The sequence below is a fragment of the Streptomyces resistomycificus genome, from assembly GCF_001514265.1.
Lineage (GTDB): Bacteria > Actinomycetota > Actinomycetes > Streptomycetales > Streptomycetaceae > Streptomyces > Streptomyces resistomycificus.
In genome coordinates this window covers 1-227,646 of the sequence record NZ_KQ948995.1, presented here as the reverse complement: position 1 = coordinate 227,646, position 227,646 = coordinate 1, and the positions used below count along the sequence as shown (strand labels likewise).

The 227,646-nt window shown below is 71.2% G+C and carries 204 protein-coding genes, 7 tRNA genes, 2 pseudogenes and 1 riboswitch (1 of these 214 only partly in view); of the genes and pseudogenes, 145 read left to right on the top strand and 68 right to left on the bottom strand.

Annotation, left to right across the window (positions count from 1 at the left end; all coding sequences use genetic code 11):
* From AQJ84_RS25555 to AQJ84_RS25545, 3 genes are all read left to right on the top strand, one after another.
* On the top strand, positions 1-820 hold the 3' portion of the coding sequence (locus tag AQJ84_RS25555) for a glycerophosphodiester phosphodiesterase (RefSeq protein WP_053190226.1). It extends 368 nt beyond the left edge of the window; only the last 820 of its 1,188 coding nucleotides appear in the window; its start codon lies beyond the left edge, outside the window; it ends in the stop codon at positions 818-820.
* A 75-nt stretch (positions 821-895) separates the two neighbouring features.
* Positions 896-1,402: an RNA polymerase sigma factor gene (locus AQJ84_RS25550; RefSeq protein ID WP_053190227.1), complete on the top strand. Its 507-nt coding sequence runs from the start codon at positions 896-898 to the stop codon at positions 1,400-1,402.
* Between the two features lie 44 nt (positions 1,403-1,446).
* Complete coding sequence (locus AQJ84_RS25545; protein WP_030038466.1) at positions 1,447-1,944, top strand: GNAT family N-acetyltransferase; 498 nt, start codon at positions 1,447-1,449, stop codon at positions 1,942-1,944.
* 6 nt (positions 1,945-1,950) lie between these two features.
* On the opposite strand, the gene AQJ84_RS25540 is transcribed toward AQJ84_RS25545, so the two are convergent.
* Both AQJ84_RS25540 and AQJ84_RS25535 read right to left on the bottom strand, forming a co-directional pair.
* Positions 1,951-2,382: a hypothetical protein gene (locus AQJ84_RS25540; protein WP_030038467.1), complete on the bottom strand. Its 432-nt coding sequence runs from the start codon at positions 2,380-2,382 to the stop codon at positions 1,951-1,953.
* Positions 2,363-2,722, bottom strand: coding sequence for a hypothetical protein (locus AQJ84_RS25535; RefSeq protein ID WP_030038468.1), 360 nt, complete (start codon positions 2,720-2,722; stop codon positions 2,363-2,365). Before AQJ84_RS25535 ends, AQJ84_RS25540 begins: the two co-directional genes overlap by 20 nt.
* A gap of 69 nt (positions 2,723-2,791) precedes the next feature.
* On the opposite strand from AQJ84_RS25535, the gene AQJ84_RS25530 reads away from it, so the two are divergent.
* The 9 genes from AQJ84_RS25530 to AQJ84_RS25490 all read left to right on the top strand — a co-directional run bounded on the left by AQJ84_RS25530 (position 2,792) and on the right by AQJ84_RS25490 (position 15,803).
* Positions 2,792-3,442, top strand: a complete 651-nt coding sequence (locus tag AQJ84_RS25530; RefSeq protein WP_030038469.1) for an HAD family hydrolase — start codon at positions 2,792-2,794, stop codon at positions 3,440-3,442.
* Positions 3,443-3,758: 316 nt separating this feature from the next.
* Positions 3,759-4,865 carry a methionine ABC transporter ATP-binding protein gene (locus tag AQJ84_RS25525; protein WP_078631610.1) on the top strand — a complete coding sequence of 369 codons (1,107 nt, stop codon included), beginning with the start codon at positions 3,759-3,761 and terminating at the stop codon, positions 4,863-4,865.
* Entirely contained in the window at positions 4,862-5,599 is a 738-nt protein-coding gene (locus tag AQJ84_RS25520) for a methionine ABC transporter permease (protein WP_053190228.1), read from the top strand. The genes AQJ84_RS25525 and AQJ84_RS25520 overlap by 4 nt, the downstream gene beginning before the upstream one ends.
* 78 nt (positions 5,600-5,677) lie before the next feature.
* Positions 5,678-6,502 (top strand): MetQ/NlpA family ABC transporter substrate-binding protein, encoded by an 825-nt coding sequence (locus AQJ84_RS25515; protein ID WP_030038473.1) that lies wholly within the window; start codon positions 5,678-5,680, stop codon positions 6,500-6,502.
* 178 nt (positions 6,503-6,680) lie between these two features.
* A complete protein-coding gene (locus AQJ84_RS25510) occupies positions 6,681-7,319 on the top strand; it encodes a GNAT family N-acetyltransferase (RefSeq protein ID WP_030038474.1) in 639 nt (212 codons plus the stop codon).
* Positions 7,320-7,423: 104 nt separating this feature from the next.
* Positions 7,424-8,641, top strand: a complete 1,218-nt coding sequence (cbiE, locus tag AQJ84_RS25505) for a precorrin-6y C5,15-methyltransferase (decarboxylating) subunit CbiE (protein ID WP_030038475.1) — start codon at positions 7,424-7,426, stop codon at positions 8,639-8,641.
* Between the two features lie 379 nt (positions 8,642-9,020).
* On the top strand, positions 9,021-13,406 hold the full coding sequence (gene cobT, locus AQJ84_RS25500; protein ID WP_059198868.1) for a nicotinate-nucleotide--dimethylbenzimidazole phosphoribosyltransferase: 4,386 nt from the start codon (positions 9,021-9,023) through the stop codon (positions 13,404-13,406).
* Between the two features lie 280 nt (positions 13,407-13,686).
* Positions 13,687-14,919: a uroporphyrinogen-III C-methyltransferase gene (gene cobA / locus AQJ84_RS25495; protein ID WP_053192358.1), complete on the top strand. Its 1,233-nt coding sequence runs from the start codon at positions 13,687-13,689 to the stop codon at positions 14,917-14,919.
* Between the two features lie 65 nt (positions 14,920-14,984).
* Complete coding sequence (locus AQJ84_RS25490; RefSeq protein ID WP_053192360.1) at positions 14,985-15,803, top strand: TrmH family RNA methyltransferase; 819 nt, start codon at positions 14,985-14,987, stop codon at positions 15,801-15,803.
* A gap of 42 nt (positions 15,804-15,845) precedes the next feature.
* On the opposite strand, the gene AQJ84_RS25485 is transcribed toward AQJ84_RS25490, so the two are convergent.
* Positions 15,846-16,202 (bottom strand): hypothetical protein, encoded by a 357-nt coding sequence (locus AQJ84_RS25485; protein WP_157874998.1) that lies wholly within the window; start codon positions 16,200-16,202, stop codon positions 15,846-15,848.
* A 21-nt stretch (positions 16,203-16,223) separates the two neighbouring features.
* Complete coding sequence (locus AQJ84_RS25480; RefSeq protein ID WP_053192364.1) at positions 16,224-17,681, bottom strand: serine/threonine-protein kinase; 1,458 nt, start codon at positions 17,679-17,681, stop codon at positions 16,224-16,226.
* A 196-nt stretch (positions 17,682-17,877) separates the two neighbouring features.
* On the opposite strand from AQJ84_RS25480, the gene AQJ84_RS25475 reads away from it, so the two are divergent.
* From AQJ84_RS25475 to AQJ84_RS25460, 4 genes are all read left to right on the top strand, one after another.
* Positions 17,878-18,153 carry a hypothetical protein gene (locus tag AQJ84_RS25475; RefSeq protein ID WP_030038485.1) on the top strand — a complete coding sequence of 92 codons (276 nt, stop codon included), beginning with the start codon at positions 17,878-17,880 and terminating at the stop codon, positions 18,151-18,153.
* 196 nt (positions 18,154-18,349) lie between these two features.
* Positions 18,350-18,547, top strand: coding sequence for a hypothetical protein (locus tag AQJ84_RS25470; RefSeq protein ID WP_030038486.1), 198 nt, complete (start codon positions 18,350-18,352; stop codon positions 18,545-18,547).
* Positions 18,548-18,794: 247 nt separating this feature from the next.
* Positions 18,795-19,748, top strand: a complete 954-nt coding sequence (locus AQJ84_RS25465; protein ID WP_030038487.1) for a phosphotransferase family protein — start codon at positions 18,795-18,797, stop codon at positions 19,746-19,748.
* 80 nt (positions 19,749-19,828) lie between these two features.
* Positions 19,829-20,137, top strand: coding sequence for a TFIIB-type zinc ribbon-containing protein (locus tag AQJ84_RS25460; RefSeq protein WP_078631612.1), 309 nt, complete (start codon positions 19,829-19,831; stop codon positions 20,135-20,137).
* A 55-nt stretch (positions 20,138-20,192) separates the two neighbouring features.
* On the opposite strand, the gene AQJ84_RS25455 is transcribed toward AQJ84_RS25460, so the two are convergent.
* The 5 genes from AQJ84_RS25455 to AQJ84_RS25435 form a co-directional block, all read right to left on the bottom strand.
* A tRNA-Val gene (locus AQJ84_RS25455) sits at positions 20,193-20,264 on the bottom strand.
* A gap of 53 nt (positions 20,265-20,317) precedes the next feature.
* Positions 20,318-20,389 (bottom strand) — tRNA-Val (locus AQJ84_RS25450).
* Positions 20,390-20,408: 19 nt separating this feature from the next.
* Positions 20,409-20,480, bottom strand: a tRNA-Val gene (locus tag AQJ84_RS25445).
* Between the two features lies 1 nt (position 20,481).
* Positions 20,482-20,555 (bottom strand) — tRNA-Cys (locus AQJ84_RS25440).
* Between the two features lie 36 nt (positions 20,556-20,591).
* Positions 20,592-20,664 (bottom strand) — tRNA-Gly (locus AQJ84_RS25435).
* 179 nt (positions 20,665-20,843) lie between these two features.
* Here AQJ84_RS25435 and AQJ84_RS25430 point away from each other — a divergent pair.
* The 3 genes from AQJ84_RS25430 (at position 20,844) to AQJ84_RS25420 (ending at position 23,673) form a co-directional block, all read left to right on the top strand.
* A complete protein-coding gene (locus AQJ84_RS25430; RefSeq protein ID WP_053192368.1) occupies positions 20,844-21,872 on the top strand; it encodes a chorismate-binding protein in 1,029 nt (342 codons plus the stop codon).
* A 101-nt stretch (positions 21,873-21,973) separates the two neighbouring features.
* Complete coding sequence (locus AQJ84_RS25425; RefSeq protein WP_030038491.1) at positions 21,974-22,795, top strand: aminotransferase class IV; 822 nt, start codon at positions 21,974-21,976, stop codon at positions 22,793-22,795.
* A 53-nt stretch (positions 22,796-22,848) separates the two neighbouring features.
* Positions 22,849-23,673: a GNAT family N-acetyltransferase gene (locus tag AQJ84_RS25420; RefSeq protein ID WP_053192370.1), complete on the top strand. Its 825-nt coding sequence runs from the start codon at positions 22,849-22,851 to the stop codon at positions 23,671-23,673.
* Positions 23,674-23,691: 18 nt separating this feature from the next.
* Here AQJ84_RS25420 and AQJ84_RS25415 read toward each other — a convergent pair whose 3' ends face one another.
* Positions 23,692-24,216, bottom strand: coding sequence for a DsbA family protein (locus AQJ84_RS25415; RefSeq protein WP_030038492.1), 525 nt, complete (start codon positions 24,214-24,216; stop codon positions 23,692-23,694).
* A 207-nt stretch (positions 24,217-24,423) separates the two neighbouring features.
* Here AQJ84_RS25415 and AQJ84_RS25410 point away from each other — a divergent pair, with 207 nt between their 5' ends.
* Complete coding sequence (locus AQJ84_RS25410; protein WP_030038493.1) at positions 24,424-24,873, top strand: hypothetical protein; 450 nt, start codon at positions 24,424-24,426, stop codon at positions 24,871-24,873.
* A 176-nt stretch (positions 24,874-25,049) separates the two neighbouring features.
* Entirely contained in the window at positions 25,050-25,202 is a 153-nt protein-coding gene (locus AQJ84_RS43550; protein WP_164873000.1) for a hypothetical protein, read from the top strand.
* Positions 25,203-25,293: 91 nt separating this feature from the next.
* Here the strand turns inward: AQJ84_RS43550 and AQJ84_RS25405 are convergent, their stop codons facing one another.
* Together AQJ84_RS25405 and AQJ84_RS25400 are read right to left on the bottom strand one after the other, a co-directional pair.
* Complete coding sequence (locus AQJ84_RS25405) at positions 25,294-25,854, bottom strand: CGNR zinc finger domain-containing protein (protein ID WP_030038494.1); 561 nt, start codon at positions 25,852-25,854, stop codon at positions 25,294-25,296.
* Between the two features lie 210 nt (positions 25,855-26,064).
* Complete coding sequence (locus AQJ84_RS25400) at positions 26,065-26,478, bottom strand: SsgA family sporulation/cell division regulator (protein ID WP_004002642.1); 414 nt, start codon at positions 26,476-26,478, stop codon at positions 26,065-26,067.
* Positions 26,479-26,669: 191 nt separating this feature from the next.
* Between AQJ84_RS25400 and AQJ84_RS25395 the strand changes: the two genes are divergently transcribed.
* The 7 genes from AQJ84_RS25395 to AQJ84_RS25365 all read left to right on the top strand — a co-directional run bounded on the left by AQJ84_RS25395 (position 26,670) and on the right by AQJ84_RS25365 (position 34,216).
* On the top strand, positions 26,670-27,122 hold the full coding sequence (locus AQJ84_RS25395; protein ID WP_030038495.1) for a TIGR02611 family protein: 453 nt from the start codon (positions 26,670-26,672) through the stop codon (positions 27,120-27,122).
* A gap of 78 nt (positions 27,123-27,200) precedes the next feature.
* Positions 27,201-27,272: transfer RNA gene (locus AQJ84_RS25390), tRNA-Val, on the top strand.
* A gap of 375 nt (positions 27,273-27,647) precedes the next feature.
* Positions 27,648-28,931 (top strand): extracellular solute-binding protein, encoded by a 1,284-nt coding sequence (locus tag AQJ84_RS25385; protein ID WP_030038496.1) that lies wholly within the window; start codon positions 27,648-27,650, stop codon positions 28,929-28,931.
* A gap of 14 nt (positions 28,932-28,945) precedes the next feature.
* A complete protein-coding gene (locus AQJ84_RS25380) occupies positions 28,946-29,902 on the top strand; it encodes a carbohydrate ABC transporter permease (RefSeq protein ID WP_030038497.1) in 957 nt (318 codons plus the stop codon).
* Entirely contained in the window at positions 29,899-30,774 is an 876-nt protein-coding gene (locus AQJ84_RS25375) for a carbohydrate ABC transporter permease (RefSeq protein ID WP_030038498.1), read from the top strand. The genes AQJ84_RS25380 and AQJ84_RS25375 overlap by 4 nt, the downstream gene beginning before the upstream one ends.
* Before the next feature lie 10 nt (positions 30,775-30,784).
* Entirely contained in the window at positions 30,785-31,384 is a 600-nt protein-coding gene (locus tag AQJ84_RS25370) for a hypothetical protein (RefSeq protein ID WP_053192372.1), read from the top strand.
* Between the two features lie 96 nt (positions 31,385-31,480).
* The gene (locus tag AQJ84_RS25365; RefSeq protein WP_053192374.1) at positions 31,481-34,216 is read left to right on the top strand and encodes an exo-rhamnogalacturonan lyase family protein; all 2,736 of its coding nucleotides are present in this window, start codon (positions 31,481-31,483) and stop codon (positions 34,214-34,216) included.
* Between the two features lie 7 nt (positions 34,217-34,223).
* On the opposite strand, the gene AQJ84_RS25360 is transcribed toward AQJ84_RS25365, so the two are convergent.
* A complete protein-coding gene (locus AQJ84_RS25360) occupies positions 34,224-36,782 on the bottom strand; it encodes an SCO7613 C-terminal domain-containing membrane protein (RefSeq protein WP_079022721.1) in 2,559 nt (852 codons plus the stop codon).
* 102 nt (positions 36,783-36,884) lie between these two features.
* Here AQJ84_RS25360 and AQJ84_RS25355 point away from each other — a divergent pair, with 102 nt between their 5' ends.
* Together AQJ84_RS25355 and AQJ84_RS25350 are read left to right on the top strand one after the other, a co-directional pair.
* Complete coding sequence (locus tag AQJ84_RS25355; RefSeq protein WP_030038503.1) at positions 36,885-37,331, top strand: SRPBCC family protein; 447 nt, start codon at positions 36,885-36,887, stop codon at positions 37,329-37,331.
* Positions 37,332-37,370: 39 nt separating this feature from the next.
* Positions 37,371-37,442 (top strand) — tRNA-Val (locus AQJ84_RS25350).
* Positions 37,443-37,482: 40 nt separating this feature from the next.
* Here the strand turns inward: AQJ84_RS25350 and AQJ84_RS25345 are convergent.
* Positions 37,483-38,208 (bottom strand): 3'-5' exonuclease, encoded by a 726-nt coding sequence (locus AQJ84_RS25345; protein ID WP_030038504.1) that lies wholly within the window; start codon positions 38,206-38,208, stop codon positions 37,483-37,485.
* Positions 38,209-38,400: 192 nt separating this feature from the next.
* On the opposite strand from AQJ84_RS25345, the gene AQJ84_RS25340 reads away from it, so the two are divergent.
* From AQJ84_RS25340 to thrS, 3 genes are all read left to right on the top strand, one after another.
* The gene (locus AQJ84_RS25340) at positions 38,401-38,967 is read left to right on the top strand and encodes a DUF4365 domain-containing protein (RefSeq protein ID WP_030038505.1); all 567 of its coding nucleotides are present in this window, start codon (positions 38,401-38,403) and stop codon (positions 38,965-38,967) included.
* Complete coding sequence (locus tag AQJ84_RS25335) at positions 38,964-40,196, top strand: hypothetical protein (RefSeq protein ID WP_053192378.1); 1,233 nt, start codon at positions 38,964-38,966, stop codon at positions 40,194-40,196. The genes AQJ84_RS25340 and AQJ84_RS25335 overlap by 4 nt, the downstream gene beginning before the upstream one ends.
* A 121-nt stretch (positions 40,197-40,317) precedes the next feature.
* Complete coding sequence (thrS, locus tag AQJ84_RS25330) at positions 40,318-42,294, top strand: threonine--tRNA ligase (protein WP_030038507.1); 1,977 nt, start codon at positions 40,318-40,320, stop codon at positions 42,292-42,294.
* A 30-nt stretch (positions 42,295-42,324) separates the two neighbouring features.
* On the opposite strand, the gene AQJ84_RS25325 is transcribed toward thrS, so the two are convergent.
* Complete coding sequence (locus AQJ84_RS25325; RefSeq protein WP_030038508.1) at positions 42,325-42,981, bottom strand: potassium channel family protein; 657 nt, start codon at positions 42,979-42,981, stop codon at positions 42,325-42,327.
* 67 nt (positions 42,982-43,048) lie between these two features.
* On the opposite strand from AQJ84_RS25325, the gene AQJ84_RS25320 reads away from it, so the two are divergent.
* Positions 43,049-43,606 (top strand): HIT family protein, encoded by a 558-nt coding sequence (locus tag AQJ84_RS25320; RefSeq protein WP_030038509.1) that lies wholly within the window; start codon positions 43,049-43,051, stop codon positions 43,604-43,606.
* A 107-nt stretch (positions 43,607-43,713) separates the two neighbouring features.
* Here the strand turns inward: AQJ84_RS25320 and AQJ84_RS25315 are convergent, their stop codons facing one another.
* Positions 43,714-45,375 (bottom strand): hypothetical protein, encoded by a 1,662-nt coding sequence (locus tag AQJ84_RS25315; RefSeq protein ID WP_030038510.1) that lies wholly within the window; start codon positions 45,373-45,375, stop codon positions 43,714-43,716.
* Positions 45,376-45,652: 277 nt separating this feature from the next.
* Positions 45,653-47,851 (bottom strand): elongation factor G-like protein EF-G2, encoded by a 2,199-nt coding sequence (locus AQJ84_RS25310; protein ID WP_030038511.1) that lies wholly within the window; start codon positions 47,849-47,851, stop codon positions 45,653-45,655.
* A 255-nt stretch (positions 47,852-48,106) separates the two neighbouring features.
* Between AQJ84_RS25310 and pgsA the strand changes: the two genes are divergently transcribed.
* The 15 genes from pgsA (at position 48,107) to AQJ84_RS25235 (ending at position 63,598) form a co-directional block, all read left to right on the top strand.
* Positions 48,107-48,907: a phosphatidylinositol phosphate synthase gene (gene pgsA / locus AQJ84_RS25305; RefSeq protein ID WP_225889146.1), complete on the top strand. Its 801-nt coding sequence runs from the start codon at positions 48,107-48,109 to the stop codon at positions 48,905-48,907.
* The gene (locus AQJ84_RS25300; protein WP_030038513.1) at positions 48,904-49,824 is read left to right on the top strand and encodes a phosphatidylinositol mannoside acyltransferase; all 921 of its coding nucleotides are present in this window, start codon (positions 48,904-48,906) and stop codon (positions 49,822-49,824) included. Before pgsA ends, AQJ84_RS25300 begins: the two co-directional genes overlap by 4 nt.
* Positions 49,821-50,993 carry a glycosyltransferase family 4 protein gene (locus AQJ84_RS25295; protein ID WP_030038514.1) on the top strand — a complete coding sequence of 391 codons (1,173 nt, stop codon included), beginning with the start codon at positions 49,821-49,823 and terminating at the stop codon, positions 50,991-50,993. The genes AQJ84_RS25300 and AQJ84_RS25295 overlap by 4 nt, the downstream gene beginning before the upstream one ends.
* Positions 50,994-51,193: 200 nt before the next feature.
* Positions 51,194-51,736 (top strand): LemA family protein, encoded by a 543-nt coding sequence (locus AQJ84_RS25290; protein ID WP_030038515.1) that lies wholly within the window; start codon positions 51,194-51,196, stop codon positions 51,734-51,736.
* Positions 51,737-51,862: 126 nt separating this feature from the next.
* Positions 51,863-52,774 carry a pyridoxal 5'-phosphate synthase lyase subunit PdxS gene (pdxS, locus tag AQJ84_RS25285; RefSeq protein ID WP_030038516.1) on the top strand — a complete coding sequence of 304 codons (912 nt, stop codon included), beginning with the start codon at positions 51,863-51,865 and terminating at the stop codon, positions 52,772-52,774.
* Positions 52,775-52,780: 6 nt separating this feature from the next.
* Entirely contained in the window at positions 52,781-53,386 is a 606-nt protein-coding gene (pdxT, locus tag AQJ84_RS25280; protein ID WP_030038517.1) for a pyridoxal 5'-phosphate synthase glutaminase subunit PdxT, read from the top strand.
* A gap of 48 nt (positions 53,387-53,434) precedes the next feature.
* Positions 53,435-54,187 carry a YebC/PmpR family DNA-binding transcriptional regulator gene (locus AQJ84_RS25275; RefSeq protein ID WP_030038518.1) on the top strand — a complete coding sequence of 251 codons (753 nt, stop codon included), beginning with the start codon at positions 53,435-53,437 and terminating at the stop codon, positions 54,185-54,187.
* Positions 54,188-54,390: 203 nt separating this feature from the next.
* Positions 54,391-54,921 carry a crossover junction endodeoxyribonuclease RuvC gene (gene ruvC, locus AQJ84_RS25270; RefSeq protein WP_030038519.1) on the top strand — a complete coding sequence of 177 codons (531 nt, stop codon included), beginning with the start codon at positions 54,391-54,393 and terminating at the stop codon, positions 54,919-54,921.
* Positions 54,918-55,523, top strand: a complete 606-nt coding sequence (ruvA, locus tag AQJ84_RS25265) for a Holliday junction branch migration protein RuvA (protein ID WP_053192380.1) — start codon at positions 54,918-54,920, stop codon at positions 55,521-55,523. Before ruvC ends, ruvA begins: the two co-directional genes overlap by 4 nt.
* Before the next feature lie 10 nt (positions 55,524-55,533).
* Entirely contained in the window at positions 55,534-56,604 is a 1,071-nt protein-coding gene (gene ruvB / locus AQJ84_RS25260; protein WP_030038521.1) for a Holliday junction branch migration DNA helicase RuvB, read from the top strand.
* Positions 56,605-56,768: 164 nt separating this feature from the next.
* Positions 56,769-57,278, top strand: a complete 510-nt coding sequence (gene yajC / locus AQJ84_RS25255; RefSeq protein WP_030038522.1) for a preprotein translocase subunit YajC — start codon at positions 56,769-56,771, stop codon at positions 57,276-57,278.
* A 122-nt stretch (positions 57,279-57,400) separates the two neighbouring features.
* A complete protein-coding gene (gene secD, locus AQJ84_RS25250) occupies positions 57,401-59,182 on the top strand; it encodes a protein translocase subunit SecD (RefSeq protein ID WP_030038523.1) in 1,782 nt (593 codons plus the stop codon).
* Position 59,183: 1 nt separating this feature from the next.
* Positions 59,184-60,305, top strand: coding sequence for a protein translocase subunit SecF (gene secF, locus AQJ84_RS25245; protein ID WP_030038524.1), 1,122 nt, complete (start codon positions 59,184-59,186; stop codon positions 60,303-60,305).
* Positions 60,302-60,841, top strand: a complete 540-nt coding sequence (locus AQJ84_RS25240) for an adenine phosphoribosyltransferase (protein WP_030038525.1) — start codon at positions 60,302-60,304, stop codon at positions 60,839-60,841. The genes secF and AQJ84_RS25240 overlap by 4 nt, the downstream gene beginning before the upstream one ends.
* A gap of 222 nt (positions 60,842-61,063) precedes the next feature.
* Positions 61,064-63,598: a RelA/SpoT family protein gene (locus tag AQJ84_RS25235; RefSeq protein WP_030038526.1), complete on the top strand. Its 2,535-nt coding sequence runs from the start codon at positions 61,064-61,066 to the stop codon at positions 63,596-63,598.
* Between the two features lie 79 nt (positions 63,599-63,677).
* Here the strand turns inward: AQJ84_RS25235 and AQJ84_RS25230 are convergent, their stop codons facing one another.
* Positions 63,678-64,907, bottom strand: coding sequence for a DUF349 domain-containing protein (locus AQJ84_RS25230; RefSeq protein ID WP_030038527.1), 1,230 nt, complete (start codon positions 64,905-64,907; stop codon positions 63,678-63,680).
* A gap of 135 nt (positions 64,908-65,042) precedes the next feature.
* The gene (locus tag AQJ84_RS25225; RefSeq protein WP_030038528.1) at positions 65,043-65,861 is read right to left on the bottom strand and encodes a peptidylprolyl isomerase; all 819 of its coding nucleotides are present in this window, start codon (positions 65,859-65,861) and stop codon (positions 65,043-65,045) included.
* Positions 65,862-66,042: 181 nt separating this feature from the next.
* On the opposite strand from AQJ84_RS25225, the gene AQJ84_RS25220 reads away from it, so the two are divergent.
* Positions 66,043-66,756 carry an MBL fold metallo-hydrolase gene (locus AQJ84_RS25220; protein ID WP_053192382.1) on the top strand — a complete coding sequence of 238 codons (714 nt, stop codon included), beginning with the start codon at positions 66,043-66,045 and terminating at the stop codon, positions 66,754-66,756.
* 11 nt (positions 66,757-66,767) lie between these two features.
* Positions 66,768-68,030: a histidine--tRNA ligase gene (gene hisS / locus AQJ84_RS25215; protein ID WP_030038529.1), complete on the top strand. Its 1,263-nt coding sequence runs from the start codon at positions 66,768-66,770 to the stop codon at positions 68,028-68,030.
* 61 nt (positions 68,031-68,091) lie between these two features.
* On the opposite strand, the gene AQJ84_RS25210 is transcribed toward hisS, so the two are convergent.
* Genes AQJ84_RS25210 through AQJ84_RS25195 form a run of 4 tightly spaced genes read right to left on the bottom strand, consistent with a single transcriptional unit; the run spans position 68,092 to position 71,628 of the window.
* Positions 68,092-68,718, bottom strand: a complete 627-nt coding sequence (locus AQJ84_RS25210) for a response regulator (protein WP_030038530.1) — start codon at positions 68,716-68,718, stop codon at positions 68,092-68,094.
* Positions 68,715-69,923, bottom strand: a complete 1,209-nt coding sequence (locus AQJ84_RS25205; RefSeq protein ID WP_037802278.1) for a sensor histidine kinase — start codon at positions 69,921-69,923, stop codon at positions 68,715-68,717. The genes AQJ84_RS25210 and AQJ84_RS25205 overlap by 4 nt, the downstream gene beginning before the upstream one ends.
* Entirely contained in the window at positions 69,920-70,765 is an 846-nt protein-coding gene (locus AQJ84_RS25200; RefSeq protein ID WP_030038532.1) for an ABC transporter permease, read from the bottom strand. The genes AQJ84_RS25205 and AQJ84_RS25200 overlap by 4 nt, the downstream gene beginning before the upstream one ends.
* Positions 70,762-71,628: an ABC transporter ATP-binding protein gene (locus tag AQJ84_RS25195; RefSeq protein WP_030038533.1), complete on the bottom strand. Its 867-nt coding sequence runs from the start codon at positions 71,626-71,628 to the stop codon at positions 70,762-70,764. The genes AQJ84_RS25200 and AQJ84_RS25195 overlap by 4 nt, the downstream gene beginning before the upstream one ends.
* A gap of 145 nt (positions 71,629-71,773) precedes the next feature.
* Between AQJ84_RS25195 and AQJ84_RS25190 the strand changes: the two genes are divergently transcribed.
* The 16 genes from AQJ84_RS25190 (at position 71,774) to nusB (ending at position 88,273) form a co-directional block, all read left to right on the top strand.
* Positions 71,774-72,430: a vitamin K epoxide reductase family protein gene (locus tag AQJ84_RS25190; RefSeq protein WP_030038534.1), complete on the top strand. Its 657-nt coding sequence runs from the start codon at positions 71,774-71,776 to the stop codon at positions 72,428-72,430.
* Positions 72,431-72,498: 68 nt separating this feature from the next.
* The gene (locus tag AQJ84_RS25185) at positions 72,499-73,854 is read left to right on the top strand and encodes a replication-associated recombination protein A (protein ID WP_030038535.1); all 1,356 of its coding nucleotides are present in this window, start codon (positions 72,499-72,501) and stop codon (positions 73,852-73,854) included.
* Positions 73,855-74,157: 303 nt separating this feature from the next.
* Positions 74,158-74,772 (top strand): 30S ribosomal protein S4, encoded by a 615-nt coding sequence (gene rpsD, locus AQJ84_RS25180; RefSeq protein ID WP_030038536.1) that lies wholly within the window; start codon positions 74,158-74,160, stop codon positions 74,770-74,772.
* 437 nt (positions 74,773-75,209) lie between these two features.
* Positions 75,210-75,647, top strand: coding sequence for a DUF948 domain-containing protein (locus tag AQJ84_RS25175; protein WP_030038537.1), 438 nt, complete (start codon positions 75,210-75,212; stop codon positions 75,645-75,647).
* Positions 75,648-75,656: 9 nt separating this feature from the next.
* A complete protein-coding gene (locus tag AQJ84_RS25170; protein WP_030038538.1) occupies positions 75,657-76,013 on the top strand; it encodes a hypothetical protein in 357 nt (118 codons plus the stop codon).
* Positions 76,013-78,685, top strand: coding sequence for an alanine--tRNA ligase (alaS, locus tag AQJ84_RS25165; protein ID WP_053192384.1), 2,673 nt, complete (start codon positions 76,013-76,015; stop codon positions 78,683-78,685). The genes AQJ84_RS25170 and alaS overlap by 1 nt, the downstream gene beginning before the upstream one ends.
* A gap of 35 nt (positions 78,686-78,720) precedes the next feature.
* On the top strand, positions 78,721-79,185 hold the full coding sequence (gene ruvX, locus AQJ84_RS25160) for a Holliday junction resolvase RuvX (protein WP_030038539.1): 465 nt from the start codon (positions 78,721-78,723) through the stop codon (positions 79,183-79,185).
* Positions 79,186-79,307: 122 nt separating this feature from the next.
* On the top strand, positions 79,308-81,092 hold the full coding sequence (mltG, locus tag AQJ84_RS25155) for an endolytic transglycosylase MltG (protein WP_079022719.1): 1,785 nt from the start codon (positions 79,308-79,310) through the stop codon (positions 81,090-81,092).
* Positions 81,073-81,912: a shikimate dehydrogenase gene (locus AQJ84_RS25150; protein WP_030038541.1), complete on the top strand. Its 840-nt coding sequence runs from the start codon at positions 81,073-81,075 to the stop codon at positions 81,910-81,912. The genes mltG and AQJ84_RS25150 overlap by 20 nt, the downstream gene beginning before the upstream one ends.
* A gap of 186 nt (positions 81,913-82,098) precedes the next feature.
* Positions 82,099-83,283, top strand: coding sequence for a chorismate synthase (gene aroC, locus AQJ84_RS25145; RefSeq protein WP_030038542.1), 1,185 nt, complete (start codon positions 82,099-82,101; stop codon positions 83,281-83,283).
* The gene (locus AQJ84_RS25140; RefSeq protein WP_030038543.1) at positions 83,280-83,798 is read left to right on the top strand and encodes a shikimate kinase; all 519 of its coding nucleotides are present in this window, start codon (positions 83,280-83,282) and stop codon (positions 83,796-83,798) included. Before aroC ends, AQJ84_RS25140 begins: the two co-directional genes overlap by 4 nt.
* Positions 83,795-84,886, top strand: a complete 1,092-nt coding sequence (aroB, locus tag AQJ84_RS25135) for a 3-dehydroquinate synthase (protein ID WP_030038544.1) — start codon at positions 83,795-83,797, stop codon at positions 84,884-84,886. Before AQJ84_RS25140 ends, aroB begins: the two co-directional genes overlap by 4 nt.
* 283 nt (positions 84,887-85,169) lie before the next feature.
* Positions 85,170-86,036 carry a Pro-rich N-terminal domain-containing protein gene (locus AQJ84_RS25130; RefSeq protein ID WP_030038545.1) on the top strand — a complete coding sequence of 289 codons (867 nt, stop codon included), beginning with the start codon at positions 85,170-85,172 and terminating at the stop codon, positions 86,034-86,036.
* Positions 86,037-86,115: 79 nt separating this feature from the next.
* Entirely contained in the window at positions 86,116-87,222 is a 1,107-nt protein-coding gene (locus AQJ84_RS25125) for an aminopeptidase P family protein (RefSeq protein WP_030038546.1), read from the top strand.
* Between the two features lie 50 nt (positions 87,223-87,272).
* Complete coding sequence (gene efp / locus AQJ84_RS25120) at positions 87,273-87,839, top strand: elongation factor P (RefSeq protein ID WP_030038547.1); 567 nt, start codon at positions 87,273-87,275, stop codon at positions 87,837-87,839.
* Positions 87,840-87,841: 2 nt separating this feature from the next.
* A complete protein-coding gene (gene nusB / locus AQJ84_RS25115; protein ID WP_030038548.1) occupies positions 87,842-88,273 on the top strand; it encodes a transcription antitermination factor NusB in 432 nt (143 codons plus the stop codon).
* Positions 88,274-88,475: 202 nt separating this feature from the next.
* Here the strand turns inward: nusB and bldD are convergent, their stop codons facing one another.
* Positions 88,476-88,979, bottom strand: coding sequence for a transcriptional regulator BldD (bldD, locus tag AQJ84_RS25110; protein ID WP_030038549.1), 504 nt, complete (start codon positions 88,977-88,979; stop codon positions 88,476-88,478).
* Between the two features lie 254 nt (positions 88,980-89,233).
* Between bldD and pyrR the strand changes: the two genes are divergently transcribed.
* From pyrR to AQJ84_RS25040, 14 genes are all read left to right on the top strand, one after another.
* The gene (gene pyrR, locus AQJ84_RS25105; RefSeq protein ID WP_030038550.1) at positions 89,234-89,806 is read left to right on the top strand and encodes a bifunctional pyr operon transcriptional regulator/uracil phosphoribosyltransferase PyrR; all 573 of its coding nucleotides are present in this window, start codon (positions 89,234-89,236) and stop codon (positions 89,804-89,806) included.
* Between the two features lie 81 nt (positions 89,807-89,887).
* Positions 89,888-90,865, top strand: coding sequence for an aspartate carbamoyltransferase catalytic subunit (locus tag AQJ84_RS25100; RefSeq protein WP_030038551.1), 978 nt, complete (start codon positions 89,888-89,890; stop codon positions 90,863-90,865).
* A 5-nt stretch (positions 90,866-90,870) separates the two neighbouring features.
* Positions 90,871-92,157, top strand: coding sequence for a dihydroorotase (locus tag AQJ84_RS25095; RefSeq protein ID WP_030038552.1), 1,287 nt, complete (start codon positions 90,871-90,873; stop codon positions 92,155-92,157).
* Entirely contained in the window at positions 92,154-92,744 is a 591-nt protein-coding gene (locus AQJ84_RS25090; RefSeq protein ID WP_051869598.1) for a PH-like domain-containing protein, read from the top strand. Before AQJ84_RS25095 ends, AQJ84_RS25090 begins: the two co-directional genes overlap by 4 nt.
* Positions 92,741-93,883 carry a glutamine-hydrolyzing carbamoyl-phosphate synthase small subunit gene (gene carA, locus AQJ84_RS25085; RefSeq protein ID WP_030038554.1) on the top strand — a complete coding sequence of 381 codons (1,143 nt, stop codon included), beginning with the start codon at positions 92,741-92,743 and terminating at the stop codon, positions 93,881-93,883. Before AQJ84_RS25090 ends, carA begins: the two co-directional genes overlap by 4 nt.
* On the top strand, positions 93,876-97,184 hold the full coding sequence (gene carB, locus AQJ84_RS25080) for a carbamoyl-phosphate synthase large subunit (RefSeq protein WP_030038555.1): 3,309 nt from the start codon (positions 93,876-93,878) through the stop codon (positions 97,182-97,184). The genes carA and carB overlap by 8 nt, the downstream gene beginning before the upstream one ends.
* 74 nt (positions 97,185-97,258) lie before the next feature.
* Positions 97,259-98,365 (top strand): quinone-dependent dihydroorotate dehydrogenase, encoded by a 1,107-nt coding sequence (locus tag AQJ84_RS25075; protein WP_053192388.1) that lies wholly within the window; start codon positions 97,259-97,261, stop codon positions 98,363-98,365.
* A complete protein-coding gene (pyrF, locus tag AQJ84_RS25070) occupies positions 98,362-99,201 on the top strand; it encodes an orotidine-5'-phosphate decarboxylase (RefSeq protein ID WP_030038557.1) in 840 nt (279 codons plus the stop codon). The genes AQJ84_RS25075 and pyrF overlap by 4 nt, the downstream gene beginning before the upstream one ends.
* 332 nt (positions 99,202-99,533) lie before the next feature.
* Positions 99,534-99,857, top strand: a complete 324-nt coding sequence (locus tag AQJ84_RS25065; RefSeq protein WP_003977346.1) for an integration host factor — start codon at positions 99,534-99,536, stop codon at positions 99,855-99,857.
* A 74-nt stretch (positions 99,858-99,931) separates the two neighbouring features.
* Entirely contained in the window at positions 99,932-100,489 is a 558-nt protein-coding gene (gene gmk / locus AQJ84_RS25060; RefSeq protein WP_030038558.1) for a guanylate kinase, read from the top strand.
* A 38-nt stretch (positions 100,490-100,527) separates the two neighbouring features.
* The gene (gene rpoZ / locus AQJ84_RS25055; RefSeq protein ID WP_003977348.1) at positions 100,528-100,800 is read left to right on the top strand and encodes a DNA-directed RNA polymerase subunit omega; all 273 of its coding nucleotides are present in this window, start codon (positions 100,528-100,530) and stop codon (positions 100,798-100,800) included.
* A 121-nt stretch (positions 100,801-100,921) separates the two neighbouring features.
* Positions 100,922-102,124, top strand: a complete 1,203-nt coding sequence (gene coaBC / locus AQJ84_RS25050) for a bifunctional phosphopantothenoylcysteine decarboxylase/phosphopantothenate--cysteine ligase CoaBC (protein ID WP_030038559.1) — start codon at positions 100,922-100,924, stop codon at positions 102,122-102,124.
* Between the two features lie 238 nt (positions 102,125-102,362).
* A complete protein-coding gene (gene metK, locus AQJ84_RS25045; protein ID WP_030038560.1) occupies positions 102,363-103,571 on the top strand; it encodes a methionine adenosyltransferase in 1,209 nt (402 codons plus the stop codon).
* Positions 103,572-103,726: 155 nt separating this feature from the next.
* Positions 103,727-105,889: a primosomal protein N' gene (locus AQJ84_RS25040; protein ID WP_053192390.1), complete on the top strand. Its 2,163-nt coding sequence runs from the start codon at positions 103,727-103,729 to the stop codon at positions 105,887-105,889.
* A 146-nt stretch (positions 105,890-106,035) separates the two neighbouring features.
* Here AQJ84_RS25040 and AQJ84_RS25035 read toward each other — a convergent pair whose 3' ends face one another.
* Entirely contained in the window at positions 106,036-106,575 is a 540-nt protein-coding gene (locus tag AQJ84_RS25035; protein WP_030038562.1) for a hypothetical protein, read from the bottom strand.
* Positions 106,576-106,842: 267 nt separating this feature from the next.
* Between AQJ84_RS25035 and fmt the strand changes: the two genes are divergently transcribed.
* Complete coding sequence (gene fmt / locus AQJ84_RS25030; protein ID WP_030038563.1) at positions 106,843-107,775, top strand: methionyl-tRNA formyltransferase; 933 nt, start codon at positions 106,843-106,845, stop codon at positions 107,773-107,775.
* Between the two features lie 62 nt (positions 107,776-107,837).
* Positions 107,838-109,256 carry an RsmB/NOP family class I SAM-dependent RNA methyltransferase gene (locus tag AQJ84_RS25025; RefSeq protein WP_030038564.1) on the top strand — a complete coding sequence of 473 codons (1,419 nt, stop codon included), beginning with the start codon at positions 107,838-107,840 and terminating at the stop codon, positions 109,254-109,256.
* Between the two features lie 16 nt (positions 109,257-109,272).
* Here the strand turns inward: AQJ84_RS25025 and AQJ84_RS25020 are convergent, their stop codons facing one another.
* A complete protein-coding gene (locus AQJ84_RS25020; RefSeq protein WP_030038565.1) occupies positions 109,273-110,451 on the bottom strand; it encodes a class I SAM-dependent methyltransferase in 1,179 nt (392 codons plus the stop codon).
* 188 nt (positions 110,452-110,639) lie between these two features.
* Between AQJ84_RS25020 and AQJ84_RS25015 the strand changes: the two genes are divergently transcribed.
* The 5 genes from AQJ84_RS25015 (at position 110,640) to AQJ84_RS24995 (ending at position 115,957) form a co-directional block, all read left to right on the top strand.
* Positions 110,640-111,791, top strand: a complete 1,152-nt coding sequence (locus AQJ84_RS25015; RefSeq protein ID WP_030038566.1) for a cytochrome P450 family protein — start codon at positions 110,640-110,642, stop codon at positions 111,789-111,791.
* Positions 111,792-111,834: 43 nt separating this feature from the next.
* Positions 111,835-113,088, top strand: a complete 1,254-nt coding sequence (locus tag AQJ84_RS25010) for an activator-dependent family glycosyltransferase (protein WP_053192392.1) — start codon at positions 111,835-111,837, stop codon at positions 113,086-113,088.
* A 154-nt stretch (positions 113,089-113,242) separates the two neighbouring features.
* The gene (locus tag AQJ84_RS25005; RefSeq protein WP_051869600.1) at positions 113,243-113,590 is read left to right on the top strand and encodes a muconolactone Delta-isomerase family protein; all 348 of its coding nucleotides are present in this window, start codon (positions 113,243-113,245) and stop codon (positions 113,588-113,590) included.
* On the top strand, positions 113,580-114,755 hold the full coding sequence (locus AQJ84_RS25000) for a class I SAM-dependent methyltransferase (RefSeq protein ID WP_030038570.1): 1,176 nt from the start codon (positions 113,580-113,582) through the stop codon (positions 114,753-114,755). Before AQJ84_RS25005 ends, AQJ84_RS25000 begins: the two co-directional genes overlap by 11 nt.
* A 14-nt stretch (positions 114,756-114,769) precedes the next feature.
* Complete coding sequence (locus AQJ84_RS24995) at positions 114,770-115,957, top strand: aromatic ring-hydroxylating oxygenase subunit alpha (protein ID WP_198536369.1); 1,188 nt, start codon at positions 114,770-114,772, stop codon at positions 115,955-115,957.
* 70 nt (positions 115,958-116,027) lie between these two features.
* On the opposite strand, the gene AQJ84_RS24990 is transcribed toward AQJ84_RS24995, so the two are convergent.
* The 3 genes from AQJ84_RS24990 to AQJ84_RS24980 form a co-directional block, all read right to left on the bottom strand.
* Positions 116,028-117,620, bottom strand: a complete 1,593-nt coding sequence (locus AQJ84_RS24990) for an FAD-binding oxidoreductase (RefSeq protein WP_225877135.1) — start codon at positions 117,618-117,620, stop codon at positions 116,028-116,030.
* 45 nt (positions 117,621-117,665) lie between these two features.
* Positions 117,666-118,853 (bottom strand): cytochrome P450, encoded by a 1,188-nt coding sequence (locus AQJ84_RS24985; RefSeq protein WP_030038573.1) that lies wholly within the window; start codon positions 118,851-118,853, stop codon positions 117,666-117,668.
* Between the two features lie 122 nt (positions 118,854-118,975).
* Positions 118,976-119,476, bottom strand: coding sequence for a MarR family winged helix-turn-helix transcriptional regulator (locus tag AQJ84_RS24980; protein WP_030038574.1), 501 nt, complete (start codon positions 119,474-119,476; stop codon positions 118,976-118,978).
* A 104-nt stretch (positions 119,477-119,580) separates the two neighbouring features.
* Here AQJ84_RS24980 and AQJ84_RS24975 point away from each other — a divergent pair, with 104 nt between their 5' ends.
* Genes AQJ84_RS24975 through AQJ84_RS24965 form a run of 3 tightly spaced genes read left to right on the top strand, consistent with a single transcriptional unit; the run spans position 119,581 to position 123,471 of the window.
* Positions 119,581-121,062: an MFS transporter gene (locus AQJ84_RS24975; RefSeq protein ID WP_157874999.1), complete on the top strand. Its 1,482-nt coding sequence runs from the start codon at positions 119,581-119,583 to the stop codon at positions 121,060-121,062.
* The gene (locus AQJ84_RS24970) at positions 121,055-122,911 is read left to right on the top strand and encodes a DEAD/DEAH box helicase (RefSeq protein ID WP_030038576.1); all 1,857 of its coding nucleotides are present in this window, start codon (positions 121,055-121,057) and stop codon (positions 122,909-122,911) included. Before AQJ84_RS24975 ends, AQJ84_RS24970 begins: the two co-directional genes overlap by 8 nt.
* The gene (locus AQJ84_RS24965; protein ID WP_030038577.1) at positions 122,911-123,471 is read left to right on the top strand and encodes an SWIM zinc finger family protein; all 561 of its coding nucleotides are present in this window, start codon (positions 122,911-122,913) and stop codon (positions 123,469-123,471) included. The genes AQJ84_RS24970 and AQJ84_RS24965 overlap by 1 nt, the downstream gene beginning before the upstream one ends.
* A 126-nt stretch (positions 123,472-123,597) precedes the next feature.
* Here the strand turns inward: AQJ84_RS24965 and AQJ84_RS24960 are convergent, their stop codons facing one another.
* Both AQJ84_RS24960 and AQJ84_RS24955 read right to left on the bottom strand, forming a co-directional pair.
* Positions 123,598-124,275: a class I SAM-dependent methyltransferase gene (locus tag AQJ84_RS24960; protein ID WP_225877136.1), complete on the bottom strand. Its 678-nt coding sequence runs from the start codon at positions 124,273-124,275 to the stop codon at positions 123,598-123,600.
* Positions 124,268-125,200 (bottom strand): SRPBCC family protein, encoded by a 933-nt coding sequence (locus AQJ84_RS24955; protein ID WP_030038579.1) that lies wholly within the window; start codon positions 125,198-125,200, stop codon positions 124,268-124,270. The genes AQJ84_RS24960 and AQJ84_RS24955 overlap by 8 nt, the downstream gene beginning before the upstream one ends.
* Before the next feature lie 409 nt (positions 125,201-125,609).
* Between AQJ84_RS24955 and AQJ84_RS24950 the strand changes: the two genes are divergently transcribed.
* Positions 125,610-126,200, top strand: a complete 591-nt coding sequence (locus AQJ84_RS24950) for a response regulator transcription factor (RefSeq protein WP_030038580.1) — start codon at positions 125,610-125,612, stop codon at positions 126,198-126,200.
* A gap of 37 nt (positions 126,201-126,237) precedes the next feature.
* On the opposite strand, the gene AQJ84_RS24945 is transcribed toward AQJ84_RS24950, so the two are convergent.
* From AQJ84_RS24945 to AQJ84_RS24935, 3 genes are all read right to left on the bottom strand, one after another.
* Complete coding sequence (locus tag AQJ84_RS24945) at positions 126,238-127,137, bottom strand: AfsR/SARP family transcriptional regulator (RefSeq protein ID WP_063804457.1); 900 nt, start codon at positions 127,135-127,137, stop codon at positions 126,238-126,240.
* A 192-nt stretch (positions 127,138-127,329) separates the two neighbouring features.
* Positions 127,330-127,872 (bottom strand): hypothetical protein, encoded by a 543-nt coding sequence (locus AQJ84_RS24940; protein ID WP_059198867.1) that lies wholly within the window; start codon positions 127,870-127,872, stop codon positions 127,330-127,332.
* Positions 127,873-127,888: 16 nt separating this feature from the next.
* Positions 127,889-128,668 carry a cyclase family protein gene (locus AQJ84_RS24935; RefSeq protein WP_030038584.1) on the bottom strand — a complete coding sequence of 260 codons (780 nt, stop codon included), beginning with the start codon at positions 128,666-128,668 and terminating at the stop codon, positions 127,889-127,891.
* A 181-nt stretch (positions 128,669-128,849) separates the two neighbouring features.
* Between AQJ84_RS24935 and AQJ84_RS24930 the strand changes: the two genes are divergently transcribed.
* The 6 genes from AQJ84_RS24930 to AQJ84_RS24905 all read left to right on the top strand — a co-directional run bounded on the left by AQJ84_RS24930 (position 128,850) and on the right by AQJ84_RS24905 (position 133,344).
* Positions 128,850-129,290, top strand: a complete 441-nt coding sequence (locus tag AQJ84_RS24930) for a nuclear transport factor 2 family protein (protein ID WP_030038585.1) — start codon at positions 128,850-128,852, stop codon at positions 129,288-129,290.
* 41 nt (positions 129,291-129,331) lie between these two features.
* The gene (locus tag AQJ84_RS24925; protein WP_225877137.1) at positions 129,332-130,099 is read left to right on the top strand and encodes an SDR family NAD(P)-dependent oxidoreductase; all 768 of its coding nucleotides are present in this window, start codon (positions 129,332-129,334) and stop codon (positions 130,097-130,099) included.
* A gap of 92 nt (positions 130,100-130,191) precedes the next feature.
* Positions 130,192-130,527, top strand: coding sequence for an antibiotic biosynthesis monooxygenase family protein (locus tag AQJ84_RS24920; protein ID WP_030038587.1), 336 nt, complete (start codon positions 130,192-130,194; stop codon positions 130,525-130,527).
* Between the two features lie 46 nt (positions 130,528-130,573).
* A complete protein-coding gene (locus AQJ84_RS24915) occupies positions 130,574-131,842 on the top strand; it encodes a beta-ketoacyl-[acyl-carrier-protein] synthase family protein (RefSeq protein WP_030038588.1) in 1,269 nt (422 codons plus the stop codon).
* Positions 131,839-133,071: a ketosynthase chain-length factor gene (locus AQJ84_RS24910; protein WP_053192394.1), complete on the top strand. Its 1,233-nt coding sequence runs from the start codon at positions 131,839-131,841 to the stop codon at positions 133,069-133,071. Before AQJ84_RS24915 ends, AQJ84_RS24910 begins: the two co-directional genes overlap by 4 nt.
* 12 nt (positions 133,072-133,083) lie before the next feature.
* A complete protein-coding gene (locus AQJ84_RS24905; RefSeq protein ID WP_030038589.1) occupies positions 133,084-133,344 on the top strand; it encodes an acyl carrier protein in 261 nt (86 codons plus the stop codon).
* 133 nt (positions 133,345-133,477) lie between these two features.
* Here the strand turns inward: AQJ84_RS24905 and AQJ84_RS24900 are convergent, their stop codons facing one another.
* Positions 133,478-135,637 (bottom strand): MMPL family transporter, encoded by a 2,160-nt coding sequence (locus tag AQJ84_RS24900; RefSeq protein WP_053192396.1) that lies wholly within the window; start codon positions 135,635-135,637, stop codon positions 133,478-133,480.
* 191 nt (positions 135,638-135,828) lie between these two features.
* Here AQJ84_RS24900 and rpe point away from each other — a divergent pair, with 191 nt between their 5' ends.
* The 6 genes from rpe to AQJ84_RS24870 all read left to right on the top strand — a co-directional run bounded on the left by rpe (position 135,829) and on the right by AQJ84_RS24870 (position 142,004).
* Positions 135,829-136,515: a ribulose-phosphate 3-epimerase gene (gene rpe / locus AQJ84_RS24895; protein ID WP_053192398.1), complete on the top strand. Its 687-nt coding sequence runs from the start codon at positions 135,829-135,831 to the stop codon at positions 136,513-136,515.
* Positions 136,516-136,628: 113 nt separating this feature from the next.
* On the top strand, positions 136,629-137,639 hold the full coding sequence (locus tag AQJ84_RS24890) for a sugar-binding transcriptional regulator (RefSeq protein WP_030038591.1): 1,011 nt from the start codon (positions 136,629-136,631) through the stop codon (positions 137,637-137,639).
* Between the two features lie 124 nt (positions 137,640-137,763).
* Positions 137,764-138,078: a barstar family protein gene (locus AQJ84_RS24885; protein WP_030038592.1), complete on the top strand. Its 315-nt coding sequence runs from the start codon at positions 137,764-137,766 to the stop codon at positions 138,076-138,078.
* Positions 138,079-138,209: 131 nt separating this feature from the next.
* Entirely contained in the window at positions 138,210-139,652 is a 1,443-nt protein-coding gene (locus AQJ84_RS24880; protein ID WP_030038593.1) for a GuaB1 family IMP dehydrogenase-related protein, read from the top strand.
* Between the two features lie 401 nt (positions 139,653-140,053).
* Positions 140,054-141,541: an amino acid permease gene (locus tag AQJ84_RS24875; RefSeq protein WP_030038594.1), complete on the top strand. Its 1,488-nt coding sequence runs from the start codon at positions 140,054-140,056 to the stop codon at positions 141,539-141,541.
* Positions 141,542-141,551: 10 nt separating this feature from the next.
* A complete protein-coding gene (locus AQJ84_RS24870) occupies positions 141,552-142,004 on the top strand; it encodes an Lrp/AsnC family transcriptional regulator (RefSeq protein ID WP_053192400.1) in 453 nt (150 codons plus the stop codon).
* Between the two features lie 19 nt (positions 142,005-142,023).
* Here AQJ84_RS24870 and AQJ84_RS24865 read toward each other — a convergent pair whose 3' ends face one another.
* Positions 142,024-142,473, bottom strand: a complete 450-nt coding sequence (locus AQJ84_RS24865; protein ID WP_053192402.1) for a hypothetical protein — start codon at positions 142,471-142,473, stop codon at positions 142,024-142,026.
* Between the two features lie 193 nt (positions 142,474-142,666).
* Here AQJ84_RS24865 and AQJ84_RS24860 point away from each other — a divergent pair, with 193 nt between their 5' ends.
* Positions 142,667-143,869 (top strand): MFS transporter, encoded by a 1,203-nt coding sequence (locus AQJ84_RS24860; protein ID WP_030038598.1) that lies wholly within the window; start codon positions 142,667-142,669, stop codon positions 143,867-143,869.
* Here the strand turns inward: AQJ84_RS24860 and AQJ84_RS24855 are convergent.
* On the bottom strand, positions 143,838-144,434 hold the full coding sequence (locus AQJ84_RS24855) for a hypothetical protein (protein ID WP_030038599.1): 597 nt from the start codon (positions 144,432-144,434) through the stop codon (positions 143,838-143,840). The genes AQJ84_RS24860 and AQJ84_RS24855 overlap by 32 nt on opposite strands.
* Before the next feature lie 299 nt (positions 144,435-144,733).
* On the opposite strand from AQJ84_RS24855, the gene AQJ84_RS24850 reads away from it, so the two are divergent.
* Entirely contained in the window at positions 144,734-145,522 is a 789-nt protein-coding gene (locus tag AQJ84_RS24850) for a carbon-nitrogen hydrolase family protein (protein ID WP_030038600.1), read from the top strand.
* Positions 145,523-145,577: 55 nt separating this feature from the next.
* The gene (locus tag AQJ84_RS24845) at positions 145,578-147,275 is read left to right on the top strand and encodes a flavin monoamine oxidase family protein (RefSeq protein ID WP_053192404.1); all 1,698 of its coding nucleotides are present in this window, start codon (positions 145,578-145,580) and stop codon (positions 147,273-147,275) included.
* A 14-nt stretch (positions 147,276-147,289) separates the two neighbouring features.
* Here the strand turns inward: AQJ84_RS24845 and AQJ84_RS24840 are convergent, their stop codons facing one another.
* Positions 147,290-148,000, bottom strand: a complete 711-nt coding sequence (locus tag AQJ84_RS24840) for a DUF5995 family protein (protein ID WP_053192407.1) — start codon at positions 147,998-148,000, stop codon at positions 147,290-147,292.
* 179 nt (positions 148,001-148,179) lie between these two features.
* On the opposite strand from AQJ84_RS24840, the gene AQJ84_RS24835 reads away from it, so the two are divergent.
* Positions 148,180-149,304: a glycoside hydrolase family 6 protein gene (locus AQJ84_RS24835; RefSeq protein WP_053192409.1), complete on the top strand. Its 1,125-nt coding sequence runs from the start codon at positions 148,180-148,182 to the stop codon at positions 149,302-149,304.
* A gap of 89 nt (positions 149,305-149,393) precedes the next feature.
* On the opposite strand, the gene AQJ84_RS24830 is transcribed toward AQJ84_RS24835, so the two are convergent.
* A complete protein-coding gene (locus AQJ84_RS24830) occupies positions 149,394-150,851 on the bottom strand; it encodes a uracil-xanthine permease family protein (protein ID WP_030038608.1) in 1,458 nt (485 codons plus the stop codon).
* A 148-nt stretch (positions 150,852-150,999) separates the two neighbouring features.
* Positions 151,000-152,211, bottom strand: coding sequence for an MFS transporter (locus tag AQJ84_RS24825; RefSeq protein ID WP_030038609.1), 1,212 nt, complete (start codon positions 152,209-152,211; stop codon positions 151,000-151,002).
* A 128-nt stretch (positions 152,212-152,339) separates the two neighbouring features.
* Here AQJ84_RS24825 and AQJ84_RS24820 point away from each other — a divergent pair, with 128 nt between their 5' ends.
* Positions 152,340-153,551, top strand: coding sequence for an ROK family transcriptional regulator (locus AQJ84_RS24820; RefSeq protein WP_053192411.1), 1,212 nt, complete (start codon positions 152,340-152,342; stop codon positions 153,549-153,551).
* 422 nt (positions 153,552-153,973) lie between these two features.
* On the opposite strand, the gene AQJ84_RS24815 is transcribed toward AQJ84_RS24820, so the two are convergent.
* Positions 153,974-154,714, bottom strand: coding sequence for an SDR family oxidoreductase (locus AQJ84_RS24815; RefSeq protein WP_030038611.1), 741 nt, complete (start codon positions 154,712-154,714; stop codon positions 153,974-153,976).
* Between the two features lie 315 nt (positions 154,715-155,029).
* Positions 155,030-155,160, top strand: a riboswitch (FMN riboswitch).
* A gap of 145 nt (positions 155,161-155,305) precedes the next feature.
* Between AQJ84_RS24815 and AQJ84_RS24810 the strand changes: the two genes are divergently transcribed.
* The 9 genes from AQJ84_RS24810 to AQJ84_RS24770 all read left to right on the top strand — a co-directional run bounded on the left by AQJ84_RS24810 (position 155,306) and on the right by AQJ84_RS24770 (position 162,701).
* On the top strand, positions 155,306-155,908 hold the full coding sequence (locus tag AQJ84_RS24810; protein WP_030038612.1) for a riboflavin synthase: 603 nt from the start codon (positions 155,306-155,308) through the stop codon (positions 155,906-155,908).
* A complete protein-coding gene (locus tag AQJ84_RS24805) occupies positions 155,905-156,546 on the top strand; it encodes a nicotinamide mononucleotide transporter family protein (protein WP_053192413.1) in 642 nt (213 codons plus the stop codon). Before AQJ84_RS24810 ends, AQJ84_RS24805 begins: the two co-directional genes overlap by 4 nt.
* A complete protein-coding gene (locus tag AQJ84_RS24800; protein ID WP_225889145.1) occupies positions 156,543-157,916 on the top strand; it encodes a bifunctional 3,4-dihydroxy-2-butanone-4-phosphate synthase/GTP cyclohydrolase II in 1,374 nt (457 codons plus the stop codon). Before AQJ84_RS24805 ends, AQJ84_RS24800 begins: the two co-directional genes overlap by 4 nt.
* Before the next feature lie 21 nt (positions 157,917-157,937).
* Positions 157,938-158,423 (top strand): 6,7-dimethyl-8-ribityllumazine synthase, encoded by a 486-nt coding sequence (gene ribH / locus AQJ84_RS24795; RefSeq protein WP_030038615.1) that lies wholly within the window; start codon positions 157,938-157,940, stop codon positions 158,421-158,423.
* 33 nt (positions 158,424-158,456) lie between these two features.
* Positions 158,457-158,729 (top strand): phosphoribosyl-ATP diphosphatase, encoded by a 273-nt coding sequence (locus AQJ84_RS24790; protein WP_030038616.1) that lies wholly within the window; start codon positions 158,457-158,459, stop codon positions 158,727-158,729.
* Positions 158,730-158,779: 50 nt separating this feature from the next.
* A complete protein-coding gene (gene hisG / locus AQJ84_RS24785; protein WP_030038617.1) occupies positions 158,780-159,628 on the top strand; it encodes an ATP phosphoribosyltransferase in 849 nt (282 codons plus the stop codon).
* A 13-nt stretch (positions 159,629-159,641) separates the two neighbouring features.
* On the top strand, positions 159,642-160,085 hold the full coding sequence (locus AQJ84_RS24780) for a PH domain-containing protein (RefSeq protein ID WP_030038618.1): 444 nt from the start codon (positions 159,642-159,644) through the stop codon (positions 160,083-160,085).
* Between the two features lie 175 nt (positions 160,086-160,260).
* Positions 160,261-161,619, top strand: a complete 1,359-nt coding sequence (locus AQJ84_RS24775) for a hemolysin family protein (RefSeq protein WP_030038619.1) — start codon at positions 160,261-160,263, stop codon at positions 161,617-161,619.
* Positions 161,616-162,701, top strand: a complete 1,086-nt coding sequence (locus AQJ84_RS24770; protein ID WP_030038620.1) for a hemolysin family protein — start codon at positions 161,616-161,618, stop codon at positions 162,699-162,701. Before AQJ84_RS24775 ends, AQJ84_RS24770 begins: the two co-directional genes overlap by 4 nt.
* An 86-nt stretch (positions 162,702-162,787) precedes the next feature.
* Here AQJ84_RS24770 and AQJ84_RS24765 read toward each other — a convergent pair whose 3' ends face one another.
* Together AQJ84_RS24765 and AQJ84_RS24760 are read right to left on the bottom strand one after the other, a co-directional pair.
* Complete coding sequence (locus AQJ84_RS24765) at positions 162,788-164,650, bottom strand: AAA family ATPase (RefSeq protein WP_053192416.1); 1,863 nt, start codon at positions 164,648-164,650, stop codon at positions 162,788-162,790.
* Between the two features lie 436 nt (positions 164,651-165,086).
* Positions 165,087-165,707: a uridine kinase family protein gene (locus AQJ84_RS24760; protein ID WP_063753055.1), complete on the bottom strand. Its 621-nt coding sequence runs from the start codon at positions 165,705-165,707 to the stop codon at positions 165,087-165,089.
* 196 nt (positions 165,708-165,903) lie between these two features.
* On the opposite strand from AQJ84_RS24760, the gene AQJ84_RS24755 reads away from it, so the two are divergent.
* The 3 genes from AQJ84_RS24755 (at position 165,904) to AQJ84_RS24750 (ending at position 168,290) form a co-directional block, all read left to right on the top strand.
* Entirely contained in the window at positions 165,904-167,280 is a 1,377-nt protein-coding gene (locus AQJ84_RS24755; protein ID WP_053192418.1) for a peptidase C39 family protein, read from the top strand.
* Positions 167,281-167,422: 142 nt separating this feature from the next.
* Positions 167,423-167,563 (top strand): SCO1431 family membrane protein, encoded by a 141-nt coding sequence (locus AQJ84_RS42465; protein WP_107082787.1) that lies wholly within the window; start codon positions 167,423-167,425, stop codon positions 167,561-167,563.
* A 64-nt stretch (positions 167,564-167,627) separates the two neighbouring features.
* Positions 167,628-168,290: a TetR/AcrR family transcriptional regulator gene (locus tag AQJ84_RS24750; protein ID WP_030038625.1), complete on the top strand. Its 663-nt coding sequence runs from the start codon at positions 167,628-167,630 to the stop codon at positions 168,288-168,290.
* A 60-nt stretch (positions 168,291-168,350) separates the two neighbouring features.
* Here AQJ84_RS24750 and AQJ84_RS24745 read toward each other — a convergent pair whose 3' ends face one another.
* A complete protein-coding gene (locus AQJ84_RS24745) occupies positions 168,351-169,610 on the bottom strand; it encodes a glycoside hydrolase family 18 protein (protein ID WP_053192419.1) in 1,260 nt (419 codons plus the stop codon).
* 330 nt (positions 169,611-169,940) lie between these two features.
* Between AQJ84_RS24745 and AQJ84_RS24740 the strand changes: the two genes are divergently transcribed.
* The gene (locus AQJ84_RS24740; RefSeq protein ID WP_053192421.1) at positions 169,941-171,113 is read left to right on the top strand and encodes an acyl-CoA dehydrogenase family protein; all 1,173 of its coding nucleotides are present in this window, start codon (positions 169,941-169,943) and stop codon (positions 171,111-171,113) included.
* On the opposite strand, the gene AQJ84_RS45140 is transcribed toward AQJ84_RS24740, so the two are convergent.
* Positions 171,076-171,336, bottom strand: coding sequence for a hypothetical protein (locus AQJ84_RS45140; protein WP_078631621.1), 261 nt, complete (start codon positions 171,334-171,336; stop codon positions 171,076-171,078). The genes AQJ84_RS24740 and AQJ84_RS45140 overlap by 38 nt on opposite strands.
* Positions 171,337-171,520: 184 nt before the next feature.
* Positions 171,521-171,955, bottom strand: a complete 435-nt coding sequence (locus tag AQJ84_RS24735) for a hypothetical protein (RefSeq protein WP_030038629.1) — start codon at positions 171,953-171,955, stop codon at positions 171,521-171,523.
* 267 nt (positions 171,956-172,222) lie between these two features.
* Here AQJ84_RS24735 and AQJ84_RS24730 point away from each other — a divergent pair, with 267 nt between their 5' ends.
* From AQJ84_RS24730 to fxsA, 4 genes are all read left to right on the top strand, one after another.
* The gene (locus AQJ84_RS24730) at positions 172,223-172,663 is read left to right on the top strand and encodes an Lrp/AsnC family transcriptional regulator (protein ID WP_030038630.1); all 441 of its coding nucleotides are present in this window, start codon (positions 172,223-172,225) and stop codon (positions 172,661-172,663) included.
* 47 nt (positions 172,664-172,710) lie between these two features.
* The gene (locus tag AQJ84_RS24725; protein WP_030038631.1) at positions 172,711-174,312 is read left to right on the top strand and encodes an amidohydrolase; all 1,602 of its coding nucleotides are present in this window, start codon (positions 172,711-172,713) and stop codon (positions 174,310-174,312) included.
* Positions 174,313-174,869: 557 nt separating this feature from the next.
* Complete coding sequence (locus tag AQJ84_RS24720) at positions 174,870-175,670, top strand: polyprenol monophosphomannose synthase (protein ID WP_030038632.1); 801 nt, start codon at positions 174,870-174,872, stop codon at positions 175,668-175,670.
* 72 nt (positions 175,671-175,742) lie between these two features.
* Entirely contained in the window at positions 175,743-176,309 is a 567-nt protein-coding gene (gene fxsA / locus AQJ84_RS24715; RefSeq protein WP_053192423.1) for an FxsA family membrane protein, read from the top strand.
* Positions 176,310-176,447: 138 nt separating this feature from the next.
* Here the strand turns inward: fxsA and AQJ84_RS24710 are convergent, their stop codons facing one another.
* The 4 genes from AQJ84_RS24710 to yczE form a co-directional block, all read right to left on the bottom strand.
* Positions 176,448-176,822 (bottom strand): RNA polymerase-binding protein RbpA, encoded by a 375-nt coding sequence (locus AQJ84_RS24710; protein ID WP_003977404.1) that lies wholly within the window; start codon positions 176,820-176,822, stop codon positions 176,448-176,450.
* 268 nt (positions 176,823-177,090) lie between these two features.
* Entirely contained in the window at positions 177,091-178,437 is a 1,347-nt protein-coding gene (locus AQJ84_RS24705; protein WP_053192425.1) for an MFS transporter, read from the bottom strand.
* 54 nt (positions 178,438-178,491) lie between these two features.
* A complete protein-coding gene (locus AQJ84_RS24700; protein ID WP_053192427.1) occupies positions 178,492-179,259 on the bottom strand; it encodes a glycerophosphodiester phosphodiesterase in 768 nt (255 codons plus the stop codon).
* Positions 179,256-179,915: a membrane protein YczE gene (gene yczE / locus AQJ84_RS24695; protein WP_030038634.1), complete on the bottom strand. Its 660-nt coding sequence runs from the start codon at positions 179,913-179,915 to the stop codon at positions 179,256-179,258. Before yczE ends, AQJ84_RS24700 begins: the two co-directional genes overlap by 4 nt.
* 101 nt (positions 179,916-180,016) lie before the next feature.
* On the opposite strand from yczE, the gene AQJ84_RS24690 reads away from it, so the two are divergent.
* On the top strand, positions 180,017-181,516 hold the full coding sequence (locus tag AQJ84_RS24690) for an SCO1417 family MocR-like transcription factor (RefSeq protein WP_030038635.1): 1,500 nt from the start codon (positions 180,017-180,019) through the stop codon (positions 181,514-181,516).
* Between the two features lie 51 nt (positions 181,517-181,567).
* Here the strand turns inward: AQJ84_RS24690 and AQJ84_RS24685 are convergent, their stop codons facing one another.
* Positions 181,568-183,280, bottom strand: coding sequence for a P-loop NTPase family protein (locus AQJ84_RS24685; protein WP_053192429.1), 1,713 nt, complete (start codon positions 183,278-183,280; stop codon positions 181,568-181,570).
* 37 nt (positions 183,281-183,317) lie between these two features.
* Entirely contained in the window at positions 183,318-183,512 is a 195-nt protein-coding gene (locus AQJ84_RS24680; RefSeq protein ID WP_015661880.1) for a hypothetical protein, read from the bottom strand.
* A gap of 262 nt (positions 183,513-183,774) precedes the next feature.
* On the opposite strand from AQJ84_RS24680, the gene AQJ84_RS24675 reads away from it, so the two are divergent.
* The 5 genes from AQJ84_RS24675 to AQJ84_RS24655 all read left to right on the top strand — a co-directional run bounded on the left by AQJ84_RS24675 (position 183,775) and on the right by AQJ84_RS24655 (position 189,268).
* The gene (locus tag AQJ84_RS24675; protein WP_030038636.1) at positions 183,775-184,167 is read left to right on the top strand and encodes an ankyrin repeat domain-containing protein; all 393 of its coding nucleotides are present in this window, start codon (positions 183,775-183,777) and stop codon (positions 184,165-184,167) included.
* Positions 184,168-184,465: 298 nt separating this feature from the next.
* Positions 184,466-185,884: a hypothetical protein gene (locus tag AQJ84_RS24670; RefSeq protein ID WP_053192431.1), complete on the top strand. Its 1,419-nt coding sequence runs from the start codon at positions 184,466-184,468 to the stop codon at positions 185,882-185,884.
* 233 nt (positions 185,885-186,117) lie between these two features.
* Positions 186,118-187,254, top strand: a complete 1,137-nt coding sequence (locus AQJ84_RS24665) for a glycosyltransferase family 4 protein (RefSeq protein WP_053192433.1) — start codon at positions 186,118-186,120, stop codon at positions 187,252-187,254.
* A complete protein-coding gene (locus tag AQJ84_RS24660; protein ID WP_053192434.1) occupies positions 187,251-188,414 on the top strand; it encodes a glycosyltransferase in 1,164 nt (387 codons plus the stop codon). The genes AQJ84_RS24665 and AQJ84_RS24660 overlap by 4 nt, the downstream gene beginning before the upstream one ends.
* A complete protein-coding gene (locus tag AQJ84_RS24655; RefSeq protein WP_030038642.1) occupies positions 188,411-189,268 on the top strand; it encodes an SGNH/GDSL hydrolase family protein in 858 nt (285 codons plus the stop codon). The genes AQJ84_RS24660 and AQJ84_RS24655 overlap by 4 nt, the downstream gene beginning before the upstream one ends.
* A gap of 55 nt (positions 189,269-189,323) precedes the next feature.
* Here the strand turns inward: AQJ84_RS24655 and AQJ84_RS24650 are convergent, their stop codons facing one another.
* From AQJ84_RS24650 to AQJ84_RS24630, 5 genes are read right to left on the bottom strand one after another with little or no spacing between them, the layout of a single operon-like run.
* Positions 189,324-190,193: a 5-oxoprolinase subunit C family protein gene (locus AQJ84_RS24650; protein ID WP_030038643.1), complete on the bottom strand. Its 870-nt coding sequence runs from the start codon at positions 190,191-190,193 to the stop codon at positions 189,324-189,326.
* Positions 190,190-190,825, bottom strand: a complete 636-nt coding sequence (gene pxpB, locus AQJ84_RS24645; RefSeq protein ID WP_030038644.1) for a 5-oxoprolinase subunit PxpB — start codon at positions 190,823-190,825, stop codon at positions 190,190-190,192. Before pxpB ends, AQJ84_RS24650 begins: the two co-directional genes overlap by 4 nt.
* Positions 190,822-191,580 carry a LamB/YcsF family protein gene (locus tag AQJ84_RS24640; RefSeq protein WP_030038645.1) on the bottom strand — a complete coding sequence of 253 codons (759 nt, stop codon included), beginning with the start codon at positions 191,578-191,580 and terminating at the stop codon, positions 190,822-190,824. Before AQJ84_RS24640 ends, pxpB begins: the two co-directional genes overlap by 4 nt.
* Positions 191,581-191,612: 32 nt before the next feature.
* Positions 191,613-192,428, bottom strand: a complete 816-nt coding sequence (locus AQJ84_RS24635) for a putative hydro-lyase (RefSeq protein WP_107082789.1) — start codon at positions 192,426-192,428, stop codon at positions 191,613-191,615.
* Positions 192,429-192,454: 26 nt separating this feature from the next.
* Positions 192,455-193,756 (bottom strand): MFS transporter, encoded by a 1,302-nt coding sequence (locus AQJ84_RS24630; protein ID WP_053192436.1) that lies wholly within the window; start codon positions 193,754-193,756, stop codon positions 192,455-192,457.
* A 174-nt stretch (positions 193,757-193,930) separates the two neighbouring features.
* On the opposite strand from AQJ84_RS24630, the gene AQJ84_RS24625 reads away from it, so the two are divergent.
* The 4 genes from AQJ84_RS24625 to AQJ84_RS24610 all read left to right on the top strand — a co-directional run bounded on the left by AQJ84_RS24625 (position 193,931) and on the right by AQJ84_RS24610 (position 201,896).
* Positions 193,931-194,632: a GntR family transcriptional regulator gene (locus AQJ84_RS24625; RefSeq protein WP_030038649.1), complete on the top strand. Its 702-nt coding sequence runs from the start codon at positions 193,931-193,933 to the stop codon at positions 194,630-194,632.
* Positions 194,633-194,717: 85 nt separating this feature from the next.
* Positions 194,718-196,244, top strand: a complete 1,527-nt coding sequence (locus AQJ84_RS24620; protein WP_030038650.1) for a hypothetical protein — start codon at positions 194,718-194,720, stop codon at positions 196,242-196,244.
* Positions 196,245-196,347: 103 nt separating this feature from the next.
* The gene (locus tag AQJ84_RS24615) at positions 196,348-197,238 is read left to right on the top strand and encodes a hypothetical protein (protein WP_053192438.1); all 891 of its coding nucleotides are present in this window, start codon (positions 196,348-196,350) and stop codon (positions 197,236-197,238) included.
* 35 nt (positions 197,239-197,273) lie between these two features.
* On the top strand, positions 197,274-201,896 hold the full coding sequence (locus AQJ84_RS24610; RefSeq protein WP_053192440.1) for a hypothetical protein: 4,623 nt from the start codon (positions 197,274-197,276) through the stop codon (positions 201,894-201,896).
* Here the strand turns inward: AQJ84_RS24610 and AQJ84_RS44320 are convergent.
* The 3 genes and pseudogenes from AQJ84_RS44320 to AQJ84_RS24600 form a co-directional block, all read right to left on the bottom strand.
* A pseudogene (locus AQJ84_RS44320) lies at positions 201,897-202,069 on the bottom strand (GMC oxidoreductase); the annotation flags it as partial.
* A 2-nt stretch (positions 202,070-202,071) separates the two neighbouring features.
* A pseudogene (locus AQJ84_RS44315) lies at positions 202,072-202,311 on the bottom strand (aldehyde dehydrogenase family protein); the annotation flags it as partial.
* Positions 202,312-202,415: 104 nt separating this feature from the next.
* On the bottom strand, positions 202,416-202,997 hold the full coding sequence (locus AQJ84_RS24600; RefSeq protein ID WP_030038654.1) for a hypothetical protein: 582 nt from the start codon (positions 202,995-202,997) through the stop codon (positions 202,416-202,418).
* Positions 202,998-203,415: 418 nt separating this feature from the next.
* Here AQJ84_RS24600 and AQJ84_RS24595 point away from each other — a divergent pair, with 418 nt between their 5' ends.
* From AQJ84_RS24595 to AQJ84_RS24575, 5 genes are all read left to right on the top strand, one after another.
* Positions 203,416-206,403, top strand: coding sequence for a nitrate- and nitrite sensing domain-containing protein (locus AQJ84_RS24595; protein ID WP_030038655.1), 2,988 nt, complete (start codon positions 203,416-203,418; stop codon positions 206,401-206,403).
* Complete coding sequence (locus tag AQJ84_RS24590) at positions 206,400-206,834, top strand: roadblock/LC7 domain-containing protein (RefSeq protein WP_053192442.1); 435 nt, start codon at positions 206,400-206,402, stop codon at positions 206,832-206,834. Before AQJ84_RS24595 ends, AQJ84_RS24590 begins: the two co-directional genes overlap by 4 nt.
* Before the next feature lie 9 nt (positions 206,835-206,843).
* Positions 206,844-207,239: a DUF742 domain-containing protein gene (locus tag AQJ84_RS24585; RefSeq protein WP_030038657.1), complete on the top strand. Its 396-nt coding sequence runs from the start codon at positions 206,844-206,846 to the stop codon at positions 207,237-207,239.
* 255 nt (positions 207,240-207,494) lie between these two features.
* The gene (locus tag AQJ84_RS24580) at positions 207,495-211,142 is read left to right on the top strand and encodes a hydantoinase B/oxoprolinase family protein (RefSeq protein WP_053192444.1); all 3,648 of its coding nucleotides are present in this window, start codon (positions 207,495-207,497) and stop codon (positions 211,140-211,142) included.
* Complete coding sequence (locus AQJ84_RS24575; protein ID WP_030038659.1) at positions 211,123-211,728, top strand: GTP-binding protein; 606 nt, start codon at positions 211,123-211,125, stop codon at positions 211,726-211,728. The genes AQJ84_RS24580 and AQJ84_RS24575 overlap by 20 nt, the downstream gene beginning before the upstream one ends.
* 72 nt (positions 211,729-211,800) lie before the next feature.
* Here the strand turns inward: AQJ84_RS24575 and glpK are convergent, their stop codons facing one another.
* The 5 genes from glpK to AQJ84_RS24550 all read right to left on the bottom strand — a co-directional run bounded on the left by glpK (position 211,801) and on the right by AQJ84_RS24550 (position 217,862).
* The gene (gene glpK, locus AQJ84_RS24570) at positions 211,801-213,321 is read right to left on the bottom strand and encodes a glycerol kinase GlpK (protein ID WP_030038660.1); all 1,521 of its coding nucleotides are present in this window, start codon (positions 213,319-213,321) and stop codon (positions 211,801-211,803) included.
* 21 nt (positions 213,322-213,342) lie between these two features.
* On the bottom strand, positions 213,343-214,092 hold the full coding sequence (locus AQJ84_RS24565; protein ID WP_030038661.1) for an MIP/aquaporin family protein: 750 nt from the start codon (positions 214,090-214,092) through the stop codon (positions 213,343-213,345).
* Between the two features lie 317 nt (positions 214,093-214,409).
* Positions 214,410-216,035 carry a GGDEF domain-containing protein gene (locus AQJ84_RS24560; protein ID WP_030038662.1) on the bottom strand — a complete coding sequence of 542 codons (1,626 nt, stop codon included), beginning with the start codon at positions 216,033-216,035 and terminating at the stop codon, positions 214,410-214,412.
* Positions 216,036-216,246: 211 nt separating this feature from the next.
* Positions 216,247-217,437, bottom strand: coding sequence for a lipid-transfer protein (locus AQJ84_RS24555; RefSeq protein WP_053192454.1), 1,191 nt, complete (start codon positions 217,435-217,437; stop codon positions 216,247-216,249).
* Positions 217,434-217,862 (bottom strand): Zn-ribbon domain-containing OB-fold protein, encoded by a 429-nt coding sequence (locus AQJ84_RS24550; RefSeq protein ID WP_030038664.1) that lies wholly within the window; start codon positions 217,860-217,862, stop codon positions 217,434-217,436. The genes AQJ84_RS24555 and AQJ84_RS24550 overlap by 4 nt, the downstream gene beginning before the upstream one ends.
* Positions 217,863-218,035: 173 nt before the next feature.
* Between AQJ84_RS24550 and AQJ84_RS24545 the strand changes: the two genes are divergently transcribed.
* Positions 218,036-218,845: a M15 family metallopeptidase gene (locus AQJ84_RS24545; protein ID WP_030038665.1), complete on the top strand. Its 810-nt coding sequence runs from the start codon at positions 218,036-218,038 to the stop codon at positions 218,843-218,845.
* A 68-nt stretch (positions 218,846-218,913) separates the two neighbouring features.
* A complete protein-coding gene (locus AQJ84_RS24540) occupies positions 218,914-219,450 on the top strand; it encodes an NUDIX domain-containing protein (RefSeq protein ID WP_030038666.1) in 537 nt (178 codons plus the stop codon).
* Between the two features lie 2 nt (positions 219,451-219,452).
* Here AQJ84_RS24540 and AQJ84_RS24535 read toward each other — a convergent pair whose 3' ends face one another.
* Positions 219,453-221,819 carry a glycoside hydrolase family 31 protein gene (locus AQJ84_RS24535; protein ID WP_030038667.1) on the bottom strand — a complete coding sequence of 789 codons (2,367 nt, stop codon included), beginning with the start codon at positions 221,817-221,819 and terminating at the stop codon, positions 219,453-219,455.
* Between the two features lie 212 nt (positions 221,820-222,031).
* On the opposite strand from AQJ84_RS24535, the gene AQJ84_RS24530 reads away from it, so the two are divergent.
* Together AQJ84_RS24530 and AQJ84_RS24525 are read left to right on the top strand one after the other, a co-directional pair.
* Positions 222,032-223,999 carry an acetoacetate--CoA ligase gene (locus AQJ84_RS24530; protein WP_053192446.1) on the top strand — a complete coding sequence of 656 codons (1,968 nt, stop codon included), beginning with the start codon at positions 222,032-222,034 and terminating at the stop codon, positions 223,997-223,999.
* A gap of 130 nt (positions 224,000-224,129) precedes the next feature.
* Entirely contained in the window at positions 224,130-225,023 is an 894-nt protein-coding gene (locus AQJ84_RS24525) for a hypothetical protein (RefSeq protein WP_030038669.1), read from the top strand.
* Between the two features lie 70 nt (positions 225,024-225,093).
* Here the strand turns inward: AQJ84_RS24525 and ptsP are convergent, their stop codons facing one another.
* Both ptsP and AQJ84_RS24515 read right to left on the bottom strand, forming a co-directional pair.
* Positions 225,094-226,764, bottom strand: a complete 1,671-nt coding sequence (gene ptsP, locus AQJ84_RS24520) for a phosphoenolpyruvate--protein phosphotransferase (protein ID WP_030038670.1) — start codon at positions 226,762-226,764, stop codon at positions 225,094-225,096.
* A 79-nt stretch (positions 226,765-226,843) separates the two neighbouring features.
* On the bottom strand, positions 226,844-227,293 hold the full coding sequence (locus AQJ84_RS24515) for a PTS sugar transporter subunit IIA (protein ID WP_030038671.1): 450 nt from the start codon (positions 227,291-227,293) through the stop codon (positions 226,844-226,846).
* Between the last annotated feature and the right edge of the window lie 353 nt (positions 227,294-227,646).

Genomic DNA, 227,646 nt, shown 5'->3' with positions numbered 1-227,646 from the left:
CCCCGAGTTCGCCGACCGCCGGACCACCAAGGTCCTCGACGGCGTCTCCACCACCGGCTGGTTCACCGAGGACTTCACCCTCGCCGAGCTCAAGACGCTGCGCGCGATCGAGCGCATCCCCGCCAACCGGCCGCACAACACCCTCTACGACGGCCGCTGGGAGATCCCCACCTTCGAGGAGGTCCTGAGGTGGCAGGACGAGCAGACCCGTCAGCGCGGCCGGCAGGTCTGGATCTACCCGGAGCTCAAGCACCCCACCTACTTCCGCAAGCTGGGCCTGGGCCTGGAGGAGCGGGTGGCGAAGCTGCTGCGCAAGTACGGCAAGGACCGGTGGAAGTCGCCCGTCATCCTGCAGTCGTTCGAGCCGACCAGCATCCAGCGCCTCAACAAGCTGGTCGACAACCCGCTCGTGGTCCTCCTGTCCGGCGCGAGCACCCGCCCCTGGGACTTCGTCGAGACCGGCGACCCGCGCACGGTCGCCGACCTCGTCAAGCCGGCCGGCCTCAGGGAGATCGCCTCCTACGCCCAGGGCATCGGCCCCACCCTGGACCTGGTCATCCCGAAGGACTCCGCGGGCAACCTCACCGCGCCGACCACGCTCGTCGCGGACGCGCACAAGGTGGGCCTGATCCTGCACCCCTACACGATGCGCAACGAGAACCCCTTCCTGCCGCCCGCCTTCCGCAAGGGCACCGACGCGGACGCCTACGGCGACGTCTTCGGCCTCTACGAGACGTACTTCGCCACGGGCATCGACGGCGTCTTCACCGACCAGCCGGACACCGGCCTGCTGGCCCGCGAGGACTTCGTCAACGGCTGAGCCGACGGCACCGGTTGGGGTGAACAGCCGGCCGCCCGGGCAACCCACGACCCGGGCGGCCGCGTCGCCCTGCATATGACGCACGACCTCGTCACCACCCTGCGCCCCCTGCTCACCGCCGAGGCCTTCGCCGAGGCACATGCCACCGGTACCGAACCGGGCGACCTGGAACAGGCGGTCTGGGTCCGCCTCCTGGAGCACCTGGACACCCAGGGCCCGCCGCCCGACCCGCACGGCTGGCTCCGCCGCGCCGTCCGCTCCGAGTCCCGCCGCACCCGCCGTACGACCCGGGTCGAACGGCCGTACGGCATGGAGCCGGCCGACGACGGCGGCCGCACCCCCGAACAGCTCGCCCTCGCCTCGGCCCGCCGCCGCGCCCTCCACGACGCCGTACGCCGGCTGCCCGGCCGCTGCCCCCGGCTGATGGCGGCCCTCCTGTCGCCCAGGGACCTCACCTACCGGGAGATCGCGGGGGAGTTGGGTATCTCACAGGGCAGTCTCGGTCCGGAACGTTCCAGATGCCTGGGATGTCTGCGGCGATTGCTCGCGCCGGAGGTTGCGGCTCACGGAGCACGGGGATAGGAGTGAGGACAACAGGCGATCAGGTGAGCGGGAGGCGTGCGCACATGGGCATGAGCGTGACCATCTCGGCGGCGACCGAGCAGGACGCGGAGCAGATCTTCAGGCTGCAGTACCTGTGCTTCCAGAGTGAGGCGGCGCTGTACGGCAACTACCGCATCGACCCGCTGGTCCAGAGCCTGGACTCGGTCCGGGAGGAGGTCGCCGGGGACTGCGTCTTCGTGGCCCGGCTCGGCGAGGAGGTGGTCGGCTCGGTACGCGGCGCGGTGAGCGAGGACGGTGCCGCCGCCATCGGCAAGCTCTGCGTCCACCCCCGTCTCCAGGGCCACGGGATCGGCGCCCGGCTCCTGCGGGCGGCCGAGTCGGCCCTCGCGGAGGAGCGCGGCGCCAAGAAGTTCCGCCTGCACACGGGCCACCGCAGCGAGGGCAACCTCCGGCTGTACCGCCGGGTGGGATACCAGACGGTGGGCACGTCCGAGGGCGCCGACGGCGTGCCGATGATCGTCCTGGAGAAGCCGGCGGGGGCCTACGTCGCCACCGCCTGAGAGGTTCTAGGCGGTTCGCGCCCTGCGCAGCCAGTAGATGGCCGACAGGGGCAGCAGCACCGGGATGAAGACGTACCCCATGCCGTAGTCCGACCAGACGGTCGCGTCCGGGAACGCCGAGGGGTCCACCAGCGTCCAGGTGCCGACCGTCAGCACGCCCACCAGCTCGGCGGCGCAGCACACCAGCGCCGCCCTGCGGGCCTTCTCGCCTCCGCGCACCAGGGTGTAGGTGATGAAGCCGTAGACGAGACCGGCCAGCGCGGACAGCGTGTACGCGAGCGGCGCCCGGTCGAACTCCGTCGCGATCTGGTAGATCGAGCGCGACACCGCACCGACGACCATCACGCCGTACAGCCACACGAGCAGTGTCCCCGGACCGCTGGTCAGTCGCGTCGGCCTCTCCTGTGTCACGACCACCTCAGCCTCCCCAGATGTCATAGAGCCGCACCTCCAGCACCGCCAGCACCACACCGCCGGCGGCGACCGTCACCGACCCCCACCGCGTCCGCTCGCCCAGGGACATGAACCCGGCCGCGGGGACGCACGCGAACGCGCCCAGCAGATACGCCACGAAGATCGTCGTGCCCTGCTCCGGCTTCTCGCCCCGCGCCAACTGCACGATCCCCACCACCAGCTGGACCAGGGCCAGTACGGACACCACGGCCATGCCGATGAAGTGCCAGTCCTTGGTCGGCTGGTCACGGTACGCGGCCCAGCCGCACCACGCGGCGAGCAGAAGCGCGGCGACGCCGGTCACCAGCGTCAGGACAGCAAGCATGCCGCGACCCTATTACGGGCCAAAAGACCCGATGCCGCCGACCCCGGCCTGCACCGTAGGGTCGAGGGCATGAAGATCCACGCCCAAGCCCTCCTGTTCGACAACGACGGAACCCTCGTCTCCTCCCTCGCCTCGGTGGACCGCTGCTGGACCCGGTGGGCCGTGGAGTACGGGATCACCGCCGAGGAGTTCGCCCGCGTCGAACTGCACGGGCGGCCGGCCGTGGAGATAGCCGCCGACCTGTTGCCGACCGACGTGGTCCCGCAGGCCCTCGCGCGGATCGAGCAGCTGGAGGTGGAGGACGTGCCGAACGACGGCGTCCACCTGCTGCCCGGCACCAAGGGGTTCCTCGACGCACTGCCCGCCGAGCGCTGGGCCGTCGTCACCTCCGCCACCCGCCGCCTCGCCGAGGCCCGCCTCGACGCCGTCGGCATCCTGCCCAAGACCCTGATCGCCGCCGACGACGTCACGCACGGCAAGCCCCACCCCGAGCCCTACCTCCTCGCCGCCCGCGAACTGGGCGTCGACCCGGCCCGCTGTGTCGTCTTCGAGGACGCCCCGGCCGGTCTGCGGGCGGGCCGCGCCGCCGGTATGACCACCGTGGCATTGACCACAACCCACCAGGCCCACGAACTCGAGGCCGACCTGGTGGTGAAGGACCTGTCGGCCTTGTCCGTCCTGGTCACCGACGGGGGAGTGGAGATCTCCGTCCGCGCCTGACCCGCGTCCGCCGCTGTCCGGCATCCGGACAGCGGCACTTTGTCAGGACCGTACGTCTGCTTTACTGATCGCATGACCACGACGAGCAGCCGCACCCTTGCGACCGAGGCGACCATGACGCCCGGTGCTCGTTGTATGTGTCGAATGTGCGCCTTCTAGAGGGCCCCCGCACCACCCCGAGCCTCGCGCCCCGAAGCGAGACGCCGTGGCATGTCCGTACGCCGTGAAGCCCGTACGTGACTGACGCCGCCCCGCGCACATGTTCTCCCCGGTTCCCCACGCCACCGCACGAGAACCGTGCCGCGTTCCCGACCGAATGCACCCGCCAGGGCACACCCACGCCCTGCACTCGACAGTGACGGAAACCCACGTGATCACCACCTCGGGCCTGACGAAAATCTATCGGGCTGACCGCTCCCGCGGCCGCGAGGTCACCGCCCTCGACGGCGTCGATCTCCATGTCCGCGAAGGCGAGGTCTACGGCGTCATCGGCCAGTCCGGCGCCGGCAAGTCCTCACTCATCCGCTGCGTCAACCTCCTGGAGCGCCCCACCGCAGGGACGGTGACCGTCGCCGGGCAGGACCTCACCGCCCTCGCCGGGCGCGGGCCGCGCGCCGGCCGTGAACTCCGCCGGGCGCGCAGCCGCATCGGCATGGTCTTCCAGCACTTCAACCTGCTGTCCACCCGGACCGTGCGGGACAACGTCGAGCTGCCGCTGGAGATCCTCGGCAAGTCGGGCAGGGACCGCTCGCGCAAGGCCCTGGAACTGCTCGACCTGGTGGGACTCGCCGACAAGGCGGGGGCCTACCCGGCCCAGCTCTCCGGCGGTCAGAAGCAGCGTGTCGGCATCGCCCGCGCCCTGGCCGGCGACCCCAAGGTCCTGCTGTCCGACGAGGCCACCAGCGCCCTCGACCCGGAGACCACGCGCTCCATCCTCCAGCTGCTGCGTGACCTGAACCGGCAGCTGGGCCTGACCGTCCTGCTCATCACCCACGAGATGGACGTCGTGAAGTCGATCTGCGACTCGGCCGCCCTCATGGAGAAGGGGCGCCTCGTGGAGTCCGGCACGGTCAGCGAGCTGCTGGCCACTCCGGACTCCAAGCTGGCCGCCGCCCTGTTCCCGGTGGGTGGCGAGGCCTCCGGCAGCGACCGGACCGTCGTCGACGTCACCTTCCAGGGCGAGGCCGCCACCCAGCCGGTCATCTCCCAGCTCTCACGCACCTACAACATCGACATATCGATCCTCGGCGCCGCCATCGACACCGTCGGCGGCCTCCAGGTCGGCCGGATGCGCATCGAACTGCCGGGCCACTACGAGGACAACGTCGTACCGATCGGCTTCCTGCGCGAGCAGGGCCTGCAGATCGACGTGGTCGGCGAACCGGGCCAGGAGCCCGTGCTGGTGAAGGAAGGTGCCAAGTGACCTGGTCGCAGATGCAGCCCCTGCTGGAGCAGGCGTGTTGGGACACCCTCTACATGGTCGGCTGGTCCACGCTGATCGCGGTTGTCGGAGGCCTTCCGCTCGGCATCCTGCTCGTCCTCACCGACCGCGGCGGACTCCTGCAGAACGTGGTCGCCAACAAGGTCATCGGGCAGGTGGTGAACGTCGCCCGCTCGATGCCGTTCATCATCCTGATGGTCGCGCTGATGGGCTTCACCCGCTCGATCACCGGGACGACCATCGGCCGTGAGGCCGCGATCGTGCCGCTCGCGATCGGCGCCATCCCCTTCTTCGCGCGCCTGGTCGAGACGGCCGTCCGCGAGGTGGACGGCGGACTCGTCGAGGCCGTCCAGTCGATGGGCGGCAACACCTGGACGGTCGTACGCAAGGTCCTCGTACCCGAGTCGCTGCCGTCGCTGATCTCCAGCACCACGACCACGGTCGTCGCCCTCATCGGCTACTCCGCGATGGCCGGCACGGTCGGTGCCGGCGGCCTCGGTGACATCGCCATCCGCTACGGCTACCAGCGCTTCGAGACCCAACTGATGTGGATCACCGTGGCGATCCTCGCCGTGGTCATCTCGGTCATCCAGTTCGCCGGCGACTACGCGGCCCGCTCCCTGCACCGGCGCGCCGGGCACTCCGGCCCCGGGCCGAGGCTGCGCCTGCTGAGGGCCAAGGAGCCGGCGACGGCCGAGGTCGGCAAGGTCGCCTGAACACCCCCGCCCACCCCCGCAGATTTCCCCGTCACACCCACCACGGGGTCGCTCCACCCATAAGGAAAGGCACTTTTCGTGCGTAACACCGCCAAGTTCACCACCGCCGCCCTCGCCGCCGGAGCCCTCACCCTCGGGCTCACCGCCTGCGGTTCGGGCGACTCCGCCTCCGACACCAGCGGACCGCTGGTCGTCGCCGCGAGCCCCACCCCGCACGCCGAGATCCTGAACTACGTCAAGGACAACCTGGCCGAGAAGGCGGGCCTCGACCTCGAGGTCAAGGAGTTCCAGGACTACATCGTGCCGAACACGGCGACCGAGGACGGCTCGGTGGACGCCAACTACTTCCAGAACCAGCCCTACCTCGACGACTTCAACAAGAAGCGCGGCACCCACATCGTGCCCGTCGTCACGGTGCACCTGGAGCCGCTCGGCCTCTACTCCCACAAGGTCAAGAGCGCCGACGAGCTGAAGAGCGGTGCGACCGTCGCCCTCCCCAACGACGCGGTCAACGAGGCGCGCGCCCTGAAGCTGCTGGCTGACGACAAGCTCATCACCCTCAAGGACGGCGTCGGCAACGAGGCGACCCCGCAGGACATCGTCGGGAACCCGAAGAAGCTCAAGTTCAAGGAGGTCGAGGCGGCCCAGACCGTGCGCTCCCTCGACGACGTGGACGCCGCCGTCGTCAACGGCAACTACGCCATCTCCGCGGACCTGAAGCCCGCCACGGAGGCCCTCGTCCTGGAGTCCGCGAAGAACAGCCCGTACGGCAACTTCCTCGCCGTCAAGGAGGGCAACGAGGACGACCCGCGCGTGAAGAAGCTCGCCAAGCTCCTCACCTCCGCCGAGGTGAAGAAGTTCATCCAGGACAAGTACGCCGGGTCCGTCATCGCGTCCTTCTGATCGGCCTGCGCGCCGCGACAGCGCCCAACTGCCGCGCTCGGGGCGTATACGGCGTATCGCCACGCACGGGGCTCACTCCATGACACGGAGTGGGCCCCGTCGTGCGACGGGGTGCTTGCATGCTGCATGCTGGGCAGTTCAGCAGGCTGAAGGTTTCCCGACGGTTACGGAGCGGCGCATGACTGGCACCTTCCCCAACATCTCCATCAGCACGGAGCGGTTGGTGCTGCGTCCCCTCGACGAGGACGACGTGCCCGCGCTGGCCGCCATGATGAACGACGAGCAGGTCGCGGCGTGGACCGACGTCCCCCAGCCCTTCACCGAGGACGCGGCCCACACCTGGATCACCGAGCACGCGCCCGCCGAACGCGAGGCCGGCCGCGGCCTCGACCTCGCCGTCACCGAGTTCCTCACCCAGCGCCTGGTCGGCATCGTCCAACTCGGCAAGACGAACTGGCACATCAGGTCCACCGAACTGTCCTACGTCATCGCCCCCTGGGCCCGCGGCGAGGGCTACGCCTCGGAGGCCGCCCTGGCCACCGCCCAGTGGCTCCTGGGCGACCAGAAGCTCGAGCGCATCGAGTTGCGCACGGCGGCCGACAACACCGCCTCCCAGCAGGTCGCCCAGAAGATCGGCTGCATCAGCGAGGGCGTCCTGCGCAACGCCTGCATAGCGCACGTCCGCACCGAGGACGGCACCTGGACCGACGTGCGCACGGACTTCATCGTGTGGAGTCTCCTGCCGGAGGACCTCGACGGCGCGGGCGAGCAGCTGGCCGACTCCGACGGTTTCACGTCGTTCTCGGACTGGAACTGAACGAGGGGGACACGAGACCCGCCCGACTTCACCAGGTACTCTCACCGAGCCCCCTCCGGGCTCCCCCTGACAATCCGCGCACCTCCCCAGGAGACTGAGAGACGATGGCCGACCGGGTCACGGTGATCGGCTGGGACGGCTCGCCGCTGACCGCCGCGGCACGCTCCGCCCTGGGTGCCGCCACGCTGGTGGCCGGTGCCGCCCACCACCTGGCGCTCCCCGAGGTGCCGCCCGGCGCCGAGCGCGTCCGCCTCGGAAGTGTCGCCCTCGCCGCCCGCCGCGTCGCCGGCCACCGCGGCACCGCGGTCGTGCTCGCCGACGGCGACCCCGGCTTCTTCGGAGTCGTACGGACCCTGCGCGCACCGGAGTTCGGCCTGGAGGTGGAGGTCGTCCCCGCCGTCTCCTCCGTCGCCACCGCCTTCGCCCGCGCCGGGATGCCCTGGGACGACGCACAGGTGGTCGTCGCACACCGACGCACCCTGCGCCGTGCGGTGAACGTGTGCCGCGCCCACACCAAGGTCGCCGTCCTCACCTCGCCCGGCGCCGGCCCCGCCGAACTCGGTCTCCTCCTGGAGGGCGTCCACCGCACCTTCGTCATCTGCGAGGAACTGGGCACCGACCGCGAGCAGGTCACGGTCGTCACCTCCGACAAGGCCGCCGACCACATCTGGCGCGACCCGAACGTGGTCATCGTCATCGGCGGAACGGCCGGACCGGGTGGCGCTGGAGACGGCGGCTGGATCGCCGGACGCGACCCGGGCACCGGCCCGCGCGGCTGGGTCCTGCCCGCGAAGGCGTACGGCGGCCGGCTCGGCGAGGGCGAGACCGAAGTGCTGCGCGCGGCCCAACTCGCCCGGCTCGGACCGCGCGTCGGCGACCTCGTCTGGGACATCGGCTGCGGCAGTGGCGCCTTCGCCACCGAGGCGGCACGGGCCGGGGCGGCCGTCATCGCCGTCGACCGGGAACTGGAGGCGTGCGCCCGCACCGAGGCGGCCGCACGCGGCCTCGGGGCGCAGGTGCAGATCGTGCGCGGCGCCGCCCCGCACATCCTGGAGAACCTGCCCGAACCGGACGTCGTCCGCGTCGGCGGTGGGGGAGCGGCCGTGGTCTCGGCCGTGGCCGACCGCCGCCCGCAGCGCATCGTGACGCACGCCGCGACCCGGGACGCGGCCGAACTCGTCGGCCGCGACCTGACCGAGCACGGCTACCAGGTCGAATGCGCCCTCGTTCAGTCCGTCGAACTCGACACCAGGGCCTGGACGGAGACCGAGCGGAGCGTCGCGTTCCTGCTCAGCGGCCTGCTGCCGGACCGCACGGCCTGATTCCTGTTCCGTCCCGGATCGTGTCCCCGTGATCCTGTTGTCGTACTGCGCGCGGTAGGCTGGCCGATCGTTGTACCGCACTCGGACGCCCGGCGCTTCGTAGGCCAATGTCCGGAAAACACGCCCCTTTTGGGGTGGGTGTGGTACTGCGAAAACCGGAGGACGCGCAACGTGGCGCAGTCCACAGCGGGCCGTCGCGGATCAAGCTGTCGCGATGGCGCGACGGCCGCGACAATGCCAGTTAATGGCTTTGTCGTCTTTTGGCGACGGGTCGTTCGTGCCGCTGGGCACGCACGCTCGTTCTTCACTGCGGGGCGGTCGGTGCGCCGTTCCGGGTGAGCCGGCCGTAGGAGCACTAACCGATGGGCGAGGGGTACGCATGACCGACACCGGCCAGGTTCCGGGCGAGGGACTGCCGGAGAACGCAGGCATGGTGGAGCAGCCGGGCGTCTCCGCGCACGGTGCGTACACCTACCTCTCCGAGACCACCGCCGAGGACGAAGACCTGTTGCTGCTGCCGGGCGCCCAGAGCCCCTGGGGCAACGAGGTCGCCCCACCCGCGCCGGAGCCGGTGGTCGAGACGGTCCACGAGCCCGGCCCGCACGAGATGTCCGGCCGCGACAGCGGCTCCGTCGACCTCAACGGCGTCCGCCTCCCCAACCCCGTTCCGGCATCCATGCCGGTCCCGCCCCGCCGCCCGCTGCACCTCGGCCCGCCCATCCCGGACACCTCCGCGAGCCCGGTCCGCTCCCTCGCCGACCGTGGCGCCGTCGGAGCGCCGGCACGTCATGCCGGTCCGCCCACGAGCGGCCCCGAGTACCTCGACGTCCCGCAGCAGCTCCGCGAGATGCCGCCCCAGGGCGCGACGCCCTGGGGTGCCGCCCCCGTCCCGGGCGCGGTCCAGGCACCGGTGCACGCTGGGGTGGCGGCTGCCGAAACGGTTGTTCCGGCGCCGGGCCCCGAGCCCGAGCCGGTGGGCGCGGCCCAGGCCGCGGTGGCCCGCCTCGCGACGGAGGCCGCGACGACCGCGCAGGCCGCGGGCGTTGTGGACGCTCCGCCGGTCGAGGCGACGGTTGCCGAGGCGGAGGCGCTGGGCGACCCGTCGGACGCGGCGGCTGCGGAGGCCCGGAGCGGCGTCGTCCCTCAGCCCGCGGAGGTGCAGAGCGCCGGGATCGAGCAGGTCCCGGACGGCCAGGCCGCCGGTTTCGCACAGATGCCCGACAGCGGCTTCGTACAGCTGCCGGACGCCGGCGAGGGTGTCGGGTTCGCCGAGGCCCCCGGCACTGAGGACGTCGCGGTGGCACCGGTTCCCGACGGCCAGGGTGGCGAGCTCGCCCAGGAACCGTCAGGTCAGGACGCCGGGGGGCACGGAGTACCGGACGCGGAGGTCCAGGAGGGCGAGTACGCCGCTCAGGCTCCGCAGGGCGGCGACGCACCGGCCGGTGAGGCGGTGCCGGGCGGCGACGTTGCGCAGGTTCCCAGAGCGACGCCGGCCCCGGAGGCCGGGCAGGTGCCGGTGACCGTGCCGGCCGCTGGAGAAGAGCACACGCCGGACGCCGTGGTCGAGGCCGCTGCCGCCGTGGACGCCGAGCACGTCGCGGCGGAGGAGGTGCCGGCCGAAGGCGCCGAGCTCGTCGGCGAGGTCACGCCGGAGCAGGGCGCGGACTCGCTCGTCGACCCAGGCCAGCCGGGCGTCGATGCCGCGCAGGTACCCGCGGCCGAAGTCCCCGCGGACACCGAGCCGGCACCGCAGGCCGCTCCTGTCCAGGAAGCCGCCCCTGCCCCCGCCCCCGCCGCGGAGCCGGTACCGATGCCGGAGCACGCGCTCCCTGTCGAGGCGGACCCGGTGGCCGAGACCGACCTGGCGGCCGAGACCGACGTAGCGGCCGAGGCGGACCCGGCGGCGGAGGCGGCACCGGTGGCCGAGGCCCTGCCGGTGGCTGAGCCCGCGACCCCCGAGATCCCGACCGCGCCCGATGCCGTCGACCCCGATGCCGTCGACCCCGATGCCGTCGACCCCGATGCCGTCGACCCCGAGCTCGTCCAGGCGCCGCAGCCCGCTCCCGCGCCGCAGCCCGACCCCGTGCCGGAGGCCACCGCCCCGCAGCCCGCCCCCGCCGAGCCCGCCCCCGACTTCGAAGCGGCCGCCGAACAGCCCGCCGCCGAGCCCGAAACCATCGGAGCCGACACCCTGTCGGCCCCCGCGCCGACCCCCGAAACCGTCGCTCAGGAAGCCGTGCCGCTTCCTGAAGCCCCCGCTCAGCACGCCGTTCAGCCTCCTGCGGCCGACGGCGCCGAGCACCTACAGATCGTCCCCGAAGCCGTCCCCTTCCCGGACGCCGCGCAGGCCCCGCAGCCCGTGGACGTCTCCGCCGGGGCGGCGCCCGTCGAGGAGGCCCCCGTGGCCATGACTCCCGAGCAGTCGCCCCAGCACGGCGAAGCCGACCCGACCGCGCCGGAGCAGTGCCTGCCGCCGCTCGCGGACGCGCAGCCCGGCCAGGACGCGCAGGGCCCCCAGCTCGTCACGGACGCGTCCCTCGCGCAGGAAGGCGTCGCGGACGCAGCCGCCACGCTCATCCCCGCGGACGCCCCGGCCTCGGCCCCGGCCGCCCCCGACGACTCGGCGGACGCGACCGCCCCCCACCCGTCGGGTGCCGAACTGCCCGAGGCGCAGGCCCGGTTCGTGGCCGCCGACGCTCCGGCGGGACCGCTCCCGCAGCCCCACGCCGACCAGCCCCTGGGCCAGTTCGTGCCGGTCGAGGGCTCGGTGCCGACGACTCCGCATCTCGCGCCGGCTCCCGCGCAGGCCTTGACGCTCCCCCCGGAGGCACTGGAGGCCCCGGAGGCGGCCGAACCGGTGGCCGCCGTCCCCACACCCCGCGAGGGCGACCCCGAACTCGTACAGCACGCGGAGGACCTGGACACCAGGGCCGCCGACCAGGAAGACCCGCAGGATCCGCAGAACCCGCAGGACCCGCAGGACCAGGAAGAAATGAGCACGGCGCCCGTGGAAGACGTACGACAGTCCACCGGCCCGGCCGCGCCCGCCTACGACGACGCCGAGCGCGAGGCCGTCCTGAAGGTCATGCGCGAGCGGCGCGACATCCGCAACGGCTTCCGCAGCGACCCGATCCCGCACGAGGTGCTGCTCCGCGTCCTGGAGGCCGCGCACACCGCTCCCTCCGTGGGCCACTCGCAGCCCTGGGACTTCGTCGTCATCCGCTCGGCGGAGACCCGCGGCAGCATGCACGAACTGGCCATGCGCCAGCGGGACGCCTACGCCAAGTCCCTCCCCAAGGGCCGTGCGAAACAGTTCAAGGAACTGAAGATCGAGGCGATCCTCGACACTCCGGTCAACATCGTCGTCACCGCCGACCCCACCCGCGGCGGCCGCCACACGCTCGGTCGGCACACCCAGCCGCAGATGGCCCCGTACTCCGCCGCGCTCGCCGTCGAGAACCTCTGGCTGGCCGCACGTGCCGAAGGCCTCGGCGTCGGCTGGGTCAGCTTCTTCGACGAGCGCGAGATGGTCCGCGCCCTCGGCCTGCCCGAGCACCTCGAGGTCATCGCCTACCTCTGCGTGGGCTACGTCGACGAGTTCCCGGACGAGCCCGAGCTGATGCAGGCCGGCTGGTCCAAGCGCCGCCCGCTGTCGTGGGTCGTCCACGAGGAGACGTACGGCCGTCGCGCACTGCCCGGCGAGGAGCCGCACGACCTGCTCGGCGAGACCGTCGCGCAGATCCGCCCGCTGGACGCCAAGGCGCTCGGCGAGGCCTGGGAGCGGCAGAAGCGCATGACCAAACCGGCCGGCGCGCTCGGCATGCTGGAGATCATCTCCGCCCAGCTGTCCGGCCTGTCCCGCCAGTGCCCGCCCCCCATCCCGGAGCCCGCGGCCGTCGCGATCTTCGCCGGCGACCACGGCGTCCACGCCCAGGGCGTCACCCCGTGGCCCCAGGAGGTGACGGCCCAGATGGTCGCCAACTTCCTCGGCGGCGGCGCGGTCTGCAACGCCTTCGCCGCGCAGGTGGGCGCCGAGGTCTGCGTCGTCGACGTGGGTGTGGCGGCGGACCTGCCCGCGACACCCGGCCTGCTGCCCCGCAAGGTCCGCGCGGGCACCTCCGACATGACCACCGGCTCCGCGATGACCCGCGAGGAGGCCAAGCAGGCCATCGAGGTGGGCATCGAGACCGCCCGTGACCTGGTGGCGGCAGGCAACAAGGCCCTGCTCACCGGCGAGATGGGCATCGCGAACACCACCGCGTCCGCCGCCCTCATCTCCGTCTTCACCGACGCCGACCCCGCCGAGGTCACCGGCCGCGGCACCGGCATCAACGACGAGACCCTCGCCCGCAAGACCGAGGTCGTCCGCCGCGCCCTCGAACTCCACCAGCCGGACCCGGCCGACCCGATCGGGGTGCTCGCCGCGATCGGCGGTTTCGAACACGCCGCCATCGTCGGCCTCCTGCTCGGCGGCGCCTCCCTGCGTACGCCGGTGATCCTGGACGGGGTCAGCGCGGGCGCCGCCGCCCTGGTCGCCCGCGCGATCGCGCCCGAGGTCCTCGCGGCCTGCATCGCCGGCCACCGCAGCGCGGAACCCGGGCATGTGGCCGCCCTCAACAAGCTGGGCCTGCGCCCTCTGGTCGACCTGGACCTCCGCCTGGGCGAGGGCACGGGCGCCCTGCTGGCACTGCCGCTGGTACAGAGCACGGCACGGGCCATGCACGAGGTGGCGACGTTCGACTCCGCCGGGGTGACCGAGAAGTAGACCTGCGGTCACCCGGGACTCCGGTTCCGGGTGGCCCTGCGCTCGGGTGCGGCGGCCGACGACGTCTTGACGGCGCCGCGTCGCACCGTCACCGCACCACCACCGCCCCGCTCAGCCCGCGCCAGGCGTCCCGCTCGGCGGAGCGGGCCGGCACGACCGTGCACGGCCCCGCCCCCCAGGCCACACGCCCAGCCATCGGACACCCGAAGACGCCCCCGCGCCCTCCCCGTAAAATCCGCACGTCAGGGCTACCGCACCGCCGCAACAGGAGCCGCACCTCATGGCCGAACACCCCGCCTACCCCGTAGGCCTCCGCCTCACCGGCCGCCGAGTGGTCGTCCTCGGCGGCGGCCAGGTCGCCCAGCGCCGCCTGCCCGCACTGATCGCGGCGGGCGCGGACATCCACCTCGTGTCCCCCGAGGCGACCCCGTCGGTGGAAGCCATGGCGGACGCGGGCGAGCTCACCTGGCACCGGCGCCCCTACGCCGAGGGCGACCTCGCCGAAGCCTGGTACGCCCTGATCGCGACCAGCGACGCCGAGGCCAACGCCCACGCCTCGGGCGAAGCGGAGCGCCACCGCGTCTGGTGCGTCCGCTCCGACGACGCCGACCAGGCGACGGCATGGACCCCGGCCACCGGCACCAGTGAGGGCGTCACGATCGCCGTCCTCACCTTGAACGCGCGCGGCCGCGACCCCCGCCACACCGCCGCCATCCGCGACGCGGTCGTGGAGGGCCTGCGGGACGGCACCCTCGTCGCCCCCCACCACCGCACCCGCGCCGCCGGTGTCGCCCTCGTCGGCGGCGGCCCCGGCGACCCGGACCTGATCACGGTCCGCGGCCGCCGTCTTCTCGCCGAGGCCGACGTCGTCATCGCCGACCGCCTCGGCCCGCGCGACCTCCTCGCCGAACTCCCCCCGCACGTCGAGGTGATCGACGCGGCGAAGATCCCGTACGGCCGCTTCATGGCCCAGGAGGCCATCAACAACGCCCTGATCGAACACGCCAAGCAGGGCAAGGCCGTCGTACGGCTCAAGGGCGGCGACCCGTACGTCTTCGGCCGCGGCATGGAGGAGCTCCAGGCGCTCGCCGAGGCGGGCATCGCCTGCACGGTCGTCCCGGGCATCTCCAGCTCGATCTCGGTGCCTGGCGCGGCCGGTATCCCGGTCACCCACCGCGGGGTCGCGCACGAGTTCACGGTGGTCAGCGGCCATGTCGCCCCCGACGACGAGCGCTCCCTGGTGGACTGGGCCTCCCTCGCGAAGCTCACCGGCACGCTGGTGATCCTGATGGGCGTCGACAAGATCGGCAGGATCGCCGAGACCCTGGTCGCCCACGGCAAGTCCCCCGACACCCCGGTGGCCCTCGTGCAGGAGGGCACGACGGCCGCGCAGCGCCGGGTCGACGCGACCCTGGCGACGGTCGCCGAGACGGTCCGTACGCGGGAGGTCAAACCCCCGGCGGTCATCGTCATCGGCGAGGTCGTCGACGTCGGCCGGCAGCCCTCTGAGTAACCGCGGGTAACACAACCCGTTCCCAGCCGTTGGCACCGCACCCAGGACAAGGCAGTATCACCTCTGTGGCCGATCTCATCACCGTCGAGGACCCCGACGACCCGCGCCTGCACGACTACACGGGCCTGACCGACGTCGAACTGCGCCGCAAGCGCGAGCCGGCCGAGGGCCTGTTCATCGCCGAGGGAGAGAAGGTCATCCGACGGGCCAAGGACGCCGGGTACGAGATGCGTTCGATGCTGCTGTCCGCCAAGTGGGTCGACGTCATGCGCGACGTCATAGACGAGCTCCCGGCCCCCGTGTACGCGGTCAGCCCCGAGCTAGCCGAGCAGGTCACCGGCTACCACGTGCACCGCGGCGCGCTCGCCTCGATGCAGCGCAAGCCGTTGCCCACGGCGGCCGACCTCCTGCAGACCGCCCGCCGGGTCGTCGTCATGGAGTCGGTCAACGACCACACCAACATCGGCGCGATCTTCCGCTCGGCCGCAGCGCTCGGCATGGACGCGGTCCTGCTCTCCCCGGACTGCGCCGACCCCCTCTACCGCCGCAGCGTGAAGGTCTCCATGGGCGCGGTCTTCTCGGTGCCGTACGCCCGGCTCGACTCCTGGCCCAAGGGCCTGGAGTCGGTGCGCGAGGCGGGCTTCACCCTCCTCGCCCTCACGCCGGACGCCAAGGCCAGGTCCCTCGACGAGGCGGCCCCGCACCGGATGGACCGGGTGGCCCTGATGCTTGGCGCCGAGGGCGACGGCCTGTCCACCCAGGCCCTGGTCGCCGCCGACGAATGGGTCCGCATTCCCATGGCCCACGGCGTCGACTCACTCAACGTGGGAGCGGCGGCCGCGGTCGCGTTCTACGCCGTGGCGACGGGCCGGCCCCAGCTCTAGACGACGGCCGAGCAGCCCGAGGCCACGGGGCGGCGCACCTGGTCAGTCACCGCAGAACGTGATGTGCAGATCCCGCTCCGCCCGGCATCGCAGCCCCCAGGCCAAGAGCCGCTCCATCACGGCACGTTCGGCGCCGCTGAGCCGGGCGGGATCGGCTTCCTGCAACTCCCGCACCATCCGCTCCACCGCCGCTCCGCGCAGGGTGGTGTCGGCGTACGCGTCGAGGCCGGCCAGGCTCGGCACCTGCCGCGGGTCGAGCCGCGCGACCGCTCCCCAGAACTCCTCGTCCTCGTCGTCGACGACGTACGTCTCCAGCACCCCCACCACCGGTCGCGGCCCGGCCGCCCGCCCCGTCCGCGCGGTCGACGCCCCGCGCCGAAGCTGAATGGTGAACCCCACCCCGCCCCCTCCGAGAATGTCCTAGTCGGACGTCGTGAACGTCGACTCGTGCCGCTCCGACATCAGCGGCGCGTCCAACGGCTCATAGCCGGGCTGCCCGCTTCGGAGCGGTTGCTCCTGCTGCTCCTGCTGCTTCCGTACGACGTCCCCCTCGCCGCCGAGTCCGCGCGGGGGCCCCTGACAGCCCTGGGCCGCGGCGATGGCGAGGGCCACCAGCAGCGTGACCACGACGAACACGAACAACCGCTGGCGCAACAGCCGCGGGTTGGCGGGCCGCATCCCCGTGCCCGTGCCCCTGGTCGGCCGTCCCGTACCACTGCGCGGCGCCGGGCGGTTTCCGCCGCCGGAACGGGTCGTGCTCCGTCCGGCCGACGAGGGCCGCGCCCCTCCGGACCGAGACGACGGATTCCCGCCCCGCGAGGCACTGCCACCCCGCGACGGCGCCCCGCCGCGCGCCGGAGCGGAACCACGCGACCCCGTACCACTCCGGGGCGGGGGAGTGCCCTGGCCGCCCGGGCCGCCCTGCTGTCCCTGCCCCTGTCCCTGCGGACGGCGCTGCGGCGCCCGCTCCGGATAACTGTCCGCGAGCCGCCCGGTGGGCCGGTCCGCCTCACCACCGCGCGGCGCGGGCGGCCGTACTTCCGCGTGTCCCTGCGCCTCCCGGGCCGCGATCTCCTTCAGTCGCAGCGACAACTGGAGCGTGCTGGGCCGCTCCTCCGGGTCCTTCGCCAGACAGGCCCGCACCAGCGGAGCCAGAGCGTCCGGTACGCCGTGCAGCTGGGCCTCCTCGTGCACCACGCGGTACAGCATCACCTCGGAACTGCCGTGCCCGAAGGGCGAGTCGCCCATCGACGCGTATGCCAGGGTCGCGCCCAGCGAGAACACGTCCGTGGCGGGCGTGACCGTGGCGCCGCGCACCTGCTCCGGGGCGAGGAAGCCGGGGGAGCCCACGGCGGTGCCGACATGGGTGAGCGTCGAGGCGCCCGTCGCCCAGGCGATGCCGAAGTCGATGATCCGCGGGCCCTTGGGGGAGAGCAGGATGTTGGACGGCTTGAGGTCCCGGTGCACGACGCCGGCCTCGTGCACCGCCACCAGCCCCTCCGACAGGGCGGCCCCGACGGCGGCCACGTCGGCCGCGCCCAGCGGCCCCTCGTCGACGACCTTGTCGTGCAGCGAAGGTCCGGGCACGTACTGGGTGGCGAACCACGGCCGGTCCGCGTCGAGATCGGCTGCGACCAGCCGCGCCGTGCAGCCGCCACGGATCCGCCGCGCCGCCGACACCTCACGCGCGAACCGGGAGCGGAACTCCTGGTCCTCGGCCAGATCGGGCCGGATCACCTTGAGCGCGACCCGCTGCCCCTTGCGGTCGGAGCCTAGATAGACCACGCCCATCCCGCCCGCGCCGAGCCTTCTGTGAAGCTTGAACGAGCCGACGACGCGCGGGTCCTCGCGCCTCAGGCGCATCATCGCCATGTTCATCCCCGCTGCCCGGTCCGTGTGACGAGCCACAGCTTACGTTTCCACGGCCCGCCGCGCGCAGAGGCCGCGCCCTCTCGGCCCGATCGATTGTCAGTGCCGGGTGGGAGAATTGAAGAGTGGTCAGGGAGCTCGCGAACAGGGCGACTTGGGGCGTTCTGTGATCCCAACCACCCGTCGCAGAAGGGGGATTGAACCCGTGAAGGGTGATCGCGTGGAGATAGTCGTGGATGCCGGGGACACGACGCGTACCTATGAGGTGGTGGCGAGCAGGGCGGGCCGCCGGGTGGAGACAGCGGTGCGCCGAGGCGTCGTGGAAGTGAGCGAAGTCACCCGCAACGGATCCGTCGTCCGCACGGCCCGTTTCATGGCGAACCGGGTCCTGGCCCTGGTCGAACAGCCGATCCCGCGAGAGGACAGCTCGGAGAAAGCGGGGCACAGCGGGCGCCCCCTCCGGGAAGACCCCGAGACCTAGGCCCCCGTCTCCACCCACGGGAGTACTCCGCAGGTCACGGCTCATCCTCCGGGAGGCCCGGCAATCGGTACGAGGGCATGACGTGCGCCGACCGCCCAACGCCTAGATTTGAGGTCAAGCGGCGGGTGCAGCACTCGTCCCCCGAGGTCAGACACCCGCCGCTGCAGACGACAACAGAACGGTCAGGAGAGGGACCATGGCCCACACGGCACCGCGGACACCGCTCCGCACCCAGGGGCGCCTCGCGCCCCGTCCCCGCCGCACGGGCCGTCGCCACCCCTTGGTGGCGACGCTCATGGCCCTTCCCCTGGCGGCCCTGCTCCTCCTGGTCTTCGACGGCTGGGAGACAGTGGCCACACAAGCGTCGTCCGTGGGAGTGATGCTGGGGCGCTGAGCGGCGACCCCAGGCCCGGAAGAGCGGTCCGGGCGGGGACATCCACCCATGAAACCCCGTGGGGACGGGGGTGCGGCGGACGGCAAGAAATGCCGGCGCAGCTGGGGAGCTGCGCCGGCATTGCCATGCCCGCACGTACGGAGCCGCCAGCGAGGCCGGCGCCGACGCGGGGTTCGCGGCAACTCAGGTCACCGGGCTGCGTACCCTCACGAACGAACCGCCCGCACGTGCCAGGAGCCGCAGCCCCGTGACCCACCCCCTGCTGTCCCAGCTCAGCACCCGAGTCAAGGCCAAGGCCCACTCGGCAACCTCCGCCTGCCCCTGCGGAGCAACCGGCACGGCGACCGCCACCCTCGCCGACCGCCCCGACGCCACCGTCGTCCGTCACGCCGGCACCGTCGCCAAGGCCCACGCCCCGGACACCACCCACGCCGACCTGACCCCCCGCCTCACCACCGCCTCCCGTCTCCCCGGCATCCTCCTCCCCCCGCTCGCCCCGACCCCGGCCGACCTGCACGGCAGACTCGTCACGTTCTGGCCCTACGGCACCCCCGTGGACCCGGAGAACCCGGACGCGGCCCCCTGGGAGGAGGCGGCGACCCTGCTCGCCCGCCTCCACCGGGCGCCCGCGCCGACCACCCCCCTGCCTCCCATGCGCGGCCCCGTGAAGGCAGCCCTCGCGGTCACCCGCCTCCGCATGACGGCCGCCCACCACCCGGCCACCGGCCCCGTCCTGCGCGCCTGGTCCACCCTCCCCGCCTGGGCCCGCGCCGAGGCCCCGATGCCGGACGCCACCACGCTGTGCCACGGCGACCTCCACCTCGGCCAGCTCGTCCGGCATCCCGCCCCCGACGGCCCGTGGCTGCTCATCGACGTCGACGACCTCGGCGTGGGCGTCCCCGCCTGGGACCTCGCCCGCCCCGCGGCCTGGTTCGCCTGCGGGCTGCTCACACCAGACGAGTGGACCCGTTTCCTGACCGCCTACCGCGCGGCGGGCGGCCCGGCCGTACCCGCTGACGGCGACCCCTGGCCCGCTCTGGACACCCCGGCCCGCGCCCTCACCGTGCAGACGGCCGCGCGGTCGATCGCCAAGGCCGTCGCGGCGGACCGCGCCCTGGACGAGGTGGAGCGGGAAATGGTCGACGCCTGCGAACGAATGGGTTGTGCCCCACCGGAATCGGAGCAAGGTTTCCCCAAGTAGGGTGCAACCGACCGCAGCCGGACAGAGTCTGTCCTGGCGTAACACGAAGCAGGACCTACCGGCGAGGAGTTGAGCCGACCATGCAGTGTCCGAAGTGTCATGCGCCGATGCACACGTACAACCGCAACGGCGTCCAGATCGAGCAGTGCAGCGGCTGTCGCGGCATCTTTCTCGACTACGGCGAGCTGGAAGCGCTGACCCGCCTGGAGTCCCAGTGGGGCGGCGGCCCCGCCGTCCCGCCGCCTCCGGCCGCGCCGCAGTACCCGGCGGCTCCCGGCGCTCACGCGGCCCCGGCCTGGGGCGCCCCGCAGGGCGGCCACTACGGCCACCAGGGCCACCAGGGTCACCACCGCAACAAGGGCTTCGGTCGCATGCTGTTCTCCAGCTGACCGCCGACCGGCAGACGAAGAAGCCCCCGGCCGCAAGGCCGGGGGCTTCGGTGTGTGGACGATACTGGGATTGAACCAGTGACCTCTTCCGTGTCAGGGAAGCGCTCTCCCGCTGAGCTAATCGTCCTCGGGACCACGATCGTTCCTCATCACTCCGAGGAGCGGATCATGGGCACTGCGTGCGCGATACTGGGATTGAACCAGTGACCTCTTCCGTGTCAGGGAAGCGCTCTCCCGCTGAGCTAATCGCGCGGAGGATCCGAAGATCCGGTGGACGATACTGGGATTGAACCAGTGACCTCTTCCGTGTCAGGGAAGCGCTCTCCCGCTGAGCTAATCGTCCTTGGAGGTGGAGACGGGATTTGAACCCGTGTAGACGGCTTTGCAGGCCGTTGCCTCGCCTCTCGGCCACTCCACCAGGAGTGTAGGGGACCGGGAAGACCCCTGTTCCTCGAGCGGACGACGAGGTTCGAACTCGCGACCTCAACCTTGGCAAGGTTGCGCTCTACCAACTGAGCTACGTCCGCCTGTCGTTTCGGTCGGCTCACGCGTCCCGGCGACGTGTTGAACTCTAGCGGATTCCCGTGCCATCACAAAAACGCGTTTGCGCAGCGTGCTGCCCTGCGCCTGCCCACAGACGTGCCCGGGGGTTTCCGGACGGGCACGGCCAGGTCACATGCCCGACACCCGCCCTAGACTCGACTGCGTGCTCGACCTCCCTCCCCTCGCCCGGTTCGGCGACCGCGTCGCCACCGGTCTCCTCGACGTCACCAGCGATCCCGCCGCCCTCGACTCGACCGGTTTCTGGGCCGTCTGCGCGGACTTCGAGGGCCGGGTGACCTGTGCCCGCTTCGGGGACGTACGAGAGGAGCCGGTGCCCGCCCCGGTGCCCGGGAAGTGGCGGGGACCCGCCGCGGGCGACTGGACGTCGTCCCTGGACCGCGCCGCGTACACGGCCGGGGTCCGGCGCATCCGGGAGCACATAGCCGCCGGCGAGGTCTACCAGGCCAACCTCTGCCGGGTGCTGTCCGCGCCCGTCCCGCCGGACGCCGACGTGGACGCCCTGACGGCTCTGCTGGCGCGCGGCAACCCGGCACCGTATGCGGGGACGATTCGGCTGCCGGAGCACGGGGTGGAGATCGCCACCGCCTCGCCCGAGCTGTTCCTGCGGCGGGCGGGCCGGGTCGTCGAGTCGGGTCCGATCAAGGGCACCGGACGCACCGAGGCGGACCTCCTGGACAAGGACTACGCGGAGAACGTGATGATCGTGGACCTCGTCCGCAACGACATCGGGCGGGTCTGCGCCACCGGGAGCGTGACCGTCCCCGACCTGTGCGCGGTGGAGAAGCATCCCGGTCTGGTCCACCTCGTGTCCACCGTCCGCGGCGAGCTGCGCGAGGACGCCGGGTGGCCCGAGCTGCTCGCCGCCGCGTTCCCGCCCGGCTCGGTCACCGGCGCGCCCAAGTCGAGCGCGCTCGGGATCATCGACGCGCTGGAGGCGGGGCCCAGGGGCCCGTACTGCGGCGGCATCGGCTGGGTCGACGCCGACCGGGGCGTCGGTGAGCTCGCCGTCGGCATCCGCACCTTCTGGGTCGAGCGTGCCGAGGGACAGCTGCGCTTCGGTACGGGCGCCGGCATCACCTGGGGGTCGGACCCCGAGGCGGAGTGGCGGGAGACCGAACTGAAGGCGGCCCGGCTGCTCGCGGTAGCGTCGGGAACGTACGAGGTGGCTTGAGGAACCCGACGTGGAGTGCCCAGCCGGGGACGCCCCCGGGCCCCGGCCGACAGGACGAGCCGGACGACGTGTCCAGCGCGATCTCGCGAGGTGGAAGACCAGTGAAGCTATGGCTCGACGGCGGGCTGCAGGACATCGAGTCCGCCCGCGTCTCCGTCTTCGACCACGGGCTGACCGTGGGCGACGGCATCTTCGAGACGGTGAAGGCGGTGGACGGCAGGCCGTTCGCGCTCACCCGGCACCTCGACCGCCTGACCCGCTCGGCGCGTGGCCTCGGCCTGCCCGACCCCGACCTCGACGAGGTGCGTCGCGCCTGCGCCGCCGTCGTCGAGGCCAACCCGATGCCGCTCGGCCGGCTGCGGATCACGTACACCGGCGGCCACGGCCCGCTCGGCTCCGACCGCGGTGAGCACGGCCCGACCCTGGTGGTCGCGCTCGGCGAGTCCGCCCGGCGCCCCGACTCCACGGCTGTGATCACGGTCCCCTGGACCCGCAACGAACGCGGCGCGCTCACCGGCCTCAAGACGACCTCGTACGCCGAGAACGTCGTCGCCCTCGCCCGCGCCCGCGAACAGGGGGCCTCCGAGGCGCTGTTCGGCAACACCGTCGGACAGCTGTGTGAAGGCACCGGGTCGAACGTGTTCGTGGTCGTCGACGGGGAGCTGCACACCCCGCCCCTCGCCTCCGGCTGTCTCGCCGGCATCACCCGCGCCCTGGCCGTCGAGTGGACGGGCGCCAAGGAGACCGACCTGCCGCTGGACGTCCTGGAGCGGGCCGACGAGGTCTTCCTGACCTCCACCCTGCGGGACGTCCAGGCCGTGCACCGCGTCGACGCCCGTGAACTGCCGGGCACGGCCGGGCCGGTGGCCGCCAAGGCCATGCGGATCTTCGAGGAGCGGGCCGGGAACGACCTCGATCCGTAAAGGCTGCGGATATTCGGCTGCCCCGGGGCCCGGGGAGGGGTAGAACACCCCTGATGACCACGACCCTGCGGCCCAGCGAGCCGCTTCAGCGCAACGCCGACGGGACGCGTTCACGCCACTACCAGGTGTGCGTGAACAGCCGTCCCGTGGGCTCGATCCACCTCGGCACGTCGCCCGCCTTCGGCGACTCGGTGGCCCGCGTCCACAACGTGCGCATCGAGGAGCCCGACCGTCGGCGCGGCCGGGGCACGGTGGCCATGCTCGCCGCGGAGGAGGTGGCACGCGGCTGGGGCTGCCGGCAGATCGAGATCGGCATACCCGCGGCAGCCGAGGCGGCGCTCGGGCTCTGCAGGACGCTCGGCTACGTGGTGCGCAACCGCGGCATGGAGAAGCAGCTCGGCGGCACCCCGCCCGGCCTGCCCGCCGGCAGCCGGGCGCGGTCCATGACCGAGGCCGAGTTCGAGGCGTGGCGGGCACACGAGTCCGAGGACTACGCCCGCACCTGGATCGAGCGGGGGGTGCCCGAGGCCGAGGCGTACGCCAAGGCGCGGCGCGACCACGAGACACTCCTGCCGCGGGGCCTCGCCACCGAGAACACGCGCTTCAGCGTCCTCGAACACGAGGGGACGCGCGTGGGCGTCCTGTGGGTCGCCCTGCGCGAGAAGAACGCCTTCGTCTTCGACGTCGAGGTGGACGCCGCCCACCGCGGCCGGGGACACGGCCGAACGCTCATGCTGCTGGCGGAGGCCCAGGCGATCGGTGCCGGCCGGCGGGTCCTCGGCCTCAACGTGTTCGCGGGCAACACCCCGGCCGAACGACTGTATGAGTCACTCGGCTACGAGACCACCCGGTACTCCCTTTACAAGACCCTGCTCTAGGCCCGCCGAGGTCTCGGCTCAGGCGTCCTGCCCGGCCAGCAGCCGGTCCGCGATCGCCTCGACGCGCTCGCGCAGCCCTTCCTGGCTCTTGCCGCCGTCGAGCCGCTCGCCGTCGATGACATAGGTGGGGGTGCCGGTCACGCCGATCGCCTTGCCCTCCGCCTGGTCGGCGTCGACGATCAGGATGTGTCGGCCGTCGATCAGCGCCGTGTCGAACTCCTCGGCGTCCAGACCGAGTTCCCGGGCGACCTCGACCAGGAAGGACTCGCCCCCACGGTCCAGCTCCTCCACCCGGCCCAGGACGGCCTCCACGTACGGCCACCCCTGCCCCTGCTCCATGGCCTCCTCGGCCGCCTGTGCCGCGGCGAAGGCGTGCTTGTGCTTCTCCAGCGGGAAGTGCCGCAGCCGCAGTTCCAGCCGGTCGCCGTAGCGGGCTCGCAGGGCGCGGACGTCGTCCAGGGCGCCACGGCAGTCCGGGCACTGGAGTTCGCACCAGACGTCGAGAACGGGGGCGGCGGACCGCGCGGGGGAGGAGTCGTTCATGCCCTCAGTCTCCCAGCCCCGGCCTGGGCGGCCCAACCGGTGTCCGTCCGCCACCTGCGTCGGTACGACCGCGACCCGGCACCTGCGGAGGACCCGACCCGGAGATGTCCCTGATGTCCTCTCGGAGCATGGCCCGGCGGGGCGCCGGGGTGCAGGATGGAAGGGACGAAGCACCGCCGACCGACGGACCCTGCCCTGGAGGACCGGATGATTGCCGAGACCGTCTGTTCCGCCGTCGCCGCGGCCGGCCTGGGCATCGCGGCGGTCACGGCGTACCGCAAGCGTTTCCTCTCGGCGACCCGCATCGCCGCGTACTCGCTCGTTCCCCTCGGCCTGGTCATGACCGGTGTCGTCGAGTGGCTGGCGGACACCGCCTTCAGCCCGACGGCCTGGGCGGGCTTCGCGGTCCTCGGCGTCTCGTGGCTGCTGTTCGCGAGCACGCGCGCGGTGGAGCGCCGCCGGGGCGGTACCCGCAAGGAACGCAGGGCGGCGGCCAAGGGGGCCGCCCGGCGCGAGGCGGTCGCTCCGGCGGCCTCCGCGCCCTCCCTGGGGCCGGGGTCCCGCCCGGCGTCCAAACCCGCCGCCAAGCCCCGCACGGAGACCGCGGCGGACGACTTCAGCGACATCGAGGCCATCCTCAAGAAGCACGGCATCTGAGACCCGCGGGGCACGGCGTACGACTCCCGCACGCGTGGTGAAACGACACAGCGGGTCCCTGTGCGGCCGGAAGTGATCACGACCCGAACCGGACCTCACGGAATCCGGCGAACTCCCGCTCATCGCGTGCGTGTTGATCGCGTCAGGCGGGCCGGCTGCGCCATCATCGGCCCGAGATGCTGGACACGACACAGAGCGATGCCGCGCCGCCGCAGGACGAGCCGCGCGGATGCCTCTTCGCCCTTTCCCAGCCACCGCTGATGATCTTCCTTGCGGTGATCGGGTGTCTGCTGCTCACGGCTGCGCTGCACGACCTGCTGTTGCTGTGAGCCGTACCCGCGGTCCCCCGGCGCCACCCGCCGGGGACCGCGAGGACACCGGTGTACTGCCGCGGGGCCGTCCGGACCGTCCGCCCGGGTCTCAGCCGGCCGCCTCCTTGCGTCGCGCCCGGTACGCGGCCACGTGGAGCCGGTTGCCGCAGGTGCGGCTGTCGCAGTACCGCCGGGATCGGTTGCGGGAGAGGTCCACGAAGGCCCGACGGCAGTCCGGCGCCTCGCAGCGGCGCAGCCGCTCCTCCTCGCCGGCCACCACGAAGAAGGCCAGCGCCATCCCGCAGTCGGCGGCCAGGTGGTCCGCCACGGAGGCGCCCGGCGCGAAGTAGTGAACGTGCCAGTCGTAACCGTCGTGGTCCGTGAGCCGCGGCGTGGTGCCCGCGGCGGCGACCAGTTCGTTGATCAGTCCGGCGGCGGCACGGGCGTCGGGAGCGGCGAAGATCGCGGCGAACCGGCCGCGGATCTTGCGCACCGCCGAGAGATCGAGCTCCGAGAGGACCCCGACATCGCTGATCTCGTGGTTTCGTACGAAATCGGTGAGGCTCGCGAGATCCGGCAGCGCGTCCTGAGCCGTGTCGTCCTCCGGCGCGGTGTTCACCAGATCCACCACGGTGTCGAGGGCGCACCGGGTGTCGTGGGTGATCAGCACGTTTCGCTCCCTGGCCTGAGGATCGGGCGCACGCCCGCCGATGCTGGCCGATGGTAATGGGTCGCGCGCACCGGGGAGCCGACGGCGGGGCGACGCACACCGGCGCCGCCCCCGAGAGGGGACGGCGCCGCTGCATGCCCTATTCGGTTGTCTGGGCCCGAGCCGTCTCCCCGAGTGGACGGCGCCGGGCGGCTCTGTGCGGCCTCGCCCCTAGCTCTCCGCCAGGATGTGCGAGAGCTCTTGGTCGAGATCGAAGTGCCGGTGTTCCGTGCCGGGAGGCACGGCGGCGTCCGTCCGCTTCAGGAACGACTCCAGGGCCCGCGCCGGGGCCTCGAGCAGGGCCTCGCCCTCCGGGGAGCTCAGGGCGATGCAGACGACGCCCTGACCATGGCTGCGCGACGGCCAGACACGGACGTCGCCGGTGCCGGTGGGCCGGTGGAGGCCCTCCGCGAGAAGGTCGCGGGCGAACACCCACTCGACGGTCTCCTCGGCTCCGGTGTGGAAGGTGGCGTGCACGGCGTAGGGGTCGGCCGTGTCGTACCGCAGGCCTGCGGGGACAGGCAGGGAGGACTCGCTCGACACAACGAGGCGCAGGTGCAGCTCGCAGCTGACCGTGGTGTTCATAAGCGCCAGGGCCTTTCGCTCAGTGTGCGCTCGGGGATTCGCACGTCGGCGAAATCGACATGCCACCTACGGTGCCGTTGTAAACCCCTCTGAGCGTTTTGCGTGCCTTTACGTAACTCTTCCGGCCGAGTGTGCGTTCGCACCGTACGCCCATTTCAGTGACCGGTTTACGTCCGGTAAGGTTTGGCTGTATGAATACGGGGAGTGACGAGCCGGGCGAGGTTGCCGTGGCGGCGGACGAGACGCAGACCGACGGGGCGCAGGGCGAGCAAGGGCTGGGTTCCAGAGCGCCCGAATTCGTCAAGGCGCGCCGCGCGCTGCACCTGAGCTGGCAGGTGGGCATCTTCACGGTCGGCCTCGCGGTCGTGGTGCTCGGCATCATCATGCTTCCCCTGCCCGGTCCGGGCTGGGTCGTGATCTTCGGCGGCATGGCGATCTGGGCCACCGAGTTCGTCTGGGCCCAGCTGGTGCTGCGCTGGACCAAGCGCAAGGTCACCGAGGCGGCAGAGCGTGCCCTCGACCCCAGGGTCCGGCGGCGCAACATCATCCTGATGTCGATCGGCCTGGTGATCGTGGCCGCGATCGTCGGCGTCTACCTGTGGAAGTTCGGCTTCGAGATGCCCTGGAAGATCAAGAACCAGTAAGCCGCGACGGGGGCGCGATGGCCGGTCGGTGCCGGTCACACCCACCCCCTGACATGGGGTAATGTTCTCCCTGCGTCCGGGCGATTAGCTCAGTGGGAGAGCGCTTCGTTCACACCGAAGAGGTCACTGGTTCGAACCCAGTATCGCCCACCCGGATACGGCGGCCCGTCTGCGACAGAGCAGACGGGCCGCCGTCGTGTGTGCGCCCGGCCGCCAGGCAGCCGGCGGCGGCCCCCGGCCCCTTCGACGGCCCCGTGATCCTCCGGCGAGTTTTGGTCGATCAACATCCGCGTGTGGACGGTCGGTTCGCGTTCGGGGCGTCGAACGCACGTGCCTCACCTGCGGTGTTGGCCGTTCTGGCGCCCGTCCTGAGGCTGAGGCGTCGTCAACTCGCCGAGCCGGCCTGTGAGAAATTCCTGTCCGAATCATTGACGCACCACGAGGCCCTCCGTAACTTGTGCCAGCAAGCGCTTACTTGAAACGATTCATGCAGGCGGCAATGACGCTGCGGGGAGGGGCCCGACTGTGGGAACCGGGAATGTTGAGAGGCGTACGGTCCTGAAGGTGGCCGGGGCCTCGGCGGCCGCGCTGGGGCTGGCCGCGACGACGGGCTGTGGCGGCGACAGCGGGTCGGGCGACGGGAACGTGACGCTCCGTTACGCGTGGTGGGGTGGCGAACCGCGCACCATCGCCATCAAGAAGACGATCGCGCTCTTCGAGAAGAAGTACCCGAAGATCAAGATCAAGCCTGAATTCACCGACTACGAGGCGTTCTGGGAGAAGTTCCAGACCCAGGCCTCCGGCGGGAATCCGCCGGACGTTTTCCAGAATGCGGTCGGCTTCCTGCGCAAGTACGACAAGCGCGGTGTTCTCCTGGATCTCAAGACGCAGGCGGACGCGGGGAACCTGAGCCTGGAGAACTTCCGCAACGGCGTCCTGGCGAACGGTCAGGTCGACGGCAAGCAGATCGGCATACCCGTCGGCGCCAACACCATGGCGCTCGTCATCGACCTCAAGGCCTTCAAGAAGGCCGGCGTCGAGGCGAAGTTCGGCTGGACCTGGGACGAGTACTTCGACGCGCTCCAGACGATCCAGGACAAGCTGAAGATCGCCGGTGACACCGGCTACTTCAGCATCATGTACCTCTACGACCTGTACCTGCGCCAGAACGGCAAGGCGTTCTTCACGGACTCCGATCTCGGATTCACCGAGGACGACCTGACGCAGTGGTGGGAGGACGGCTACAAGCGCGTGAAGTCCGGGCTGGTCGCCGACCCGAAGAAGATCGAGCAGGTCAAGCCGAAGTCCGGTCTGTCGGCGGGGCTCGCCGCGTCCGAGTTCACCTGGGACAACTTCTCCATCCGCTACGAGGGCGAGGGCGAGTCGGACTACGGGCTCGCGCCGATCCCGACCACCGACGGCAAGGACACCGGCCAGTACCTCGGTTCGCTGATGCTGAGCGCCTTCTCCGGGACCAAGCACCCCAAGGAAGTCGCCCAGTTCATCAGCTTCATGGTCCATGACCCCGAGGTCGGAGAGATCATGGGCTACGACCGCGGCATCCTCGCCACGACCGAGCAGTACGACGCGTTCAAGCCCACCGACGCCAACAACAAGGGTGTCGCGGCCTACGAGGACGAGGTCGCCAAGGCCGGCGTCCTCGGGAAGATCACCCCGCACCCGTCCGGCACGGATGTCATCGAGGCGGCCTTCCTGCGGATCGGCGGTGAGGTCGCCCAGGGCAAGACCAAGCCGGCCGACGCCGCGAAGGCGTTGTTCAGCGAGGCCAAGGCCGCGTTCGCGGGCTGAGGGGACGTACCACCATGACGCTCGTCAAGGAAGCGCCCGTGCGCCCGGCGCAGAAGCGGTCCGCCGCTCCTGCCGCCGGGCGGCGCGGGCGGCGCCGCGAGAACCTCGCCGGCTATCTCTTCATGTCGCCGTGGATCGCGGGGTTCCTGCTGCTCACGGCGGGGCCGATGATCGCGTCGCTGTACTACGCGTTCACCAGCTACAACCTGTTCACGCCGCCCAAGTGGGTGGGGCTGGACAACTTCACGACGATGTTCCAGGACCCGCGCTGGCAGAAGTCGGTCGAGGTCACGCTGAAGTACGTCGTCGTGGCCACTCCGCTGAAGCTGCTCCTCGCGCTCGGCGTGGCGCTGCTGCTCGCGCAGAAGCGGCGGGGGCAGGCCCTGTACCGGGCCGCTTTCTACATGCCGTCGCTCATCGGCGCCAGTGTCTCTGTCGGCTTCGTGTGGCGGGCCCTGTTCTCCGACGACGCCGTCGTGGACCGTACCCAGAAGATCTTCGGGCTCGACGTCGGCGGCTGGATCGGCAACCCGGACTACGTCCTCTACTCCCTGGTGGCCCTGAGCATCTGGCAGTTCGGCGCGCCGATGGTCATCTTCCTGGCCGGCCTCAAGCAGGTGCCGCAGGAGCTGTACGAGGCCGCCGAGGTGGACGGAGCCGGTCCCCTGCGGAGGTTCTGGAACATCACGCTGCCGATGATCTCCCCGGTGCTGTTCTTCAACGTGCTGCTGGAGTCCATCCACGCGTTCCAGGTGTTCGGCTCCGCGTACGTCGTCTCCGACACCCGGTGCGGGCCCGCCGACGCCACGCTCGTCTACACCTGCTACCTCTACCAGAAGGGCTTCAAGGAGGCCCAGATGGGCTTCGCCTCCGCGATGGCCTGGACGCTGGTGATCGCGGTGGCGCTGGTCACGGCGGTCCTGTTCTGGTCGCAGAAGAAGTGGGTGCACTACGAGGAGGCCGCCAAGTGACCAGTGCCATCAGCCCCGACGTGCGTGCCACGAACGAGCGGCGGCGCGCCGGATCCCTCGCCTGGCACGTGGGCGCGCTCCTCGTGCTCGCGGTCGTCCTCTACCCGGTGATCTGGGTGCTCGGCGCCTCCTTCAAGCCGAGCAAGGACATCATCGCCAGCCTCGACCTGCTGCCCACCAAGCCGGTCTGGGCGAACTTCTCCGGGCTCGCCGACGGCATCTCCGGCATCTCGATCACCAGCTTCTTCACCAACTCGCTGATGTACGCGGGCCTGGCAGTGGCCGGCGTGGTGCTCTCCAGCTCGGTGACGGCGTACGCCTTCGCCAAGATCCGGTTCGCCGGGCGGAACCTGCTGTTCACTCTGATGATCGGCACGCTGCTGCTGCCGTACCACGTGCTGCTCATCCCGCAGTACGTGCTGTTCCGCAACCTCGGCTACATCGACACGCTCGTGCCGCTCGTCGCGGGCAAGTTCCTGGCCACGGAGGCGTTCTACGTCTTCCTGATGGTGCAGTTCATGCGCGGGCTGCCGCGCGAGCTGGACGAGGCCGCCAAGCTCGACGGCTGCGGACACCTGAGGACCTACTGGTCCATCGTGCTGCCGCTGAGCCGCCCCGCCATCATCACCAGCGCCATCTTCACCTTCATCAACGCGTGGAACGACTTCATGGGGCCGTTGATCTACCTCAACACCCCGGAGAAGTACACCGTCTCGCTCGGCCTGATGATGTTCCGCGACCAGGAGGGCATCTCCAACTACGGCAGCATGATCGCGATGTCGCTGGTGGCGCTGGTGCCGGTCATCGCCTTCTTCATGGCCTTCCAGCGCTACCTCATCGACGGTATGGCGACCTCCGGACTGAAGGGCTGAGGCGGTCACCATGGCGCAAGCACGCGTGAAGGCACGCTCCCCGCGCAGGGAGTCCGTGTTCGGCGAGCGCTTCGCGGTCTTCGCCGAGTGTCTGCTCACCGGTGTGTGGATCGCCGTGGCCTGCCTCGGGGTCGTCACCTACCCGGCCGCTTTCGCCGCCGGAGCGCGGCATCTGCGGCGTCGTACGACCCACGAGGCCGGCGGCTGGCGGGAGTTCGTCGCGGACTTCCGGGCGGCCGTGCGCGGCGGGTGGGCCGTCGGGCTCGCCGGGTGGGCGGCGGCCGCCGCCGTCTGGGTGGACGTCCTGGCCGCGCGGGCCGGGATCCCCGGTGGGCCGTTCGTCGGAGCGGTCGGCATCCTCGCGCTGATCGGGCTCGCCGTGGCCCTGCTGCGGGCGGCGGCGGTCTGGACGCCGGGTGTCGCCTGGCGGGCGTTGCTCGCCGACGCCGGGCGGCGGACCGTGTGCGATCCCGCCGGGTCCTTCCTGGTCGTCTGCGGGCTGGCCGTCGTGGCCCTGTCCGCGGGGTTCCTTCCGCCGCTGGCGGTCCCCGTCCTCGGGGCGGTCGCGGCGGCGGCCGTCGCCGTGGAGGAGCGTTACCGGCACCGCTGACGGGCGGCGCCCCCGCACGAGGCCGGCGCCCCGGGTGCCGTGCCTGCCTCTGTCATGCCCCTGGCAATCCTGAGTCCCACACGGAAAGGAAAGGCCATGTCCCCCATTCCCCGCAGGTCCCTTCTCAAGGCGGCCGCGGTCGCCGGAGCCGCCGCGCAGTTCAGCTGGGCACTCGGCGCCAAGGACGCGCAGGCGGCACCGAGAGCCGCCGACGCCGACGCGGATCCGGTGACCCTGGACTGGCTGGAGGACGGCGGCCTGGGCGCCGCCCCCGGCTCCACCCTCGGCGTCCCCTGGCCGAAGGGCGCGTACCAGGAGGACCAGGACTTCGCGGTGACGGACGCGGACGGCAAGGCCGTGCCCGTGCAGTCCTGGCCGATCGCCTACTGGCCGGACGGCTCCCTCAAGTGGACCGCGCACGCCGTGAGCTCGGGCAACGGCAAGCTCACCCTGGCCGCGGGCCAGGCGGCCGCTCCCGAGAAGAAGGTCACCGTCGACAAGAGCGGCGGCACCGTCGACATCTCGACCGGCGTCATCACCGCGAGGATCGGCAAGTCCGGCGCCACGCTGATCAAGTCGGTCAGGCGCGGCTCGACGGAGATCGCCAAGAACGGGCGTCTCGTGCTGATCCGCCAGCCCGAGATCGAGGACGAGGACCAGGGCTCGGTGAAGACCGAGCGCTTCGAGGGCGCCATCTCGAAGGTCACCGTCGAGCAGGAGGGCCCGGTCCGCGCGGTCGTCCGCATCGACGGCAAGCACCGGAAGGGCAGCCGCAGTTGGCTGCCGTTCTCGATCCGGCTCTACTTCTACGCGGGCGCCGACTCCTTCCGCATGGTGCACACCGTCACCTTCGACGGCACGCAGGAGCCGGGCAAGGCGAGCGGTGACTTCATCCGTGGCCTCGGCGTCCGCTTCACCGTGCCGATGCGCGACCACTCCTACGACCGCCACATCCGCATCGGCGGTGACGGCACCGGCCTGCTGCGCGAGGCCGTCAAGGGCATCACCGGACTGCGCCGCGACCCGGGCGCCGCCGTGCAGGCGGCCCAGTACGCCGGCGAGAAGCTCCCCGACCCGGCCACCTGGGACCAGCGGGTCACCACCCGGCTCCAGTACATCCCCGAGTGGGGCGACTACACCCTCTCCCAGCTCTCCGCCGACGGCTTCGGCCTGCGCAAGCGCACCAAGAAGGGCCACGGCTGGATCGGCGCCGGCGGCGGCAAGCGCGCCTCCGGGTTCGGATACGTCGGTGGCGCGAGCGGCGGACTCTCCTTCGGCCTGCGGGACTTCTGGGAGAAGTTCCCCGCCCAGCTCGACATCCGCGACGCCCAGACCGACGAGGCCGAGGTCACCCTCTGGCTCTGGTCGCCCGAGGCGCAGCCCATGGACCTGCGCTTCTACCACGACGGCATGGGCCAGGACACCTTCGCCGAACAGCTCGAGGGCCTCAACATCACCTACGAGGACTACGAGCCCGAGTTCGGCACCCCCTACGGCATCGCCCGCACCTCCGAACTCCTCTTCTGGGCCAACGAGTCCACGCCCAGCGCCGAGAAGCTGGCGGAACAGGTCGAGGCCGTACGGGTGCTGCCGCAGCTGGCCGCCCCGCCCAAGCAGCTCATCAAGGCCGGCGTCTTCGGCCCCGGCCTCTACGCCGAGCCCGACCGGTCCACGCCCGCCAAGGCCAAGATCGAGGACCACCTCGACTTCCTCTTCACCTACTACAAGGACCAGGTGGAGATGCGTCGTTGGTACGGCTTCTGGGACTACGGCGACATCATGCACACGTACGACACGGTCCGGCACCAATGGCGGTACGACGTCGGCGGCTACGCCTGGGACAACTCGGAGCTGTCGCCGGACCTGTGGCTGTGGTTCGCGTACCTCCGCTCCGGCCGCGCGGACATCTTCCGCTTCGCCGAGGCGATGACCCGGCACACCGGTGAGGTCGACGTCTACCACCTGGGCAAGTGGGCCGGCCTCGGCACCCGGCACGGCGTGCAGCACTACGCCGACAGCGCCAAGCAGCAGCGCATCGCGAACACCACGTACCGCCGCTACTACTACTTCCTCACCGCCGACGAGCGGGTCGGCGACCTCATGCACGCCAACGTGGACTCCGACGAGACCTTCCTGGTCCTCGACCCGATCCGCAAGATCCGCACCGAGCCGTACACGCCCGACCGGCACGCCCTGTCGATCGGCTTCGGCACGGACTGGAGCGGCCTGGTGTCGGCCTGGCTGACCGAGTGGGAGCGCAAGGGCCCCAAGTGGGAGAAGGCCAAGGCGCGCGTCCTGTCGACGATGGAGACGATCGCCGCCCAGCCCAACGGGTTCGTGCAGGGCACCGGGCTGTACGACCTGGACACGGGCAGGTTCGCGGTGGCCCCGGCCCCCGTGGTCGGCGTCTCGCACCTCTCCGCCGTGTTCGGCCTCAACGAACTGTGCGCCGAGCTGATCGACCTGGTCGACATGCCGAAGTTCAACGAGGCCTACTTCGACTACTGCCGCTACTTCAACGCCACGAAGGCCGAGCAGGCGGCGCGCTACGGCTCCAACTTCGGCTCGCTGCTGCTGTTCCAGGGCCACTCGCGTCTGGACGCGTACGCCGCCGTGCAGACCGGGGACGAGAAGCTCGCCAAGCGGGCCTGGGAGAAGTTCTACAACTCCGACGGCTACAAGGAGTCGGCCCCGTGGAAGACGGAGAAGCTGAGCGGCCCGGCCACGCTGGTCCCGGGCAGCGAGGCCGCCTGGGTGTCCACGAACGACACCGCGCTGTACGGCCTCGCAGCCATCGAGAACCTGGCGCTGCTGGGCGACAGGATGCCCTAGCCGAGGGCTAGTTCATCCTTCCCAGGACCTCCCGCACCCGTCGGACATCGCGGATCCGCCGCTCGTACGTCGCCCCGAGCGCGAGCAGCAGCAGTCCGGCGAGGGCGGGAGGCACCCAGCGGGGGAGCGCGTCGGTGACCTGGACGAGGTAGGGCGCGAGTTCGTGCAGCGCGACCAGGGCCAGCACCGACCCGCCGAGCAGGAGCGGAGCCTGGAGGTGGTGCCGGGCACCCAGCAGGGTGACCAGCAGCGCGGCCGCGCCCAGCAGCAGGGGGCGCGTCCAGTGCGTGTCGCCCCAGGCCGCGACCAGGCTCGGCAGGAGGGTGGCGGCCAGGCCCGGCCCGTATGCCGTCCAGGAGGACGTCTGCGGGTCGCGGCGCCGGCGCAGGCCGCCGATCAGCAGGGCCGGGACGGTGACCGGGAGCGTGTAGGCCTCGGGGGTCACGACGTCCGAGGCCGCCAGGCGGACCCAGGTGGCCAGGACGAACAGCGCGGCGGCCGCGTAGCCGACGGGGCGGCGGTCCGGACGGATCGCCGTGCCCGCGGCGATCACCGCGCACAGAGCCAGGACCAGGGCCAGCAGGGGCGGATCGGTGGCGGCGAGGCCGGCGGCGAGCAGGCCCGCGGCGGCGCCCGCGACCTCGACAGGCACGGTGGCCGTGGCGCGGCCCAGCCGAGCGGCCCACACCGCCGCGGCCGCGGGGACCGTCAGGACGAGCAGCGCGATGTGTGACGGCTGCCAGTCCAGGGCGGCCCCGGCCGCGCAGGCGAGCGCGGTGGCGTGGGCGAGCGCGGCCGGAGCCGTGGCGGGGGCGAGGCGCGAGCGCCACGAGGCCGCCGCGAACAGCGCGGCCGAGGCGGCCAGTACGGTCAGCGTCGCGGACCGTGAGGCGAGGGAGAGGAAGGCGAGACTGAGCGAGGTGACCAGGGCGAGGACGAGAGCGGTGAGGCCCGGCGGCGGGAGGAGACCGCCGGCGGTCGTCGCCGCGGGGGCCTGAGCGGGTGCGCCCGGCGGGGCGGCCGCGGTGGGGGCTCCCTCCGGCACAATCCGTACCGGCACCGCTTCGAGGGCCAGTGCCGCTGCCGCGAGCGCCGCGACCGTCGTGACCCCGAACGTCACCAGGCCGACCGCGTACGGCAGTTCGAGTACCGCCGGAAGGCTGAGTGCCGTCGCCCAGGCCAGGCCGAGCGCGCCGCACAGCGCGCGAGGGCGCCACTCCCCGGCGCGGACCCCCAGCACGAGCACGGCCGCGACAGCGGCCAGTACGAGGGGGACCGTCCCCGTGTGCGGCGGCCAGGGCGCGTCGAACGTGACCGCCGCGCGGGCGTCCGACGGCGCGCCGGTCCAGGCGCGTTCCACCCAGCCGACCGGTCCCAGCAGTGCCAGACCGGCCACGGGCAGGGCCCACAGCACCGCCAGCGCCTGTACGGTGCCCGAGGCCCACGCGCAGCCGTGCCGCACCGGCTCCGGGAGCCGGACGGCCCGCACCGCCGCCAACAGGGCGATCCCGAAGGCCAGATGGACCGGGACCGTCCATGCCTCAGGCAGTGCGGGGCGTACCGCACCGCCGAACGCGGCGACCGTGAGCAGCCCGGCGGTGACGGCCAGGCCGAGGGCGTCCTTCCTGCCGTGTCCCCGCTCGGCGCCGGGCTCGGGGCTCTCGTCGCGGCCCGCCGGGGCGCCGCCCGCCCCCGCGGCGCTGCGTCCCCCGTACCAGGCCGCGGCCAGCGTGATCGACGCTCCGAGGAGGAGGAGCGCCGCCGCACGGGCGGCGGCGCTCGGGCCGGAGGCCGTCCAGGACAGCCAGCCGGCGGCCAGTACGCCCCAGGCGCCCGTGCCGTACGCGCCGACGGTGGCGGCGACACGGACGGACCCGGCCCTCGCCCGCAGCGCCACGCCCGTGTCGAACCCTGCCGTGACCAGCAGTGCGGCCGTCACCCCGTAGGGCGAGGCGTCGGCGGCCAGCGCCCACAGCAGCAGCGGGAGTTGGGCCGAGGCCAGGGCGGCCGGGAGAGGCAGCCGCAGGCCGCCCGTGACCGGCAGCAGACCGTACGCGGCCCACGCCACCGCGAGCACGGCCGCGGCGACCGCCGCGTACCCCGTGCCGTCCACCCCGGTGAGGGCGACCTCGTGCAGGGCGTACGCGTCGAGCACCGTCAGCGCCAGCCCGAGGCCCGCCACCGACTCGGCCGTCGAACGCAGGCCGCGCTTCAGCAGCGGCACCGGCGCCGCGAGCGCGGCCAGCGTGACCGCGCCCAGCACCGCGGACCGTCCGGCGATGCCCAGATGCCCCCAGCTGACCAGGGTGAACACGATCGCCGCGATGGTGAGCAGGACACCGCCGAGCACAAGCAGCACGTTCTGGACCCGGGGTGCGGGAGCCTCGGACCGGGGCGGCCCGAGGGGCGTGGGCCCGGACGGTGCGAGGGGCGCCGGCCGCGCCGACTGCAGGGCCGCGACCAGCCAGGCGCGGCGCGCCAGCAACTGGGCCCGTCGGGCGTCCAGTTGCCACAGTTCGGCATCGAGGAGCCGCAGTTCCTCTGCCGGGGGCGGAATGTGCGTCATGCCTTGGAGTGTGGGCCGGGTCACGCCGTAGGGCATGAGTGCGGGTACTCAGTACGTACTCATATGCGGCACGAGGGGCCCCCGCCCGGGCAGACTCCTTCCATGGACTGGACCCGCTACCGCTTCCACAGCCGATGGCCGCTGCCCGAGCCGCCCGCCACCGTGTACGCCGCGCTGGAGCAGGCCGAGGACTATCCGCGCTGGTGGCGCCAGGTGCGCGAGGTGGAACGCGTCGACGGCACCAGCGCGGTGATGCGCATCCGCTCCCTGCTGCCGTACGACATGACCTTCACCGCCCGCGAGGTGCGGCGCGACCCGGCGGCCGGGGTCCTGGAGAGCGCGCTGTCCGGGGACATCGACGGCTGGGCGCGCTGGACGGTCACCGCGGACGGCACGGGCAGCCTGGCCCGCTACGAACAGGTGGTCGACGTGCGCAAGCCGCTGCTGAGGCGGTTCGCCGTACCGGGACGGCCGGTGTTCCGCGCCAACCACTGGCTGATGATGCGGGCCGGACGGCGCGGTCTGGCCGGGTACCTGCGAGCGGTTTGAAGGAAGGGCGCTCAGGCCTGTATTGTTCAGTCCGTTCCCGGGCGATTAGCTCAGTGGGAGAGCGCTTCGTTCACACCGAAGAGGTCACTGGTTCGAACCCAGTATCGCCCACCGGGAAAAAGCCGGTCCGCGTCGAGCGGGCCGGCTTTCCTCATGCCGCGGCCGGCAGATCCGGACGCAGCGGCCACGACGTGTCCACCACCTCCTCGGTGCCGCTGCGCGCGAACCACGCCTGCAGGCCCCGGGCCTGCGCCGCGTGCCACACCGCCTGCTGGCTGTGCAGCTCGGCGGGGCTCAGCCGCTCCAGCCGGGCCGCGAACCTGCGCCCCACCGCCCGTACGACATCCAGCGCCGCCAGCGCGTCGGCGCCCGCGTCGTGCGCGCCCTCCAGAGAGACCCCGTAGTGCGCGCACAGGTCCGTGAGGGTGCGGCGGCCCTTGCGATAGCGGTCCAGATGCTTGTCCAGGACCCGCGGGTCGAGCACCAGAAGGGGGGAGGACTCGAACCAGCGCTCCAGCGACGAGGCACGGTGCCGGCGCAACTCCCGGTCCAGCAGCGTCAGATCGAACGGCGCGTTCATCACCACCAGGGGACGGCCCGCCGCGGCCTGCTCGGCCAGCGCCTCGGCTATCTCGTACATCACCGGAGCCGGCCAGCGGCCGTTGCGCTGCAGATGCTCCTCCGTCAGTCCGTGCACCTCCGTCGCCCCGGCGGGCACCGGCACCCCCGGGTTCACCAGCCACCGGGTCACCCGCGGCCGGGTCCCCGGGGCGTCCTGGACGACGACGGCGGCCGACACGATCCGGTCGGTCTGCACGTCCACGCCCGTGGTCTCCGTGTCGAAAGCGGCCAGGGGCCCTTCGTACCAACAAGCCATAGCAACACAACCCCTCGTTCACCCACGGCAGCTGACGCCCCGTCTTCTGCCCCGTTTGGTGATACCCGGGCTGTTTGCGCCGTACGCCGGAAGGACACAACAGGAGTACGGGTCTTTGCAGTTCAGCGACCCGGTGTGGGATTCACCCGGCCCAGGTCTGGGCATATCACTTGGCTTGGAAGGCTGTTCGTCATGGCGATAGCCCAGCCCGAGCGGGGCGGGCTGCTGCCCGAACGCACCAGCCCTCATCGCGGCACACTCGCCACCACCGCCTGCATGGAGACACTGCAGGTCGGCTACCTGCACGCGGTCGCGGCGGCCGCAGGCTGCTCGCTGTCCCAGCCCTTTCCGGACAACGGCATCGACTGGCACGTCAGCCACGGCTCGCCCGGGCACACCGTCGACGACGAGGTGACCATCAAGGTCCAGCTCAAGTGCACGTACCAGATCCCGCCGAACCCTCCCGGCCGCTCCTTCTCCTTCACGCTCGACAACGACCATCTGCGCAAGCTCGCCCGCACCCCGGTCTCGGTGCACAAGATCCTGGTCGTGATGCTCGTGCCACGGTCCCAGGACCAGTGGCTGCGGGCCGGCCACGACCGGCTCGACCTCAGGCACTGCTGCTACTGGGTCAACCTCGCCGGGCACCCCGTCACCGGCCGGAACCGGACGACCGTGCGGATACCGACCTCGCGCATCTTCGACGACCGGGCGCTCTGCGAGATCATGACGCGGGTCGGCACGGGAGGCAGACCATGACGCACCGCCCGCTGGAAGAGCCGCTGCGGCCCGTACGACCGCATCCCGCCGAACCCCTCGGCGCGGCCTGGAACCGTCCCCCCGAGCCCGGCGACGTCGACCCCGCCGTGCTCGGCGCCCTGCTGCGCCGGCACGGCTGGCAGCGGCGCGGGGGAGCGGCCGGACGGTACGGCCGCTGGACCCCGCCCGGTCCGGGCGCCGGTGCGACGAGCCTGCTGGTGCCCGAGAGCCGGGCCTTCCCCGACAGCGAGGACCTGCTCGCCGAGGCGTTGCTCGCCCTCGCCCGCAGCGGGACGCCCTCCGCGCGCGAGGTGCTGGTCTCCCTCGCCGTGCCCAGCGACGAGATCCGCTGGTGGCAGGACGTCCCGACGGGCCCCGCCGAAGTCACCGCCTGGACGGTCGAGGAACAGCTGCGCGCGGCGGCCCGCCAGATGCTGCTCGCCGGAGCGCTCGCCACGCGCGCGCGTGCGGGCTACTACGGCGCCCGCTACCGCCGCACCGCCGCCGCCTCCCTGGCAGACGTCCTCGTGGGCTCCGCGAGCGGCGGTCGCCTCACCGCCTTCGCGCCCGTCGCGACCGCCCGTCCGCTCGCCGTACGCCTGCACCAGGCCCTGTACGCCGCCCGCGAGGCCGTCGACTACCAGCGGGCCACCGGCGGCATGGACGCCTTCGACGGCGCCGTCGAGGCCGGCGTCAGCCGCGAGCTCACGGAGGCACTGATCGCCCTCGTGCGCGGTACGGAGGGCGCGCGTGTCGGCGTGGACTGGGCGCCGGCGGCCGGTGTGCCCGCAGGGTGCGCGGCCCGTGCCGAGGCCGTCGAGTTCTCGCCCGGCGACCTGCCCGTGCTGCGTGAGGCCGGGGCCCGCTATCTGCGTGCGGAACCCTCCGTGCCGGTGCGGATCACGGGCGCGGTGGTCCGGATGCACCGGTCGGGGGCGCGCGGCGAGGGATCGGTACGGCTGCGGGTGATCGCGGGCGCCGAGATCCCGCACCTGCGGCTGACGCTGGACGAGGAGTCGTACCGGATCGCCGGGCACGCGCACCTCGTCGGGCTGCCGGTGCGGGTGCACGGGCGGCTGGAGAGCCGGGGAGGCTTCCGGCGGCTCACGGACGCCTCCGGGGTCGCACCGGTGCAGGTCGACGAGGCCGAGCGGGACCGGCTGATGAAGTCACTGCAGGACAACTCCGAGATCGCGGCCTTCTTCGAGGAGGCCTGCGGAGGGGACTGAGGCGGGCGGAGCGGGGCGGCGGTCATCCGTTTCGCGGTGCGCGGTGCCGGGTCGGTACGATCCTTCTCATGCGCGCGCTCCCGGTATGGCGCCGCACCCCACCTTCAGTCAGGAGAGACCGGTGTCAGACGTCCGTGTGATCATCCATCGCGATTCCGAGCGGGAAGAGCGCGTGGTGACGACGGGCACTACGGCTGCCGAGCTCTTCGCCGGCGAGCGCTCGATCATCGCCGCGCGCGTGAGCGGGGAGCTCAAGGACCTGTCGTACGCGCTCCAGGACGGCGAGTCCGTCGAGGGCGTCGAGATCTCCTCCAAGGACGGCCTCGACATCCTGCGCCACTCCACCGCGCACGTCATGGCGCAGGCCGTGCAGGAGCTCTTCCCCGAGGCCAAGCTGGGCATCGGCCCGCCGGTCAAGGACGGCTTCTACTACGACTTCGACGTCGAGAAGCCGTTCACGCCCGAGGATCTCAAGGCCGTCGAGAAGAAGATGCAGGAGATCCAGAAGCGCGGCCAGCGCTTCGCCCGCCGTGTGGTCACGGACGAGGCCGCCCGCGAGGAACTGGCCGACGAGCCGTACAAGCTGGAGCTGATCGGCCTCAAGGGTTCCGCTTCGAGCGACGACGGCGCGGACGTCGAGGTGGGAGCCGGCGAGCTCACCATCTACGACAACCTCGACGCGAAGACCGGCGACCTGTGCTGGAAGGACCTCTGCCGCGGTCCCCACCTGCCGACGACCCGCAACATCCCGGCGTTCAAGCTGATGCGCAACGCGGCCGCCTACTGGCGCGGCAGCGAGAAGAACCCGATGCTCCAGCGCATCTACGGCACCGCGTGGCCGACCAAGGACGAGCTGAAGGCGCACCTCGACTTCCTCGCCGAGGCCGAGAAGCGCGACCACCGCAAGCTGGGCTCCGAGCTCGACCTGTTCTCGATCCCCGAGCAGATCGGCTCCGGCCTCGCCGTCTTCCACCCCAAGGGCGGCATCATCCGCCGGGTCATGGAGGACTACTCGCGCCGCCGCCACGAGGAGGAGGGCTACGAGTTCGTCTACACCCCGCACGCGACGAAGGGGAAGCTCTTCGAGACCTCGGGCCACCTGGACTGGTACGCCGACGGCATGTACCCGCCCATGCAGCTCGACGAGGGCGTGGACTACTACCTCAAGCCCATGAACTGCCCGATGCACAACCTGATCTTCGACGCGCGCGGCCGCTCGTACCGTGAACTGCCGCTGCGCCTCTTCGAGTTCGGGACCGTGTACCGGTACGAGAAGTCGGGCGTCGTGCACGGCCTGACCCGGGCCCGCGGCTTCACCCAGGACGACGCGCACATCTACTGCACACGTGAGCAGATGTCCGAGGAGCTCGACAAGACGCTCACCTTCGTCCTCGGCCTGCTGCGCGACTACGGACTCACCGACTTCTACCTGGAGCTGTCCACCAAGGACCCGGAGAAGTTCGTCGGCTCCGACGAGGTCTGGGAGGAGGCGACCGAGACGCTGCGCCAGGTGGCCGAGAAGCAGGGGCTCCCGCTCGTGCCCGACCCGGGCGGCGCCGCCTTCTACGGCCCGAAGATCTCCGTCCAGACCAAGGACGCCATCGGCCGCACCTGGCAGATGTCGACCATCCAGCTCGACTTCAACCTGCCGGAGCGCTTCGAGCTCGAGTACACCTCGCCCGACGGCTCCAAGCAGCGCCCGGTCATGATCCACCGCGCGCTGTTCGGCTCCATCGAGCGGTTCTTCGCGGTGCTCCTGGAGCACTACGCGGGCGCCTTCCCGGCCTGGCTGGCCCCGGTCCAGGCGGTCGGCATCCCGATCGGCGACGGCCACGTCGAGTACCTGGAGAAGTTCGCCGCCGCGGCCAAGAAGCAGGGGCTGCGGGTGGAGGTCGACTCCTCCTCGGACCGTATGCAGAAGAAGATCCGCAACGCCCAGAAGCAGAAGGTGCCCTTCATGGTCATCGCGGGCGACGAGGACATGTCGAACGGCTCGGTGTCCTTCCGCTACCGCGACGGCTCGCAGGAGAACGGCATCCCCGTCGACGAGGCCATCGCGAAGATCGTGAAGGTCGTGGAGGAGCGGGCGCAGGTCTGATCCGCCTCGCGCGTGGGCCCTCGGCGAGTCTCAGCTCGCCGGGGGCCCTTCGCCGTCCTCCCGCGAGAAGACCTGGAGCAGCCAGGCGGAGAACGATCCGGTGACCGCGCCCAGCAGGGCCAGCCCGCAGCCCATCAGCCCGACGGCGATCACCCGCCCCGCCGGGGTCACGGGAGCGACGTCGCCGTATCCCACCGTCGCCAGCGTGGCGCACGTCCACCACACCGAGTCGCCGAACGTCCGGATCGTCGCGTGCGGGGCGGCGTACTCCTGGTGGTACACGGCGAGCGCCCCGGCGAACCCGAGCAACGCCACCGACAGGCCCGCGTACACGATCACCCGGGCGTGCAGGGAGAGGCGGGGGTGGCCGTGGCGACGCTGTACGGCGTCGTAGACCTTGACGATCTGCACCGGGCGCAACAGGGGCAACAGCACGACCACCGTGTCCAGCCAGCGCCGGCTGACGAAGCCCGGGCCCAGGCCGCTGAGCCGCCAGCGCACCCCGTAGTCGATCAGGAACAGCGCCCAGCTCGCGCAGGTCAGCGCCAGTGCCGTGTCCCGCACCGCCTCCGGCAGGTCGTGACCGAGGACGCGCACCGCGTACGAGGTCAGGAAGAGCAGCGAGGCGACGCCGAGCGGAACCTCGGCGCGACGCTCCCAGTCGGTCAGGCGGCTGTCGTTGCCCATCCGTCCAGCTTGGCCCGGGACGCTTTCGCGTGAACCCCGGCGACACGGCGCGAACGGGCGAAGCCATATGCTGCATGGCATGACGAGTGAGCCGGAGCAGCAGTGGGGCGTGGGGACCCAGGACGCGTTCCAGCGTCTGTGGACGCCCCACCGGATGGCCTACATCCAGGGTGAGAACAAGCCGACCGGCCCGGGTGCCGACGACGGCTGCCCCTTCTGCTCGATCCCGGCCAAATCCGACGAGGACGGGCTGGTCGTGAGGCGCGGCGAGCAGGTCTACGCGGTGCTCAACCTCTACCCGTACAACGGCGGCCACCTCATGGTCGTGCCCTACCGGCACGTCGCCGACTACACGGACCTCACCGACGCGGAGACGGTCGAGCTGGGCACGCTGACCAAGCAGGCCATGACCGCGCTGCGCAGCGCGTCCGGTGCCCACGGCTTCAACATCGGCATGAACCAGGGCTCGGTGGCGGGGGCCGGTATCGCGGCCCACCTGCACCAGCACATCGTGCCGCGCTGGGGCGGCGACACCAACTTCATGCCGGTGGTCGGTCACACGAGGGTGCTGCCGCAGCTGCTGGCGGACACCCGGAAGATGCTGGCGGAGGCCTGGCCGGTCTGAACGAGGCCGTTCAGACCGCAGGGGCTTGGAGGCTTGCGGGCTGGGGTGCCGCGCCCGATGACGGCGCAGCAGCCTGACCCGCACGCCCCCGCCCCACCGACGGAGACCTACGCGTCGTAGACGTCCGCCTTCCGCGGTGACGCGTCCTGCACCGCGGTGCTGAGGAACGCCGACCGGTTGCCGAACTTCTCCGTGTCGACGCCGTTCTCCTCCAGGACCCGGATCGCCGCCGCGTGCACGACCCGCAGCACCGGTGTGGCCGCGCGCAGCGCGTCGTCGGCCATGAAGCGGTGCCGCCACGGCTTGTCCGCCCAGGCGTGCCGCAGCCCGAAGGGCTCGGGCAGGGACAGCCCGCCGCCGAGCCAGTTCAGCAGCGGCGGATACCGGGTCAGCGGTGCCCGGGCCGCCAGCCGCACTACCTCGTCCGCGTCGACCAGCGGGAGCTTCACCTTCCGGGTCTCCCAGAACCTGACCGACTTGGCGACCTCCTTCTCCTTGGCCGCCGGCTTCGAGGTGAACAGCGAGTGCACCGGCCCCAGCGCGTGCCCGGTCACCTCGATGCGCAGCGTCTCGTGCAGCACGGTCACCGTGATCAGCATGGTGATGACCAGCTGCCCGTCCCACAGCGTCCACTGCACGCCCAGGTAGTGCCGGTCACCCGCGCCGAACTGCTGCTTGTTGCAGATGTCCTGTATGGCGTGGTTCTTGACCTGGTACGCGTCCACGTCCGTGCCCTCGGGCCGTGACACCGCGTCGGCGTTCTCCCCGACGGGGGTGACGATCCAGTGCCGTACGGACGGCTTGGGGAAGCCGCCCGTGTTCAGCGTGTTCCGCTCCATCATCCGCAGCTTGTCGTGGATGGAGCGTATGACGTCCCAGCTGCGGAACGGGTGGATCTCCCGGGTGGGGTCGGCGGCCACCAGGTCCTCGGCGAGCTGCCAGCTGCCCCAGCGGGTGCCCATGCCGAGTATGCCCTTGGGGCCGGCGTAGAAGACCGAGTTGGACTGCTGCTCGGCGCTCAGCTTGGCGAGGGACTGGCGCAGCTGCTCGGCCGCGGTCTCGCCGGGGCTGCTCGGCACCGCCTCGGGCACCTTGGCGCCGACGCTGCTGCCGGACAGCAGACTGTTCCAGCGCTCCCTGAGGTCCCGGGCGGTCCGCTCGCAGATCTGCTTGGCCCAGAACCAGCCGACGACCGGCAACACGATCGACGCTCGCGCGTACCAAGCCCAGAACCCGTCGAACGGGGTGCGTACGAGGAAGATCACGGCGAGCGCGCCGACGCCGACGAGCAGGGTGGTGGCGAGGGCTCCGGCCTGCTTGTTCTCGGTCTTCGCCACGGTGGTGCGGATCTGGAAGACCAGCAGCCAGATGAGGAGCCCGGGCAGGAACAGCAGACCGCACAGCACCGTGACGATCGTCAGCAGGTTGTCGCGGTCCCTGCGGATGTTGTTGGCCGCGAGACAGTGCTCGACGACGACCTGCGGCTCGGCGCCGAAGGACTGGATGAGCGGCTTGCGGCCGGCGCCCAGCATGCGGGCGATCACGGCCGCGGAGAAGGCCTCGCCCAGGTTGGGCCGGAAGATCCGCGCCCATGAGCGGCCGTCCTTGACGGTCGACTGGTGCCACTCGCTGTTGGCCTTGAGGATGTCCTTGACGTCGTTGTCCCGATAGGCCGCCGAGGCCAACGCGAACGTCGACGTCTGGCCTCCGTCACCCGTACGCGGCACCTGCGGACCGAAGATGTCCGCGTAACCGCCGTCAACGGTCATTCCCGCCCCCGATCGCCGCCTGCCTGCTCATGCGGCCTTCCCGACTTCCTTGCTTCGCACACCTGTTGATCAGGTCATCAGCGTATCCGCAGGCACGGACATCCGTCGGCGGACGTATCAACCCGCCGTCCACGCGGACTCCAACAGGCTGTCCCACGCGGGCTCCAACACGCCGTCGGCGGACGGCCGCAGCCGCCCGCCGACGTGGAGGGGAGCGTTCCGAATACGTCGTTCGTACGGCTCCCGGCAACCTCACCTGTACGGTGCCGGACGCCAACTACAGGACGCTGCCCGCCTCTTCACGGACCCTCTCGGCGACCTGCGGCGGCATCGGCTCGTGCCGCGCGTAGGAGCGGCTGAAACGCGCCGTGCCGTGGGACAGGGAGCGCAGATCGACGGCATAGCGCCCGATCTCGATCTCGGGCACCTCCGCGCGCACCAGCGTGCGCCCCCCGTTGGTCTGTTCCGTGCCGAGCACCCGGCCACGCCGCCCGGACAGGTCGCTCATCACCGCGCCCACGTACTCGTCGCCGACCAGGACGCTCACCTCGGCCACCGGCTCCAGCAGATGGATCCTCGCGTCGGCCGCCGCCTCCCGCAGCGCCAGCGCGCCGGCCGTCTGGAACGCGGCGTCCGAGGAGTCCACGGAGTGCGCCTTGCCGTCCAGCAGGGTCACCCGGATGTCGATGAGCTGATGTCCGGCGGCAACTCCCTTGGCCGCCTGGGCCCTTACGCCCTTCTCCACGGAGGGGATGAACTGGCGCGGCACCGCCCCGCCGACCACCTTGTCCACGAACTCGATGCCCGAACCACCCGGCAGGGGCTCCACCTCGATCTCGCAGATGGCGAACTGCCCGTGCCCTCCGGACTGCTTCACGTGGCGGCCACGGCCACCCGACTTCGCCGCGAACGTCTCCCGGAGGGAGACCCGGTGCGGGATGACGTCGACCTGTACGCCGTACCGGCTGCGCAGCCGCTCCAGCGCCACGTCGGCGTGTGCCTCGCCCAGGCACCACAGCACCACCTGGTGGGTGTCCTGGTTCTGCTCGAGGCGCATCGTGGGATCCTCGGCGACCAGCCGGGACAGCCCCTGGGAGAGCTTGTCCTCGTCCGCCTTGCTGTGTGCCTGGATGGCGAGCGGCAGCAGCGGGTCGGGCATCTCCCAGGGCTCCATGAGCAGCGGGTCGTCCTTGGCCGACAGGGTGTCCCCGGTCTCGGCCCGTCCGAGCTTGGCCACGCACGCGAGATCGCCGGCGATGCAGTGGGTGAGCGTCCGCTGGTGCTTGCCGAACGGCGCGGACAGGGCGCCGATCCGCTCGTCGACGTCGTGGTCCTCGTGCCCCCGGTCGGCGAGACCGTGCCCGGACACGTGCACGGTCTCGTCCGGGTGCAAAGTCCCCGAGAAGACCCGCACCAGCGAGACCCGGCCCACGTACGGGTCGGAGGACGTCTTCACGACCTCCGCGACCAGGGGCCCGTCCGGATCGCACAGCTCCAGCTCGCGCGGTGTGCCGTCGACCGTGGTGACCCTCGGTGCCGTGCGCTCCAGCGGGGTCGGGAAGCCCCGTGTGACCAGTTCCAGCAGCTCGACCGTGCCGAGTCCCTGCCTGGCCCCGTCGGCGGCCGGCGCCGCGGCCAGGACCGGGAAGAAGACCCCGCGCGCGACGGCCCGCTCCAGGTCCTCGATCAGCGTCTTGACGTCGACCTGCTCACCGCCGAGGTAGCGGTCCATGAGGGTCTCGTCCTCGCTCTCCGAGATGATCCCCTCGATCAGCCGGTTGCGGGCCTCCTCGATCAGCGGCAGCTGGTCCTCGACCGGCTCGGACTCCTCGCGCTCCCCGGACGCGTAGTCGAACAGTTTCTGCGACAACAGCCCGATCAGACCGGTCACGGGCGCGTGCCCGTCCGGCGCCTGCGGGCCGCGCAACGGCAGGTACAGGGGAAGTACGGCATCGGGGTCGTCGCCGCCGAAGGCCTCGGCGCAGATCCGTGTCATCTCCTCGAAGTCCGCCCGCGCGGACTCCAGGTGCGTGACCACGATCGCCCTCGGCATGCCGACGGCCGCGCACTCCTCCCACACCATGCGCGTCGAGCCGTCCACGCCGTCGGAGGCCGAGACGACGAAGAGGGCCGCGTCCGCCGCTCGCAGACCGGCCCGCAGTTCTCCGACGAAGTCGGCGTATCCGGGGGTGTCGAGAAGGTTGATCTTGTACCCGTCCCATGCGACGGGCACCAGGGAGAGCTGCACCGAGCGCTGCTGCCGGTGCTCGATGTCGTCGTAGTCGGAGACGGTGCCGCCGTCCTCCACGCGGCCCGCCCGGTTCACCGCTCCCGCTGTCAGCGCGAGAGCCTCCACCAATGTCGTCTTGCCCGATCCGGAGTGGCCGACCAGCACCACATTCCGTACGGACGCGGGTTGGTCGGCCGCCGTAGCCCTGCCGGCGGCTCCGGGGTGTGCGTTCGCCTTGTCGCCCATGGTCCTGCCTCCCGTGCACGGTGAGGTCACTGTGGGCGCGGGCATGCGGATCCTCCCCCAGACTCAGTCCGGGGCACCCCCAGCGGTGGCGGCTCCGTTGACGCCCGCGGTGTTCTTCGAGCTTTCCACTCCGGTCACGGTGCGTCCATACGAGGGACGCGGATCGCGCCGCGCACCGTCGCCCGCGAGCCATCCGCCGCTTCGCGGGACGGGCGGCGGGTGCCCGGCCGTCAGCCACGCGCGCGCGTGGCTACGATGGGCCAGCCGGTGGCCAGCAGGGGCCGCTCGGCCACACCGACCCTCGGGAAGGCCATGCTGAACAAGTACGCGCGTGCATTCTTCACGCGTGTCCTCACACCGTTCGCCGCGTTTCTCATCCGGCGGGGCGTGAGCCCCGACACGGTCACGCTCCTCGGCACGGCCGGTGTGGTCGCGGGTGCGCTGGTCTTCTACCCCATGGGCGAGTTCTTCTGGGGCACGGTAGTGATCACGCTCTTCGTGTTCTCCGACCTCGTCGACGGAAACATGGCCCGCCAGCTCGGCCGCTCCAGCCGCTGGGGCGCCTTCCTCGACTCCACGCTGGACCGGGTCGCCGACGGCGCGATCTTCGGCGGCTTCATCCTCTGGTACGCCGGCGGGGGCGACGACCTGGTCCTGTGCGCCGTCTCGATCTTCTGCCTGGCCAGCGGTCAGGTGGTGTCGTACACCAAGGCCCGTGGCGAGTCGATCGGTCTGCCGGTCGCCGTCAACGGCCTCGTCGAGCGCGCCGAGCGCCTGGTGATCTCCCTGGTGGCGGCCGGCCTGGCGGGTCTGCACGCGTTCGGGGTCCCGGGCGTCCAGTACCTGCTGCCCGTCGCGCTGTGGATCGTCGCCGTCGGGAGCCTGGTCACGCTGATCCAGCGGGTCGTCACGGTCCGCCGGGAGTCCGCCGAGGCGGAGGCGGCCACCGCCCAGGAGCAGCGGGAGCAGTCCGGACAGCAGGAGCAGTCCGGACAGCAGGAGAAGCCACAGCAGCAGGAGAAGCCCGAGACCCAGGGGAGCGAGGCCGCGAAGTGAGTGCCCAGGAGCGGGTCGCCGACGCCCTGTACGGCCTCGGCTGGGCAGTGGTGAAGAAGCTCCCCGAGCCGGTCGCCGTGCGCCTCGGCCGGAGCATCGCCGACCTCACCTGGAAGCGCCGCGGCAAGGGCGTCCAGCGGCTGGAGAGCAACTACGCGCGCGTGGTGCCCGACGCGGGCCCCGAGCGCCTGGCCGAGCTCTCGCGCGCGGGCATGCGCTCGTACCTGCGTTACTGGATGGAGTCCTTCCGGCTGCCCGCCTGGAGCCCGGAGCGCGTCAAGGGCGGCTTCGAAGGCCAGGACCTGCACCACCTCATGGACGGCCTGGCGGCGGGCAAGGGCGTCATCCTCGCGCTGCCGCACATGGCCAACTGGGACCTCGCCGGCGCCTGGCTCACCACCACACTGAACCGGCCGTTCACCACGGTGGCCGAGCGCCTGAAGCCGGAGACGCTCTACGACCGCTTCGTCGCCTACCGGGAGGGCCTCGGCATGGAGGTCCTGCCGCACAGCGGCGGCACCGCCTTCGGCACCCTGGCCCGCCGGCTGCGCGACGGCGGCCTGGTCTGCCTGGTCGCCGAGCGGGACCTGTCCTCCTCCGGCGTCGAGGTCCGGTTCTTCGGCGAGGCGACGCGGATGCCGGCCGGACCGGCGCTGCTCGCCCAGCAGACCGGCGCGCTGCTGCTGCCGGTGACGCTCTGGTACGACGACACGCCCGTCATGAAGGGCCGGGTGCATCCCCCGGTCGAGGTCCCCGAGACAGGTACGCGGGCCGAGAAGACGTCCGTCATGGCACAGGCGCTGGCCGACGCCTTCGCCACCGGGATCGCCGACCATCCGGAGGACTGGCACATGCTGCAGCGCTTGTGGCTCAAGGATCTCGACGCCGCGCGTTCTCCCGCCGGGGGGACCGCGTGAGAATCGGCATCGTCTGCCCCTACTCCTGGGACGTCCCGGGTGGCGTCCAGTTCCACATCCGCGACCTCGCCGAGTACTTCATCCGCCTCGGCCACGACGTGTCCGTCCTCGCCCCGGCCGACGACGACACCCCGCTGCCGCCGTACGTCGTCTCGGCCGGCCGCGCGGTGCCGGTGCCGTACAACGGCTCGGTGGCCCGGCTGAACTTCGGCTTCCTGTCGGCGGCCCGGGTGCGGCGTTGGCTGCACGACGGCTCGTTCGACGTCGTGCACATCCACGAGCCGTCCTCACCGTCCCTGGGCCTGCTGGCCTGCTGGGCCGCGCAGGGCCCGATCGTCGCCACCTTCCACACCTCCAACCCGCGTTCCCGCGCGATGATCGCCGCGTACTCGATCCTCCAGGCCGCCCTGGAGAAGATCAGCGCGCGGATCGCGGTGAGCGAGTACGCCCGCCGGACGCTCGTCGAACACCTCGGCGGTGACGCCGTGGTGATCCCCAACGGCGTCGACGTCGACTTCTTCGCCAAGGCCGAGCCCAAGGCGGAGTGGCAGGGCGACACGATCGGCTTCATGGGCCGCATCGACGAGCCACGCAAGGGTCTGCCGGTGCTGATGAAGGCCCTGCCGAAGATCCTCGCCGAGCGCCCGCAGACCCGGCTGCTGGTCGCCGGACGCGGCGACGAGGAGGAGGCGGTCGAGTCGCTGCCCGCCGAACTCCGCCCGCGCGTCGAGTTCCTCGGCATGGTCAGCGACGAGGACAAGGCGCGCTTCCTGCGCAGCGTCGACCTGTACGTCGCCCCCAACACCGGCGGCGAGAGCTTCGGCATCATCCTGGTCGAGGCGATGTCGGCGGGAGCCGCCGTGCTGGCCTCGGACCTGGACGCCTTCGCCCAGGTCCTCGACCAGGGAGCGGCGGGCGAGCTGTTCGCCAACGAGGACGCGGACGCGCTGGCCGACTCCGCGTTGCGCCTGCTCGGCGACCCGGCCCGCCGGGCCGCGCTGCGCCAGCGCGGCAGCGCACACGTACGGCGCTTCGACTGGTCGACGGTCGGAGCGGACATCCTGTCCGTGTACGAGACGGTGACGGCGGGCGCGGCGGCGGTCGCCGCGGTGGACGACGAGCGGACGACGGGCCTCAGGGCAAGGTTGGGGCTGACACCGAGGGCGTGAACGCTTGACGCCGGGCGGGGTATGAACACCTCGTCCGGCGTTTGCGGAGGCGGGGCACGAACTAGCCCGTCCGGCGTCTGAGGACGAGGCCGTCCAGGCCGAAGCGGGGGACCGGGGCGGCAGCCCCCGGAGCGCGCCCCGTCCAACACCCGCACGACACCCCGCCAACCCAGCGGAGCGCACCGGTAGCCTTGCCGCCCGTGAGCGCAACCCTGATCTGGATCCTCGTCGCCCTGGTCGCGATCGGCCTCTACCTGAGCTGGACCGCCGGGCGGCTCGACCGGCTGCACGCCCGCATCGACGCCACCCGCGCCGGCCTCGACGCCCAACTGCTGCGCCGCGCCTCGGTGACCCAGGAACTGGCGACGTCCGCCGTGCTCGACCCGGCCGCCTCGATCGTCCTGTACGAGGCCGCGCACGCCGCCCGGCAGGCCGAGGAGGAACAACGCGAGGTCGCCGAGAGCGAGCTGAGCCATGCGCTGCGGGCCGTGTTCGCCGAGCCGCAGCAGGTCGAGGTGGTACGGGCGGCGCCCGGGGGAGAGGAAGCCGCCCGGGAACTGACCGAGGCCGTGCGCAGGGTGCCGATGGCTCGGCGCTTCCACAACGACGCCGTACGGGCGGCCCGGGCACTGCGCCGGCACCGCAAGGTGCGCTGGTTCCGACTGGCCGGCCACGCCCCGTTCCCGTTGGCCTTCGAGATGGACGACGAGCCGCCCGCCGCACTGGCCGACCGCCCTTCCTAGGCCCCTGCGCACGGGGAGCCGGCCGGAAAACGATCCACCGGCTCTCCATTGGCCCTTGCTGTGGCCTGGTGCTCTCGCGTTTCCTCAGTGCTGCAGAAATCCTCTTTCACTTCAGCGAGGTCACCCGTGTCCAGCACGATTTCCGAAAACCAGGCTCCCGAGACCGGCACCGCCCGCGTGAAGCGCGGTATGGCCGAGCAGCTCAAGGGCGGCGTGATCATGGACGTCGTCACGCCGGAGCAGGCGAAGATCGCCGAGGACGCGGGCGCCGTCGCCGTCATGGCCCTGGAGCGCGTCCCGGCCGACATCCGCAAGGACGGCGGTGTGGCCCGCATGTCCGACCCGGACATGATCGAGGGCATCATCGAGGCCGTCTCCATCCCGGTCATGGCCAAGTCCCGCATCGGTCACTTCGTCGAGGCCCAGGTCCTGCAGTCCCTCGGCGTCGACTACATCGACGAGTCCGAGGTCCTCACCCCGGCCGACGAGGTCAACCACTCCGACAAGTGGGCGTTCACCACCCCGTTCGTCTGTGGTGCCACCAACCTGGGCGAGGCCCTGCGCCGCATCGCCGAGGGTGCCGCGATGATCCGCTCCAAGGGCGAGGCCGGCACCGGCAACGTCGTAGAGGCCGTCCGCCACCTGCGCCAGATCAAGAACGAGATCGCCAGGCTGCGCGGCTTCGACAACAACGAGCTGTACGCCGCCGCCAAGGACTTGCGCGCCCCGTACGAGCTGGTCAAGGAAGTCTCCGAGCTCGGCAAGCTCCCCGTGGTCCTGTTCTCCGCGGGCGGCGTCGCCACTCCCGCCGACGCCGCGCTGATGCGCCAGCTCGGTGCCGAGGGCGTCTTCGTCGGCTCCGGCATCTTCAAGTCCGGCGACCCGGCCAAGCGCGCCGCCGCCATCGTGAAGGCCACCACCTTCTACGACGACCCGAAGATCATCGCGGACGCGTCCCGCAACCTCGGCGAGGCCATGGTCGGCATCAACTGCGACACCCTCCCCGAGTCCGAGCGCTACGCCAACCGCGGCTGGTAACCACTCATGAACACTCCTGTCATAGGCGTCCTGGCCCTCCAGGGCGACGTACGGGAGCACCTCGTCGCCCTGGCCGCGGCCGACGCCGTGGCCAGGCCGGTGCGGCGCCCCGAGGAGCTCGCCGAGGTGGACGGCCTGGTCCTCCCCGGCGGCGAGTCCACCACCATCTCCAAGCTGGCCGTCCTCTTCGGTGTGATGGAGCCCCTCCGCGCGCGCGTGCGGGGCGGGATGCCGGTCTACGGCACCTGCGCCGGCATGATCATGCTCGCGGACAAGATCCTCGACCCGCGCTCGGGCCAGGAGACGATCGGCGGCATCGACATGATCGTGCGCCGCAACGCCTTCGGACGTCAGAACGAGTCCTTCGAGGCGGCGGTCGACGTCCGGGGCGTCGAGGGCGATCCTGTAGAGGGCGTGTTCATCCGGGCCCCGTGGGTGGAGTCCGTCGGCGCCGAGACCGAGGTGCTCGCCGAGCACGGCGGCCACATCGTCGCGGTCCGCCAGGGCAACGCGCTCGCCACGTCGTTCCACCCGGAACTGACCGGCGACCACCGCGTGCACTCCCTGTTCGTCGACATGGTGCGCGCGAGCCGGACAGCGGAGTCCTTGTAGGATCTCTGGGGTTCGTACGGAGTTGGGTTACGCGAAGGAGACAGGCAGATGTCCGGCCACTCTAAATGGGCTACGACGAAGCACAAGAAGGCCGTGATCGACGCCAAACGCGGCAAGCTCTTCGCGAAGCTGATCAAGAACATCGAGGTCGCGGCCCGGATGGGCGGCGTCGACATCGAGGGCAACCCGACGCTGTACGACGCCATCCAGAAGGCGAAGAAGCAGTCGGTCCCGAACAAGAACATCGACTCCGCGGTCAAGCGCGGCGGCGGTCTCGAGGCCGGTGGCGCCGACTACGAGACGATCATGTACGAGGGCTACGGTCCGAACGGCGTCGCGGTGCTCATCGAGTGCCTCACCGACAACCGCAACCGCGCCGCCTCCGACGTCCGCGTCGCCATGACCCGCAACGGCGGCTCCATGGCCGACCCGGGTTCGGTGTCGTACCTCTTCCACCGCAAGGGCGTCGTCATCGTGCCCAAGGGCGAGCTGAGCGAGGACGACGTCCTCGGCGCCGTCCTGGACGCGGGCGCCGAGGAGGTCAACGACCTCGGCGAGTCCTTCGAGGTGCTCAGCGAGGCCACCGACCTGGTCGCGGTCCGCTCCGCCCTCCAGGACGCGGGGATCGACTACGACTCCGCCGAGGCCAACTTCGTCCCGACCATGCAGGTCGAGCTGGACGAGGAGGGCGCGAAGAAGATCTTCAAGCTGATCGACGCGCTCGAGGACAGCGACGACGTACAGAACGTCTTCGCCAACTTCGACGTCAGCGACGAGGTCATGGAGAAGGTCGACGCGTAACGCTGCCGCGCGCAGAGCAGGTTCGGCGGGCCGGATGGGACACACGTCCACCGGCCCGCCGCTGTTGTCGGTGGCAGCGGATAGCCTGGCGTGAAGTCAAAGATCACCGTCCACGGATCGCGGCCGGCCGCCCAGCCCCTCGAGGGTGCTCGGCCGGGTCCGCGACAGCGGCGGCGGTCCGGTTGCCAGGAGGGGAGGGGCGCGTGCGCGTACTGGGGGTCGACCCGGGACTGACCCGATGCGGTGTCGGCGTGGTGGAGGGCGTCGCCGGACGTCCACTCACGATGCTGGGTGTCGGCGTCGTACGCACGCCCGCGGACGCCGAGTTGGGGCAGCGCCTCGTCGCCGTCGAGCAGGGCATCGAACAGTGGCTGGACGAGCACCGGCCCGAATGCGTCGCCGTGGAACGGGTGTTCAGCCAGCACAACGTGCGGACCGTGATGGGCACGGCCCAGGCCAGTGCCGTCGCGATGCTGTGCGCCGCCCGCCGCGGCATCCCGGTCGCCCTGCACACCCCCAGCGAGGTCAAGGCCGCCGTCACCGGCAGCGGACGTGCCGACAAGGCCCAGGTGGGTGCCATGGTCACGCGCCTGCTGCGGCTCGACGCCCCGCCCAAGCCCGCCGACGCGGCCGACGCCCTCGCCCTCGCCATCTGCCACATCTGGCGCGCCCCCGCCCAGAACCGACTCCAGCAGGCCGTCGCCCTGCACGCATCGAAAGGCCGTACGGCATGATCGCCTTCGTGAGCGGCACGGTCGCCGCACTCGCCCCCGACGGAGCCGTCGTCGAGGTCGGCGGTGTCGGCATGTCCGTGCAGTGCACGCCGAACACGCTGTCCACGCTCCGCCTGGGCCAGCCGGCCAAGCTCGCCACCTCCCTCGTCGTACGGGAGGACTCGCTGACCCTCTACGGCTTCGTGGACGACGACGAGCGCCAGGTCTTCGGGCTGCTGCAGACAGCGAGCGGGGTCGGACCGCGGCTGGCACAGGCGATGCTGGCGGTGCACACGCCGGACGCACTGCGCCGAGCGGTGGCCACGGGTGACGAGAAGGCGCTCGTCGCGGTTCCCGGCATCGGGAAGAAGGGCGCGCAGAAGCTGCTGCTGGAGCTCAAGGACCGGCTGGGCGAGCCGATCGGTGCTCCGGTCGTCGGCGCCCCGGTCACCAGCGGCTGGCGCGACCAGTTGCACGCCGCCCTGATCGGCCTCGGCTACGCCACCCGCGAGGCCGACGAGGCGGTCGCCGCCGTCGCCCCGCAGGCCGAGGCCGCCGACGGCACCCCCCAGGTGGGCCACCTGCTGAAGGCCGCCCTGCAGACCCTGAACCGCGCCCGCTAGGAGAACGTCAGTGAACTGGGACGACACGTCCGAAGAGACCGCCGCCGAGCGGCTGGTGGGCTCTGTCGCCGACGGTGAGGACCAGGCCGTCGAGGCCGCCCTCCGCCCCAAGGACCTGGACGAGTTCATCGGCCAGGAGAAGGTCCGCGAACAGCTGGACCTCGTCCTGCGCGCCGCACGCGCGCGGGGCGCGACCGCCGACCACGTGCTGCTCTCCGGCGCCCCCGGCCTCGGCAAGACCACCCTGTCGATGATCATCGCGGCCGAGATGAACGCCCCGATCCGCATCACCAGCGGCCCGGCCATCCAGCACGCCGGCGACCTCGCCGCGATCCTCTCCTCCCTCCAGGAGGGCGAGGTCCTCTTCCTCGACGAGATCCACCGCATGTCCCGGCCCGCCGAGGAGATGCTCTACATGGCGATGGAGGACTTCCGCGTCGACGTCATCGTCGGCAAGGGCCCCGGCGCCACCGCCATCCCGCTCGAACTGCCCCCCTTCACCCTGGTCGGCGCCACCACCCGGGCGGGCCTGCTGCCGCCCCCGCTGCGCGACCGCTTCGGCTTCACCGCGCACATGGAGTTCTACGAGCCCGCGGAGCTGGAGCGCGTCATCCACCGCTCCGCGAACCTGCTCGACGTGGAGATCGACGCCGACGGAGCGGCCGAGATCGCCGGCCGCTCCCGCGGCACGCCCCGTATCGCCAACCGCCTGCTGCGCCGCGTGCGCGACTACGCCCAGGTCAAGGCCGACGGCGTGATCACCCGCGACATCGCCGGGGCGGCCCTCGCCGTCTACGAGGTCGACGCCCGCGGCCTGGACCGGCTCGACCGCGCCGTCCTGGAGGCCCTGCTCAAGCTGTTCGGCGGCGGACCGGTCGGCCTGTCGACGCTGGCCGTGGCGGTGGGGGAGGAGCGTGAGACCGTCGAGGAGGTGGCCGAACCGTTCCTCGTCCGGGAGGGCCTGCTCGCCCGGACCCCGCGCGGGCGGGTCGGCACACCGGCGGCATGGGGGCATCTCGGCCTCACCCCGCCCCGCTCCGCGGCCACAGGAAACGGACAAGGGGACCTGTTCGGGGCGTGACGGCGAGCGCGCTGGCCGGGCCAGGAACCCTGGTGCCATGCTGAGCGTTGTTCCATGCGCGCGGACTCGCTTAGACTCCGCCGATGCCGCCTTTGTCGGCGGCGCACACACCCCCAACCATCAGGCCGCTCACCATCGCGGTCACGTGAAGGAAGTACCGACCCGTGAGTCTCGTGACCCTCCTCCCGTTCATCGTGCTCATCGGGGCCATGTTCCTGATGACCCGCTCCGCCAAGAAGAAGCAGCAGCAGGCCGCGAACATGCGGAACGAAATGCAGCCCGGCAGCGGCGTCCGCACCATCGGGGGCATGTACGCGACGGTCAAGGAGGTCAGCGAGGACACGGTCCTCCTCGACGCCGGTCCCGGCGTCGACCTCCTCTTCGCGAAGAACTCGATCGGTGCCGTCCTGACGGACGACGAGTACAACCGCATCGTCCACGGGATCGAGCACGACCTGAAGTCCGACTCCGACGTCGTCCCGGACGACGCCTCCTCCCTCACCGAGACCGACGAGCCCGCTGACGACGCCGCCGCTTCCGACGACAAGTCCGTCGACCTCGGCAAGAAGGACATCACCGAGGAGTCCGCCGCGACCCCGGCCGACACCGCGGCCGTCGAGGCGAAGACGGACGAGGAGCCGAAGAAGACCGACGGCGAGTCCGAGGCGAAGTAGCCGCACTCCCGGGCGGCTCCGCGCGCCCCGGAACGTGCACAGCTCGCACGGGATCCGACACCATGTGATGGCCGCCCGCCCGCAGATCCGGCGCGAGGCGGCCCGAGAGGGAGTACGAGAAGGTGGCAGCACCTAAGAAGGGCCGGAGCGCGAGCGCCCAGAGCAAGCCAGGGCGCTCGCTGGCCCTCATCCTGATCGCCATCGTGGCGCTCACCGGGGGGATGTTCCTCTCCGGGCACACCACTCCGCGTCTCGGCATCGACCTTGCCGGTGGTACGAGCATCACGCTGCGGGCGGTCCCGGAGGCCGGCCAGGAATCCGCGATCAACAAGACCAACATGGACACCGCGGTCGACATCATGAACCGCCGTGTCAATGGTCTTGGTGTCTCGGAGGCCGAAGTTCAGACCCAGGGCCGGGACAACATCATCGTCAACATCCCCAAGGGCACGAACTCCGAGGAGGCCCAGAAGCAGGTCGGCACCACCGCCAAGCTGTACTTCCGGCCGGTCGTCGCCACCGAGGTCTCGGGCGCCGCCGCGACGGGCAGCCCGTCGCCGAGCCCCTCCGGCAGCGCGTCGGGTGACAAGGCGACCGACAAGGCGACCGACAAGGCCACGGAGAAGGCCACGGATCCGTCGACCTCGTCGTCCTCCCCCTCCGCCACCCCCACCTCGCAGGGCCGCGCGGTCACCGACGGCCTGAAGGCCGACGCGACGCCGTCGACGAGCACCTCCCCGGCGGCCAGCGCCTCCCCGTCCGCGAGCGGCGGCGCCGCCGACACCGGCAAGCTCGAGGCCCAGTACGCGGCACTCGACTGCACCGACAAGAAGGCCCGCGCGAAGGCCGGTGACGGCAGCAAGCCCACCGACTCGACCGTGGCCTGCGGTCAGAACTCGCAGGGCCAGTGGCAGAAGTACATCCTGGGCCCGGCCGAGGTCGACGGCACCGACGTGGACAAGGCCGAGGCCGTCCTCAACACGACGACGGGCGCCGGCTGGACCGTCACCATGAAGTTCACGGACGGCGGCTCCAAGAAGTTCGCCGCCATCACCGGCAAGCTGGCCCAGAACCAGTCTCCGCAGAACCAGTTCGCCATCGTCCTGGACGGCGAGGTCGTCTCCGACCCGTACGTGAGCCAGGCGCTGACCGGCGGCAACGCGGAGATCTCCGGCAACTTCACGCAGGAGTCCTCTCAGAGCCTGGCCAACATGCTCTCGTACGGCGCCCTCCCGCTGACCTTCAAGGAGGACAGCGTCACGACGGTGACCGCCGCCCTCGGTGGTGAGCAGCTGCAGGCCGGTCTGATCGCCGGCGCCATCGGCCTCGCCCTGGTCGTCCTCTACCTGGTGCTGTACTACCGCGGCCTGGCGCTCATCGCCGTGGCCTCGCTGCTGGTCTCCGGCGCGCTCACCTACGTGATCATGGCGCTGCTCGGCCCGACGATCGGCTTCGCGCTGAACCTTCCCGCCGTGTGTGGTGCCATCGTCGCGATCGGCATCACAGCGGACTCGTTCATCGTGTACTTCGAACGGGTCCGGGACGAGATCCGCGAGGGCCGCTCGCTGCGTCCCGCCGTCGAGCGGGCCTGGCCGCGTGCCCGGCGCACGATCCTGGTCTCCGACTTCGTGTCGTTCCTCGCCGCCGCGGTGCTCTTCATCGTCACGGTCGGCAAGGTCCAGGGCTTCGCGTTCACACTCGGTCTGACCACCCTTCTCGACGTGGTGGTCGTGTTCCTGTTCACCAAGCCGCTGCTGACGCTCGTCGCGCGCAGCAAGTTCTTCTCGAGCGGTCACAGCTGGTCCGGCCTCGACCCCAAGCGGCTGGGCGCCCAGCCCCCGCTGCGCCGCACCCGCCGTCCCGCCCAGCCTGCCGCCGGCCCTGTCGACCCGAAGGAGGCGTGAGATGTCGAAGCTCGGCAACCTCGGCGCCCGACTGCACCGTGGCGAGGTCGGCTACGACTTCGTCGGCAACCGCAAGATCTGGTACGGCCTCTCGATCCTGATCACCATCACGGCCATCGTCGGCCTGGCGGTGCGCGGCCTGAACATGGGCATCGAGTTCGAGGGCGGCGCCGTCTTCACCACCCCGAAGAACACGAGCGTCTCGGTGTCGCAGGCGGAGACGTACGCGGAGGAGGCCTCCGGGCACGACGCGATCGTCCAGAAGCTCGGCGACGGCAGCCTGCGCATCCAGATCGCGGGCATCGACACCGACAAGTCCGGCCAGATCAGGCGGGAGCTCGCCGACGACCTCAAGGTCGACAGCGAACAGATCGCCGCCGACCTGGTCGGCCCCAGCTGGGGTGATCAGGTCGCCAACAAGGCGTGGCAGGGCCTCGGCATCTTCCTGGTCCTGGTCGTGATCTATCTGGCGATCGCCTTCGAGTGGCGCATGGCGGTCGCCGCGTTCGTCGCGCTGATCCACGACATCACCATCACGGTCGGCATCTACGCCCTTGTGGGCTTCGAGGTCACACCGGGCACGGTGATCGGTCTGCTGACCATTCTCGGTTATTCGCTCTATGACACGGTCGTCGTCTTCGACAGCCTCAAGGAGCAGACCAAGGACATCGCCAAGCAGACCCGCTGGACCTACAGCGACATCGCCAACCGGTCGATCAACAGCACCCTGGTCCGCTCCGTCAACACCACCGTGGTCGCGCTGCTGCCCGTCGCGGGCCTGCTGTTCATCGGTGGCGGTGTCCTCGGCGCCGGCATGCTGAACGACATCTCGCTGTCGCTGTTCGTCGGTCTCGCGGCCGGTGCGTACTCCTCGATCTTCATCGCCACGCCGCTCGTCGCCGACCTCAAGGAGCACGAGCCGCAGATGAAGGCGCTCAAGAAGCGCGTACTCGCCAAGCGCGCGCAGGCCGGCTCCCAGGGCGAGCCCCTGGACGCCCCGGCCACCGAGGCGTACGACGACGAGCCCGAGGACGACGAGGCGACCCCCGCGGTCGTCGGCCCGCGCAACCAGCCCTCCTCCCGCAGTCGGGGTCGGGGCCGTCCTTCGGGGAAGCGCCGATGACCGACATCGAGGAGCTGCTGCTCAGCAGGATCCGTGACGTGGCGGACTACCCGGAGCCGGGCGTGATGTTCAAGGACATCACCCCGCTCCTGGCGGACCCGGCGGCCTTCACCGTGCTCACCGACGCGCTCGCCGGGATCGCCGAGCAGACCGGAGCCACGAAGATCGTCGGCCTGGAGGCCCGCGGCTTCATCCTCGGTGCCCCGGTCGCCGTCCGCGCGGGCCTCGGCTTCATCCCCGTGCGCAAGGCGGGCAAGCTCCCCGGAGCGACCCTCAGCCAGGCGTACGACCTGGAGTACGGCTCCGCCGAGATCGAGGTGCACGCCGAGGACCTGAGCGGGGCCGACCGCGTCCTGGTCGTCGACGACGTCCTGGCCACCGGCGGCACCGCCGAGGCCTCGATCCAGCTGATCCGCAGGGCGGGCGCCGAGGTGGCGGGCCTCGCCGTCCTCATGGAGCTCGGCTTCCTGGGCGGCCGGGCCCGCCTGGAGCCGGCCCTCGCAGGCGCCCCGCTGGAGGCGCTGCTCAAGGTCTGAGCTCCCACCCGTACGAAAACCCCTGCGCGGGCCGCACACAGCCCGTGTGCCACCCGCAGGACACCGCGGAGGCGGGCCCCGGAGGAATCCGGCGCCCGCCTCTCGCGTTTCACCGGTAGACGGTCCTCACATCGGCCTGAAGGCGATCCTGGGACGCAGGATCGCTACCATGGGGTCTCCGGAGCCTGACCGGGGGACCCGGATCGCGCACGAGGAGTCCTCTTGCCAGACGAGGCCCAACACCTGACCGCCGCCAAGCCCGACTCCGCCTCGGGCCCCGTGGCCAAGCCCGCGCCGACGAACTCGCCCCAGGCGAAGAACGACACCCGCGGGCCGGTCGAGCACGCCCAGTCGGCGCCCGTCGACAAGTCGGAAGAGCAGACGCGCCCCAAGCCGGCCCCGCCCCAGGGCCCCACGGACACCCCCGCGGCCCGGCCGAACACCGGTCAGCCCGCGCGCACCGGCTCCTCCAACCGTGTCCGGGCACGCCTCGCCCGTCTCGGCGTCCAGCGCTCCAACCCGTACAACCCGGTCCTGGAGCCGTTGCTGCGGATAGTCCGAAGCAACGACCCGAAGATCGAGACGGCCACGCTGCGCCAGATCGAGAAGGCCTACCAGGTCGCCGAACGCTGGCACCGCGGCCAGAAGCGCAAGAGCGGCGACCCGTACATCACGCATCCGCTCGCGGTGACCACCATCCTCGCCGAGCTGGGCATGGACCCGGCCACGCTGATGGCGGGCCTGCTGCACGACACCGTCGAGGACACCGAGTACGGCCTGGACCAGCTCCGCCGCGACTTCGGCGACTCCGTCGCCCTGCTCGTGGACGGCGTCACCAAGCTGGACAAGGTCAAGTTCGGCGAGGCGGCGCAGGCCGAGACCGTGCGCAAGATGGTCGTGGCGATGGCCAAGGACCCGCGTGTCCTGGTCATCAAGCTCGCCGACCGCCTGCACAACATGCGCACCATGCGCTACCTCAAGCGCGAGAAGCAGGAGAAGAAGGCGCGCGAGACCCTGGAGATCTACGCGCCGCTCGCCCACCGCCTGGGCATGAACACCATCAAGTGGGAGCTGGAGGACCTCGCCTTCGCGATCCTCTACCCCAAGATGTACGACGAGATCGTCCGGCTGGTGGCCGAGAGGGCACCCAAGCGTGACGAGTACCTGGCCATAGTGACCGACGAGGTCCAGGCCGACCTGCGCGCGGCCCGCATCAAGGCGACCGTCACCGGCCGCCCGAAGCACTACTACAGCGTCTACCAGAAGATGATCGTCCGCGGCCGGGACTTCGCGGAGATCTACGACCTGGTCGGCATCCGCGTCCTGGTGGACACCGTCCGCGACTGCTACGCGGCCCTGGGCACCGTCCACGCCCGCTGGAACCCGGTTCCGGGGCGGTTCAAGGACTACATCGCGATGCCCAAGTTCAACATGTACCAGTCGCTGCACACGACGGTCATCGGGCCCAACGGCAAGCCGGTCGAGCTCCAGATCCGGACGTTCGACATGCACCGCCGCGCCGAGTACGGCATCGCCGCGCACTGGAAGTACAAGCAGGAGGCCGTCGCCGGTGCCTCCAAGGTGCGCTCGGACCAGCCGAGGACCACCGGCAAGGACGACCACCTCAACGACATGGCGTGGCTGCGCCAGCTCCTCGACTGGCAGAAGGAGACCGAGGACCCGGGCGAGTTCCTGGAGTCCCTGCGCTTCGACCTGTCGCGCAACGAGGTCTTCGTCTTCACTCCCAAGGGCGACGTGATAGCGCTGCCGGCCGGCGCCACCCCCGTCGACTTCTCCTACGCGGTGCACACCGAGGTGGGTCACCGCACCATAGGAGCCCGTGTCAACGGTCGGCTCGTACCGCTGGAGTCGACCCTGGACAACGGCGACCTGGTGGAGGTCTTCACCTCCAAGGCGGCCGGTGCCGGACCGTCCCGGGACTGGCTGAACTTCGTCAAGTCGCCCCGCGCCCGCAACAAGATCCGCGCGTGGTTCTCCAAGGAGCGCCGCGACGAGGCGATCGAGCAGGGCAAGGACGCCATCGTCCGCGCGATGCGCAAGCAGAACCTGCCGATCCAGCGCATCCTGACCGGTGACTCCCTCGTGACGCTCGCCCACGAGATGCGCTACCCGGACATCTCCGCGCTGTACGCCGCGATCGGCGAGGGACACGTCTCCGCGCAGAACGTCGTGCAGAAGCTCGTCCAGGCGCTCGGCGGCGAGGAGGCCGCCACCGAGGAGATCGACGAGTCGGTCCCGCCGTCCCGCGGGCGCGGGCGCAAGCGCCGCTCCAACGCCGACCCGGGCGTCGTCGTCAAGGGCGTCGACGACGTGTGGGTCAAGCTGGCCCGCTGCTGTACGCCCGTGCCCGGCGACCCGATCATGGGCTTCGTCACCCGCGGCAGTGGCGTATCGGTTCACCGCAACGACTGCGTAAACGTCGACTCACTGTCCCGTGAGCCCGAGCGCATCCTCGAGGTCGAGTGGGCGCCCACCCAGTCCTCGGTCTTCCTGGTCGCCATCCAGGTCGAGGCCCTGGACCGCTCCCGGCTCCTGTCGGACGTCACCCGCGTCCTGTCCGACCAGCACGTCAACATCCTCTCCGCGGCCGTGCAGACCTCCCGCGACCGGGTGGCCACCTCCCGCTTCACCTTCGAGATGGGTGACCCGAAGCACCTCGGGCACGTCCTGAAGGCGGTCAGGGGAGTCGAGGGCGTCTACGACGTGTACCGGGTGACGTCGGCCCGCAGCCGGTAGGAGGCACGCACAGACGAGAGGGCTCCCGCACCGGCAAGTGCGGGAGCCCTCTCGTCTCGTCCTTTCGAGGGGCTCGGCGTCAGCCGCCGAACTCCTGGAGCCCCTTCAGAGCCTGGTCCAGCAGTGCCTGCCGGCCTTCCAGCTCGCGCTCGAGCTTGTCGGCCCTGGCGTTGTTGCCCTGGGCGCGCGCCTGCTCGATCTGGCCCTTCAGCTTGTCGACCGCGCCCTGGAGCTGACCGGTCAGGCCCTCGGCACGCGCGCGTGCCTCCGGGTTCGTCCGGCGCCACTCGCTCTCCTCGGCCTCCTGGAGAGCCCGCTCGACCGCGTGCATCCGGCCCTCGACCTTCGGCCGCGCGTCGCGCGGCACATGGCCGATGGCCTCCCAGCGCTCGTTGATCGAGCGGAAGGCGGCCCGCGCGCCCTTCAGGTCGCCGATCGGCAGGAGCTTCTCGGCCTCCTCGGCCAGCTCCTCCTTCAGCTTCAGGTTCTCGGTCTGCTCGGCGTCCCGCTCGGCGAAGACCGAGCTGCGGGCGGCGAAGAACACGTCCTGGGCACCGCGGAAGCGGTTCCAGAGGTCGTCCTCGTGCTCGCGCTGGGCGCGGCCCGCGGCCTTCCACTCGGCCATCAGCTCGCGGTAGCGCGCGGCCGTGGGACCCCAGTCCGTCGAGCCGGACAGCGCCTCGGCCTCACCGACCAGCCGCTCCTTCGTCTTGCGGGCCTCCTCGCGCTGCGCGTCCAGCGACGCGAAGTGGGCCTTGCGACGCTTGGAGAACGCCGAGCGGGCGTGCGAGAAGCGGTGCCACAGCTCGTCGTCCGACTTGCGGTCGAGGCGCGGCAGCCCCTTCCAGGTGTCCACCAGGGCGCGCAGCCGCTCACCGGCCGCCCGCCACTGGTCCGACTGCGCGAGCTCCTCCGCCTCGGTGACCAGCGCCTCCTTGGCGTGGCGCGCCTCGTCGGACTGCTTCGCCCGCTGCTGCTTGCGCTCCTCGCGGCGCTTGTCGACCGTCTCCACGAGCCTGTCCAGCCGGCCCCGGAGGGCGTCCAGGTCGCCGACCACGTGGTGCGCGTCGACCTGCTCGCGGATGTGGTCGATGGCAGCCTGCGCGTCCTTCGCCGACAGGTCGGTGGTCTTCACCCGCTTCTCGAGGAGGCCGATCTCGACAACCAGGCCTTCGTACTTGCGCTCGAAGTAGGCCAACGCCTCCTCAGGGGAGCCGGCCTGCCAGGAACCGACGACCTGCTCGCCGTCGGCCGTACGCACGTACACGGTCCCCGTCTCGTCGACGCGGCCCCACGGGTCGCTGCTCACAGCGCCTCCTCCACATGATGCCTGCGAGGGGCCTCAGCACCCCCGAGCATCGTCCACAGTTTCGTCACGGCCAACATAGGCGACCGGCGGGTTGCCTGTCCGCATCCCGCGCGACCGAAATTTCGCAGTTGGGGGTCAGGATTTGGTGACCGTCGCCTTGTTGATCACGACCGTCGCGTTCGGCGCTCCGTCGCCCGCTCCGGTGCTCTCTCCGGCGGCGGCGATCTTCTTCATCACCTTCATGCCGGCCTCCGAGATGGTGCCGAACGGTGTGTAGCTGGGCGGCAACTGGCTGTCCTGGTAGACCAGGAAGAACTGGCTGCCGCCGGTGTTGGCCTGGCCGGTGTTGGCCATCGCGACCGTGCCCGCCGGATAGATGTTGCCCTTCAGGCTTTTGTCCTTCAGGTTCTCGTCCGGGATCGTGTAGCCGGGACCGCCGCTGCCGGAGCCCGTGGGGTCGCCGCACTGCAGCACGTAGATGCCGTTGGTGGTGAGCCGGTGGCACTTGGTGTGGTCGAAGTAGCCCTTGCCGGCGAGGAAGTTGAACGAGTTCACGGTGTGCGGAGCCGCCGACGTCTTCATCGCGACGTCTATCTCACCGCACGTGGTGGCCAGCTTCAGCGTGTACTTCGCCGACTTGTCGATGGTGACCGCCGGCTCCTTCTTCCAGGTCGCCGTCTTGACCTTGCCGGCGGCGGCCTTCTCGCACGGGTCCGGCGCCTTGCTGGTCGGCTCCGCGCTCGGGGTCGTCTCGGCGCTCGCGTTGGTCTTGTCGTCGTTCTTGAGGGCCCCGGTCGTGTACAGCGCCACGCTGCCGATCACGATCACGCCGAGTACCGACGCGATCACCGAGTTGCGCATGCGCGCCTTGCGCCGCGCGGCCGTACGCCGCTGCTGCTGCCGCAAGAACTTCTCCCGCGCGAGCTGCCGCTTCCGCTGTTCCTGGGTGACCACCGGGGTTCTCTCCTCATGCGTCTCGTACGCCAACTGGGACGCGTGCGTCTAGTGAGCCGACCGCGTGCGTGTGCCCCGTACCGTATATGGGTTCGCTGAGGAATCGGCAGCGCCGGTAGGCTCTGACCACAGGCGCAGTCGCCGAGCAGCCCACCCGTATCGACACAAACGAAGGACGATCGTGCTCATTGCCGGGTTCCCCGCCGGGGCCTGGGGGACGAACTGTTATCTCGTCGCCCCCGCCGCCGGTGAGGAGTGCGTGATCATCGACCCCGGCCACCAGGCCGCCGAGGGAGTCGAGGAAGCGCTGAGGAAGCATCGGCTCAAGCCCGTCGCCGTCGTCCTGACGCACGGCCACCTCGACCACGTGGCCTCGGTCGTCCCGGTGTGCGGCGCACACGACGTGCCGGCCTGGATCCACCCCGAGGACCGCTACATGATGGCGGACCCGGAGAAGGCGCTCGGCCGTTCCATCGGCATGCCTCTCCTGGGTGAACTGACCGTGGGGGAACCTGACGACGTCAGGGAGCTGACCGACGGCGCGAAGCTGGGGCTGGCGGGACTGGAGTTCTCCGTCGCGCACGCGCCGGGCCATACCAAGGGGTCGGTGACCTTCCAGATGCCCGAGACGACCGACATCCCGTCGGTCTTCTTCTCCGGGGATCTGCTCTTCGCCGGCTCCATCGGACGCACCGACCTGCCCGGCGGTGACATGGCCGAGATGCTCGACTCGCTGGCCCGCGTGTGCCTGCCGCTCGACGACTCGACCGTGGTGCTGTCGGGCCACGGCTCCCAGACGACCATCGGCCAGGAGCGCGCCACCAACCCGTATCTGCGGCAGGTGGCCGCCGGCCAGGGAACGGGTGTGGACACCCCTCCCCGACGAGGAATGTGACGAGACCTTCCGTGAGCACCTTCAAGGCCCCCAAGGGCACGTACGACCTGATCCCGCCGGACAGCGCCAGGTACCTGGCGGTCCGTGAGGCGATCGCCGCGCCCCTGCGCAACTCCGGCTACGGCTACATCGAGACGCCCGGATTCGAGAGCGTCGAACTGTTCGCGCGCGGTGTCGGTGAGTCGACCGACATCGTCACCAAGGAGATGTACGCCTTCGAGACCAAGGGCGGCGACAGGCTGGCCCTGCGCCCCGAAGGCACGGCGTCCGTCCTGCGCGCCGCCCTGGAGGCCAACCTGCACAAGGCGGGCAACCTCCCGGTGAAGCTCTGGTACTCCGGCTCGTACTACCGCTACGAGCGCCCTCAGAAGGGCCGTTACCGCCACTTCTCCCAGGTCGGCGCCGAGGCGATCGGCGCGGAGGACCCGGCGCTGGACGCCGAGCTGATCATCCTCGCCGACCAGGCGTACCGCTCGCTGGGCCTCAGGAACTTCCGCATCCTCCTGAACAGCCTCGGCGACAAGGAGTGCCGCCCCGTCTACCGGGCCGCCCTGCAGGACTTCCTGCGCGGTCTGGACCTCGACGAGGAGACGCTGCGCCGCGCGGACATCAACCCGCTGCGCGTCCTGGACGACAAGCGTCCCGACGTCCAGAAGCAGCTCACCGACGCCCCGCTCCTGCGCGACTACCTCTGCGACGCCTGCAAGGCGTACCACGAGGAGGTGCGCGAGCTGATCACGGCCGCGGGCGTCGCCTTCGAGGACGACGCCAAGCTGGTGCGCGGCCTGGACTACTACACCCGGACGACCTTCGAGTTCGTCCACGACGGTCTGGGCTCCCAGTCCGCGGTGGGCGGCGGCGGCCGCTACGACGGTCTGTCCGAGATGATCGGCGGCCCCGCGCTGCCGTCCGTGGGCTGGGCGCTGGGCGTCGACCGCACGGTGCTGGCGCTGGAGGCGGAGGGTGTCGAGCTCGAACTCCCCGCCACCACCAGCGTGTTCGCGGTACCGCTCGGCGAGGAGGCCCGGCGGATCCTGTTCGCGAAGGTCACCGAGCTGCGCAAGGTGGGGATCGCGGCGGACTTCTCCTACGGCGCCAAGGGACTCAAGGGCGCCATGAAGAACGCCAACCGCAGCGGCGCCCGCTACACGATCGTCGCCGGCGAGCGGGACCTCGCCGAGGGCGTCGTCCAGCTCAAGGACATGGAGTCCGGGGAGCAGACGGCCGTCGGCGTCAACGAGATCGTGGCGGAGCTCGAGGCGAGGCTGGGCTAGGGGGTTCCCCCCCCGGGACGACCCAGGCGCCGGAGGCCTTTCAGGGCACCCGGCGCCCGGGTCACTGGTCGAGCAGGCCGTGGCGCATCGCGCTCGTCACCGCCGCCGTCCGGTCGTCCACCCCCAACTTGCCGAAGGCCCGCAGCAGATGGGTCTTCACGGTCGACTCCCCGATGAACAGCCGGCGGCCGATCTCCGCGTTGGTGCAGCCCTCCGCCACCAGCCGCAGAACCGCCGTCTCGCGCTCCGAGAGCCGTGGGCGTTCCGGCCTCGTCCGCAGCTGGTCCACCAGCCGCGCGGCCACCGACGGCGCCAGCACGGTCTCGCCCCGCGCCGCGGCCCGTACCGCCTCCGCCAGTTCGCCGCGCGGCAGGTCCTTCAGCAGGTAGCCCGCCGCTCCCGCCTCCACCGCCCGCAGGATGTCCCGGTCCGTCTCGTACGTCGTCAGGACGATCACCCGGCACGACAGCCCGGACTCGGTCATCCGCACGATGGAGTCCACGCCACCGCCCCCCGGCATCCGCAGGTCCATCAGCACGATGTCGGGCCGCAACTCGGCGGCCAGCGCCTCCGCCTGCGGCCCGCTCGACGCGTCGGCGACCACCTCCAGGTCCGCTTCCGCGCTCAGCATCGCCCGCAGTCCCTCCCGTACGACGGGATGGTCGTCGGCCAGGATGATCCGGATCACGATGAACTCCTCGGGCACGGAACGGGCAGGTGGACGGTCACCGTCGTGCCGTCACCGGGGGCACTGCGCACCCGGGCCGTCCCGCCTACCTCGGTGACCCGGGCCCGCATCCCCGCCAGACCGTAGCCGCCGGCGCCGGCGGCTGCCGGATCGAAGCCGCGCCCGTCGTCACGTACGGACACGGTGAGCGTGTCGTCGCCGTACCGCACGGTGATGCCGACCGCTGCCGAACCTCCCGCGTGCTTACGGGTGTTCGCCAGCGCCTCCTGGCAGGCGCGCAGGGCCACCACCTCCGCACCGGCGGGCAGCGGGCGTACCGGGCCGGTGACCTCCAGCGCCGCCTCGTGGCGGGCGGCCAGTCTGCGCAACGCGTCCGGCAGGGAGGCGCCGTCCAGGTCGGCGGGCGCGCCCCCGGCGACCAGGGCACGGGCCTCGGCGAGGTTCAGGCGGGCCGTCTCGTCCATCAGGGCCAGATGCCGACGGGCCTCGGGCACGTCGTGGTCGAGCTCGGCCTCGACGGCCTGGATCAGCATCAGCAGGCTGGTGAAGCCCTGCGCGAACGTGTCGTGGATCTCCCGGGCCATCCGCTCCCGCTCGGCGAGGGCGCCGTGCGCGGCCGACAGCCGGGAGACCTCGTGACGGCTCGCGTCCAGTTCCGCGATCAGCTCGGCCCGCTCCTGGCTCTGCTCGATGATCCGGATCACCCAGGTACCGACGGCGACCGAGAAGACGAGGGTGACCACGGCGAACAGCCCGTTGAAGAAGACGTCCTGGTCGCTCGGCCACCACAGCACGGCCCAGCCGACGACCGGCGCGAGATTGATGACCGCCACCGCCAGCAGCGCCCGCCGTATCCGCAGCGACATGAAGCACTGGGGGACCAGCGCGAACGTCATCAACCGGGTCTCGCCCACCAGGATCGCCGACGGCAGGAACAGCGCCATGGCCGCCACCAGGTAGCCGAGCGCCTGCCGTTCCTCGGGCGGATCGCCTCGCAGGATGGGCCGGCCCACCCACACGAACAGAGGGATCAGCGGGACGAGCAGCGCCGCCGCGGTGAGGCGGACCGGCCACCCCGGGTTGTCCGTGCCGAGCACGAACACCAGCGTGGCCAGCCAGATGAGCGCGAAGTACGTGTCCCAGATCCGGAACGACCGCGCCCAGCTGTAGGCGCCGACGACGTCGTCCGGCTCGGGACCCGTCACCCCTCGCGCCGGTTCTTCCACCGGAAGGTCAGCAGACACAGCAGCAATCCTCCGACGCACCACGCCGTGAGCACCAGGGCGATCCGCCCGAACTCCCAGTCACCGGCCTGTTCCAGTACCTGCGCTGACTCCGGCAGGAACACCCCGCGCAGACCCTGGCACATCCACTTCAGCGGGAACAGCGCGCCGATGTTCAGCATCCAGTCGGGGATGGTGTCGATCGCGATGTACACCCCGGAGATGAACTGCAGCACCAGGAACGGCAGGACGACCACCGAGCTCGCGCTCTTGCCGGTCTTCGGCAGTGAGCTGACCGCGATGCCGAGCAACGCACACGCCGTCAGCCCGAGGACGAAGATCCAGGCGAAGGCGAACCAGCGTCCCGCGCTCGACGGAAGGTCGATGTCGTAGAAGGTGGTGCCGACGAGCAGCAGGATCGCCGTCTCCAGCAGGCCGCTGACCAGAACCAGCCAGATCTTGCCGAGGAAGTACGACGCCGGCGGCATCGGCGTCCCGCGCAGCCGGCGCAACACCTTCTCGTCCCGCTCGATCGCGATCGAGATGCCGAGGGACTGGAAACTCGTCGACATGATGCCGGCGGCCATCATCGCCGGGACGTACAGCTGCGAGGCGTTGATGCCCGCGCCCCGCACGTCGTCGCGGAAGATCGACGCGAACAGGAACAGGAACACCACCGGGAAGGCGAAGGTGAACACCACCTGGTCGCGCTGCCGGAAGAACTGCCTGAGCTCCAGCACGCCCCGCTCCAGGCCGATGCCCCAGGCACCGGGCAACCGGTCGGCGAGGGCGTCCGACCGGGGCCGTACGCCGGTCGTGGTCATCGCGCGTCCTCCTGTCCGGTCAGCCGGAGGTAGACGTCCTCCAGCGTGGGGCGGGTCACCCGCAGCCCCGGGATCTCGCCGTCGAAGCGGCGCATGAGCTCCGCGACCGCCCTGGTCGGCTCGTCGGTGTGCGCCGTGCGCCCGGTGCCGTCCGGCTCGGTCCAGGCGACGGTGGCGCCCGTGCCGTACCGCTCCCGCAGGCCGGCCGGTTCCCCCTCGGCGACGACCCGCCCCCTGGCGACGACCGCCAGCCGGTCGGCGAGCGCCTCCGCCTCCTCCAGGTAGTGCGTGGTCAGCACGATGGTCGTGCCCTCGGCGGACAGCTTGCGGATGAGATCCCAGAACCGGCGGCGGGCCGCCGGGTCGAAACCGGTCGTCGGCTCGTCCAGGAGCAGCAGCTCGGGGCAGCCGATCACGCCGAGCGCCACGTCGAGCCTCCGGCGCTGGCCACCGGAGAGCGCCTTGATCCGGCTGCCCGCCTTGGCCTCCAGACCGACCAGATGGATCACCTCCTCCGGGTCCCGCGGCCTCGGGTAGTACCGGGCGAAATGCCGTACGGTCTCGCGGACCGTCAACTCCGCGGGCGCGGATTCGTCCTGCCAGACGATTCCGACACGTGAGCGCCACGCGCGCGTGCCGTGTGCCGGATCCGCCCCCAGCACGGAAACCTCGCCCGCGTCCCGGGCCCGGTTGCCCTGGAGGATCTCCACCGTCGTGCTCTTGCCCGCCCCGTTGGGTCCCAGCAGGCCGAACACCTCGCCCCTGCGGATACCGAGGTCGACGCCGTCGACCGCGGTCACGTCGCCGTACCGCTTGCGCAGCCCCCGTACGACCACCGCGAGTTCGTTCGCGTGTGTTGTCATGTCGAACAGGCTCGTCCGGAATCGAACGCTCAGGGACGACCAGGTGTCCTTGCTTATGTCCACCGAACGGTGGACAGGCGGGTGCGTACGGCACAATGACCCCTGTCCGGGGAAGGTCCAACTCTCAAGTGACGGAATCGGCGTGATGAGCAAGACGACGGTCAAAGACGTCTCCACCGAACCCGAGCCGGAGCGCGCCGAGGCAGCGCCGCGGACGGTGGGCGGCAGCCGGGCGTTCGCACTGCTGTTGGTGATCACCGGTGCGGCGGGTCTGCTCGCCGCGTGGGTCATCACGATCGACAAGTTCAAGCTGCTCGAGGCCAAGGTCGAGGGCACGTCCTTCACACCCGGCTGCAGCCTGAACCCCGTCGTCTCCTGCGGCAGCGTCATGGAGAGCGACCAGGCCTCCGCCTTCGGCTTCCCGAACCCGATGCTCGGCCTCGTCGCCTACGGCATCGTCATCGGCGTCGGCATGAGCCTGCTCGCCCGGGCCCGCTTCCCGCGCTGGTACTGGCTCACCTTCAACTTCGGCACGCTCTTCGGTGTGGCGTTCTGCACCTGGCTGCAGTTCCAGTCCCTGTACCGGATCAACGCGCTGTGCCTGTGGTGCTCCCTGGCCTGGGTCGCCACGATCCTGATGTTCTGGTACGTGACGTCGTTCAACGTCCGCAACGACCTGCTGCCCGCCCCGCGCTGGCTGAAGAGCTTCTTCGGCGAGTTCACCTGGGTCATGCCGGTCCTGCACATCGGCATCATCGGCATGCTGATCCTCACCCGCTGGTGGGACTTCTGGACCAGCTGACGGCCCCGGGCCCCGGGCCGTCAGGCGGCCCCGGCCGGATTGTCAGTGCGGTGACATAGGGTTTTCGTGTGGAGCCCGACCTGTTCACCGCCGCAGCAGAAGAACGCCAGGAGAAGGACCCGTCCAGCAGCCCCCTGGCGGTTCGGATGCGCCCGCGCACCCTCGACGAGGTGGTGGGCCAGCAGCACCTGCTGAAGCCGGGCTCCCCGCTGCGCAGACTCGTCGGCGAGGGCTCGGGCGGCCCCGCCGGACCCTCGTCGGTGATCCTCTGGGGCCCACCCGGCACCGGCAAGACCACCCTGGCGTACGTCGTCTCCAAGGCCACCAACAAGCGCTTCGTGGAGCTCTCGGCGATCACCGCCGGCGTCAAGGAGGTCCGCGCGGTCATCGACGGCGCCCGTCGCGCCACCGGCGGATTCGGCAAGGAGACCGTCCTCTTCCTCGACGAGATCCACCGCTTCAGCAAGGCCCAGCAGGACTCCCTGCTCCCGGCCGTCGAGAACCGCTGGGTGACCCTGATCGCCGCGACCACCGAGAACCCGTACTTCTCGGTGATCTCCCCGCTGCTGTCCCGCTCCCTCCTGCTCACCCTCGAACCCCTCACCGACGACGACCTGCGCGGTCTCGTCCGGCGCGCGCTGACCGACGAGCGTGGTCTCAGGAGAGCCGTCACCCTCCCCGAGGACACCGAGAACCACCTGCTGCGCATCGCCGGCGGCGACGCCCGCCGCGCCCTGACCGCTCTGGAGGCCGCCGTCGGAGCCGCCCTCGACAAGGGCGAGACGGAGCTCGGCCTCCAGACGCTGGAGGAGACCGTCGACCGGGCGGCCGTGAAGTACGACCGCGACGGCGACCAGCACTACGACGTGGCCAGCGCCCTGATCAAGTCGATCCGCGGCTCCGACGTCGACGCCGCCCTGCACTACCTGGCCCGCATGATCGAGGCGGGCGAGGACCCCCGTTTCATCGCCCGGCGCCTGATGATCTCCGCCAGCGAGGACATCGGCCTCGCCGATCCGAACGCCCTGCCGATCGCGGTCGCCGCCGCCCAGGCCGTCGCCATGATCGGTTTCCCCGAGGCCGCCCTCACCCTCAGCCACGCCACCATCGCCCTCGCCCTGGCCCCCAAGTCCAACGCCGCGACCACCGCGATCGGCGCCGCCCTGGACGACGTACGCAAGGGACTGGCCGGGCCGGTGCCCGCGCATCTGCGTGACGGGCACTACAAGGGGGCCGCCAAGCTCGGTCACGCGCAGGGGTACGTGTATCCGCACGACCTGCCGGAGGGCATCGCCTCCCAGCAGTACGCCCCGGACGAGATCCACGAGCGCGAGTACTACACCCCGACCCGGCACGGCGCCGAGGCGCGCTACGCCGACGCGGTCGAGTGGACCAGGAAGCGCCTCGGTCGAAAGCGGTCCTGAGCACCCTGTAGAATCGCCCGCAGTGCTGAGTCCCGTGCAGTCAGAACGGGACAACCAGCCGGAGCACCGGTCCCTCGTGGACCGACTCCAGGAGCGTCGCGCACCGTCGATCGGTGTCGCGGGCAGCCCACCACCACCCGAGGTTCCGGGACGGTCGGTGGGCCACTCGCGTGCTGCACGTATGTGCCCAGACCAGGGGAGCGGCTGCCCGACAGGTTCCCTGCGGAACCGGCGGGTTTCCCCGGCTGCGGATGCGACCTCCCTCAACTCTGACAAGCCGGAAAACTAGGAAAGAGACAGACAGTGGCGAACCAGTCCCGCCCCAAGGTCAAGAAGTCGCGTGCCCTCGGCATCGCGCTGACCCCGAAGGCCGTCAAGTACTTCGAGGCCCGCCCCTACCCGCCGGGTGAGCACGGTCGTGGCCGCAAGCAGAACTCGGACTACAAGGTCCGTCTGCTGGAGAAGCAGCGTCTGCGCGCGCAGTACGACGTGTCCGAGCGTCAGCTCGTCCGCGCCTACGAGCGTGCCTCCAAGGTCCAGGGCAAGACCGGTGAGGCCCTGATCATCGAGCTGGAGCGTCGTCTCGACGCGCTGGTCCTGCGTTCGGGCATCGCCCGCACGATCTACCAGGCCCGCCAGATGGTCGTCCACGGCCACATCGAGGTCAACGGCCAGAAGGTCGACAAGCCGTCCTTCCGTGTCCGTCCCGACGACGTCGTGATGGTCCGCGAGCGCAGCCGCGAGAAGACCCTCTTCTCGATCTCCCGCGAGGGCGGCTTCGCCCCCGAGGGCGAGACCCCGCGCTACCTCCAGGTGAACCTCAAGGCCCTGGCGTTCCGCCTGGACCGTGAGCCGAACCGCAAGGAGATCCCGGTGATCTGCGACGAGCAGCTCGTCGTCGAGTACTACGCCCGCTGATCACCAGCAGGCTGTAGCACCACCTCGCAGCCCGCCGTCTCCCCGCCCTTTCCGGTGGGCGAGGCGGCGGGTTCGTGCATGTCCGGGCGCAGGGCGACCGCCACGTCCCCGTCGGCACCCTGGGGTCCGGTACGCGGAACCCGGCACCCCGCACCCGGCGCAGCGGCTCGCCGCAGCCGAGTGCCCCACCGGACCGGCGAGTTCGGCCGCGCCGCCCACGAAAGCGTCGAGTTCCAGGGGCAGAACGCCGTTCACCGGGCACGGCCGGGCCGAGTAGCGCGCGTGGGGCACGGAGCGTGCTCGACCGTATTCACTTCGTACTATCGCTCCGCGCAACTCGGCTACGCGCGGGCGGTAATCCGGTTCGGAGCCGGACCCCCGGCGCGATAGGCTCGGCGTACGACTTTTTCGATATGCAGGCACGTTTCAGGGAGCGGGTGCACACAGTGTCCGGTGGAGAGGTGGCCGGGATCCTGGTGGCCGTCTTCTGGGCGATCCTGGTCTCCTTCCTCGCCGTCGCACTGGCGAGGCTGGCCCAGACGCTCAGGGCGACCACCAAGCTCGTGGCGGACGTGACCGACCAGGCCGTCCCGCTGCTGGCCGACGCCTCCTCGGCGGTGCGCTCCGCACAGACCCAGATCGACCGGGTGGACGCGATCGCGTCGGACGTCCAGGAGGTCACGTCGAACGCCTCCGCGCTGTCGACCACCGTCGCCTCCACCTTCGGCGGCCCCCTGGTCAAGGTCGCCGCCTTCGGCTACGGCGTGCGCCGTGCCCTCGGTGGCCGCAAGGACGACGTGCCCGCCAAGGCCCCCCGGCGAACCGTGATCGTGGGCCGCACGGTCTCTCGGCGGGACAAGCGGAAGAAGGACTGAGAGCCAGCGATGTTCCGCCGTACCTTCTGGTTCACCACGGGCGTCGCCGCCGGTGTCTGGGCCACCACCAAGGTCAACCGCAAGCTGAGGCAGCTGACTCCCGAGAGCCTCGCCGCGACCGCGGCGAACAAGGCACTCGAGGCAGGTCACCGCATCAAGGACCGCGCGGTGGGCTTCGCGCTGGACGTCCGCGACAACATGGCCCAGCGGGAGGAGGAACTGGGCGACGCGCTCGGGCTGAACGCCTCCGTCGACCAGGAACTCCCCGCACCCCGGCGGTACGCCGCCATCGAGAACCGCAACAACCCGAAGTACGTCACCGGCGACCGGACGACGTACTCGCACAACCGGAATGAGGACCACTGATGGAGTCGGCCGAGATTCGTCGCCGCTGGTTGAGCTTCTTCGAGGAGCGCGGGCACACCGTCGTCCCTTCGGCGTCGCTCATCGCGGACGACCCGACTCTGCTCCTGGTCCCCGCCGGCATGGTGCCCTTCAAGCCCTACTTCCTGGGTGAGGTCAAGCCGCCGTTCAGCCGTGCCACCAGCGTGCAGAAGTGCGTCCGCACGCCGGACATCGAGGAGGTCGGCAAGACCACCCGCCACGGCACCTTCTTCCAGATGTGCGGGAACTTCTCCTTCGGCGACTACTTCAAGGAAGGCGCCATCAAGCACGCCTGGGAGCTGCTCACCGAGCCCCAGGACAAGGGCGGTTACGGCCTCGACCCCGAGCGTCTGTGGATCACCGTCTACAAGGACGACGACGAGGCCGAGCGCATCTGGCACGAGATCGTCGGCGTGCCCAAGGAGCGCATCCAGCGCCTCGGTATGAAGGACAACTACTGGTCCATGGGCGTTCCCGGCCCGTGCGGCCCCTGTTCCGAGATCAACTACGACCGCGGCCCGGAGTTCGGTGTCGAGGGCGGCCCCGCCGTCAACGACGAGCGGTACGTGGAGATCTGGAACCTCGTCTTCATGCAGTACGAGCGCGGCGAGGGCATCGGCAAGGACAACTTCGAGATCCTCGGCGAACTGCCCAGCAAGAACATCGACACGGGCCTCGGCATGGAGCGGCTCGCCATGATTCTGCAGGGCGTGCAGAACATGTACGAGATCGACACCTCCATGGCCGTCATCAGGAAGGCCACCGAGCTGACCGGTGTCGAGTACGGCGACGCCCACGACTCGGACGTCTCCCTGCGCGTGGTCACCGACCACATGCGGACCTCGGTCATGCTCATCGGCGACGGCGTCACCCCCGGAAACGAGGGCCGCGGCTACGTCCTGCGTCGCATCATGCGCCGCGCCATCCGCAACATGCGTCTGCTCGGCGCCACCGGTCCGGTCGTCAAGGACCTGATCGACACGGTCATCGAGATGATGGGGCAGCAGTACCCCGAGCTCGTCACCGACCGCGAGCGGATCGAGAAGGTCGCCGTCGCCGAGGAGAACGCGTTCCTCAAGGCCCTCAAGGGCGGCACGAACATCCTCGACACCGCCGTCACCGAGACCAAGCAGGCCGGTGGCAAGGTCCTGTCCGGCGACAAGGCCTTCCTGCTCCACGACACCTGGGGCTTCCCGATCGACCTCACCCTGGAGATGGCCGCCGAGCAGGGCCTCTCCGTGGACGAGGACGGCTTCCGCCGCCTGATGAAGGAGCAGCGGGAGCGCGCCAAGGCCGACGCCCAGGCCAAGAAGACCGGTCACGCCGGAGCCGGCGCCTACCGCGAGATCGCCGACAAGGCCGGTGCCACCGACTTCATCGGCTACTCGGACACCGAGAGCGAGTCGACGATCGTCGGCATCCTGGTCGACGGTGCCTCCTCCCCGGCGGCCACCGAGGGCGACGAGGTCGAGATCGTCCTCGACCGCACTCCCTTCTACGCCGAGGGCGGCGGCCAGATCGGCGACACCGGCCGCATCAAGGTCGACTCCGGTGCCGTCATCGAGATCCGCGACTGCCAGAAGCCGGTCCCGGGCGTGTACGTCCACAAGGGCGTCGTCCAGGTCGGCGAGGTCACCGTCGGCTCCAAGGCCCAGGCCTCGATCGACGCCCGCCGCCGCACGGCCATCGCCCGCGCCCACTCGGCCACCCACCTCACCCACCAGGCGCTGCGCGACGCCCTCGGCCCGACGGCCGCCCAGGCCGGTTCCGAGAACCAGCCCGGCCGCTTCCGCTTCGACTTCGGTTCCCCGTCCGCCGTGCCCACGGCCGTGATGACGGACGTCGAGCAGAAGATCAACGAGGTGCTCGCCCGTGACCTGGACGTCCGTGCCGACGTCATGGGCATCGACGAGGCCAAGAAGCAGGGCGCCATCGCCGAGTTCGGCGAGAAGTACGGCGAGCGCGTCCGCGTGGTCACCATCGGCGACTTCTCCAAGGAGCTGTGCGGCGGCACGCACGTCCACAACACCGCCCAGCTGGGCCTGGTGAAGCTGCTCGGCGAGTCCTCGATCGGCTCGGGGGTCCGTCGTATCGAGGCCCTGGTCGGCGTGGACGCCTACAACTTCCTCGCCCGGGAACACACGGTCGTCGCCCAGCTCCAGGAGCTGATCAAGGGCCGCCCGGAGGAGCTTCCGGAGAAGGTCTCCGCCATGCTCGGCAAGCTGAAGGACGCCGAGAAGGAGATCGAGAAGTTCCGCGCCGAGAAGGTGCTCCAGGCCGCCGCCGGTCTCGCCGAGTCGGCCAAGGACGTCCGCGGTGTCGCCTTGGTCACCGGTCAGGTCCCGGACGGCACGACCGCCGACGACCTGCGCAAGCTGGTCCTCGACGTGCGCGGCCGGATCCAGGGCGGCCGGGCCGCCGTGGTCGCCCTCTTCACGGTCAGCAACGGCAAGCCGCTCACGGTCATCGCCACCAACGAGGCCGCCCGCGAGCGCGGCCTCAAGGCCGGCGACCTGGTCCGTACGGCCGCCAAGACCCTCGGTGGCGGCGGTGGCGGCAAGCCGGACGTCGCCCAGGGCGGCGGCCAGAACCCGGCCGCCGTCGGCGAGGCCGTCGACGCCGTCGAGCGGCTCGTGGCGGAAACGGCCAAGTGAGCGCAGAAGTTCAGACGAGTGGCGACGGCCGGGGCATGCGCCGCGGCCGTCGGCTCGCGATCGACGTCGGGGACGCCCGGATCGGGGTCGCCTCCTGTGACCCCGACGGCATCCTGGCCACCCCGGTGGAGACGGTCCCCGGCCGGGACGTTCCCGCAGCTCATCGCCGGTTGCGGCAACTGGTCGAGGAGTACGAACCGATCGAGGTCGTCGTCGGCCTTCCCCGCTCGCTCAAGGGCGGCGAGGGCCCGGCCGCGGTCAAGGTCCGCGGCTTCGCCCAGGAGCTCGCCCGGAGCATCGCCCCCGTCCCGGTCCGGCTCGTGGACGAGCGGATGACCACGGTGACGGCCAGTCAGGGACTGCGCGCCTCGGGTGTGAAGTCGAAAAAGGGCAGATCGGTCATCGACCAGGCAGCGGCCGTGATCATCCTTCAACAGGCGCTGGAATCCGAACGGGTGTCAGGTAAAGCACCCGGCGAGGGCGTCGAAGTGGTTGTCTGATCGCGATACGGTAACGTTCCGCGCGATGCGGAGGTGTTCGAACAGCCACCGCACAAAGAGAGGCGGAACGGGAGCAGAGCCGAAAGGCGCTCGACCGGTCCCCTCGCGGCTCTAGGGGATCGATGACTGAGTATGGCCGGGGCGAAGGCTCCGAACCGTGGCATCCGGAGGACCCGTTGTACGGGGACGGCGGATGGGGCGGACAGCAGGCCCACACGGGCCGGCAGTCCCCCTACGGCGGCCAGCCACAGCACTATCCAGAGCAGTCGCAGCAGTCGCAGCAGCCGCAGTACGACAACGGAGGCTGGGGCGACGGCCGGCAGGCCGACTACGGTCAGGCGCAGCAGCACTACCAGCAGCAGTACGGCGAGCAGCAGCAGTACGGCGAGCAGGGGCAGTACGACCAGCAGCAGTATGACCAGCAGCAGTATGACCAGCAGTACGGTCAGCAGTACGACCAGCAGCAGTACGCCCAGCCCCAGCAGCAGTACGACAACAACGGCTGGGCCACGGGCACGCACCCGAACGTCCCGTACACCGACCCGTCGGACCCGTACGGACAGCAGGCGATGGCCTACGGCGCCCAGCAGCCCGACTACTACGGCACCCCGGACGCCTATCCACCGCCGGAGCCGCCCGCCCGCCGGCGCGCCGAACCCGAACCTGGACCCGAACCCGAAGCCACCCCGCGCACCGACTGGGATCCCGGCCCCGACCAGGGCGAACACGCCTTCTTCGCGGGCGGCGACGATGACGAGGACGGCGACGACGAGGCCGGCGGCCGCGGCGGACGCGGCGACCGGAAGGGCCGCGGCGGCAAGCCCAAGAAGCGCCGCAGCGGCTGCGCCTGTCTGGTGGTCCTGCTGGTGTTCGGTGGCGGACTGGGCGGAGTCGGCTACTTCGGCTACCAGTTCTACAAGGATCGTTTCGGCTCGGCTCCGGACTACGCCGGCGACGGCACGAACACCACGGTGACCATCGAGATCCCCAAGGGGGCGGGCGGCTACGAGATCGGCCGCCGGCTGAAGGACGCCGGAGTCGTCAAGAGCGTCGACGCCTTCGTCTCCGCGCAGGAGCAGAACGCCAAGGGGAAGACGATCCAGGCGGGCGCCTATCTCCTGAAGAAGGAGATGTCGGCCGCGAGTGCCGTCGAGATGATGCTCGACCCCAAGAGCCAGAACAATGTGCTGGTCCGTCCGGGTGAGCGCAACCTCAGCGTCTACAAGACGATCGACGAGCAGCTCGATTTGTCGTCCGGCACCACCCGGAAGGTCGCCGAGAAGAAATACGAGAGCCTCGGACTTCCGAGCTGGGCGAACGACAACGAGGAGATCAAGGACCCGCTGGAGGGCTTCCTCTACCCGGGCACCTATCCCGCCGCCAAGGGCATGAAGCCCGAGACGGTCCTCAAGGAGATGGTGACCCAGGCCGCGAAGAAGTACGGCGAGTACGACCTCGACGCCAAGGCCAAGGCGCTGGACCTGGACAGCCCGCTGCAGGTCATCACGGTCGCGAGCCTGGTCCAGGCCGAGGGCAAGACCCCCGACGACTTCCGCAAGATGGCCGAGGTGGTCTACAACCGCCTCAAGTCCTCCAACACCGAGACCAACCAGCTGCTGCAGTTCGACTCGACCTTCAATTACCTGAAGAACGAGTCCAACATCAACATCAGCGAGTCGGAGATCAACAGCAACCAGGACGCGTACAACACGTACACCCAGAAGGGCCTGCCGCCCGGTCCGATCGGAAACCCCGGTGACGACGCGCTGAAGGCGGCGCTGAAACCGACCGACGACGGCTGGCTCTACTTCGTGGCGACCGACGGTGTGAACAAGACCGAATTCGCGAAGACCTATGCGCAATTCGAGAAGCTCAAGGACAAGTTCAATGAGAGTTCGGGCAGCTGACGCCCGCCGGGCCGCGGTGCTCGGCAAGCCCATCGCCCACTCCCTCTCGCCGGTGCTGCACCGCGCCGCGTACGAGGAGCTGGGACTCGCCCAGTGGTCGTACGACCGGTTCGAACTCGACGAGGCGGCCCTGCCCGGCTTCTTCGCCGAGCTCGGGCCGGAGTGGGCCGGGCTGTCGCTGACGATGCCGCTGAAGCGGGCCGTCATCCCGCTGCTGGACGAGATCAGCGAGACGGCGGCCTCGGTCGACGCCGTCAACACGGTCGTGTGCACCGAGGACGGCCGCCGCGTCGGCGACAACACCGACATCCCCGGTATGGTCGCGGCCCTGCGCGAACACGGCATCGAACAGGTCGACTCGGCCGCCATCCTCGGCGCCGGCGCCACCGCCTCCTCCGCGCTCGCAGCGCTCGCCCGGATCTGCACCGGCGAGGTCGTCGCCTACGTCCGCAGCGAGGCCCGCGCCGCCGAGATGCGGCAGTGGGGGGAGCGGCTGGACGTCGAGGTCCGCACCGCGGACTGGTCGGACGCCGCGCAGGCCCTGCGTGCCCCGCTCGTCGTGGCCACCACCCCCGCCGGTGCGACCGACGCGCTGGCCTCGGCCCTGCCGGAACGGCCCGCCACCCTCTTCGACGTGCTCTACCACCCCTGGCCGACCACTCTCGCGGCCCGCTGGTCCGCGTACGGCGGGGCCGTCGTCAGCGGCCTCGACCTGCTGGTGCACCAGGCGGTCCTCCAGGTGGAGCAGATGACGGGCCGCGCCCCGGCCCCGCTGGACGCCATGCGTAAGGCGGGCGAGCACGCGCTAGCGGCCCGTTAGGACCCACCGGCCGCACCCGCCCCGGCCCCGTCCCGTCCGCCCAGTGGACCGGCGGCCGGTTCCCGCGCCCGGACGTGGGAGGATCGTGGGTGGCGGGCCAGGGCCGCGCACCTGGTCGGGCCGTCACCGTACGCGTGGAAGCGCGTACGAAGGGCAGTACCAGGGCGCGAGCATGGAGGAGCACCGTTGAGCAGGTTGCGCTGGCTGACCGCGGGGGAGTCCCACGGCCCCGCACTCGTCGCGACGCTGGAGGGCCTTCCCGCCGGCGTGCCGATCACCACGGAGATGGTGGCGGACCACCTGGCCCGGCGCCGGCTCGGCTATGGACGCGGCGCCCGGATGAAGTTCGAGCGTGACGAGGTCACGTTCATCGGCGGTGTGCGGCACGGCCTCACCCTGGGCTCCCCGGTCGCGGTCATGGTGGGCAACACCGAGTGGCCGAAGTGGGAGCAGGTCATGGCGGCCGACCCCATCGACCCCGAGATCCTCGCGGGCCTCGCCCGCAACGCCCCGCTGACCCGCCCCCGCCCCGGCCACGCCGACCTCGCGGGCATGCAGAAGTACGGCTTCGACGAGGCACGGCCGATCCTGGAGCGCGCCTCCGCCCGGGAGACGGCGGCCCGGGTCGCGCTCGGCGCGGTGGCCCGGTCGTACCTCAAGGAGACGGCCGGCATCGAGATCGTCTCGCACGTCGTCGAGCTGGCGGCCGCCAAGGCGCCCTACGGCGTCTACCCCAAGCCCTCGGACGTCGAGAAGCTGGACGCCGACCCGGTGCGCTGCCTGGACGCGGACGCCTCGAAGGCGATGGTCGCGGAGATCGACCAGGCCCACAAGGACGGCGACACCCTCGGTGGCGTGGTGGAGGTGCTGGCGTACGGCGTGCCCGTGGGCCTCGGCTCGCACGTGCACTGGGACCGGCGTCTGGACGCCCGGCTGGCCGCCGCCCTCATGGGCATCCAGGCGATCAAGGGTGTCGAGGTCGGCGACGGCTTCGACCTCGCGCGCGTGCCCGGCTCCAAGGCGCACGACGAGATCCTCGCCACCGACGAGGGCATCAAGCGGGCCACCGGCCGCTCCGGCGGCACCGAGGGCGGCCTGACCACCGGTGAGCTGCTGCGGGTGCGGGCCGCGATGAAGCCGATCGCGACCGTGCCGCGGGCGCTGCAGACGGTCGACGTGGCCACCGGTGAGCCCGCGCAGGCCCACCACCAGCGCTCCGACGTGTGCGCGGTGCCGGCCGCCGGCATCGTCGCGGAGGCGATGGTCGCGCTGGTCCTCGCGGACGCCGTCGCGGAGAAGTTCGGCGGCGACAGCGTGGCCGAGACCCACCGCAACGTGCGGTCGTACCTCGACAACCTCCCGGTCCGATGAGCGCTGCGCCCCTGGTCGTCCTGGTGGGCCCGATGGGAGTCGGCAAGTCCACCGTCGGCCGGCTGCTCGCGGAGCGGCTCGGCGTCGGCTACCGGGACACCGACGACGACATCGTCGCCGAACAGGACCGGAGCATCGCCGAGATCTTCGTGGACGAGGGCGAACCGGCCTTCCGCGCGATTGAGAAGCGGGCGGTGCACCGGGCGCTCGCCGAGCACGACGGCATCCTGGCGCTCGGCGGCGGGGCGATCCTGGACGAGGACACGCGGGCGCTGCTCGCCGGGCAGCGTGTCGTCTACCTCTCCATGGACGTCGAGGAGGCCGTCAAGCGCACGGGCCTCAACGCCGCCAGGCCGCTGCTCGCGGTCAACCCGCGCAAGCAGTGGCGCGAGCTGATGGAGGCGCGGCGGCACCTGTACGAGGGCATCGCCACGGCCGTCGTGTCCACGGACGGCCGTACGCCCGAAGAGGTCACCCAAGCCGCCCTGGACGCTTTGGAGTTGAAGGAAGCATGAGCGAGGCAGTCACCCGGATCCAGATCGGCGGCACCGCGGGCAGCGAGCCCTACGAGGTCCTGGTCGGCCGGCAACTCCTGGGCGAACTCGGCGCGTTGATCGGCGACAAGGCGCAGCGGGTCGCGATCGTGCACCCCGAGGCGCTGGCCGAGACCGGCGACGCGCTCCGCGCCGACCTCGCCGAGCAGGGCTACGAGGTCGTCGCCATCCAGGTGCCGAACGCGGAGGAGGCCAAGACCGCCGAGGTCGCCGCCTACTGCTGGAAGGCGCTCGGCCAGTCCGGGTTCACCCGCACCGACGTCGTCGTCGGTGTCGGCGGCGGCGCGACCACCGACCTCGCCGGGTTCGTGGCCGCGACCTGGCTGCGCGGGGTGCGCTGGATCGCCGTCCCGACCACGGTGCTGGCCATGGTGGACGCGGCCGTCGGCGGCAAGACCGGCATCAACACCGCCGAGGGCAAGAACCTCGTCGGCGCCTTCCACCCGCCGGCCGGCGTGCTGTGTGACCTGGCCGCGCTGGACTCCCTCCCGGTCAACGACTACGTCTCCGGGCTCGCCGAGATCATCAAGGCCGGCTTCATCGCGGACCCGGCGATCCTGGAGCTCATCGAGTCCGACCCCGAGGCCGCGCGCACCCCGGCGGGCCCGCACACCTCGGAGCTCATCGAGCGGTCCATCCGCGTCAAGGCCGAGGTCGTCTCCTCGGACCTGAAGGAGTCGGGCCTCAGGGAGATCCTCAACTACGGCCACACGCTCGCGCACGCCATCGAGAAGAACGAGCGCTACCAGTGGCGCCACGGTGCCGCGGTCTCGGTCGGCATGCACTTCGCCGCCGAACTCGGCCGTCTCGCGGGCCGGTTGGACGACGCCACGGCGGACCGCCACCGCACGGTCCTCGAGTCCGTGGGCCTGCCGCTGCACTACCGCTACGACCAGTGGCCCAAGCTGCTGGAGACCATGAAGGTCGACAAGAAGTCCCGGGGCAACCTGTTGCGCTTCATCGTCCTGGACGGTCTGGCCAAGCCGACCGTCCTGGAGGGCCCCGACCCGGCCGTCCTCCTCGCCGCGTACGGCGAAGTGGGCCAGTAGGTCCCCGGCCACCCCTTCCGCCCCGATTCACCTGCGCTTCCGGGCACTTCGGGCCGCCCCCGGCCGTTTCACCAAACAACGACCGGGGGCGGTACCGTTCGGTTGCGGGCTGGTCCCGTGGTCAGCGCCCATCGCCTGCGGCGAGTTGAGCCGAAGGGGCGCCGGTGTCGAGGGAGCGAGCGCGCGCAGGCCCCAGGGGGCTGAGCGCGGCCGGGCCCGCGAGACCGGCCGCAGCGCCCCGGAGGTGAACCGAGCCCAACAGAACGAGACGGAGTGGCACCGGATGCAGCACGCAGTGGGTTCTCCGCTGCCGCCGCCCCACCAGCCGGGGCACGGACCGGCCGACGGCTGGTCACCGGCCGCACACCACCCGGGTCCGCACCACCCGGGCGCACAGCAGGGGTCCGCCCCCGTGCCGCCACCGCCCGCGCCGGGCTTCACGCAAGCGCCCTCGGCGCCGGTCCCGCCGGCACCCCCGCACGCCCCGGCTCCGCCCGCGCCGGAGACCACCGGCCATGTGCCGCTGCCGCCAGGCGGTCAGTTCGCCATGCCGAGCGCGCCGCCCGCCACGGCCAACGCCCCCGATCCGGCCGGCACGACCCTGGCCGTCCTGCTCATCGGCCCGGCCGGTGCCGGCAAGACGAGCGTCGCCAAGTACTGGGCGGACCACCGCCGGGTCCCCACCGCCCACATCAGCCTCGACGACGTCCGCGAGTGGGTCCGCTCGGGCTTCGCCGACCCGCAGTCCGGGTGGAACGACCACTCCGAGGCCCAGTACCGCCTCGCCCGCCGCACCTGCGGCTTCGCCGCCCGCAACTTCCTGGCCAACGGCATCTCCTGCATCCTCGACGACGCGGTCTTCCCCGACCGCCCGGTCGTGGGCCTCGGAGGCTGGAAGCGCCACGTCGGGCCCGGCCTGCTGCCGGTGGTCCTCCTTCCGGGCCTGGAGATCGTCCTGGAGCGCAACGCCGAACGCTCCGGCAACCGCCGCCTTCCCGACGAGGAGGTCGCCCGCATCCACGGCCGCATGGCGGGCTGGTACGGTTCCGGGCTCCCCATCATCGACAACTCCCAGCTGGACGTACCCCAGACGGCACAGATCCTGGACGACGTACTGGCACGTTCGATAGCGAGCCCGCCGAAGTGGTAGGCGACCGGTAGGAGCGGCCGCTGCCCCACTCGGCCTCTCTCGACCGGCGCCCGAACTGCGAAGCTCCTACGCTCGTGTCATGTCAGAGGTGTACGCAGCACGCCGAAACCGGCTCCGGGAGCGCTGTCACGCGGCCGGTGGTGCGGCAGCACTCGTCTCCCGCCCGGCCAACGTCCGCTACCTCGCAGGCACCGCCCCGTACGGCGCCGTCCTGCTGCTGGGCAGGACCGAGGACCTGCTCGTCTGCCCCGGCCCGCCGGAGGACCGCCCCGCCGAAGGCCGGCCCGACGAGGCGCTGCGCGTGCAGCGGCTGCCGGGCCCCGGCGGTGATCCCGCCGTCGCGGCGGCCGACCTCGCCGCCGCGCAGGGCGGCGACTGCCTCGCGGTCGAGGAGCACCACCTGACCGTCGACCGGCACCGGGCCATCCGCTCGGTCGTGCCCCGGCTGCGCCTGGCCGACCTGGGCGGCGCGGTCGAACAGCTGCGCGTGGTGAAGGACGAGGAGGAGATCTCCTGCCTCAGGATCGGCGCCGAGATCGCCGACCAGGCCCTCGGCGAGCTGCTCGAGTCCATCCTCGTCGGCCGCACCGAACGTCATCTCGCCCTCGAACTGGAGCGCCGCCTGGTCGACCACGGCGCCGACGGCCCCGCCTTCGCGACCTCCGTCGGCACCGGCCCCAACTCCGGCAGACGCGGCCACCGCCCCACCGACCGCCGGGTCGAGGAGGGAGACTTCCTCTCCGTCTGCCTCGGCGCGACCTATCGCGGCTACCGTTGCGAGATCGGCCGTACCTTCGTCATCGGTACGTCTCCCGCGGACTGGCAGATCGAGTTGTACGACCTCGTCTTCGCCGCTCAGCGAGCCGGCCGGGAGAGCCTGGCACCCGGCGCCTCCTACCGTGACGTGGACCGCGCGGCCCGCCAGGTCCTGGACTCGGCGGGGTACGCGGAGGGCCTTCCGGGCCTGACGGGGCACGGTGTGGGACTCGAAATCGACGAGGACCCGCAGCTGGCCCCCGCGGCCATGGGTAAACTGGACGCTTGCGTGCCGGTCACCGTCGAACCGGGGGTCCACCTCCCGGGCCGGGGCGGTGTCCGGATCGATGACACGCTCGTCGTCCGCCCCGAGGCGGACGGCGGCCCAGAGCTACTCACCATCACGACCAAGGAGCTGCTCGCGCTTTAGCCCGCGCGTGCGCCGGGGTCGTCCACGTCAGTCCAGGAGATTCCGCAACCGTGGCTTCCACGAACGACCTCAAGAACGGCCTGGTGCTCAAGCTCGACGGAGGCCAGCTGTGGTCCGTCGTCGAGTTCCAGCACGTCAAGCCCGGCAAGGGCCCGGCCTTCGTGCGCACCAAGCTGAAGAACGTGCTTTCCGGCAAGGTCGTCGACAAGACGTTCAACGCCGGCGTCAAGGTCGAGACGGCCACGATTGACAAGCGCGACATGCAGTTCTCGTACATGGACGGCGAGTACTTCGTCTTCATGGACATGGAGACCTACGACCAGCTGATGGTCGACCGCAAGGCCGTCGGCGACGCCGCCAACTTCCTGATCGAGGGCTTCACCGCCACCGTCGCGCAGCACGAGGGCGAGGTGCTCTTCGTGGAGCTGCCCGCCGCCGTCGAGCTCGTCATCCAGGAGACCGAGCCGGGCGTCCAGGGCGACCGCTCCACCGGTGGCACCAAGCCCGCCATCCTGGAGACCGGTCACCAGATCAACGTGCCGCTCTTCATCACCACCGGTGAGAAGATCAAGGTCGACACCCGCACCAGTGACTACCTCGGCCGGGTGAACAGCTAACCGTGGCTGCCCGCAACACGGCCCGCAAGCGCGCCTTCCAGATCCTCTTCGAGGGCGACCAGCGCGGCGCGGATGTCCTGACGGTCCTCGCGGACTGGATCCGGCTCTCCCGGGACGACACCCGGCAGCCGCCGGTGAGCGAGTACACGATGCAGCTGGTCGAGGGGTACGCGCAGCACGCGACCCGTATCGACGAGCTGATCGCGCAGTACTCGGTCGGCTGGACGCTCGACCGGATGCCGGTCGTCGACCGCAACATCCTGCGTCTCGGTGCCTACGAGCTGATCTGGGCGGACGAGACTCCGGACGCCGTCGTGCTCGACGAGATGGTGCAGATGGCCAAGGAGTTCTCCACGGACGAGTCGCCCTCGTTCGTGAACGGCCTGCTCGGCCGGTTCAAGGACCTCAAGCCCTCGCTGCGCCGCGAGGCGTGAGAGGGAACGACCGGGCGGCGACGTCACGTATTGCCAGAGGGCCCGCAGCGGTGACGCTGCGGGCCCTCTGGCGTGTCCGCGACCATGCGGGGCGTCCGTGTACCCAGGAGCCCCTCCAGGCCCGCAGAAAGCCGCCGGGGTGGCCGGAACCGTGAAGTTCCGGCCACCCCGGCGGCACGTTTCTGCTGAGGTGGGGAGCGGGTCAGCTCTCCTCGTGCGACGCCACCGCACGGCGCGCGTCGGCGTCCAGGACGCCCCAGCTGATCAGCTGCTCGGTGAGGACCGAGGGCGACTGGTCGTAGATGACGGCGAGTGTGCGCAGGTCGTCCTGACGGATCGAGAGCACCTTGCCGTTGTAGTCACCGCGCTGGGACTGGATCGTGGCGGCATACCGCTGCAGGGGGCCCGCCTTCTCGGCCGGCACGTGGGCCAGCCGCTCCAGGTCCAGGACCAGCTTCGGCGGCGGCTCGGCGGCGCCGCCCGGAGTGGTGCCCGGCAGCAGCTCCTGCACGGGAACCCCGTAGAAATCCGCCAGCTCGGCAAGGCGCTGTACGGTCACGGCGCGGTCACCGCGCTCGTAGGAACCGACGACCACGGCCTTCCAGCGTCCCTGGGACTTCTCCTCGACACCGTGGAGGGAAAGGCCCTGCTGGGTGCGGATGGCCCGGAGCTTGGCCCCGAGCTGTTTGGCGTATTCGCTGGACATATAGCTCCCCGGACACTGTGTCGACGCGGTCCGGCTTGGTTCCGTGCCGCGCGGCTGGTAACTCACTGTGAGGTTACGCAGCGTTACTCTGCCGCGTCAAGCCGAATGGTCCGCACCGGCGCTTCCGTGGTATCGGTCACCGGTTGGGCCAAGGGGGTGATCAGGGGCGTCGTTTGGGCCTGCTACCGTGGATGGCGCAAATCCGACGTCCTTTAAGGTCCGTCCCGTGAGGCGGAGAAGGAGGTCCGTTTCTTATGGACACTCAAGCGTCCGATGCAAGGCCGGTGCTCGAAGGCCCTGACATCGCACGGGTACTGACCCGCATCGCCCACGAGATCGTCGAGCGCGCCAAGGGCGCCGACGACGTGGTGCTCCTCGGCATCCCGACCCGGGGCGTCTTCCTCGCCCAGCGGCTCGCCGCCAAGCTCGAGGAGATCACCGACCGCAAGATCCCGGTCGGCTCCCTCGACATCACCATGTACCGCGACGACCTCCGCATGCACCCGCCGCGTGCGCTGGCCCGCACCGACATCCCCGGTGACGGCATCGACGGCAGGCTGGTCGTCCTCGTCGACGACGTGCTGTTCTCCGGCCGCACCATCCGAGCCGCCCTCGACGCCCTGAACGACATCGGGCGCCCCCGCGCGGTCCAGCTCGCGGTCCTCGTCGACAGAGGCCACCGCGAACTGCCGATCCGCGCCGACTACGTCGGCAAGAACCTCCCCACGTCGCTGCGGGAGACGGTCAAGGTCCAGCTCGCCGAGGAGGACGGTCGCGACACCGTGCTGCTCGGTGTGAAGCAGACCGCCCCGGGCGAGCAGCAGTAGCGCTCAGTCGTACGCCCCTGAGCGCGCCGCCGCGCGCCCGCATGCCCGAATTCTCCTGAACTGCCTTACGGAGCCTGACAGATGCAGCGTCATCTCATCTCGGCCGCCGACCTCACCCGCGACGACGCCGTCCTCATCCTCGACACCGCCGAGGAGATGGCCCGGGTCGCCGACCGGCCGATCAAGAAACTGCCGACCCTGCGCGGCCGTACCGTCGTCAACCTGTTCTTCGAGGACTCCACCCGGACCCGGATCTCCTTCGAGGCCGCCGAGAAGCGCCTGTCCGCGGACGTCATCAACTTCACCGCCAAGGGGTCGAGCGTCTCCAAGGGCGAGTCCCTGAAGGACACCGCCCAGACCCTCGAAGCCATGGGCGTGGACGCCGTCGTCATCCGGCACGGCGCCTCCGGGGCCCCCTACCGCCTCGCCAACTCCGGCTGGATCGACGCCGCCGTCATCAACGCCGGCGACGGCACCCACCAGCACCCCACCCAGGCGCTGCTGGACGCGTTCACCATGCGCCGCCGGCTCGTCGGCCGGGACGCCGGGCTCGGGCAGGACCTCGCCGGCAAGCGCATCACGATCGTCGGCGACATCCTGCACAGCCGGGTCGCCCGTTCCAACGTCGACCTGCTGCACACCCTCGGGGCGGACGTCACCCTGGTCGCCCCGCCCACCCTGGTGCCGGTGGGCGTCGAGACCTGGCCCTGCGAGATCTCCTACGACCTGGACAGCACGCTGGCGAAGTCCGACGCGGTGATGATGCTGCGCGTCCAGCGCGAGCGTATGAACGCGGCATTCTTCCCCACCGAGCGCGAGTACGCACGGCGCTACGGACTGGACGGCGAGCGGATGGCGCGGATGCCCGAGCACGCCGTGGTGATGCACCCCGGTCCGATGGTCCGAGGCATGGAGATCACCGCCGAGGTCGCCGACTCCGACCGATGCACCGTCGTCGAGCAGGTCGCCAACGGGGTCTCCATCCGGATGGCCGTCCTGTACCTGCTGCTGGGCGGCAACGAACCCGCCGTCTCCCACACCCGTATCGAGGAGAAGTAAGACACATGAGCAAGATCCTGATCCGTGGTGCGAAGGTGCTCGGCGGCGAGCCGCAGGACGTCCTGATCGACGGCGGGACCATCGCCGAGGTGGGCGCCGGTCTGTCCGCCGAGGGGGCCGAGGTCGTCGAGGCCGCCGGCAAGGTGCTGCTGCCGGGGCTCGTCGACCTGCACACCCATCTGCGCGAGCCCGGCCGCGAGGACTCCGAGACCGTGCTGACCGGCACGCGCGCGGCCGCCTCCGGCGGATACACCGCCGTGTTCGCCATGGCCAACACCTTCCCGGTCGCCGACACCGCCGGCGTGGTCGAGCAGGTCTACCGGCTCGGCCAGGAGCACGGCTACTGCGACGTACAGCCCATCGGCGCCGTCACCGTGGGCCTGGAGGGCAGGAAGCTCGCCGAGCTGGGCGCCATGCACGAGTCGGCCGCCGGCGTCACCGTCTTCTCCGACGACGGCAAGTGCGTCGACGACGCCGTGATCATGCGCCGGGCGCTGGAGTACGTGAAGGCCTTCGGCGGCGTCGTCGCCCAGCACGCGCAGGAGCCGCGCCTGACCGAGGGCGCCCAGATGAACGAGGGCGTCGTCTCCGCCGAGCTGGGGCTCGGGGGCTGGCCCGCGGTGGCCGAGGAATCGATCATCGCCCGGGACGTCCTGCTCGCCGAGCACGTCGGCTCCCGCGTCCACATCTGCCACCTGTCGACCGCCGGATCGGTGGAGATCGTGCGCTGGGCGAAGTCCCGCGGCATCGACGTCACCGCCGAGGTCACCCCGCACCACCTCCTCCTCACGGATGAGCTGGTGCGCACCTACAACCCGGTCTACAAGGTCAACCCGCCGCTGCGCACCGAGCGGGACGTGCTCGCCCTGCGCGAGGCCCTCGCCGACGGCACGATCGACATCGTCGCCACCGACCACGCCCCGCACCCGCACGAGGACAAGGACTGCGAGTGGGCCGCGGCCGCCATGGGCATGGTCGGCCTGGAGACCGCCCTGTCCGTGGTCCAGGACACGATGGTCGACACCGGACTGCTCACCTGGGCCCAGGTCGCCGACCGCATGTCGTTCAGGCCCGCCGCGATCGGACAGGCCAAGGGCCACGGCCGTCCCGTCTCGGCAGGTGAGCCCGCCAACCTCACCCTCGTCGACACGGAATACCGTGGGTCCGTGGACCCCGCGGGCTTCGCCTCGCGCAGCCGCAACACCCCCTACGAGGGTCGCGAGCTGCCGGGCCGTGTCACGCACACGTGGCTCAGGGGCAAGGCCACGCTCGTCGACGGGAAGCTCACGTGACACCTGCAACTCTGCTCACGACCGGACTCGGTGCCTCACTCGCGGCCGAACAGAAGTCGGCCGAGGTGACCGACTGGGCCGCCCGCGTCGGCTGGCTCGTCGGACTCGCCCTCTTCGTCGCGCTCGTCTACTGGCTGATGCGCGAGGGCTGGAAATGGCGCGGCACCCTCCAGGGTGACCTGCCCGAGCTGTCTGCCGCGCCGGAAGAGCCAGGCGAGGCGAGACTGACGATGAGCGGCCGCTACCACGGCTCCACCACCGCGGGACAGTGGCTGGACCGCATCGTGGCGCACGGCCTGGGCACCCGCAGCAGGGTCGAGCTCACGCTGACGGACGCGGGCCTGGACGTCGTACGCCCGGGAGCGGCGGACTTCTTCGTTCCTCGCGAGGTCCTGCGTGAGGCCCGGCTCGACAAGGGCATCGCCGGCAAGGTCCTCACCGAGGGCGGGCTCCTCATCGTGACCTGGGCACACGGCGAGAGGCTGATCGACTCCGGGTTCCGCTCCGACCACGCGGCCGAGCACAACGAGTGGGTCGAGGCCATCAACTCAATGATCAACAAAACGGAAACGGAAGGCGCACGATGACGACCTCCACAAGGGGAGCCGCCAAGGCTCCCGCGGTACTCGTCCTGGAGGACGGCCGGATCTTCCGCGGCCGCGCCTACGGGGCCGTGGGGGTGACCTTCGGCGAAGCCGTCTTCTCCACCGGCATGACCGGCTACCAGGAGACCCTCACCGACCCGTCGTACCACCGCCAGGTGGTCGTGATGACCGCCCCGCACGTCGGCAACACCGGCGTCAACGACGAGGACCCCGAGTCGAAGCGGATCTGGGTCGCCGGATACGTCGTGCGCGACCCCGCGCGCGTGCCGTCCAACTGGCGCTCCCGCCGCTCGCTCGACGACGAACTGCGCGAGCAGGGCGTGGTCGGCATCTCCGGGATCGACACCCGCGCGCTCACCCGCCACCTGCGCGAGCGCGGCGCCATGCGCGTCGGCATCTTCTCCGGCAACGCGCTCCCCGACGACGGCACCATGCTCAGCGAGGTGCGCCAGGCCCCCGAGATGAAGGGCGCGAACCTCTCCGCCGAGGTCGCCACCAAGGAGCCCTACGTCGTCCCCGCGATCGGCGACAAGAAGTTCACCGTCGCCGCCGTGGACCTCGGCATCAAGGGCATGACCCCGCACCGCATGGCCGAGCGCGGCATCGAGGTGCACGTGCTGCCCGCGACGGCGAGCATCGAGGACGTCTACGCCGTCCGGCCCGACGGTGTGTTCTTCTCCAACGGGCCCGGCGACCCGGCCACCGCCGACCACCCGGTCTCCCTCATGCAGGGCGTCCTGGAGCGCGGCACGCCCCTGTTCGGCATCTGCTTCGGCAACCAGATCCTGGGCCGCGCCCTCGGCTTCGGCACGTACAAGCTGAAGTACGGCCACCGCGGCATCAACCAGCCGGTGCAGGACCGTACGACCGGCAAGGTCGAGGTCACCGCGCACAACCACGGCTTCGCCGTCGACGCCCCGCTCGACGGGGCCGCCGAGACCCCCTACGGCCGCGCCGAGGTCTCCCACGTGTGCCTCAACGACAACGTGGTGGAGGGGCTCCAGCTCCTCGACCGCCCCGCCTTCAGCGTCCAGTACCACCCCGAAGCGGCAGCCGGCCCGCACGACGCCGCGTACCTGTTCGACCGCTTCGTATCCCTGATGGAGGGCCAGCGTGCCTAAGCGCACCGATATCCAGTCCGTCCTGGTCATCGGCTCCGGCCCGATCGTCATCGGCCAGGCCGCCGAGTTCGACTACTCCGGCACCCAGGCGTGCCGCATCCTGCGCGCCGAGGGGCTCAGGGTCATCCTGGTCAACTCCAACCCGGCGACGATCATGACCGACCCGGAGATCGCCGACGCCACCTACGTCGAGCCGATCACGCCCGAGTTCGTCGAGAAGATCATCGCCAAGGAGCGCCCCGACGCGCTGCTGCCCACCCTGGGCGGTCAGACGGCCCTCAACACGGCGATCTCGCTGCACGATGCCGGAACCCTCGACAAGTACGGCGTCGAGCTGATCGGCGCCAACGTCGAGGCGATCAACAAGGGTGAGGACCGCGACCTCTTCAAGGACGTCGTGGAGGAGGTCAGGAAGAAGATCGGGCACGGCGAGTCGGCCCGGTCCGTGATCTGCCACTCCATGGACGACGTCCTCAACGGCGTCGAGACGCTCGGCGGCTACCCCGTCGTCGTCCGCCCGTCCTTCACCATGGGCGGCGCCGGCTCCGGCTTCGCGCACGACGAGGAGGAGCTGCGCCGGATCGCCGGCCAGGGCCTCACGCTCTCCCCGACCACCGAGGTGCTCCTGGAGGAGTCCATCCTCGGCTGGAAGGAGTACGAGCTGGAGCTGATGCGCGACAAGCACGACAACGTCGTGGTCGTCTGCTCCATCGAGAACTTCGACCCCATGGGCGTGCACACCGGCGACTCGATCACCGTGGCGCCCGCGATGACGCTGACCGACCGCGAGTACCAGACACTGCGGGACATCGGTATCGCCGTCATCCGTGAGGTCGGCGTCGACACCGGCGGCTGCAACATCCAGTTCGCGGTGAACCCCGAGGACGGTCGGGTGATCGTCATCGAGATGAACCCGCGCGTGTCGCGCTCCTCGGCTCTCGCCTCCAAGGCGACCGGCTTCCCGATCGCCAAGATCGCCGCGAAGCTCGCCGTCGGCTACACCCTCGACGAGATCCCGAACGACATCACCGAGCAGACCCCGGCCTCCTTCGAGCCGACGCTCGACTACGTGGTCGTGAAGGCTCCCCGATTCGCCTTCGAGAAGTTCCCCTCCGCCGACTCCACCCTCACCACGACCATGAAGTCGGTCGGCGAGGCCATGGCGATCGGCCGCAACTTCACCGAGGCCTTCCAGAAGGCGCTGCGCTCGCTGGAGAAGAAGGGCAGCCAGTTCACCTTCGTCGGCGAGCCCGGCGACAAGGCCGAGCTGCTCACCGAGGCCGTGCGCCCGACCGACGGCCGCATCAACACCGTCATGCAGGCCATCCGCGCCGGCGCCACGCCCGAGGAGGTCTTCGAGTTCACGAAGATCGACCCGTGGTTCGTCGACCAGCTCTTCCTGATCAAGGAGATCGCCGACGAGCTGACCGAGGCGCCGGAACTGACCCGCGAGCTGCTCGCCGAAGCCAAGCGGCACGGCTTCTCCGACCAGCAGATCGGCGAGATCCGGGGGCTGCGCGAGGACGTCGTGCGCGAGGTGCGGCACGCGCTGGGCGTCCGCCCGGTGTACAAGACGGTCGACACCTGCGCCGCCGAGTTCGCCGCGAAGACGCCGTACTTCTACTCCTCCTACGACGAGGAGAACGAGGTCGCCCCCCGCGAGAAGCCGGCCGTCATCATCCTCGGCTCCGGCCCCAACCGCATCGGCCAGGGCATCGAGTTCGACTACTCCTGCGTCCACGCGTCCTTCGCGCTGTCCGACGCCGGGTACGAGACCGTGATGGTCAACTGCAACCCGGAGACCGTCTCCACGGACTACGACACCTCCGACCGGCTGTACTTCGAGCCGCTGACGCTGGAGGACGTACTGGAGATCGTCCACGCGGAGTCGCTGGCCGGCCCCGTCGCGGGCGTGATCGTGCAGCTCGGTGGCCAGACCCCGCTGGGCCTGTCGCAGGCGCTCAAGGACAACGGCGTGCCGATCGTGGGCACCTCCCCGGAGGCCATCCACGCCGCCGAGGACCGCGGCGCCTTCGGCCGCGTGCTCGCCGAGGCGGGCCTGCCGGCCCCCAAGCACGGCACCGCCACGACCTTCTCCGAGGCCAAGGCCATCGCCGACGAGATCGGCTACCCGGTCCTCGTACGGCCGTCCTACGTCCTCGGCGGGCGCGGCATGGAGATCGTCTACGACGAGACCCGGCTGTCGTCCTACATCGCCGAGTCGACCGAGATCAGCCCTTCCCGGCCGGTGCTGGTCGACCGCTTCCTCGACGACGCGATCGAGATCGACGTGGACGCGCTCTACGACGGCCAGGAGCTCTACCTCGGCGGCGTCATGGAGCACATCGAGGAGGCCGGCATCCACTCCGGCGACTCGGCGTGCGCGCTGCCCCCGATCACCCTGGGCGGCTTCGACATCAAGCGCCTGAGGGCCTCCACGGAGGCCATCGCCAAGGGCGTCGGGGTGCGGGGCCTGATCAACATCCAGTTCGCCATGGCCGGCGACATCCTGTACGTCCTCGAAGCCAACCCGCGTGCCTCCCGCACCGTCCCCTTCACCTCGAAGGCGACCGCGGTGCCGCTGGCGAAGGCCGCCGCCCGGATCTCCCTGGGGGCGACCGTCGCCGAGCTGCGGGCCGAGGGGCTGCTCCCGGCGACCGGTGACGGCGGCGAACTACCGCTGGACGCGCCGATCTCCGTCAAGGAGGCCGTCATGCCGTGGACCCGCTTCCGTGACATCCACGGGCGCGGCGTGGACACCGTCCTCGGCCCGGAGATGCGTTCCACCGGTGAGGTCATGGGCATCGACTCGGTCTTCGGCACGGCGTACGCCAAGTCGCAGGCCGGAGCCTACGGCCCGCTGCCCACCAAGGGCCGCGCCTTCATCTCCGTCGCCAACCGCGACAAGCGTTCGATGATCTTCCCGGCGCGCGAACTGGTCGCCCACGGCTTCGAACTGCTCGCCACCTCCGGCACGGCCGAGGTCCTCAAGCGCAACGGCATCAACGCCACGGTCGTGCGCAAGCAGTCCGAGGGCATCGGCCCGAACGGCGAGAAGACCATCGTCCAGCTCATCCACGACGGCGAGGTCGACCTCATCGTCAACACCCCCTACGGCACCGGTGGCCGCCTCGACGGCTACGAGATCCGTACGGCGGCGGTGGCGAGGTCGGTCCCGTGTCTGACGACGGTCCAGGCGCTCGCCGCGGCCGTCCAGGGCATCGACGCCCTCAACCACGGTGACGTGGGCGTGCGTTCGCTCCAGGAACACGCGCGACACCTGACCGCGGCCCGCGACTAGCAGCCCTGAGGGGGACACCGGAAACGGTGTCCCCCTCTTCATGAGGCGCATCGAGCTTTAGAGGACACGCAGAGATGTACAAGCTTTTCTTCCGCCTGGTGTTCACCCGGATGGACCCGGAGCAGGCCCACTACCTGGCCTTCCGCTGGATCCGGCTGGCCGTCCGCATCCCCGTGCTGCGCACCTTCGTCGCGGCGGCCCTCGCGCCCCGCCACAAGGAGCTGCGCACGGAGGCCTTCGGGCTGCGGATGCACGGCCCCTTCGGGCTCGCCGCCGGCTTCGACAAGAACGCCGTCGCCATCGACGGCATGTCGATGCTCGGCTTCGACCACGTCGAGATCGGCACCGTCACGGGGGAGGCCCAGTCGGGCAACCCCAAGAAGCGGCTGTTCCGGCTCGTCAAGGACCGCGCGCTGATCAACCGCATGGGCTTCAACAACGACGGCTCCCTGGCCGTCGCCGCCCGCCTGGCCTCCCGTACGCCCGTCTTCAGGACGGTCGTCGGCGTCAACATCGGCAAGACCAAGGTGGTCCCGGAGGAGGAGGCCGTCGGCGACTACGTGAAGTCGGCCGAGCGGCTGGCGCCGTACGCCGACTACCTGGTCGTGAACGTGTCGTCGCCGAACACCCCGGGGCTGCGCAACCTGCAGGCGGTGGACCACCTGCGTCCCCTCCTGAGCGCCGTCCGCGAGGCGGCCGACCGCACGGTGACCTCGCGCCGCGTCCCGCTCCTGGTGAAGATCGCGCCCGACCTGGCCGACGAGGACGTCGACGCCGTCGCGGACCTGGCCGTGGAACTGGGCCTGGACGGGATCATCGCCACCAACACCACCATCGCGCGCGAGGGACTCGGCCTGACCAGCGACCCCGGCCTGGTGAAGGAGACCGGAGGGCTGTCCGGGGCACCGCTCAAGGCCCGCTCCCTGGAGGTGCTGCGCCGCCTCTACGCGCGCGTGGGGGACCGGATCACCCTCGTGGGCGTCGGGGGAGTCGAGAACGCCGAGGACGCCTGGCAGCGCATCCTGGCGGGCGCCACCCTGGTCCAGGGCTACAGCGCCTTCGTCTACGAAGGCCCCTTCTGGGGCCGCGCCATCCACAAGGGACTCGCCGCACGCCTGCGTACGAGCCCCTACGAGAGCCTCGCCGACGCGGTCGGCGCCGACGTGAGGAAGACGGCATGATCGAGTCCTTCGGTGCCCGGCTGCGCCGCTCCATGGACGAGCGCGGCCCCCTGTGCGTCGGCATCGACCCGCACGCCTCCCTGCTCACCGAGTGGGGTCTGAACGACGACGTGGCGGGCCTGGAGCGGTTCAGCCGTACGGTCGTGGAGGCGATGGCGGACCGGGTCGCCGTCCTCAAGCCGCAGAGCGCCTTCTTCGAGCGCTTCGGGTCGCGCGGTGTCGCCGTCCTGGAGAAGTCGGTCGCCGAGGCGCGGGAGGCCGGCGCGCTGGTCGTGATGGACGCCAAGCGCGGCGACATCGGCTCGACCATGGCCGCGTACGCCGAGTCCTTCCTCCACAAGGACGCCCCGCTCTTCTCCGACGCGCTGACCGTCTCGCCGTACCTCGGCTACGGCTCGCTGGCGCCGGCCGTCGAGCTCGCGCGGGAGAACGGGACCGGACTGTTCGTGCTCGCGCTGACCTCGAACCCGGAGGGCGGCGAGATCCAGCACGCCGTCCGCCCGGACGGCCGGGACGTCGGAGCGACGATCCTGGCCCACCTGACGGCCGAGAACGCGGGAGAGAGGCCCCTGGGGTCCTTCGGGGCCGTCGTGGGCGCCACGCTCGGCGACCTGTCGTCGTACGACCTGGACATCAACGGCCCGCTGCTGGCGCCCGGCATCGGCGCCCAGGGGGCCACCCCGGCCGACCTGCCCGGGGTGTTCGGCACCGCCGTGCGCAACGTCGTGCCGAACGTCAGCCGGGGTGTGCTGCGGCACGGTCCCGACGTGGCAGCGCTGCGCGCCGCGGCGGAGCGGTTCGCGGAGGAGATCAGGGCCGCCGTCGCAGCCGTCTGAGGCTTTCGTGACGGTCGTCGCCGGCGTTCGAGCCGGTCGCCCGAGTCCTCCGATGAGTGGCTCGGAGTCGACTTGAGCCTGAATACATTCTCAAATCCGGGGCATTATGTCTGAAATGTCCGTCCTGACGGAGGCTGACCAGGACTTTTCCGCTGTTCTCGCTGACTCTGGCGGACTTGGCCGCTAGTCTCCGACGAGTGGGGGCACCTCCCACGCTTTTAAGGCAGTGGGGGAGAACGGGCAAGCGTGTTGCTCGTAGCTCCCCAGGTGTGGGGCGACTAGGTTCCTCACCGGTCCGTATCCGACAGTTCGACATCCGAGGTGACGTAGGCGTGGCTCTTCCGCCCCTTACCCCTGAACAGCGCGCAGCCGCGCTCGAAAAGGCCGCCGCGGCTCGCCGGGAGCGGGCCGAGGTCAAGAATCGACTCAAGCACTCCGGCGCCTCCCTGCATGAGGTCATCAAGCAGGGCCAGGAGAACGACGTCATCGGCAAGATGAAGGTCTCCGCCCTGCTCGAGTCGCTGCCTGGCGTGGGCAAGGTCCGCGCCAAGCAGATCATGGAGCGACTCGGCATCTCCGAGAGCCGTCGTGTACGCGGCCTCGGTTCCAACCAGATCGCTTCCCTGGAGCGTGAGTTCGGCAGCACCGGCTCCTGATCCCGGGGGGTACCCCGAGGGGTACTCCGGGAAGGGAGTCCCGGGCACTCCGGGATTGCTGGAATAATCGCTGCATGAGTGAACGTCCGCGGCTGACCGTGCTCTCCGGCCCCTCCGGGGTCGGCAAGAGCACGGTCGTCGCTCATATGCGCAAGGAACACCCCGAGGTCTGGCTCTCGGTGTCGGCGACGACCCGCAAGCCCCGCCCCGGGGAGAAGCACGGGGTCCAGTACTTCTTCGTCACCGACGAGGAGATGGACAAGCTGATCGCCAACGGTGAGCTGCTGGAGTGGGCCGAATTCGCCGGCAACCGCTACGGCACGCCGCGTGCGGCCGTGCTGGAGCGCCTGGAGGCGGGCGAGCCCGTGCTCCTGGAGATCGATCTCCAGGGCGCCCGGCAGGTCCGTGACTCCATGAAGGACGCCCAGCTGGTGTTCCTGGCTCCTCCCTCCTGGGAGGAACTCGTGCGCAGACTCACCGGACGGGGCACCGAGCCGCCCGAGGTGATCGAGCGCCGCCTGAAGGCGGCCAAGGTCGAACTGGCGGCCGAGCCGGAGTTCGACGTGACCCTGGTCAACACCTCCGTCGAGGATGTAGCGCGCGAGCTGCTAGCCTTGATGAAAGTTGTGTGATCATGACTGATCTTTTCCCATCCATCGGAAGGTAGAGCGTGTCCTCTTCCATCTCCGCGCCCGAGGGCATCATCAACCCGCCGATCGACGAGCTTCTCGAGGCCACGGACTCGAAGTACAGCCTCGTGATCTACGCGGCCAAGCGGGCCCGCCAGATCAACGCGTACTACTCGCAGCTCGGCGAGGGCCTCCTCGAGTACGTCGGTCCGCTCGTCGACACCCACGTCCACGAGAAGCCGCTGTCGATCGCCCTGCGTGAGATCAACGCGGGTCTGCTGACGTCCGAGGCCATCGAGGGCCCGGCGCAGTAGTATTTTCAGCTTGCGATGAGCTTTTCCACAGGCCCGGCAGCACGACTGTCGGGCCTGTGGTGTGTGATGGAGTCGTACGGCGGGAGCCGCGTCGTACGTTTCCGACGTGCGGGGAGAGACGGTGGACAAGCCGAAGGTCGTTCTCGGGGTCAGCGGTGGCATCGCCGCGTACAAGGCCTGTGAGCTGCTGCGCAGACTGACCGAGTCCGGGCACGACGTCCGGGTGGTGCCGACCGCCTCGGCCCTGCACTTCGTCGGAGCCGCCACCTGGTCCGCGCTCTCCGGCAAGCCGGTCTCGACCGAGGTCTGGGACGACGTCCACGAGGTGCCGCACGTCCGCATCGGCCAGCACGCCGACCTGGTGGTCGTCGCCCCGGCCACCGCGGACACGCTCGCCAAGGCGGCCCACGGCCTCGCCGACGACCTGCTCACCAACACCCTGCTCACCGCCCGTTGTCCGGTCGTCTTCGCCCCCGCCATGCACACCGAGATGTGGGAGCACCCGGCCACCCAGGAGAACGTGGCGACACTGCGCCGCCGGGGCGCGGTCGTCATCGAGCCGGCCGTCGGCCGCCTCACCGGCGTCGACACCGGCAAGGGCCGGCTGCCCGATCCCGCCGAGATCTTCGAGGTCTGCCGCCGTGTGCTGGCCAGAGGCGTGACGGAGCCGGACCTCACCGGGCGGCATGTCGTCGTCAGCGCCGGCGGCACCCGCGAGCCCCTCGACCCGGTCCGCTTCCTCGGCAACCGCTCCTCCGGCAAGCAGGGATACGCCCTCGCCCGAACCGCCGCCGCGCGGGGCGCCCGGGTCACGCTGGTGGCCGCCAACACCGGTCTGCCCGACCCGGCCGGCGTGGACGTCGTCCCCGTCGGGACCGCCGTACAGCTGCGCGAGGCGGTGGTGAAGGCCGCCGCGGACGCGGACGCGGTCGTCATGGCCGCGGCGGTCGCCGACTTCCGGCCCGAGACCTACGCGGCCGGCAAGATCAAGAAGAGGGACGGTCAGGACCCGGACCCCGTCGTCCTCGTACGGAATCCGGACATCCTCGCGGAGATCTCGGCCGACCGCGCCCGCCCCGGCCAGGTGGTCGTCGGCTTCGCCGCCGAGACGGACGACGTGCTGGCCAACGGGCGCACGAAGCTCCGGCGCAAGGGCTGTGACCTCCTCGTGGTGAACGAGGTGGGGGAGCGCAAGACCTTCGGCTCGGAGGAGAACGAGGCGGTGGTGCTGGGCGCCGACGGCAGTGAGACCCCGGTGCCGTACGGCCCGAAGGAAGCCCTGGCCGAAACCGTGTGGGACCTGGTGGTCGCACGGCTGGGGTGAATGTTTCATTCGTTTCGCGCTCCCCCCAAACCTCACACATTGGGGCGTGGCCCCCTGGCCAAGCCCGCTCGGGACCGGGCAGAATGCCCGTGCCGCAGGTCACAGCCCTCCCGAGAGGCGAGACAGGGGGGCCGTCGGCCGAGCGCGACCGATAAACTGTTCTCGGACGACGCCGGGCGCAGCCCCCGTCCCGTCCGCCCATGATCAGCCAGCAGCCGCTGCAACCCCAGGGAGCGTTGTGTCCCGTCGCCTGTTCACCTCGGAGTCTGTGACCGAGGGCCACCCCGACAAGATCGCTGACCAGATCAGCGACACCATTCTCGACGCGCTTCTGCGCGAGGACCCGACCTCTCGCGTCGCCGTCGAGACGCTGATCACGACCGGCCTGGTGCACGTGGCCGGTGAGGTCACGACCAAGGCCTACGCACCGATCGCCCAGCTGGTCCGCGACAAGATCCTGGAGATCGGCTACGACTCCTCGAAGAAGGGCTTCGACGGCGCCTCCTGCGGTGTCTCGGTGTCCATCGGCGCACAGTCCCCGGACATCGCCCAGGGCGTCGACACCGCCTACGAGTCCCGGGTCGAGGGCGACGAGGACGAGCTGGACCGCCAGGGCGCGGGTGACCAGGGTCTGATGTTCGGTTACGCCACCGACGAGACCCCCACCCTGATGCCGCTGCCGATCTTCCTCGCCCACCGGCTGTCCAGCCGCCTGTCCGAGGTCCGCAAGAACGGCACGATCCCCTACCTGCGCCCGGACGGAAAGACCCAGGTCACCATCGAGTACGACGGTGACAAGGCGGTCCGTCTGGACACGGTGGTGGTCTCCTCGCAGCACGCGTCGGACATCGACCTGGAGTCGCTGCTCGCCCCGGACATCCGCGAGTTCGTCGTCGAGCCGGAGCTGAAGGCGCTGCTCGATGAGGGCATCAAGCTCGACACCGAGAACTACCGGCTGCTGGTGAACCCCACCGGCCGCTTCGAGATCGGCGGCCCGATGGGTGACGCGGGTCTGACCGGCCGGAAGATCATCATCGACACGTACGGCGGCATGGCCCGCCACGGTGGCGGCGCGTTCTCCGGCAAGGACCCGTCCAAGGTGGACCGTTCGGCGGCGTACGCGATGCGCTGGGTCGCCAAGAACGTGGTCGCCGCGGGTCTGGCCTCGCGCTGCGAGGTGCAGGTGGCGTACGCGATCGGCAAGGCCGAGCCGGTCGGCCTGTTCGTGGAGACCTTCGGTACCGCCAAGATCGACACCGAGAAGATCGAGAAGGCCATCGACGAGGTCTTCGACCTGCGTCCGGCCGCCATCATCCGCGACCTCGACCTGCTGCGCCCGATCTACGCCCGCACCGCGGCGTACGGTCACTTCGGCCGCGAGCTGCCCGAGTTCACGTGGGAGACGACGGACCGGGTGGACGCGCTGCGGAAGGCCGCGGGGCTGTAGGTCCATCCCCCTGACTGCTCAACGGGTCCGGCACACTCCCACGGGAGAGTGCCGGACCCGTCCGGTTTCTCACCCGCGAGAGGACTGCTTGCGTCCCGCCGCCGGCGAACCTCGGGCACCGTCGGATGTCAGAGGGGTTTGGTAAGAATGCAAGGGTGAGCAGCGAGGACGGGTCGGTGGACGGTGGGGCGGGGGCGCCGCCTGAGCAGCTTGCGCTGGTTCGGGAGAGTGTGCGGAAGGCGAAGGAGCCCCGGGCCAAGCCGCGGACCTGGCGGGGGGCCGCGCTCGCCGAGGAACTGCCGGTGGCCCGGGTGCTGGTCGACAAGGGTGTACTGCACCTCGACCGGTACTTCGACTACGCCGTGCCGCGGGAGCTGGACGCCGACGCGCAGCCGGGGGTGCGGGTCAGGGTGCGGTTCGGGGCCGGGCGGCATCGGGTGCGGGACGGGCGGCGTGAGGGCGGCGGGCTGATCGACGGGTTTCTCGTCGAGCGGCTGGCCGAGTCGGACTACTCCGGGCCGCTGGCCGCGCTGGCCCAGGTCGTGTCGCCGGAGCCGGTGCTCGGCGGGGAGCTGCTGGGGCTGGCCCGGGCCGTGGCCGATCGGTACGCCGGCAGCCTCGCCGACGTGCTCCAGCTCGCCGTGCCGCCGCGCAGCGCGCGGGCCGAGCAGCGACCCTCGCCGGCGCCGCTGCCACCGCCGGGCGCGCCCGACGCGGGGTCCTGGGGGCGGTACGAGCACGGGAGCGCGTTCTTGGAGGCGTTGGCCTCCGGCGGTGCGCCGCGGGCCGTCTGGAACGCGTTGCCCGGGCCGCAGTGGAGCGAGGAGCTGGCGCGGGCGGTGGCGGCGACACTGGCATCCGGGCGCGGTGCGCTGGTCGTGCTGCCGGACGGACGGGCGGTCGCGCGGGTGGACGCCGCGCTGACGGCGTTGCTGGGGGAGGGGCGGCACGCCGTGCTGACCGCCGACGCAGGGCCCGAGAAGCGGTACCGGGAGTGGCTGGCCGTGCGGCGGGGGGCGGTGCGGGCCGTCGTGGGGACACGGGCCGCGATGTTCGCCCCCGTGCAGGATCTCGGTCTGGTCGCCATCTGGGACGACGGCGACGACAGCCACAGCGAGCAGCACGCCCCGCAGCCTCATGCGCGTGAGGTGCTGCTGCTGCGGGCGGCCCAGGACAAGTGCGCTTTCCTGTTGGGTAGTTGGAGCTGCACTGTCGAGGCCGCCCAGCTCGTGGAGAGTGGATGGGCCCGGCCCCTGGTGGCCGGGCGGGAGCAGGTGCGGGCCGCCGCTCCCCTCGTGCGGACCGTCGGGGACCAGGATCTCGCGCGGGACGAGGCCGCCCGGGCCGCCCGGCTGCCCACCCTCGCCTGGCAGGTCGTCAGAGAGGGGCTGAAGCACGGGCCGGTGCTGGTCCAGGTGCCGAGGCGGGGATACGTGCCCCGGATGGCGTGCGCTAACTGCCGGGCGCCGGCCCGCTGTAGGCACTGTGCCGGGCCTCTGGAGGCACAGGAGTCCGGGGCCGCCCTGCGGTGTGGCTGGTGCGGGCGGGACGAGGGTGCCTGGCACTGCCCGGAGTGCGGGGCGTTCCGGCTGCGGGCGCAGGTCGTGGGGGCGCGGCGGACCGCGGAGGAGCTGGGGCGGGCCTTTCCTGCCGTACCGGTGCGGACCTCCGGGCGCGAGCAGGTGCTGGACACCGTGACGTCGGCGCCCGCACTGGTGGTGAGCACCCCGGGGGCCGAGCCCGTCGCCGAGGGCGGGTACGCGGCCGCGCTGCTGCTGGACGGCTGGGCCATGCTGGGGCGGCCCGACCTGCGTGCTGGTGAGGACGCGCTCAGGCGGTGGATCGCGGCGGCGGCCCTGGTACGGCCGCAGGGTGCGGGCGGCACCGTCGTGGCCGTGGCCGAGCCCACCCTGCGTCCCGTGCAGGCGCTCGTGCGGTGGGACCCCGTCGGCCACGCGGTACGCGAGCTTTCCGAGCGGGCCGAGCTGGGCTTCCCTCCGGTGTCGAGGATGGCGGCCGTGTCGGGGACCGCGGAGGCGCTCGCCGAGTTTCTCGGAGCGGTGGAACTGCCTTCGGAAGCCGAGGTCCTAGGGCCTGTGCCAGTACCTTTCACGGCTGCGGGGCGCCCGCGCCGGGTGGGGGCGCCGCCTCCCGGCGAGCACTGGGAGCGGGTGCTGATCCGGGTACCGCCGGGGACGGGTGCGGCGCTGGCGTCCGCGCTGAAGGCGGCGCAGGCGGCGCGGATGGCTCGTGGAGGCGGTGGCGGGAGCGGGGAGACGGCGGTTCGGGTGCGGGTCGATCCACCCGATATCGGGTGAGGGAGACGGGGCGCGCGGCCCTGGCGGGTCATCGGCCGGAACATGCGACTGCCCTCCCGGATGCGCCGGGAGGGCAGGGAGGGCAGGCAGGGAGGGGAGAAACGGCGACCGTTAGCCGTTAGCCGTTAGCCGTCAGCCGTCAGCCGTCAGCCGTTGCGCGGGGCCGGGAAAGCCGTGGGCCTCGCCTCGTCCCGGAGGGACGGGCTGCCTGCCGTCGGCTGGGTCGGCATCGAGCGGGCGGCGGGGACCGTGGGCACGGCGGGGATGCCGGTGCTCACGACCGTGCGGGAACCCGCAGGGTCCGGCGTCCGCTCGGGCTCGGTCGTCGTCTGGGCGGCGGCGCGGCGCGCTCCGTAACGGCGGTGCACCGCCTGCTTGGTGACTCCGAGGGCTGAACCCACCGCGTCCCAAGAGAAGCCGAGTGAGCGGTCGAAGTCCACGGCGGCCGTGACCAGGGTCTCGACACTGTCCCGCAGCTCCTGGGCGAGACGGACCGTCGGGGCGGGAGCACGTCCGTAGACGACGAAGCCCGTGGAGGGTCCGGAGCGGCGCGGACGGTAGACGTTGCCCAGCTGGGCGGTGAGCGTGCGCAGCGCGTCCACCTGCCGGCGGACCCGCTCGATGTCCCGCACCAGCAAGTGCAGGCTGGCCCGAGCCTGGGCGTCGTGGGTTGCGTGGTCGGCCATGAACAAGCCTCTCGAACCGGCGATGAAAAGGATGGGCCGCGCGATGTGCGGCCCGTTGTGGTCAACTCTGTCTTGACCAACGCGTGGGCGCTCCGCTGGTCACGCACCGGGGGCGTATGGGCATATTCGTGCGCCGGGGGCTAAGGGTTTGCGCCTCGGCCCCGCGGTCCCGCACTCCGGCGACGCACCTCGCCCCACGGGCGGCGACACCTCGCCATACACTTGTGCGTTGCCCGCGATCCCCGCCCGAGAGGCCCGAACCCACCCATGAAGCTCGTCTTCGCCGGCACCCCCGAGGTCGCCGTTCCCGCTCTGGACGCTCTGCTCGCCTCCAAGCACCACGAGGTGGCCGCCGTCGTCACGCGGCCCGACGCGCCGGCCGGCCGTGGGCGGAGGCTGGTCGCGTCTCCCGTCGCCCAGCGGGCGGAGGAGGCCGGAATCGAGGTGCTGAAGCCGGTCAAGCCGCGGGACCCGGAGTTCCTGGAGCGGCTCAGGGAGATCGCCCCCGATTGCTGCCCGGTCGTGGCCTACGGCGCCCTGCTGCCCAGGGTGGCCCTGGACGTCCCCGCCCACGGCTGGGTCAACCTGCACTTCTCGCTGCTGCCCGCCTGGCGCGGGGCCGCGCCCGTGCAGCACGCCGTGATGGCCGGGGACGAGCTCACCGGTGCCACGACCTTCCTGATCGAGGAGGGCCTCGACTCCGGGCCCGTCTACGGGACCGTCACCGAGACGATCCGGCCCACCGACACCAGCGGTGACCTGCTGACCCGGCTCGCGTTCGCGGGCTCCGGGCTGCTCGCCGCGACCATGGACGGGATCGCGGACGGCACCCTGAAGGCCGTACCGCAGCCCGCCGACGGCGTCACCCACGCCCCGAAGATCACCGTCGAGGACGCCCAGGTGGACTGGGCCACCCCGGCGCTGCGGGTGGACCGGGTGGTGCGGGGCTGCACGCCGGCTCCCGGTGCCTGGACGGTCTTCCGGGGCGAGCGGCTCAAGCTCGTCCAGGCCCGATCCGTGCCCGAGCGGACCGACCTCGCGCCCGGCGCTCTCTCCGTCGGCAAGAACGACGTGTACGTCGGCACCGGCTCGTACGCCGTCGAGCTGCTGTGGGTGCAGGCGCAGGGCAAGAAGCCGATGAAGGCGGCCGACTGGGCGCGCGGGGTGCGCATCGGCGAGGGCGAGACCCTCGGCGCGTGAGGCCGGGGCCGGCGGACTTACGCTTGGTGGGTATCCCCTCTGAAATCCGGAGCACCTTTTTCGTGAGTGAGCAGCCCCGCCGGCCCCGCGGCACCGGCAAGCCCTACCGTCGGCCACAGAAGGACCCCGTCCGTATGCTCGCCTTCGAGGCACTGCGGGCCGTGGACGAGCGGGACGCGTACGCCAACCTCGTCCTGCCCCCGCTGCTGCGCAAGGCACGGGAGAAGGGCGACTTCGACGGGCGCGACGCGGCGCTGGCCACCGAGCTGGTGTACGGGACACTGCGACGGCAGGGGACGTACGACGCGGTCATCGCGGCCTGCGTCGACCGGCCGCTCAGGGAAGTCGATCCGCCGGTGCTGGACGTGCTCAGTCTCGGCGTGCACCAACTGCTCGGCACCCGCATCCCGACGCACGCCGCCGTGTCTGCCTCCGTCGAGCTCGCCCGGGTGGTGCTCGGCGACGGGCGGGCCAAGTTCGTCAACGCCGTGCTGCGGAAGGTCGCGCGGGACGACCTCGACGGCTGGGTCGCGAAGGTCGCGCCACCCTACGACGACGACCCCGAGGAGCACCTCGCCGTCGTGCACTCGCATCCCCGCTGGGTCGTCTCCGCACTGTGGGACTCGCTCGGCGGCGGGCGCGCCGGGATCGAGCAGCTCCTGGAGGCCGACAACGAGCGGCCCGCGGTCACCCTCGTCGCGCGGCCCGGGCGGTCCACCGCCGAGGAGCTGCTCGGCGAGGAGGCCGCCGAGCCGGGGCGCTGGTCGCCGTACGCCGTACGGCTGGCCGAGGGCGGTGAGCCCGGCGCCATCGAGGCGGTGCGGGACAACCGGGCCGGCGTGCAGGACGAGGGCAGCCAGCTCGTGGCGCTCGCCCTGGCCAACGCGCCCCTCGAAGGGCGGGACGAGAAGTGGCTCGACGGATGTGCCGGGCCGGGCGGCAAGGCGGCGCTGCTCGCCGCGCTCGCCGCCGAGCGCGGGGCGTTCCTGCTCGCCTCCGAGAAGCAGCCGCACCGTGCCGGGCTCGTCGCCAAGGCGCTGGACGGCAACCCCGGGCCCTACCAGGTCATCGCCGCCGACGGCACCCGGCCGCCGTGGCGGCCCGGCTCCTTCGACCGGGTGCTGATGGACGTACCGTGCACCGGCCTGGGCGCCCTGCGGCGGCGTCCCGAGGCGCGGTGGCGCAGGCGCCCTGCGGACCTCGACGGGTTCGCCCCGCTGCAGCGGGGCCTGCTGCACACCGCGCTGGACTCCGTTCGGGTCGGCGGGGTCGTCGGCTACGCCACCTGTTCGCCGCATCTCGCCGAGACGCGGGCCGTCGTGGACGACGTGCTCAAGCAGCGTCCCGAGGCCGAACTGCTCGACGCGCGGCCCCTGTTGCCCGGGGTGACCGACCTCGGAGAGGGCCCGGACGTGCAGCTGTGGCCGCATGTGCACGGGACCGACGCGATGTATCTGGCGCTGCTGCGGCGGACCGGCTGACGTCGGGCGCCCCGCGTCACGACTGGGACGGGTACCAGGTCCGCGGGTCCTCGGTGCGCGGAACCCACGCCGGGGTGCCCTGCTCGGTGTTGACGCCCTTCTCGATCACGGCGAGGTTGTGGTGCACGTGGATGCCCGTCACCGTCGACTCGGTCTGTGAGGGCGGCTGGTCCGGTGTCCGGATCTGCTCCTGGTGGTTGAGCCCGTCGAGCAGTGTCTTGACGAAGCCCATCGAGGTGGCGGAGGCGTTCAGGTCGGTGCTTCCGCCCCAGCCGGGCCAGTAGCTGGACTGCATGTCCTCGATGACGTACAGCCCACCGTGCCGCACCTGGGGAAAGAGCACGGAGAACGAGGTGAGGACATGCTGGCTGAAATGGCTGCCGTCGTCTATCACCACGTCGAACGGACCGTACTCGCGCGCGAAGTCGGTGAGGAACGCGGCGTCACTCTGGTCGCCCTGGACGGTGCGCAGGCGGGGCTCGGTGACACCCTGCTTGGGGTAGAGGTCTAGGCCGTAGACCTGGCCGCGCCAGAAGTAGTGCTTCCACATGCGCAGCGACGCGCCGCCGAGATCCGGGGCGTCGTAGCCGCCGACGCCGATCTCCAGGACCTTCACCCGGCGGTCCCGCAGGGGCGCGAAGTACTGCTGGTAGTGCGGGGTGTACCAGTGGCCGCCCCACTTGTCCGCGTCGAAGCGCACCGCGAGTTCCGTGAGATCGGTGAACCGCCGGGAGACGGCATCCGTGGCCTGGTGGGCGGCCAGCACGGCAAGGCGTCGCTGCCGTAGCCACGGGTCGTCGGCGGCCAGGCCGTGCGGCTCGTCGGAGTCCTTGACGACCAGCTCACGGGTGCCTTCGTGACGGCCCGGTGAGAACACCGCGCGCAGTAGTTCCGACAGGTCCTGGCGGTATGTCACCGGCGCCAAGGGGTCGTGGCCCGGCTCCACCTCCCGGGTACCCGGGCCGAGGGCGAGCAGGTAGTGCAGCCGCTCGCCGCCGAAACCGAGATCGAACTGCACGGCCACCTTCTCCGGGGGGTCGGAGAGCAGCCGGGCCCGCGAGGAGACCTCGGCCAGCAGCGCCTCGGCGACCGTCGAAGCTCCCAGGTCGGCTATCGCGGCGTCGGCCTCGCCGGGGGGACGGTCGGCCAGGGTGATCAGGTCGGCGAGCCGGCGGTCGTCCAAGACCGGTTTCATGAATCACTCCTCGAAGATCGTCCGGTGCGGCCGCACAGCCGGCGCGGACGGCGTCCGCGCCGCCGGTGCCGGCCGTCCTGGGACGGTAGGACCGTCGCCTCGGACGGCACTCAAGGAGGGCTCGACCGCCGCCCGCTGTTCGAGGGTTCTTAGAGGACCCTTCGAGCACCGCGGGTCACAGTCGGGACGTGGAGATACGGACGCACAGTGAGCTCGGCCGGTCCCTGCTGACCGAGCGAGGTATGCAATGGCTGCACGCACACGGCGGAGATCCCTACGCCCGGCTGCTGCGGGCGGAGGAGGACGACCCCCGGGCCCTCGCCGAGCGGATCCGCGCACTCGGACCGCTGTACCGCAGCGGCACCGGTGCGTGGGTCACCGGAAGTCGTGCGCTGGGCGCGGAGATCCTCGGTGATCCGAGGCTGGAGCCCCGTGTGCCGGAGTTCGGCCTCGGCGCGGTGTGGGGGCAGGGGGTGGCGGGTCCCGAACCGGTGAGCACGGATGTCGGCGAGCCCGCCGGGGCGGCGGTCCTGAACCCGCGGGCGGGCGATGTCGAGCGGCTGTGCCGTGCGGAGTTGGGCCGGGCGGGCAGCACCTTCGACCTGGTCTCCGACGTCGTGCGCCCGGTCCTCGTGTCACTGGTCAGCGAGCTCCTGGCTGTACCGCCGGGACGACGTGACACGTTCGAGCGGTGGTGCGGCGCGGCCTCGATCGCGTTGGACGCGGTGCTGTGTCCGCCGACGCTTCCCCGGGCCCTGGCCCTGAACGGCGCGGTCGAGGGCCTTCGAGATCTGCTCGCGGAGTCGGCCGGTTCCGATGACGGCACGATCGTCGCGGGGACGCGGGCGTGTGTGGTGGGCGTCGAGGTGACGACGAACCTGATCGCCAACACCATGCTCGCGCTGCTCGAAGATCCGGAGCAGTGGCGGCTGTTGGGCGCGCGTCCCGGGTCGGCGGAGGCCGCCGTGGAGGAGACGCTGCGCTACGACCCGCCGGTCAGGCTCGACAACCGTGTCGCGCGAGAGGCCCTGGACCTCGCGGGCCGCACCGTCACCGCGGGCGACGAGGTCGTCGTGCACATCGGCGCGGCGAACCGCGACGCCGCGACACTTCGCTCCCCCGACCGATTCGACCTGCGGCGCGAGACCACGGGAGGCCACCTCTCCCTGTTGGGCGGAACGCCTCTCGGTTCCGTCGCACCGATGGCCCGGAACTCGGCGGCCGCGGTGCTCCGGGTCCTGGCCGCATGCCTGCCCGGCCTGCGGCGGACCGGCCCTGTGGTGCGCCGGCTGCGTGCCCCCGTCACGCGGGGCATCGTCCGGTTCCCGGTCGGCGTCTGAGGCTCGTGGCCATGAACACCCACCCCCTGGAAGGGCATGCACCATGCGCGTTCTGATGACGTCGCTCGCCGTCGAAGCACACTTCAACGGCGCGGTGCCGCTGGCGTGGGCGTTGCGTGCGGCGGGGCACGAGGTCCGGGTGGCCAGCCAGCCGGCGCTGACCGGGACCATCACCCGGGCCGGCCTGACCGCCGTGCCCGTGGGCACCGACCACGTCCACCACGACCTCGTACGCCATCTCGGCGCCGAACTCACCGGTTTCTACCGCGACATCGACTTCACGGGGGAGCGCGGCGACGACTACCTGTCGCTCAAGGGCGCCAACACCCTGCTCACCGCGACCTTCTACGCGCAGGCCAACAACGACGCGATGGTGGACGAACTCGTCGACTACGCCCGGTACTGGCAGCCGGACCTGGTGATCTGGGAACCGTTCACCTTCGCCGGCGCCGTGGCCGCACGGGCCAGCGGGGCCGCGCACGCCCGACTGCTGTGGGGACCGGACCTGTTCCTTCGCATGCGCCAGGCGTTCCGCCGGCACATGGAACTCCTGCCGGAGGAACTGCACGACGACACCCTCGAGGAGTGGCTGACCTGGACGCTCGACCGCTTCGGCTGCGACTTCGACGAGGAGACGGTGGTCGGCCAGTGGAACATCGACCAGATGCCGGAGGGTATCCGGCTGCCGTTGGGGCGGCCGACGGTACCGATGCGGTACGTGCCGTACAACGGCCGGTCCGTCATCCCGGACTGGCTGCGCGAGCCGCCGCGACGACCGCGGATCTGTCTCACGCTGGGCATCACCTCCCGCGACATGGCCTATCCGAATCTCGTCTCGCTCGACGAACTGTTCGAGGCGGTCGCCGAGTTGGACGTCGAGATCGTCGCGACGCTCACCGAGGCCCAGCGCGCCGAAGTGGCGCGGGTGCCGGACAACACCCGGGTCACGGACTTCGTGCCGCTGCACGCCCTCCTGCCGAGCTGCTCGGCCGCGGTTCACCACGGTGGTGCCGGGACCTGGTCGACCGCGGCCGTGTACGGGGTGCCCCAACTGGTGATCGCCGACATGTGGGACAACGTGTACCGGGCGCGGCGGCTTGCTGATCTGGGCGCCGGCCTGTTCCTGCCGCCGGACGAGCTCACGGTGGCCGGCCTGCGCGACGGCCTGGAACAGCTGCTGACGAAGCCCTCCTTCCACGAGGACGCGCAACGGCTCCGGGAGGCGATGGTGGCCGAGCCGAGCCCCGCCGGTGTGGTGCCCGCCCTGGAGGAACTGACCCGGCAGCAGCGGAACTGACCCGCAGCAGCGGAACTGACCCGGCAGCACCGGACGCGAGGGGAGTGCTCCCCGCCGACCGCGGATCTCGAGCCGCGTTCGATCGGTCCTGTACGGCGTCCCCATATTTTCTGCTGGACACGTGGCACAGAACGGCTGTCAACGAGGAGGATGAATGGCGTTGTTCGCGGTACTGGCGACGCAGGCCCCCGCGGCGGGCGAGCGCGAGGTGTTCCTGCGCCGGCTTCCCGAAGGGTTCGCCTACACGAAGGAGTTGGTGGACAAGGGTGTGATTCGGCACAGCTGGATCCGGGTCGGCGCGTCCGGCGGACTGAACATCTACGACGTCGACTCGCACGAGGAGTTGCTCTCCGTCCTGTACAGCAACCCGGTCAGTCCCCACCTGAGGTTCGAGGTGATCCCGCTGGCCGAACCGGAAAGCTTCGACCCTGCGGCCTACCTGTCGAAGTGGAACGCGAAGACGCGGAACGACTCCGTGGGAGAGGCCGCACATGTCCACTGAAAGCGACCTGCTCGATCGTGTCATCCAGGCCGGGACCGCGTCGGACGCGGAGATGTCCGGGCTCCTCAAGGACGCCGGTCTCGAAGCGGTGGTCCGCGTCCTGGTCGACGAAGTGCTGTTCCGTTGTGACGAGCCGGTCAACGCGATCCCCGTGGACATCGCGCTGGACATCACGCACGAGACCGAGCGGCGACGGGTTGTCTTCCGTATCGTCCGGGACAGGCCGATGGAGATCGTCGGCTCCGAGGAGTCGGTGATCCGGCGCGAACTGCGCATGGACGTGAAGGACTTGCTACGGCGGCTGTTCGGGCATGCGGACCACCGTCGTACCGGGGACTTCTACGACTCCTTCCTGCCGACCCGGCCCGACGACCTGTCGGAGCTGCCGGCGATCCTCGCGGCGACCAACCTGGCCTCCGGCACCCTCCTGTCCGGGTGCACCGTCCGGGACGTCGATCTGGGGGCCCTCTCCGTCGCATACGGATCGGACAAGTGGGCCAGCTTCCACTGGTACACGGCCCACTACCAGAGTCAGTTCGCCGCGTACCGGAACCAGCCGGTGCGCCTGCTCGAGATCGGGATCGGCGGGTTCGACGGGGAACTTGGTGGATCCTCCCTCAAGATGTGGAAGAAGTACTTCCATCGTGGCGAGATATTCGGGCTCGACCTGTTCGACAAATCCGCTCTGAACCAGCCCAGGCTGACCGCTCTGGTGGGAGACCAGGGAAATGCCGAGACGCTGGTCGCCATCGCTCGGGAACACGGTCCGTTCGACATCGTCATCGACGACGGCAGCCACGAGAACGAGCATGTCCGCGTCTCCTTCGAGGCGCTGTTTCCGTATGTGCGCAGTGGTGGCCTCTACGTCATCGAGGATCTGCAGACGTCCTACTTCCCGAGGTTCGGCGGGACCGCGGGCGCTGAGGCCGGGCCCGACACCTCGGTCGGGTTGCTCAAGAGACTGCTGGACGACCTGCACCACCAGGAGCAGGAACCGAAGAGCGGTGAGCAGCCGACCGTGACACAGGACGGCGTGGTCGGCGTGCGGGTGTTCCGGAACATCGCGTTCATCGAGAAGGGCGTCAACGGGGAGGACGGGATTCCCGGGTGGATGGATGACGAGGCGTGGGTCGCTCTGGGCGCGATCCCTCCGACGACGGACTGAAGCAAGGGAGAAGCATGATGGGCCGTTCCCTCGACACGGGAATACCGGGCGGCGTCGCCCAGGAACCGTCGGTCGCGGACATGGTGGAGGAGCTGCGGTGCTATCTCCGGCCGGATCCCCCCGCGCTCAGCCTGCCCCCTCGTCTGTTCACCTCGCCGCGGCTCTACGCATCGGAACGCGCCCGGATCTTCGGACGCTCGTGGATGATGGTGGCGCACCGGGACCAGCTCGCGAGCCCCGGCGACTACGTCGCCCTGGAGATCGCCGGCGAGCCCGTGGCGATCACCCGGGGCACCGACGGGCTGCTGCACGGCATGTCGCCGATCTGCCGGCACCGCATGATGCCGCTCGTGGCATCCGGTGCGGGGCAGACCAAGGACTTCACCTGCCCCTACCACCTGTGGCGTTACCACCTCGACGGCACTCTGCTGGCCGCCACGCACATGCGCGGAAACCCCGACTTCGACCCCGCGGCCTGCCGGCTCCCGGCCTTCGCCGTAGAGGAGTGGCGGGGGTTCGTCTTCGTCAACCTGCAGGCCGACGCCGCTCCGCTGGCCGGCCATCTGGCCGGTGTGGACGGGGACTTGGCCAACTACCGCCTCGACGACATGGTGCAGGTCTCCACCTGGACGGAGGAATGGCGGTGCAACTGGAAGGTCGCCGTGGAGAACAGTTACGAGAACTACCACGCGATCGGCTTCCATCCGAACACGGTGAAACCGCTCATGACCGGTGGGATCGACATGGAGGTACACACCGACTCCCCACTGATCACGCGGCTGCTCACCCGGACCGGGGAGCCGATGGAGCCTTCCGTCCTGCCGTTGACCGAGGAGGAGAAGCAGGTTCTGTACAGCTTCCGGATGTTCCCGTGCAGCAGTCTGGCGACCTTCGGCGAGAGCGTCGCGTGGATCACCCTCATCCCGCTCTCCATCGACCGCACCGAGGTGCGCGGTGGGACGCTGATGCCGGCGGCAGCGCTCGAAGGCGCCGACGTGGAGGCGATCCGTAAGCAGACGGAGCAGTTCACCGGCGTGATCAACACCGAGGACCGGCTCGGACTGGAAGCCGTCCAGCGCACCCTCGGCTCCCGGTTCATCGAGCGCGGACATCTCAGTCCCAAGGAGCCCGGGGTCCTGGCCTTCTACCGCAACCTGGCCCTGGCCCTGGCGGAGGACGAAGCCGAGCCCGAGGGCCGCTGACACACGGCGAAGGGGCCGCGCGATCCGGAAGCGGATCGCGCGGCCCCTTCGCCGTGAGGTGTGCCGGTCGTCAGTCCGGCGGCCGGATCGAGAGACTGTGCCGGAAGACGTCGCGAGGGTCCCAGCGAGCCTTCACCCGTTGCAGCCGCGGGTAGTTGTCCTTGTAGTAAAGGGTGTGCCAGGGCGTGCCCGAGGTGTTCCACCGCGGATCGGCCAGATCGGTGTCGGGGTAGTTGATGTAGGAGCCGTCACTGATCTCTCCGGGGACCGGGACGCCGCCGGTGTCGGCGAAGACCTCCCGGTAGAACTCGCGCATCCACCCGATGTTCCGCTCGTCTGCCGCCGGGTCGGTCCACGTGTCGAAGAAGAAGGCCTTGAGCACCGCGTCCCGCTGCGCCGTGGCCGTCGCGTCGGGTGGTACCGCGGACACCTTCCCGCCGTAGGCGGCGAAGAGGATGCCGGCGGCCGGGTTGTCGTAGTCCTCGTCGGTCAGCCTGCGGTAGACGGTGTCCGTCTGGGTGTCCGCGAAAGCCTTCCGCAGGTAGGCCGCCTTGCACTTCGCGCGGAGCCCGAAGACGTTGTCGGCCACCCGCGGATACAGCATCGAACGCAGCCACGGCGTCGTGCGCACATCGTGCGTGTACGGGACCGGGACACCGTCCGTGACCGCCGCCACGTAGTCGTTCACCATGCCCTCCGCGTCGGGGAGCGAGGCGTCGAGCTGGGTGCTCAGCGAGAACACCCCCGACTGCTTGCGCAGGGCCGTCAGGATGCTGAACAGGGCGGCGTAGGGCGAGTTCGGCGCGCTGTGCCGTTCGTGCCAGCGCCCGTGGTTGCGCAGCAGCCGGCGGAAGGCATCCTCCGTCATGTCCGCCCACGACCACTGGAGGTAGCTGTCCAGCACGGCGGCGGGCGGGGCGGGCAGCAGCCGGGTGGGGTCGGTGCCCTCGGCCCCGGGAGTGCGGAACCAGTAGCGCGTGACGATGCCGAAGTTCCCGCCCCCGCAGCCGGTGTGCGCCCACCAGAGATCCCGGTTCGGGTCGGCGGCGTCCCGGGTGGCCACCACGGCCTTCGCGGTGCCGGAACGGTCCACCACCACGACTTCCACGCCGTACAGGTGGTCCACGACGCAGCCGTGCAGCCGGGTCAGCGGTCCGTAGCCCCCGCCGAGCACATGCCCGCCGATGCCGACCGTCGAGGTCAGGCCCGCGGGAATGGTCACGCCCCAGCCCTTGAGCAGGGTGCGGTACACGTTTCCGAGGAGGGCGCCGGGTTCCACGGCGAAGGCGGCGCGCTTCCCGTCGTAGCCCACGGCCGTCATCTCGGACAGGTCGACGAGCAACTGCGTCGTGGGGGAGTCGACGAAGTCCTCCAGGCAGTGACCGCCGCTGCGCGCCACCACCCTGGCCCCGGACCGCACCGCGTCCTGGACCGCCTGCACGACCTGAGCGGTCGAACCGACGACCCGGATCTGCCGGGGGCGGCAGCGGAATCTGGCGTTGCCCGCGGTCGACAGTTCCGCGTACCGCGGGTCGCCGGGGGTGATCGTCACCGGTCCTACGGCCGGCACGCAGTCCCGGGCCGGGGCGGCGGCCGGGGTGGCGGCCGAGGTGGCGGGACTCATGCCCGTCGCCAGTCCGGCCAGTACGGCTCCGTCGGTCATCACTCTTCTCCGCGAGATCTCAGCCATGGGACGTCCCGTGCCGCCTCACGCGGCGACCAGATCGAGGGGAAGCCGTTTGGCACCTTGGAAGCCCCGTGGATCGTGGTAGACGATCGGCTCGTCGACAGACACGGCGAAGTCGCGGTACCTGTCCAGCAGGGCCTTGAGGGCGATCCTGACCTCCAGCCTGGCCAGCGGCGCGCCGAGACAGAAGTGGACGCCCATGCCGAAGGCCAGGTGGCGGTTGGCGGTCCGATGGATGTCGAACGTGTCCGGATCCTTGAACTCGTCCTCGTCGCGGGAGACCGAGACCAGGGCCACGCTGACCTGTGAGCCCGCCGGTATCTCACACCCACCGAGTCGGACCGTCTCCTTCGCCCGGCGATCGAGCCAGAACAAGGGCGACCGGTAGCGCAGGACCTCCTCGATCATGTTGGGGAGCAGCCCCGGGTCGGCCCTCAACTGCCGGGTCGCTTCCGGGTTCTCGTCCAGGCAGAGGATCGCGTTGCCGAGCAGGGTGCTGGTGGTGAGATGGCCGGCGATCAGCAGCAGGGCGAGAAAGCCCACGATCTCCTGGTCGTCCAGCTTCTTGCCGTCGGTCTCCGCCGCGATGAGGTCGTGTATCAGGCCCTCACGGCGCGAAGTGCGGTACTGGCGTACGTGGTTGAGCAGATACGCGTTCATCTCACGGATCGCCGGGGCCATCGCGGCCACACCCTGCTCGCTGAAGATGGCGTCGATGCCGTTGTCCACCAGCAGCGCGTCCGCCCATTTCCGGAAGAGGGCGCGGTCGGAGACCGGCAGGCCCATCACCTCGGCGATGACGGTGACCGGCAGGGGCTGTGCGAGGTCGGTGACCAGGTCGATGTGGTCGCGGCCTCGCATCGCGTCCAGCAACTCGTTGGTCACCGCCTCGATCCGGGGCGCCATCCCCGCCACGAACCGGGGTGTGAAGCCCTGGCTGACCAGGCCGCGCAGCTCGCGGTGGCGCGGCTGGTCCATGTTCTGGAAGTTGCCCTTCGAGAACGTGTTGAGGTCCTCGTGGTCCGGAATGAACTCACTGAGATCATTGGAGAAGGTGTTGGCATCGGTAGCGACGGTCATCGCGTCGGAATAACGGAACACCTGCCACCGGCCGGTGTCCTTGTCCTGGCTGACCGGCTCGGTCCGGCGCATCTGACGGTACGAGGTGAGCATGTCGCGCACCTCGTCGGGAACGTGCGGTCCACCCATCGAAATCGCTCCTCGCGTTGCTGACGGAGATCGCGTTTCGGTGCATTGCACCGGAGCGGGCTCGAACACCGGTGGAATGCCGCTGGACCTGGGGTGCTCCTGTCGACCGCGGACCCGTGGCGCTACTCGTCGGGTTGCGCGGAACGCAGCCTGTCCACCTCCGCGATCGCGCTGTCGCGGGCCGCCTCCACGAAGCGCAGCAGCGTACGCAGCTGGTCGTCGTCGAAGTCCGCCAGGTCCCCGTGGGTGCGGGCGGTCAGACCGGCGTAGTAGGTGGTGATCCGGTCGAGGCCCTCGGCCGTCGGCTCGATGACGATCCGCCGTCGGTCGCCTGGGTCCGGCACCCGCTTGACGCAGCCCGCGTCGGCCAGCCGGTCGATCATGCGCGACGTCGAGCCGGGGGTGAGGCCGACGCGCCCGGCCAGGACGCTGGCCGTGGCCGGCCCGTCCTGGTGCAGCGCGTGCAGACAGTGGAAGTCGGTCGCCACCACGCCCATGCGGTTGGCGATCAGCGTGTTGATCTGGATGAGCTGGGTGATCCACTCCGGCAGCGTGCCCACGACCTGGGCGGCCAGCGACTCATCGACGTCGTTCTGGGCGGTTTCCTGCTGCTTCTTCGTCATGTTGACACGACCCGACCGTCTCGTTAGATTGTGTCGCGCAATTGTTGCGTCGCACACTACGTGTGTGACGCACTATAATGACGTTCCTGTCCGAGGAGCAAGTAGTGTCCAGCACTCCTACGGCATCGATGGCGAAGCGAGGCCGAACACTGGCCTTAGTAGTCATCCTGCTCGCGATGTTCATCGACCTCATCGGTGTCACCATCCTCAATGTCATCCTGCCCTCCATCCAGACGGGGCTCGACGCGAGCCCGGCCGCTCTGCAGTGGATGCAGGCCGGCTACACCCTGGCTCTGGCACTGGGCATCGTCTGCGGGGCCAGGCTGGGGGACATGCTCGGCCACAAGCGCGTCTTCGTCGTCGGCATGCTGGGGTTCGCGGCCGCGTCGGCGCTGTGCGCCCTGTCCGTGGGTCCGGAGATGCTGGTCGGCGCGCGGGTGGTGCAGGGCGCCTTCGCCGCCGCGGTGATCCCGCAGGTGCTCTCCCAGATCCAGGTCATGTACTCCGCGGAGGAGCGAGGCGGCCCGATGGCCGCCTACGCGTCGCTCTCCGGCCTCGCCGCCACCCTGGGCCCCATCGTCGGTCCGGCGCTGCTGGAGTGGGACCTCGCGGGAGCGAGCTGGCGCATGGCGTTCTGGGTGAACGTGCCGCTCTCCCTCCTCGTCGCACTGACCTCCGTGAAACTGCTCCCGGACAGCCGTACGGCCGACGCGGTGCGCATCGACGTGACGGGCGTCGTCATCTCGACCGTCGGCCTCCTGCTGGTCCTCTACCCCCTGATCGAGGCCGCGGACCCGAGCCGGCGGACCGTGTGGTCGTATCTGTCCATCGCGGCGGGGGTGGTCGTCCTCGGCGGGTTCGCCGCCTACGAACGCCGGGTCAGCGCCCGGGGCGGGTCACCGCTGCTGGAGATGTCGTTGTTCAAGTTCCGCTCGGTGCAGGGCGGTCTGCTCGTGCAGCTGCTGTTCTTCGTCCCGGCGATGGGCTTCTTCCTCGTGTTCATGCTCTTCCTCCAGCACGGAATCGGCATGAGCCCGATGGATTCGGGTCTGATGATGCTTCCCTGGTCGATCGCGGTCCCGGTGTTCGCCACCGTCTCGGCGGCGGTGCTCCTGCCCAGGATCGGCCGGCTCACCGTGCAGATCGGGCTGGTCGTGATGGCGGTCGGATTCGCCCTGATCGCGTTCGCGGCCGCCGGAGCCACCCAGGACACCGGGTGGACGGACCTGTTCTGGGGTGTGCTGGTCGGCGGCGCGGGTATGGGCATGCTCGTGGCGCCCCTGATGCAGCTGACGTTGAGCGACATGCCGGTGGAGTCCGCCGGATCCGGCTCGGCGCTGTACAACACCATCACGCAGCTGGCCGCGTCGGTCGGTGTGGCGGTGGTAGGGACGGTCTTCTTCACCAGCATCGAGGATGTCGCGCACACACCCGCCGCGGTCGCCGAGGGCTACGGCGACGCGCTGGCCACCTCGCTGTGGCTGGGCGTGGGCCTGCTGGCGGTCGCGTTCGTCAGCAGCTTCCTGCTGCCGCGCGGCCCGGTCGCGACGACCGAGGAGCCCGCCGGCGAGGTGGTCAGTGCCTGAGCTGCCCGGCCGACTGCAAGCCACCTTCGTTCCCGCGGAGGGCGCCATGGCCTGGTGGGGCGTGGCCGATCTGGACGCGGCGGTGCGGGACCACCGACTGCCCGCCGGCCGGGCCGCCACCTGCCGCCTCGCGCTTCCGGAACCGGACCACGTGGCCCCGGCGACCGTCGACGTCCAGTACGCCGACCTCGACGTCGCGTTGCCCGCCCTGCGAGCCCTCGACCCCGACCGGACGGCGTACAGCGCCTCCGTGCGGGCGTGGCGCGAGGCCGCGACCCTGCCGGACGAGAAGGACGAGCCCTTCGCCGACCTGAGCACCCGGATGCCCACGGCCGCCCACGCCGTACTCAACCCGGAGGGCACCGCCGTCACCTCGGCGACCGCCCTGCTGCACCAGTTCCGGCAAGTGGTGAGCACGCGGGGCGCGCTGCGATCGACCACCGTCCAGGCCGAACTGAGGCCCTATCAGGTCCACGGCGTGGCGTGGCTGCGCTCCCTGCCCGGCCTGGGCGGCGGGGCGATCCTGGCCGACGAGATGGGACTGGGCAAGACGCTCCAGGCGATCTGCCTGCTGGCCACCCGGTCTCAGACCGGTCCGCACCTCGTGGTGTGCCCGACCTCCCTGGTGGGCAACTGGCGACGCGAACTGGCCCGCTTCTCGCCGACCACCCCCGTGGTCGGCTATCACGGACCGCGTCGGGCGCTCCCGGACTCCTTCGCTCCCGGAACCGTGGTCATCACCAGCTACCCGGTGCTGCGCATGGACGAGACGCTGGGGAAGACCGACTGGGACGTGGCGGTCTTCGACGAGGCGCAGCAGATCAAGAACCCGGACGCCCTGGTCAGCAAGGCCGCCGCCCGGCTCCGCGCGGACGTGCGGATCGCCATGACCGGCACTCCAGTGGAGAACCGGCTCGAGGAGCTCTGGTCGATCTTCCACGTGACCAGCCCCGGCCTGCTGGGCAGCCGCGCCCGCTTCCGTCAGCGGTTCGCCACGCCCATCGAACAGCGTCGCTCCGCGCCCGCGGCGGCGGCACTCAACGCCCTGGTCGCCCCGCACCTGCTCCGACGCACCAAGGCCGAGGTAGTTGCGGAACTGCCGGCCAAGCAGTACTCGACGATCGTGTGCACGCTGTCCGACGAACAGGCCAGGCTCTACCGGGAAGCCGTCGACCGTGCCTTCGACGACGGGCTCGGCGGCGGGATCGAGCGGCGCGGCCGCGTCCTGGCCCTGCTCACCTCTCTCAAACAGATCTGCAACCACCCCGCCCAGTACCTCCGCGAGGAGGCCGCGGAGACCGGCCGTTCCGGCAAGTTCGACAGGGCCGCCGAGATGCTGGCCGAAATCGTCGACGACAGTGATCGGGCCCTCGTGTTCACGCAGTACCGGGCCATGGGCGAGTTGCTGGCCGGTCACCTCTCCAACACCCTGGGAACCGGGCCGATCCCGTTCCTGCACGGTGGCCTGTCCACGGAGAGGCGCGACCAGCTCGTGCACGCGTTCCAGGAGGACGACGACGCACCGCCCGTCCTGCTGCTGAGCCTGCGTGCCGCGGGGTTCGGGCTCAACCTGACGCGGGCCAACCATGTGATGCACTACGACCGCTGGTGGAACCCGGCAGTGGAGGAGCAGGCCACCGACCGCGCTCACCGCATCGGCCAGCAGCGCACCCTCAACGTGCACGCGCTCGTCACCGGCGGCACCATCGAGGACTACATCGCGCAGATGCACGAGACCAAACGCGGGTTCGCCGACGTGGTCTCCGGCAACACCGAAGCTGCCCTGGCCAACCTGTCCGACGAGGAACTGCACGCCGTACTCGAGCTCGACCTGGGAGCCCTCACCTGATGTCGGCCGAATTCGGAGCCACCCCCTGGGGCCGAGTGTGGGTGCGCACGGTCGAGTCGACGGTCGCGGCCGCGCCCAACCCGGCGCTTCCCAAAGCGCGCAGCCTCGCCCGCAACCACGCCGCCACCCTGTCCGTCGAAGCCGGACGGGTCGAGGCCGAGGTGGTCGTGTCCGGTGTGACCCACCAGGTCCGGATCGACCTGCCGAACTGGTCCGACCGCGAGCAGGCGGAGGCCGAACGTCTCATCGGCAAGGCGCTGGGCGACCACCTCGGCCTGGCGGCCGGAGATCTGCCCGACAGTCTCGAGGCGGACCTGAGGCGCGACAACATCGGCGTCGCGGTACCACTCGACGAGATGGAGGCCGTGTGCCCCTGCCGCACCAGGCGCAGGCCCTGCGTCCATGTGCTGGCCACCCTCTACACGTTGTCGCAGCGCATCGACGAACGCCCCATGCTCGCCGTCGAGTTGCGTTCTCCGGGGTGGGAGCCGACCGCGCCCTCGGATCCTGACTGGACGCCGCTGGGCGACCTCGACGCGGAGGATTTCTACGGAGCCTGAGAGGGGCGCCGCCGACGGTTCGGGAGCGCGGGACGAAGGCGCGGGACGAAGGCGCCGGCCAGAACGGCGAGACGGAAGCGCGGGCGGGAGGTCTGGCCTCCGCCCGCGCTTGCGGCTTCCGGCTGTTCAGGCAGTGGCCTCGAACAGCGCCACGGACCCCCGCACGGTCAGCCGGTAGTCGGTGAACCGGCTGTCGAGTTCGGCTTCCAGGCCGCCGAGGGAGTCACCGCGGTTGTCGAACGTCCCCTTCTCGTTGAGGGAGTCCAGCAGCTTGTACGCCCGTTTGCCGTGCGGCACCCCTTCGGCGAGTACGGTACTGCCGAAGATCCGGCCGCCCGGCACCACATGGGGCCTGACATGGTCGAACACCTTCGCCTTGTGCTTCATGCCGCCCGGCAGACAGTGCAGGAGGAAGTTCAGCCCGGCGGATTCGTACCGCTCCTCACCGAGCTCGAACGGGGAGAGCACATCGCGTTGGAAGGTGCGGGGACGAAACCGCCGCAACCTGGCGGACGCCTTCTGCAGGACCAGCGGATTGAGATCCACCAGGGCGATCCGAGGCCGGGGCGAGCGGTGTTGGCACCGGTCGAGGAAGAAGCCGGTGCCCGGGCCGAGGTCGAGGTGTCGCTCGCCGATGTTCCGGTCGTACCCGGCCAGCATCTCCGAGCGGTCGCACCGCCAGACCCGCCGGCAGATGATGCCGAGCACGAGAACGTCGTACATGGACAGCACCCGGCGGGTGTAGGTGGCCGTCCCGGTGAAGATCTCGTCCCGGGTGGGGCCGGCCTGCGGTCGGTCAGACACCGGCGCGCTCCTCGGCGAAGGCCTTCGAGAGCCGCAGGTTGCCCATGCTGTTCGCACTGAGCACCCGGCGCAGGTACTTGCGCGCGTCCAGTACCGAGGTCCCCTCGCCGAGGATCGGCAACGCGGAGGGCTTGATCGTCGCGGTGTGCCGCGCACCGAGAACGAAACCCTCGCGGGTCGGCGTGAACCTCCAGTGGCCGGTGTGCCCGGTCAGGAGCTTCGGCAGATGGATCTGCTTGTACACGATCTTGTGGCCGGGCAGGCAGACGCGCACCGACCGGGTGGTGTGCGCCGAGCCGTCCGGGGTGGTGGTGTCCATGTCGAAGAACTGGATGTTGGGCACGTCCTCCTCCAGCACCAGCCGGGAGACGTGCGGGATGCGTTCCGGCCACTTGTCGGCCTCGTACAGGTAGGCGTACGCGTCGTCGATCGCGCCCGCCACGAACAGCGGGTCCTCGAAGTCCACCACCAGGTCCTGCCGTTCCTCGTGGCGCTCGGCGGCGTCCGTGACACAGGCGAGGAGTTCGCGCAGTTCGCGATCGGCGAGAGCCGCCTCGCGCTCGTCGCCGAGGGTCTCCTGCTCGACCCGCACCTCGGTGGACGCGTCGGACAGCGCACGGAAGGCCCATTCCCCGCGCTGTCCGGCCGCCGCCGGTTCGGCCGGGTCGAACTCGTAGCCGATCCGGAGCGCTTCCCGGTCGAACCACCAGCGCGCCCGCCAGGTGCGCACCGTCCGGTCGTCGATCACCCACCAGTGCCGGAACTCCTCGGCCCCGTCGTCCCGGCGACCGAGCGGCTCCGCGTGTACGGACGGACCATGGAACTGCGACCAGTCCCCGAGCCCGGCCACCAGATCGAACACCAGATGCGCTGGCGCGGTGACGGACACGGTGTGCTGGAGTGCGTCTTTGCCCAGAGTCGGCATGGCCGAATACCTCCACATGGTTGCCGGCGGTCAATGACCCGCCACCAAGATTCGGGGCTCCGGCTTGAGTACCCGTGGAACATCACTGGACGAACCGGTGACATCGGCCCGGCACGGATTTGCCCGTCGGCACGGTTTTTTTGAGCAAAGGCCCCGGTGATCCACCGAGCGATTCCCGCGACCCACCCAACATGCACAAATCCTTCACATGAAGACATGTAAGCAGGTCAGACGCCCTACTTTTGCGGTCTTTTCATGCACCGAGACGGCCGTCTACTGTCGGGACGTGACTACCGGAGCCCGCCCCACCGGGTGCAGAGCGATCGAGCCGGGAAGACCACCCGGCCAAAGCCTCCGGTTACTCGTTTCAATTCATCGGGTGCGGCGGTGAAATCCAAAAGGGGGAAGAATGGTCCGGGTGTTGATTGCTGAAGAAATGCCGATGATACGCGGCGCATTGGCCGCACTTCTGAGCCTGGAGCCCGACATGAACATCGTGGCGGAGGTGGGGCGTCGGGACCTCGTCACCTCTGCCGCCATAGCCAGCAGTCCTCATGTGGCCATACTGAATACCGACGGAATAGAGATAGCCCCGGAGCTGAGGCGGAGGACGCCGGACCTCCAGCTGCTGGTCCTCTCCGCGACGGCTCAGCCCAGGCTGCTCCGCCAGGCGCTGTCCGCGCAGGTATCGGGGTTCATCCTCAAGGAGGAGCCGCCGGCCCAGCTCGCGGAGGCGGTCCGTAAGGTCGCGGCAGGGGAGAGGATCATCAATCCCAAACTGGCGCTGAAGGCCCTGGACGCCGACGAGACTCCGCTGACGGCCAGGGAACTCGAGGTCTTACGGCTGTTCTCCAGGGGTTTCGAACCCACCGACATCGCCGGGTTCCTGTCTCTCCAGGTCGGTACCGTCCGGAACTACCTGACGTCGATAGTGACGAAACTCGCGGCGAGGAACCGGGTGGACGCCATCAGGATCGCGAGCCGGGTCGGCTGGCTGTGAGGGGTGGGGCGCCGCCCGAGGGTTGACGCCCGGCTCCTCAGGACGCTCGCAGTGACACACCGGGTCGTACGCTCGCGCTCGGCGAGAAGTCGCTCCTCGGGCGTCTCGGCAGCGGGTCGCCGACGGTCCGGCGCTCGAAGTCCAGTCCGTCCGCGACCTCGGGCGAGTCGAGAAGCGGGTCCCCCGCGAGCACGGCCTGGTGCAGTCGGCGCAGCCTGGCCGACGGTTCGAGGCCCAGCTCCTCGATCATGGTGTCCCGCAGCTTCTGATAAGCCTCCAGGGCGTTCCAGGAGCGGCCGGAGCGGTGCAGCGCGATCATGAACTGGGCGCACAGGTTCTCGTGCATCGGGTACTTCATGGTCAGGACGGTCAGCTCGCTGAGCAGCTCCGCGTGCCGGCCCATCCTCAGGCGGGCGGTCAGGCGCCCCTCCACCGCCGCGATCCTGGCCTCCGCCAGCCTCATGACCTCTGGTTCGAGGATGCGGCCGGCCTGCACATCGACCAGCGCGGGGCCGTTCCACAGGGAGAGCGCCCGGGTGAACAGGTCCGCGGCCCTCGCGTCGTCGCCCGCGGCGGCCGCCGAGCGGGCCTCGCCGGAGAGCCGTTCGAATTCGTGGACGTCGATGTCTCCGGGGCGCGCCCGCAGCAGATAGCCGTTGTGCTGAGTGACCAGGATGTCCTTGGCCGTCTGCCCCTGGCCCTCGCCCAGCGCGGCGTCCAGGTTTCTGCGCAGCTGGAATATGTACGTCTGGAGTGTCGTGGCAGAACTGCGCGGCGGATTGTCTCCCCATATCTCTTCGGTGAGCGTTCCCACGCTGATGATCCGGTTCGCGTTCAGAGCGAGCAGGGAGAGTACTTGCCTCGGTTTACTGGCGCTGGGCACCAAGGAGACCCGGTTTTCCTGGGCGACGAGTGGTCCGAGAGTCTTTATCTGCATGAGAGAGAATCCTTCTTCTCAGCCGATACCGTCCGTCCGGGGAAAGGATTCGCCCGTCGGGAATTCGCGTACAACCTCTGTTCGCCCAATCCTTGCACGCGAATGGCAGCCACGAACAGTGGTGCCTTCATCTCTCGTATGTGACTGTTGAACAGCGACCCATGAGGGCGTCATCAGTGGGGAATGAGCGGTTCACCTTTCTCCGCACCGCTCAAGGCGGGCACGCGGCGGCGAGCCCGTCCTGGTGGCCGAGACCTCGGCCGTGGCGGAGCCGGTCCGCGTGCCGTCCGGGGCGAAGATCAGCGACACACCCGAGCCGGTGAAGGTGTCCAGGACCTGGCGGGCCCGCTGGTTCACCTCCACCGAGCCCAGGAAGGTTCCCTGCGGGTCGTACAGCCCGTGCCGGATCCCGAAGGAGAAGCGGTCCCTCGCCGTCGGCCACCAGGTGCCCGAACCGCTGCCACTGACCTCGCCCGGACCGCCGAGGGTGAGGTGGGCCCCGCCGTCGGCGGCGAAGGACAGCGTGGCCCGGTGACGGTTGTCCGGCACGTCCACCGTGGCGTCCCAGACGCCGACCGGCGTCGAGCCGCCGCACGCCCCCGCGAACTTTGTGGTGTCTGCGGCCGCGGGCGTGGGAAGTACCGCGCACAGGCTGACCGCCAGCAGCAGCGCCGACGCGGAGGCCGCGGTCCTGGCCCGTGGCGCGCTCCTCGGGGAGCGAAGCGACTCCATCATCTCCTGTCCCCTCCCCTCAGTCCTCGACGATCGCGACGGCCCTGGTCCAGCCCGCGCCGGCGCCGGTGATCTTCACGGGGAAGCAGGACACCATGAACCCGTACGGTTCGGGCAGCGCCCCCAGGTTCGCCAGACGTTCGATCTGGCAGTACTCCCGGTCGCGGCCGACGAAGTGCGCCGGCCACAGGACCGACCGGTCGCCGCTCTCCTGGTAGCGCTTGATGATGTTGCCGAACGGCGCGTCCAGGCTGAAGGCGTCCGTGCCGATCACCTTCACGCCCAGATCGAGCAGCATGTGGACGGCGTCGCCGTCGAGTCCGACGAAGTCCGTGAAGTACTCCGGGGTGCCCGCCCGCCGGTCGGCGCCGGTGTGGAGCAGGACGATCTCGTTCGGCGAGGGCACGTACTCGATCCGGGAGAAGGCCTTCTCCAGATCGGGGGTCCCGATCACCCCGGTGCCCTCGTCGGTCAGGTCCAGCACGACACCCCGGTTGTGGAACCAGTCAAGCGGCATTTCGTGGATGTGCCGTGGAATCCCGGTTCCGTACGTCGATCGGGACCCGTAGTGTGACGGGGCGTCGACGTGGGTCCCCGTGTGCGTGGTGAGTGTCATCCGGTCCAACGACAGGAATTCACCCTCGGGAAGGACCGCCGGATCGAAGTCCATCCCGAAATGCTCTTTCATCTCCGCGCTCATGTGCAGGGCGCCGTCCCGCGGGCTGAGTATCTCGTGTGTCACGGGGTCGGGCTCGTATGCGTCGGCATTCACCGGTGAGGACAGATCTATGATGCGCACGGCTACCTCCCAAGAGCGGTGTCACGGTGTCATGCACGGTTCTCCGCATCCTCTTTGTCTTTGCTAGAGACGCGTTGGAGCGTCGCTTTACCGGTTTCTCGAGCAATGCTCGAACCCGTTGTGCCAGCGTGCCGACAGGCAGGATTTCCCTCCGGCGCGACGACACAGAAGGCAGGCGGTCATGTCCGTGACGACCGAACACCAGACGTTCGAGAGGATCTACGCGGAGGTGCAGCAGTTCTACGCCCGTCATATCCAGCTGATGGACGAGGGACGGGCGGAAGAGGCGGCCATGACCTTCACCGAGGACGCTTCCCTGGTCTCCCCGCCCAAGATCACGGAACCCGTCCGCGGACGCGCGAAGCTCGCTGCCGGCCTCCGCAAGGCGGCCGACGAGCTCGACGCGGAAGGGATCCGCTACCGGCGCTGCCACACGATGATGACGGTGGAGCCGCAGCCGGACGGCCGGTTGGCCGTCCGGGCGTACGTACAGGTGGTCCGCACCCGGCGCGGGGGCGAGGCGAAGCTGCACGCGATGTGCGTGTGCGAGGACGTGCTGGTGCGTGAGGACGGTGAACTCAAGGTCCACCGGCGGGTGGTGACCCGCGACGACTGCCTCTGAAGTCGACCGCGGCTCTAGCGGCGGTCTCTAGCTTCGGCGGCGTGACCAACTTCGAAGGCAACTCATCGTCGCGCGGTGTGATCGTCACCGGCGGCGGCACCGGCATCGGCCGGGCCACCGCACGGGCGTTCGCCGACCGCCAGGACCGGGTCCTTGTGGTGGGCCGGTCCGAAAGCACGCTGACGGAGACCGCCCAGGGCCACCCGAACATCCACGCCCTGCCCGTCGACATCACCGAGCCGGGGGCGGCCGAGACGATCGTCGGTACCGCGCTGAGCGCGTTCGGACGGATCGACGTGGTGGTGAACAACGCGTCGATCGCCCTACCGGCGCCACTGGAGAAGACGGACACGGCAGCGGCCGGGGAGCTGTTGGACGTCAATCTGTGTGCGCCGATCTCTCTCACGCGATGTGCGCTCGACGCGCTGACGAAGACCCGCGGCACGGTGGTGAACCTCAGCAGTGCCGGATCACTGGGGCGACGCGCCTGGCCGAACTTCTCCCTCTACGGCGCCAGCAAGGTCGCCCTGGATTTCCTCACCAGGACCTGGGCGGTCGAACTCGCCCCCCGTGGCATTCGCGTGGTGTCGATCGCCCCCGGGGTGATCGAAACGGGAATGGGCATACGCATGGGCTCCAGTTCCGAGGAGTACGCGCAGTTCCTCGAATGGATGAAAACGGTCACCCCGCTCGGCCGCGTCGGACAACCGGAGGAAATCGCCTGGTGGGTCCTCCAGGTCGCCGAACCGGAGGCGGGTTTCGCCACGGGCGCGGTACTGGCCGTCGACGGCGGAGCGAGCATCGTCTGAAGAACGGCCGGCCGAGCGGGAGTCGAGCCGACCGCGAGAGCCGCCCGGCAGCGTTGACCTCAGCGAGAACCGTACACAGAGGAGCAACTGACATGTCGACACGGAAATACGACGCCACCGACAGCGGAGTGGTCACGTTCGTCAACCGGTTCACCGTGCACAGCTCGCCGGAGGAGTTCGAGAAGATATTCGCCGAGGTCTCCGAGTTCATGGCGGAACAGCCGGGCTTCGTCCAGTACACGCTCTCCCGGAGCATCGACCGGGAAAAGCAGGACAGCTACATCAACATCGCGTTGTGGACGGACGTGGAGTCCTGGGAGAAGGCCGTCGCCCACCCCGGTTTCCAGGACCACGCCAAAGAGATCCGTGCCCGCACCACGAACGTCGGGGAGCTGTATGCCCCGCGGCAGTCCTTCTCGGTGAAGTGACCTCGCCCCAGCCCGTCCGCCGAGCCCGCCGGGAGGTGGTCCAGAGATGAATCGACGTGTCGTGATCACCGGAGTCGGTGTGGTCGCACCTGGCGGCACCGGTGCCAAGAAGTTCTGGGATCTGGTGTCCGCTGGACGCACCGCGACCAAGCGCATCACGTTCTTCGACCCGGCGCCGTTCCGGTCGCAGATCGCCGCCGAGTGCGACTTCGATCCGGCGGGCGAAGGACTCTCCCCGCAGCAGATCCGGCGGATGGACCGGTCGGCGCAGTTGGCGGTGGTGAGCGCGCGGGAGTGTCTCGACGACAGCGGTCTGGATCCGGGGGCCCTCGACCCCACGCGGACCGGCGTCGTCGTGGGCAGCGCGGTCGGCTGCACGATGGGGCTGGAGGAGGAGTACGTCGTCGTCAGCGACGGCGGCCGTAAGTGGGAGGTCGACGAGCGTTACGCCGTGCCCCACCTCTTCAACTACTTCGTCCCGAGCTCCCTCGCGGCGGAGGTCGCCTGGGAGGTCGGTGCGGAGGGCCCGGTGGCGACGGTGTCGACGGGGTGCACCTCGGGCCTGGACTCCGTCGGACAGGCCGTCGAGCTGATCGCCGAAGGAACGGCCGACGTGATGGTGGCGGGCGCGGCCGACGCGCCGATCTCGCCGATCACCATGGCCTGCTTCGACGCGATCAAGGCGACCACCCCGCGAAACGACGACCCCACGACGGCGTCCCGCCCGTTCGACCGGACCAGGAACGGGTTCGTGCTCGGCGAAGGATCAGCCATGTTCGTCCTGGAAGACCTCGAACACGCGCGCCGGCGCGGGGCGTACGTGTACGCCGAGATCACCGGCTTCGCCTCGCGCTGCAACGCCTTCCACATGACCGGCCTGCGACCGGACGGGAAGGAGATGGCCGAGGCGATCCGGGTCGCCATGGCACGCTCCGGGACGGCGCCGGAGGACATCGACTACATCAACGCCCACGGCTCGGGCACCCTGCAGAACGACCGGCACGAGACGGCGGCCTTCAAACGCAGCCTCGGGGAACGCGCGTACCGGACACCGATCAGCTCCATCAAGTCCATGATCGGGCACTCGTTGGGCGCCATCGGCTCCCTCGAGATCGCCGCCTGTGTGCTCGCCATGAAGTCCGGCGTCGTTCCTCCCACCGCCAACCTGCACGAGCCGGACCCGGAGTGCGACCTGGACTATGTGCCGCTGGTCGCGCGGGAGCGGCGAGTGGACACGGCGCTCAGTGTGGGCAGCGGGTTCGGCGGGTTCCAGAGCGCGATGATCCTGCGGAAACCGGAAGGGAAGGCGGCATGACGGCCACCGTGGTGACCGGCATGGGCGTGGTGGCGCCGACCGGGCTCGGTCCCCGGGAACACTGGGAACGCACGATGCGGGGCGAGTCCGCCATCGGCCCCGTCACCGCCTTCGACGCGGAGCGGTACTCCAGTCGGCTGGCGGGTGAGATCACCGCGTTCGTCCCCGCCGACCACCTGCCGGCCCGGCTGCTCCCGCAGACCGACCACATGACGCGGCTGGCGTTGGCGGCGGCCGCCTGGGCCATCAAGGACGCGGCGGTGGACCCCGCCGAACTGCCCGAGTTCGGCATGGGAGTCGTGACGGCGAGCTCGGCCGGCGGATTCGAGTTCGGCCACCGTGAGCTGGACAAGCTCTGGCGCAAAGGGCCGGAACACGTCAGCGCCTACCAGTCGTTCGCCTGGTTCTACGCGGTGAACAGCGGACAGATCTCCATCCGCCACGGAATGCGCGGTCCCAGCGGAGTGCTGGTCACCGAGCAGGCGGGCGGTCTCGACGCGGTCGCTCAGGCGCGGCGCCGGGTGCGCGACGGCACCGCGGCCATGGTCTGCGGATCCGTCGACGGATCGCCCTGCCCCTGGGGTTGGGTGGCACAGCTCGCCGGCGGCCGGATCAGCACGGCCGACGATCCCGCCCGGGCGTACCTGCCCTTCGACGTCGACGCCGGCGGACACGTGCCGGGCGACGGTGGCGCGCTGTTCGTCCTGGAGGACGAGGAAGGGGCGCGGGAGCGCGGCGTGACGTCATGGCACGGCGAGATCGCCGGATACGCGGCGACCTTCGATCCGCCGCCCGGCTCCGGTCGGCCGTCGTCGCTGCGCCGGGCGATCGAACTCGCCCTGGCCGACGCCGAGACGGAGGCGGACGCCATCGGCGTGGTGTTCGCGGACGGCGCGGGACTCGCGGAGCTCGACCGGGTGGAGGCGGAGGCGTTGCGTGCGGTCTTCGGGCCGTACGGGGTGCCGGTGACCGTGCCGAAGACGATGACCGGTCGGCTCAGTGCCGGCGGTGCGGCGCTCGACCTGGCCACCGCCCTGCTGGCGCTGCGCCACGGCAGGATCCCGCCCACGGTGAACGTCTCCCGTCCCGTACCGGAGTACGAGCTCGACCTCGTGACACAACCCCGGCGCAAGCCGCTGTCGGCGGTGCTCGTGGTGGCTCGTGGTCAGGGCGGCTTCAACGCGGCCATGGTCGTGACCAGGCGACACAGTACGAGCGGAACACGGTGAGAGGTGGACGACATGAGTGAGCTGACGCTGACCGAACTGACCACGATCCTGCAGGAGTGCGCCGGTGAGGACGAGACGTCGGCCCTGCGGGGTGGTGACGTCCTGGACACGGACTTCAAGGACCTGGGATACGACTCGCTCGCCATGCTGGAGACAGCGGCTCGCATTCAGATCACGTACGGAGTGGTGCTGGCGGACGACGTGGTGGTCGAGGCCAGTACGCCGCGCCAGCTGATGCGCCTGGTCAACCAGTCGATCGTCGAGGGTCCGTGACCACGACCGGTCCGGCGCGGCGCGCGGGGCCGCGGGCACGGCGGCCAAGTGCGCCGCCACCAAGTGCGTCGCGACCAAGGGCGCCGAGGTCCCACGCGTCCCGCCGCCGGCCTCGGTTCCCGCGCGCCGCGCCTCACCCGCCGGCCTGACCGACCCGTGCCGGCTCGGCCTCCGCGGGGGGCGCCCCGCCGTCCTCCCTGGCCAGCCGGTGCGGCCACCACACCTTCGGGCCGACGTCCAGGAACAGGGCCGTGACCAGCACCGAACGGACGATGAACGTGTCCAGGAGGACGCCCAGCGCCACCGCGAACCCGATCTCCGCGAAGGCGACCATCGGCAGGGTGCCGAGGGCGGCGAAGGTGCCGGCCAGGACCAGACCGGCGGAGGTGATGACCGAGCCTGTCGCGGCGAGACCCGTCACCACGCCCTTGCGGGTGCCCTGGCGGGCGGCCTCCTCCCGGATGCGGGTGGTGAGGAAGATGTTGTAGTCGATGCCCAGGGCGACCAGGAACACGAAGACGAACAGCGGGAAGTCCGTCGACTCGCCGGCGTAGTCGAAGACGTACCGGAAGGCGAGCGCGCTGATGCCGAGCGCCGCCGCGAACGACAGGATCACCGTCCCGACCAGCAGCAACGGGGCGACCAGTGCGCGCAGCAGCCCGCACAGGATCAGCAGGACGACGATCAGGACCAGCGGGATGATCAGCAGGTTGTCGTGCGTGGTCGCCTTGTCCATGTCCAGCAGGGCCGCCGTGCCGCCGCCCACCTGGGCGTCGGCGTCCGGCACCGCGTGCACGGCGTCCCGGACCCGCTCCACGGTCTGTTTCGCGGCCTCGCTGTCGGCGGGCGCGGTCATGGTGGCCTCGAACAGCACCTTGCCCTCGAAGGAGGGTTTCGTGCCGGGCGGCAGGCCCAGCGACTCGGGCACGACGCCGGCCGTTCCGGCGACCGCCTCGCCCACCTGCCGGGCCTGGGCCTGGTTGCTGACGATGACCAGGGGATCGCCGCTGCCCGCCGGGAAGTACTGGGCCGAGATCTCCTGGCCGACGACCGAGTCGGGTTCCCCGGTGAACGCGTCCGCGTTGCTGATGCCCTCGGCGCGCAGCTGGATCAGACCGAGCGAGCACACCGCGAGCGCCAACGCCGTGACGCCCCAGACCATGCGCGGGCGGACCGCGAACCGGCGGCCCATGCGGGCCCACAGACCCGTGTCGGCCGGGTTCTCGGTGCCCAGGTGCGGGATCGCCGGCCAGAAGATCCAGCGGCCGAAGACCACCAGCAGTGCCGGGAACAGGGTCATCATCGCGAGCAGGGCGACGGCGACGCCGATGGCGGCGACCGGGCCGAGACCGCTCGTCGAGTTCATCTCCGCGACCAGCAGCACCAGCATGCTCAGGACGACCGTCGCGCCCGACGCGAGGACGGCCGGGCCCGCGCGGTGCAGAGCCAGGGCCATCGCCTCGTGCCGGTCCTCGTGGCGGCGCAGTTCCTCCCGGTAGCGGGCGACGAGCAAGAGGGCGTAGTCCGTCCCCGCACCGAAGACGAGGACCGTGAGGATGCCCGCGCTCTGCCCGTTGACGGTCAGGCCGGCGTGCTCCGCCAGCAGGTAGATCAGGGCCTGCGCGGTGAACAGGGCGGCGATCACCGACAGCAGCGGGACCAGGAGGAGGGTGGGACTGCGGTAGGTGATCAGCAGCATCACGATGACGACGGCCATCGCAGAGATCAGCAGCGTGGAGTCGATGCCCTCGAAGGCCTCGGAGAAGTCGGCGGACGTACCGCCCGGGCCGGTGATGTGCACCGCGAGCCCGTCGCCGCCCTCACCGACGATCTCGCGCATGGAGTCGACCGCGGGCGCGATCCGCTCCCAGCCCTTCTCGTCCATCGTGATCGGCACCAGGACCTGGGCGGCCCGCGGGTCGTCCGGCCGGTCGTACACCGGGCCCCTGGTCTCGGCCCCGCGGATGCCGTGCGCGGTCAGCTGCTTGAGCTCGGCGGTGTCCTCGGCGATCTGCGCCCGGTCCTGGGCCGTGAGCCCGCTCTCGCGGGCGTACACCACGATCGCGGGGATCTGTTCGGGTCTGAAGTCCTCGGAGATCTCCAGCACCTGGGTCGACTCGGCGGACCCGGGCAGCCACGAGGCCGCGTCGTTGTCCTGGGCGTCGGTGAGCTTCTGCGCGAAGGGCGCCGTCAGGAACAGCGCCACCAGCCACAGCACCAGCACGACCCACTTGGCGCGCCGTCCGCACACCAGGTGCGCGATGCCGCGTCCCTTCGTCCCGGTCTCAGTCATGGCCACCCCCGTAGCCGTGGGCGGCCCAGCATGGCACGGGCGGGCGCGCCCCCGTAAGGGGCGCGGGGCGTCGCCGCTCGTGGCACCGCCACCCGGGCGCGCTCAGCCACATACAGCCCGCACCGGACAATTGACCGTGCCCGCCCCGGACCGATGCGGCCGACCCCCGGAGGGCATGGCAGGCTTGGGTCATGGCCGCGCAGATCAATCCCAGCATCCTGTCCGCCGATTTCGCCCGCCTCGCGGACGAGGCGAAGGCGGTCGGAGGAGCCGACTGGCTCCATGTCGACGTCATGGACAACCATTTCGTCCCGAACCTCACGCTCGGTGTGCCGGTCGTAGAGGCGCTGGCCCGTGCGACGGACACTCCGCTGGACTGTCATCTGATGATCGAGGCCCCCGATCGGTGGGCGCCCCAGTACGTGGAGGCGGGGGCCGGTTCCGTCACCTTTCACGTCGAGGCGGCCGCCGCTCCGGTCCGACTCGCCCGGGAGATCCGGGCCAAGGGCGCCCGCGCCTCCATGGCGCTGAAGCCCGCGACACCCATCGAGCCGTACGAGGATCTGCTCCCCGAGCTCGACATGCTGCTGATCATGACGGTCGAGCCGGGATTCGGGGGACAGGCGTTCCTCGACATCATGCTCCCCAAGATTCGCCGCACCCGCGAGTTGATCAGCAAGCACGGCCTCGAGCTGTGGCTTCAGGTCGACGGCGGCGTCTCGGCCTCCACCATCGAGCGCTGCGCCGACGCGGGCGCCGACGTCTTCGTCGCCGGCTCGGCGGTCTACGGGGCATCGGACCCGGCGGAGGCGGTACGTGCATTGCGCACCCAAGCCGAGGCGGCCACCGCCAAGGCGAGCTGGGCGTGCGACCACTGAACCAAGGGAACGTGAACGGCTCTCATCAGGACCGATCAAGCGCGCCGGATCTGCAAGGATGAACGGCGAATCCAGAAATGTGAACAGCAGTGAAGGAGATCGCCGTGTCGGGTATGTCGGCGGGCCGGTCAGCCATGCGGATGGGACCCGCTGAGCTGGTGCAGGCGGCGGCCATGGCCCGCCGCTTCTACCTCGAGGGCAAATCCAAGATCCAGATCGCGGAGGAGTTCGGCGTCAGCCGATTCAAGGTGGCCCGGGTACTGGAGACCGCTCTCGAACGGGATCTCGTACGGATCGAGATCCGCGTGCCGGCCGAGCTGGACGCGGAGCGCTCCGACGCGCTCCGCGCCCGCTACGGCCTCAGGCACGCCGTCGTGGTCGAGTCCCCGGCCGAGGCGGAGGAGACGCCCGACCCCGAGAACCTGGGGGAGGTGGCCGCCGACCTGCTCGCCGAGCTCGTCAACGAAGGTGATGTGCTGGGCCTGGCCTGGGGCCGGTCCACGATTCACATGGCGGCGGCGCTCGACCGGCTGCCACCGTGCACGGTGGTGCAGTTGACGGGCGTGTACGACGCCGGGACCGCCGAGCGCGGCTCGGTGGAGGCGGTGCGGCGCGCCGCCCAGGTGTCGGGCGGGGACGCCCACCCCATCTACGCGCCGATGCTGCTGCCGGACGCGGCGACCGCGGCGGCGCTGCGCAACCAGACCGGGATCGCCCGGGCCTTCGAGTACTTCGACAAGGTCACGGTCGCCTGCGTCTCCATCGGCTCCTGGGAGCCGGGCATCTCGACGGTGCACGACATGCTCAGCGACGAGGAGCGGGCGCACTACGCCTCGCTCGGTGTCGCCGCCGAGATGTCCGCCCACCTCTTCGACTCCGACGGCCGTCGGGTCGGGCGGGACCTGGGCGAGCGGTGCATCACCGTCAAGACCGACCAGTTGCGCCGGGTCCCCGAGGTCGTCGCGATCGCGGGCGGGCAGCGCAAGGCGGCCGCGATCGACGCGGTCCTGCGGTCCGGGCTCGTCACCAGCCTGGTGACGGACACGTCGGCCGCGGACTACCTGATGGCGGCGGGGCCGGCGCCCAAGCCCGCGCTGAACAGGGCTGACCCGGACGGGGCCTGACGGATGGTCACGAGGGGGCGAGTCCGTGGCGGCATGCCGCCACGGACTCGCCCCCTCGGCCGTCCACGGACGGCGCGACCCGCCACACCGATGATCACCACAACTCCTCCCGGGCGGTGCTGAGATGACGGAACTCGTGGTCACGCTGGACCTCGACGGGGTGACGAACAAGGCGAGCCTGATGGACCGCTGTGCCCGGGCCCTGGAGCTGCCCGACTGGTTCGGGCACAACTGGGACGCGCTGGCCGACAGCCTCGGCGACCACACCGTCTGGCCCGAGGGGGCCGTCGAGAGGGGGCTGCTGATCGTCGTACGTCACTGGCAGCCGTACGCGAAGGTCCGCCCGGACGAGTGGGAGATCGCCGAGGAGGTGTTCTCCCAGGCCACGGAGCGCACCGAGGCCCTCACCGTGGCGCTCGCCCTTGGAGGTTCCTCCTAGGACCCCTCTGACCTGCCTGGATGATTCGCCCGGGCATCGCATTCCGGCAGACATGGGACAATGAAGTACGTGCTCTTCCCCCTGGCTGACCTGTCCGGGGGCCACCTCTGAACGACTGGGATGTGCAGCACGTGCGTTTCCTCAACGACATCCAGCCCCCGTACGACCTGACGTACGACGACGTGTTCATGGTCCCCAGCCGTAGCGCGGTCGGCTCGCGGCAGGGCGTGGACCTCAGCTCCCCGGACGGCACGGGCACCACGATCCCGCTGGTCGTCGCCAACATGACCGCGATCGCCGGGCGCCGCATGGCCGAGACGATGGCCCGTCGCGGCGGACTGGTCGTCATCCCGCAGGACATCCCGATCGAGGTCGTCACCGAGGTCGTCTCCTGGGTCAAGAGCCGCCACCACGTCCTCGACACGCCGATCGTGCTGGCCCCGCACCAGACCGTCGCCGACGCGCTGGCCCTGCTGCCCAAGCGCGCGCACAACGCCGGTGTGGTCGTCGACGAGGAGCAGCGGCCCGTCGGTGTGGTCACCGACCAGGACCTGACCGGCGTCGACCGCTTCACCCAGCTCGAAGTGGTCATGTCCAAGGACCTGCTGCTGCTCGACGCGGACATCGACCCGCGCGAGGCCTTCAACCGGCTGGACCACGCCAACCGCCGCTACGCCCCCGCCGTCGACAAGGACGGCCGCCTCGCGGGCATCCTCACCCGCAAGGGCGCCCTGCGCGCCACGCTGTACACGCCCGCCGTCGACGCGCAGGGCAAGCTGCGCATCGCCGCCGCCGTGGGCATCAACGGCGATGTCGCGGGCAAGGCGAAGCAGCTGCTCGACGCGGGTGTCGACACGCTCGTCATCGACACCGCGCACGGCCACCAGGAGTCGATGATCAGCGCGATCAGGCTGGTGCGCGACCTCGACCCGCGGGTGCCGATCGTGGCCGGCAACATCGTCGCCGCGGAGGGCGTGCGGGACCTGATCGAGGCCGGCGCCGACATCATCAAGGTCGGTGTCGGACCCGGCGCCATGTGCACCACCCGCATGATGACCGGCGTCGGCCGGCCGCAGTTCTCGGCCGTCGTGGAGTGCGCGGCCGAGGCGAAGAAGTACGGCAAGCACGTGTGGGCCGACGGCGGCGTCCGGCACCCGCGCGACGTCGCCATGGCACTCGCCGCCGGCGCGTCCAACGTGATGGTCGGGTCGTGGTTCGCGGGCACCTACGAGTCGCCGGGCGACCTCCAGCAGGACTCCAGCGGGCGTCTCTACAAGGAGTCCTTCGGCATGGCGTCGGCGCGTGCCGTGGCCAACCGCACGTCCGAGGAGTCGGCCTACGACCGCGCCCGCAAGGCCCTGTTCGAGGAGGGCATCTCCACCTCCCGCATGTTCCTCGACCCGTCCCGGCCGGGCGTGGAGGACCTGATCGACTCGATCATCGCGGGCGTCCGCTCCTCCTGCACCTACGCCGGCGCCGGCTCCCTGGAGGAGTTCGCCGAGAAGGCGGTCGTCGGCATCCAGAGCGCGGCCGGCTACGCCGAGGGCAAGGCGCTGCACGCCAGCTGGAGCTGACCCGTCAACGTCACTGCGTACGGCCCCCGTTGATCCCGCCCGCCGGGAGAACCGGGGGCCGTACGCGTGCGCGGGGCGGTGCCGGTCGCCCGTGGAGATCACCGGCTGCGTGCCGCGCGACGACCGGGCCGACGCCTGCTCGTCCCGCGTCGGAGATCCGCTCCGGGCAGCCCCCGCGCAACACTCCGAAGCCCCCGCGCAACGAACACCCACACCCCTGCGATGAACGCAACGATCTTGCGGGTAGGCGCAAGGTTGCCGCATTACGACCGTGATGCCCTGGCTCGTAGGGTCATGCGCTGTACGTGGCGTGGCGGGGACCCCGCTCGGTGGGTTCCTGCTCGCGCAGGGATGCCGCCGGTCCCCGCCGCCCCCAGAGGCAGCGACAAAGGAGTCAGCGCGTGCTCGACCAAGGCGCACCCCCGCAACATCCCCGTCAGACCGCCCCCTCGTCCCCGGGGCTCGGTGCGCGCCTCATGCGTCGCAAGCCGGTGGAACGCCTGGTCGCGGAGGGCGGCCAGGGCGAGGGAGGCAGCCTGCGCCGCTCTCTCGGCCTGTGGCAGCTGACCATGATCAGCATCGGTGCCACCCTCGGCACCGGCATCTTCGTCGTCCTCGGCGAGGCCGTCCCCAAGGCGGGCCCGGCCGTCACCCTCTCGTTCGTCATCGCCGGCCTCACCGCCCTGTTCTCCGCTCTCTCCTACGCCGAACTGGCGGGCACCATCCCGGTCGCCGGATCCTCCTACTCGTACGCCTACGCGACGATGGGCGAACTGATCGCCTGGATCTGCGGCTGGTGTCTGGTCCTGGAGTACGGCGTCTCGGTCGCCGCCGTCGCCGTCGGCTGGGGCGAGTACCTGAACGAACTGCTCGACGGCACCGTCGGCGTCACCATCCCGGCCGCGCTGTCCGCCCCGCCCGGCGACGGCGGCGTCTTCAACCTGCCGGCACTGATCGTCGTACTCCTGGCGATGGCGTTCCTGCTCGGCGGCGCCCGCGAGTCCGCCCGCGCCAACACCGTCATGGTCGTCGTGAAGATCGCCGCGCTGGTGCTGTTCTGCGCGATCGGCGTCCAGGGCTTCCGCTCCGGCAACTACGAGAACTTCATGCCGCTCGGCATGGCCGGGGTCAGCGCGGCCGGGGCGACGCTCTTCTTCTCGTACATCGGCTTCGACGCGGCCTCCACGGCCGGCGAGGAGGCCAAGGACGCCCAGCGCGACCTGCCCCGCGCCATCATGCTGTCCCTCGTCATCGTGACGGCTTTGTACGTCCTGGTCGCCGCCGTGGCCGTCGGCGCGAAGCCCTGGCAGCGGTTCACCGACTCCGAGGCCGCGCTCGCCCAGATCATGCGCGAGGTCACCGGCCAGACCTTCTGGGGCACCCTGCTGGCCTTCTGCGCCGTCATCGCCATCGCGAGTGTCGTGCTGACGGTGCTCTACGGCCAGACCCGCATCCTCTTCGCGATGTCCCGGGACGGGCTCATGCCCAGGGTCTTCGGCCGCGTCCACCCGAAGACCGGCGCGCCCCGCGCCAACACCGTGATCGTGTCCCTGTTCTGCGGTGTCCTCGCGGCCGCCGTCCCGCTCGGCCAGCTCGCCGACGCCACCAGCATCGGCACCCTCTTCGCCTTCGGGCTGGTCAACATCGCCGTCGTGGTGCTGCGCCGGACCCGCCCGGACATGCCGCGCACCTTCCGGGTGCCGCTGTCGCCGGTGCTGCCCGCCCTCGGCCTCGGCTTCTGCGTGTGGATGATGGGCAGCCTGTCGGCCGTCACCTGGGTGGTCTTCGGAGTCTGGATGGCCGTCGGGCTCGTGTTCTACTTCGTGTACGGCCATCGCCGCTCCCGTCTCGCGGCAACACCATCAGCAGAAGCACCAGAAGTGAAGTGAACGACCCGCAGTGCTGAACGATCTCGACGAACGCATCGTCCACGCCCTCGCCGAGGACGCCCGCCGCTCCTACGCGGACATCGGGCACCTGGTCGGCCTGTCCGCGCCCGCCGTGAAACGGCGGGTGGACCGGCTGCGTGCCACCGGGGCCATCACGGGCTTCACCGTACGAGTGGACCCCTCGGCCCTCGGCTGGGAGACCGAGGGGTTCGTCGAGATCTACTGCCGGCACAACACCTCGCCGGACACCATCCGGCGGGGCCTGGAGCGCTACCAGGAGGTCGTGGCCGCGTCGACCGTCACCGGCGACGCGGACGCGGTCGTCCAGGTCTTCGCCTCCGACATGCGCCATTTCGAACGGGTGCTGGAGCGGATCGCGGGGGAGCCGTTCGTGGAGCGGACGAAGTCCGTGCTGGTGCTGTCGCCGCTGCTGCGCCGTTTCTCGTCGGGTTCGCCGACCTGAGCGAGCCGGCCGGCCCGGGCTACTCGGTGCGCCGGCGCACCGCCGACAGCAGCCGCCGTACGCCGACCGCGTGCCCGCCCGTGCCGATGACGAGCAGCCGGTAGAGGCGGCCGGCCGGGCCGGGGAACCGGGCCCGCGTCTCGGCCCGCAGCCGGGTGCGGCCCGAGCCCGCCGCGTCGAGGCGGAAGACCAGGGCGTACGTCGAGAAACGGTGGCGCCCGACCAGGACCAGCTCCCGGCCGGGCGCGGCGGAGGCCACCCGGAAGCCGGGCACCGTCGAGCCCTCGGCCGGCGGGCGGGGCCCCGACGCCGTGCGGTCCGCGCAGCCGACCAGGCGCGCGTACCCGGCCGGCCGGCCGCCGGAGAACGCCTGGTCCAGCACCTCGCCCAGCCCGCGCCAGACGGCGTCGGCGTCCGCCGCCACCAAGGTGGTGTGCTCGTCGACGTGCGGAAGGGCGGCGATCTCCATCGGGACTCCTTCGGTCGGCCGTCTCCCGGGCGGGGGTGTTGTTGCCCGTCCGGCATTCTCGCTGGGCAGCGGGTCGCCCACTGGCTACCATCGGTGCCATGACCTGGCGACATTGATCCACCAGCCGTGCCTCCCGAGGGCCGCCTCGGACGCCGTACCCCCGGTGTCCGATTCGTCCCTGCGGGAAGGCCTCATGACACTCTCACCTGCGCGTGTGCCCGACACCACCGGCACACGGCGGCTCACGACCACGCTGTACGGCTACGCGTTCCTCGACGAGTTCGTCCTGTTGTACCCGGTGTACGCGCTGCTCTTCAGTGACACCGGTCTGTCCCTGTGGCAGATCTCCTCCCTGTTCGCCCTCTGGTCGATCACCGGCGTGCTCCTTGAGGTCCCCTCCGGGGCCTGGGCCGACGCCGTGTCCCGACGGACCCTGCTGTGGGTCGGCCCGCTGCTGACCGCCGCCGGCTTCGCCCTGTGGGTGACCGTCCCGTCGTACGGGGCCTTCGCGCTCGGCTTCGTCCTGTACGGCGTCGGGGGAGCGCTGGGCTCCGGCGCGCTGGAGGCGCTGGTCTACGACGAGCTCGACCGGCTCGGCGCCGCCGACCGGTACGCGCGCGTGATGGGCCGGGCCCGGGCGGCGGGCCTGGTGGCGGTCATGGCCGCGATGGGACTCGCCGGCCCGGTGTTCGTGTTCGGCGGCTACCCGGCCGTGGGCGCGGCGAGCGTGCTGGCCTGTGTGCTGGCCGCAGCCATCGCGACCCGGTTCCCGGAGCACCGGGTGCCCGGGGCGGCCGGCCACGACAGCTGGACCGCGTCCCTGCGGGCCGGACTGACCGAGGCCCGGCGGGATGGCTCCGTACGCGGCGCCCTGCTGCTCGTGCCGGCCGTCGCCGCGGTGTGGGGCGCGCTCGACGAGTACACCCCGCTCCTGATCCGGGACACCGGGGTGGCCGACCAGACGGTGCCCTACCTGCTCCTGGTGGTCTGGGCCCTGGTCTCCGTCGCCGGTCTGCTGGCCGGCGCCGCCGAGCGCCTGGGCACCACCGGGCTGGCGGCGGTGCTGGCCGGCGGTGCGCTCGCCCTGGCCGTGGGCGCCGCGGCACGCACCCCGGCCGGCATCGCCCTCGTGGGCCTCGCCTTCGGCTGCTTCCAGCTCGCCGAAGTGCTCGCCGACGTCCGGCTCCAGCACCGCATCGACGACACCAGCCGGGCCACCCTGACCTCGGTGGCGAGCCTGGGCACCGAGCTGGCCACGATCGCCGTGTTCGGCGTCTACGTGGTGATCGGTACGTCGGCCGCGCACAGCACGGTCTTCGCGGCGCTCGCCGTGCCCTACCTGCTCACCGCGCTGGTCCTGGCGGCTAGAGGGCGGGGTGCCAAGGCACGACGGTGAAGTTCCCGGTGCCCTTCCTGACCTTCTCGAAGGGCGCCGACCCCACGCACTTCGGCAGGTCCTTCGGGCCCAGGCCCTCGGTCGTCGCCCAGCTGTAGCCGAGCCGGTCGCGGCGGCCGAGGTCGTGCACCGTGATGCCCACGCGGGTGCCCTTCGCGCCGGGCAGGTCCGTGTCGGTGACGACTCCGGACACGACGGCCACCTTGCCGCCGGTGACCAGGCAGTCGACCTTCGCCTTCGCCCGGGCACCCTCGCCGTCGAGGTAGTGGCTCCACTCGAAGGTGCCGGTCGCCTTCATCGGATCGTCCTTGTGCTTCGCCGAGAGGTGCGCGTCGAAGGAGAAGGTGATGTCGTCGCCGGCCGAGCGGTAGAGCTTGGCGGTGCCGGTCAGGGCGGCGGCCTCCCGGGTCCCGCCGTCGGCCGTGGCGGCCGAGGCGGTGTGACGCAGCTTGCCGCCCGCGGCCGTGGCGGCCTCACGTGGCTCGTCGTCGACGGCGGCGGCCGTCGCACCGGTGGTGAGCAGCAGCGCGGCACCGAGCACGGCGATCTTCGCACGGCGGTTCATGGTGTTCCTTTCCGCAGGTGAACCGGACAGCCCTCACTCTTCCGGCGCCCGCCCTCCGCCACATCGCACCAGGGACGGCACCTCCCCTCCGCCGCCCGGCGGGGACGCCCCCGGCGACCTGAGCCCGAAGGAGGAGCCGGGCTACGACCGAGGCACGCAACGAATCGCCGCCGCAGGCCTCGCGCACGCAACGATCCGCTCACCGGCGCGCAACGGCTCCTTCTTGTCCGCCCGAGCCCGCCGCCCGTACCGTCTACGTGGCCCCCACAACCACTCCTTTCGCCCGGTGAGGAACACGCATGCGCACCGCCCTGCTCCAGAGCTCCGGCCGCCCAGGCTCGAGCGTCGGGAACCTCAAGGTCCTCGACGAGGCCGCGGGCCGGGCCGCCGCCTCCGGGGCCGCGCTGCTGGCCGCGCCGGAGATGTTCCTCACGGGCTACGCCATCGGCGAGGACATCGGCCGCCTCGCCGAGCCCGCCGACGGCGAGTCCGCCGACGCGGTCGCCGAGATCGCCTCCCGACACGGCCTCGCCATCGCCTACGGGTACCCCGAGCGGGCCGCGGACGTGGTGTACAACTCCGCCCAGCTGATCTCCGCCGACGGCACCCGCCTGGCCAACTACCGCAAGACCCACCTCTTTGGCTGCTTCGAGCGCGACCACTTCACGCCGGGCGAACAGACGGTCGTACAGGCCGAACTCGGCGGTCTGCGGGTCGGCCTGATGATCTGTTACGACGTCGAGTTCCCGGAGAACGTCCGCGCCCACGCCCTCGCCGGTACCGACCTGCTGCTGGTGCCGACCGCGCAGATGCACCCGTTCCAGTTCGTCGCCGAGTCGGTGATCCCGGTGCGGGCCTTCGAGAGCCAGATGTACGTGGCGTACGTCAACCGGGTCGGTGCGGAAGGGGAGTTCGAGTTCGTCGGGCTCTCCACGCTGGCCGGCCCCGACGGCGTCGCGCGGACCCGTGCCGGACGCGAGGAGCAGCTGGTGTTCGCCGACGCCGACCCCGTCTTCCTGGCCGCGTCCCGTGAGGCGAACCCGTATCTGCGGGACCGCCGCCCCGGCCTGTACGGGTCCCTGGTCTGACCTTCCTGACCTCCCTGATCTTCCCCGCATCTTTCGCGCAAGGAGTCCGCACCCCATGACGTCCACCGTGCCCAACGCCGTCGAGCACGCAGACGAGCAGCAGCCGCCGATCACCATGTTCGGCCCGGACTTCCCCTACGCGTACGACGACTTCCTCGCCCACCCGGCGGGACTCGGCCAGATACCGGCGACCGAGCACGGCACCGAGGTCGCGGTCATCGGCGGCGGACTGTCCGGCATCGTGGCCGCGTACGAGCTGATGAAGATGGGCCTCAAGCCGGTCGTCTACGAGGCCGACCGGATCGGCGGCCGGCTGCGGACCGTCGGCTTCGACGGGTGCGACCCCTCCCTCATCGCCGAGATGGGCGCGATGCGCTTCCCGCCGTCCTCCACGGCCCTCCAGCACTACATCGACCTCGTGGGACTGGAGACCCGGCCCTTCCCCAACCCCCTCGCGGAGACCACCCCTTCGACGGTCGTCGACCTCAAGGGCGAGTCCCACTACGCCGAGACGGTCGACGACCTGCCGCAGGTCTACCGGGACGTCGCGGCCGCCTGGAACAAGTGCCTCGAGGAGGGCGCTGACTTCTCCGACATGAACCAGGCGATGCGCGAGCGCGACGTGCCGCGCATCCGCGAGATCTGGGCGAAGCTCGTCGAGAAGCTCGACAACCAGACCTTCTACGGCTTCCTCTGCGACTCCGAGGCCTTCAGGTCCTTCCGGCACCGCGAGATCTTCGGCCAGGTCGGCTTCGGCACCGGCGGCTGGGACACCGACTTCCCCAACTCCATCCTGGAGATCCTCCGCGTCGTCTACACCGAGGCCGACGACCACCACCGCGGCATCGTCGGCGGCTCCCAGCAGCTGCCGCTGCGGCTGTGGGAGCGCGAGCCGGAGAAGATCGTGCACTGGGCCTACGGCACCTCGCTCGCGAGCCTGCACGAGGGCGGCGAACCCCGCCCGGCCGTGACCCGGCTGCACCGCACCGCCGGCAACCGGATCACGGTGACGGACGCGAACGGCGACATCCGCACCTACCAGGCGGCGATCTTCACGGCCCAGTCCTGGATGCTGCTGTCGAAGATCGCCTGCGACGACTCGCTCTTCCCGATCGACCACTGGACGGCGATCGAGCGCACCCACTACATGGAGAGCTCCAAGCTCTTCGTCCCCGTCGACCGGCCGTTCTGGCTCGACAAGGACGAGGAGACCGGCCGGGACGTCATGTCGATGACCCTCACCGACCGGATGACGCGCGGGACCTATCTGCTCGACGACGGCCCGGACAAGCCCGCCGTCATCTGCCTGTCGTACACCTGGTGCGACGACAGCCTGAAGTGGCTGCCGCTGTCCGCGAACGAGCGGATGGAGGTCATGCTGAAGTCGCTCGGCGAGATCTACCCGAAGGTCGACATCAGGAAGCACGTCATCGGCAACCCGGTGACGGTCTCCTGGGAGAACGAGCCCTACTTCATGGGCGCCTTCAAGGCCAACCTGCCCGGCCACTACCGCTACCAGCGGCGCCTGTTCACCCACTTCATGCAGGACCGGCTGCCCGAGGACAAGCGGGGCGTCTTCCTCGCCGGTGACGACATCTCCTGGACGGCCGGCTGGGCCGAGGGCGCCGTCCAGACCGCGCTGAACGCGGTGTGGGGAGTCATGCACCACTTCGGCGGAACGACCGACGCGACCAACCCGGGCCCGGGCGACGTGTACGACGAGATCGCGCCCGTCGAGCTGCCGGAGGACTAGACCGGGGAGCCGGCTCAGCGGTCGGGCAGCGGCGTGAGCAGCATGCGGCCCGCCAGGCCCACCGCCGCGTCCAGGCGCTCGGTGAACTCCTCGGCGACGTCGGGCAGTCGGCGCAGCACCCACAGCGCCCGCGCCGCGGTCCAGGTCGCCTCCCGGGCGCGCTCCAGGCTCCACGAACCGAGCAGATGGGTGAGCGGGTCGGCGATCTGGAGGAGGTCGGGACCCGGCATCAGCTCTTCGCGGATGCGCTCCTCCAACGACACGAGGAGATCACCCACGCGGTCGAACTCACCCTCCACGTCGGCGGGTTCGCAGTGCAGGGTACGACAGGTGTCCACCACGGCGAGCGCCAGGTCGTGCCCGATGTGCGCGTTGATGCCCGCGAGCGCGAACTGCAGCGGTCGTACGCCGGGATGGCGGCGGAACTGGAACAGCGGCCGCCAGCAGGCCGGCGGGCGCCGCTCGTCGGCAGCCGCCTCCACGGCCTCCAGGTAGCGCTCGGCGAACCGCACGTCCAGCGTGATCGCCACCCGCGCGTCCCCGAACCGGCCGCTGTCGATACGCCGGTCGACCGCCTCGGTGACGGCGAGGTAGACGCGGTTGAAGACCGCGAGCCCGTCGCCCTCCGGCAGCGTCGCGTCGAGCGCGCGCATCCGGGCGACGACCCCGTCGACGGGAGTGGTGACCGGCTCGACGGGGGCGGTGACTTGTTCGCATTGCACCATGTGGGCAGAGTCGCAGCTTTAGGCTGGCCCGGGTACCGGCGGGCCCGACGCTTCCCCAGAACGGGGGAACGCGCCCGCCGTGGGGGAGCACGAGGGGGGGCTGCACCGTGTCAGGCTTACGTGCGCGGCGGCTGGCCGCACGGCGGGCCGAACGCAGGCGGACCGCGTGGCGCGGCGCCATGGTCGCGGCGGCCTCGGTGGTGGTCGCGATCGGCACCGCGACCGGGATGCTGTCCGCCCTCGACGACCGCCGCGACGCCGACGAGGCGAGGGGCGGGGTGACCAGCTCGCCGTACCTGGCACCGCTGCCGGCCGTACCGACGCCGTCCGCCTCCCCCGCCGCGAGCGGCTCCGCGTCGCCGTCCCCGAAGAAGAAGGCGAGTCCCACGCCGTCCCCCACGCAGAGCGAGAAGCGGGAGGAGCGGCGCACCGCCGCCGCGTCCACCCGGCTCTACCGCCATCCCGAGTCCCAGGTGCTCGACTGGGTCCGCGCCCACGACGGCGACGCGCGGCACGCGGTCATCGCCTCCCGGATAGCCGACCAGCCGGCGGCGGTCTGGTTCGCCGACTTCACGCCGTCGACCATCACCTCCCGGGTCCGCGCGGTCACCTCGGGCGGCAGCGCACAGGCCCGGGTGCCCGTCGTCGTGCCGTACGCCATCCCCGCTCGCGACTGCGGCGGCGCCTCGCAGGGCGGCGCGCCCGACCTCGCCGCCTACGACGGCTGGATCGACGCCTTCGCCGCGGGGCTGGGCTCCGGGGAGGTCATCGTCATCCTGGAGCCCGACTCGGTGGCCCAGGCCGAGTGTCTCTCGGCGGGCGAACGCGCCCGCCGCTTCGCCTCGTTGGCCCGCGCGGGCCGTGTCCTCAAGGCCGCCAACCCCAAGGCACGGGTCTACTACGACGCGGGCCACTCCGGCTGGCACGCCGCCGCCAAGCAGGCCGGCTGGCTCCGGCAGGCGGGCGCGTCCTCGGCCGCCTCCTCCGACGGTGTCTTCAGCAACGTCTCCAACTTCCACCGCACGGCCGACGAGATCGCCTACGACCGGCAGGTCCTCGCCGCCCTGGGCGGACCGTCGAGCCTCGGTGCCGTCATCGACACCAGCCGCAACGGCAACGGCGCCCCGGCCGACGGCGAGTGGTGCGACCCGTCCGGCCGCAAGATCGGCCGCACGCCCACGCTGAACACCGGGGAGTCGCGGATCGACGGCTATCTGTGGGTGAAGCTGCCGGGGGAGTCGGACGGTTGCAAGGGGACACCTGGGACGTTCACGCCGTCGTACGCCTACGAGTTGGCGCGCTGAGCGGACCGCCGTGGCTCACCCGCGCGCACCAGGGCAGGGCCGTCCGCAGCCGACGGAGCCGGACGTCCCCACCCGCGATGCTCGTCCCGCTACGAACCGTCCGCCCGGCCCGCCGCCTTCTCGTCGAGCGCCTTCTCCTCGTGTGCCTTCTCGTCGTGCGCGTTCTCGTCGTGCGCGTTCTCGTCGTACGACGATGTCCCCTCGTCGAGCAGGGGCTGCTGTGTCTTGAGGTGGGCCGGCGCGAACGCGCGCAGCGCGTGGTAGCCGATGATGACGACCAGGGTCCCCAGGGCGATACCGCTCAGGGAGAAGGTGTCGGTGAACTCCATGGTGACGTTGCCGACGCCGATGATGATGCCCGCGGCGGCCGGCACCAGGTTGAGCGGATTGCGCAGATCGACCTTGGCGGTGATCCAGATCTGCGCACCGAGCAGGCCGATCATGCCGTAGAGGATGACGGTGATGCCGCCGAGGACACCTCCCGGGATCGCGGCCACGACCGCGCCGAACTTCGGGCAGACGCCGAAGAGCAGGGCGAAGCCGGCGGCGGCCCAGTAGGCGGCCGTGGAGTAGACGCGGGTCGCGGCCATCACGCCGATGTTCTCGGAGTACGTGGTGTTGGGCGGGCCGCCGACCGCGGTGGACAGCACGGAGCCGATGCCGTCGGCGGAGATCGCCGTACCGAGCTTGTCGTCCAGCGGGTCGCCGGTCATCTCGCCGACCGCCTTGACGTGCCCGGCGTTCTCGGCGACCAGGGCGATGACGACGGGCAGCGCGACCAGGATCGCGGACCACTCGAAGGACGGCCCGTGGAAGGTCGGAAGGCCGATCCAGTCGGCGTGGCCGACGGCGGAGAGGTCGAGCCGCCAGTGGTCGGTGAGCTTGCCGCTCGCGTCCACCGAGTGGATCCGCCCGAAGACCCGGTCGAAGACCCACGAGACGCCGTACCCGAACACCAGGCCGAGGAAGATCGCGATCCGGGACCAGAACCCACGCAGGCAGACGACGGACAGAGCGGTGAAGGCCATGACCAGCAGGGCCGTCCACTGGTCCTGCGGCCAGTACGTCGAGGCGGTGACCGGCGCGAGGTTGAAGCCGATCAGCATCACCACCGCGCCGGTGACGATCGGCGGCATCGTGGCGTGGATGATCCGCGCCCCGAAGCGCTGCACGGCGACACCGACCAGGAACAGCGCGACACCGACGACCAGGACCGCGCCGGTCACCGTGGCGCTGTTACCGCCGTCGGCGCGGATGACCGCGGCCACGCCCACGAAGGACAGCGAGCAGCCCAGATAGCTGGGCACCCGACCCCGGGTGGCGAGCAGGAAGATCACGGTCGCGACGCCCGACATCATGATCGCGAGGTTCGGGTCGAGTCCCATCAGGACCGGCGCCACGAACGACGCCCCGAACATGGCCACCACGTGCTGGGCGCCGAGCCCGACCGTGCGGGGCCAGGAGAGCCGTTCGTCGGGGCGGACCACCGCTCCGGGCGCCGGCGTGCGTCCGTCGCCGTGCAGTTTCCAGCGGACGCCAAGATCCATGGTGCGGTTTCGCTTTCGTCGTGCGTGCGGGTCCGGCCCATTCTCACGTGAGAGAGCCCGGGCCATTCTCACGCCCTGCGCACCAGCACCCGGGCGCTGGTGCGCAGGGACGCGGAATCCCTGTGCCCCGCGCCGTGGAGCGAGTGGTTCAGGGCCGCGGGTCGGCGACCGCCGCGGACCGCCGGCTGACCTTGGGCCGGTCCCGGTCCCCCGAGCGCAGCACGCCCGCGAAGACCACCAGCCCGCACGCCAGCACCGTCACCAGCCCGAACGACACCGTCAGGCTGGTCGCCTCGGCCAGCCCGCCGATGGCGCTCGGCGCGATCAGGCCCGAGGTGTACGTGATGGTCGCGACACCGGCGATGGCCAGGCTGGGGTTCGACCCGCTGCGGCCCGCCGCGGCGAAGCACAGCGGTACGACGACCGCGATGCCGAGGCCCATCAGCGCGAACCCGCTCATCGCCAGGGCCGGGTGGTTCGCGACGACGATGAGCACTCCGCCGAGGACCGCGAGGACTCCGCCGACCCGCACCGTGCGCACGGAGCCGTACCGGTCCACCACCTTGTCGCCGACGATCCGGGCGATCGCCATGGTGAGCGTGAAGCCCGTGGTGCACGCGGCCGCGAGGCCCGCCGAGCTCTCCAGCTGCTCGCGCAGGTACACCGCCGACCAGTCGAGGCTCGCCCCCTCCGCGAACACCGCGCAGAACCCGACCGCGCCGATGAGCAGCGCCGACCGGGGCGGCAGCGCGAACCGGGGCGGCGGGTCCTCGTCCTCGGCGGGTTGCAGGTCGAGCACCCAGGAGCACGAGGCGACGCCGACCACGGTCAGCACCCCGGCCGCCAGCGCGTGGTGCAGCCGGGCGTCGGCGCCCAGGTGCGCGGCGAGGGTGCCGGCCGCCGAGCCGATCAGGGCGCCCGCGCTCCACAGCCCGTGCAGGCCGGACATGATCGACCGGCCCAGCCGGTTCTCGACCTCGACGCCGAGCGCGTTCATCGCGACGTCCGCCATGCCGGCCGTGGCCCCGTAGACGAACAGGGCCAGGCAGAGGGTGAGGAGGTTGGGGGCGAGGGCCGGCAGGACGAGGGACAGGGTCCACAGGGCGATCAGGCCGCGCAGGGCGTTCCGGGCGCCGAACCGGTGGGTGACGCTGCCCGCGAGCGGCATCGCCAAGGACGCGCCGAGTGCGGGGAAGGCCAGGGCGAGGCCCAGCTGTCCCGCGCTCACCGACGCATGGTCCTGGATCCACGGCACCCGGGTCGCGAACGAGCCGGTGACAGCCCCGTGCACGGCGAACACGGCGGCCACGGCGTACCGGGCCCGCCTCACCTCGACCTGCTCGTAGACCACGTCACTCATTCTCCGGTCCCTCCCGGGTTCTCGGGTCCCCACTCGCGATCGCGTAAACTATCAGGAAGCCTGCCTGATAGATAGCGGGATATCCGGCCCCCGGCTGCCAGGCCCCGCCGATCTGGAAGGATCCCGGCATGCCCGCATCCCCGAGCACCGCCCGGGCCATCAACGACCGAGTCGCCCTGCGCCTGCTGCAGCAGGAGGGCCCGTTGACGGCAGGGCAGCTGAAGCAGCTCACCGGCCTGTCCCGGCCGACCGTCGCCGACCTCGTCGAACGGCTCATCGCCTCCGGCCTGATCGCGGTGGTGGGGGAGTCGGGCGAGCAGCGGCGCGGGCCGAACGCGAAGCTGTACGGGATCGTCGCCGACCGCGCCCAGTTGGCGGCGCTGGACGTCCGTACCGAGGGAGTCGCGGTCCTCGTCTCCGACCTTCTCGGCCGGGTGCTCGCCGAGGCGTCCGTGCCGATCGGCGACGACGCGGGCACCGGGCCGGCGGTCGAGCAGGCGGTCGCCCTCGTCGAGCGGGTGGCGAAGGAGGCCGGCGCCGACCGGCTGCACACCCTCGGCATCGGCGCGCCCGGTCTGATCGACCCGGTGAGCGGCGACCTCCGCGACTCCTCGGGGCTGCCCGAATGGCACCGGCAACTGGTGGCCGCGCTGCAGGAGAGGTTCCCCCAGGCCCGGGTCAGCGTCGAGAACGAGACCAACCTCGCCGCCGTCGCGGAGCAGCGCGACGGCGCCGCCCGCGACCGGGACACCTTCGTGCTGCTGTGGCTCGGCGTGGGTATCGGCGCGGCGGTCGTCCTCGACGGGGCCCTGCGCCGGGGCGCCTCCGGCGGGGCGGGCGAGATCGGCTTCCTGCCGGTACCGGGGACCGTCGGCCTGCCCTCGGCGACCGGCTGCGACGGCGGCTTCCACTCCGTCGCCGGGGCGGGCGCGATCGCCGCACTCGCGGCGGAGCACGCGGTGACGGCGCCCTCGTCCGCGGCGGAGCCGCACGCCGCGGCGCTGGTGCGGACGGCTGTCGAGGCGGTGGCGGACGCGGCCCCCGAGGCCGATGCCGCGGCGGACGGCTTCCTCGACGCGCTCGCCGACCGCGTCGCCCTCGGCGCCGCCGCCGTGATCTCCGTACTGGACCCCGGCTGCGTGGTGCTGGCCGGCGAGACCGGCCGGGCGGGCGGCGAGGTCCTGGCCCGCCGGGTCCAGGAACGTCTGGCCCGGCTGTCCCCCCTGCCCACGGAGGTACGGGCCAGCGCCCTGGGCGGCCAGGCCGTGCTGCGCGGTGCGCTGCTCACGGCGCGGGACCGGGCGCAGGACGAACTGTTCGCGCCCCGCGGAAGCGGCTGATCCCGACGCCGAAAGCCGAAGACGGGGGTGCGAAGGGCTCTGGCCGCCGCCGAGTCAGCCGGTCGCCGCCGCGGAGGAAGCCGGTCGCTGCCCCCGAGGGAACCGGGTGCCTCCGCCGGGAAGGCGGCCGGTCGCTGCTGCCGGGGAGCCGGTTGCTGCCGCGGAGGAAGCCGGTCGCTGCCCCCGAGGGAACCGGGTGCCTCCGCCGGGAAGGCGGCCGGTCGCTGCTGCTGGGGAGCCGGTTGCTGCCGCGGGGGAAGCCGGTCGCTGCTGCCGAGGAGCCCGTCGCTGCCCCCGAGGGAACCGGGTGCCTCCGCCGAGGAGGCCCGCCGCCCGCTCCTGCCCACCAGCCCGCCGCCCCCGGGCGGCCGAGCTACCCTGCCCGCTCCTGCCCCAGCCCGCCGCCCCCCCCGGTGGCCGAGCTACCCCTCCCGCCGCGCCAGATACTCCTCGAACGTCCCCTTCCCCACGGCCCGTTCCGGAGTGAGGTGGCCGCCCGTCCGGAACCCCCGGTACGCCTTGCCCGCCAGCGGCACGTTCACCACCGCCCGCCGTCGGCCCGCCGCCCTCAGGTACGCCCGGGCCAGCGACTCCAGCGACCGCACCTCGGGTCCGCCCATGTCCTCCACCCGCCCCGAGGCCGGGCCCGCCGCCAACTCGGCCAGGCGGGCCGCGACTTCGGTCACGTCGATCGGCTGGTCCGGCACGCCCGCGGGCAGCGGCATCACCGGCGCCTTGGACAGGGTCTGGAACAGCTGCACGAGCAGATTGTGGAACTGCGTCGTCCGCAGCACGGTCCAGCCGAGCCCCGACTCCTCGACCTGCCGCTCCACGGCGAGCTTGGTCCGGTAGTAGCCGAGCGGCACTCGGTCCACCCCGACGATCGAGACGTACGCCAGGTGGGACACCCCGGCCCGCCGCGCCGCCGCGATCAGTTGTGCCGCCGCCCGCTCGTCACCGCCGCGCGGCGATGTCGCGCAGTGCGCGACCGCGTCCACGCCGGCGACGGCCGCGTCCAGCCCCGAGCCACCCTCGCGCAGATCGACGGCGTACGGCTGCGCGTGCCGACTGAGAACCCGCACTTCGTGGCCGTCCGTACGCAACCGCTCGACGACGAGCCGGCCGAGTGTTCCGGTACCGCCGGTCACCAGGATCGTGGTCATGCCGTTCAGTTCACCACGGCCGGCTCCCGCGTGGACGACCTCGTCCCCTCGAGGGGAGGGGAGACCCGGCGGCGGGCAAGGGCCGTCGTCACCGCCGCCGGGCCCGTCTCAACGGGTGTCCACACATCGCGACCCTAAAAAGGACTAGACCATTACGTCAAGGGATCCGGACCGAGGTCAAGGTCCGGCGTGCGGGCGGGAATTGGGAGGTCACGGCCCGGCCGATAAGTCCATCGACACACTCTGTGAGCCACCCCACACTGTTCGTCCGTATGGACGACGATCAGGCGTGGCAGACTGGCCCTGTACCAGAAGCAGCGCACTCCGGGGTCGGTGAAAGTCCGAACCGGCGGTTACAGTCCGCGACCCGGTCACTTCCAGTGGCCGGTTGACCAGGTGAAATTCCTGGACCGACGGTTAAAGTCCGGATGGGAGGCAGTGCGCGGCGGGCGGGCATTCATGCGCGCCGCCGTACCGGTTCGTCGATGAGGCGAGCCCTGTCCGGCGTCGCCACCGGTGTCCCTGCTCGTCCTTTCTGTCGTCATCGACAGCCCCGGAGTCCGTGCCCGAAGAGGCAGGAGGACCCGGGAAGTGTTCACCGGAATCGTCGAAGAGCTGGGTGAGGTCACCGCCGTCGAGAACCTCGGCGACGCCTCCCGCTTCCGGCTGCGCGGCCCCGTCGTCACCGAGGGTGCGAAGCACGGCGACTCCATCGCCGTCAACGGCGTCTGTCTGACCGTCGTCGAGCACGAGGGCGACTGGTTCACGGCCGACGTGATGGCCGAGACCCTGAACCGCTCCAGCCTCGGTGCCCTCGCCGTCGGCTCCCGGGTCAACCTCGAACGCCCCATGGCCCTCGGCGCCCGCCTCGGCGGCCACATCGTGCAGGGCCACGTCGACGGCACCGGGCAGGTGCTCGAACGCAAGCCGTCCGAGAACTGGGAGATCGTGAAGATCTCGCTGCCCGCGGACCTCACGCGCTATGTCGTCGAGAAGGGCTCCATCACCGTCGACGGCATCAGCCTCACCGTCGTCGACGCCGGCCCCGACTACTTTACCGTCAGCCTCATCCCCACCACCCTCGACCTGACCACCCTCGGCCGCAAGCAGCCCGGCGACCCGGTCAACCTCGAGGTCGACGTCATCGCCAAGTACGTCGAGCGGCTGATGGGCAGTCAGGGGGACGGCAAGTGAACTGGCTGAACTCAGAGGCGTTCGTCCTCTTCGACCAGCACATCCTCTGGTCGGACATGGTCGGCAACATCCTCGGCCTGGTCGGCCTCGCCCTCGGCTGGCGCCGGTCCATCTGGAGCTGGCCCGTCCAGTTCCTGTCCGGCCTCATCCTCTTCGGCGCCTTCTTCGGCCACCTGACCGGCAGCGCCGGCAAGCAGGCCGTCGTCATGACCGTCGCCCTGTACGGCTGGTGGCAGTGGAACCGCAGCAAGGGTGAGGCCGGGGACGGCCACATCGTCCCGCGCTTCGCCAGCTGGCGCGAGCGTGCGGCCATGGTCGGCGCCGCCGCCGTCGGAACCGTCGCCGTGGCCCTCCTCTTCAAGGCCTACCCGACCCTGTCCTGGGACCCCTGGCCGGACGCGTACATCTTCGTCGGCACCATCGTCGCCATGTACGCGCAGGCCCGCGGCATGGTCGAGTTCTGGTTCGCCTGGCTGCTGGTGGACCTGGTCGGCGTCCCGCTGAACTTCGCCAACGGCTACGCCTTCTCCGGCTTCGTCTACGTCATCTACGGCGCGCTCGTCCTGTGGGGCATGCGCGACTGGTGGCTGCGCTCCCGCAACGGCGCGCGGCCGACCCTGGAAGGAGCGCCGGCATGAGCGCCCACCCGTCTCCCGCCACCACCCCGAACGAGACTCCCCCAGAGCAGAAGGCCTGGGGGGACCCCCATCGCGCCACCCCCTCGATCTCACCGATCCTGTACAGCACCGACGGTTTCGAGGACTTCGCGCTCGACCCCGTCGAGCAGGCCATCGCGGACATCGCGGCCGGCCGCCCGATCGTGGTGGTTGACGACGAGGACCGGGAGAACGAGGGCGACCTCGTCGTCGCCGCCGAGAAGGCGACCCCCGAGATCGTCGCCTTCATGATGAGCGAGTGCCGCGGCCTGATCTGCGCCCCGATGGAGGGCGACGAACTGGACCGGCTCCAGCTCCCGCAGATGGTCGACGACAACACCGAGTCGATGAAGACCGCGTTCACGGTCTCCGTCGACGCCTCCGCCGCGTACGGCGTGAGCACCGGCATCTCGGCCGCCGACCGCGCGACTACACTCCGGCTGCTCGCCGGCGGCACGGCCGAGCCGTCCGACCTGGTCCGCCCGGGCCACGTCTTCCCGCTCCGCGCCCGGCCCGGCGGCGTCCTCGTCCGCAACGGCCACACCGAGGCAGCCGTCGACCTCGCCCGGCTCGCGGGCCTGCGCCCGGCCGGCGCGATCGTCGAGATCGCAGGCGAGGACGGCCGCATGCTGCGGCTGCCCGAGCTGATCCCCTTCGCCCGCAAGCACGGCCTGACGATCATCTCCATCGAGGACCTGATCGCCTACCGCCGCAGCGCCGAGCCCACCGTCCGCCGCGAGGCCGAGACCCGCCTGCCCACCGTGCACGGCACCTTCACCGCGTACGGCTACCGCTCCACCGTCGACGGCGTCGAGCACGTCGCCCTCGTCCACGGCGAGATCGGCGACGGAGAGGACGTCCTGGTCAGGGTCCACTCCGAGTGCCTCACCGGCGACATCTTCGCCTCCGCGCGCTGCGACTGCGGCCCCCAGCTGGACGCCTCCCTCAAGCGCATCCAGGACGAGGGCAGGGGAGTGGTGGTCTACCTCCGCGGCCACGAGGGGCGAGGCATCGGCCTGCTGTCCAAGCTGCGCGCCTACGAGCTCCAGGAGCAGGGCCACGACACCCTCGACGCCAACCTGGAACTCGGCCTGCCCGCCGACGCCCGGGACTACGGCGCCGGCGCGCAGATCCTCCAGGACCTCGGCGTCCGCAGCCTGCGCCTGATGACCAACAACCCCGACAAGACCGACGCGCTCGTCCGCCACGGCCTCAAGGTCACCGGCCGCGAGCCGATGCCGGTACAGGCGGGCGAGCACAACCTCCGCTACCTGCGCACCAAGCGGGACCGGATGGGGCACGACCTGCCCTGGCTGGACACGGCCCCCGTGTCCACCTGCGGCAACCAGTAAGCAAGAGCAACGAGGAGAGACGTGAGCGGCAAGGGTGCACCGGAACTGTCCGTACGCAACGTGGGTGACCTGCGGGTCGCCGTCATCGCGGCACAGTGGCACGAGAAGGTGATGGACGGTCTGGTGGACGGCGCCCTGCGCGCCCTGCACGACCTCGGGATCGACGAGCCGACCCTGCTGAGGGTCCCCGGCAGCTGGGAGCTCCCGGTCGTAGCCAAGGTCCTCGCGGGCCGCGGCTACGACGCGATCGTCGCCCTCGGGGTCGTCATCCGCGGCGGCACCCCCCACTTCGAGTACGTGTGCCAGGGCGTCACCCAGGGCCTCACCCAGGTCTCGGTCGACACCGGCGTCCCCGTCGGCTTCGGCGTCCTCACCTGCGACACCGAGGAGCAGGCCCTGGACCGGGCCGGCATCGAGGGCTCCAACGAGGACAAGGGCCACGAGGCGGTGACGGCGGCGGTGGCCACGGCGGCCACCCTCCGCTCAGTATCTGAACCGTGGCGATAGGTCGGCCGGCACACGCGTAAAGTGGGCGCCACCATGTCCAATAAGACGTTCGAGGAGCTCTTCACCGAGCTCCAGCACAAGGCCGCCACCGGCGACCCCGCCACTTCCCGCACCGCAGAACTGGTCGGCAAGGGCGTCCATGCCATCGGCAAGAAGGTCGTCGAAGAGGCCGCCGAGGTCTGGATGGCCGCCGAGTACGAGGGCAAGGACGCGGCAGCCGAGGAGATCTCCCAGCTGCTGTACCACGTCCAGGTGATGATGGTCGCCCGCGGAATCTCCCTGGACGACGTCTACGCCCACCTCTGAGCCGTCACCGCACCCCACCACCGTACGCACGAACAAAGGAAGCCGACCTCATGCTGCGCATCGCCGTCCCCAACAAGGGTTCCCTGTCAGGCCCTGCGGCGGAGATGCTGCATGAGGCCGGCTACCAGCAGCGCCGCGAGAGCAAGGAACTGCGGATCGTCGACCCGGTCAACGAGGTCGAGTTCTTCTACCTCCGCCCCCGCGACATCGCCATCTACGTCTCCTCCGGCCGCCTCGACATCGGCATCACCGGCCGTGACCTGCTGATCGACTCCGGCGCCAAGGCCGAGGAGATCCTCCCGCTCGGCTTCGCCCGCTCCACCTTCCGCTTCGCCGCCAAGCCCGGCACGGCGAACGACGTCGAGGACCTCAAGGGCAAGACGGTCGCCACCTCCTACGAGGGCATCGTGGCGGGGCACCTCGCCGACCGGGGCGTCGACGCCTCCGTGGTGCACCTCGACGGTGCCGTCGAGACCGCCATCGAGCTCGGCGTCGCCGAGGTCATCGCCGACGTCGTCGAGACCGGCACCTCGCTGCGCAACGCGGGCCTGGAGGTCTTCGGCGAGCCCATCATGAAGTCCGAGGCCGTCGTGATCCGCCGCACCGGCGCGGACACCGAGGAGCCCAAGGTGCAGCAGTTCCTGCGCCGGCTGCAGGGTGTCCTGGTCGCCCGGACCTACGTGATGATGGACTACGACTGCCGGGTCGAGCAGCTCGAGAAGGCCGTCGCGCTCACGCCGGGCCTCGAGTCCCCGACCGTCTCCCCGCTGCACAACGAGGGCTGGGTCGCCGTCCGCGCGATGGTCCCCGCCAAGGAAGCCCAGCGGATCATGGACGACCTGTACGACATCGGCGCCCGGGCCATCCTGACGACGGCCATCCACGCCTGCCGTCTGTGAGGGGCCAGCCACCATGTCCGACCTGCCCGCCCTTCCCGTCACGTTCCGGCCCGGCCGCACCCGTGCCGTCCTGCTGACCGCCGGCGTCGCGATCTTCGTGGTCATCACGACGGTCGCGATACTGCTGGAGCAGCTCAGCGGCGGTGAGCGGCTCAGCTTCGTCTTCACCGCGGCACTCCTGTTCGGCGTGCTGCTCCTGTTGTCCCGGCCGAAGGTCGTCGCCGACGAGTCCGGCGTCACCGTCGTGAACATCACCGCCAGGCGCCGTCTGGAGTGGGCGGAGATCATCCAGGTCAACCTGCGCCCCGGCGACCCCTGGGTGTTCCTCGACCTGAGCGACGGCACCAGCCTGCCGGCGCTCGGCATCCAGCCCGGCATCGCCAAGCAGCGCGCCATCGCGGACGCGCGCACACTGCGGGCGCTCGCCGAGGCCCGTTCCACGGGGGATCTGCCGTAACGGGCCATGTCTTGATTAATCTGTTGGCGGAGGCGTTCTCGTTGCGCCTCCGCCGCTGATGTTCCGCCCGGTCCTCAGAGGCCCCCCTGCAACCAAAGGAGTGACTCCCTCCAGCGATGGACGGATCGTCCTGTAGTACCTGCGCCGCCCCCTCCCGACCCACCGAGGCGGCGGCATGACCATCCCCCTGTTGCTCCTCGGAGCGGCGTTCCTGCTGATTCTCGCCAACGGATTCTTCGTGGCGGCCGAGTTCGGCCTGGTGACGGTCGAGGCGACGGACGCCGAGAAGGCCGCCGCCGAGGGCGACCGACGGGCCCGTACGGTCGTCGAGTCCCTCAAGGAGCTGTCCTTCCAGCTCTCCGGCACCCAGCTCGGCATCACCATCACCTCCCTCGTCGTCGGCATGCTCGCCGAACCGGCGCTGGCGGAGCTGCTGCACGGCCCCGTCACCGCGGTCGGCATCCCCGAGGGTGCCGTCTCGGGTGTCGCCGTGGTGATCGGCATGCTGCTGGCCTCCGCCGTGCAGATGGTGATCGGCGAACTGGTGCCCAAGAACTGGGCGGTGTCCAAGCCGATGCAGGTCGCGCGGTTCGTCGCCGGCCCGCAGCACGCCTTCGCCCGCCTGTTCCGCCCGGTGATCGCGGCCCTGAACGCGGTCACCAACCGCCTCGTGAGAGCGATGGGCATCGAGCCCGCCGACGAGCTGGCCTCCGCCCGCACCCCCGGCGAACTCGTCTCCCTGGCCCGGCACTCCGCGCAGGCCGGCGCCCTGGAACAGGACACCGCCGACCTCTTCGTACGGACGCTGTCGCTGGCCGAGCTGACCGCACAGCACGTCATGACCCCGCGGGTGAAGGTCAGCGCCCTGCAGTCGTCGGCCACGGCCGAGGACGTGGTCAACCTGACCCGTGCCACCGGCCTGTCCCGCTTCCCCGTGTACCGCGAGAAGATCGACGAGATCGTCGGCATGGTGCACCTCAAGGACGCCCTGGCCGTCCCCGCCGGCGACCGGCTGCGCACCCCGGTGCGGCGCATCGCGCGGCCGGCGCTGCTCGTGCCCGAGACCCTGCCCGTGCGACCGCTGCTCGCGCGGCTGCGCAGCGAACAGCCCATCGCCGTCGTCGTCGACGAGTACGGCGGCACGGCCGGCGTCGTCACGCTGGAGGACATCGTCGAGGAGCTCGTCGGCGAGGTCCGCGACGAGCACGACGGGCAGGACCTGCCCGAACTCGCCGCCGCCGCGCCGGAGGACGGCAGGCCCGCCTGGGAGGCCGACGGCAGCTGCCGCGTCGACATCCTCCAGCGCATAGGACTGAACGTGCCCGAAGGGCCGTACGAGACCGTCGCCGGGCTGGTCGCCGACCTGCTCGGCCGCATCCCGGCCGTCGGCGACAGGACCGAACTGCCCGGCTGGCGGCTGTCCGTGCGCCAGGTCGGGCACTACCGCGCCGAGCGGGTCCGCCTGGTCCGGACCCTGCCCGCCGCGGAGGCCACCAGAGAGGCCACCGCCGTTGCCGTGGAGGCGGCCCGATGAGCGTGCTCCAACTTCTGTTCGCCGCCCTGCTCGTCCTCGCCAACGGCTTCTTCGTCGGCGCCGAGTTCGCGCTCGTCTCCGTGCGCCGCAGCCAGATCGAGCCGCTCGGCACCGTCCGGGCCCGCCAGGTCCTGTACGGCCTGGAGCGACTGCCGCAGATGATGGCGGCCGCCCAGTTCGGCATCACCGTCTGCTCACTGACCCTGGGTGCCGTAGCCGAACCGACGGTCGCGCACCTGTTGGAGCCGGTGTTCGAATGGATCCACCTGCCGCACGGCATGATCCACCCCCTCGGGTACATGATCGCGCTCGCCGCGGTCGTCTTCTTCCACCTCGTCATCGGTGAGATGGTCCCGAAGAACCTCGCGATGGCGGCTCCGGAGAAGGTCGCGCTGTGGCTCAGCCCTGGCCTGGTCGCGTTCGCCCGCCTGTGCCGGCCGATCACCGTGGCCCTCGGCGCCTGCGCCGGCGGCATCCTGCGGCTCTTCGGCGTCGAGCCCAGGGACGAGGTCGAGGCCGTCTTCACCAGCGAGCAGCTCAACCGGCTGGTGGAGGACTCCGGCCAGGCCGGCCTGCTCGACCCCGAGGAGCAGGAACGCCTGGAGGACGCCCTGGAGCTGGGCTCCCGCCCGGTGACGGACGTCCTGCTCAAGCGCGAGTCGCTGGTCACGGTCGCCCCGTCGGTCACCCCGGGCCAGATCGTCGAGCTCACGGGCCACACCGGGTACTCCCGCTTCCCGGTCGCCGCGGAGAACGGCGCCTTCATGGGGTACGTGCACGTGAAGGACGTCCTCGATCTGGAGGAGTCCGAGCGGGCGGTGCCGCAGCAGGTCTGGCGGCCGATGACCACCCTCAGGTCCGAACTGCCGCTCGACGACGCCCTCACCGTGATGCGCCGGGCCGCGACCCACCTGGCCCAGGTGGCGGACGCGTCCGGCAGGGTGCTCGGCCTCGTCGCGCTGGAGGACGTACTGGAGATGCTGGTGGGCGAGGTACGGGATCCCGCACACCGGGAGGTGCCGGAGGTACGGGTCGCGGAGCCCCGGGTCAGCGGTGAGCCCGAGGAGGCGCTGGCGAGCTAGCCGGTGCTCGGGGTGGGGGCCGAACGGGCGCGGGCGCGAGCGGCCCCCACCGGCCCGCGGCCGCACCACGACCCGCGGGCCGTCCCTCACATGGCCGACGGATCCTGCGGGCCCCGCCCCGACAGCACCTCGCCGTACGCCTGCATCAGGTCGGGCAGCCGCAGAGTCGACAGGTCGTCCCGGGTCAGCATGCCCGGGTAGGTCGACAGCCGCAGATCCCGGTACGCGCAGCTCTTCTCGTACAGCGTCCGCAGGAACCGCCCGTTGCCCAGCTCGTCGATCCACCCCTGGTCGACCACGTGCCCGGCGATCGACCGCAGCTCGTCCAGCGCCTCCTCGTCCCAGACGTCGCCGTTCTCCGTGGCCAGCACCTCGCCGATGGAGGTGAGTTCGAGGGGACGGTAGGACGGGAAGTCGACGCGGGTCGTGAAGCGGGACGACAGCCCGGGGTTGGCGGCCAGCAGGCGGTCCATACCCTCCGGGTAACCGGCCAGGATCACCACCAGGTGGTCGCGGTTGTCCTCGGCCCGCTTCAGCAGCACCTGGAGCGCCTCGTCGCCGTATGCGTCGCCCTTGCCGTAACCGGAGTTGGACAGCGAATAGGCCTCGTCGACGAAGAGCACACCGCCGAGCGCGGAGTCGATCAGCTCGTTGGCCTTCACCGCGGTCTGGCCGAGGTACTCACCGACCAGGTCGGCCCGCTGGGCCTCCACGAGATGGTCGCCGCCCAGGAGGCCGAGGGCGTAGAACACGCGGCCCAGGATGCGGGCCACGGTGGTCTTGCCGGTGCCCGAGGGGCCGGAGAAGACGAAGTGCCGCTTGGGCGGCTGGACCGGAAGACCCTGCCCGGCGCGCAGCCGGGCCATGTTCAACTGCGCGGACAACGCCTTGACCTGGCGCTTCACCGGCTCCAGACCCACCATGCGCTCGAGCTCGGCGAGAGCCTCCTCGAGTAACCCGGGGTCGGTGGGGCCGGCTGGCAGCGACGGCGACGGTCCGGCCTTCTCGCGCACGGCGGGGTCGGTCACCGACGGCAGCGGACCGGCCGGCGGCAGGTCGGGACCGGTCAGCTTCAGGTCACGCTCCTCCATGCCGAAGAGCGGGTCGAGTCCGTCGGGCCCGTCCACGGCGTCCTGTCCGGCCCCGGCGAGCGTGAGGGCGGCGAGGTCGGTGGAGTCGTCGTACCCGTCGCCCTCGGCGATCGCGGCGAGCCGGGCCGAGGTGTCCATGAAGGCGGGGTCGACACGGTGCACGGCCCGGTACAGCGGCAGGGCGGCGGCGCTGCGGCCGGTGCCCTCGTGGGCGCGCGCCAGCCAGTAGCGCAGCTCCTTGCGCTGCGGCTGCTCACTGCGGCAGCGCATCAGGGCGGACGACAGAAGCGGCTCCGCCTGCCCGTACATCTCGAGGCGGACCCTTGCCATACCGCCGAACAGGCCCGCCTCGATACCCAGCATGGGGTCGTTGATCAGCGGGTCCGTGTGCCGGACCAGTTGTTCCCAGTCCTTGACGAGGTAGGCGCGGCAGGCGTGCAGGAAGCGGACCTGGTGGTCGGCGTCCACCGGCGGCAGGCCCGCGAGGGCCCGGTCCAGTTCCGGTACGTGCCGGCCGTCCAGCCAGTGCGAGGCGTGCGCGAGGAGCAGGTCGCGGGGGCTCTCCAGGACCGGCTGCACCCACCAGCCCAGCCAGTACCAGGAGTTGAGGGTGCGGCGGTGCCGGGTGCGCTGTTCGCCGAAGCGGTCCCGGTGCCGGAACATCCGCAGCAACGCGGTCGTCGTGTCCACCCGCAGCGCGTGCAGTCCCAGCCAGCCGTCGGCCATCCCGGGATCGATCCGCACCGCGGTGCGGAACTCCTCCTCCGCCTGCGGATAGGCGCCCATCGTGTAGGCGTCCACGCCTCGCAGCCAGGCGAGGTCGGCCGGGGCCTCGGGGCCCCGCGTGCCGAAGTCCATCACGTCCCCCACAAACCGTGCCCCCGTTTGGTTGGCCGGCGGGCCGGTGCCCGTCAACCGCCTTGGTCCAACCACTGTGCCGCGGACCGGAGTTGCGACGGTGCGCGGAGCAGCCGTCCGCAGGTCGCACCGAGGGCATCGTACCCGCGAGGGCGTCGTCCACCGAAGGGTGCCGCACGGCCCGTTTGACGAGGTGGGAGGGGAGGGGCACCACCGCGCGTGGTGACCGAGGGTGAGCATCCCGTGTCTCGCGGCGCCCGAAAAAGAGGGAAAAGGGCAGAACGAAGCCCCCGATCACGGGGGAACAACCGGGGGCTTCGCGACTGCGGGGGCGGCCTCGAACGGCCGCACATTCAGAACGTAAGACCTGTACGGCCCCTGGGTCAAGCCGAGTTGAAGCACTCCGGAAAGTTCCTCCGCAAGGCCCTTCACAAGTTCAGCACATTGCCGATGGCCCGTCACCGTACGTGACGGACTGGTCCGGGCCAACCGTCCCGGCAGGCCCCGGCAGCACCTCGTACCCCTTCCGCCCCTGGCTCACGAGGAGGTCGGCGAACGGCCGGGAGGGGTCGTCCGCGAAGTGCCGTAGTTCCGCCCGGACCCATCCGGCCCAGAACTCCCGCTGCTCCTCCCCGTCCCGCGACCGCCCGCGTGCCCAGGCCTCCTCGCGCGGCAGCTCCATCCACAACAGGTGCGCCAGGTACGGCCGCAGCGCACGCCGGCCCGCGCCGACCCCCTCGACGAGGACGACCGGTGCCGGCGGCAGCGCCAGCGGCGCTCCGAAGTCACGGCTGTGCCAGTCGTAAGGGGTGTAGTGGGCCGTGTCCCCGCGGCCCAGCGGTTCGATCACCTGGGACCGCAGCCGCCCCGTCCAGTCGAACAGCTCGTCATGGCTGGCGATGTCGTCCAGGCGCAGCACCGGCGCGCCCTCCAGCGCCCGGGCCAACCGCCCGGCGAACGTGGACTTTCCGGAGCCTGCGTGACCGTCGATCCCGATCAGACGGACCGGGCCGCAGGACGGGGGCAGTCGGCGGAGCCGGGTGGCGAGGTCGCGGATGGCCGTTCCTCAGGGGGAGGGGGAGCAGGTTTCCTCCGGTCAGTCTAAGACGGCGGTCACGCCAGTGGCCGAGACCAATATTGCCGGGCGTGGCATGGCCCGAAGTGCTGGCAGGAGCATGCCCCCTGCTCCATAGTTGGCGCACAACCGTGCATTGGACCTGCCCCGACTCGGACACCTGGGGGTCATTCCGCCCATGAGCAGAGCTGAACAGCCGTCCCGCAGAACCGTACTGGCCGCCGCCGTCGCCGCCGCCGTGGCCGGCAGCGCGGGCCCGGCGGCCGCCGACACCACGAGCAGTGCCGTGACCGACACCGTCCACCCCGACCGGGCCCGCCTGACCCGACCGGTCGACAACCGTTTCTGGACCACGTACGCCCACTGGCGCGCCGGCACCGCCAAGGGCACCCGGGCCGTCGCGGGCGTCCGCCCCGGAGTCGTGATCGGCAGCCCCGCGGGCACCGCCGACTACACCGACCCGCACACCCAGAAGACCGCCGCCTGGGAGTACGCGACCTGGACGTCCCCCGTCCACGTCCTCGCCGTCCCCGCCACGGAGGCGATCGCTTCCTGGAACGCGCACACGCCGGCCGGCACCTGGCTCCAGGTCGAGCTGAAGGGCACGTACTCCGACGGCACGAACACGCCCTGGTACGTGATGGGCCGCTGGGCCGCCGGCGACCAGGACATCAAGCGGACCTCGGTCGACGACCAGGGAGACGGCAAGAGCAGCATCTGGACGGACACCTTCGCGATCGACGACCCGGCGACGGGCCTGCGCCTGGTGTCGTACCGCCTCAGGCTCACCCTCTACCGCAAGCCCGGCACGAAGACCACGCCCACGGTCTGGCGCCTCGGCGCCATGGGGTCCGACGTCCCGGACCGCTTCACCGTGCCCGCCTCCGCCCCCGGCCTCGCCCAGGAACTGGTCGTCCCGCGCTACTCGCAGGAGACCCACATCGGGCAGTACCCGGAGTACGACAACGGCGGCGAGGCCTGGTGCAGCCCCACCTCCTCGCAGATGATCGTCGAGTACTGGGGCGGCCGGCTCACCGAGGACCAGCTGGCCTGGGTCGACCCGTCCTTCGCCGACCCGCAGGTCTGCCACGCGGCCCGCTTCACCTACGACCACCAGTACGCGGGCTGCGGCAACTGGCCGTTCAACGCGGCCTACGCGGCCACCTTCAAGGGCCTGCAGGGCGTGGTCACCCGGCTCGGCTCCCTCGCCGACCTGGAGACGCTGATCGCGGCCGGCATCCCCGCCATAACGTCCCAGTCCTTCCTCAAGGAGGAGCTCACCGGGGCGGGCTACGGGACGTCCGGGCACCTGATGACCGTGATCGGCTTCACCGCGAGCGGTGACGTGATCGCCAACGACCCGAACTCGCCGGACAACGAGGCCGTGCGGCGGGTCTACCTGCGGCGCGAGTGGGAGAACATCTGGCTCAGGACCAAGCGGTACAACGCCGCGGGCAAGGTGGTCTCCGGCACCGGCGGTGTCTGCTACCTGTACTTCCCGGCGCTCCCGACCCCGCGCCAGCGCAAGGCGCTCGCGGCGGTGGGCGTGCGCTGAGCCGACGGACGCACGGCCCCCGGCACGGTCCGGGGGCCGTGCGCGTGTGACCAAGCTCTCTGCCGCAAAAGCCGCCAGGGGTGGCAAGGTGGACGAACCGGTGGGGGGAGTCCACCCGTACGTCCGACCTCAGCGAGAAGCCATGACCGCAACCGCAGCCTCCGCCGTCCGCGCCCGTACCGGCGGCCCCCAGGAAGACGGTCCGAAGACCGTCGAGCACGTCATGGGCTGGACGCTCGTCGTGGTGATCGCCATGCTCGTCACCCAGCTCGGCCTGCTGTGACCTGACCCATTACCGACCTGACATACTGCGGGTGTCCCGCCGCCCGTTGAGACCAGGGTCGAAATTGAATATCAGTCAACAGCGCGAAGCCGTCCGCCCCCGGGCGCGCGGCACCGAGCGCTCGGTCGCACGTCGTGCCGAACTCATCACCATCGGGCGGAAGTTGTTCGCCGACACGTCGTACGACGCCCTCTCGATGGACGACATCGCCCGGCAGGCCCATGTCGCCAAGGGACTGATCTACTACTACTTCCAGTCGAAGCGCGGTTACTACCTGGCGATCATCCAGGACTCCGTCGCCGACCTGGTGACCTACGCGGCGAGCGGCCTGGAGCTGGAACCGGTGGACCGGGTCCACCGCACCATCGACAGCTATCTGCGCTACGCCGAGCACAACCAGGCCGCCTACCGCACCATCGTCAGCGGCGGGGTCGGCTTCGACGCCGAGGTGCACGCCATCCGGGACGGCGTGCGCGAGGCCATCGTCGCCACCATCTCCGAAGGGGCGTACGGCCGCACCGACATCGCGCCGCTGGCCCGCATGGGTCTGCTCGCCTGGGTGTGCAGCGTCGAGGGAGCCGCCCTCGACTGGATCGACCGCCCCCAGCTGCCCCGCGAGACGATGAGTGAGCTCCTGGTCAAGACGCTCGGCGGATCCATGCGGGCGATCGAGGAGATGGACCCCGGCTACCCGGCCCCCGTGCCGGCCCGCCGCGACGACGCCTGACAGCCCGCGCGACCGGGGGCGAAGGCTTCTGGCCCCCGCCCCCGGCCCCCGTTGGCCCGGTCAGTCGATCGCCCTGATCAGTTCACCGTCCGCGGTGTCCCCGCTCAGCTCCCAGAAGAACGTGCCCCCCAGGCGCTGCGCTTCCTTGTACTTCATCTTTCCCCTGATCGTCTTCGGGGTGTCGAAACTCCACCAGTCGTCGCCGCACTTGGCGTAGGCGGTGCCGCCCACGACCCCGGTCGCCGGGCACGTGGTCCTCAGCACCTTGTAGTCCTCGAAGCCGGCCTCGTACGTGCCGGCCGCCGGACCGGTGGCGGCGCCGCCCGGCTTCGCCTGTGTGACGCCGGTCCAGCCGCGCCCGTAGAAGCCGATGCCGAGCAGCAGCTTCGAGGACGGGATGCCCAGGCCCTTGAGCTTGGCGATGGTGGCGGCGGTGTTGTAGCCCTCCTGCGGAATGCCCCGGTAGGACGTCAGTGGGGAGTGCGGCGCCGTCGGGCCGGCGGCCGCCCAGGCGCCGAAGTAGTCGTACGTCATGGGGTTGTACCAGTCGACGTATCGCGCCGCGCCCGCGTAGTCCGCCGCGTCGATCTTGCCGCCGGGTGTGGCGTCGGCGGTGATCGCCGCGGTGACCAGCTGCCGCCTGCCGAACTCGGCGCGCAGCGCGGCCATCACGTCCCCGAACGCCTTCCGGCCGCTGGTGTCGCAGGTCAGCCCGCAGGCGTTCGGGTACTCCCAGTCGATGTCGATGCCGTCGAAGACGTCCGCCCACCTGGAGTTCTCGACCAGGTCGTGACAGGACCGGGCGAAGGCCGCCGGGTCCTTGGCCGCCTCGCCGAAGCCGCCCGACCAGCTCCAGCCGCCGAAGGACCAGATGACCTTGAGGTCGGGGTGGAGCTTCTTCAGCTTGCGCAGCTGGTTGAAGTTGCCGCTCAGCGGCTGGTCCGCGGTGTCGGCGACACCGTCCACGGACTCCTGTGCGGTGAAGGGCTTGTCGGTGTCCGCCCAGGCGTCACCGAGAGCGCACTTGCCGTCGGTGACGTTGCCGAACGCGTAGTTGATGTGGGTGAGCCTGTCGGCGGAACCGGAGGTCTCGATGTTCTTGACGAAGTACTGGCGGCCGTAGATGCCCCAGTCGGTGAAGTAGCCGACAACCTTCGAGCCGGGTGCGCGGGCCTCGGTGACCTCCGAGGCCTGGGCGGGGCCGGGCTCCGTGGCGGTGGCCGTGCCCGCGCCGGCGAGCAGGCCGGCGCCGAGGGCGGCACAGCAGGAAGCGGACAGCAGGGCCCTCAGCCGGGCGCGGGGGCGGGGTGGGGTGTGCATCGGGTGTCTCCTCGCAGGGACAGGGAGGGGATCGCACGCCGATTGGCATGAACGCGGGGAAGCGTTGGATCGAAAGGTAAGAGGACTAGACCACTGCGGTCAATGGTTCGTACCAATCCGGGCGTGTCGCGCACTCCGGGAACTTCCTGAAGTAAGCGGTCGTTAACTGGTGACGGAGTGCCTCCGATCGGGCATACTCACAGCGCACAGCCGCTGGTCAGCAGCTTCCGCGACCCGGAAGTGCGACCATCGGCGGCACCCGTGAGACCCGGCGGGGCCGCCCCACGAAAGGCGCGTCCGCCAGTTCCCGACAGGGAGGAGAGCGACGCCATGCCCGACCGCGCCCCGCAGCCGGTGGACCGTCAACTGCCCACGGACGAGGCCCGGGATCTGATCTCGCTCGTCCGCGACATCGCGCAGCGTGAGATCGCCCCGAAGGCGGCCGAGGAGGAGGACGCCGGACGCTTCCCGCGCGAGGTCTTCACCCTGCTCTCCGAGTCCGGACTGCTGGGCCTGCCGTACGACTCCGAGTACGGGGGCGGTGACCAGCCGTACGAGGTCTACCTCCAGGTCCTCGAGGAACTCGCCACCGCCCGCCTCACCGTCGGCCTCGGCGTCAGTGTGCACACCCTGGCCTCCTACGCGCTGGCCGCCTACGGCACCAAGGAGCAGCAGGTGGAGCACCTGCCCGCGATGCTCGGTGGTGGCCTGCTGGGCGCCTACTGCCTCTCGGAGCCCTCCTCCGGCTCGGACGCGGCCTCACTGCGCACCAAGGCCGTGCGCGACGGTGAGGACTGGGTGATCACCGGAAACAAGGCGTGGATCACCCACGGCGGCATCGCCGACTTCTACACGGTCATGGCGCGCACGGGCGAGGAGGGCGCGCGCGGCATCACGGCCTTCCTGGTGCCCGGCGACTCGGAGGGCCTGAGCGGCGCGATGCCCGAGAAGAAGATGGGCATGAAGGGTTCACCGACCGCCCAGGTCCATCTCGACGGTGTCCGCGTCCCGGACGGCCGGCGCATCGGCGAGGAGGGTCAGGGCTTCGCGATCGCCCTGTCCGCCCTGGACTCCGGGCGGCTCGGCATCGCGGCCTGCGCCGTGGGTCTGGCGCAGGCGGCGCTCGACGAGGCGCTGGCGTACGCGACCGGACGACTGCAGTTCGGGCGGCCGATCGCCGACTTCCAGGGCCTGCGCTTCATGCTCGCCGACATGGCGACCCAGATCGAGGCAGGCCGGGCGCTGTACCTCGCGGCGGCCCGCCTCAGGGACGCGGGCCGGCCGTTCGCCAGGCAGGCGGCCATGGCCAAGCTGCACTGCACCGACACCGCCATGAAGGTGACCACCGACGCCGTGCAGATCCTCGGCGGGTACGGCTACACGGCCGACTTCCCGGCCGAGCGGTACATGCGGGAGGCCAAGGTGCTGCAGATCGTCGAGGGCACCAACCAGATCCAGCGGATGGTCATCGCCCGTCACCTAGCGGGTCCCGAGACCCGCTGAACTGGCCTTTCGTCACCTGGGGCGCCGCCAGCCGGACCCACTCCGGGTCGTGGCGCCCCGGCAGGGTGCGGCCACCGTCGGCCCAGGTGCGCATCAGGGCACGGTAGATGGGCGGGTCCTGAACCTGCGGCGGAGCGAGCGGAACCGATTCTCCGTGAGCCGGAACCGGTGCGGGGACGAACACCCGACGCTGACGCCCGGTCGTCGAATAGGTGGGGGTCATACCGGGGAAACGCGGTGTCGGCGGACAGGTCACCCGTTCCCGGAATCGGGAGTGAGTTCGCGGCCGTCCGAGGCGTGGACGGCCGCCTGCCCCGACGTCTTGTCCGCCCGCGGGCACACCGAACCGCGCCACGGCGGTCTGCCGACCGTGGCGCGGCGCGGTCACGGAGTGGAGGCGAGGCCGCTCAGGCGGCCTGGCGGCGCATGACGGGCACCCGGATGGGACGCGAGCCCGGGCCGCCGACGTGCGAGAACGGCTGCGTCCGCCAGTCGAGCCCCTGAGGGAGCGTCAACAGGAGGGCCATGTCCTGCTCCTGGGGCTCGGCCGACTCGTCCGCCGACCGGGCCTCGGAGGCGCTGCGGCCGGTGCCGGCGCAGACCGTGAGGCCGAACGGGTTCCACGGCGAGGCACACAGCGCGTGCTCCGGCAGGAACTCCTCGTCCGCCAGCAGGGCGATGGGCTGCGCGCAGTCCGGGCAGATCACCCGGTACATCTCGAAGGTGTCGTAGGCGTCGGGTTCGTCGCCGAGAGCGTCGGGTTCGACGCCCTCCGGCTCGGGCTCGACAACCAGCTGCGGCCGCTTGGGTGCGGCACGACCAGGGCGCTTAAGACTCTGCATTGGGTTCTCCCCCTCGGGCTGGGCCGTATCGGCACTGCGGCCTCGACCACAGCAAGCACTTCCCGCCCCGTCTCGGCGGTAATCACGAGAACATCACGGAGGCTGTTCGGGGGGTGTGGTCTTCGTCACATGCCATCCGCAGGTGCCCGACGCGGTCGTTTTGTCCCCCGGACGGCCCACAGCCGGCTCCCGGCACATCACGAACCGGGCATGACCTGCGCCGCTCAGGTATCGGAGGAGATCAGCCGCACTGTAGGTTCTTGCGCCATGGAGGAGCTCGACCGACAAATCGTGCAGTTGCTCGTCAAGGACGGGCGGATGAGCTACACAGACCTGGGCAAGGCCACCGGCCTGTCCACGTCGGCCGTGCACCAGCGGGTGCGGCGGCTGGAACAGCGCGGCGTCATCCGCGGCTACGCGGCGGTCGTCGACCCGGAGGCCATCGGGCTGCCCATGACCGCCTTCATCTCGGTGAAGCCGTTCGACCCCAGTGCCCCCGACGACATCGCGGACCGCCTGTCCGGCGTCCCCGAGATCGAGGCCTGCCACAGCGTCGCCGGCGACGAGAACTACATCCTCAAGGTGCGGGTGGCCACCCCGCACGAACTGGAGGAACTGCTGGCCCGGCTCAGGACCCTGGCCGGGGTGTCGACGCGGACCACGGTGGTGCTCTCCACACCGTACGAGGCGCGGCCGCCGCGGATCTGACGGACCTGCGTGCCGGGCGCTGTGCCCGAGGCGCGAAACTGTCCCTCATGAGTGAACGCACCGCCGAACCGAGCACCGTCCTCCTGCGCCGCGGCGAGGTCCACAGCCCCGCCGACCCGTTCGCCACGGCGATGGTCGTGGAGCGCGGACAAGTCGCCTGGGTCGGCTCCGAGGGCGCGGCCGACGCCTTCGCCGACGGCGTCGACGAAGTGATCGACCTGGACGGCGCCCTGGTCACCCCCGCGTTCACCGACGCACATGTGCACACGACGTCCACGGGCCTCGCCCTCACCGGCCTCGACCTGTCCGACGCCCCCTCCCTCGGCGCGGCACTCACCCGCGTACGGGACTTCGCCGCGGCCCGTCCGGACGACCGCGTCCTGCTCGGCCACGGCTGGGACGCCGCCCGCTGGCCCGGCGGCCGTCCCCCGACACGCGCCGAACTCGACGAGGCCACCGGTCACCGTCCCCTCTACCTCAGTCGGATCGACGTCCACTCGGCCGTCGTCACGACCGCCCTGCTGGATCTCACCCCCGGCCTCGACGCCCCGGACGCCCCGCTCACCGCCGACGCCCACCACGCCGTGCGCGCCGCCGCGCTCGGCGCCGTCACCCCGGCGCAGCGCACCGGGGCCCAGCGCGCCGCCCTCGCCCGTGCCGTCTCCCTGGGCATCGGAACCGTTCACGAATGCGCAGGGCCGGAGATCTCCTCCGAGGACGACTTCACCGGGCTGCTCGCACTCGCGTCCGCGGAGGCCGGCCCACGTGTGGTCGGCTACTGGGCCGAGCAGGACGTCGAGAAGGCCCGCGCGCTGGGGGCGACCGGCGCGGCCGGCGACCTGTTCGTCGACGGGGCCCTCGGCTCGCACACCGCCTGCCTGCACCAGCCCTACGGCGACGCCGACCACACCGGCACCTCCTACCTGGACGCCGCCGCCGTCGCCGACCATGTCACCGCGTGCACCGAGGCCGGCCTCCAGGCGGGCTTCCACGCGATCGGCGACGCCGCCGTGAGCGCCGTCGTCGAGGGCGTGCGCGCCGCCGCGGAGAAGCTCGGCCTCGCCCGGGTCCGGGCCGCCCGGCACCGCGTGGAGCACGTCGAGATGCTCACCCCCGAAACCGTCGCTGCCTTCGCCGAGCTCGGCCTGACCGCGTCCGTCCAGCCCGCCTTCGACGCGCTGTGGGGCGGCGAGGACGGCATGTACGCCCAGCGCCTGGGTGTGGAGCGGGCCCGCACCCTCAACCCCTTCGCGGCCCTGCTGCGGGCCGGCGTCCCGCTCGCCTTCGGCTCCGACAGTCCCGTCACGCCCCTCGACCCGTGGGGCACGCTCCGGGCGGCGGCGTTCCACCACACCGCCGAGCACCGCATCTCCGTGCGCGCCGCGTTCACCGCGCACACCCGGGGCGGCTGGCGGGCTATCGGACGGGACGACGCGGGCGTCCTGGTGCCGGGCGCACCCGCGGACTACGCCGTGTGGCGCACCGACGAACTCGTGGTCCAAGCTCCGGACGACCGGGTCGCCCGCTGGTCGACCGACCCCCGCTCCGGCACCCCGGGGCTGCCCGACCTGACCCCGGGCCGTGACCTGCCGGTCTGCCTGCGTACCGTCGTGGGTGGACGGACGGTGTTCGTACGGCCGGGCGAGTGATCTACCGGGGTGGCGCACCGCCGATCGGTCGGCGCCGCCCCGTCGCGCGACCTGCGTATCCTCTGCCCTGACCAGCGGTTTGATGGAAGACCCGCAGGTCAAGCGACTGTTGACAGCCGACGGCAGCGGGCCGGTAGGTTCGGCCGAGTCCACCCCCGGACGCCCGACCGGGGAACGTCCGCGCACTCGCCGCCGCGCCGCTGGGTCAGGGACGGTGTGCCGCACCGGGGCACCGCCACTGGGAGCCAGGCTCAGCGTCCGCTCCACGACGAGGGAACGTTCAGGCCGGTCGGGGAGGTGTGACCCGGGTGGGGCCCGGGCGCTCAGTAGACAACGGCTTTAGGTCGACCCGCAGCCAGCGGGCCCCAGGTCGGCCCGAAGAGCGCCGGGCCCCCATCCGCAGCACGCTCAGCCCTGTACGCGATACGCACAGTCCCGAAGAGCGCACTCATACCCCGTTTTTGTGGAAACGACACCACCATACTTACGTCCTGTCACGTCATCGCAGGCAGCGGCCACTATGGTGGACCTCTGCGTACGGACTTGAAGGGGCAGCAGTGAACGACGGCGACGGGACCCTCGCGGCACAGGACCGGGGGAGACAGTTCGGCCCGCTCGGCACGACGTTGGTGATCATTCCGACCTACAACGAGGCGGAGAACATCAAGGCGATCGTCGGCCGGGTGCGCGAGGCCGTCCCCGACGCCCACGTGCTGGTGGCCGACGACAACAGCCCCGACGGCACCGGCAAGCTCGCCGACGAACTGGCGGTCGACGACGACCACGTCCAGGTCCTGCACCGCAAGGGCAAGGAGGGCCTCGGCGCCGCCTATCTCGCCGGCTTCCGCTGGGGCCTGGAACACGGCTACGGCGTCCTCGTCGAGATGGACGCCGACGGCTCCCACCAGCCCGAGGAACTGCCCCGGTTGCTGACCGCCCTCAAGGGCGCCGACCTGGTCCTCGGTTCCCGCTGGGTGCCCGGCGGCCGGGTCGTGAACTGGCCCAGGTCCCGCGAGATCATCTCCCGGGGCGGCAGCCTCTACTCCCGCGTCGCCCTGGACCTGCCGCTGCGGGACATCACCGGCGGTTACCGCGCGTTCCGCCGCGAGACCCTCGAAGGCCTCGGGCTGGAGGAGGTCGCCTCCCAGGGGTACTGCTTCCAGGTCGACCTCGCCCGCCGCGCCGTCAAGGCCGGTTACCACGTGGTCGAGGTGCCCATCACCTTCGTGGAGCGCGAGCACGGCGACTCCAAGATGAGCCGCGACATCCTCGTGGAGGCGCTGTGGCGCGTCACGACGTGGGGCGTGGGGGAGCGGGTCGGCAGGATCGCGAGCCGGGGCAAGCCCTCACGGCCGTAGCTCCCCGGCCTCACAGGCACGGCTGATCACCCGCTTATGTCCTGCTGAGCCGCGCCCAGGCACACTGGACGCATGACGACTGGCGCTTCGACCCCCACGTACCCGGCCCGGCCCCGGCGCTCCCGGCTGCGCACCTTTCTGCCGCTGGGTGTCGCCGCCTGGCTGGTGCTGGAGATCTGGCTGCTGACCGTGGTCGCCTCAGCGACGAACGTGGTCGTGGTGCTCCTGCTGCTGCTCGCCGGCCTCGTGCTCGGATCGGTGGTGATCAAGCGGGCGGGCCGGCGCGCCTTCCAGAACCTGAACGAGGCGCTGCAGCGCGGCGGGGCCCCCTCGGGTTCGTCCAACGGCGGTGGCAACGGCCTGATGATGCTCGGCGGCCTGCTGCTGATGATCCCCGGCATGATCTCCGACGCCGTGGGTCTGCTCCTGCTGATCCCGCCGGTCCAGAAGGCCCTCGGTCGCTACGCGGAGCGGACCGTGGACCGCAAGCTGCGCGAGGCGGCCGCCCAGAGCCCTCTGGGGGACGCCTTCCAGCAGGCCCGGATGCAGCGCCCCGACGGCAAGGTGGTCCAGGGCGAGGTCATCAGGGATGAGCCCCGGGACACCCCGCAGGACCCGCGGCCGCCGCTGACGCGCTGAGCCGGGAGGCAGGGGCTGCCCTGGTCCGAAGGGCAGCCACCTCCGGACACGAAAACCGCGGGCGCCGTACGTGAAACTCACGTACGGCGCCCGCGGTTACTCGCTTTGCGGTGTGTGTCCGCCCAGGCCCCGAAGGGACTACGCCGACTTCCGGCTGTCTCGCGGATGGACCGCGATGTTCATCGCGCCGGAGCGCAGAACAGCCAGACGCTCCTCGAGGACCTCTTCGAGTTCCTCGCGGGTGCGCCGTTCCATCAACATGTCCCAATGCGTACGCGCGGGCTTGGCCTTCTTCTCTTCAGGGCCGTCGCCGTCAACGAGGAGTGCCTGGGCCCCGCAGACCTTGCACTCCCACTCCGGCGGGATCTCCGCCTCGACCGAGAAGGGCATCTCGAAGCGATGTCCCTTCTCGCATGCGTACTCCACGGCCTGGCGCGGGGCCAGGTCGATGCCGCGGTCCGTCTCGTAGCTGGTCACCACGAGGCGCGTGCCGCGAAGAGCTCGCTCACTCATGAATCGTGCCTCCCGGGCTTGTCGCCCACAGGACAGGTGTCGCTGTCGTCGTCATCCGGTCAACGTCCGGTCGGCGGTAAAGATTCCCGATCCGTGTCCCGTTCCGGGGCCATGCGTCGCCGTCGTAGCCGCCCCTTGTTGTACCCACCAGCGCCCGGTTTGTCACATCTGCTAGCAGATGTCACCCAGCGTTTCGGCATCATTGACGCGCAGTAACGGTACGCCTGGCAGGCCAAACGCGTACACTACAGCGCTTTCGTGTCGAACGCTAAATCCTCTCAGGAACAGGATTGCCCGCGTCGCCGATCGCCCGCCGCACCGGCACCCGCGCGAGCAGCACGAATCCCACGACGAAGAACGCGACCAGCGAGATGATCGCGTCCCGGTAGCTTCCGGTCACCTGGTAGGTGATCCCGAACAGCAGCGGGCCCAGCCAGCTCATGCCGCGGTCGCTCATCTCGTACGCCGCGAAGTACTCGGCCTCCTTGCCCGGCGGCACCAGGTGGGAGAACAGCGACCGGGACAACGCCTGGCTGCCACCGAGGACGAGTCCGATCCCGGCGGCCAGGACGAAGAACCACACGGGTGCCCCGGCCGGCAGGAAGTATCCGGCGCCCAGGGTGAGCGTCCAGGCGACCAGGGAGCCGAGGATGGTGCGCTTCGCGCCGTAGATCCGGGCCAGCCGCCCCATCGTCAGCGCTCCCGCCACCGCGAGCACCTGGACCAGCAGCACGGCCCCGATGAGCGTGGACTGCCCGAGACCGAGCTCCTCGGAGCCGTAGACCGACGCCTGCGAGATCACGGTCTGGATGCCGTCGTTGTAGACGAGGTACGCCAGCAGGAAGGCCAGGGTCAGCGGGTGGCGGCGCATGTCGCGGACGGTCGCGGCGAGCTGCCGCACTCCGGGGGCGGTCGCCTTGCTCGTCTCGTTGCGCCGGTCACGCAGCCGGCGCAGCGGGATGAGCGCGAAGGCGCCCCACCACAGACCCGCACACGCCAGGCAGATGCGGACCGCGGCGCTCTCGGAGAGCCCGAAGGAGTCGTGGGCGGTGTAGAGGACCAGGTTGGCGACGAGGACCAGGGCGCCCGCCGCGTAGCCGAAGGCCCAGCCCCGGGAGGAGACGGCGTCGCGTTCCTCGGGCGGGGCGATCTGCGGCAGGTAGGAGTTGTAGAGCATCATCGCCACCGACTGGGCGGCGTTGGCGACGATCAGCAGGGCGCCGCCGAGCAGGTAGCGGTCGCCGTCGAGGAAGAACATGCCCGTGGTCGCCGCGGCCCCCGTGTAGGCGGCGGCCGCCAGCAGGGGCTTCTTGCGGCCGGTGCGGTCGGCGGCCGCGCCCACCAGGGGCATCACCAGCACGGCCGCGATCACCGACAGGGACACCGAGTACGCGAAGAAGGAACCGGCCCGCACCGGGATCCCCAGCGGGTGCACGAAGCCGTCCGCGTCCGCCGCGGACTTGGCGACCGAGGTGAGATAGGGGCCGAGGAACACGGTGAGCACGCTCGTCGAGTAGACGGAGCAGGCCCAGTCGTAGAAGTACCAGCCACGCTGTTCGCGCCGCCGTTCGGCGGCCTCGTCCGCCGAACCCGCCCGCACGGTGTCGGTGCCCACCCGTGCCCTCGCTTCCCCGTGAAGGTGCCGTGCGCGGGCTGGAAACGGGACGGGTCAGACCCAGATGCCCCGGTCCTCCATGACCTTGCGCAGTGTGTCGATGTGATCGGTCATGATGCCATCGACTCCCAGGTCCAGGAGCCGGTGCATGCGCTCGGGTTCGTTCACCGTCCACACGTGCACCTGGAGCCCGAGCGCGTGCGCGGTGCGCAGGAAGCGGGGGTCGACCACCTGGATGCCCGACTGGACCTCCGGCACCTGCGCGGCGACCGCGGAGCGGCGGACCGCCGACGGCAGGCCCCAGGAGCGCAGCCGCAGGCCGAGGACCCCGCGGGTGCCGTACGACGTCGCCAGGCGCGGCCCGGCCAGCCGCTGGGCGCGGACCAGCCGGGCCTCGGAGAACGAGCCGACGCAGACGCGGTCCCAGGAGTCGGTGCGCTCGATCAGGTCGAGGAGGGGCAGAAGTGCCGGCTCCGCCTTCACGTCGACGTTCCAGCGCGCCTCGGGGAAGGCCTCCAGCAGCTCTTCGAAGAGGGGTACCGGTTCCCTGCCCGCCACGCGTGCGTGCCGCACCTCCGTCAAGGGCAGGTCGGCTATCCGGCCGGCCCCGTCCGTCACCCGGTCCAGGGTCGTGTCGTGGAAGGCGACGAGCCTGCCGTCCGCGGTGGCGTGGACGTCGGTCTCCAGATATCGGTACCCCGCCTCGACCGCGCGCCGGAACTGCAGCGCGGTGTTCTCCAGGCCGTCCGCGGCGCCACCGCGGTGGGCGAAGGCGATCGGACCGGGATGGTCGAGGTAGGGGTGGCGTATCCGCGGGGTCACGGTCGAAGTATCGCCTGCCGCGGTTGCCCGCCGGCAACGACCGTGCTGCCTTCGGATGCCGACGGGAGGGCGAAGACGCGCAGGAAGATCTGGGCGAGCGGTCCGATCGAGACCGCGTACAGCAGGGTGCCGATGCCGATGGTGCCGCCCAGCGCGAAGCCGGTCACCACGACCGCCACCTCGACAGCCGTCCGCGTCAGCCGGGTCGAGCGTCCCGTGCGCTGGTGCAGGCCGGTCATCAGCCCGTCCCGCGGCCCCGGTCCCAAGCGGGCCGAGATGTAGAGGCCGGTGGCCACACCGTTGAGGAGGATCCCGGTGAGCAGGAGCGGGATCCGCACGGTGAGGGTGTGCGCCTCGGGGAGGGCGGCGAGCGTGCCGTCCATGGCGACGCCGACCACGAAGACGTTGGAGACCGTGCCGAGCCCGGGGCGCTGGCGCAGTGGGATCCACAGGAGCAGCACCGCCGCGCCCACGAGGATCGACACCACGCCGATCGACAAGCCGGTGAGTTCGGCCAGGCCCTGGTGGAGCACGTTCCAGGGCTCCAGGCCCAGCCCCGACTCGACGAGGAGCGCCGAACTCGCCCCGTACAGTGCCAGCCCGACGTACAGCTGGATCAACCGGCGCCCGAGACGGCTCGGGCTCTTCGTGGACAAGTGGTTCCTCCTGTGTGGTGGCAGTGGCCTGACCCGTGCCACCATGTGGCTTGGGTGGAAACTTCATCCATGGCCAATTCCGGGAAGGTGGACTGATTTCCATGGGGCAGTGGACTTCGGCGATGGGGGCCGCGCAGCTCGCCCGGCTGCTCAACTCCCAGCAGGACCGCCCGGCCGGTCCGGGGACGCGCCGTCCGCCCGCCTACCGGGCGTTGGCCGACGGCATCCGGCTGCTGGTGCTCGAGGGCCGGGTCCCGGTCGCCGCCAGGCTGCCCGCGGAGCGAGAGCTGGCGCTCTCCCTGTCCGTCAGCCGTACGACGGTCGCGGCGGCGTACGAGGCGCTGCGCGCCGAGGGGTTCCTGGAGTCCCGGCGTGGTGCCGGCAGTTGGACGGCGGTCCCGGCCGGCAACCCGCTGCCCGCGCGCGGCCTGGAACCCCTGCCCCCGGAGGCCCTCGGCTCGATGATCGATCTGGGCTGCGCGGCGCTCCCGGCCCCGGAGCCGTGGCTGACCCGGGCCGTGCAGGGCGCCCTGGAGGAGCTCCCGCCGTACGCCCACACGCACGGCGACTATCCGGCCGGGCTGCCCGCACTGCGCGCGATGATCGCCGAGCGGTACACCGCGCGGGGGATCCCGACGATGCCCGAGCAGATCATGGTGACGACCGGCGCGATGGGCGCGATCGACGCGATCTGCCATCTCTTCGCGGGCCGCGGTGAGCGCATCGCCGTCGAATCGCCCTCGTACGCCAACATCCTGCAGCTGATGCGGGAGGCGGGCGCCCGGCTGGTGCCCGTCGCGATGGCCGAGGGGCTGACCGGCTGGGACATGGACCGCTGGCGGCAGGTCCTGCGGGACGCCGCCCCTCGGATCGCCTACGTCGTCGCCGACTTCCACAACCCGACCGGCGCGCTCGCCGACGACGACCAGCGGCGTCGGCTGGTGGAGGCGGCCCGGTCGGCCGGGACGGTGCTGGTCACCGACGAGACGATGAGCGAGCTGTGGCTGGACCCGGAGGTCGAGATGCCGCGGCCCGTCTGCGCCTTCGACCCCGCCGGCTCGACGGTCGTCACGGTCGGGTCGGCCAGCAAGGCCTTCTGGGCCGGGATGCGGATCGGGTGGGTGCGTGCCGCTCCGGACGTGATCCGCAGCCTGGTCGCCGCGCGGGCGTACGCCGATCTGGGCACGCCGGTGCTGGAGCAGCTGGCGGTGAACTGGCTGTTCAGTACGGGGGGTTGGGCGCAGGCGGTGGAGGTGCGGCGCAGTCAGGCCCGGGACAACCGGGACGCGCTGGTGACCGCGGTCCGGCGGGAGCTGCCGGAGTGGGAGTTCGAGGTGCCCCAGGGCGGGCTCACCCTGTGGGTGCGGACGGGCGGGCTGTCCGGGTCACGGCTCGCGGAGGTGGGGGAGCGGGTGGGCGTCAGGGTGCCGTCGGGGCCGCGGTTCGGGGTCGACGGGGCGTTCGAGGGGTATGTGCGGTTGCCGTTCACCGTGGGGGGTGCGGTGGCCGAGGAGGCGGCGGCGCGGCTCGCTGCGGCGGCCCGGCTGGTGGAGAGCGGGAAGGCCGGGGGCGGGGAGGCCCCGCGTACGTTCGTGGCGTGAGGGGCCCTCGTACGTTCGTGGCGTAAGGGGCCCCGAATGCCTCGGGCGCGGCTACGACGGCGTCTTCTCCGCCATGGCGGCCTTGGCCGACAACGCCTCCGGCAGGCTCTCGGCGTCCGCCGGAACCGTCTCCGGGAGGCTCTCGGCGTCCATGGGCACTGCCTCCGGCACGGCCTCGCCGTCCATGGGCACCGCCTTCGTCAGTACGCCGCCGTCCGTCGGAAGGGCTTCCGGCAGGTTCTCGCCGTCCGCCGGCGTCGTGCGCGGCGGCAGCAGGTCGAGTACCGCCTGACGGTCGGCGTCGCTGGTCGCGTCGTCGTACGGGTCCGGGGTGGCCGGGACCTGGAGCCGGTGGACCGGGCCGGTGCCGAGGCGGGCGTAGCCGCGACCGGGCGGGACCTCGGTGACCGGGGTGGTGCGCGGGAGCGCGCCCAGGACCGCTGTCAGCTGGTCGGTCGTGGCCGGGCCGAGGACGACACGCGCACGCGTGTGCTGGCGCACGGCGTCGGTCAGGACGTCCGCGCTGTCGAACTGGTCGGCCACGACCACCGTCACGTTCGCCGCGCGGCCGTGCCGGAGCGGGACCTGGAGCAGGGACTGCGGGTCCTTGCGGCCGTCCGCGGCGGCCACGTGGGCGAAGGCGCTCGGACGGTCCAGGAGGATCCACAGGGGACGCTTGGTGTCGTCCGGCGGCGGGTGGCCCGCCTGACGGGCGTGGTTGACCGCGATCAGGCGGCGCTCCGTCTCGGTGGCCGCCCACTCCAGGCTCGCCAGCGCCCCGGCCAGCCCGCACTCCACCGCGAGGACGCCGTCCCGGCCGGTCAGGCAGGCGTACTCACCGGTGGCGCCGCCGTCGACGATCACGAGATCGCCGTGCTGGAGGGCCTGCAGGGCGATGGAACGCAGCAGGGTGGAGGTGCCGGTGCCCGGCTGGCCCATGACCAGCAGGTGCGGCTCGGTGGAGCGGATACCGGTGCGCCAGACGACCGGCGGCACGTCCCGCTGTTCCTCGCCGTAGGCGAGCGGAAGCGTGCGCCGGACCTGGGTGGGGTCGGTGAAGCCGAGGACCGTCTCGCCGGGGGAGGTGACGAAGCGCTGCGCGGCGATGTCGACGGGCAGTGGAGCGAGGACGGTCACCGTGAGCTGGTTGCCCTCCTCGTCCCACGCGAAGTGGTACTCGCGGTCGCGGCCTGACTTGGCGTGCAGCAACTGCTCGATCCGGGCGCGGGACTCCGCCTCGCCGTCGGTGAAGTACGCCGGGTAGCTGATCAGCAGGTGGGTGATGCGGCCGCTGCCGTCGAAGTCGTACGCGGGGAAGGCCTTCTCCCACTCGCCGCCGTGGGAATAGAGCGGGGCCGGGTCCTCGGCCGCCGAGAAGTACGGCACCAGGGCCTCGTAGAGCGCCTGGAGGCGCTGGATCTGCGACTCGTCGGGGCCGTCGGAATCCGGCTGCCCGCGGTCGCGGCCCTGCCATGCTGCCGCCGTCATCAGGGTGATGACGGCGAGCAGCGGGCCGTACGGCACGAGCGCCACGACCAGGATCACCGACGCCACCAGGAAGAGCAGCGGACCGCGCTTGTCCTTGGGGGTGTCGGCCCACTTGCGCCGCCCGGCCGAGGCCAGCCGGCGCAGACCGCGAGTGATCGTGATCAGTGGGTGGAGGACGTCGGTGGCGCTGTCTGCCGCCGTCCGGGCCAGCTCCCGGCTCCGGGCGATCTGCGCGCTGCCTGTGCTCAGGATGCGGGGGAGGGGGCGCCGGGCCACAGCTGTCTCCTGATGGTGCGTACGGACGGGACGGGCGTCAGAACTTGATTCCGCCGAGGAGGCTCGCGAGGCTCTCGCCGCCGGCCTTGATGCTCGGGGCGATGGCCGTGCTGGCCAGGTAGAAGCCGAAGAGCGCGGCCACCAAGGCGTGGGAGGCCTTGAGTCCGTCCTTCTTGAAGAAGAGGAAGACGATGATGCCGAGAAGGACGACACCTGAGATGGACAGGATCATTTGGGTTCTCCTGGTTCGTGGGGACAGTCACCATGAGTACTTCCAGGATCACAGGATGTATCCATACGATAAAAGGTGCAACTGAGTGATTTTCTGGAGATTTCCCCCAGGTGGCGGAGCCGTCTTGGACCCTCCTGCGCCGCCCTCTTGCGCCCGGCCGGGTCTGCGGTGATCTTTACCTCCGGCACATCGGGTCATGTGCCGCGCGAGCCAGTACCCTGGCGATTCACCTGAACGGTTGTACTGAGAGGCGGACGGTCCGATGAGCGAAGCCCCCGACCCCGAGGTCGTGGAGCTGGCGACCAAGATCTTCGATCTGGCCCGGCAGGGGCAGACCGAGGCGCTCGTGGCGTACGTCGACGCGGGCGTTCCGGCCAACCTCACCAACGACCGGGGCGACTCCCTGGTGATGCTCGCCGCCTACCACGGTCACGCCGGCACCGTCCGCGCCCTCCTTGCCCGGGGCGCCGAGGGCGACCGCATCAACGACCGAGGCCAGACCCCGCTCGCCGGGGCCGTCTTCAAGGGCGAGGGGGACGTCATCAAGGCACTTCTGGAGGGTGGCGCCGACCCTGCCGCGGGAACCCCGTCGGCCGTCGACACCGCCCGGATGTTCGGTAAGACACAGCTGCTCGAACTGTTCAACGCACACTGACACGCCCGCTCTGACCAGGGCGGACACGGAAAACGGGGGAGGCGGTAACAGGCCGCCGAAATTTCGGTCGCGGCAGATGGAACTGCCGAGTCATCATGACGTCGTGATTCACGGACGCGATGGCCGGGCAGGTGATGCCGCACCGCGCGGGCCGTGACGGTCCGCATGGGCCACCGACGAGAGGCAGAGGAAGATGGCTTACAGCAAGCAGGAAACGGCGGGCGCCCCGACGTGTTGTCACGCGGCCAGGTAATGCAGGATCCCGGTTGCGTCGACGCTTGATGTGAGGCTGTTTCCCATGTTCGATCCGGTCATAGCGCCCAGCGGTACGCTGCTCGGCCTGCTCCAGCGGGGCCGCGGCGACGGCACTCTGCACGCGCTCACCGCACCGCGCGCCGAAGCGCTCGCGGCGCTGAACCACTGCGTGCTGCGCGATCCCCGCCACGACTGGCAGGTGGAGAACCGCTCCCTCTACTACGCCCGTCTCTACCTCGACCTGAACGGCGAGCTGGACGAGATCGAGGCCCACCTCTTCGACGTCGAGGACACCCTGGACACCGAGGAGTCCCGCACCGGGCTCGCCCTCGCGGTCCTCGGACACCTCGCCTCGTACGGCAGGCGGGACGCGCTCGAACTGCTGCGCAGGTACGCCGCCTCGGGCTCCAACTGGGCCTGGGCCCTGGACGAACTGGCGCTGCGCGACGACGACGCCGGACTGCGTGCCCTCGCGGCACCCGTCCTGGCGCGCTTCGCGACCGATCCCGAGGGCGAGGCCGAACTGGCTGCCGTCGTGCGCGACGCCTTCGAGCCCCGGCCCTGGCGGCTGTGGGCCGACGATCCGCGCGAATCCGTCGCCACGCGCGTGCGTGCCGCTCAGGAAGCCGGCTCCTTCGACCGCTGGCAGCGGCAGATGCGACCATCCGGGCCCCGGCCGGGGTGGAGTGTGCAGGCGGTCTTCGAGTGGGCCCAGCAAGGCATGGAACGCGGCGCCGCCCTCCATGTCCCCGCCGCCCGCTGTCTCACGGCCGTTGCCGGCCCCGAGGACCGGCCGGAGATCCTCCGGGCCGCCGAGGACGGCACCGACGGAGCCCGCTGCACCGCCTTGCGCTATCTCGCCGACAGCGACGATCCGGCCGCCCTCGAACTGATCGAGGTCGCCGTGGTCACCGGCTCGGCGGTCGTGGTGGACGCCGCCGTCGACGCCTTCGAACGCATGCGCAGTATCGCCGCGGTCGACCGGGCGCGCGGCTGGGCCCGACGCCCCGATCCCCTCGGCGGTGCCGCCGCCCGCATGCTCGCCTGTCTGGGCGGCTCCAAGGACAGCGAACTCGTCCTCGCCGCCCTCAGGGAGGCGGTGCGTGGCGAGGGCCCCGACGCACCCACCCTGTGGACCCTCGTCGACGGCACCGGACGGCTGGGCATCACGTGCGCCGCGCCCGTGCTCCGGCACGTCTACCGCGAGACCGCCTCGTCCCATCTGCGCGGCCGGGCCGCTCGCGCCCTCGCCGCCACCGACCCCTCCTTCGCCACCGGCTTCGCTGTCGAGTGCCTCTGGGACTGCGAGGAGACCACCCGCGAGATCGCCGCCCGGCACGCCGAGACCGGAGACACCCGGGTCGTCGAGCGGTTGCGGCGCCTCGCCGCGGATCCGGCCGAGGAGGCCGAGGTCCAGACCGCCGTACGCAGCCGGATCGGACCGGACGCGGCCGCCATGTGAGAGCGGTGTCGGTCCGCTGCGGGCCGGGTCGGAATCCGGGCACGGGGGAGCCCGCCCTCCGAACTCGCCGGGCGCGGTCGCGCGCACCGGGTGAACTCGGGGTGACCCACGGGTCAGGGGCGCGTGGACACGGCCTGACCTGCGCGGGTGCGCAGCGCAACGCTCACGGGACGTTCCTCGTCCGGAAAGATCCACGTTGACGCGGCCACGTCCAGCACGGAGACAACACCCTTATGCGTGTCGTCATCGTGACCGAATCCTTTCCCCCCGACGTGAACGGCGTGGCCCACTGCGCGTTCCAGACCGCCCGGCACCTCGTGGATCGCGGTCACCTCCCGCTCGTCGTCGCGCCGGCCACCGCGGCCGGTGCCGGGCCCGGGGCCGATGCCCTGGCGCCGTGCCCCGTCGTCCGTGTCCCCTCCCTGCCGCTCCCGGGTTACCCCCAGGTCCGCGTCGCCCTCCCCAGCCGACGCGTGGCCGCGGCGATCGTCGAGCACCGTGCCGACGTCGTCCACCTCGCCAGCCCCTTCGTCCTCGGCGTCCGCGGCATGGCAGCCGCCGCCCGACTCGGTGTCCCCGCCGTGGCCGTCTACCAGACCGACCTCGCCGGATACGCCCGCACCTACGTCCACGCGGGCGAGGCGGCCGCCTGGCGCCGCATCCGCTCCGTCCACACCGCCGCCGACCTCACCCTCGCCCCGTCCAGCGCGGCCCTGCACGACCTGGAGGCGCACGGCGTGCCCCGGGTACGGCTGTGGGCGCGGGGCGTGGACACCGCCCGTTTCCGGCCCGAACTCCGCGACGAGGCGCTGCGCCGCGCACTCGCCCCCGACGGCGAACTGATCGTCGGCTACGTCGGCCGGCTCGCCCCCGAGAAGCAGGTCGAACTGCTGGCCGGCGTCTGCCGCCTGGACGGTGTCCGGGTCGTGGTCGTCGGCGACGGCCCGAGCAGGCCGAGCCTGGACCAGGCGTTGCCCGGCGCGGTCTTCCTGGGCCGCCGCACCGGCGACGAACTCGCCCGGATCTTCGCCTCCCTGGACGTCTTCGCCCACACCGGCCCCTTCGAGACCTTCTGCCAGACCGTGCAGGAAGCCATGGCCAGCGGGGTGCCCGTCGTCGCGCCCGCGGCCGGCGGCCCGCTCGACCTGGTCGCTCACGGGCGCACCGGGCTCCTGGTCCCGCCGCGCGACCCCGACGCCGTACGGGACGCCGTGTGGTCCATGGCCGCCGACCCCGGTCTGCGCGCCGCGTTCGGCGCCGCCGCGCGCGCGACGGTCGAGGGGCGCACCTGGGCAGCCGTCGGCGACCAGTTGGTCGGGCACTACGAGGATGTGCTCGGCGCGCGGCAGACGACGGTGGTGGCGGCATGAGCGGCCGGTCGCTGCGGCTGGTCCGCCTCGCGAACTTCGTGGCGCCCGCCTCGGGCGGTCTGCGCACCGCGCTGCGCGAGCTCGGCAAGGGCTACCGGGCGGCGGGACACGAGCCCGTGCTGATCGTGCCCGGTGAGCGCGCCAGCGACCGGGAGACCGAGCAGGGACGGGTGATCACCCTGCCCGGCCCGCTGCTCCCGGGCACCGGCGGCTACCGCGTCCTCACCGACCGGCGGCGTGTCGCCGGGCTGCTGGAGGAGCTGGGCCCTGACCGCCTGGAGGTCTCCGACCGCACGACGCTCCGGTGGACCGGCAGGTGGGCGCGGCGCGCCCGGGTCCCGGCCGTGATGGTCTCCCACGAGACCGCCGACGGCGTGCTGCGCACCTGGGGACTGTCCGAGGGGGCGGCCCGTCGCACCGCCGACGCCCTCAACGTCCGTACGGCGCACACGTACGCGCGCGTGGTGTGCACCACGGAGTTCGCCGAGCGGGAGTTCGTGCGGATCGGGGCCCGCAACGTCGTACGGGCGCCGCTCGGCGTCGACCTGGTGCAACGGCATCCCGCGCTGCGCGACCCCGGGCTGCGCGCCCGGTACGCGCGCGAGGGCGAGGTCCTGCTGGTGACCTGCACCCGGCTGTCCGTGGAGAAGCGCCCGGGGACCGCGCTGGACGCCCTGGAGGCGCTCGTACGGCGTGGGCGGCGGGCCGTGCTGGTGGTGGCCGGGGACGGGCCGCTGCGGCCGCGGCTGGAGCAGCGGGCGCGCGAGCGCGGGCTGCCGGTGACCTTCCTCGGGTACGTCGCCGACCGTGGGCTGCTGGGCGCGCTCCAGGCCTCCGCCGACGTGTGCCTGGCACCGGGGCCCGCCGAGACGTTCGGGCTGGCCGCCCTGGAGGCGATGGCCTGCGGCACGCCCGTCGTGGCCAGCGCGTCGTCCGCGCTGCCCGAGGTGATCGGCTGCGCAGGGGCCGTCGCGGCCGACCACGGGGGCGCCTTCGCGGACGCCGTGGAGATGCTTCTCGGACAGGCCGTGCGGGAGCGGCGGGAGGCCGCACGCGCGCGTGCGGAGTGTTTCGGGTGGGACACGGCCGTAGCGGCGTTCCTCGACGCGCACGACACGGTGCCCTCCGTGCGGTCCGTCGCGCCCAGGGGCGCGACATGAGACCGCAGCGGTTCGCGGCCCTCGGCGACTCGCTGACCGAGGGAGTCGGCGATCCCGTCGCGCAGGGGTGGCGCGGGTGGGCCGCGCTGCTCGCCGGCGGGATCGCCGAGCGGCCGGTGGAGTTCACCAACCTGGCGGTGAGCGGGGCGCAGACCCGTGACGTGCTGGAGCGCCAGCTGCCCGCCGGCCTGGCCCTGCGGCCGGACGTCGCGTCCGTCGTCGTCGGCGTCAACGACACCCTGCGCCGCACCTTCGACATCCAGGCCGTCGCCGCGCGCCTGGACACGGTGTACTCGGCCCTCACCGAGCAGGGCGCGGTCCTGCTCACGGCCTGTCTGCCAAACCCCGGTGCCAGTCTCGGGCTGCCGGGCGCCCTGGCCCGTCCACTGGCCCGGCGGCAGCGCGCGGTCAACTCCGTGGTGCACGCGCTGTCCGAGCGGTACGGCGCCGTGCACCTGCACGCGTCCGAGGGCGCCTGGCTCACGGACCGCGCGATGTGGAGCGCGGACCGGTTGCATCCGGGAGAGCGGGGACACCGGCAACTCGCCGTGCGCTTCCACGCGTTGCTGGCGGGGCACGGCCTCGCGACCGGGATGCCGCCCTCACCCGAGCCCGAGTTCCCCGCGCCCACCAGATCGGCGAACCTGCGGTGGCTGGCCACCGCCGGCACCGGCTGGGTGGCCCGGCGGTGCACGGACCTGCTGCCCCAGCTCCTGACGCTCGCCGCCGACGAACTGCGGCACCGCGCGCGTGGCACGAGCACCCGGCTGGATCTACGGGCGTCCGCGGCGGTGTCCGCGGCGCTGGCGGCGCTGTCGGTGGCGTGGTCTGAGCAACAGCCGGACGCTGCTTAGAGGTTCAGCGGCCTGCCGCTTCAGGAGGTTCACCCTCGGCGCCCAGGTACGAGGTTCACCGGCGCCGGACGGCCACGAAGCGCACCGGGGTGCCCGGCACGGCCTGGGCGGCGGCCGGGAGGTCGGCCGCGCGGACCACCGCGATCACCGGGTAGCCCCCGGTGGTCGGGTGGTCGGCGAGGAAGACCACGGGCCTGCCGTCGGGCGGGACCTGGACGGCCCCCAGCACCATGCCCTCGCTGGGGAGTTCGCCGGGCAGGGCCCGATCGAGGGCGGGCCCTTCGGTGCGCAGTCCGATGCGGTTGCTCGCGGACGACACCCGGTAGACGCACGAGGTGAAGGTCCTGGCGGCCTGCGGCGTGAACCAGTCGTGGCGCGGGCCCGGCGTCACCCGCAGGACGAGTTCGGCCGGGGGTGCCGGCTGGGGGGCGAGGCCCACGCGCGCGTGGAGCGCCTCGGGGCTCCCCAGGGGCAGCACCGTGCCGTCCGTGAGCGGTGGGGGGCCCAGTCCCGACAGGAGGTCCGTGGAACGGCTGCCCAGTACCGGTTCCACGGCGACACCGCCGGAGACGGCCACGTAGCCGCGTACTCCGGTGACGGCAGGTCCGACCTCTAGGAGTGCTCCGGCGGGCACGCGCACCGGGGCGCCCCAGGCGACCGGGCGCCCGTCGACGGCCACCGCACAAGGGGCGCCCGTCACGGCCACGGTGACCGTCGAACGGGGCCGTAGCGCGCAGCCGTTGAGCGTGGTCTCCAGGACGGCGGCATCGGGTCCGTTGCCGACGAGCCGGTTGGCGAGCGCGGCCGCCGGGCCGTCCAGGGCGCCGGAACGGGGGACACCGAGGTGGGCGTGTCCGGGGCGGCCCTGGTCCTGGACGGTGGTGAGCGCTCCGGCGCGTACGACCGACAGCGCGCGGTCCGTCATGCCGCGCCCGCCGGTCCTGTGGGCCCGCTGGGAACGAAGCGCACGCGCGTGCCCGGTGACAGCAGGGCGGCCGGTACGCGCGCGTGGTCCCACAGGACGGCGTCCGTGGTGCCGATCAGCTGCCAGCCGCCCGGTGACGAGCGCGGGTAGACGCCCGTGTACGGGCCCGCCAGCCCGACCGAGCCCGCCGGGACGGCCGTGCGTGGGGTGGCCCGGCGAGGGACGTCGTAGCGGGACGGCAGGCCGGTGAGGTAGCCGAAGCCGGGGGCGAATCCGCAGAAGGCGACACGGAACTCGGTGGCGGCGTGAACGCGAGCCACCTCCTCCTCGGGGACGCCCCAGTGGGCGGCGACGTCGGCCAGGTCGGGGCCGTCATAGCGCACCGGCAGCTCGATCACGTCCACCGCGCGCGGGGGCGCCGGTGGGACTGCGGAGGCCGTCAGTTCGGACGCCAGGCGGGCCGGGTCGGCGAGGCCGTCCAGGAGGACCGTGCGGGCGGCGGGGACGATCTCACGCACCGACAGTGAGCCCTCCGCGCGCCGGCGCAGCAACTCCGCGTGCAGGGCCTGGGCCTCGTCGCCCGACGCCACCTCGACGAGCAGGGCACCGTCACCGACGGGCAGCGCCCTCATGCGAAGGCCTCCACCCGGACGCCCGACGTCTCCAGCTGTTCCCGGACCCGGCGTGCCAGGTCCACCGCGCCGGGCGTGTCCCCGTGCAGACACAGGGAGCGCGCGCGTACCTCCACGGACGCCCCGGAGCGCGAGACGACCCTGCCGAGGCGGGCCAGGCCCACCGAACGCTCCACCACGGCCTGGGGATCGGTGAGTACGGCGCCGTCCTCACCGCGCGGGACGAGCGTGCCCTCATCGGTGTACGCCCGGTCCGCGAACGCCTCCGTGACGGCCGGCAGCCCCGCCTTGCCGGCCAGCTCCAGGAGCCGCGAGCCGGGCAGTCCGAGGACGGGCAGGGCGGCGTCCGCGAGGAGGACGCCCTCCACGACCGCGCCGGCCTGTTCCTCGTCGCGCACGAGCCGGTTGTAGAGCGCCCCGTGCGGTTTGACGTACGACACGCGTGAGCCGGCCGCCCGCGCGAACACCTCCAGGGCGCCGATCTGGTAGGCCACCTCGGCCGCCAGTTCGGCGGGCGGCACGTCCATCGCGCGCCGCCCGAACCCCGCCAGGTCCCGGTAGGACACCTGGGCGCCGATCCGCACCCCGCGCCCGGCCGCCAGCTCGCACACCCGCCGCATGGTGGCCGCGTCCCCGGCGTGGAAGCCGCAGGCCACGTTGGCGCTGGTGACGACGGTCAGCAGTTGCTCGTCGTCGGTCAGCCGCCAGCGCCCGAAGCCCTCGCCGAGGTCGGCGTTCAGATCGATGGACGTCATGGATCCTTCGTCTCTCCTTCTGAAGGGACTTCTCAGGCCACGCGGTACTGCTCGTCGCGGGCGTCGGTGAGGAACATCTGGCCCGGTGCGTGGGTGATGGCGAACGGCGGGCGCGAGGCCGTCACCGCGGCCTGCGGGGTCACTCCGCAGGCCCAGAACACCGGGATGTCGTCCGGTTCGGCCTCCACCGCTTCACCGAAGTCGGGACTGGCGAGGTCGTCGATGCCCAGTGCCGACGGGTCGCCGCAGTGTACGGGGCTGCCGTGCACCGCCGGGAGCAGACTGCTCTCCCGGATGGCGGCCGCCAGGTGCTGGGGCGGCACCGGCCGCATGGACACCACCACGGGGCCGTGCAGCCGTCCCGCCGGCCGGCACTCGCGGCTGGTCACGTACATCGGGACGTTGCGGCCCTGCTCGACGTGCCGGATCGGCACCCCCGCCTCGGACAGTGCCCACTCGAACGTGAAGCTGCAGCCGATCAGGAACGACACCAGGTCCCCGCGCCAGTACGCGCGCACGTCCGTCGGTTCGTCCACCAACTCGCCGTCCTGCCACACCCGGTAGCGGGGCAGGTCGGTGCGCAGGTCGGCGCCGTCCGCGAGGACGGTGCTCCAGGAGCCGGCGTCGGTGACGTCGAGCACCGGGCAGGGCTTGGGGTTGCGCTGGCAGAACAGCAGCATGTCGTAGGCCCAGTCGGCGGGCACCGAGATCAGGTTGACCTGGGTGTGGCCCGCCGCGACCCCGGCGGTGGGGCCCGTGAGCCCGGCGCGGAAGCGGGTCCGGGCGTCCCGCGGGCTCCACGCGTGCGCGTGGTCGTCGACGAGGGTGAGGGGGAGGTCGTTCGTCATCGTGCGAGGGCGGTCTTCCGTGCGGTTCACGTGAGTTCCCTTCCGCGGGTCTCCGGCAGCCCCAGCAGCGCCAGGGCGGCGAGTCCGTAGCCGATCGCGCCGAAGACCAGCGCGCCACCGACACCCCAGCTGTCGGCCAGGAAGCCGACCGTGGTGGGGAAGACGGCTCCCACCGCGCGGCCGGTGTTGTAGGTGAAGCCCTGTCCGGTGCCGCGGATCGCCGTCGGATACAGCTCGCTCAGGAAGGACCCGAAGCCGCTGAAGATCGCCGACATGCAGAACCCGAGCGGGAAACCGAGCACCAGGAGCAGGGTGTTGGCGCCGCTCGGGATGTTCGCGTACGCCAGGATGCACACGGCCGACAGCAGCGCGAAGAGCCAGATGTTGCGGCGGCGGCCCAGCCGGTCGGTGAGGTAGCCGCCGGTGAGGTAGCCGAGGAAGGCGCCGGAGATCAAAAACGTCAGGTAACCGCCGGTGCCGACGACGGACAGGCCGCGTTCGGTCTTGAGGTAGGTCGGCACCCAGGTGGCGAGGGTGTAGTAGCCGCCCTGGACGCCGGTGGAGAGCAGGACGGCGAAGAACGTCGTGCGCAACATGCCGGGTTTGAAGATCGCCGCGAACGAGCCCCTCTGGGTGCTCCGCTCCCGTACGGCGATCGCCTCCGGCGCGTCCTGCACCCGGCGCCGCATCCAGATGACCAGCAGTGCGGGCAGCGCGCCCGTCCAGAACATGATCCGCCAGGCCAGGTCGTCGCCGACGAACGAGAAGACCAGCGTGTACATGATCGCGGCGAGCGCCCAGCCGACCGCCCAGGAGCTCTGGATCGCGCCCAGGGTGCGGCCCCGGTGCTTGGCGCTCGCGTACTCGGCGACCAGGATCGCGCCGACGGCCCACTCGCCGCCGAACCCGAGGCCCTGCAGGGCACGGAAGACCAGCAGGGTCTCGTAGTTGGGCGCGAAGCCGCAGGCGACCGTGAAGACCGCGTAGGTGATCACCGTGATCATCAGCGCCTTGACGCGTCCGATCCGGTCGGCCAGCACGCCCGCCAGGGCGCCGCCGATCGCGGAGACCACGAGGGTGACGGTGGTGAACAGGCCCGTCTGGCCGCTGTCCAGCCCGAAGTAGGCGGCCAGCGCGACCATGCTCAGCGGCAGGGTGAAGTAGTCGTAGGAGTCCAGGGCGTAGCCGCCGAACGCGCCCGCGAATGCCCGGCGGCCGCGCGGACCGAGGGCCCGCAGCCAGCCCAACGCCCCGTCGTCGGCGGGGCGTTCGTCTGTCGCGGGCTGCGCCTGGGTGGTCAGGGCCTGCGGTGGAGGGGTCGTGCTCATGGGCACCTCGCAGAGGGAGGACGGAGGGTGCGTGAGGGACTGAGCCGTGCCGTGCGGAATCCGGTGGCGTCGCGGTGCGGAAGGCGACGCCGTTCGTAGCAAGGTAGAGGATCGTTGAACGATCCCTCAATACCCATGTTGTTTCGTTCTTGTATCTGCGATTGAATTCCGGGCATGGCAGAGCAGCTGGCGGGACTGGCCGACGACCGCGCCCTCCTGGGCCGCACCAGCACGGCCGAACGGGTCTCGGACATCCTCAGGAGCCGTATCGCCGAGGGGTTCTTCCCGCCGGGGACCCGCCTGTCGGAGGACAGCATCGGCGGCGCGCTCGGCGTCTCCCGCAACACGCTGCGCGAGGCGTTCCGGCTGCTCACCCATGAACGCCTGCTCGTCCACGAGTTGAACCGCGGCGTCTTCGTCCGGGTGCTGACGGTGGAGGACGTCGAGGACATCTACCGGACCCGCGCCCTCGTCGAGTGCGCTGTCGTACGGGGTCTCGGTGAGCCGCCGTACGCCCTCGACGGACTCGCGGAGGCTGTGGCCGAAGGCCGACGGGCGGCCCGCGAAGGTGACTGGAAAGTGCTGGGCACGGCCAACATCCACTTCCACCGGGAGCTGGTCGCGCTCGCCGGCAGCGACCGCACCGACGAGCTGATGCGCAGTGTCTTCGCCGAGCTGCGCCTCGCCTTCCACGTGGTGGACGACCCCAGGGCGCTGCACGAGCCGTACCTCGCCCGCAACCGGCAGATCCTCCAGGCGCTCGAGGCCGGCGACAGGGCCGAGGCGGAGAAGCTGCTCGCGGTGTACCTCGCCGACTCCCTGGGGCGGGTGGTCGAGGTCTACCGCCGCAGGGTCGGCGAGGACGGCGCCCCTTAGGGACGCGGGGCTGCCCCGGCCCTCCCGCCGGAGGCGATCCGCGTCGTTTGGGTCCTTGTCAGACCGAGGACCTAGTCTGTGCACCGTGACTTCGCCTGCATCGACGGACAGCGTTCCGCCCCAGCTCAGCGCGGGGCCGCGCCCCGCGCCGGGCCCGGCCGCCGACGAGGGCCTGGCGCGGCGGCTGCGCGCGCTCGCCTGCACCGCGCCGCTGCACGACCTCGACGCACGCAAGTCCAACCTCGCCGGCGAGTACTCGGTGTACGGCATGGCGGAGGTGGCCCTCGCGGCCATCGACCTGGTCACCCTGAACATGGACTTCGACACCGGCGCCGACCACGACCAGATCGTCGCCCGGCTCATCCCGCGCATCGCCGCCCAGGCCCCGCAGCGGCCCGTCACCGAACACGAGCGGGTGGCCCGCTGGGTCCTGGAGAACCTGATCAACGTCGGCAGCGTGGACCGCGGCTTCCGCGCGGTGTACGGCACGTTCGCGTCGGACGGCACCTATGTGCGCCGCGACTACGACTTCAAGCTGATCGAGGAGGTGCCGGGTCCGGGCGGTGCCGTCTACCTCCGCACGACGGACGAGGCCGTCAACGTCCTCGTGGGCGCCCTCGACACCGACGTCACCAGCGCGCAGATCGCCGCCGAGGTCAAGCTGGAGGTGCTGATCAGCCGGGGCCGTCTCGCCGACGCCCAGCTGGCTGCCGAGCAGGCCCGGTACCGCACGGTGCAGTACTCGGAGACCCTGCGCAGAGCGCTGGACGCGACCCGGCGCAACGTCCGGGCCGTCGACTGGCTCAACACCGTGCCCGACATGATCGCCGAGGCCCTTGACCACGTCGCCGACCGGTACCGCCACGAGAACGCGATCCTCACGAACATCCGCAAGGCGCGTGACGAGTCCGAGGACGCGGAGCAGAAGCGCCGCGCCGCCGAGTTGGTGGACATCGTCAAGGACTGCATCCGGCGCCACACCCAGCTGCAGTCCCGGCTGCTGGAGGCCGGGCCGCTGTTCCGCGCCGAACAGGACCGGCAGGCCTTCGCGACGCCGATGACGACGTCGGGGATCGACCTGTACGGCCATCTCGTCGCGCCCGTCCTGCCGTTGGCCCTGGAGCAGGCGGTCCGGGTCACCGACGCCTTCTTCGCACGCGGGACCGGCCTGCGTACGCCGGTGTCCGTGCGGGTGGGTGACCTCGTCGACATACTGCTGACGCCGCCGATGGAGCGGGAGCACCTGGGGGCGGAGATGCCCGAGCCGGAGCTCATCGCGACGCCGGACGACAGCCGGTTCAGCGAGGAGCAGCTGTCCTCGGCGATGGAGCTGCTCGATCTGCCGGCCGACGCGCCGCGGAGGCTGTCGGGACTGCTCGCCCAGGCTCGTCGGCTGGATCCGGATCTGCCCTATCTCGTCGCCCTGCTGGCGGTGCACGCGGCCAGTCCGCCGGTCGGTACGGCTTACCGGCAGGGGGAGGAGAAGCTGCTGTTCGCCGTGGACGACGGGACGGAGTTGGACGATCCGGAGTTCGGCGGGGCCGACCTGATCGTGGGAACGGCCTTGTTGGATGCGGTGGGGATGGCTGCGGGTCGGACGGAGGCCGCGTGATGTCGTTCTTCGGCTGCGGGCCGGCTGTGGTCGCCCGCGCAGTTCCCCGCGCCCCTGGGTGGGTAACCCGCCCCTCCGTTTTCAAGTTCGAGGAGTTGCCGTCGTGACTGAGCACGTCGAGTGGAGTGAGCCGGAGGCCGGTGCCCCGCCGGTGAGCGCCGCCGTCACTCCCGCCGACGCCGCCGACGCGGCTCGGCTGGTCGCCTTCGGGCTGCAGCCCAAGCTGCAGCCCGCCCGCGACCAGGAGTACACGGAACTGCTGCGGCGCTACCGCGAGGACCCGCCGTTCGCGCGGCTCGCCGACGCCGTCGCCACCGGGCTCGGGCTGGTCGTGCTGGAGGTGTCCCCGCGCGCGGGCATGGCCGTCACCGCCGCCGAGGACTCCGTGTTCGCCGTGCGGATGGGCGACTACGCGCGCCGTACGTCCGCCGACGGCGGGGACCGGTTCCTGCACGGGCTGGCGCATCTCGCCGTCGCCGCCATGGCGTTCCCGCGGCCGGAGGACCTCGCCGACGACGGCTACATCGGGCGGGTCTCGGTCAACGGCGTCGACGCGTTCGTCCGGCAGGCCTGCCGGCGCCTGGAGGAGCGCGCCGAGGAACAGGGTGAGAACACCGACCCGGCGACCGACGCGCCCGGCCTCGAGGCCGCCTGGCGGATTTGGGTCCGACGCAGCGCGACCGGCGCCACCAAGGACGCGCGCCGGCTCGCCGGCTCTACCACCGGCATCGTCGGCAAGGCCGTAGCCTTCCTCACCGAGTCCGGGTTCCTGCAACGGACCGGCGACGACAACGGCGGCACGTACCGCACCACGGCCCGCTACCAGCTCCAGGTGCGGGACATGGCCGGCAGCGCCGCGATGGCCGAGCTGCTGGAGCTGGGCGTGGTCCCCGTCACCGACGGGACACCGACCCTGCTGCCCGCCGAGGACACCGACGACCTGGAACTGGTGGCCGACGCCGGGCTGCCCTTCCACTCGCCCGCCCAGTCCTGACCCCCTGACCTGCCGAAGACTTACGAGAGTCCGCCATGTACGAGCTGTCCCGGGTCCGCCTCTACTCCATCGGGCCCGCCGGTGCGCGCTACGCCGACACCGTGCTTGACCTGCGGGGCGTGGGCGACATCGTGCCCGACCCCGCGCCCACCCAGGCGGAGTTCTTCGAGGACGAGCCCGTCGGCCCGCCGCGCCGCCCCGCCCCCGCCGGCGTGCTCTTCCTGGAGAACGGCGGCGGCAAGTCCGTCCTGCTCAAGCTGATCTTCTCCGTGATGCTGCCGGGCCACCGCAACACCCTCGGCGGCGCCAGCTCCGGCGTGCTGCGCAAGTTCCTGCTCGCCGACGACTGCGGACACGTGGCGCTGGAGTGGCAGCACGTGCTGACCGGTGAGTGCGTCGTCGTGGGCAAGGCGAGCGAGTGGCGGGGACGCCAGGTCTCCAACGACCCGCGGAAGTTCGCCGAGGCCTGGTACTCCTTCCGGCCCGGGCCCGGACTGAGCCTGGACAACCTCCCGGTCGCCGAGTCCACCGCCGTGCGGCCGTCCGTCGAGGGCCAGTCGGGCGCGCAGGGCCGGCGGCGCACCATGAAGGGCTTCAGGGACGCCATCACCGAGGCGGGCAAGGCGTATCCCCATCTGGAGGTGCACTGGGAGGAGATCCACGACCGGTGGGTCGAACACCTCACGGACCTCGGGCTCGACCCCGAACTCTTCCGCTACCAGCGGGAGATGAACGCCGACGAGGGCGAGGCCGCCGGCCTCTTCGCGGTCAAGAAGGACTCCGACTTCACCGACCTGCTGCTGCGGGCGGTCACCGACACCCGCGACACCGACGGCCTCGCCGACCTGGTCAGCGGCTTCGGCAACAAGCTGGGCCGGCGCGCCGAGCTGATCGCCGAACGGGACTTCACCGCAGGTTCCGTCGACCTGCTCGGCCGGATCGTCGAGGCGGCCGAGGCCCGCTCCCGCGCGCGGGACATCCACTCCGCGGCCGAGCGTCGTACCAGGACCCTGGCCCGGCGGCAGTCCGCTCGCGGGGCGCGGGAACGCGTGCGGGCCGCCGACCTCGCCCAGCGGGTCACCGCCGCCGCGTACGCCGTCACCCACTCCGAGGGGGCCCGCGAGCGCAGCGCGCTGATCGCGGCCGAACTGGCCTACCGGCACGCCTCGTTGGCGCTGGCAGCCGCCGAGAAGTCGGCGGCCGCGCAGAAGCGCGAACTCGCCGACGCGCGCACCCTGCACTCCGCCTGGCAGGCCGCCGAGGCCGTGCTGCGCCACCGTGCCGCCGCCGACCGGGTCGCGCGGGTGGCCGCCGCGATCCAGGAGGCCGAGCGGGACGCGGCACCCGCGCTCGCCGCCCGGGCCAAGGCCGCCGTCGACCTCGTACGGGCCCTGCACGCGGCCGCGGAGCGCGCCGAGACCCTCGCCAACGAGGAGGAGGAGCGGTCCGCCGCCCTCCAGGAGGTCAGCGACTGCGCGTACCGGGACTCGACCTCCGCCGCGACCGAGGCACAGCGCGCCCGCAGCGAGATCGGGCATCTGCGCCAGCGGTTGACCGAGGTCGAGCAGGAGACCGCCGAGGCGGTGCGCGCGGGCTGGCTCGACGACAGCGCGCCCGACGCCGACCCCGCGCGCGCGGCCCTCGCCGCCAGCGACGCCGAGAAGGCGACGGTGGCCGCCTGGGACACCGCACGTGAGGCGTCACGCCGGGCCACCGAGCACGCGCGTGAGGCCGCGGCGGCCGAGTCCCGCGCCGAGCTGACGGCGGCCCGCGCGGAGGACGCGGCCACGGCCGCCGAACGCTCCTACGAGGCAGAGCGCCGACTGGCCGAAGCCCTGGCGGCCGAGGAACGACTGTCCGAGCTGCTCAGCCTGACCGGCGCCGACGCGCGCTCCTCCGTGGTCCCGCAGCCCCGCCAGGACGACGGCGACGCCGACCGGCCCGCGCTCACCCCCGAGGACCTGGACCGCTTCGCCGACGAGCTGCGCGAGCTGCTCGACGACGCCGTCTCCGCCGCGGAGCGGCAGCTCTTCGAACTGCGGACGGCCGCCGCCGACGACTCCCGTATCCTCGGTGCGCTCGGTGAAGGCGGACTGCTGCCGCCCGGCCCGGACGTGCTGGCGACCGTGGAGTTCCTCGGCGAGCACGGCATCCCCGCGCTGCCCGGCTGGCGCTATCTCGCCCAGGCCGTCGACCCCGTCGACCACGCGCGGGTGCTGGCCGCCCGGCCCGAGCTGGTCGACGGTGTGATCATCACCGACCCCGCCACCCACGCGCGTGCCCGGGAGGCGCTGAGCGACGCGGCACTGCTGCCACGGTCCGCCGTGGCGGTCGGTACGGCGGCCGCCCTGCTCGCCCCCACCCCGGCACCCGACTCGGACACCGGCGACGTCTTCCTCGTACCGCCGAACCCGGCCATGCACGACGAGCACGCCGCCGACGAGGAACGGCAGGCGCTGCGCGCGCGGGCCACCGAGCGGGACGAGGAGATCAGGGCCCTCGCGGCCCGGCTGGGCAAGGACCGGGAGCTGGCGGCACGGCTCACCTCCTGGCGCGCCGGCTGCCCGTCCGGACGGCTCCTCGAGCTGTCCCGGGCCGCCCAGGACACCCGGGTGTTCGCCGAGGAGTCCGAAGCCGAGCTGACCGAGGCACGGACCGTGCGGGCCGAGGCCGACGAGACCGCCGCGGAGGCCGCACAGGTCCGGGACGAGCGGCAGGAGGCGGCCCAGAAGGCGCGCCGGGCCGCCGACGCCCTCGCCGGCCTCGCCTTCCGGCTGCGGGAGCGGGTCGGCTGGCAGGTCAAGCTGCGTGAACTCGCCGACGACGCCGCCGAGTCGGAGGCCCGCGCCCAGACCTGCCTGGACCGTGCCCGTGCCGCCGACGAGGACCGGCGCGCCGCCCAGCGCGCCGCCGACGACGCCCGCCGCACCGCCCGTGCGCTGCGTGCCGAGCGCTCCGAGATCGCCGGCGCCCCCGATGACGTACCGGACAACGAGGCGGAGGATCCGAGGGCGTCCCTGCCCGCACTCCGGGAGGCCTACCGGGCCGCCTCACAGGTGTACGAGAAGGTCGGCGTCGGTGCCGACCTGCGGGCCGAGCAGGCGCGCGCGGAGAGCGACGAGAGCGCGGCGCGCGCGGACCTGGACCGGCTGAGCAACAAGGTCCGCACGCGCGCGGAGCAGCTGCTCCAGTCGCCCGACGGCTCCGACGGACCGTCCCGGCAGGCCGCCGTCGCCCGCGCCGACGAACTGGTGCAGCTCCTGGAGACCCGGATGTCCAGCGCGAGCGAGCAGCTGGGCCGCCTGCGCGGTGAGGCCGAGCGGAACGCGCCCGAGGAAGGCGAGGCCCACACCGACCTGCCCGAGGAGCAGCAGCCGCGCGACGCCGAGCACGCGCAGGCGCTGCTGCGGACGGCGACCACCGAACTCGCCTCGCGCACCGAAGCCCTGAGCCGGGCCCGGGAGGCGCACGCCGAGCTCCTCGACGCCCACCGCGCCGCCGAGGACGCGGCCGGCGGCTTCGACGAGATCGCCGCGATGTTGCGGGACCTGCTGCGGGAGCACACCCCGGAGGAGGAGCCGGAGGAGACCGAGGCGTATCCCGGCAGCCCGGAGGAGGCCCGGCAGTCCGCCGCCGAGGCCCGCCGGTCCCTGCGGGGCTGTGCCGCCGACCTGTCCGCCGCCGAGGCCGCCGTACGCGAGGCGAGCGACGTCCTCGTCCGGCACGCCAACTCCACCCGCTACGAGCAGGTCCGCACCCCGGCCCGGCAGCAGATCCGCGAGCTCCCCGCCTCCTCGCTGCCCGAGCACGCCCAGAAGTGGGCGGACGCCTTCGCACCCCGACTGCGCGTGCTCACCGACGAGTTGGCGCAGCTGGAGCGGAACCGGGACTCGATCGTGGACCGTCTCCGGGGGCTCGTCGAGTCGGCGCTCGCCACGCTCAGGTCCGCCCAGCGGCTGTCCAGGCTGCCCGAAGGGCTCGGCGAGTGGTCGGGCCAGGAGTTCCTGCGCATCCGCTTCGAGGAGCCCGACCAGGCCACGCTCACCGAGCGGCTCGGCGAGGTCATCGACGAGGCGACCCGGGCCGCCGTCAAGAAGAACTCCGACCTGCGGCGCGACGGGATGTCCCTGCTGCTGCGCGGGGTCGGCGCGGCGCTCCAGCCCAAGGGCGTGGCCGTCGAGATCCTCAAGCCGGACGCCGTACTGAGAGCCGAGCGCGTGCCCGTCGGGCAGATGGGTGACGTGTTCTCCGGCGGGCAGTTGCTCACCGCCGCGATCGCCCTCTACTGCACGATGGCGGCCCTGCGCTCCAACGACCGGGGACGTGACAAGCACCGGCACGCCGGCACCCTCTTCCTCGACAACCCGATCGGGCGGGCCAACGCGACGTACCTGCTGGAGCTCCAGCGAGCCGTGTCGGATGCGCTCGGGGTCCAACTCCTGTACACGACAGGCCTGTTCGACACGACCGCGCTCGCCGAGTTCCCCCTCGTCATCCGGCTGCGCAACGACGCCGACCTGAGGGCGGGCCTGAAGTACATCAGCGTGGAGGAACACCTCCGCCCGGGACTGCCACGGCAGCCCCAGGCGGAGGAGGCGGTGCACAGTGAGATCACGGCGACGCGGATGTTCAAACGGCCCGCGCCCGCCGGGAGTTGATCAGGCGTCCTCCTTCGGGAGATCCACCCGCACTTCCCGCCGATCATCATCATCGTGACGCACGGGTTGACGGTGACGAGGTCCGGCATGACGGACCCGTCGGCGACCCGCGGCCCCTCGATCCCCTTGACCCGCAGCCGCGCGTCGAGCGGGGCCGAGGGGTCGTCCTGCGCGCGCCCCATTCCGCCTGCGGCACACAGGGGTGGTAGTCGTTGATCCAGACCGTCCCGAGCCCGAGCCGGCCCGCGACCCGGGCCGCCTTGGCCTCGTCGGTGGTCCAGACGGCCCCGGCCAGGCAGTAGATGGTGTCGTTCGCGACGCGCACCACCTCGTCCTCGCTGGTGAAACGCTCGACGGTGAGCACCTGCCCGAAGGACTCGTCCTGCACCACCGACATCCCCGCGGTGCACTCGTCCGTGGGGGAACGCAACCGAACGTGCTGTGAACGGGTCGGCCACATGACCCGAACGCGCCATCCGTGCGACAGACCGGCCCCCGCGGACGGTCGTCGCCGCGGGGTCAGGAATGCGACAACTGACCCGCCCCGCCCTGCCGGCGTATCCGCCTCTGGGTCCGCTCCGCCACCCGTGCCTGTCGCCGTGCCCTGCGGCGCTCGCGCCGCAGGGCACGAGCGGTGCTGCTGGGCGTCGACACCACGCCGTGGCGCTGGTTCCACACCTGGCGGGTCACCCAGACGTCGAGGGCGCCCCAGGTGGCCACCACGGTGCTGGCGACACTGCTCAGCACCATCGGGAACGCCAGCCAGGAGCCGGCCATGGTGCACAGGAAGGCCACCATGGCCTGGATCAGCGTCACGGAGATGATCAGCACCGCCCGCACCGCCGACGTCCGCACCGGATCGGGCAACCGGCGCCGTCGCGCGGGCTCCTCGATCCACAACGGCTGGTACCGGGGCTCCTGTCGGGCCTCTCGTACCGCGCCGCGCTCGTCGGCCCCGGCCGCACCCTCGTAAGGCGCCGCCCTGCCCCCGTCACTCCTGTTCGTCGGAATGTCGAGATCCGGCGCGTCGAGGACCTGCTGTGCCGTCATCTGCGCCGTCCCGTCGTCCGGCAGCGTCTCTTGTCGCTCCGCCGTGCCCATCACCGTGTCACTCCCCACCGCCAGCAGACCGCTCGCCCCGCGTCCGAAGACCCGGCTCCCCAGTGGCTGCCCGGCTTGCGCTGTTTTACGCCGCCCGGGTGCGGGATGCGGCTCCAGTGGCCGATTCCGCCCCCAACTCCCATGAAGAACGACGAACGAGTCACCCTCAAGATTCCCGTCGAACGCAAAATTCAGGCCAACTGGTCAACCGGGCCGACCGGGTTCGATCCCGCACTCGCCGAGGAAAGACGGGAGATGATCTCCTGTCATGAGCGGACAACTGCGTATCTCTTGCCCCCGGTGCGGTAGTTCGGCTTCCGGACCGGTCTTCGAGTTACCTGTGCGTCAGTAGTAGGCTCGCCGCGTTTGTTGACGCACATCTGTACCCCTGCCGGTGGGGGTCGAGCTGGGGGAGGCCATGCGCTTTCGCGGGAAGTCGATCCGCCGGAAGATCGTGGCGCTGCTTCTCGTGCCGCTGGTGTCCCTGGTCGCGATCTGGGGTTTCGCCACGGTACTCACGGGTCGTGAAGTCGCCCGGCTGTTCCACGTGTCGTCCGTCATCGAGAAGATCGGCTACCCCACCGAGGACACCGTGCGGGTCCTCCAGCAGGAGCGCCGGCAGACTCTCGTCTACCTCGCCGACCCCAGGGCGTCGGACGCGCTGTCGGCCCTGCGCACCACACGCGGCGCCACCGACGAGGCCGTCACCAAGATCCGTGCGAACGCGCAGGACCCCGACGTCCGCGACGGAATGGACGCGGACGACGACGAACACCTCACCACGATTCTGGACGCCTTCGAGGGCATCGACTCGCTGCGCCGGAGCGTCGAGGAGGGCACGGTCGACCGGTCCCAGGCACTCAACCAGTACAACCGGCTCATCGACCCCTGTTACGCGCTGCTGGCCTCACTCGACGGAATCGACAGCGTCGAGCTGGACAAGCAGGCCCGGGCCCTGGTGGACATCACCCGCGCCCGCGAGCTGTTCTCCCGCGAGGACGCCCTGCTGGGATCCGCGCTGGTGGTGGGCAAACTGACCCGCGAGGAGTCCCGCGAGGTCTCCGACCTGGCCGCCCAGCGCACCATGTTGTACGACATCACCCTGCCGGTGCTGCCCGCGCACGAGCGCGAACGCTACGAGCGTTTCTGGAAGAACGCGACCACGGCCCCGCTGCGGTCGGCGGAACAGGCCGTGATCTCCTCCGAGCCCGGCACCATTCCCAGCGCGGTGAGCGCCAAGAGCTGGGACGCCGCGGCAGGGAGCGCGCTCGACGAACTCGGCGCACTCAACGACGAGGCCAACGACCGCTACCAGGACCGTGTGCGTCCCGACGCCATGGGCGTCATCATCAAGGCGTCCGTGGCCGGCGTCCTCGGCTTCGCCGCCCTGCTCTTCTCGCTGGTCGTGTCCGTACGGGTCGGCCGCGCCCTCATCCGCGACCTGCGGCAACTGCGCCTGGACGCCCATGAGGCGTCCGGCGTCCGGCTGCCCAGCGTGATGCGCCGCCTCTCCGTGGGCGAACAGGTCGACGTGGAGACCGAGGTCCCGCGCCTGGAGTACGACAAGAACGAGATCGGCGAGGTCGGCCAGGCCCTCAACACCCTGCAACGCGCCGCCGTCGAGGCCGCCGTCAAACAGGCCGAACTGCGGGCCGGTGTCTCCGAGGTCTTCGTGAACCTCGCCCGTCGCAGCCAGGTGCTCCTGCACAAGCAGCTCACCCTGCTCGACGCCATGGAGCGACGGACCGAGGACACCGACGAACTCGCCGACCTTTTCCGCCTCGACCACCTGACCACCCGAATGCGCCGACACGCCGAGGGTCTGGTCATCCTCTCCGGCGCGGCCCCCTCCCGGCAGTGGCGCAAGCCCGTCCAGCTCATGGACGTCGTACGCGCCGCCGTCGCCGAGGTCGAGGACTACGAGCGCATCGAGGTACGCCGGCTGCCCCGGGTCGCCGTCACCGGTCCGGCCGTCGCGGACCTCACCCACCTCGTCGCCGAACTCCTGGAGAACGCCACGGTGTTCTCCCCGCCGCACACCGCCGTGCAGGTCGTCGGCGAGCGGGTCGCCAACGGATTCACCCTCGAGATCCACGACCGTGGTCTCGGCATGGCCGCCGACGCGCTCCTGGACGCCAACCTGCGCCTCGCCGAGACACCGGAGTTCGAGCTGTCCGACACCGACCGGCTGGGCCTGTTCGTGGTCAGTCGGCTCGCCCAGCGGCAGCACGTACGGGTCTCCCTGCAGCCGTCCCCCTACGGGGGCACGACGGCCGTCGTCTTCATCCCCGACACCCTGCTGACGGACGACGTCCCGGACACCAACGGCCTCGGCTTCCGTCTCGACCGGCCCCGGCCCTCCAAGGAAGCCGAGCTGGAGGAGGCCCGCCGCGCCGAGCACGCCCTGGCGCCGACGCAACTGCCCGGCCTGCCCGCCGCGCTCCTGGACGGTCCGGTAGAGCTGGAGTCCCCCGTCGACCTGGACGCCCTGGACGGCTTCCCTGGTGCCCTGGACAGTGAGGACAGCGAACGCGGCGGACTGTTCCGGCCGCGCCGCTCCCTCACCCGTACGGGCGATGAGACGGCCCCCCGGCACGGCGAACAGCGGCACGAGGGCGCCGCGCCGCTCGGTGCCGACGAGACCGACGAGGACCTCGACGCCCCGGTCCCGCTGCCCCACCGCCGGACCCCCAAACTGGTCAGCTCCCATGGACGCCCGGTCACCGAGCAGCGGGGGCGGCGCGAGGAGGCCGACGAGGAGTCCCCGGGCGGCCCGAACCGGTCCCGTCCACAGCCGGCCGCACCCCAGGGACCGGCGCCCCTGCCGACCCGCCGTCGTGGCGCCAACCCGCTGCGCCGCGGCACCGGTGTGGCTGACCGCCTGGACGACCAGCGCACCGAATCCCCCACCGCCTCGCGCCGCGAACTCGACGAACGGCACAGCGCCGCGAACGGCGAGGGCCGACCGCTCGACGATCGGCGCACCGGGTCTCCGGCCGCCTCCCGCCTCGGCCACGTGGAGCGGCCCGAGAGCACCCCTGCCCTTCCCAGGCGTACCCGCCACGCCGAGATCACGTCGGGCGGCCCCGGCGCGCCCGTCGGACGACCCGGCACCGCGCCGCAGAGGCCCGGCCAAGGCTCCGTGACACAGGAGGTCGGCTCCGACTCCGCAACGGCTCCGTTGCCCCGCCGCGTACGCCAGGCCAACCTGGCCCCGCAGCTGAAGCAGAGCCCCGGACGACGCGCCGACAACCCGGCGGAGCCCGTCGAGCGGGACGCCGACGAGGTACGCAGCCGGATGGCCTCGCTCCAGCGGGGCTGGCAGCGCGGCCGCGAGGAGAACGCCGCGGGCGACGACGCCCACAGCGGCACAGCACAAGGAACGACAAAGGGGGACGGTCGATGACCGCACCGAAGGCGACCGGCCACACCGCGGGCAAGTCGGGTGAGCTCAACTGGCTGCTCGACGACCTGGTGGACCGTGTGGCGAGCATCCGTAAGGCCCTCGTGCTCTCCGGCGACGGCCTGCCGACGGGCCTGTCCCGTGACCTGACCCGGGAGGACAGTGAGCACCTGGCGGCCGTGGCCTCCGGGTTCCACAGCCTCGCCAAGGGCGTGGGCCGCCACTTCGAGGCGGGCAACGTCCGGCAGACGGTCGTCGAACTCGACGACGCCTTCCTGTTCGTCACCGCCGCCGGTGACGGCAGCTGCCTCGCCGTCCTCTCGGACGCGGACTCCGACGTGGGCCTGGTGGCGTACGAGATGACACTCCTGGTGAAGCGGGTCGGCGTACATTTGGGCGCCGCTCCGCGCACCGATCTGCCCGCGGGCGGGTAGTGGGATGGCATGAGCACTGAGGGTCAGGGAAGAAGTCACTGGTTCGACGACGAGGCCGGACCGGTCGTCCGTCCGTACGCCATGACGCGCGGCCGCACCACCAGTGCGGGCCAGCACCGCCTCGACCTCATCGCGGTGGTCGTCACGGAGAGCCACGCGGACGACCCGGAAGGCGACCACTCGCTGTCCCCGGAGCACGTGGACATCGTCGACCTGTGCCGTGACGCTCCGCAGTCCGTCGCCGAGCTGTCCTCCGAACTCGACCTGCCCATCGGGGTGGTCCGGGTCCTGGTGGGCGACCTCGTGGACGCGGAGTTCGTCCACGTCAACCGCCCCGTGCCCCCCGCAGAACTGCCCGACGAGAGCATTCTGCGGGACGTGATCAACGGCCTCAGGGCGCTGTGACCGACCGCCCGCCCCCGGGGGAGGCGGCCCGGTCGGCGCCGTGAGGCGGTCACCGACGGCCGGGCCCTCGGGTGCGGTCACCTGCCGTTGGGCCGGTGGCTGCCCGGAGCGATGACCGGCCGACTCCGACCGGTGCGGACCAGGCGCCGGAACACCCCTCCGGATATGATCTGACTGATCGTCGACGACCGTCTGCGGCAGGTCCGCCCCCGGCCCGCAGACACGGTTCCGAGCAGTGCGACCGGGGAGACGGATGTGACGACAGGCTGGCAGTTCTGGGTCGACCGAGGCGGCACCTTCACCGACATCGTCGCGCGTCGCCCGGACGGCCGACTGCTGACGCACAAACTGCTCTCGGACAATCCGGCCCGGTACTCCGACGCGGCGGTCGCCGGCGTCCGTGACCTGCTGGAGGGATCCGGGGCACCTGTCGAGGCCGTCCGCATGGGGACGACCGTCGCCACCAACGCCCTCCTGGAACGCAAGGGCGAACGGACCCTGCTGGTCGTCACCCGCGGCTTCCGCGACGCCCTGCGCATCGCCTACCAAAACCGCCCCCACATCTTCGCCCGCCGCATCGAACTGCCCGAGCTGCTGTACGAGCGGGTCGTCGAGGTCGACGAACGGATCGCCGCCGACGGCACCGTCCTGCGCGCCCCCGACCTGGACGCCCTCGCCGAGCCCCTCCGGCAGGCCTACGACGACGGGATCCGCGCCGTCGCCGTGGTCTGCATGCACAGCCACCTCCACCCCGCCCACGAACAGGCGATCGGAGAGCTGGCCGCCCGCACCGGCTTCCCGCAGATCTCGCTGTCGAGTGAGGTCAGCCCCTTGATGAAGCTCGTGCCGCGCGGAGACACCGCGGTCGTCGACGCCTACCTCTCGCCGGTGCTGCGCCGCTACGTCCAACGCGTCGCCGGTCAACTCGAAGGCGTGCGGCTCATGTTCATGCAGTCCAACGGGGGCCTCGCCGAAGCCGGGCAGTTCCGCGGCAAGGACGCCATCCTCTCCGGCCCCGCCGGAGGCATCGTGGGCATGGCCCGCATGTCGCAGCTCGCCGGCTTCGAGCGGGTCATCGGCTTCGACATGGGCGGCACCTCCACCGACGTCTCGCACTTCGCGGGCGAGTACGAACGCGTCTTCACCACCCGGATCGCGGGCGTCCGGCTGCGCGCCCCCATGCTGGACATCCACACCGTGGCGGCCGGCGGCGGCTCGGTCCTCCACTTCGACGGCTCCCGCTACCGCGTAGGGCCGGACTCGGCGGGAGCGGACCCCGGCCCCGCCTGCTACCGGGGTGGCGGACCGCTCGCCGTCACGGACGCCAACGTCATGCTCGGCCGTATCCAACCCGCCCACTTCCCCAAGGTGTTCGGCCCGAACGGCGACCAACCCCTCGACGCCACGCTCGTCCGAGAGCGCTTCACCGCCCTCACGAGCGAGATCCGGGAGCGGACCGGAGACGACCGCACCCCCGAGCAGGTCGCCGAGGGCTACCTGCAGATCGCCGTCGCCAACATCGCCAACGCGGTGAAGCGGATCTCCGTCCAGAAGGGCCACGACGTCACCCGCTACGCCCTCACCACCTTCGGCGGTGCGGGCGGACAGCACGCCTGCATGGTCGCCGACTCGCTGGGCATCCGCACCGTCCTCGTACCGCCCATGGCCGGTGTCCTGTCCGCCCTCGGCATCGGCCTCGCCGACACCACGGCCATGCGCGAACAGTCCGTCGAGGCACCCCTGGCGCCCGCCTCCATGCCCGGCGTCCTCAAGACCGCCGACGACCTGGAGAGCGCCGCCCGCGCCGAACTCCTCGCCGAGGACGTCCAGGAGAGCCGAATCGAGATCACCCGGCGCGCCCAGCTGCGCTATGACGGAACCGACACCCCCCTCACCGTCGAGCTCACCGACCCCGACACCATGAGGCACGCCTTCGAAGAACGTCATCGCGCCACGTACTCCTTCACCCTCGACCGCCCGATCGTCGTCGAGGCCCTCTCCGTCGAAGCCACCGGCATCACCCAACCCCCCGATCTCTCAGCCCTGGCCACCTACCAGGGCCACACCACCGCACCCCACACCGTCCGCCTCCACACGGGCGGTGCCTGGCGCGACGTACCCCTCCACCGCCGCGAGGAGCTGCCCCCCGGCGAGACCCTCACCGGCCCCGCGATCATCACGGAGGCCGGTGCGACGACCGTCGTCGACGACGGCTGGCGAGCCGCTACGACCGACGACGGGCATCTGGTCATGGAACGCGCGACGGTTACGCAGAGTTCCGATCTCGACACGCAAGCGGATCCCGTTCTGCTCGAGGTCTTCAACAACCTCTTCATGTCCATCGCCGAACAGATGGGCGCCCGCCTGGAGTCCACGGCCCAGTCCGTCAACATCAAGGAACGGCTGGACTTCTCCTGCGCGCTCTTCGACCCGGACGGAAACCTGGTCGCCAACGCCCCCCACATCCCGGTCCACCTGGGGTCCATGGGTACCAGCGTCAAGGAGGTCATCCGGCGGCGCGGCTCACGGATGCGCCCCGGGGACACCTACGCGGTCAACGACCCGTACCACGGCGGCACCCACCTGCCCGACGTCACAGTGATCACCCCGGTCTTCGATGCGAAGAGCGACCGCGTCACGGAGGGTGACGGCAGCCGGGAAGTTCTCTTCTACGTCGCCTCCCGCGGTCACCACGCCGAGATCGGCGGCATCGCCCCGGGCTCCATGCCCGCGAACAGCCGCACCATCGAGGAGGAAGGAGTCCTCTTCGACAACTGGCCCCTCGCCGAGGGCGGCCGCTTCCGCGAGGAGGAAACCATCCGCCTGCTCGCCGACGCCCCCCACCCCTCCCGCAACCCCCAGACCAACCTCGCCGACCTCCGTGCCCAGATCGCCGCCAACCAGAAGGGCGTCGACGAGGTCTCGCGCATGATCGAGAACTTCGGCCTGGACGTCGTGCAGGCGTACATGAAACACGTCCAGGACAACGCCGAAGAAGCCGTCCGGAGGGTCGTCGACTCCCTCGACGACGGTGAGTACGCCTACGAGACCGACTCCGGCGCCGTCATCCGCGTCCAGGTGCGCGTGGACCGCCGAAGCCGCTCCGCCACCGTCGACTTCACCGGCACCTCGCCACAGCTGGCCACCAACTTCAACGCGCCGTACGCGGTCGTCAACGCGGCCGTCCTGTACGTCTTCCGCACCCTGGTCGCCGACGACATCCCGCTCAACGACGGCTGTCTGCGCCCCCTCGACATCGTCGTACCGCAGGGATCCATGCTCGCGCCCGAGCCGCCCGCCGCGGTCGTCGCCGGCAACGTCGAGACCTCCCAAGCCATCACCGGCGCCCTCTACGCGGCGCTCGGCGTCCAGGCCGAGGGCTCCGGCACCATGAACAACGTCACCTTCGGCAACGACCGCCACCAGTACTACGAGACCGTCGCCTCCGGATCCGGCGCGGGCGACGGCTTCCCCGGCGCCCCTGTCGTCCAGACCCACATGACCAACTCGCGGCTGACCGACCCCGAGGTCCTCGAGTGGCGACTGCCCGTGCGGCTCGACGAGTTCGCCCTCCGCAAGGGCAGCGGCGGCACCGGACGGTGGCCCGGCGGGGACGGCGCGGTACGCCGCATCCGCTTCCTCGAGCCGATGACCGTCTCCACGCTGTCGCAGCACCGAAGGGTTCCGCCGTACGGTATGGCGGGCGGCCTACCCGGAGCCCTGGGCGCCAACCGCGTGGAACGCGCGGACGGTACGGTCACCGAACTCGCCGGAAGCGACGCGGCGGACGTCCGTCCCGGCGACGTACTCGTCATCGAAACCCCCGGCGGCGGAGGCTACGGACCTCCGTCACCCGACCCCCACCAAGCAGGAGAAGAAAGCGATGATCTTCGGGCGTTCTGAGCGCGGCAAGCCCCCGGTCGAGCCCGTCACGTTCAAGATCCTGGTGGCCGGCGGATTCGGCGTGGGCAAGACCACCCTCGTCGGCGCGGTCAGCGAGATCCGGCCGTTGCGCACCGAGGAACTGCTCACCGAGGCAGGGCGCCCGATCGACGACACCAGCTGCGTGGAGGGCAAGCACACCACCACCGTGGCCATGGACTTCGGCCGCATCACCCTGCGCGAGGACCTGGTGCTGTACCTCTTCGGCACGCCCGGTCAGGAGCGCTTCTGGTTCATGTGGGACGAGCTCTCCGAGGGCGCCCTCGGAGCCGTCGTCCTCGCCGACACACGCCGCCTGGAGGACAGCTTCGCCGCCGTCGACTACTTCGAGCGGCGCTCCATCCCCTTCGTGGTCGGCGTCAACTGCTTCGAGGGATCGGCCCGTTATCCGATCCAGGACGTTCGGATGGCCTTGGACCTCGACGAGAACGTGCCCCTGCTGCTGTGCGACGCCCGCGACCGGGAGTCCGTCAAGGAGGTCCTCATCGGCGTGGTCCAGCACGCGATGGCGTACGCGGCGGAACGCCGTCAGACCGTCACGACGTGAGGGGCGCGGCCCGTACCCCCGCCGACAGGGGTACGGGCCGCTGTCCGTGGCGCACGCCACGCGCGCGTGCGACTAGCCCTCGCCGTCCTCCAGCCAGCCGAAGCTCTTCTCCACCGCCTTGCGCCAGTTGTGGTACTCACGGTCGCGCACCGACGTCTCCATGCCGGGTGTCCACTCGACGTCCTTCTGCCAGTGCGACTTGAGCTCGTCCAGGTCGTTCCACACACCCGTGGCGAGACCGGCCGCGTAGGCGGCGCCCAGACAGGTCGTCTCCGACACCTTGGGCCGGATCACCGGCACGCCGAGCACATCCGCCTGGTGCTGCATGAGCAGGTTGTTCTTCGTCATGCCGCCGTCCACCTTCAGGGTGGTGATCTGCACCCCGGAGTCCTGGAACATGGCGTCCACGACCTCCCGCGTCTGCCAGCTCGTCGCCTCCAGCACCGCGCGCGCGAGGTGCGCCTTGGTGACGTACCGGGTGAGTCCGGTGACGACACCGCGCGCGTCGGAACGCCAGTAGGGCGCGAACAGACCCGAGAACGCGGGCACGATGTAGGCCCCGCCGTTGTCCTCGACGCTCGCCGCGAGGGGCTCGATCTCGTCGGCGGTACGGATGATGCCGAGCTGGTCCCGGAACCACTGAACCAGCGCGCCCGTTATGGCGATCGACCCCTCCAGGCAGTACACGGGTGCCTCACTGCCGATCTTGTAACCCATCGTCGTCAGCAGCCCGTTCTTCGACGGCACCGGCCGGTTGCCGGTGTTGAGCAGCAGGAAGCTGCCGGTGCCGTAGGTGTTCTTCGCCGTGCCCACGTCGTAGCAGGCCTGCCCGAACACCGCTGCCTGCTGGTCGCCCAGCGCCGACGCGACGGGCACGCCGGCGAGTTGGCCGACCGCGGTGCCGTACACCTCGGCCGAGGACCTGATCTCGGGCAGGACGGCCTCGGGCACGTTCATCGCGGCGAGGATGGAGGTGTCCCACTGGAGCGTCTCGAGGTTCATCAGCATGGTCCGGCCGGCGTTGGTCACGTCGGTGACGTGCTGCCCGCCGTCCGTGCCGCCGGTGAGGTTCCAGATCAGCCAGGAGTCGATGGTGCCGAAGGCGATCTCGCCCCGTTCGGCGCGCGCCCTGAGGCCGGGCACGTTGTCGAGCAGCCAGGCCGCCTTGGGGCCGGAGAAGTAGCTGGCCAGGGGCAGCCCGGTCTGCTCGCGGAAACGGTCCTGCCCGTCCGGGCCGCCGAGCTGGTTGCACAGAGCGGCCGTACGCGTGTCCTGCCACACGATCGCGTTGTGCACGGGCTTGCCGGTAGCGCGGTCCCACAGGACCGTGGTCTCGCGCTGGTTGGTGATGCCGAGCGCGCTGATCTGGTCGGCGCGCAGACCCGCCTTGGCGATCGCCCCGGCGACCACGGCCTGCACCTTGGACCAGATCTCGGTGGCGTCGTGCTCCACCCAGCCCGGCCTGGGAAAGATCTGGCGGTGTTCACGCTGGTCGACGGCGACGATCGCGCCGTTGTGGTCGAAGACGATGCAGCGGCTTGAGGTGGTGCCCTGGTCGATTGCGGCGACGTACTTCGCGGCGTTGTCCGTCATGGCTACCCCTTGGGCTGGATTTCAGAAGGCTGCGTTGTAGATGAGGCCGGCGAGCACTCCACCGATCAGCGGTCCGGCGACCGGGATCCAGGCATAACCCCAGTCGGAGGTGCCCTTGTTCGGGATCGGCAGGAAGGTGTGCACGATGCGCGGGCCGAGGTCGCGGGCCGGGTTGATGGCATAGCCGGTGGGTCCGCCCAGGGACAGCCCGATACCGACCACCAGCAGCGAGACGATCAGGACGAGGGTTCCGGACTCGCCCAGTCCCGTCGTCAGCCCGAAGGCGAGGATCGGCAGGACGAGCGCGATGGTCGCGATGATCTCCGTGACCAGGTTGGCGACCGGGTTCCGGATCTCCGGGATGGTGGAGAAGACGCCGAGCGTCGCCAGCGGCTCCTCCGCCGTGCCCTCCGTGGTGCCCGTCTCCCGGACATTGGCCTGGAACTGGGCGAAGTACGTGAGGTAGCACAGGACGGCACCGAGCATGGCGCCGACCATCTGGCCCAGCAGATAGACCCAGACCTTGCCCCACTCGCCGGTGTCGACGGCGATGCCGAGGGTGACGGCCGGGTTGAGGTGCCCGCCGGAGAGCGGGGCGGCGGTGTACGCACCCGCCAGCACACCGAATCCCCAGCCGAACGCGATCACGATCCACCCCGAGGCGCGGGCCTTCGAATATCTCAGGGTGACGGCGGCGCACACGCCCGCTCCGAACAGGATCAGGATCGCGGTCCCGATGATCTCGCCGACGAAAATGTCTCCGTTGCTCATGGCGGCTCCTAGGCCCCGGGCCCGGGACGGTCGGCCCCGGTCCTCCGTGCAGGGTGCGGTTACCTTGGCGAACTGCCGAGGACAGGGAGAAATCCCGCGCCCCGCCCGGCGTCCACGACGAGCGTGCCGTCGCAGCCGAATCGCCCGTGGGGGTACGGGCCTCGGCTCAGGGGGGACCCGCGCGGCGCAGTGCCTGAATACGCCGAGAATGTACGGCGATGTCGACCGACATCGGAAGTGTTCACCGGCACCCAGGGAGCGTCAAGGTCGCCGACGGCAACGGTTGCGAGCCGCCCTCTTCCCATCCACTCCGGCCACTACCCCGCCCGCACGGTCGCCGCGCCCGACCCTCGACGGACCTCGTGCCCCGGCAACCCGGCGCGGCCCAGCACCCAGCTCGCCCCGTCCAGCGACTTCGCGGCCTGCTTGAGCGGTGCCAGACACGCCGCGGCCTGCCGGTGGTCGGCCACACTGCCCGGCACGCACAGCACCGTGGCCAGGGACAGTGTGACCGGACGTCCTCCCGCCGACCACGGGACGTCCAACACGGAGGCGGCCAGCGGCTCCAGCTCCCCAGGTTCGGCGAGCACCAGGAAGTCGTCCCCGCCGATATGGCCCACCCGCGCGGTCCCGGACGCCGCGTGCTGCAGGGCCCGGCCCACAGACCGGATCAACTCGTCCCCCGCCGCGAAACCGGCCCCGTCGTTCACCCGCTTGAAGTGGTCGACGTCGAGCCAGCTCAGCACGAAGGGACGCCCGTTCGCGATCCACCGGTCCACCTCGCCGGTGATCGCGTCCGAACCGGGCAGCCGCGTCAGCGGATTGAGCCCGGCCGCCTCCTCGACCCGGCTCTCGGCAAGCGCCCGTACAAGGTCAGCGAGGCGTACGACGCCCACGCACCGGCCGTACCGGTCGACCACGGCCACATCGTCCGACGTCCGGTCCCGGTCGCCGACGGCCACCACGTCCAGAACCTCCCACGCGGTGGCGTCGACGCCCACCGTCCGGGGCGGATCGCCGAGCTTGGCCGCGGGCCGGTCGGCGTACAGGGCGTGGCCGTAGCGCCCCGACATGGACAGCAGGAAGCGGGATCGGTGCAGCGACCGCACGGGCGCCCCGTCCCGGTCCACCAGCAGCACGCCCGACACGTCCCAGGACCCCGTCAGCAGCGCCCTCACCTGGCTCGCGGAAGCGGTCGCGGGCAGGAGGGCGGCGGGCCGTACGAACTCCCGCACCGTCGGACCTGAGCGCGGCGTCCCGACGACACCGGGGGAGCGGGACGGAACGTATACGTCCGCGGCCGGCAGTCTGGACGGCGGTGCGAACAACTCGCCCTGCGCGAGCTGCGCACCGGCCGACAGCGCCGCGGCGCACTGCAGCTCGGTCTCCACACCCTCGACGCACAGCAACGCACCCAGCTCGTCGCACATGGTCCGCATCGCCCGCACCGCCGCCGGCCGAGCCAGCAAAGAGGCGTCGAGTTTCACCAGGTCGGGTTCGATGTCGATGAGCAGCCGCAGCGGTACGTCCCCGTCCCCGACGCCGTCCGCGCTGATCCGGAACCCCTGCTCCCGCAACCCGGCCAGCGTCTCCAGCAGAGCCTGCTGCGGCACGTGGGTGTACGGCGGGCAGACGTCGATCGTCACCTCCCACGGCAGCCGTCCCCCTTGGCGTACGGCGTCGTGCAGGGGAGTGAGCTCACCGAGGTCGGCCAGGGTGCCGGCGAACACGTTGACGTGCAGGGGGAGCAGAGTCTCCCGGCGCAGCGCCGAGCGGATCGCCGACACCGCCAGCCGAGCGTCGAGTTCGGGATCGCGGCGGGCTTCGGCCAGGACGTCTCCGGTCTCCGGGCGCGCGAGTATCTCCAGCCCTGTGACTCCGCCGGTCGTCAGGTTGACCACCGGTTGGAAGGCGAAGCGGAGAGTGTCCGTCCAGGTGCGCACGGCAGCATGATGGCTCCGTCGGCGCACGCCCAGGCCCAGTTCATAAGACGTTCACGCAGGATTTCCGGGCGGTCACACAGCGTACGGGAGGGCCCTTGCGTACGTGGTCAGCCGCGCGCCCGCCCCGAGCCCGGCCCGCATCCGATCCCCGTGGCCGACCGGCCCCCCGTCAACCCCTTCTGCCCGCGCCCGCCATGGCTCCCGGCGCACCTCACCGCACCGCGATCACCGCCGACCCGTGCCCGAACAACCCCTGGTTCGCCGTGATCCCCACACGCGCTCGCTCGACCTGCCGGTCACCCGCGGCGCCCCTCAACTGCCAGGTCACCTCGCACACCTGGGCGATCGCCTGGGCGGGGACGGCCTCGCCGAAGGAGGCGAGCCCCCCACTGGTGTTGACCGGTATGCGCCCGCCCAGTGCCGTCGTGCCGTCCCGCAGGAGCTTCGCACCCTCGCCCTCCCCGCACAGCCCCAGGTCCTCGTACCACTGCAACTCGAGGGCGGTGGACAGGTCATAGACCTCGGCCAGTGCGAGATCCTCGGGCCCGATGCCGGCCTCCTCGTAGGCCGCCCGCGCGATGGACGCGCGGAAGGTCGCGGCGGCCGGCTCGGCCGCCACCGCGGAGTCCGTCGCGATGTCCGGCAGATCCGGCACGGTCGTGGGATAGCGCGGTGTCACCGTGGACACGGCTCGGATCCGCACCGGATCAACAGCCCCGTGGCGGCGGGCGAACCCCATGCTCGACAGCACCACGGCGGCCCCGCCGTCCGAGGTCGCGCAGATGTCGAGCAGCCGCAGCGGATCGGCGACCACGGCGGAGGCGGCGACTTCCTCGGCGGTGACGCTCTTGCGGTAGCGGGCGTACGGATTCAGCGTGCCCAGGGCGGAGTTCTTCACCTTCACCTGTGCGAAGTCCTCCAGCGTGTCCCCGTGCACGGCCATCCGCCTGCGTGCGTACAGCCCGAAGTAGGTGGGGTTGGTCGCGCCGAGGATCCGGAACCGCAACCAGTCCGGATCATCGGGCCGGTCTCCGCCCGCCGGCCGGAAGAACCCCTTGGGTGCGGCGTCTGCGCCCACCACCAGCACCACGTCCGCGAGGCCCGAAAGGATCTGCCCGCGCGCGGTGTTGACGGCCTGCGCCCCCGACGCGCACGCCGCGTACACGCTGGTGACCCGTGCCCCCTGCCAGCCCAGCGCCTTCGCGAACGTTGCCCCGGACACATACCCCGGATAGCCGCCACGCACGGTGTCCGCGCCGACGACCGAACCGATCTCCCGCCATTCCAGGCCCGCGTCGGCCAGTGCCGCGCGGGCCGCCGCCACCCCGTACTCGACGAAGCCGCGGCCCCATTTGCCCCACGGGTGCATGCCCACGCCGAGCACCGCCACCTCACCGCTCACACCGTCACCCCCGTCGGCCGCCACTTCCACGTCGTCCAGATCGTCTCCGCGTCCTCATGAAGCACTCCGGGCACGGCCTCCACCTCCATGCCCACCGTCAGATCGGCCACGGTGACCCCGGGCGCCGCCTGTCCCAGCACCACCATCCGCTCTGCCTTCAGCTCCACAGCGATCAACGTGCACGGCTCCCACGGAAGTTCCGGATCGGTCACATAGGGTGACGGTGGGCGGTAGCGGCTGTCCGTGAACGACCAGACGCGCCCACGCCGGGAGAGGGGCACCTCGTCCAGATCGCCGCCGCCGGGGCACCCGGGATTGCGGCAGTGGAATTCCTCGCGGGGGAAGAAGACCGAGGCGCAGGCGCGGCAGCGCGTGCCGAGCAGCCTGAAGTCGTCCCCGTCGCCGGCGAACCACCCGGCGACCACAGGAGTGCGTGTGCGCGACAATTTCCCTCCCCGGAAATAAATCTGACGGAACGTCAGAAGTGTGTCACGGGCGGCGCCGCATGGGCAGGGCCGTCGCAGCGATGCCTCCGTCGAGGCGAAATCGCGTCCGATCGCTTCCCCGACGGAACGCGCTCCTGATAGATGCAGGAGACATGACACGACTCTCGCGCGCAGTACGCGGGCTGTTCACCGCCTTCACCGCACTGCTGGCCGTGACCACCGCCCCCGCCACCGCCCGGGCGGGCACCGAGCCCAAGGCGCCAGGGGACTTCGTGGCCCTGGCCACCGTCGACCGGACGATCGTCCAGGAGATGCGCTACTTCACGCCGCACAACTTCGTCGGCGAGCGCATCGACGGCTACCGCCAACCGATCTGCATCCTCACCCGACCCGCCGCCGAAGCGCTTCACCGCGCGCAGACCCGCCTCCTGCGCCAGGGGTACACCCTCAAGGTGTACGACTGCTACCGACCGCAGCGAGCCGTGAACCACTTCGTGCGCTGGGCGAAGAACCTCGACGACCAGGCCATGAAGGGCGAGTTCTACCCGGACGTGGACAAGACCCGTCTGTTCGCGGACGGCTACATTGCCGAGAAGTCCGGCCACAGCCGCGGCTCGACCATGGACCTCACGATCGTGAGGCTCCCCGCGCGGCCCACCAGGCCGTACGTCCCGGGCGAGCCCCTGGTGCCCTGTCACGCCCCCAAGGAGGAGCGCTTTCCGGACAACTCCGTCGACATGGGCACCGGCTTCGACTGCTTCGACACCCTCTCGCACACCCTCGACCCGCGGATCCAGGGCGAGCGGCGCGCCCACCGCCTGCTCCTCAAGACCACCCTGGAGAGCCTCGGCTTCGTGAACCTGGCCGAGGAGTGGTGGCACTACACCTACAAGCCCGAGCCCTTCCCGGACACCTACTTCGACTTCCCGGTGTCCGTGAGGTCGCTGACCACCCCCCGCTGAACCCCGTACGACACCAAGGGGGACACCTCCGGAAGACGACCTTCCGATGATCGGATACAGTCCGCCGCGTGTCCGAAACTCAGCACCCCAACCCCAACTCCGCGCCCGGCTCACACTGTTCGGCCTGCGGAGCTCCCTACGGAGAGGGCGTCTCCGGCTGGCCACGCACCTGTCCGGCCTGCACCACCGTCGCCTACCGCAATCCCCTCCCGGTCGCGGTGGCCCTCCAGCCGGTGTACGACACCCAAGGCACCGCCCTGGTGGTCATCACCCGAACCGTCGCCCCCGCGCGCGGAGGCATCGCCTTGCCCGGCGGCTTCGTCGACGACCGCGAGGACTGGCGCCACGCCCTCGTCCGTGAGCTCAAGGAGGAGACCGGCATCGACGCGGCGAGCCGCGACGTACGACTCGTCGACGCGCTGAGCTCGCCCGACGGGCACCTCCTCCTCTTCGGCGTCCTGCCGGAACGCCCCGCCGAAGGGCTCCCGCCCTCCGAGACCACGGACGAGACGGAGGGCTGGCACCTGTTGCGCAGGCCGGAGGAACTCGCCTTCCCGCTGCACACGCTGGCCGTGCGCGCTTGGTTCGAGGGCCGGTACGTCTGACCTCAGCCGGTCTGCAGCCCCCGTACGCGCACCGGGTGAGGCGGCTCGCTCACGCCGTCCTCACCCTCCCGCTTCACGACCACCCGCGAGCCCACCCAGCGCGCGACATAGCGCTCGATCTCCGGCTCGTCCCAGCCGTCACCCGCGTCCGTCACGACCAGGCCGCCCCCGGTGCGACCCCGGGCGGGCGCCCAGGCCTCCAGTTCCACGCCGCCGTCGTCACCGCGCACCGGGATGACGGCACCAGCCCGCGCGAGCACCGGAATCCGTGACAGGGGAGCGTCCACGAGGACCTGCCCCGGTCCCTCGTACGCCTGCCCTGTCGCGGTGTCGTACCAGCGCCCCCGAGGCAACTGCACCGCACGCCGGTCCGCGCCCGGATCGAGCACTGGAGCCACCAACAGACAGTCGCCCAGCAGAAACGCGTCCTCGCAGTCCCGCAAGGCCCGATCCTCGGGTGCCGACCACCACAACGGCCGCACATAAGGCGCCCCGGTACGCCGGGCGAGATGCGCCAACGTCACGAAGTAGGGCAGCAACCGCCGCCGCTCGACCAGCGCCACGCGCGCGTGCTCCAGCACATCGTCACCGAACTCCCACGGCTCCCGGCGGCCCGCCCGCAGACTCGCGTGCGTGCGGAAGAGCGGCAGGAACGCCCCGAGCTGGAACCACCGGAGATACAGCTCGGGCGACGGACTCCCGTCGTAGCCGCCCACGTCCGGCCCCGAATACGGCACCCCGCACAGCCCCAGCCCCATGACCAGCGACAGCGACGCCCGCAGGCCGGGCCAGCCCGTGGCGACGTCACCGGACCACGTACCGCCGTAGCGCTGCATTCCCGCCCAGCCGGAGCGCGAGAAGAGGAAGGGGCGCTCCTGGGGGGCCAGCTCGCGCAGCCCCTCGTATCCCGCCCGGGCCATGCTCAACGCGTACACGTTGTGCGCCTCACGATGGTCCCCTCCACGCCCCTCCAGAGAGTGCCTGGCCGAGCGCGGCAGAGTCGACTCCCCGAAGGCGGTGAACGAGGTCGGCTCGTTCATGTCATGCCAGAAGCCGACGAAACCCTGCGCGAGCCGCTCCTCATAGAGGCGTCCCCACCACTCCCGCACGCGTGCGTGCGTGAAGTCCGGATAGACGGTCTCCCCGGGCCACAGGACGCCCCGTACGATTCGCCCGGCCGCGTCCCGCACGAACGCGTCCTCGGCCGTCCCCGAGTCGAAAACCGCGTTGCCCGGCTCGGCCCTGACCGCCGGATCGACGATCGAGACCAGCCGGATCCCGTCCCGCCGCAGTTCCTCGGCCAGCACCGGCAACTTGGGGAAGCGATCCTCATCGACGGTGAACACCTGGTGCCCGTCGTGGTGGTCGATGTCCAGGTGAACCGCGTCGAGCGGCAGACCGCGCTCCTGATAGCCCGCAACGATCCGCCGCACCTCCAGCTCGCTGCCGAAGCCCCAGCGCGCGTGGTGGTGACCGAGCGCCCATGCCGGAGGCAGCGCCGGGGCCCCGGTGAGCGAGGCCCAGCCGAGCAGCACGCGCGCGGGGGTGCCCACCATCACCCAGCAGCGCAGCGGGCCCCCGTCCATCCGCAGCTCGCAGGAGCCGGCACGGTCATGGCCGGACCCGGCACCCTCCGCACCCTCCCGCAGCGTGACCGTGCCGTCCCACGAGCTGTCGTGAAACACCAGGTGCGTGGCGGCGTCGGCCACCACCAGCTGCACCGGCATCGTCACGTACAGCGGGTCGTCGTCGGGGCCGAAGGGGCGGCCGGGATCGGTGTTCCACAACCGGTACGTCCCGTCGCGCAGCCGAGGCCCCGAAGCCCGCCCGCCGAGCCCGAAGAACCGCGCGTCGGCAGCCACCTCCGAGCGCTGCATCCACCGTGCCGGCCCACCGCCGACCGGCTCCCACCACCGGGGCGGCAGGTCCCGGCGCAAGGTCACCCCGCCGGGCGTGAGGACCTCGACCGCCCCGTGCCGGGAGACGACGACCGTCACCCGCTCGGCCACGACCCGCCAGCCACCGTCCTTGTCCGGCTCCAGCGCCGCCCGCGGATCCGGCTCCGGGCAGCGGTTCGCGAGCGCGTAGGACGGCTCGGGCCCGGCCCCGTCCCAGCCCCAGAACACGGCCCCGTTCACGGCCACGATGATCCGCAGCTCCGACCGGTCGAACCGGACGACACCACCACCCGGCCCGGGCTCCACGTCTCGAACGGGTCCGGGCACCCTCGCCCGTTCGGCCCCCCGCGGCGGCAGCCCGGAGGCGTCGGCACGCCTCCTACGCCACGCGGCCCGCACGGTACGCAACCCCTGGGTCGCCCCCGCCGAACCGACCGCCTTCACCGAACGCACCAGGTCACGACCGTCCATGCTGCTCAGCCTGCCATTGACCGGCCCGCGCGCGGGTGTCGTTCAACTGCCGTTCACCCGTGCTGGGACCACATCTTCACGACACGGACTATGTGGGGCACACCCTGGTGCGGGAATTGATCACATGGCATCGTCCATGTCACCGCGTCACGCGCACACCCCAGCCCGTGCGCGGATGACGCACACGACGCGCACAGTCCGGGAGCCGCCCCATGTCGACCGTGAACCCCCAGCCGCTGTGGCGGCCCGATCAGGAACGCATCACCGAGGCACAGGTCACCGAATTCCAGGCCTGGGCGGCCCAGCACCACGGCGCCCCTTCCGAGGGCGGCTACCCCGCACTACACCGTTGGTCCGTCGACGAACTGGACACGTTCTGGCAAGCCGTCACGGAGTGGTTCGACGTACGGTTCTCGAACCCGTACGCGCGCGTGCTCGGTGACCGCTCCATGCCCGGAGCCCAGTGGTTCCCCGGAGCGACCCTGAACTACGCCGAGCACGCCCTGCGCACCGCCGAGACGCACGCGGACGAACCTGCCCTCCTCCACGTCGACGAGACCCACGACCCCCGCCCCGTGACCTGGTCCGAGCTGCGCCGCCAGGTCGGTTCCCTGGCCGCCGAGCTGCGCGCCCTCGGCGTACGCCCCGGGGACCGCGTCAGCGGCTACCTCCCCAACATCCCGCAGGCCGTCGTCGCCTTCCTCGCGACGGCCGCAGTGGGCGGCGTCTGGACGTCCTGCGCCCCCGACTTCGGCGCCCGCAGCGTCCTGGACCGCTTCCAGCAGGTCGAACCGGTCGTCCTGTTCACCGTCGACGGATACCGCTACGGCGGCAAGGAGCACGACCGCCGCGACACGGTCGCCGAACTGCGCCGCGAACTGCCCACCCTGCGTGCCGTCGTCCACATCCCCCTCCTCGGCACCGAGGCTCCCGAGGGCGCTCTGGAATGGTCGGCCTTGACGGCCGCGGACACGGAGCCCGTCTTCGAGCAGGTGCCCTTCGACCATCCCCTGTGGGTGCTGTACTCCTCGGGCACGACGGGCCTCCCGAAGGCCATCGTGCAGTCCCAGGGCGGCATCCTCGTCGAGCACCTGAAGCAGCTCGGCCTGCACTGCGACCTGGGCCCCGGGGACCGCTTCTTCTGGTACACCTCCACCGGCTGGATGATGTGGAACTTCCTCGTCTCCGGCCTCCTCACGGGCACCACGATCGTGCTCTACGACGGCAGCCCCGGCTACCCGGACACAGGCGCCCAGTGGCGGATCGCCGAGCGCACGCAAGCCACCCTCTACGGCACCTCGGCCGCGTACGTCATGGCCTGCCGCAAGGCCGGCGTGCACCCCGGCCGCGACCACGACCTCTCCAAGGTGCGCTGCGTCGCCACCACCGGCTCGCCCCTGCCGCCCGACGGTTTCCGCTGGCTGCACGACGAGGTCCGCGACGACCTGTGGATCGCCTCCGTCAGCGGCGGCACGGACGTCTGCTCCTGCTTCGCGGGAGCCGTACCGACTCTCCCCGTGTACATCGGCGAGCTCCAGGCGCCCGGTCTGGGCACCGATCTGCAGTCCTGGGACCCGAGCGGCAAGCCCCTGGTCGACGAGGTCGGCGAGCTCGTCGTCACCAACCCCATGCCGTCCATGCCGATCCACTTCTGGAACGACCCCGACGGCAGCCGCTACCACGACAGCTACTTCGACACCTACCCCGGAGTGTGGCGCCACGGCGACTGGATCACCGTCACCTCGCGGGGCTCGGTGGTCATCCACGGCCGCTCCGACTCGACGCTCAACCGCCAGGGCGTACGCATGGGGTCGGCCGACATCTACGAAGCCGTCGAGCGCCTCCCCGAGATCAGGGAATCGCTCGTCATCGGCGTCGAGCAGCCCGACGGCGGCTACTGGATGCCCCTCTTCGTGCACCTGACCCCCGGCGCGGTCCTCGACGAGGCCCTCCTGGACCGCATCAAACAGACCATCCGCGAACAGCTCTCCCCCCGCCACATCCCCGACGAGGTCATCGAAGTGCCCGGCATCCCGCACACCCTCACCGGCAAGCGCATCGAAGTGCCGGTGAAGCGCCTTCTCCAGGGCACCGCCCTCGACAAGGCCGTCAACCCGGGCTCCATCGACAACCTCGACCTGCTCCACTTCTTCGAGGACCTGGCCCGCAAACGCGCCTGACCGCCCCCGTAGGCGGCCTCGGGCTCACGCCGTACGGCAGCGAAGTCCGAGGCCGACCTCGCTCTGAGCTCGTTGTCGGTGGTGCCGATTACTGTGAGTGAGCATTGATCGACCGCTCACAGGGGGAACCATGGCGCACACCGACCACCAGACCATGCGACGCGTTCTGCGCCGCGAAATCGCCGGCACCATCGGTCTGCTGACCGACGAACACGACTTCCGCGCCATGCGGCGCTACGGCAGCTTCACCTTCGAAGACCACCCGACCTACCTACGCCAAGTCGAAGAGATCCTCAGGACCCGCGCCGCCCAGGGCAGCCACACCACAGTCGCCCTCTTCGACCCGCAGGAGTACGCCGACTTCTGCGACGAGGCAGGACTCGACCCCGACATCCAGTCCAGCCGCACCCGCTTCACGGCCCAACTCGCGACCACCGGCCCGACCATCCCCTATGACGGCCGGCCCCTGGCCGACCTCGTACCCGCCCTGGTGGACGAGGCCGTCCGGCAGGCCACCTGGGAATACGCGAGCACCCTGCTGACCCGACTCGGCGCCTGCGCGTCCTGCGGCGAGGACATCGGCCGAGCCGCCTTCACCCGCGCCTCCCACCTCCTCGTCCGTATCCTCCACACGGCCCAGCAGGGAGACCGGCACCTCGTCTGCAGCGTGACGGGCACCCCCGAATCACTCCTGTCCGCACTCCACGTGGAGCAGGACACCGACGGAGCCGCCCGGTTCGACGAGGCCGAGGCGCTCGAATTCACCACCGTCCTTGCCCTCGGCCTCGCCACCCAGGGCCCCGGCGGCCTGGTCATGCGCACCAGCGCACCCGGCGCCCCGGACCGCATCTACGGCTGGCGCCTCCGCGGGGAGGGACTCGAACCGCTCACCGCCGGAGAGGTCTTCGACGCCTACTGCACCGACATCGACTCCGGAGACCTCATCTCCCCGGAGTCAGACGTCGACTACTGCGTGCCGCCGGACCTCGGAGACACAGGGATCACGCCGGGACACCACCACTGAAGCAGGAGGGGCGCCCCACCCGTAGGTGGAGCGCCCCTCACACAACCGAAGATCGGCGGTGTGCCTCCTGCTACTCGCCGGACAGCACCGCCTGAGCCGCGCCGCGCGCCTCCTCGGCGCTGTCGGCAGCCCGCGCGGCCGCCGCGGCACGCTCACACTGCGCCAGCGAGTACTTCGCCAGCGTCGCCCGGACGTAGGGAATCGAAGCGGCACCCATGGAGAGAGAGGTGACTCCGAGACCGGTCAGCACACAGGCGAGCAGCGGGTCGGAAGCAGCCTCACCACAGACACCACAGCTCTTGCCCTCGGCCTTCGCCGCCTCCGCCGAAAGCGCGACGAGGTCGAGCAGCGCGGGCTGCCACGGATCCTGCAGACGGGACACCGCACCGACCTGCCGGTCCGCGGCGAAGGTGTACTGAGCGAGGTCGTTGGTGCCCAGGGACAGGAACTCGACCTCCTGCAGAATCGAGCGCGCCCGCAGAGCGGCCGAGGGAATCTCCACCATGGCGCCGAACTTCGCCCGCAGCCCCGCCTCACGGCACGCGTCGGCGAACGCCTTCGCGTCGGCGCGGTCGGCCACCATCGGAGCCATGACCTCGAGGTAGACCGGGAGCCCTTCGGCAGCCTTGGCCAGCGCTGTCAGCTGCGTGCGCAGCACCTCGGGGTGGTCCAGCAGCGTCCGCAGCCCACGCACGCCCAACGCCGGGTTCGGCTCGTCGGCCGGCGTCAGGAAGTCCAGCGGCTTGTCGGCGCCCGCGTCCAGCACCCGCACCACGACACGTCCCTCGGGGAACGCCTCGAGCACCTGCCGGTAGGCGTCGACCTGCTTGTCCTCCGACGGAGCGTTCTTGCTGTCGTCGAGGAAGAGGAACTCGGTACGGAACAGACCGACACCCTCAGCCCCGGCGTCGAGGGCCGCCGGCACGTCGGCCGGCCCGCCGACGTTGGCCAGCAGCGGCACCTTGTGACCGTCGGACGTGACACCCGGACCGGTCGAAGCGGCCAGCGCTGCCTTGCGCTCGGCAGCGGCCGCGGCCATCCGCGCCTTCTTCTCCTCACTGGGGTTCACGAAGATCTCGCCGGTGCTCCCGTCCACGGCGATCACCGTGCCCTCGGCCAATTCACCCGCGCCGGGCAGTGCCACCACGGCCGGCACCCCGAGCGCACGAGCCAGGATCGCGCTGTGGCTGGTCGGGCCGCCCTCCTCGGTGACGAAACCGAGGACCAGCGTCGGGTCCAGCAGCGCGGTGTCGGCCGGTGCGAGATCCCGCGCAATGAGGACGTACGGCTCGTCACTGTCCGGGACACCCGGCATCGGCACCCCGAGCAGGCGGGCGACGATACGATTCCGCACGTCATCGAGGTCAGCCACACGGCCGGCCAGGTACTCACCGGCACCTGCGAGCAGGGCGCGGTAGGCGGCGAAGGCGTCGTACACCGCACGCTCGGCCGTGCTGCCGACGGCGATACGCCGCTCGACGTCCGCCATCAGCTCGGGATCCTGGGCCATCATGGCCTGGGCCTCGAGCACCGCCTGGGCTTCGCCCCCCGCCAGATTGCCGCGCGCCATCAGATCGGCCGCCACAGCCTCCACGGCCTTGCGAGCGCGCCCCTGTTCACGCTCCGCGTCCTCCGCGGGGATCTGCTTGGCAGGCGGTTCCAGGACCGCTGTTCCCATGTGCCGAACCTCGCCGATCGCCACACCGTGGCTCACGCCGACGCCTCGCAGCGTTGTCTCCATCTCACCCGTCTCCGATAGTGCGGCGGGTCCCGCCGCCGCGGTGGTTGTGCCTACTGGCCGTCTTGCGACGGCACCGACGTCACTTCCAGAGGAAGAGAGCGTCGCCCGACTTCACGTCGCCGTCCTCACGGAGCTCGGACAGGGCCTCCGCCGTGGCCTCCAGCGCCACGACAGGGCACACCGGAGACTTGCCGGCGGCCTCGACGTCGGCCGGGTTCCAGCGCACCACGCTCTGACCGCGCGTGACGGTGTCGCCCTTGCTCACGAGCAATTCGAAGCCCTGGCCGTTGAGCTGCACCGTGTCGATGCCGAGGTGGGTGAGTACACCGTGTCCCGCTTCGTCGACGACGACGAAGGCGTGGGGGTGCAGCGAGACGATGACTCCGTCCACAGGTGCGACAGCCTCGGAGGGCTCACGCACGGGATCGATGGCGGTGCCCGGGCCGACCATGGCCCCGGAGAAGACCGGATCAGGCACTGCGGCCAGTGCGATGGCGCGTCCGGCAAGAGGGGACGTGACGGTGGTCATGGGAAGCCTCCCAGGGGTGGAGATCTACAGGGCCGTCTCTGCCTGTCCCGGACGGCGCACTGTTCAGCAGGGTATGTCACGTGTAGTGACGGTTCCGGACGAGAGCTTACGGATTGGTGGTCTAGACCACAACCCCAATCGATTTGCACCCGTCTCTCGGCCCCGTGTACAGTCGTACCCCTGCCGCGGGCTGAGTGACGCACCTTGTTCTTGCCCGGCAGCATCCAACTTGTCAGATCCTATCTCGGGGTCATCTTCTGCATGTCCGCAGGATGGTGGTCAGAGGGTCGGAAAAACACTGATAGAGTTTGGAACACCGAAGGGAAGCGCCCGGAGGAAAGCCACGAGAGAGC

What these genes read in the sequence shown, in the direction of transcription:
- rpe (WP_053192398.1), top strand. Translation starts at nt 135,829, where the DNA reads ATGGCCGCGCAGATCAATCCCAGCATCCTGTCCGCCGATTTCGCCCGC.
- AQJ84_RS24770 (WP_030038620.1), top strand. Translation starts at nt 161,616, where the DNA reads ATGAGCGTGCTCCAACTTCTGTTCGCCGCCCTGCTCGTCCTCGCCAAC.
- AQJ84_RS24955 (WP_030038579.1), bottom strand. Translation starts at nt 125,200, where the DNA reads ATGCCGACTCTGGGCAAAGACGCACTCCAGCACACCGTGTCCGTCACC.
- AQJ84_RS25335 (WP_053192378.1), top strand. Translation starts at nt 38,964, where the DNA reads ATGACGCACCGCCCGCTGGAAGAGCCGCTGCGGCCCGTACGACCGCAT.
- AQJ84_RS24590 (WP_053192442.1), top strand. Translation starts at nt 206,400, where the DNA reads ATGACCGCACCGAAGGCGACCGGCCACACCGCGGGCAAGTCGGGTGAG.
- AQJ84_RS45140 (WP_078631621.1), bottom strand. Translation starts at nt 171,336, where the DNA reads ATGACCCCCACCTATTCGACGACCGGGCGTCAGCGTCGGGTGTTCGTC.
- AQJ84_RS24930 (WP_030038585.1), top strand. Translation starts at nt 128,850, where the DNA reads ATGTCCGTGACGACCGAACACCAGACGTTCGAGAGGATCTACGCGGAG.
- AQJ84_RS24635 (WP_107082789.1), bottom strand. Translation starts at nt 192,428, where the DNA reads ATGACGAACGACCTCCCCCTCACCCTCGTCGACGACCACGCGCACGCG.
- AQJ84_RS25315 (WP_030038510.1), bottom strand. Translation starts at nt 45,375, where the DNA reads ATGACCGTTGACGGCGGTTACGCGGACATCTTCGGTCCGCAGGTGCCG.
- AQJ84_RS24945 (WP_063804457.1), bottom strand. Translation starts at nt 127,137, where the DNA reads ATGCAGATAAAGACTCTCGGACCACTCGTCGCCCAGGAAAACCGGGTC.
- AQJ84_RS24905 (WP_030038589.1), top strand. Translation starts at nt 133,084, where the DNA reads ATGAGTGAGCTGACGCTGACCGAACTGACCACGATCCTGCAGGAGTGC.
- AQJ84_RS24530 (WP_053192446.1), top strand. Translation starts at nt 222,032, where the DNA reads ATGTCGACCGTGAACCCCCAGCCGCTGTGGCGGCCCGATCAGGAACGC.
- AQJ84_RS25510 (WP_030038474.1), top strand. Translation starts at nt 6,681, where the DNA reads ATGACTGGCACCTTCCCCAACATCTCCATCAGCACGGAGCGGTTGGTG.
- AQJ84_RS25535 (WP_030038468.1), bottom strand. Translation starts at nt 2,722, where the DNA reads ATGCTTGCTGTCCTGACGCTGGTGACCGGCGTCGCCGCGCTTCTGCTC.
- AQJ84_RS25240 (WP_030038525.1), top strand. Translation starts at nt 60,302, where the DNA reads ATGACCGACATCGAGGAGCTGCTGCTCAGCAGGATCCGTGACGTGGCG.
- AQJ84_RS24995 (WP_198536369.1), top strand. Translation starts at nt 114,770, where the DNA reads ATGATGGGCCGTTCCCTCGACACGGGAATACCGGGCGGCGTCGCCCAG.
- pgsA (WP_225889146.1), top strand. Translation starts at nt 48,107, where the DNA reads ATGGGCCAGCCGGTGGCCAGCAGGGGCCGCTCGGCCACACCGACCCTC.
- AQJ84_RS25190 (WP_030038534.1), top strand. Translation starts at nt 71,774, where the DNA reads ATGAGCAAGACGACGGTCAAAGACGTCTCCACCGAACCCGAGCCGGAG.
- gmk (WP_030038558.1), top strand. Translation starts at nt 99,932, where the DNA reads ATGAGTGAACGTCCGCGGCTGACCGTGCTCTCCGGCCCCTCCGGGGTC.
- AQJ84_RS25340 (WP_030038505.1), top strand. Translation starts at nt 38,401, where the DNA reads ATGGCGATAGCCCAGCCCGAGCGGGGCGGGCTGCTGCCCGAACGCACC.
- cobT (WP_059198868.1), top strand. Translation starts at nt 9,021, where the DNA reads ATGACCGACACCGGCCAGGTTCCGGGCGAGGGACTGCCGGAGAACGCA.
- AQJ84_RS25480 (WP_053192364.1), bottom strand. Translation starts at nt 17,681, where the DNA reads ATGAACATGGCGATGATGCGCCTGAGGCGCGAGGACCCGCGCGTCGTC.
- AQJ84_RS24860 (WP_030038598.1), top strand. Translation starts at nt 142,667, where the DNA reads ATGACACTCTCACCTGCGCGTGTGCCCGACACCACCGGCACACGGCGG.
- ptsP (WP_030038670.1), bottom strand. Translation starts at nt 226,764, where the DNA reads ATGGAGACAACGCTGCGAGGCGTCGGCGTGAGCCACGGTGTGGCGATC.
- AQJ84_RS24535 (WP_030038667.1), bottom strand. Translation starts at nt 221,819, where the DNA reads ATGGACGGTCGTGACCTGGTGCGTTCGGTGAAGGCGGTCGGTTCGGCG.
- AQJ84_RS24865 (WP_053192402.1), bottom strand. Translation starts at nt 142,473, where the DNA reads ATGGAGATCGCCGCCCTTCCGCACGTCGACGAGCACACCACCTTGGTG.
- AQJ84_RS24710 (WP_003977404.1), bottom strand. Translation starts at nt 176,822, where the DNA reads ATGAGTGAGCGAGCTCTTCGCGGCACGCGCCTCGTGGTGACCAGCTAC.
- AQJ84_RS24900 (WP_053192396.1), bottom strand. Translation starts at nt 135,637, where the DNA reads ATGACTGAGACCGGGACGAAGGGACGCGGCATCGCGCACCTGGTGTGC.
- AQJ84_RS25415 (WP_030038492.1), bottom strand. Translation starts at nt 24,216, where the DNA reads ATGAACGACTCCTCCCCCGCGCGGTCCGCCGCCCCCGTTCTCGACGTC.
- AQJ84_RS25395 (WP_030038495.1), top strand. Translation starts at nt 26,670, where the DNA reads ATGAATACGGGGAGTGACGAGCCGGGCGAGGTTGCCGTGGCGGCGGAC.
- hisG (WP_030038617.1), top strand. Translation starts at nt 158,780, where the DNA reads ATGCTGCGCATCGCCGTCCCCAACAAGGGTTCCCTGTCAGGCCCTGCG.
- AQJ84_RS24815 (WP_030038611.1), bottom strand. Translation starts at nt 154,714, where the DNA reads ATGACCACGATCCTGGTGACCGGCGGTACCGGAACACTCGGCCGGCTC.
- AQJ84_RS25200 (WP_030038532.1), bottom strand. Translation starts at nt 70,765, where the DNA reads ATGACCACGACCGGCGTACGGCCCCGGTCGGACGCCCTCGCCGACCGG.
- AQJ84_RS25140 (WP_030038543.1), top strand. Translation starts at nt 83,280, where the DNA reads ATGAGCGCTGCGCCCCTGGTCGTCCTGGTGGGCCCGATGGGAGTCGGC.
- AQJ84_RS24670 (WP_053192431.1), top strand. Translation starts at nt 184,466, where the DNA reads ATGTTCGATCCGGTCATAGCGCCCAGCGGTACGCTGCTCGGCCTGCTC.
- AQJ84_RS24545 (WP_030038665.1), top strand. Translation starts at nt 218,036, where the DNA reads ATGACACGACTCTCGCGCGCAGTACGCGGGCTGTTCACCGCCTTCACC.
- AQJ84_RS25195 (WP_030038533.1), bottom strand. Translation starts at nt 71,628, where the DNA reads ATGACAACACACGCGAACGAACTCGCGGTGGTCGTACGGGGGCTGCGC.
- AQJ84_RS24575 (WP_030038659.1), top strand. Translation starts at nt 211,123, where the DNA reads ATGATCTTCGGGCGTTCTGAGCGCGGCAAGCCCCCGGTCGAGCCCGTC.
- AQJ84_RS25355 (WP_030038503.1), top strand. Translation starts at nt 36,885, where the DNA reads ATGGACTGGACCCGCTACCGCTTCCACAGCCGATGGCCGCTGCCCGAG.
- AQJ84_RS24830 (WP_030038608.1), bottom strand. Translation starts at nt 150,851, where the DNA reads ATGGATCTTGGCGTCCGCTGGAAACTGCACGGCGACGGACGCACGCCG.
- AQJ84_RS24675 (WP_030038636.1), top strand. Translation starts at nt 183,775, where the DNA reads ATGAGCGAAGCCCCCGACCCCGAGGTCGTGGAGCTGGCGACCAAGATC.
- AQJ84_RS24690 (WP_030038635.1), top strand. Translation starts at nt 180,017, where the DNA reads ATGGGGCAGTGGACTTCGGCGATGGGGGCCGCGCAGCTCGCCCGGCTG.
- AQJ84_RS24840 (WP_053192407.1), bottom strand. Translation starts at nt 148,000, where the DNA reads ATGGTGCAATGCGAACAAGTCACCGCCCCCGTCGAGCCGGTCACCACT.
- AQJ84_RS24525 (WP_030038669.1), top strand. Translation starts at nt 224,130, where the DNA reads ATGGCGCACACCGACCACCAGACCATGCGACGCGTTCTGCGCCGCGAA.
- AQJ84_RS24730 (WP_030038630.1), top strand. Translation starts at nt 172,223, where the DNA reads ATGGAGGAGCTCGACCGACAAATCGTGCAGTTGCTCGTCAAGGACGGG.
- pyrR (WP_030038550.1), top strand. Translation starts at nt 89,234, where the DNA reads ATGGACACTCAAGCGTCCGATGCAAGGCCGGTGCTCGAAGGCCCTGAC.
- AQJ84_RS24655 (WP_030038642.1), top strand. Translation starts at nt 188,411, where the DNA reads ATGAGACCGCAGCGGTTCGCGGCCCTCGGCGACTCGCTGACCGAGGGA.
- AQJ84_RS25525 (WP_078631610.1), top strand. Translation starts at nt 3,759, where the DNA reads ATGCACCCGCCAGGGCACACCCACGCCCTGCACTCGACAGTGACGGAA.
- AQJ84_RS24850 (WP_030038600.1), top strand. Translation starts at nt 144,734, where the DNA reads ATGCGCACCGCCCTGCTCCAGAGCTCCGGCCGCCCAGGCTCGAGCGTC.
- AQJ84_RS24740 (WP_053192421.1), top strand. Translation starts at nt 169,941, where the DNA reads ATGCCCGACCGCGCCCCGCAGCCGGTGGACCGTCAACTGCCCACGGAC.
- AQJ84_RS24610 (WP_053192440.1), top strand. Translation starts at nt 197,274, where the DNA reads ATGTACGAGCTGTCCCGGGTCCGCCTCTACTCCATCGGGCCCGCCGGT.
- AQJ84_RS25010 (WP_053192392.1), top strand. Translation starts at nt 111,835, where the DNA reads ATGCGCGTTCTGATGACGTCGCTCGCCGTCGAAGCACACTTCAACGGC.
- AQJ84_RS24920 (WP_030038587.1), top strand. Translation starts at nt 130,192, where the DNA reads ATGTCGACACGGAAATACGACGCCACCGACAGCGGAGTGGTCACGTTC.
- secF (WP_030038524.1), top strand. Translation starts at nt 59,184, where the DNA reads ATGTCGAAGCTCGGCAACCTCGGCGCCCGACTGCACCGTGGCGAGGTC.
- AQJ84_RS25125 (WP_030038546.1), top strand. Translation starts at nt 86,116, where the DNA reads ATGTCAGAGGTGTACGCAGCACGCCGAAACCGGCTCCGGGAGCGCTGT.
- AQJ84_RS24835 (WP_053192409.1), top strand. Translation starts at nt 148,180, where the DNA reads ATGGTCGCGGCGGCCTCGGTGGTGGTCGCGATCGGCACCGCGACCGGG.
- AQJ84_RS25020 (WP_030038565.1), bottom strand. Translation starts at nt 110,451, where the DNA reads ATGAAACCGGTCTTGGACGACCGCCGGCTCGCCGACCTGATCACCCTG.
- AQJ84_RS25540 (WP_030038467.1), bottom strand. Translation starts at nt 2,382, where the DNA reads ATGACATCTGGGGAGGCTGAGGTGGTCGTGACACAGGAGAGGCCGACG.
- AQJ84_RS24585 (WP_030038657.1), top strand. Translation starts at nt 206,844, where the DNA reads ATGAGCACTGAGGGTCAGGGAAGAAGTCACTGGTTCGACGACGAGGCC.
- AQJ84_RS25095 (WP_030038552.1), top strand. Translation starts at nt 90,871, where the DNA reads ATGAGCAAGATCCTGATCCGTGGTGCGAAGGTGCTCGGCGGCGAGCCG.
- AQJ84_RS43550 (WP_164873000.1), top strand. Translation starts at nt 25,050, where the DNA reads ATGCTGGACACGACACAGAGCGATGCCGCGCCGCCGCAGGACGAGCCG.
- AQJ84_RS24565 (WP_030038661.1), bottom strand. Translation starts at nt 214,092, where the DNA reads ATGAGCAACGGAGACATTTTCGTCGGCGAGATCATCGGGACCGCGATC.
- AQJ84_RS24735 (WP_030038629.1), bottom strand. Translation starts at nt 171,955, where the DNA reads ATGCAGAGTCTTAAGCGCCCTGGTCGTGCCGCACCCAAGCGGCCGCAG.
- AQJ84_RS25310 (WP_030038511.1), bottom strand. Translation starts at nt 47,851, where the DNA reads ATGGGCGACAAGGCGAACGCACACCCCGGAGCCGCCGGCAGGGCTACG.
- ruvX (WP_030038539.1), top strand. Translation starts at nt 78,721, where the DNA reads ATGCGCCGCGGCCGTCGGCTCGCGATCGACGTCGGGGACGCCCGGATC.
- AQJ84_RS24885 (WP_030038592.1), top strand. Translation starts at nt 137,764, where the DNA reads ATGACGGAACTCGTGGTCACGCTGGACCTCGACGGGGTGACGAACAAG.
- pyrF (WP_030038557.1), top strand. Translation starts at nt 98,362, where the DNA reads ATGATCGAGTCCTTCGGTGCCCGGCTGCGCCGCTCCATGGACGAGCGC.
- AQJ84_RS25150 (WP_030038541.1), top strand. Translation starts at nt 81,073, where the DNA reads ATGAGAGTTCGGGCAGCTGACGCCCGCCGGGCCGCGGTGCTCGGCAAG.
- AQJ84_RS24650 (WP_030038643.1), bottom strand. Translation starts at nt 190,193, where the DNA reads ATGACGGACCGCGCGCTGTCGGTCGTACGCGCCGGAGCGCTCACCACC.
- bldD (WP_030038549.1), bottom strand. Translation starts at nt 88,979, where the DNA reads ATGTCCAGCGAATACGCCAAACAGCTCGGGGCCAAGCTCCGGGCCATC.
- AQJ84_RS24680 (WP_015661880.1), bottom strand. Translation starts at nt 183,512, where the DNA reads ATGATCCTGTCCATCTCAGGTGTCGTCCTTCTCGGCATCATCGTCTTC.
- AQJ84_RS25470 (WP_030038486.1), top strand. Translation starts at nt 18,350, where the DNA reads ATGGCCCACACGGCACCGCGGACACCGCTCCGCACCCAGGGGCGCCTC.
- AQJ84_RS24825 (WP_030038609.1), bottom strand. Translation starts at nt 152,211, where the DNA reads ATGAGTGACGTGGTCTACGAGCAGGTCGAGGTGAGGCGGGCCCGGTAC.
- AQJ84_RS25320 (WP_030038509.1), top strand. Translation starts at nt 43,049, where the DNA reads ATGCTGCATGGCATGACGAGTGAGCCGGAGCAGCAGTGGGGCGTGGGG.
- AQJ84_RS25035 (WP_030038562.1), bottom strand. Translation starts at nt 106,575, where the DNA reads ATGGCCGACCACGCAACCCACGACGCCCAGGCTCGGGCCAGCCTGCAC.
- AQJ84_RS25365 (WP_053192374.1), top strand. Translation starts at nt 31,481, where the DNA reads ATGTCCCCCATTCCCCGCAGGTCCCTTCTCAAGGCGGCCGCGGTCGCC.
- AQJ84_RS24640 (WP_030038645.1), bottom strand. Translation starts at nt 191,580, where the DNA reads ATGACGTCCATCGATCTGAACGCCGACCTCGGCGAGGGCTTCGGGCGC.
- AQJ84_RS24820 (WP_053192411.1), top strand. Translation starts at nt 152,340, where the DNA reads ATGCCCGCATCCCCGAGCACCGCCCGGGCCATCAACGACCGAGTCGCC.
- mltG (WP_079022719.1), top strand. Translation starts at nt 79,308, where the DNA reads ATGACTGAGTATGGCCGGGGCGAAGGCTCCGAACCGTGGCATCCGGAG.
- fmt (WP_030038563.1), top strand. Translation starts at nt 106,843, where the DNA reads ATGAAGCTCGTCTTCGCCGGCACCCCCGAGGTCGCCGTTCCCGCTCTG.
- AQJ84_RS24665 (WP_053192433.1), top strand. Translation starts at nt 186,118, where the DNA reads ATGCGTGTCGTCATCGTGACCGAATCCTTTCCCCCCGACGTGAACGGC.
- glpK (WP_030038660.1), bottom strand. Translation starts at nt 213,321, where the DNA reads ATGACGGACAACGCCGCGAAGTACGTCGCCGCAATCGACCAGGGCACC.
- AQJ84_RS24790 (WP_030038616.1), top strand. Translation starts at nt 158,457, where the DNA reads ATGTCCAATAAGACGTTCGAGGAGCTCTTCACCGAGCTCCAGCACAAG.
- AQJ84_RS25360 (WP_079022721.1), bottom strand. Translation starts at nt 36,782, where the DNA reads ATGACGCACATTCCGCCCCCGGCAGAGGAACTGCGGCTCCTCGATGCC.
- AQJ84_RS24745 (WP_053192419.1), bottom strand. Translation starts at nt 169,610, where the DNA reads ATGCACACCCCACCCCGCCCCCGCGCCCGGCTGAGGGCCCTGCTGTCC.
- AQJ84_RS25550 (WP_053190227.1), top strand. Translation starts at nt 896, where the DNA reads ATGACGCACGACCTCGTCACCACCCTGCGCCCCCTGCTCACCGCCGAG.
- AQJ84_RS24915 (WP_030038588.1), top strand. Translation starts at nt 130,574, where the DNA reads ATGAATCGACGTGTCGTGATCACCGGAGTCGGTGTGGTCGCACCTGGC.
- AQJ84_RS25005 (WP_051869600.1), top strand. Translation starts at nt 113,243, where the DNA reads ATGGCGTTGTTCGCGGTACTGGCGACGCAGGCCCCCGCGGCGGGCGAG.
- AQJ84_RS24630 (WP_053192436.1), bottom strand. Translation starts at nt 193,756, where the DNA reads ATGAGCACGACCCCTCCACCGCAGGCCCTGACCACCCAGGCGCAGCCC.
- AQJ84_RS25410 (WP_030038493.1), top strand. Translation starts at nt 24,424, where the DNA reads ATGATTGCCGAGACCGTCTGTTCCGCCGTCGCCGCGGCCGGCCTGGGC.
- AQJ84_RS25530 (WP_030038469.1), top strand. Translation starts at nt 2,792, where the DNA reads ATGAAGATCCACGCCCAAGCCCTCCTGTTCGACAACGACGGAACCCTC.
- AQJ84_RS24965 (WP_030038577.1), top strand. Translation starts at nt 122,911, where the DNA reads ATGTCGGCCGAATTCGGAGCCACCCCCTGGGGCCGAGTGTGGGTGCGC.
- AQJ84_RS25400 (WP_004002642.1), bottom strand. Translation starts at nt 26,478, where the DNA reads ATGAACACCACGGTCAGCTGCGAGCTGCACCTGCGCCTCGTTGTGTCG.
- AQJ84_RS25420 (WP_053192370.1), top strand. Translation starts at nt 22,849, where the DNA reads ATGACCACGACCCTGCGGCCCAGCGAGCCGCTTCAGCGCAACGCCGAC.
- ruvA (WP_053192380.1), top strand. Translation starts at nt 54,918, where the DNA reads ATGATCGCCTTCGTGAGCGGCACGGTCGCCGCACTCGCCCCCGACGGA.
- AQJ84_RS24800 (WP_225889145.1), top strand. Translation starts at nt 156,543, where the DNA reads ATGAGCGCCCACCCGTCTCCCGCCACCACCCCGAACGAGACTCCCCCA.
- AQJ84_RS24660 (WP_053192434.1), top strand. Translation starts at nt 187,251, where the DNA reads ATGAGCGGCCGGTCGCTGCGGCTGGTCCGCCTCGCGAACTTCGTGGCG.
- aroB (WP_030038544.1), top strand. Translation starts at nt 83,795, where the DNA reads ATGAGCGAGGCAGTCACCCGGATCCAGATCGGCGGCACCGCGGGCAGC.
- AQJ84_RS24940 (WP_059198867.1), bottom strand. Translation starts at nt 127,872, where the DNA reads ATGATGGAGTCGCTTCGCTCCCCGAGGAGCGCGCCACGGGCCAGGACC.
- AQJ84_RS25545 (WP_030038466.1), top strand. Translation starts at nt 1,447, where the DNA reads ATGGGCATGAGCGTGACCATCTCGGCGGCGACCGAGCAGGACGCGGAG.
- AQJ84_RS24625 (WP_030038649.1), top strand. Translation starts at nt 193,931, where the DNA reads ATGGCAGAGCAGCTGGCGGGACTGGCCGACGACCGCGCCCTCCTGGGC.
- AQJ84_RS25130 (WP_030038545.1), top strand. Translation starts at nt 85,170, where the DNA reads ATGCAGCACGCAGTGGGTTCTCCGCTGCCGCCGCCCCACCAGCCGGGG.
- AQJ84_RS24775 (WP_030038619.1), top strand. Translation starts at nt 160,261, where the DNA reads ATGACCATCCCCCTGTTGCTCCTCGGAGCGGCGTTCCTGCTGATTCTC.
- pxpB (WP_030038644.1), bottom strand. Translation starts at nt 190,825, where the DNA reads ATGAGGGCGCTGCCCGTCGGTGACGGTGCCCTGCTCGTCGAGGTGGCG.
- AQJ84_RS25325 (WP_030038508.1), bottom strand. Translation starts at nt 42,981, where the DNA reads ATGGGCAACGACAGCCGCCTGACCGACTGGGAGCGTCGCGCCGAGGTT.
- AQJ84_RS25000 (WP_030038570.1), top strand. Translation starts at nt 113,580, where the DNA reads ATGTCCACTGAAAGCGACCTGCTCGATCGTGTCATCCAGGCCGGGACC.
- AQJ84_RS24910 (WP_053192394.1), top strand. Translation starts at nt 131,839, where the DNA reads ATGACGGCCACCGTGGTGACCGGCATGGGCGTGGTGGCGCCGACCGGG.
- fxsA (WP_053192423.1), top strand. Translation starts at nt 175,743, where the DNA reads ATGACGACTGGCGCTTCGACCCCCACGTACCCGGCCCGGCCCCGGCGC.
- AQJ84_RS24780 (WP_030038618.1), top strand. Translation starts at nt 159,642, where the DNA reads ATGTCCGACCTGCCCGCCCTTCCCGTCACGTTCCGGCCCGGCCGCACC.
- AQJ84_RS25170 (WP_030038538.1), top strand. Translation starts at nt 75,657, where the DNA reads ATGTTCCGCCGTACCTTCTGGTTCACCACGGGCGTCGCCGCCGGTGTC.
- AQJ84_RS24985 (WP_030038573.1), bottom strand. Translation starts at nt 118,853, where the DNA reads ATGGGTGGACCGCACGTTCCCGACGAGGTGCGCGACATGCTCACCTCG.
- AQJ84_RS24855 (WP_030038599.1), bottom strand. Translation starts at nt 144,434, where the DNA reads ATGAACCGCCGTGCGAAGATCGCCGTGCTCGGTGCCGCGCTGCTGCTC.
- AQJ84_RS25075 (WP_053192388.1), top strand. Translation starts at nt 97,259, where the DNA reads ATGTACAAGCTTTTCTTCCGCCTGGTGTTCACCCGGATGGACCCGGAG.
- AQJ84_RS24980 (WP_030038574.1), bottom strand. Translation starts at nt 119,476, where the DNA reads ATGACGAAGAAGCAGCAGGAAACCGCCCAGAACGACGTCGATGAGTCG.
- AQJ84_RS25460 (WP_078631612.1), top strand. Translation starts at nt 19,829, where the DNA reads ATGCAGTGTCCGAAGTGTCATGCGCCGATGCACACGTACAACCGCAAC.
- AQJ84_RS24950 (WP_030038580.1), top strand. Translation starts at nt 125,610, where the DNA reads ATGGTCCGGGTGTTGATTGCTGAAGAAATGCCGATGATACGCGGCGCA.
- AQJ84_RS42465 (WP_107082787.1), top strand. Translation starts at nt 167,423, where the DNA reads ATGACCGCAACCGCAGCCTCCGCCGTCCGCGCCCGTACCGGCGGCCCC.
- AQJ84_RS25370 (WP_053192372.1), top strand. Translation starts at nt 30,785, where the DNA reads ATGGCGCAAGCACGCGTGAAGGCACGCTCCCCGCGCAGGGAGTCCGTG.
- AQJ84_RS25275 (WP_030038518.1), top strand. Translation starts at nt 53,435, where the DNA reads ATGTCCGGCCACTCTAAATGGGCTACGACGAAGCACAAGAAGGCCGTG.
- AQJ84_RS24755 (WP_053192418.1), top strand. Translation starts at nt 165,904, where the DNA reads ATGAGCAGAGCTGAACAGCCGTCCCGCAGAACCGTACTGGCCGCCGCC.
- pdxT (WP_030038517.1), top strand. Translation starts at nt 52,781, where the DNA reads ATGAACACTCCTGTCATAGGCGTCCTGGCCCTCCAGGGCGACGTACGG.
- AQJ84_RS24725 (WP_030038631.1), top strand. Translation starts at nt 172,711, where the DNA reads ATGAGTGAACGCACCGCCGAACCGAGCACCGTCCTCCTGCGCCGCGGC.
- AQJ84_RS24990 (WP_225877135.1), bottom strand. Translation starts at nt 117,620, where the DNA reads ATGACCGACGGAGCCGTACTGGCCGGACTGGCGACGGGCATGAGTCCC.
- cobA (WP_053192358.1), top strand. Translation starts at nt 13,687, where the DNA reads ATGGCCGAACACCCCGCCTACCCCGTAGGCCTCCGCCTCACCGGCCGC.
- AQJ84_RS24890 (WP_030038591.1), top strand. Translation starts at nt 136,629, where the DNA reads ATGTCGGCGGGCCGGTCAGCCATGCGGATGGGACCCGCTGAGCTGGTG.
- cbiE (WP_030038475.1), top strand. Translation starts at nt 7,424, where the DNA reads ATGGCCGACCGGGTCACGGTGATCGGCTGGGACGGCTCGCCGCTGACC.
- AQJ84_RS24845 (WP_053192404.1), top strand. Translation starts at nt 145,578, where the DNA reads ATGACGTCCACCGTGCCCAACGCCGTCGAGCACGCAGACGAGCAGCAG.
- AQJ84_RS25345 (WP_030038504.1), bottom strand. Translation starts at nt 38,208, where the DNA reads ATGGCTTGTTGGTACGAAGGGCCCCTGGCCGCTTTCGACACGGAGACC.
- alaS (WP_053192384.1), top strand. Translation starts at nt 76,013, where the DNA reads ATGGAGTCGGCCGAGATTCGTCGCCGCTGGTTGAGCTTCTTCGAGGAG.
- AQJ84_RS24595 (WP_030038655.1), top strand. Translation starts at nt 203,416, where the DNA reads ATGCGCTTTCGCGGGAAGTCGATCCGCCGGAAGATCGTGGCGCTGCTT.
- carA (WP_030038554.1), top strand. Translation starts at nt 92,741, where the DNA reads ATGACGACCTCCACAAGGGGAGCCGCCAAGGCTCCCGCGGTACTCGTC.
- AQJ84_RS24765 (WP_053192416.1), bottom strand. Translation starts at nt 164,650, where the DNA reads ATGGACTTCGGCACGCGGGGCCCCGAGGCCCCGGCCGACCTCGCCTGG.
- AQJ84_RS24600 (WP_030038654.1), bottom strand. Translation starts at nt 202,997, where the DNA reads ATGGGCACGGCGGAGCGACAAGAGACGCTGCCGGACGACGGGACGGCG.
- AQJ84_RS25100 (WP_030038551.1), top strand. Translation starts at nt 89,888, where the DNA reads ATGCAGCGTCATCTCATCTCGGCCGCCGACCTCACCCGCGACGACGCC.
- AQJ84_RS25380 (WP_030038497.1), top strand. Translation starts at nt 28,946, where the DNA reads ATGACGCTCGTCAAGGAAGCGCCCGTGCGCCCGGCGCAGAAGCGGTCC.
- AQJ84_RS24515 (WP_030038671.1), bottom strand. Translation starts at nt 227,293, where the DNA reads ATGACCACCGTCACGTCCCCTCTTGCCGGACGCGCCATCGCACTGGCC.